Below are 229,459 nucleotides of genomic sequence, written 5' to 3' on the forward strand. Positions count from 1 at the left end.
CACAGGCTCTGGCGCTCGGGTTCCTTACCGATCACCTCAACGCTGTTGGCCAGCAGATCGTCCATCAGCTTGTTGTCAGCCACTTGCGGGCGGACCGTCTGGAACTGTGAACCGTCGGGGCGTATACCCTCAATCTGCAGGCCGTCAATAGTGACCTGATTTACCCGGCCCTGTTGAACCATCTCCACAAACTGGGAATAGTTGACTTGTTGGCCACTGGTGGTAGGAGTGAAATTCTGAAATACCATCAGTAGCACTGCGGCTATTACCAGCCATAAAACCAGATTTTTTGCCATATTGTTCAAGGATCACCACCTGTGAATTGCCGGGCTGCGCCATGGCACGCCCTTTTTCGACACCTTACACCATTTCTACGGCCGTTCACCAGAAATGGCCTTGCTGTCACCAAACTTGCCGGTCATTTCTGGCTGCGGGTGCCAGCAACCGAAATACCTGAATTCTTTAAGTGGGGGACTTGATAACGAATTGCAATACCACCACCAAAGGATTCGACTGATTGGAGCAGGTATCGTTCCATTAATGGGCCAAAAAGGCCCGCGCGATAAGTGTTAACGGCAATTTTTCTTGCCGCACTTTCTGCTACAATCCCAACATTATACGTTGACGGCAGCACAACGAGTGCTGACCTTTTGTTAATTGCCGCTATAAAGAGATTGCATCATGAGCCTTTCACCAGAACAGCGCCGGGAATACCGGGCGATCGCCCACAATTTGAAACCGGTCATTATTGTAGGTGATAAGGGCCTGACCGAAAACCTTCAGGAAGAACTGGAGCGGGCATTGAACGACCACGAGCTGATCAAGATAAAAATCGCTAGCCAGGATCGCGAAACACGCCAACAGGCGGTGACCGAACTGTGTGCCGACGCCAAGGCTGAAGTCGTTCAGACCATTGGTAAAATTGCTGTGATTTTGCGCCGCGCCAAGACACCAAACCCCAAGCTGTCCAATTTGTTGCGCCTTAAGCACTGACCAAGGCGCAGGTTGCGCATACAGCAGACACAAAAAAGCCGGTCGGAAATTCCAGACCGGCTTTTTTGTGTAAGTCACATCGCTAATCAGATGTACTCAACCTTCTCAATTTCATATTCCACTGTGCCAGACGGCACGCGAATGGCGACTACATCGCCTCCTCTGCGGCCTACCAGTGCACGGGCAATGGGTGACGACACCGAAATTTTACCGTCTTTAATATCCGCTTCGTCTTCACCAACAATCTGGTATATAACCTGTTTATCGGTGTCCGTATTCAGCAGGTGAACGGTAGTACCAAAAATCACTTTACCGGTGTTTTCGATGGTGGTGACATCAATCACCTGAGCGCCACCGAGCTTACCTTCAATTTCCTGGATCCGGCCTTCAATAAAACTTTGCTGATCACGGGCAGCGTGGTATTCCGCGTTTTCCTTCAGATCGCCGTGTTCACGTGCGGTAGCGATGGAAGCAATGACGCGCGGACGATCTTTCGATTTCAGCTTCTGCAGCTCGGCACGCAGGCGTGCTTCGCCCAACGTGGTCATTGGTACTCTTGCCGACATAATTTTATTTTCCTGAGTGCAAATCCTGAAGGCGGCGAACCGTACGCTCCGGACCAAACTTGATGGCCCGGCAGAAGGCTTCGCCACCTGCCAGGGTGGTGGTGTAACTGATCTTAGCCTGCAACGCGGACTGGCGGATCTGGGACGAATCCGACACCGCTTTACGGCCGTCAGTGGTGTTGATCACGAGTTGAACTTTGCCATTTTTAATGGCATCCACAATGTGCGGGCGACCCTCATGAACCTTGTTCACTAACCCTGCTTCAACACCCGCTTTGCGCAGGGCGGCGGCAGTGCCGGTGGTGGCAATTATCTTGAAGCCGCATTCGACCAACGAACGCGCTACACGTTCAGCGCCGTGCTTATCGACATCGCGCAACGACATGAAAGCGACACCCTGAGATGGCAGACGCTCGCCGGCAGCCAGTACGGCTTTGCCGAAGGCTTCGTCAAAGCTGTCGCCGATGCCCATCACCTCGCCAGTAGACTTCATTTCCGGCCCGAGAATCGGATCAACCGCAGGGAACTTGTTGAACGGGAACACCGACTCTTTCACCGAGTAATGCGCCGGTATAATTTCTTGGGTAAAGCCTTGCTCCGCCAGCGATGTGCCGGCCATAACCCGCGCGGCCACTTTGGCCAAGGACACGCCGATGGCCTTGGACACAAACGGCACGGTACGCGAGGCACGGGGGTTCACTTCAATGACGTAGATTTCACCGTCTTGCCAGGCTAACTGCACGTTCATCAGACCGACCACATTTAGCGCCAGCGCCATCTGTTTGACCGCGTCGCGCATGGCGTTCTGAACATCAGCGGGCAAGCTGTATGGCGGCAGTGAGCAAGCAGAATCACCGGAATGAATACCGGCCTGTTCTATGTGCTGCATGATACCGCCAATGACCACGTCTTTGCCGTCGCAAATAGCGTCTATATCTACCTCTATCGCGGCGTTCAGGAAGTGGTCCAGCAATACCGGGCTGTCGTTAGATACCAGCACCGCGTTGCGCATGTATCGCTCCAGTTCGTCTTCGCCATACACGATTTCCATGGCGCGGCCACCCAGCACGTAAGACGGGCGGACCACTAGCGGGTAACCAATCTTGCGAGCGGCGACAATGCCTTCTTGATGGCTGCGCACGGTGGCGTTCTCGGGCTGCTTCAGACCCAGTTCAGTGATCAGCTTCTGAAACCGCTCACGGTCTTCGGCGCAATCAATGGCGTCCGGGCTGGTGCCAATAATGGGCACACCAGCGGCTTCGAGGCCGCGGGCCAGCTTCAACGGGGTTTGACCACCGTATTGAACAATCACACCTTTGGGTTTCTCAACGTGAATAATTTCCAGCACGTCTTCCAGGGTGATCGGTTCAAAATACAGGCGATCAGAGGTATCGTAATCGGTCGACACGGTTTCCGGGTTGCAGTTAATCATGATGGTTTCATAACCATCTTCACGCATCGCCAGAGCCGCATGTACGCAGCAGTAATCAAACTCGATGCCCTGACCAATACGGTTGGGGCCGCCGCCAATCACCACGATCTTTTCGCGGTCAGTCGGTTTCGACTCGCATTCTTCTTCATAGCTGGAATACATGTAGGCGGTGTCGGAGGCAAATTCCGCAGCACACGTGTCTACGCGCTTATACACCGGACGAATACCCAGCCCGTGGCGCATGGCGCGGAAGGCGTCTTCTTTCACGCCCATCAGCTTCGCCAAGCGCGCGTCGGAGAAGCCCTTACGCTTCAGGCGAAACAGGGTGGCGTGGTCCAGCTCGGTCTTGCCAGACGCCTGCAGCGCCTGCTCTTCTTTAATCAGGTCTTCAATCTGCACCAGGTACCAGGGATCTACGTGGGTCTGGCGAAATATATCCGCAACACTCTGGCCCGCGCGGAAGGCATCACCGATGTACCAGATGCGCTCGGCACCTGGCACGTTCAGTTCGCGGGTCAGGGTTTGCTGGCTTTCTTCGCTGTCAAATTCCGGCAGCATTTTATCAAAGCCGTCGGAGCCTACTTCAAGACCGCGCAGAGCTTTCTGCAGCGATTCCTGGAAGGTGCGGCCAATGGCCATCACCTCACCCACCGATTTCATCTGGGTGGTCAGGCGGGCGTCGGCCTGGGGGAATTTTTCAAAGGTGAACCGTGGAATCTTGGTCACCACGTAATCAATGCTGGGCTCGAACGAAGCGGGGGTAATGCCGCCGGTAATGTCGTTCTTCAACTCGTCCAGGGTGTAACCGATCGCCAGCTTGGCCGCCACTTTGGCAATGGGGAAGCCCGTGGCTTTGGACGCCAGCGCAGAGGAGCGCGATACCCGCGGGTTCATTTCGATCACCACCATGCGGCCGGTGTCCGGATGAATGCCAAACTGTACGTTGGAGCCGCCCGTTTCCACGCCAATTTCACGCAGCACCGCCAGCGAGGCGTTACGCATGATTTGGTATTCTTTGTCGGTCAGGGTTTGCGCCGGTGCCACGGTGATGGAATCGCCGGTGTGTACGCCCATGGCGTCGAAGTTTTCAATGGCACACACGATAATGCAGTTATCGTTTTTGTCGCGCACCACTTCCATTTCGTATTCTTTCCAGCCGATCAGAGATTCGTCGATCAACAGTTCGTTGGTAGGCGACAGATCGAGCCCGCGAATGCAGATTTCTTCGAATTCGTCGCGGTTGTACGCAATCCCGCCGCCGGAGCCGCCCATAGTAAACGAAGGCCGAATAATGCACGGAAAACCAACCTTGTCGGCAATGCGGTGGGCTTCTTCAAGATTATGAGCAATGTCGGCACGGGGACACTCAAGACCTATGGATTTCATTGCCTTGTCGAAACGACTGCGGTCTTCAGCTTTGTCGATGGTGTCGGCGTTAGCACCGATCATTTCGACGCCGTATTTAGCCAACACGCCGTGCTTTTCCAGATCCAGCGCGCAATTCAGCGCCGTTTGCCCACCCATGGTTGGCAGCAGAGCATCGGGCCTTTCTTTTTCGATAATCTTGGCAACCGTTGACCAGATAATCGGCTCGATGTAGGTGGCATCGGCCATGGCCGGGTCGGTCATGATGGTTGCCGGGTTGGAGTTAACCAGTATCACCCGGTAACCCTCCTCGCGCAGAGCCTTACAGGCCTGGGCGCCGGAATAGTCGAATTCGCACGCCTGCCCGATCACAATGGGGCCAGCGCCCAGGATCAGAATGCTTTTAATATCGGTACGTTTTGGCATGTCTTGATCAACCTGTCAGCAACTTTAATTTCTTGCAGCGCGGTGCGCAGCGCCTGTTTTACGCGAGGCCAATAACAGGCCTCGCTCGCCTTTACTTTAGGCGCGCCGGGCTTCCATCGAGCGGATAAACTCGTCAAACAGTGGCGCGACGTCGTGCGGGCCAGGGCTGGCTTCCGGGTGGCCCTGAAAGCTAAACGCCGCTTTGTCTGTGCGGCGCAGACCTTGCAGGGTGCCATCAAACAGTGACTTGTGAGTCGCCTCCAGATTCGCCGGCAGGCTAGCCTCGTCTACGGCAAAACCGTGGTTCTGGCTAGTGATCATGACTGTACCGTCAGCCAGGCACTGCACCGGATGGTTAGCACCGTGGTGGCCGTGGTTCATCTTCATGGTTTTAGCACCGCTGGCCAAGGCAAGGAGCTGGTACCCCAAGCAAATGCCAAACACCGGCACGTCGGTTTCCAGAATGTCCTGAATGGCCTTTATGGCGTAATCACAGGGTTCAGGATCACCGGGGCCGTTAGACAGAAACACGCCGTCCGGATTCATCGCCAACACCTTGGCGGCAGGCGTTTGTGCCGGCACAACGGTGATGTCGCAACCACGCGATGCCAGCATGCGCAGGATATTCAGTTTAATACCGTAATCGTAAGCCACGATTTTAAAGCGCGGGCTTTTCTGCTGGCCGTAACCGCTGACCAGGTCCCACTCCGTTTGTGTCCAGTGGCTAACGTCTTTCGAGCTGACTTCTTTCGCCAGGTCCATTCCTTTCAGGCCCGGAAAGGCTTGAGCCAATTCCAGAGCGCGTTCGGCAGTGGCGCTTTCACCGGCAACAACGGCACCGCTCTGGGAGCCTTTGTCGCGCAGGATGCGGGTGAGGCGACGGGTGTCAATATCGGCAATACCCACAACATTGTTGTCGCGTAAATAGCCATCCAAGCTCTGGGTGCTGCGCCAATTACTGGCTGCCAGCGGCAGGTCGCGGATGATCAGAGCAGCGGCATGTACGCGGTCTGATTCCACGTCTTCCGGATTTACGCCGGTGTTACCAATGTGCGGATACGTCAGTGTTACCAGCTGGCGAGCGTAGGAAGGATCAGTCAGTATTTCCTGATAGCCGGTCATGGCGGTGTTAAACACCACTTCGCCGCTGGTTTCGCCGTCAGCGCCAATAGCGGTGCCGTAAAACAGGCTGCCGTCTGCGAGTGCAAGGATTGCGGGTGTGCTCAAGGCTTCTATCCTCATCGAGTGGCGTCATGTTCGTCATGAACGGGAGCGTAGGCGCAAATTCAGGTCGCAAAAAAGCGAGAGGGAGTTATAGCTCCGTCCCGCTGTTTTGTACTACGGGAACAAAAGAGGTTTCCCGTGGCGCTGTAAAAGCTACGCTTGATGCAGTTAAAGCGCCCTATTGTAGAAAATTGGGCGCTTTTTGTCCACGAAGAATCCACTCAATGGCTTTATTGCTTCAATTCCAACACATCCTGCATGTCGTACAAGCCGGCCGGTTTGTCTTTCAGCCACAGTGCGGCACGCATGGCGCCTTTGGCAAACGTCATACGGCTGCTGGCTTTGTGGGTGATTTCAATGCGATCGCCTTCGGTGGCAAACAGCACTGTGTGGTCACCCACAACGTCGCCCGCGCGAATGGTTTCAAAGCCGATTTCTTTGCGGGTGCGTTCGCCGGTAAAGCCTTCACGGCCGTAAACAGCGCATTCTTTCAAGTTGCGACCCAATGCATCGGCAACCACTTCGCCCATGCGCAGCGCCGTGCCGGAGGGCGCGTCTTTCTTGTGACGGTGGTGGGCTTCGATGATTTCAACGTCGTAATCGTCACCCAGCGCGGCCGCCGCAGTACGCAGCAAGTTCAACACTACGTTCACGCCCACACTCATGTTAGGGGCAAACACCACCGGCACGTTTTCGGCCACTTGTGCCAGCTGCTGCTTTTCAGCATCAGATAAACCGGTGGTGCCAATTACGTGGGACTTACCGTGGGCCTGACAGAAGCGGGCGTTCTCCAGGGTTAAATCCGGAAAGGTAAAGTCGATCAGCACGTCGAAATCATCTTTCACGTCCACCAGGCTGCCCGCCATGGCGACACCGGTTTTTCCGATGCCCGTCATGTCGCCAGCGTCGGCGCCGATCAGGCTATTGCCGGGCTCAACAATAGCCGCGCCCAGTTGCAGGCCATCGGTACCGTCAACGGCTTCGATCAGTACTTTTCCCATGCGCCCCGCGGCGCCGATGATGGCTACCTTCATCTATAAACCCTCAATGCTTGCATCTATGTAAGTCCTTAGTGCTCGCCTCTGCGCAACCTCAGAACTTGGTTTCGTCGAAGAAGCTCTTCACACCTCTAAACCACGATGTTTTTTTCGGGCCGTGCTGGTCGCCGTCATCGCTGTCGAGAGTATCCTGAAACTCGTGCAACAGTTCTTTCTGGCGTTTGGTCAGGCGTACCGGGGTTTCGATGGTCACCCGACACAGCAAGTCGCCAGCACCGCCACCACGCACAGGTGCCACGCCTTTGTTGCGCAAGCGGAACAGTTTTCCGGTTTGGGTCTCAGCCGGTATTTTGAGCTTTACGCGGCCGTCCAGCGTAGGCACTTCCAGCTCTCCGCCCAAAGCGGCATCAACAATGCTGATAGGTACTTCACAATACAGGTTACGACCGTCACGGGTGAAGATGGAGTGCTCGCGCACGGCCATTTGCACATACAGGTCGCCAGGAGGACCGCCCTCTATGCCCATTTCGCCTTCACCAGACAAACGGATGCGGTCACCGGTATCCACGCCGGGGGGCACTTTAACCGATAGGGTTTTCTCTTCTTTCACCCGGCCCTGGCCGTGGCACTTGCTGCACGGATTCTTGATAACCTTACCTGCACCACGGCAGGTCGGACACGCTTGTTGCACGGTGAAAAAGCCCTGCTGCATACGTACCTGACCCATACCTTTGCAGGTACCACAGGCTTCCGGGCGCGAGCCCTTCTCGGCACCACTGCCATCACAGGTTTCGCATTCACGATGGCCAGGAATGGTGATTTTAACCGTTCTGCCTTTAACGGCTTCTTCCAAGTCCAGGTCCAGGGTATAGCGTAGATCAGAGCCGCGGGTGCTGCGGCCACGGCCACCACCGCCCCCAAAAATATCGCCAAATACGTCGCCAAAAATATCCGAGAAATTCCCGTTACCGCCACCAAAGCCACCGCCACCCTGGCCGTCAACGCCGGCATGACCAAACTGGTCGTAGGCCGCACGTTTGTTGGCGTCTGCGAGTATTTCGTAGGCCTCGTTGGCTTCTTTGAATTTGTTGTCGGCGTCTTTATCGTCCGGGTTGCGGTCCGGGTGATATTTCATTGCAAGCTTGCGATACGCCCGCTTTACTTCTTTGTCGTCCGCGTCCCGGCTTACGCCGAGAGTCTCGTAATAGTCGCGCTTGGCCATGCTTCAAATCCCGTGGTTATAACGAGGAAAACGCGGGAGCGACCCGCGTTTTCCAACTACTGGCAAAAATCTAGGTCAATCGATTAACGCTTGTCGTCGTCCTTCACTTCTTCGAACTCAGCGTCAACAGCGTCATCAGCGGTGTTCGACTGGGCCTTTTCCTGCCCTTCCGCCGGCTGACCCTGCTCCGCCTGATCGGCGTACATCTTCTTGGCCAATTCGCCGGAAATTTCCGTCAGTTTCTCAGTTTTAGCCTGGATGTCGTCCTTATCAGAACCTTTCAGCGCTTCTTCAAGCTCAGTCACAGACGCTTCAATCGACTCTTTCTCGCTGTCGCTGACTTTATCGCCGGCGTCCTTTAAGGTTTTACGCACTGCGTGAACCATAGCATCGCCTTGATTGCGGGCCTGAACCAGCTCTTCGAACTTGCGGTCTTCATCAGCATTGGCTTCAGCGTCGCGCACCATTTTTTCAATTTCCTCATCGTTCAGGCCGGAAGAGGCCTTGATTACGATGGACTGCTCTTTACCCGTCGCTTTGTCTTTTGCAGACACGTTCAGAATGCCGTTGGCATCGATGTCGAACGTCACTTCAATCTGCGGCACGCCGCGCGGTGCCGGCGGAATATCAGCCAAATCGAAACGGCCCAGCGACTTGTTCTGCGAGGCTTGCTTACGCTCGCCTTGAACCACGTGAATGGTTACTGCTGTTTGACTGTCGTCCGCTGTCGAGAAAGTCTGCGACTTCTTGGTCGGAATCGTAGTGTTCTTGTCGATCAGCGATGTGGCAACACCGCCCATGGTTTCGATACCCAGGCTCAGCGGGGTAACGTCCAGCAGTAGTACGTCTTTCACATCGCCAGACAATACGGCTGCCTGAATGGCGGCGCCCATGGCAACGGCTTCGTCCGGGTTAACGTCTTTGCGGGCTTCTTTGCCGAAAAATTCTTTTACTTTTTCCTGCACCAGCGGCATGCGGGTCTGGCCGCCCACCAGAATTACTTCGTCGATCTGATCGATGCTCAAACCTGAATCTTTCACAGCCACTTTACACGGCTCAAGAGTACGCTGTACCAGGTCTTCCACCAGGGATTCCAGCTTGGCACGGGTCAGCTTGACGTTCATGTGTTTGGGGCCGCTGGCATCAGCGGTAATGTACGGCAAGTTCACGTCGGTCTGCTGGCTGCTGGAAAGCTCGATTTTAGCTTTCTCGCCGGCTTCTTTAAGGCGCTGCATGGCCAATGAATCGCCGCGCAGGTCAATGCCGCTGTCTTTCTTGAACTGGTCGGCCAGGAATTCGATGATTTTCATATCGAAATCTTCACCACCCAAGAAGGTATCGCCGTTGGTGGCCAACACTTCAAACTGGTGCTCACCGTCTACATCGGCAATTTCGATGATCGACAGGTCAAAAGTACCACCACCCAGGTCGTAAACCGCGATGGTGCGGTCACCGCCTTTTTTATCCATACCATAAGCCAGAGCAGCAGCAGTCGGCTCGTTGATAATACGCTTAACGTCCAAACCGGCAATTTTGCCCGCATCTTTGGTCGCTTGGCGCTGGCTATCGTTAAAGTATGCAGGAACGGTGATAACAGCTTCAGTCACTTTCTCGCCCAAATAATCTTCGGCGGTTTTCTTCATCTTTTTCAAAATTTCCGCGGAAATCTGCGGCGGCGCCATTTTCTGGCCTTTTACATCTACCCACGCATCGCCGTTGTCGGCCTTGGCAATTTTGTAAGGCACCATTTTGATGTCTTTTTGCACAACGTCGTCTTCAAACCGACGACCAATTAAACGCTTGATCGCGTAAAGGGTGTTGTACGGGTTGGTAACAGCTTGGCGCTTGGCAGATTGACCCACCAGAATTTCGCCGTCTTCGGTGTAGGCAACGATTGACGGCGTAGTGCGGTCGCCCTCAGAGTTTTCAATAACCTTAACCTTGCCACCGTCCATAACGGATACGCACGAGTTGGTTGTGCCTAAGTCAATACCGATAATCTTGCTCATTGAGTCACTCCAAATCTTTCTGAATGCTGGGGCCGGAGGATCACTCCGGACTGTTCTGGTTAAAAACTATATTGGCGCTTTAAGCTATTTTTCAAGCCTGCTCATCAATTTTTGGTGCATCTTGGGGCTTGGCCACCATCACCATGGCTGGGCGCACAACCCTGCCATTCAACAAATAGCCTTTCTGCATAACCGCAACCACGCTGTTTGGCTCAGCGTTGGGCGCTGGCACCATAGACATCGCCTCGTGATATTGCGGATCAAACGGTTCGCCGACAGGATTCAGGCGCTCAACGTTGAACTTCTTGAGGCCAGACAGGAACATCTCGAGGGTAAGCTCCACGCCTTGACGAATAGACGCCACCAAGTCACCAGAAGATTCGTGGCCCTCGGTACTTTCAACCGCTTTTTCCAGACTGTCTACCACCGGCAGCAGTTCCTTAACGAACTTTTCTACCGCAAATTTGTGAGCTTTTTCGACGTCGTTTTCGGCGCGACGGCGTACGTTCTGCATTTCTGCCTGCGAACGCAGCACCTGCTCCTGAAACTCCTGGACCTTTGCCTGCAGTGCTTCAAGGTCGGCGGATGGAGAACTTTCTGGCGCCGCCTCGGCTGCATCTGCGTTTTCTTCTGCGGCATTGTCTACAGCTTGTTGCAGCTCGTCTGCAAATTGCTCGTTGCGTTTTTCGTCAGTGCTCATGACTACTCCTGGTAAATAAAACACGACCGGTATGACCACGGCCCACTATCTAAATTCGAATAACCGCCATAACGGCCGGAAAGAGGTATTTGCAAGTCGATATGGGGCCCCGCGACGCAGTTTCAACCGATGCGCGACGCATTTTGCAACAAAGTTGACGCCACGGAGTTTGCAACAATCAAAAAGACTGTATATATTCACAGTTACTGTATGAAAAAACAGTATTTAGACACATGGCATAATAGATAGAGCGGAGGTTTCGGCATGCTCACACAGCTAACGGTTTCCAATTACGCCATCGCGGAACGGGTGGAACTGCACTTCCATAAAGGCATGACCGCCCTTACCGGGGAAACCGGTGCCGGCAAATCAATTGTGCTGGATGCGCTTGGCCTTACCATGGGCGGACGCGCAGACGCTGGCGCCGTGCGTTATGGCGCGAAGCGGGCTGACATTACCGCCACCTTCGATATTTCAGCTATTGCGGCTGCGCGCAGCTGGCTGGAACAGCAAGAGCTGGACGATCATAACGACTGTATCTTACGCCGCGCCATCAGCCGCGACGGCCGCTCCCGCGCCTACATCAACGGCCAACCCTGCCCGCTAAGCCACCTGAAAGAACTGGGCGGCCTGCTGATGGATATTCACAGCCAGCACCAACATCAATCTTTATTGCGCAAAGATACCCACCGCACCTTGCTGGATGAATACGCCGGAGCCGATGAACTGGCCGGGCAAACCCGTCAAGCCTGGAGCGGGTGGAATAAAACCCGCCAGAAAATGGTCCAGCGCCAGAACAATGCCGATGAAACCGAAGCCCGGCTGCAACTGTTGCGCTATCAGGTAGAAGAGCTGGACCGCCTGGGCCTGCAAGAAGGCGAACAGCAGCAGCAGGAGCAGCAGCAACAAGAGTTGAGCCAGGCTGACACTATTCTGCACCACAGCAATCAGGCGGCTTTACTGTGCTCCGAAGACGACACCAGCGCTGCCTCACTGGTGCGCCAGGCGCTGCAGCAACTTGAGCAGCTGCCAACGGAAATTCCAGCACTGGCCGACACCCTGCAGATGCTGAGCGAAGCGCAGATACAAATCAGCGAAGCCGGCGACAATCTGCGCCGCTTTGTTGACGATTACGAAGCGGACCCGCAACGCCTGGCAGAAATAGAAGATCGCTTGAGTGCGATTTATCAGATGGCGCGCAAGCATCGCATCATGCCCGAACAACTGTTCGAACTGCACCAGCGGCTGAACGGCGAGCTGGCCGATCTGGACGGCGGCGCCGGCAGCCTGGAGCAGCTTCAGGCCGAATTGGACGAGCAGCGACTGGAATACAACGCACTGGCCGACAAACTGACACAGTTGCGCCAGCACGCGGCGGTGAATCTGGACGTTCGCGTAGCGGCAGAACTGGCTCAACTGAGCATGCCCAATATGCAGTTTGTTACGCAGCTGGCAGACAACCGTGACGAGCCGGCGGCTCATGGCCACGAAGACATCGAGTTTCTGGTTAGCGCCAATCCCGGCCAACCAGCGCGACCACTGGCGAAAGTCGCCTCCGGCGGCGAGCTGTCGCGAATCAGTCTGGCCATTCAAGTGGTGGTAGCACAAACCTCTACCACACCGACATTGGTGTTCGACGAAGTAGACGTAGGCATTGGCGGCGGCACGGCGGAAGTCGTGGGCAAACTACTGCGGGCACTTGGGGAAAACGGTCAGGTGTTGTGTGTTACCCACCTGCCGCAGGTAGCAGCCCAGTGCCATCAACATCTGTTCGTTAGTAAGTTCATAGAGCTGGAAGCCACCTTCTCGAAAATCGAAACCCTGGACGACCAAGGCCGGATCAGCGAAGTCGCCCGCATGCTGGGCGGCGTGGATATGACAGAACAGACCATTGCCCACGCCAAAGAAATGTACAGCAAGGGACAGGCAACCCATCACTAGCAGCATTCCTCCTCTTTACTCTTTACTCTCTACTCCACTCTCCACTCCGAGAGTTTTCGGGGCGGGCCAGAAGCCCGTCCCTTTTTTTGCGCCTGGGTAAATGCTTGAGCGTGAGCTGGCTTATGACTTAATGGGCTTTACGTACAGCGTCAGGCTGTGATCGACAATCTCATAACCGTGCTCGGCCGCAATGATTCGCTGTCGATCTTCAATCACCTGATCAAAAAACTCGATGACCTTTCCGGTTTCAGTACATACGATATGGTCATGATGGTCTTCGCTGGCCATTTCGAATACCGCGTGGCCGCCTTCAAAATTGTGCCGCAGCACAAGGCCTGCCGATTCGAACTGGGTCAACACACGGTAAACGGTCGCCAGCCCTACGTCGTCACCCTGCTCCAGAAGCTTCTTGTAAACATCTTCTGCGCTCATGTGATGCTGCGTGGCGCTTTCAAGAATACCGAAGATTTTTACCCGCGGAAGAGTAACCTTCAGACCGACTTTTCTTAATTCGGCGTTTTCAGATGGCATATTACTATTCACTCGTTGGTGTGCCTTGCGGCTTCCGGTATGATGGGGCCGCCATTTTAGGATCAACCCGTGCTACATCTGCCATTGGCAGGCATTTTCAAGATAGAGGATTTCCCCCGGCGATGCAAAAGCTCATAGCTCTTATTCTCACTCTTTTTCTGGCTGGCTGTGCCTTTCCCGGCGTTTACAAGATCAACGTCCAACAAGGCAATATTGTCACCAACAAAGAGCTGAACGCGCTGACGGAAGGCATGCCCCGCAGCCAGGTTCACGCGGTGATGGGCACACCGCTGATGATCAATCCTGTAGACACATCCAGGGAGTATTACGTTTACACGTTCCAGCGTGCAGGCGGAGACGTCGAAGAACAGCGCATTATCGTGTATTACGATGATGACCAATTCTCCCACTACGAAGCACAATTGCTGGAAGAGACGCCCGCCTACTAGCGTTAAGTCGGCGCTATATGCGCCTACTGCTTTTTAGCTCTGTTCAATCGCGCCTGTTTGGGATCAATCATGAGCGGGCGGTACAGCTCTATACGGTCGCCCGCCTGCACCTTATGCTGGCCAGGCTGTTTTATTGCCTTACCAAAAATGCCCATGTCAGTGTTGTCGGGATCCAGCCCCGGGAATCGTTCACAAATAGACGACGCTTTGACTGCGTCTAATATGTTGGTGCCCTCAGGAACATCCACCGTTACAATTTCCTGCCGTTCAGGCAACGCGTAAGCCACTTCTACCCGAATGCTCATGAGTTTTTTCCATAAACGACATCTGCCCGCCGGCAAAACGCATCTACCATTGTATTTGCCGCTTGATTAAAAATAGGCCCAAAGGTTATCCGCGCCAAAGACCCGGAAAATTCAAACTCCAGAGTCAGAATCACTTTGCAGGCGTTGTCTTGCAGCGGCTTGAAGTGCCAGCGCCCGCTAAGATTGCTAAAAGGCCCGTCCACCAACTGCATCTCGATGGCTTCAGGCATCAAAAGCTGGTTGCGCGTAGTGAGAATATGGCTCAAACCGCCTTTGGCAATTTCCATCGAAGCAGTAACATGCTGCTCATCTTGCTGCTGCACACTGGCACTGCGACACCACGGTAGAAATTCCGGATAACGGGCTACGTCGTTAACCAGGTGAAACATGCGCTCGGCGGAATGCCACACCAACGCGGTTTTATCAATCTGATGAGCCATCGGGTAAAACGGTCCTATCTAAAAAAAGGGTAAACCTGGTACTAACTCGATGATAAGCGTACTTCTGGAAGCCTTTGCGGGGCCGGAGCCACTTCGGCCTGGGCGTTGCCAGCGCACCAGAAAGTACGACTTTCGCCATCGCACCACTGGCTTAGCGAAAACACCGTGTATTGCAGACCAATGTACACAACCACCAGCGGCAACACCCAACGCATCACCCGGTGCCAGCCATCAAACAACCAACCGGGCGTGTTGCCCAGAATTTTTTGCAATAAGCGGCGAGTAAGGCACCAGCCAGCAAACAGCGACACCATCACCCCAACAACCGGTATAAAAACACCACCAGAGATCAACTCCAGCCAGCGAAACAGCGTTGCACCTGCGGGCCGATAACTGCTCCATATATTCAGGGAATACAGCGACAGCAAGCCCAACAGCCAACAGGAAACCAGAACCAGCAAGGTCGCTTTGCCCCGCGACAGATCCGTACGCTCCCGCAGCCAGCCGATCACCGGCTCCATCAGCGCCAGTGCACTTGCCCAAATCACCATCACCAGCATCAGAAATAGCAGGGCAATAACCACCTGGCTGGCGGGCAACTGACCCAGCGCCGCAGGAAGGGCTACAAATAATAAGCCGAAGCCCCTGTTGGCTTGATTGCCATCGACATCCACTACCACCGCAAACAGCGCCAGGCCAGCCAACACGGCAACCAGCGTATCCAGCAAAACCACGGCCAGCACAGAGCGTTTCAAATGGGTGCGTGGCGAGCTATAAGCACCGAAAATGGCCCACACACCCACACCCAAACCCAGGGTAAAAAAGGCATGGAACAGCGCGGCTCTAAGGCTGTCCATAGTGACATCTTGAGGATGTAGCGCCAGCATACGCGCCGTAGCGGCACCCGCTTCACCGTAATAAATCGCAAATCCGACGAACCCCGCCAGCAAAATCAGAGTGGCCGGCACCAGCAGGCGAAACGCCCGCTCCAGGCCGCGAACCACCCCGCGCACAGATACACCGGCCACCAACAACAGAAAGAAAACGTGCCAGGCCATGAACACCGGGTATTGTTGCGGGTCAGACACCAGGCGTGACAACACGTCTGCCGCATGGGCGGCCGTATTACCGGTAAAGTCCCCACTGGCGCCGAAAAATACCCACGCCAACGCAATAGCGCCAAATACAGCGGTGTAAGACAACACTATAAAGGCCGCCAGCACACTCAAGTAAGCCAGCCATACCCAATTGCGGGAGCGCTTGGCAGTGAGCACGAAGTTGTCCATCGCCCGCACCATTCCATGACGGCTATAGCGGCCAAACGACGTTTCGGTAATCGCCAGTGGCAGAGTGATTAACAACAAGCAGGCCAAATACAGCAGAATAAAAAGCCCGCCGCCGTGGCGACTGGCCAGATAGGGAAATTGCCAAAAGTTGGCCAATCCCACAGTAGCGCCCGTCGCCGCCCAAAAAAACGTGGACTTACGGGTAAATGATCCCATCTGTGCCTGAAGATGCGGCGGCATGAACAATCCAGTCAAAAATGATTGCCTATTGTAGCCGATACCGGTTGTTGCACACGACCTGTTGCCAGCAGGCGGGTGAATTCGTGACCGGTCTGGCACTCCTGAGCTACAATAGACGCTTTGCCGGACCAGCAATCGCCGGCCGGTACATTCGTGCGACGTCGGATAACGGATTCATGAGCAAGAAAAAACCCGGTACTCCAAGCAGTACCATCGCGCTAAACAAAAAAGCCAAACACGAATACCACATCGAGGACCGCTTTGAGGCCGGTCTTTCCCTGCTGGGCTGGGAAGTAAAGTCCATGCGCGCAGGCAAGACACAGCTGACCGACTCTTACGTGCTGCTGAAAGACGGCGAAGCCTGGCTATTGGGGACCCATATTACGCCGCTGACCACTGCGTCTACCCACGTAATTGCAGACCCTACTCGAACTCGAAAACTGCTATTGCACGCCAAGGAAATCGCTAAAATTGTGGACTCAGTCGGCCAAGAAGGCCATACCTGCATACCACTGGCGCTTTACTGGAAAAAGAACAAAGTGAAGTGCGAGATCGCGCTGGTGAAAGGCAAAAAACTGTTCGACAAGCGCGCCACCGAGAAAGAACGGGATTGGAACCGCCAGAAGCAACGGGTGCTGCGCGAGGCTAATATCTGAAACAACGTCCTAAATAACGGCGGCGCATAGGATAAGGAAGGCCCATGAGCAAGATTACGCAAACTCCCATGTCAGGTGTAGACCTTTCCTGGCTGCGCATGGATACGCCGGAAAATCCGATGATGATTTCATCGGTGCTGATTTTTGACGCGCCCATCGCCATCGCCGACCTGAAGCGAGTGCTGAACGAGCGTTTTCTGAAATTTCGTCGCTTTCGCCAGCGCGTTGTGGAAAAAAGCGGCAAAGTATACTGGCAGGACGACGCGCTGTTTAATCTGGATAACCACGTGCACCGCCGCGCCCTGCCCGGCAGCGCCGACAAAGCCGAACTTCAGGCGTTGGTGAGTGACCTGAACAGCAGCACCCTGGATTTTCGCCGGCCGCTGTGGCAAATCGATTACGTCGACAATTATCAAGGTGGCTGTGCACTGATTGTGCGCATTCACCACTGTATTGCCGATGGTATATCGCTAGTGCGGGTATTGCTTTCACTCACCGACCCAACACCGCAGCCTAATTTACCAAAACCGCGGCCAGCCAGGCCTAAAAAAACCGTGTTAAAGCCCTTAAACCACTGGATGCACAAGGCCGTCAGCAGTGCCCAGGTAGCCAGCCAGCAAGCGAGCATTCTGTTCCAGTCACTGCGATCGGAACCCGGCTATGCTCTACGCCTGATTGGCACCGCCGGTGATATCGCCCTGGACTTGCTGAAGCTGGGCTTAATGCCTTTTGATCCAAAAACCGGCCTACGCCAACCCCTGTGCGGTCGCAAGCAAGTGGCCTGGGCCGAGGCTCTGAACCTGAACGACGTCAAGCGCTGCGCTAAAGCCATGGGCGGCACCATTAACGATACGCTGCTGTGCGCTGCTACCGGCGCCATTCGCCGCCATCTCCTGGAAAGCAAAGAGGCGATTCCCGACTGTGGAATCCGGGTAGCCGTGCCGTGTAACTTGCGACCACTGGACCAGCCCATTTCCGTGCTGGGCAATCATTTTGGATTGATGCTGGTTAGCCTACCCATCGAAATTGATGACCCAAAGGCACGCTTTCAGCAAATCCAAAACACCATGGACGAGCTCAAACGGTCGTACCAGGCGCAGGTAACCTACAGCCTGCTGGATCTGTTTGGCCGTGGCCCTGATATTCTGGAACGCCGGGCATTGGCAATGCTCAGTAACAAAGCCTCGGCCGTGCTGACCAACGTGCCAGGCCCGCGGGAAGCGGTTTACCTGGCCGGCAGTAAACTGCGCCAACCCATGTTCTGGGTACCCCAAAGTGGCAGCATTGGCATCGGCATGAGCATACTCAGCTACGCCGGCAACGTGCAGTTCGGCATTACCGTAGACCAAGGCATACAGGCCTGCCCCAACGCCATCATGGACTACTTTCACGACAGCTTTTACGAGCTGGCCGAAGCGGCCGGTATCGAACTTGAAACCCCCGCAAAACCACGCGCGACCAATGTCAAAACCAAGCCCCCTCGGCGCAAGCGCGAGCAACCGGCTTAAATTCTCTGGCACACAGCCCTTGAAGTTAGTAGGAGCACCCACATATACTGTCGGTAAGGGGACGACATGGCTTCGACGCTGGTGGCGAACCCTTGGGTGCATGTCGAGATGGCAGCCAATCTCGTTAATCCAAAGCTGCACTTTAATAGTCGCAAACGACGAAAACTACTCACTAGCAGCGTAAGCTGCTAGTCGTCCTGACTGAGTCGCCCGTAGCTCAGAGCTACATTTCAGGACGTCATCGCTTACGGGATGCTTCGTTATCCAGAGTTCACTGGCTAACGACTAAGATCTAAAGAACTCGCTTCTTGCGCCCTGGCCTTCGGGTAGCTTGAGGTTAAATCAGTAGAAGGACACAAGCATGTAGATCCTAAGGCACAGTGCTGGCGGACGCGGGTTCAATTCCCGCCGTCTCCACCAACCAAACCGAATTAAGCCCCTGATATTAGGGGCTTTTTTCGTTTCTGGAGTTAAATTTTTTATGGATGTGTCAACGGAGTGTCAACGTCAGAAAACGGATTAAGCCTGACAGCGTCCACAAGATGATCAGGGGAAAGGTGAGCATAGCGCATGGTCATGTTAATAGTAGAGTGGCCGAGGATCTTCTGCAGGGTCAGAAGGTGGCCACCATTCATGGCAAAGTGGCTTGCAAAGGTATGACGCAGAACATGAGAGCACTGACCCTTAGGCAACTGGATACCAGACTGATCAAGGCATCGTCGAAAGGCACTCAGAGAGCCAGAAAAATGAACGCAACTCGTCAAGTGATCCGTCAAATCCTGAAAAAGACCAGGCGAAAGAGGCACTGTGCGAGTCTTGCCAGATTTTGTGTTGACGAAAGTAACGCTAGAATTGCGTAGGTGACGAACTGTTAAGCGCTCAGCCTCACCCCACCTGGCCCCAGTTGAAAGACAAAGGCGTGTCAGTAAAAGAACGTGAGGATTGACGGTAAAATTAGCGATCGTGTGAAGCAAATGCTGAATCTGATCAGACGTGAGCCAGGACAACTCTATTTCATCGACACGAACGGAAGAAACGGACTCAATAGGGTTACTGTAGGAAATTTCGCGAAGCCGGTACAGTTCGTTGTAGACGGCATTAAGGTATCCAAGGTGATTATTGAGAGTTTTTGGAGCTATGCCGGCTGAAACCTTTAACGCTCGATACTGAAGAAAATGCCCAGGCTTGAGGGAACATGCTGCCGGATCGTTAAGGATAGAAGCAATGGCCAGCAAAGAACGTTTGCGCCTGTAGCCATCCTTCAGGTGGACGCCCTTGGCATCGTACCAAAGATTAACCAACTGACTGATCGTGCGCTTGTCCCGAGCAGAAGGGTTCCAGTCGTTACCCTGGGCATTGTGAGCTAACACCAACGATTCAAAACGGCGCGCCTCCAGCTTAGTGTCAAAGCTTTTCCGTATGCGACGAGATCCACGGCCACCGGGTTGGATATCGACTTGCCAACGACCCGTTGAAAGCTTCTTGATCATGAAGCCACCTTAGTAAGCAATCGACGGCGTATGAGTCCATCCTCTATGAGTTTGAAAAGCTCATTCTTGCCAATGCCTCGATTGCGGTAATAACTGGTCAGATCCTCCCAGAGTCCGGATGTTTTCAGACAGTCCCAAGCTTGACGAGGGTTAAAGTGGTTGCGGGCGTAAATGCTCATCAAATTTCCGAATGCGAGAGAAACATTTTTCTCATTGCCGCAACCGGGCTGCTTTTTTGCACGTTTGTAGGCCAGGCTTGGAGCATCCCAACCAAACGAAACGTCATCACGAAGCTTAGTCCATACAGGATGATTCCAGTCGCGTTTTACCTCAAACCTGTTGCGCTGTAAGGCATAACGCCAAAGGCCCGTGAGGTGAGGAACAGCACCGGCAAAATCGACAATCGGCTTAATGTCAGACCCTTGCCAAATCTCGTTTACGATTCGATGATGAAGCCGAATTTCGAGACGCCAAACAGGTTTATCACGGTCATAGCAAGTGTCAGGGAATGACTCTTCACTGACGGCACAGTCCCAAATACCCTCCATGAATGCACGCTTATCAGACACGTCAATTTCTTTAGATTTGTTATAAAGGCAAGTCTGCAAACTATTGGCTTTACCGAACGTGTAGGTCTCACCACGACCGTTCACGGTTGACCCTGTTTCCCATTCTATAGAGCTTACACCGTTGTGAACGCTGACCGTTTTTGCGCGTGTTACAAAGGATTGCGCAAAATGAGTTGGAGGCTCCCAACCTTGGAAATCGACGGCCAGGTGGATAGCAACACCGGACGGTTCCATACCGGTAAGAAACTGACGACCCCAGAACATCAATTCATGATGGATCTGGTCACTGGTACGCTCGTAAAGCCAACGGGGAGACGTTTCAATTTTAACGTGTGTACCTTGGCTGTCAGCTTCTGCATAAAAATTCTGAATCAAGATAGTCAGGCCAAATTCACGATTTTGTAAAATGTAACGGAAGCCACCGCGACGGCCAGACATAACCCGAAAAAGCGTGTTATTAACTGTGAAAGTGGCGTCATGGCCGGAATCATAGGAATGGGCAATTTCGGCGAGCAATTCAGGCTTCAGACGACCCTGAAAAAGCTGACGAACCGTGTCCACACCGCTCCAAAGAACGTTAACACTGGAAAGATTAACCTGTTGACCACCTGGACCAATAAAAAGATCACCCTTACCGACTTCACCGGTTAAAACATCAAGACGTTCAAAATCATGGGTAGGCATAACTGTGGTTCTCTGTGGCTGTATGACGATTAACGATGTTATCTATAAGACGTGTTACAGGGACGTCTGGGAGCGTTGCGCCGCATAACCCAGTGCGCCCGCTGCGCAGTCACCCTGGGTCACGCGCCGAAACGACCGCGAATTCTTAATAATTGTTCTGCAAACGTTCAGTAGCGCGAACCTGATCAAGTCGCCACTGGTAACGCTCCTGGGGTGTCATCCTTGGAAGATCAACAGGAGGATGCTCTGGCGGGCAATAGCTGGTGTGAAGCCTGACAGTGTCGGTCCTGTCATCGTTCATGATGAGAATCTGACAGCGATTGACGAGCCGGACGATATGGCCAGCAGCTCGGAGATTTTCTATGTTGTATCGTTCCTCTTTTGACGCAATCTCAGCAAAAATTATTTCTCCGTTTTTATCTTCAGCAATACCGGAAATAACAAAGCCGGCGAACTTCTCAGACAGGGTTAGCGGCTTATCGCGATTAGAGGGAACGACACCCGGTGGAGTTGTACCAGGTACATCAGAAAAATCCTCAGAGAGAGGATCTACGGCAGTAGACTGAAAAACCTCGGGTTCAGGCTGCATAACAGACGCCAGAGCTACGCCAGCAAGAAGACCGCCAATAAGAGCAGCGACTTTGGATAATCGTTTTAAGTAGATCTTTGTCAATCGCATAAAGAACCGCCATGTTTTTTTGCAAGCGTATCTGCCGTGTGTGTAGTAAGGAGGCAACATTTGATAGATGCCGTGAGCATAGTCATCCGTGAACATCTGTTTTGTGTCATATGCAGGATAGAGATCTATGCCGCGATACCACCAGGTATCGACTTTCAAGCTATTGGGCAAATCGCCGTATTTGACAATACCCATATGAATCTGAGGTTTCGGAATTTCTTTGTTGGTTACGAACTTACAAAGCTTATCCGCAAGCGGATATTTCAAACGGTCCAAACGACGACAATAAACAACAAACTCGCCAACGCTTTTACGTGCCTGTTTATCGATCATACTCACATCTTGGATGATAAAAATAATATCCCATCCGAGCTTCCGAGCATGAAGAAGCCAGTCTATTAAAGGCCGGCGGTCCCTATCTTGCCAATCGCGTGAATTGAACCAGGTGCCGCACTCATCGAGAACAATAACGCCGTTTTTTGATTCGTCGTAAGTGAGATTACCTGAGCCGATAGCGATCATATCGCGAACAGTGGGCTTATCAGGCAAACGATAGACAACGGTTTTTTTAGCGTTTGGGCCAATCAACTTGTTAAGGCGCAATTCCAGATTCGTTGCAACTGGACGGCCTTCTATAAGGGCATCGCGGATCTTGCCGACAGACGCCAACGTTTTACCGCTGCCGAGCTTTCCGGTAACGAAGTACACGGCCATTAGAACAACTTCCATTGAATAATTTTTATATTCCAGTCATAAGCCCAGCGCAAAACCTTGGCTGCAACAATAGCGCCAAAACAGTCTTCAAAATTAGAAGGCAAAAACAAGAAGGCATATTCATAATCTGGAAAAGAAAACTGGATAGCATCGACTAAAGCAGATATAGCGCCAACGAAAACACCGGTTACCAGTACAACAGCCGCAATAGCCGCTATAACAATGGCAATTCGTTTGGTCATGAACTGTGCTAGAAAACTTATAAGGCCTGACATGACGGAACCAAAAACGCCGGCTAAAAATGGAATACCTAACAGTTGAATAGCCATTATCTTTTCCCCGCTGGAACCGGATCAGTCACGATGTTAAACATAAACATCATGGTATAAGCGTAAAGAAGAAAGCCAAGAATATCGCGAATGCGTTTTGAGGATTCGCACGTAATTTGAAAACTAGCCAAACCGACGGAAAAAGAAAATGTGGTGCAAGAACCAGACGGGAGAAAACCCAAAACACCTTCACCTAAACCATCAACTCCATTAGCCGCTCCAGTACCCTCCATGGGGTTACCATCAATACCGTCAATTAAAGCGTCGACCCCTGTGCCAAAAATGGCCTCATTGCCAAATTCAACTACATCGTTAAAGTAATCGCCAACGGTTTTATTATTTGTTTCTGTTAATTGCCCAGGAATATTTTTAATGTCAGAAGATAAACCGCCAATGCCTTTGTTTATTTCGGAAAGCTCTTTATTACCAAGCTTTTGTTGCTTTTCGGATGCGCCACCATCAGTCGTTGTACCGGAATCCGGCTGATTAGAAGGATCGCCACCCTGATCAGGAGGGCGAGAATCGGTCAAATCATTAGTATCATCGCCATCCAGATTACCGCCGTTATCAGGATGATCGGGAGATGTTTCTGGTACAACATGACCAGTGGGATCAACACAAACATTCTCACCATTAAAAGAGCCGCACCCTTTTTCCTGTGGTTCAATGCAGGAAAAAGTACCGTTTTTATTTCCACATACCGCTTCAGGAGATGGACAAAAACGCTCGCCGTTTACACTATAACAATTAGCTTCTTCACCGGCAGGAGTATCGTCACCAACACAAATCAAATCACCCGTATTGTAATTACGTGTGCAACCTTCCGGTAAATCAGGATCGTCAGGATCTTCACCGCCGATATAAGTGCACTCGTTTTCTTCGGTGTGAATAGACGTAAAACAGACAGAGCGAGGCGCGAGACATTCACCAGACACAACATCAACATAATTAGGAGATTCGCAGGGAGGAGGCTCACATTCGTTAGTTGCGGGGTTAACAACATTCGGATATTCGCAATAAGAAACAAGCTCGTATTCTGCGGACACAGCTGAATGGGCGTTGCAACTATCAATATCACTCGTAACGATCGCACGACACGCATAATCAGGATCGCGGGAATACCAACCTAGATCACCACTTTCACAATCTGCATTAACATTATCAATGGCTTCCTGTTTTGAAATCCACCTACTGCAATATGCATTTTGAGGAGCAAACCTCTCTTGAATATTGTAATCAATAGTCCAGGCAAACGATTCGGAAGCCGTGAGCAAAATCAAAAGCGAGAGAAAACAAGTAACGAAACGTTTCATATATAAAACCAAAAAAGCCGCCCGAAGGCGGCCGGACGTGTACCGAAAAAACCGGTTTTAGCTGGCTTTGTTGGCGAACTTCTTGAACAGTTTGACCGCGATGAAGCCGACTACCACAGAGCTGATAATGGGCCACATAACGGTCTCCAAATCGGTAAACGTGGTACCGATCTCCGTCACAGCAGCTGAAGCAGCTGCCGGAAGCTCAGCGGCTGCAGACGTTGACAGAGCGGTAAGACCACTGACAACACATACCAAAACGCCATTCTTTTTAACCATTTTAAAAGCTTGTTTCATGATGAAACCTCATCTGCAAATTTTTTGAAGGTTAGTATTTTTAGGCTTATGGCGTATCCACTCGCCCAGGCAACGACAAAATAGCCGAAGTATTGCAACAGGTCCGATTCGTTCATCGTTGGTGACCTGCTATCCAGCCGAGTGCAAACGTTAGAATGCACCCGAGCGCGAATTGCATGTTGTTGAGGTTGTTTAAAGCCTCAACGGTTAATTGGGCGTCAGTCATTATTGATCCAAAGATAAAAACCAGTAACCATCAAACCGAAGGCTAAAGTGATAAAAATTGGATGAATGTAAATCATTAGGCTAATTTCTTAGCCGGATCTGGCTGTTGCTGGTTCCGTTGACCAGGCACAATGCCAATAATGTGCGGCTGGCTTTTGCCATTAGCTGCCTTTTTAAGCATGGCAATGAGTTTGAGAGACTGGCCGCTTTTGAAACCGTCAGAACTCAGCTGATCAAATACAGATGGGTCAGAAGCTATTTTTGTAATCTCAAGTCCCAGGGTATTCGCCGCGTTATCCCCTACTGGATGCTGGCCAGTAAATATGGAGCAGTATGTTTTACCCTCAACAGTCACTTTGTTGCAGCTAAATACTGTGGCCGTCATTTCAAATTGCATGGTATTACTCCGCGTTTTTTGCCGTTTTATAGGCGTTGGTTTTTACGAGCTTTGGGTTTGACTTGTTAATATCGAAAAGGCCGAAATAAAGACGCTTTATTAAGACTGCTTCTTGTTCACGTAAGGCAATGCTGAAGGTAGGTTCCTGTCCAAAAGCAATTTCTCGTTTCCAGAAGGCAACGCTCTGGGAAATTGCCGTTAATTGACGCTCCAGTAATCGCTGAAGCATGAGGCTTTCAGTATCCGTGATATTAAGCGCAACCCGTCCCGGGCAGGCTCTAGTCGCTATGCTCCCTGCAACTACGGTTGCAGCCCTTACGGGTGACGATCCCTGTTGCCTGCCGCGCTCCGCTTGCCTCGACTGCTCACAGCTCGGAATCAAAGGGGGGTTCTCCCCCCTCGACACCGTCTCCGCTCTTTTACCGGCAACATGAGGCACGGCCTGATCAGTGCAAGGCCAGGCGCTACGCGTGCTGCGCAGCCTTGCGCTGATCATTCCGCACCCCCTGTGGGGCCGGCGAGCGGTGACGATGACGAGGGGGGCGAAAGGGAATTTTCAGTTTCACCTGAATCAGAAAGACGAAGATCAGGGCAACCGGCAGAGAGCCAATCCGTCAGAACAGCACCGCCAAGCGTCCAAAGATCCGTTCCACGGGTAATGGCCTCGTGCTGGAGTTTGAGATAAACAGACGATGGAGCCGCCACATAAAAACGGCGATCCTTGTCTTGAACGTTGAGTTGACGTGGAGGTATGCGGGACATTACGCGGCCTCCAACTGGTCAAGATTGACAGAACCAAGAACAGGCTGACCAACTTCAATAACGCCGGAAATGTAGGCTGACAGTGAGTCAAGGCGGAAAAGAGCGGACTCATTGGAAAGAGCATCAAGACCAAATTCGTCGTAAAAATCCAAAGAAATAATGAAGTCACAAATGGGTGCAGAATTTACTTGGTCCCAGTGATAAACAGTGCAGCGAAATAAATCACCGTCAACGGAATAAAAAGACTTGGTCTGAAGGAGGCCATAAAGGCCAGCGCGATAAGCAAGGGTATGAAGATGAACTAATTTTTGCTTAATATCGTCACGAGTAATTTTCATCAGAATTCATCCTTTTCGAGAGCTTCACGTGAAAGAGCGGCGACATTAACTAAGCGTGGCTTACCAATTTTTATTGACGGGAGGTGGCCCTTTTCGATCATTCCCCGAACCTGACCCTCTGTCAGTCCGGAGAGCTGAGAAAAACGCTCCTGAGTCATAACCGGTATAGATCCCATGAAAACATGCTTTTGTTCGTCCACTTTTCTGCACTCTGTTACACTACAATGGCAGATACAGAGTAACTGTACCTTCGTAATATTTACCATTATAATATATATCGTAATATTTACCAATAAAAGATACCAATGATAAAAGACAGAATGATAGAGCTATTCAATGTACTGGAGGTGTCCTCCAGGGACATGGAACGGTCGACAGGAATAGACAGAAACAAGTGGTCTAATATTCGCGGGGGAAAACAGCGGGTAAATGAAGATCACATAGAAGCTATTTGCAAAATTTATCCACAGTTTGCGTACTGGCTAACGACGGGGAAAACGATTCCAGAAGCAGGACAGATTAGCCCAGAAATTGAAGTAGCGAGAAATGAGAACAACCTGAAAATCGGATAGGATTTACCCTGGCAAACCGAATCACCAAGGCATGGGGAAAAACCAAGGACGGGAATTCGCCAGTTTGAGTGGTGGCGATCTAAGGTTAAAGCAATGAACTTTGTCGAAGACGCTGGCAAGCAGATCTCTTGTACATCTCGTTCTGGGCTGTCTTATCATTTAAATACTCAGACGTCCAGAAATTACACATCTCTCTGTTTTTATCAACAATCATCCTCTTTTTAATTCGCTCATTAGTTTCCCGTTGACGAGCTCGATCCCTGGCTTTAATTTCACTAGCAGTCGGGGGCTTAAAAGGCTCTACGAGAGATTGACCAATTTGCTCAAAAGCTCGAGCCATAGCTTGGTACTCCGCCTCGAGGGATGACGCATAAAATTGAGAAGCAGAAGCCATGATTAATAACAAGGTTAGACCAACCACCAGACAGGAAAGGGTATTGGCGAGAAATACCGCTAAAAACATTCTCCAGAAAGACATAAACGTTCCTCCATGAATAAATGGAAGAGATTACCGAAAGTGTCAACGAAGTGTCTACCAAGCTAAGCAACAAAGTGTTTTTGTGTGGTCATGAGAAAACGTAAGTCTATGCTTTTGTGGTAATTGTGGTTTTATGTGGGCTTTAAGTAGATAAAGGAAACGGGTTCAATTCCCGCCGTCTCCACCAACCAAGAGTTTCAAGGGGTCCAGCGAGATCCACTGAAACGCCCTAAAGCCCCGGAAACGGGGCTTTTTTATGCCTGCAAGATTCATTGGAGTCCACTGGCATCCACGCAAACTTGTGGGTAACATTGTGGGTAACGGCCGGTTCTTCCGACCTCGTTACCCACAAACTGGATATCCATGGCCCACCAGCTCAATAAACTCTCTGCCAAAGAAGTAAAAAATGCCATAGGTTCCGGGAAGATACGGAAGCTGGCGGATGGCGGAGGCCTCACACTGGTCATTAAGGGCGAGTCCAAATACTGGTGGTTGCGGTATCGCTTTGCGGGTAACGAAAAGACGCTGTCGCTAGGAAGTTACCCACAAATCTCACTTGCGGCTGCGCGCCAAGCACGCGACAAAGCCAGGGAGTTACTCCAACAGAAAATCGACCCCAGCGCGCTCAAGCAGCGAGAATCTACACAGAGAGTATCCGACGGCGAGAATACCTTCCGCACACTCTGTGAGGATTGGTACCAGCAGAAGCACTGCGTTGAAGTGACAGAGGCGCATGCAGTGCGGAATTGGAGAAGGTTGGAAATCTATACCTTTCCTATGCTCGCGAGGCGCCCAATTCGCTCAATTCAGCCGACTGATATCCTGCAAGTGCTGGATGGGATTATCAAAAAGGGCAATATCGAAACTGCACACAGGGTCAAGACCCTCATCAGCCTGGTCTTTCGGTATGCGGTTGCAACATCAAGAGTCGACTCAGACGTAACCCGAGATCTCACCGGCTACCTACCCAAGACGCAAGTGAAACACCAGCCCGCCCTTGTTCGCCCTGAAGAAGTTTCGCAGCTGCTGAAAGATATCCATGCCTACCATGGCCATTTTGCAACGTCAGCAGCCCTTAGGCTCTCTCCGCTGGTGTTCACTCGCCCTGGCGATACCAGACAGATGCTTTGGGAGCAGATCGATTTCAACAAGGCTCAGTGGGAACTTCCCACCACAAAGAATGGCGCCCCCTTGATAGTGCCTCTAGCCGAGCAGGCAATTCTCATATTGAGAGAAGTAGAACCGGTCACAATGCACCGCAGTAGATATGTATTCCCAAATGCCCGAGATGCAAAACGCCCCATGAGTAACGTGGCAATCAAAGCCGCATTGGATCGAATGGGATACGGAGGGAAGATGACCGCTCACGGTTTCAGAGCTGCGGCCAGGACACTGCTGCAGGAGGAGCTCAAGTACCCCGTTCATCTGATTGAAATGCAGTTAGGCCATCGCGTTGCAGATATGCACGGACGTGCTTACAACAGAACCGAGTTCATCGAAGATCGCCGACAAATGATGCAGACTTGGGCGACGTACTTAGAGAAACTTCGCACCACTCAGTAAGTAAGAGCACTCCAGATCAGCACTCTTCTTGCTCCTGACTTGCACCCTCATCCCTGCGCAGACCTTCTAAAGCCTGCGAACACAACAGACGTAATGATTCCACATCTGACTGTTCGGCGTTGCCGGCTTCAACATCGACATCCGGTAAAACAGAGCCCCCAGACTCAAACCGAAGCGCAATGCGAACACCGTCCACATCAAGATCTTTGACTTTATCGACCAACTTCTTAACGACCTCGAGATGCCCTAGCTTGACCGACAACTCTTCCTCCATTGTCGAAACCTCCGTCAATCGGGCTTGAAGATCCCTCTCTCGGGCGCCCAAGTTCTTCTCTGCCTCCTCTTGCTTTTCCGTCAGCTCTTTCAGCTTTTTCCGTTGGTCCTTCAGGTATAAGCTCTCAACCTTTTGAAACTCGATCTCCTCCAGGATCAAGCCCTCTACGACTGACGACTGTGTCCGCTCCGTCTGCCTGGAAAGCTGCGCAAGCTTTGAGCAAGCCTTTTTGTTCAGCGAAAGGCGCTTGATGGCCTTCCCTTTACTTTCACGCAGCCTCCTCGCCCTTTCCTGCCTGACCGCATCCTGTAGTGCTTTTACTATTAACTTCCCTTCTGCGGTCGCCTTCAACCGATTGACTGTATCGACCAGTACCGTCGAGTCCGGTTTTGGCTTTTGGTGTAACTGAGAAAGCGCAAAGTAGTGCTCCGTGCGTTTCAAATACTTCAGCGAAAAGATCAACAACTCCTCCCTCTTAAGACCATCAACCCACTCATTCACATTTACAGCCATATGCAAGCTACCTTTATCGCCATTAACTACAAGATGAATAATCTAGCTGGAGTTCACGCATAGTGCATGTGACAATCGTTACGTGTTCATGTTGGACACACGTGATGTATCACGAGTACGCTATATTGTACCTACAATAAAACATGAAACGACCACATGCTAGCCCCTTTGTCTAACATAGATAGTTCGCCTTTCGGGAAATTCTTTCTCCTGGGTTTTGTTCGACTCTATGGTGATTGCTCACCTCGAATGCCGTCCACAAGGAACTTCTCTCGGTATATTGGCCTGCCAAAAGTGAAGTTTTATGAGGTTGTGCGGGAGCTTCAGGATAAGGGGATATTGGAGGTGATCCGGTCGACCCAGGGAGAGCTACCTTGGATTCAATATCGGATATCAGCTCAGAATATTGCCCCCAAGGTTGAAGAAAATCTCCGGCAACATAGCCATTCCGCACTGGTCACACAGTTGTTGCGATGGGGACAGGATCGACTTGAAAGTCGCCCGCACCAACTTACGATTCCTCAGCGAATTCTGCTGATCGCCCTGCTTGAGCAGGCGGATCACGGGGGTGCCGTCAGAAAGACTGGTTTCGGCGAACTGTCGAAGCGATCCGGATTGACTGTTCGGCAAGTGAAAAATCAGATTCGTCTACTAACCCAATACCAATACATTCGGTGCTCTACCCCAGGTGGAAATAACCCGAAGTTCATCGGTCGCTTTAACAGCACACACCTTCTGAACCTGCGGCATCCGAGTTACGGAGATGATATTAAATCTGGTAGTACGGTGTTTTGTCGCCAAGCTGTCCCTTGGCCCTGGGCAAACGATGAGAGTCTTAACATTGCGGATCGCTTAAGGCATCAGTTACCGCAGCTCTGGCCCAAGCTCGCTAAATACCTCCAACGAGCACCAACTCCCGACAGCTGGAAGTTTCTTCACTGGTCGATATATGAACTGGCCTCCAAGAGCTTGACCGAAAACTGGAACGAACTGACCAAATCAACATCTGGAGCGGTAACCAAGCAACTGGCCACCGATGTTCAAAAACTCTGCTTTCCTGAGCCATCTCCAGCGGATGATGAGCTAGAAGAGGCTATATTGGAATTTTGCCAGTTAGTTGCTTCAAACATTTTTTCGGTCGCTTTTGGAGCCAAAGAGCTTCTGTCAGCCTGCTCCATCCCAGCCACCAGCTTGGAGAATGAGGCCTACCAGATACTCCCACCGAAATTTCGCGACGCAAGGGATGCTTGCCTTGCCATCGAGGTGTTTGATATGACAAAAGGCAATTCTCCTACTCACCGCTCTTGGAAAGTGCGGTTAGATCGAAATCAAGGCAAGCCAGTTGCAGAAGAGATAGAAGGCCCACACATCTTCAGTTCCAGGGAACTGGGAAAATTAGGTCTTGCTACCCCGCCCCTCCACCATCCCGCTCTTTATCGCGTTAAGGCGAGAAAAAACGACTAACCTCGTTCATGCTTAATCATCAGCGATGAACAGCCTCTGGCATCCGTCACAGTCCGTTCAAATCTATCATTCCTTACACCCCCACCTGATGTTCTGCACACAACAGCCCAGGAGGTCAGACCATGCGCATTCTCAGACTAAAAGACGTCATCGAAAAAACCGGCCTAGCCCGCTCGACGATTTACAAATACGTTAGCGCAGGTACTTTCCCCGAACCCATACCGCTTGGCGGCCGTTCCGTGGGATGGGTTCAAGCCGAGGTCCACGGGTGGATTACAGAAAGAATTGAAAACCGCGATATCCAAGACCACCCCATGAACCGAAATTCGGTTGCTTAGCTGACCGGCAAACAGACATGGGTTTTTAACGGCATTTTTTGTCACCACACCTCCCCTCTTCATCTCAAAGCCAGTTCAGTCACCAGATCACGCACCTACAGTGAAGCCGCCTATTCATAGTGCGGTTATCCACGCATTGCTGTGCCCGGTGATTAGCGAGCAAGGACATAATCATGACCGACACACCGTATCTCCACAGACACTCTTCCGACCCAAACCTCTGGATTTATAATGGCTATTACTACAGCGGAATGCCTCTCATCTGGCAACAAGGCCCATTCATTCACAATTACCTTCAGCAGATTGATAAAACGATCAAAGAAGCACTCAAGGGCCACGAAAGCATAATCGCCGTCAGGGTCGACCTCAGACTTCCTTTCCAATTCGACTGGAAGAGTCAGCCAGATTGGCGTCCTGTTTTCGATGATTTCATTGCCACACTGCAAGCAAAAATTACAGGGTCCCAAGCTGATTTAGAACGAGACCAGAAGAAATTCCACCCGACCACGGTCCATTTCGTTTGGACTAGGGAATTCGACCACAGCGGCGACCCTCAGTATCACTGCGCGCTCTTTTTCCATAACGATGCTTTCCGCCGACTGGGGAAATTCAACGCCCACTCGGGAAGCCTCTATGGCCTGATCAGCAGCGCATGGGCCAGTGCAGTGGGACGAGACGAACATCTTGCTGACGGGCTTATAAGCACACCCAGAAAAATTATCTATCGGGTCAACAGGGGGGAACGATACGACGAGCTTTTCTACGACCTCAGTTACTTTGCAAAGCTCGCCAGCAAGCGGTTCGGGTTATCCGCTCACAACTTCGCCACAAGCAAACTACCCGGAACGAAATTCGTGGCAAAGCAAGGTTGCGAGGATGATTGAAAGGAGCATTCCGGCTCCATTGGGGAGGAGTTGCCAGAACCCATGAGGGCCGGAGACAAACGAAAAGCAACTCAGGTTTTCAGGTCCGCAGCGCCATGACCCCTTCTCTTTATCTATTAATAGACAACTTCTCTACATCATACATCACCCTGAATAGCTCACCTGACACCTTAAATTCCAAGTCGTTCATCGGCAAATAGGTTCTGAAACCGGCCTGTGCCTGCATTCACAACAAATAAATCCAAGCTAAGCAGTTGACCCTTTGAGGAGACCTCCAATGAGCCTTTTACAGCGCAAAAGCAACCCCCTCGATGACCTTCGCGTACTCAAATTGATAGCGCAGGAAGCTGCCGGCCATTTCCTATCAGACGGCAACAGGCAAACGGACGGCCACCGGATAATAAATTGTGCAAAATACGTTCGAACCTATCGAACTTCAAGCAATGACATGTTTCTCGATGCACTTTATTGCAAACACCCCCATTGCCCTCTATGCCAGCGTCAAAAAGCACGTAAGTACTGCAGCAAAACTCATCAGCTCTTGGACCAAAATCCGCATCTTCTTCACAGCAAGTGGGTATACCTAACTCTCACCATTCGCGACTGTAACGTAGATGACCTTCGCCCCACTGCAGACAGAATGACCAGGGCGTTTCAGCGACTTAGTAGTCGCAGGTTCTGGAAAGACAATGTCCTCGGTGGCGTTAGATTTTTTGAGGTGACCGAAAGCCAGATCGATAGCGAATCCGTTCACCCCCACTTCCACTGCCTGCTGCTGGTAAAGCCTTCCATGTTTGCAGGCAACAATTACGTCTCTACGGCTAAATGGGCAAAGGAGTGGCAACAAGCGCTTCAGGTGTATTACGAACCCAAAGTCCATATCGAGCGGCTCAGTGGCGAACCTGACGAACTACGGGGCAAAATCGTTGGCTACTCAGGGTATTCAATGAAACACCGAGAAAAAATCCTGGATAGGCGAAGATTCCTGATGATGACACACGAAATGCGTGAATTTAACCGAGTTCAACCATTTGGTTTGATACGCAGCCTGTTCTCAGAATTGGATGGCCAGGCGACTTTCGAAGCTATCGCGCAGCTTGAGGAAGTCCGCCAGAGCCAAGAACCTTTCAGTCTTGTATGGGATGGGCAAACTGGCATATACCGATCAGATTGAATTCAAAGACTGCGATCGGTTGATCATCTAGTCCCGAGAGTTTGGCGAAGAAGGTCGCCCCACTCCTGACAAACAGATTGATTCAGTCCTTCATCAAATAACGCCGTACACCCAATAGTTGTTTATAGACGCTCATAAACCCCAAACGGCGGTCCGGCCAAACAGAATGGGACGCTCGGCAGAACAGCTTTTGAGTGCCTTTTCCAAAAACTATTCGTCCAACCTGCGTTCGCTGATTCACACCCAGGATTCCGCCTTGGGTTAGTTCAGGATTCTAAGTTGGCCGAGATATTACCCTCAAATCCCAACTGCCCCTGACCGCATTAACTGGCCCTACTCCACTCACCACACAACCGCTCTGCCAATACCAGAGCTAATCAACAGGTGACCCAATGACAAAGCCATATGGCTACATCCAGATTGACTCCCCACAAATGGACGCGGTTTCATTTATCAGGCCCAAGGCTTACCAGATCGCTGACTACTTCATGAGCATGGATGACACAGAACACCAGGGACGTATAATCAATGAATGTGGCGACTGCATGAAGACTTATCCGTGTCGTAGACTGGTAACAAACTCTCGGGCGCTGCCTTGTAGACACCGGCACTGTCCAATCTGCCGGCATTGGAAATCCGAGCGCTGGCAGGATCAGGCAAAACAGTTTTTGAGTCGGGTCGCTTCCGCTGGAAACACAGCCTATTGGCTGGTCCTGACTCTGCCCGGGGAGCGATCGTTTGTGAATTGTTTAAAGCCCCGAGTTGATCATATGGAAAATGCATTCAGCCGGTTAACCAGCCAACGGTTCGCACAGCATATCTTAGGCTGTATCCGATTTTTTGAGGTTGACCAGGCCACTGACGACGATCGAATTGCTGTGCCACGCTTTCGTTGCCTGCTCTTAGTAACCCAATCGTTTCACAACGGCCCGGACTTTATCCCTCGAGATGACTGGGCTGAAATGTGGAGACACCACCTTCACATGCGAGATACACCGGAGGTGTATCTCAAAAGAATCGAAGGAGACTCCGAAGCGACCAGCATGTCGGTGTTGAGTGAAATCTCCCAATCGATAAATTGCCCAGATCGTTTGCCTTCGAAATGTTGGTTTCTGGAGATGGCTAACCAACTGCATGGGGTGCCCGAAATAGACGTCAGTGGAGTTTTATGGCCGTGGTTTAGGGAGCAGCTAAAGAATCAGGCAAGTGATCTATTTCGGGAGCGGCGGTATTCGGTTCCAGTTCCAACATCGCCGGCCTATTCGGGATTCGCAAAATAAAACAAAAGCCCGACATCGAAAAACTCGGACTCGTCTGAGACCACTTGCCCGGATATTTCAGCTTCGATCCGTTCGGCATAAGTTGCTCAGCCTCGTTAATGGCATAATCCTCGGACCGCCCCTTAACCACCATCTGGACCGCTGCATCATGGCGAACGGCGGCATTCCATAGCTTCAAAGACAAGCCAGAACCTACCGTTTCTCAGTAAGCGGCTTGCTTAATAGTCACCTCTCCTGAGAAGACTGCCGCGAATAGCTCGTCTTTCCCATAGAAGCGCTCTTCATAATTCAACAGTCGCGTCACCAAACGCTCATTAAGGACGTTCCCTTTGGAAAGCAGCATTAAACCCTCCTGGCCGTATAGATTCTCCGAAAGTCTCATTCCGGGAAGCAGGTGCCTGGCACCGCAAATCCAGATTGTGCTTTCCTGGGCACCTTCAACAGAATTCATTGCGTGTTCAAGAAACCGTGTTATTAACCCAGGGTCGTAGAGTGTTCCGGCGGAATCCCTAAGCAAGGCGAGGCTCTCGTTAAAATTCAGATACAGTTGTTTCTCACTGCAATGTTGGAGGCGAATGAAGTCAATAGCGATTCGCAGCATCCGCGAGCCTATCGGAATTTCGGTTCCCTTTTTATTCGCAGGAACACCAGATCCGTCCCAGTTCTCGTCAAGATTGCGTAAAAGCTGAACCATTTTGGTCGAGCCACCGGCCAGTTTGACTAGTGCAGCAGAGCGAAACGCGCGCCTTGCCGGGGAATTCGGTCGCCGCTTAGCGCTGGGTCCAACCCTCTCAATCAGTGCGCCGATATCATAGACTCTTGCGCACCCGACTACCGCTTCGCAGACTGAGGTATCGATTTGGCACCGCTTTGCGATTTGTGCGATGAGTTCCGCTACACGATCCTGATTCTCAGCTTTCTCAGGATTTCTGTGTTTGAGAATAGACTGTAAGGTAGACAAAGAATCAAGCCCCAAAGCAGCATGTCTTCCCATTCGCCTGCTGTCGCTCATTTTCAGCGTGGCACCTTTCTGACGAGAAATACATTGAAGAACCAGCCATCGCATTTGGGCGCTCGTGATCGGCTTTGTGAGGCACTTGGCATCGGTGCCAAACCATTGACGAATCACGTTATCGTTAGATTTTGATAGAAGAGGAACGCACAAAGTGTGTTCCAGAGACTTCCTCATATCACGCCACCCTACCGCTGAAAGACCATCGAAGGATTCCAGGTCTACTACGGTTACGCCCACAGGGCAGTTGGATTGAACTTCCCAGAGATGACTGGGGGAAACCTCACCAATCTCAATACCGAGTGGCTGTAGGGCCTGAGACAGGCATTTGATGAGGCTCCGATCGTTAGAAACTAAACACATCTGGTATTTCATGGCCCGACTCCGTACTAGATATAAAACTTATATCAAAGCGATGCCAGAACCATGCCAATTAAATAAACTAATAATTTCAATTTCTTAAGTATTTTATGCGTTAATTCTAGGTAGAAACCCCAATTTGAGTCGCATTTTGCAGTGCGTTTGTAAGCGCCCTTAAATCGACCCACTTGTCCTCAGTCGATCTGCGACACTTTTTTTGAGACCCGCTCCAGATCCACATTCCACGGCAGTAGTGCCTCTAGCTTTTCCAGCGTGTCTGCCTCGGCAATGCGCTCCAGTATATGTTGGATATAGACCGAGGGTTCCAAGCTATTTGCCTTAGCGGTCTCGACAAGGGAATAGCACGTTGCGCTGGCGCGTGCGCCCCGCGAAGTGTCTGCGAACAGCCAGGCGCGGCGTCCCAGAGCAAACGGGCGGATGGCATTTTCGGCCAGCACGTTGCTGATCTGCAGATCGCCTCGCTCGCAGTAACCGATCAGAGTAGGCCACTGGTTCAGCGTATAATCCATGGCCTTGCGAGTCATCGTGCCCTTGGCGACCTTGCCGGCATTGGCCTCAAGCCAGGCCTTGAATGACGCCAGTCTGGGCACGCTCAGCTCCTGACGGATGCGATGACGCTCGCCTTCACTCAGCTCTTTGATCTGACGCTCGATGGCGTAGAGTTTGTTGATATGGCTTAGAGCTACATCGGCCTTGGAGACCTTTATGGCTTTGCCTTTACCTTGAGGCTTGGACCCTTTGATAGCTTCCACGAACTTACGTCTCGCGTGGTCCCAGCAACCAATTCGAGTGATGTTGTTATCCCGGCAGACTTTGCCATAGCCAGAGTAACCATCGGCTTGCAGGATACCGTTAAAATCATCGAGCAGACGCACCGGTACTTTGCCTGCTCGTGAAGGGTCGTATTCAAATAGAACCGACGGTCGCCCTGGCGGGCCACCGCGGGTGACCCACATCCACTTATCAGATTGCGCCGTTTTGCCGTCTTCTTTCAGAACGTACATTCGGGATTCATCGGCTTGCAGGTAATCACTGCTGTTCTGCACTTCTCGCATCAGGTTGATCAGCGGTTTGAACACGTCATCCAGGCGGATCACCCAATGGGCCATATTGGTACGGCTGATCTCATGCCCCAAGCGCTTGAACATGTATTCCAAACGATACAGCGGCAAGCCATCGGCGTATTTTGAGGTGATGATGTACGCCAGTAAGGAGGGTGTGGCCGTGCACTTGCCCAATGGGTGTATTGGGCGAGCGGCTGCCACCAAACGTTCCTCACCGTTGTTTTCGAATACGGCTTTTTCCTGCCAGTATTCGAGAACCTTGAATTGGGCTGGAATGAACTGCAGTTCTTCTTTCACTTTAGTGAAGAAGGTCTTACTGGCACCGGCTTTGTCTTCGTCGCTCAGAGTCAGTTCGATGCGCTCACGCACCAGCTTATCCGAGAAGCCACGTTGGCGACGTTTACGGGTCGCAGGTGGTGCCTCTTCTTCTTTGACATCGTCTGGCAGCTGATTGCGCAGATCATCAATCTCGGCTTCCAGTTCTGCTTCGTCAAACAAATGAATCTGGTGTTTGGACTTTTCGCTGCTGGCGCCGAACTGCTGAATGCGCTTCCAACGCAGCAGCTCTTCGAGGATCTGGATGTATTGGTCGCGTTGTTTGACCGCCTGGGTGCTCTGTGCAAGCGCTTCATCGCGCTGCTCAACTTCAGCGCTCTTGGCGGCCAGTTCTTGCTGAAGCCCCTCAATCACCGACAGCAATTCAGCGGCCATTAGGCCGCTGATATCGGGTGCTTCTGAAGGGGTTTCAGGCTTTAATTTCATGAACAAATTATAGCAAAACCAGTGCCTTGAAGCACGTAAAAAGCCTAAATAACCGCCTCATAATGCAGAGTTTTATGGCCTTTTAGCAGGGCAATATCGTAGCCGTCCAGCAGCCAGTTAATCTGCTCGCCGGTCAGTGCCATCAGCTCATCCGAGGCCTTTGGCCACTTGAATTTCTCCTCAGCCAGCGCCTTGTAATAGAGGACAAATCCGTTGTCTTCCCACATCAGGCATTTGATCTTATTCCGCTGTCGGTTGGTGAAGGCGTAAAGCGCCCCGGTGAACGGATTGTGGCCCAACTCCTGCTCAACCAGTACCGCCAGACCATTGGCCTGTTTGCGAAAATCCACCGGCGCCCGATACAAATAAATCTGGGGCAACGATAAGGATGGACGTAAGTAACGATGGCGCATCACAGTTGCCTCAGCACTGCGCCCAGCAACTCAATATTGCCGGCGTGTAAACCGGTGATCGCAACACCGCCGGGCAAGGATACGGTCAGGCCATTGGCGTCGCCGGCATCAACACCCATGCGAGAAGCAGAAGAAACAACCCGCGTGAATCCGGTGGTTACCGGCGCCTGAGTTCGATAATCTTCACCAGACGTTAGCTTCTGGCGCCAATAAACGAATTGATGGTAAATCAAAGACTGCTGTTTACAGAAAGCGTTGCCGGACAAGCCCGTGGCTTCCCAGTCGTTAATCTGCTGCTGCCAGAAGTGCACTTTTTCGGTCGGGGTCATGCTGATTCCTCATGGAACGGGTGAGGAGTTCAGTGTGTGCAATTGCGGGGCTGGGGTGTAGGTGCTGATTTATGGGCGCTTACGTGCGTTTCGATTGGCTCATTTAATTTACTATGTGGCCAGGCTCACAGACCCTCACCTGCTGTTGGGGGCACTGAATACCACACACCGGATTCTGCGCCCGGAAGGTTTACCCAGAAAGGCGTGGTGAAATTCCCAAGAACGTTTGAGTTCGGATCATTCGGGTTCGGAACGGAATCCGCTGATTTCAGAATTATCGGGCTGGAGCAAGATAGGTCGCCCTCAAGCGGCGCAAGAATGGTGCTAATTGTCTGCTGGATCAAAGGAAATGCCGCAAGATTCAGTTCCGAAACCAGCCTGTCCAGTACGAGAAACACAACGCCATTCACTAGGTTGCCCTCTTCCAGATCGTTCCCCGCCGGACAACAAATTTTGCCTATATTTACGGACGGAAGTTGCAGACCAGTGAGCAACAACGCGGTATTAATAGTCACGATGGTAGAATCCAGAAGTGTCTCAATCGGCACCGCGTAAAGCGACAGAATGTCTCCCTGATCTTCGGTTGAATCAGGACAATCACACTGAGTCAGCGGTACATCAATCAAGCAGCCCGTAAAGGGACGCGTTCGGGTCTCGTCTTCAAGCTGCACACTTTCACACGGCTCACCCGAAACGACTTTCTGGGACATCCACCGGGAGTTGAGCTGGCTCGGCAATACAGGGCACATCAGCGCTGATTCACGGAAAAGAATCCCCGGCAATCCCTGTCCTCCCCGGCCCACGGCGTAATTGGGGCCGCTTTGCAAGGCATTTAAATAACTGACATTACCAGTGCCCGAGAGGAAATCGGTGCCTCTGCTACTGGTGGTTTCATCACTGATAGTTTTGATGCAGGGAATGCCGGTACAGTTGCTTCCGCTGTAATAAATCGCTTCCCGCGAGGTGAAGCGATCATCCCTTACACCAATGAGGGTTCGATACGGGGTTTCTAGAGTTCGGTCCACCAAAAAAATCCGCGGTGCATCGTGTTCATCGAAATCAATCGCCTCACCAAGCACCCTCCCTGCAGAATCAGCCACCAGAGTCTCTGAGGCTTGTTTTGCGACGTAATGCTTCACCAGTGCATCCCGAATCATGACAATACCCACCAGGGTGCCAAACCCTAGAATAGATATAATAATGATCAGTTCTAGTGTGATGACAAACCCGCCCTGCTTCTGCAGATGTACTTCTCTATAGCTTGGTAGATGTCGCACGATACTGATTCCTCATCAGAGCTAGATCAGGTAATCCAGCAGTTGAAAGATTTCCGAAAGTTTGACAGCAGCAGGAAACGCCACAATAACTCCGAACATCGGCAGCCCGACCATCATTAGCGCAAACAACAAGGAAATGCTTTTTTGGCTAATAAGTTTTCGATTCATTTCCTCTTGCTGCTCGCGGAACGCCTCGGCCTGTCTGGAGAGATTTTCAGACATCACAGCGCCCGCCGCATGCCCCACCTCGAAGGAAGCCGCCAGCCCTTGTAGCTGGCGTATACCCGTGCGCTCATGAAGCCGCCCAAGAGCTGTGTGAAAGGCTTCACCAGACTGAATCTCCATTGCAATAAGCCGCAACTCGACGGCAAGAGGATGCCTATTCTCAAATCCATGCTCGCCTGCTTGTTGAACCGCTCGAAAAAGCGAAACGCCTGAACTCAGGTAGGCATTAACGAGATCAACGAAAAAGCTGAGATTTGCCTGTATCCGAAGCCTGCGCATTTTTCGTCTTTGCAAAAGGAAAAGGTCAACTGAGAAGAATGTGAATACCAAGCTTGCCCCCCACGCCCACCCTGGCAAATCAATTGTTAGCTCTGTAAAGACCAGCGCCGAGGCGATTAACAGTAAAAACTTTGCCGGCCAATAAACCCATACGAAATCCGTCGGCACTAATCCGGCCTGGCGCATGAGCTTTCCAGGATAGAAGCGGTGGATTTTCGGTTTGTCGTCATCCACAACAAATTCAGGACGTAACGTCGATCGGCTTAAAACGTAAACACCGCACAACGAAAGCACACAAACAATTGCAAGAAAGAGATCCATCAGATGGGAGTTCACCATGACTTACTCCTCAAAATGGCACGTGTCCATAAAAGGCCGACCACCTGCAAAAGAATCGCCATATAAAGTATTACTGGCCCCGCGGGGTGAGTTGTTATCGGTGCAAGCCACTCCGGCTCTTGACTCTGGAAAAAGGGGATCAGCAAGTAAGGGAAAATCACTGCAAAAAAGACGGCGTATTTAGCACCAGAAAGTTGACCCCTTGACTGGATCAGAAAAGATCTTCTGTCACGCAGAACTCTCGCCAGCGCCCGAAGCAAAGCGTCGAAGTCAGCACCCCCGTGCCAACGCGACCGAAGAAGGTTCACAAAAAGCCGGACTCCCTCTGAACGGTATCGATCAAGCATACGGGCTGTCGCGCCTTCGATTGAGTCTCCCAATTTAAGTCGGACAACCAAGTTTAGTAATTCGGTTCTGACGGCTGGTGTAGAACCCTTTGCAGCTGCCTCAATCGCATTCACCGCTGTGACGCCACTGGCTGACAGGGATGCGGCCAAATCAAGGGAATCGACCAGGTCCTGCTCAAATTCCTGAGCTCGCCAGGCGATCAAATCCTTGAGCACATAGAGCGCCAATGGGAAAAATGTTGCGCCTGCCGCAATACTAAACCCAACCTCTTCTTCGAACATCGTGAGAAACAGCAAGCTGATGGTAACCGCGATCAGGCATAGGCCTGCTGCGAAAACAATTGGCTCAAGACGCACACCGAGAATCTGCAGATATCTTGTTAGTGGCAAGGCTTGTTTTTCATGCAGATTCTGAATCGCATCTGCTGGCTCTGGCATTTGACGCCCGAGGATAAGAGGGATAAAGCGAGCAGCCGAACCCAATAACACCACAACGGCGAGCACAATACCGATCCACTCAAACATTGGCGTCACCCGAGCATCTCCCACAGAGCATCAAGCGTATCCGGCACCTTGACTCCCTGTTCATAAGCCTTAAGTGCGAATATGGGCCTCAAAAGACAGAGAAATTGGTCCTTCTTTCCGTTTTCTGACTGGAACCGAAATAGTTCCCTTAATTGCCTGCCGTCTTCCCCAGGGACTAACTCCGCAATACCCAGTACTCTTCTTGCGCCGGATGGGTGCCGTCCAAGGTGGACAATGAGCCCAATAGCTGAATCGATCATGTCTCTGATAGCCTGCCTTGGAACCTGGATATCCGAGAACATCGCCAGTGTTTCAATGCGCTTCAGTGCCTGCACAGGATTGTTGGCATGAACTGTTGTAAGACTGCCATCGTGACCGATATTCATAGCCTGAAGCATATCGAATACCTCCTCACCCCGGACTTCACCGACGATGATACGGTCTGCCCGCATCCTAAGCGCATGACGTAAAAGCGCACGAAGATCATGCTTGCCTTTACCCTCACTGTTCTCCTGCCGGCTCTCAAGCGAAATGACATGGTTATGACGCAATGCCAGCTCCGCAGAATCCTCGATGGTAACTATCCGTTCGCCTTCGGGAATGAATTCCGACACCGCATTGAGCAAGGTGGTCTTGCCAGTGCCAGCACCTCCAGCGAAGACAATGTTAATGCCGGTTCGAACGGCAAGTTTCAGCGTTTCGGCCATTGGTTCCGAAAGCATTCCGCTGCCTATCAGGTTGACCAGGCTCGCATGGGACTGCCGGAATCGACGAATGCTAACTACGGTTCCACTAGGACTTAACGGCGGAATGACTGCATGCAAACGGCTGCCATCTGGAAGGCGCGCGTCCACCGCGGGGTTGGTGGCGTCAAGATGCTTACCATGACCGCCAACGAACCGATCAACGAACCGGCGAAGATGCGGTTCGTCATCAAAGTGAACGCTCGAGCGCTGCAGGCTTCCCCCACGGTCGACCCAGATATTCGACGGGCCGTTGACCAAAATGTCTGTGATTGTCGGATCTTCCATCAACGGCTGCAAAGGACCCATTCCGGAAACCTCGCTCATAACACCGTTGGACAAAAAGCTGCGTTCTTCAGAAGACAGCTCCAGCCCAACCTGGGCAGACACCATATTCATCAGCACCTGAATACGCTTTCCAACGTCCGTGTTGTTCTCTATATCCAGAGGGTCAGAATCCAGGGAGGTAATTAGTCGTTTGTGGATATGCTGGCGGACCTTTGCCAACATTAACCCCCTATCGTGTGTACGCTGCTCCATATCAGGCACCCCCGATAAATCTTGCAAGATTCAGGCAGGTGGGGTTATCGGTCAAACCCAGTATTCGCCCCTCCGGCAGCGCAAATATCGGATTAATGGTGAAGGATTTTGCATACTGCTCGCAGGCAGCCGCCGCGTTGTTCGAGAGCTCGTAAAGCAACCCACGATGGTATGCCACTCGCCAGTCAGGCGCGCCAAGTTGCTCAGCCGATGCAAGTGCCGCGAAGCCCTTTTCAGGCTGATGGTTCAAATAGAATACAGCGGCCAAGGTTTCCTGGAGTCCCGCATGCATTGGGTTCAGTCGCCGTTGCGCCTGGAGCAAGGTCTCAGCACGCCGTGTATTACCCTCCTCCATGGCCAACCGGGCACCGAGTATTGCCGCCTCCGGCCTTGGTCGGTCCTGGGCCAGAAGCCGGTCAACATAGTACTGCGCCTCCCGGTTTTTCTTACGGCCGTGGTTGGAAATTGCGAGTGCAAGCTGAAGCCGCTCAAAGTCTGGAAAGCGAGTGAACAACTGCGTCAGACGCCGAGTAACACCGTCACATTCGTTTAACGCTGATTGAGGGTCGCGATGACAGTAATTGCCAGACTGGATATAGGCCAGTTCCAGTTCAATCAGCCTGTTCACCTCCCCTTCGGGATCTTCAATCTCACCCACAAATGACTGCTGAGCAGCGCAGCCCTGGAGCAGAAGAATGCACAATAAAATAGCGCTGTATTTTTTCATGGGGCCTTTTTCTCTTTTCTGTGAGCCAATAAAAGAAGGTTGCTTGCCATATCTGTGGTCGACGGAAAGGCCCAGAGATGAACTCGCTCATCAGGTGTCCGCACAATGTTAGGCGTCACTACAATCACAATCTCCCGGCTCTGCTCGTCCTCCGAAATGGCTTCAACAAGCTTTCCAATTAAGGGAATATCTCTGACGCCAGGTGTGAAATCGTTCTGCCCGGACTGGGTCTGATACACCAGTCCGCCGAGCACCAGCGGCTGCCCATCTTTTAACCGGGCACTTGTATTGATACTTCGGGTGTTGAATGCCGCAGAGTTCAGAGAGGCGCCGGTGCTGTTCGCAATTTCCTGAGTCAACGTTGTATCAGGCATGGAAATAGTGGGATTCAGGTCGAGCGTAATATTATCTGCCTCGTCGACCATAGCCCGCACACTGAGATTGATGCCAAAGGCTTTGAAAGACGTGCCGCTGAAGACTCCTGGTGCATTGGTGCCAATTTCATCACCGCTCTTCAGGCCCGTGGGCGCAAATGCAGTCGGAACCGGAACTTCACCGCCGACAGTGAAAGCAGCTGACTCACCAGCAAGCACCATCAGGGTCGGACGCGATAATGTTCGGGAAATGCCTTCGCGCTCCATGAGAGAGAATAAAAGATCAAACGCCAGATCATCTCCTCCAATCTGAAGGTTATTTGTAAGGGTGCCTCCAAGAACCTGGAGGGCGTTCTCAACCGTTGATGCGGAAGGTGGCATTGCCGATATGCCGCCCAATGAAAACAGACCCTGGTCGGTGTATCCCTGAGTTATCAGGGACAGATCCGGTCGCCACTGCCTCATTCGGGTTCTGTTGATCTCATGAATTTCAACCGACACGCGAATTTGCGGAAGATCTCTTACTTCGATCACTGACAACACACGACCACCACTGAGTGAGAGAAGTTTTGAGCGTGCGACGTTTGACTGGATGCCATTCTGGTTGATGGCGGACCCACCTGACGACAAATTACCTCCAGCGCCCGCATTAGAATTCCGGCTGGGGTTCTTTCCTGCAAGAAACCCGCCGGATTCATTAGTAATAGGCACCACACTGGAACTTTCATCTGCGTCCCCGTTGCCGAGCAATCGAGACGCTAACTGAAGAATTCGCGTAAGCGTGACCTGATCCTGCACCTCTCCTTCAAGGATAAATGTATCCGCTGCGTCATCAGGGATATCCCCACGAATAACACGGCGTATCCGGACGTCTCTTCCACCCATGGGAGCAACGGCAGCGGCTACTTTTTTCTCCAGGCTCTGAGGCAAGGTTTCAACCTGTATCAGATTGATAACCGCGACACTGGTCTGTGAGAAACCACTGTTTCCGTTAAGGCGAAACGCATCAGTGACTGTTTGTTGAGCTGACGCCAGGAAGTCGAGTGGCGACTGGGGAGAGTTCATGGCCTGACCGCTGCTTTTGGGGCGCTCTGCGTTCAGATAGTTTCGAGCGGCGGCGTCTGCGGCGAGTTTGAATTGAATATTCGGAACTTTGCCCCTCAGGACAAGTGCTGGTCGGTCTGGCGCAACCTCCAGCCTAATTTGATCGTGAATATCGTAAAGGGCGTCTTTCAATACCGACATGTCTTGACTGACACCGAACAAAAGCGTCTGGCTTGTCCCATCCTCATACCAGACCATCAAAGTGGTCCGCCCGACATTTTTGGCAAGCATCAACAGCTCACGGCCGCCCAGAACGTCCACTTCAATAATCGAGTTCTGTCCAACTGCGACCCTTTTGATGTCCTTATTGAAGACCAATCGCGAGTGCGTCCACTGAACCAGTTCGCTCTGTTTTTCAGTCTGCTTTCCGTTTAAGTCTTCGATGTAGTCCAGATTGGCTTCAGCCAACCCGCCGGCGGAAATAAGCCAGCCAGTGACCATTAGCAAACGCCAAAACATCATGACCGCTCCTCCGTTCTAGCATTCGGTTCCACCACGTACCTAGACGGAGCGTATCGGGGCGGGTTACAAGATGAGTCAACTGAGTTGTTTTTCTTGCTTACAGGGATAAACGTGACCAGCTCAACGCGTCGGTTCATTGAACTTGCCCCGGAGGCCTTAACGACAGACAGCGGGCTTGTCTCGCCGACGCCAAACCGTTGAATCCGGTTAGCGGGCACCCCCCTTTCGATCAAGAATGTGTAAACGGCGGCAGCGCGTTTCTCTGACAAAGACTGGTTAAATCGGACGCCGCCATCTGAATTGGTATGGCCAATAATTAAAAGGAGGGGCATCAGAGCGGTGCGTTCGAACTCTTCTGCAAACCAGGCCAGATCCGCTGCTAGATGGCCCGGTATTTCATAGCTTCCCTGATTGAACGTCGAGTCACTGACGAATCGGCGATATGTGCCAAAATGACCTGAAGCCAGAACGCTTTCACGCAATTCCCAACGGAGATTTTGGGGTAAGGATTCAGTAATAGTGTAGAAATCGAGTGAGCAACCCTGCCTGATCGATTGATGCCGCTGCTGCCGGGTTAGACCATGTAACGCTGACGGCTCTAAATCACTGGCAACAAAATAATGGTCCGCCAAGCCTCTGGCCTGTGCCTCATCCACGCCCTCATGACCACTCTCTATGACAGGCGTGATATGGGTGGCGCAGCCAGACAAAATCGCAGCTAACACTGATGTACTTACAACGGTCTTCATGGAGCAGCCCTCGTTTTTTATAGTTACCTACTAGCGTTTAGCGAAAGCCGTGCCACAAAGGGAATAATTTTAAGTCTATAAGTATCAGTAAGTTGAAAAATCGGAAAAAAAGTTTTTGCAATTTGCAAATACCAATTCGCATTCTGCCAATAAAAAAGCGACTGCATGGCAGTCGCAAAAGGCTCTCTCAGCAAGCGGCTTACTGAGTCATGGGAACAGCGACTGAACGCTTGTTGAGCCCTGCCAAGATCTCGATATTGCGATGGGTCGGGATAGGATCGATTCTGATGCGCGAATCGGAGTCCGATTGACGCGAACCATGAAGCACAATGGACACCGAATCGCTTGGCTGAATACTGGCAAGTGAATAAACGTATTCTGGAGCGATGGCCACAACCATAGAAACGGCCGATGTTGCCTGATATTTGCCCACAGCGCCCAAGAGGCCTCCGGCCGGGGCGGAAGAGTTGCTGCTTCCTCCCATCACGCCGACCAAGCGAACGTCCCTGGCGAGGGTTCGCACACCGCTGGCACCTGTGGCAAGTACATCAAAAAAGTCGCCATTTCTGAGCTGACTATGAGGAATGGCACCCGGCTGCGGCTTCATCGTGTATAGAACTTTGCCGTCAGGTATCTGCTGTGCCAACCAGGATTTTGGAGGGGAAGCGAGTTCATTGGTGCGGAAAATTTCACCGTGTTTCTTGTCGCTTGTCAGCCGTTTTCCAACCAGATAAGAGGGGTCTTTTACACCAACAATTTGTTTATCCACTCGTACTTTCTGGATCATTGCAGGCTCGATGCTGACACCTGCGGTCCAGTCTCCCGAAATTCCCAGAACTTCATGGGTGGAGACACGCTCAACCTGACGGACCCCCAGAACACTCGCAAAAACTCCGGAAATCAGAAACATACTGATAGCGGCTGTTGTGCTTCCTGTGAGTTTTTTGTTCATTCTTCACCCCCGGCTAAAAAAATACGGTGGCCGCGGTTGTTATCAAACGCGGCCACCGGGCCTATCCAATCAGGGCGTCACGACTGTGCCAACGGCTGCGGATGATGATGAGCCCACGCTCGCAATCGTTACCCCACCTTCAAGCGGTGTCGCAGCCACGAAAGTGAACTCGGTATCATCCCCGGCGTTGGTGTCAGTAGAATCACCGAAAACGGAGCCTTCAACAGCGGCCGTCTTTTCGCCATTTACAATGCCATTAAAGGCGTAAGTCTGGTCAAGGTGACCAATTGCCTCGGCAACGTCTTCCATCTCGGCAGTCAGTGCATCACGCATCGTGACCATACCTGCGACAAGGCCGACAACAAGTACTGTAGAGAGCAAAACCAACTCGGTAGTCAGAACAAATCCACCTTGTTTGGCGCCCAGCTTGCTAACTTGAATATTTTTCATTTTTTCTACCTCGATTGTGAACAGCGCTTTTGTTTGTATGTGATCTTTGTTACACACTTTAATTAGTGCACCGGTCGTGCCATGTTTTTTTTATCTCATAAATTCATAGATTTAACTTAATTTAAAGAGAGAAATCAGGCTAATGACAGATCTCAATAGATGGGTTTTGCTATGCAGAATGCGAATGGTTTTGCGGACGAGGCACCTATTTATAAAACTAAGCGATAGAGGCCGGTTGATAAAAAAAACACAGGCCGCAATGAACGGGCTGTGCCTGAGATTTAATCTTCGTGATGCGACCTTACGCTTTAAAGAGACCGCTTTTGACACAAACATGCTTACGTCTAATGCTGTTCCATTACGTTCCTAAACAAGCCCCCTCAAAGAAAGGTGAAAAATCGTCATTGGAAACAGGCCGTCCCGTAAAATAACCCTGAACAGAGTTACACCCCAGTTGGGCAAGTTTTTCCAGTTGCTCTTCTGTTTCCACACCCTCTGCGATGACGTGCAAATTCACCTCCTGGCCAATCGTAATTATCGCCCGTGCAATTGCTGCTGCCGTTGGGTCGGAGGTAATGCATTGAACAAAACTGCGATCTATTTTCAGGCAATCACATGGCAGAGTTCTTAAATAGCTCAGTGATGAGTAGCCAGTGCCGAAATCATCAATGGCAATGCGAACTCCCATGCTTCTGAGGTCATTCAGGTTTTTCAGCGCCTTACCAGTACCATCAACCATGACGCTCTCTGTCACCTCCAGTTCCACCAACTCCGGAGGAATCCGCCGGAGTTGCATACAGGCCCTCAACTCCTCAACGATTGTTCGAGTATTCAGATGTATTCCGGAAATGTTTATAGAAACCGGGAGAGGGGCTCGCCCCTGATCACGCCAAACCACAATTTGATCAAACACCTTTTCCACGAGCAAATGGCTGAGTGAAATGATAAGGCCCGATTTCTCGGCTATTGGAATGAACGTCGCTGGCGATACCACTCCCAGCTCGGAACTGGTCCAACGAATCAACGCTTCCATACCAATTAAGGCAAGCCGAGAGAGATCGAACTTTGGCTGGTAATGCACTTCGAGACGGCCCTCTGCAATATCCTGACGAAGTAGTCGCTCTATTTCGATATCCCTGAGCGCCCTCTCTTTTAGCTCGGCACTGTATCGGTATACCTGATATCCATTGATCGGCAAGCCGTTGGACTGAATCGCATAGGCGGTAGCGCTCATAATTCCGTCAGAAGTGGCCGCAGCTTCCAAGGTGTCCGCGATACCCACCGCCCAATCAATAGAGCATGTGTAACCGTCGACATCGACACTGGTTGCAAGGCGACGGAGCAATACCGTCGCCAGCTCCTCGGCAAATTCGCAGTCACGGATGCCAGAAAGCAAAACTACAAAGTCGGACTCTGAGAGACGGGCGATGAAAGAGGTCGGCCTGTCATCTTCATTCAGTGTTAGCAGGTAGCTTTCAAGCCCCAGCGCTATGCGTTCGACGAATGTCTGGACCAATCTGACTATACCAGGTCGACCAATTCGTGGTTCAAGACCGCTCAGGTCAAAGGCTGAGTAACGCAAAACCATGGTATGGGTATTTTGCTTCAATCCATCTCTTAATCGTTGGGCCAGTTCGGACATCAATTGCTTTTCGTTGGCGATACCAGTTTCCGGATCGGTGTAGGTCAGCTCGAATAACTGGCGCTGACTGAGAAAAGATTCACTCTGATCCTGCAGTAGGCACAACAGCTCGCCCTCAGCAGCCGCAACAAAACGCCCCTGAATGGTATGGGGCGCCCCCTCGTGCTGGTGGTAAAAAACAAAATTTTCGCAGCCCTCAATTTTCCGGGCGGCACGCAATGACGTATCGACTACCTGCAAGAATTCATCCGGGAGACATTCAAGAAAATTTCGCCCGACAATAATTTTTTCGCTGAACTCCCTCGGTAACCTCTCGATCAGGTGAGTTCCCTGTATGACGCCGTCATAGTCGAGTAGCAACATCGCTTCAGCGGACGTTTTCAACATCGAAGATATTTGATGGCTTCGGTTATTGAGGTGTTTTTTGATAGCCCTGGCGCGTATCAGTGCGTTCAACCGCTGAATTATGATTCGCCAGTTCAGAGGCTTGGGTGCGAAGTCCGTTGCTCCGCTCTCAAAAGCAGCATCGATGGACTCATCGTCATTCTGCCCAGTCACAATTATGATGGGTACCGAATCATCGCCCAGGTGCTCGCGCATCTTTTCACAGGTCGCAAAGCCGTCCATACCTGGCATTCTGGCGTCCAGGAGAATAGCGTCGAACTTGTGTGATTCTAACCAGCTAAGGGCGGTATGACCGTCGGATGCCTCTGTTACAAAAAATCCGGCTTTTGTCAGGGCCAGACGAGAAACCATTCGCACAGCAAGATCATCGTCGACAATCAGTAAATTATGGCGTTCAGAGGGGTACTCGGCGGTTTTCTGTTCGCCGAGTATATTTCGGGTGGGCATGGCAGTCTCCGTTAGCGATGTTTATAACGAAGGATTTGCAGTTAACATGCCAAGTAATTTTTAAATTTATTCAATACGTTATGGAACTTGCTTGCAAAATAAAAACCATTTTTGCAAATTGCAAATCAGATTGATTCTCGCGCCGCCTGCTCTTTCTCCCATTGCTGTTTTTTTCGGTAAATCGTGGACGCACTTATTTCCAGAAATGCGGCAGCTCTGGGCACGTTGCCATCGCATTTCGCAATGGCCGCTTCAATAACACGCTTCTCCTCCAGCCAAAGCGGAAGTATCGCACCGGTCGTAGAGGATAACTTGGGCTGCGAGCGAGCCGGAGTCTCGCTCGCAGAAAAAGAGGATGACTCCAGCGTCGCACTTGAGGGCACACTCGAACTTCCGGCAGAGACCGTGCCGCGCCCAAGCCCCTGGGAGCGTACCAGATTCGGCAGCATTGACATCTCGACGACTGTATCGTCATTCAGCACCACCACGTTTCGAATCACATTGCTCAACTCTCTTACGTTGCCGGGCCAGTCATATTGCGTCAGAAACGATTCGACGTCTTTACTGAAGCCAGTGAAACCCTTTCCTTCGTCGCTCGCATACAACGTCAATAGCGAGCGGGCAAGTAACAGAATATCGCCACCGCGCTCTCGGAGGGCCGGCATATGAATGGGTATAACATGCAATCGATAGTACAGATCCTCCCGGAAACGCCCTTCCCGTACTTCCCTGAGGGGGTCACGGTTGGTCGCGCAAATAAACCGGATATCAACCTTGAGTTCCTTGCTGCTTCCGACAGGGGTAAAGGTTCCGGATTGAATCAGGCGTAAAAGCTTGCTCTGCAAATCCAGAGGCATTTCACCAATTTCGTCGAGAAAAAGCGTGCCGCCGCTTGCCCTTAAAGCCGCGCCGTCACGAGCTGCCGATGCGCCAGTAAAGGCACCTTTTACATGACCAAATATTTCACTTTCGATTAACTCGCGGGGTATGGCCGCGCAGTTCAGTGCAACGAATTGCTCACCCGCTCGCGGGCTCTCCGAGTGAAGTGCCTCGGAGCAAAGCTCCTTCCCTGTTCCACTCTCCCCGGTAATAAACACCGAGGCGTTACTTCTGGCAGCGCTCTCGACAATCCGATACACATTTTGCATGGGTAAAGACGCACCGATCATGCGATGGAACTGTTCCCGCCGATAAACCTTTTCGTATTGTTGTACTGTCTCTTCGAGTTTGTGCTTTTTGAGTATATTCCCCAGAGTGACGGCTAACCGGGCTTTATCAAACGGCTTGGAAATGAAGTCACTGGCGCCCCGCTGCATTGCATCCACAACCATATCAACCGAGCCGTGGGCGGTGATCACAACAACAGGAAGCGACGGGCTCTCTTCATGAACTTTATCAAGTATGCTGAGACCACTCATGTCTGGTAACCGAACATCTGTGATCACAATGTCAAATGCATACCGACTAAGGTGTTCCAGGGCTTCAGCGCCGGTATGGGCGATGCGAACCTCGTAATCGCTCTGAAGATAGCTCTGGTAAACCATTGCATTGGAAGGGCTGTCTTCAATAAGAAGCACACTCGGACGGTTTTCCCTTGGCATAGCCACTTCCTTTCTCAAACGGTTCGATTTGCTATCTGCGAAGACATATCTAATTTCTCACGGTAGCCAGCATATTCCAGCACCGTTTCATCTGCTACGTTTCTAACATCCGTAACAAGAGCAGGATATGAGCAAGCTGATGACTCACTCGCCAAATCTTCGAGTTCGCTCGCCGCAGCCTGGAGGCGCAACCCGCCAAAAGTTCCAGAACAGCTCTTGAGGGCATGGGCCTGCTCACGGATTTCGGCCTCGTCATTGGACTCGACCGCTCGATTGATGCCTTCAATCCGTTTTTTTATCTCATTAATGAACACCGAAATCATCATCGGTAAGCTTTCCAGCGATGTGTCTTTAACTAGCTGGTTTAACACATTCATGGACATTACTTCCCGCTCTTCGTCACTGTTTCTGGTTGGCTTTTGCATACCTGCTTCCTTCTGCTCATTCTCATTCAGGCAACGCATAATGGCGTCGTTGAGAACATCAATACTAAAGGGTTTGCTCACGAAGCCATTCATACCTGCTTCGGAGCAGCGTTTCATTTCTGACGTCTCCGCATTGGCGGTCAATGCAAGAATTGGGGTGCGCGAATTAATTCCACCTGAGTGGCGGATTTTCTCAGTGGCTTCCAAGCCATTCATTCGGGGCATCCTTATATCCATAAGGATCAATGCATAGTCAGTTTCACGAGCACGCTCCACTGCTTCCAAACCATCATGGGCGAGGTCAACCCGGTATCCACGGCTTTTGAGAAGCTCCGCCCCGATCGTCAGATTCGCCTCCACATCGTCAACTAACAGTATTAACTGCCCGCAAATATCGTTTCTCCTTTCCGATACCTCGTCCCCAATCGGTCCAGTCGCGTTTTCCTCAGCTCCTTGGGCACACCTCTCCGCCGAAGTCACGTCTTTGTCCGAGAAGGGAATCTCAAAGGTAAAAGTTGACCCAACACCAACCTCACTGTCAGCCCAAATAGTGCCACCCATCCCATTAACGAGTTTTTTCGCGATGGCAAGCCCAAGACCGGTCCCACCGAAACCCGAATCCCTGGCTGCATCCACCTGCTCGAACTCCAGAAAAATGCTTTCCAAGAGGTCGGAGGGAATACCCGGACCCGTGTCACACACCTCGATGCGAAGTCGTTCTTGTTGGTCGCCTCCAGCGAGACACACCGTTGAGGCAAATAAATTCACCTCACCCTGCTCTGTGAATTTCCGGGCATTATCCAGAAGAATGATCAAAACCTGTTTGAGGTGAATTCTGTCAGCAATGATTACTGAAGGTATCGATCGGCTGAACTCCACGTTTATATCGACGCCTCTTTTCTTACTATTTGTGAGAACCGAGTCTGCGACACTTTTAATGAGTTCTGCCGGCGAAAAACCAACCCGTTTGAACTCAATGCGACCGGACTCAATTTTGGAAAGATCAAGAATTTCATTAATGACGCCAAGCAACGAATCCCCGGACTGACGGGCAAGTTCCAGGTAGCGCCGTTCGGACTCCCCCAGCTTGCCTTGTTCATGGATCAGTTCCAGTGCGCCGAGTACTGCGTTCATCGGCGAGCGAATTTCGTGGCTCATATAGGAAAGGAAACGTGATTTAGCGGTCGATGCCTCTTCGGCTTGTATTTTCGCGGCCATCAATTCTTGTTCCCGTTCTTTTCGCTCAGTGATATCGCGGATGGCTGCCATCACAAACGGCTCACCGTCAATCCAGATCGCAGTCAGTGCCAGCTCAACGGGAAAAAAACGCCCGGATTTTTGTTGGGCAGTCGTTTCAACACGCTTGCCAATCAAAGGCCCCTCACCCGTTGCAAGGAAATGTGCCATTCCCCTTGCGTGGGCTGGTCTCATCTGCTCTGGGACGAAGTGATCCTCCATGGACTGCCCCAGGATCTCCGATTTTCGCCAACCGAAAAGAGACTCAGCAGATTTACTGAAATCTGTAATTTTACCCTTACTATTTATGGTTATGAGCGCATCAAGACTTGAATCAACGAGATTGGATTTAAGCTGTTCACTGACCAACACTGCATGCGCCAATTCATGCTCCTGGGTCTTGTCCCGGACGATCAGAACAAATTGCTCACCGTTTTCCATATGAATTAAGGACATATTCATTTCAAAAAAAACGGTTCTCTCCGAACCTGTGACGAAGCTGGCCTTGACGCCTTTCTGAACCCCTTCCCTGTCAATAAGCTGCCTATTAGTTTCAGAGCCCAAAAAATCAGCTATCGGCCGACCCAATAGGAATGATTCATCGATTTCAAAAAGGCTCTTCAGGTTCTGATTTGCAAAAACGACGCGCTTTTCATTATCGAGGATTGCGATACCATCGGGGGCGGCGTCGAACATGGACCGCATCTCTTCGCCTTGTGCAACCAACTTGTTATTGGATTCCAAAAGTTCTCTGTTGGCTTGCTTCAGCGCGCGTTCGCGCGCCAAAAGTGTCGCTGACATGAGATTAAAAGCACGAATAGTGTCTGTAACCTCATCATTTCCTTTCTCGGCAATGGGTTCACTTACGAATCCCGATCGAAGCGTTTGACTGGCATTTCGCAATAATAGCAGCCGCTTGGTGAGATAATACGCCAAAATCCATGAGCAGAGACCCACGAGTAAAAGTTCAAAAAATGCGATGGCCAACAGGTGGCCTTGCGCTTGTTGAGTCAGGGCGTGGAGTTCTTCAACAGAAAAGCCGATTCTGAGTAGGCCGAGGGTTTTATCCGCTACCCGTATTTCATGATGAATGTCGAAAACGCCATCAACCGCCTTTGCCACACTGGTATCAGGGTTGTCGGAGATGCCTGAAGTGAGACTTGAATCAGTCGCCGCAAGGGTCTTCCCGTATCGCTCAAGACTTGCGTATTTAACACCATCAAGCCGGCCTAATTGCTGCACTTGTTCCTCGAGGGTCGCCAGGTCAAGGGAAATAAGGGCATCCTGAATGACAGTGTCAGCCAGAAAAACAGTATCTTTCGCCCGTTTTTCAATAGCCGCCTCGCCCTGGTTTTCGATATAACGAGAGGCCTGGCATATAAGGATGGAGAGGAAAAGCAGCTCAATAACCGCAATGCCGAGAATCGTTTTCCACTTAAAAGACATCCTGAAGCCTCCGGCCGCTATCAACTTCTCTGAAACGCCATATTACGAGCATTCATTGATCAAGGCCCAGTGCCCTTACCTCATTCCAGTCCGCATCGTAAGCTACTTGGAACCCTTTGATGCCCAGCTCTTCAAGGATCTTCTGGCCCTTTTCAGAGTCGCCAACTTCGATCAATGCGTTTTGGAGACTTAAGCGGGTTTTATCCGGAACTGTCGGATGGGCCGCTACGGCATGCCCTATATATCCCGGAGAAATCCAGAGAATTTCGAGCTTTGAACGGATCTCAGGATCTATTTCGTTAAACGTTCTGAGAATCCCACCTCCCCCGGCAAAAATTCCGTTCGCCACAGCGCGATAAACGGAATCATGGGACCTGACAAACGTGGCTGTGTATCCGGGAGCGATATTATTAAGAAAAGCTCGCGTTATCAGTGTCGCAGCAAACGCGTTCGGCGCCGGAAAGGCGAGATCCAACCCCGTTAGCCCTGCCAGAGATTCTACTTCTAACGTGGCAGGAACAACGATGATACCCCGAAGAAAATGATCCCGCTGACGGACTACCGCAGTGTACCCTGGGTCTTCGTTATAAACCGTAAAGTGATAGGGATTCATATAGGCGACGTCGTATTCCCCTGCGGCAAGGCGTTTTTCGAACTCTGGAATGTCCGGTGCCGTTGAAAACTCTATCTTAAGGCCAGTCTTCTCAGAGAGATAATTAGCCAACGGTATCCATTGTCGGGCGAGTCTTTCACTGGCTTGCTGCGGAACGACGCCGAGCGAGAGTACATCCTCGCCCCCATGTTGAGATAAGCCCTTTGGTACAAAAATTAATAGACCGCCAATCACCATTGCGGCAAAAACCAATGTTTTTCTGAACATACCTGCAGCCTTCCTTAAACGTGTGGATATCATCATGCATATTTCACTCCATGTTCTCGGATTTTGTCTCAATCTAAATAGTTAGTTGTTTTTTGCGAACTGAAATAGCGCCGCCCAGGCAATATGCGATGCATTTTGCAACACATACTGCAAAACGCCCTGTTCCGGAGTGGTGACCGGAGCGATAATTCTCCGGAACAAAAATGACATTTTCAAATCGGCACTGAACTTGCAAGCACTCTGGCAACCGAGAGCGGATTCGCTTAAAAACAGCAGCCCGGCTCCCTTGATGATCAAAGACCAAACGGGCCAACGGCATTTGAATCCGTGGAAGAGGAAGTAACTGAATGATCGAAGCGGAAATTCCCCATAATGAAGCGAAGAGACTAGAAGCCCTTCAACGGCTTTCCCTACTCGACTCGTTGCCGGAAGAGCGATTTGACAGAATAGTGGCTATAGCCCGGGAGCTGTTCGATACGCCAGTCGCTCTGATATCGCTGATTGACGCCGAGAGACAGTGGTTCAAATCAAGGGACGGCATAAGCCAGCAGGAAACACCTCGTGCTGAATCATTCTGCGCGCACGCGGTAGCAGCTGACACTCCGCTGATAATAGAGAATGCTCTGGAAGACCAGCGTTTTTGCAACAATCCTCTGGTTACCGGCGAATTCGGGTTGCGGTTCTACGCCGGACATCCAATCCATTCCCCGGAGGGCTACCCTTTGGGTGCACTTTGCGTCATCGACCATAAGCCACGTCTGTTTAGTGAAAAAAACCAGGAGCTGCTTCGAACACTGGCGGAGGCAGTGGATGAAGCAATTGCATCCAGGAGAGCGAGGAATTATTTCCCGAAGGTAATCGAAAGGCAGCGCTTCGGTGCTTTTATGCAGGGTATCGGAAGTCGACTTTCCCGGCAGTCCGTGTCGCTGGGTATCGCTGCGAGCCTTTTCGCTGGTTTGATTATGCTAATGTCCAGCCAATATGTGCAATCTTTGGAGAGCGATTATCTTCAAGATCGAGCCTCAATCTCCAGCGCACTTTATAATCTGCGTGGCCGCATGGAAACCGAGTTGAACGCTCGACTTCATCTTACCCACGGTCTTTCTGGCTTCGTCCGGGCCGGCCCGAAAAACATTGATCGACAAGCGTTTCTATCCTTCGCGCAGGACCTCGGAAGCAGCATTCCTGGTATTCGCAGCGTTCAACTCGCCCCTGATGCCATCGTCACGTACATTTGGCCAGAGGAGACGAATAGCCCGGCACTTGGCCACCAACTCCTCGCAGACCCGAAACGCAAAGAGGCAGCCGAGCTTGCGATCAAAAGCCGCAAGCTCTGGGTGGCCGGCCCACATGAGCTGATTCAGGGGGGCACCGCGTTGATTGGTCGGTTGCCGATATTTTTGCCACATACTGAATCCGAACCGGGCGGCGGCTCAGACATATTCTGGGGGTTCGCGACAGTGCTCGTTGATCTGGACAACCTACTTAGAATCTCTGAGTTAGATTACCTGTCAGATAAAGCGCCTGTTGCGATTCGCGGATACAATGGGCTTGGCAGTGATGGCCGAGTCTTTGTAGGCCCAAGTGATCTATTCGAAGGCGAACACCTAACTGCATCTGTCGCGCTACCGGAGGGTAGCTGGGAGGTGGGTGTTGCTATACCTCCAGCGCCTTCATTTCATGATCTACCCGGCTACATCTGGGGATTGATTGTCTCGGCGGCGCTACTTATCTCGACCCTGCTTTACCTGCTGTTACGCTTACCATTTCGGTACCAGCAGGCCGTCGATAACGCAAAAAACGACCTCTCTCAAAGTAATGCCCGTTTTAAAGATGCCATCGAATCGCTTCCTGATGGGCTCTCTGTATTTGACTCCAACGACCGCCTCATCCGCTGTAACAGAAAATACAGGGAATTTTTTGCCAGCGAAAACATACCTGTGCCTTTGGGACTCTCATTTGAAGAGCTTCTTCGAGACGGGATTGCCAGCGGTCATTACCTCTTTCCTGACATTAAAGCGTCGACCCGTGAGGCTTTTTTCGCCAAGCGAATGTCCCACCACTTGAATCCAACCCCCGAAGGAATCGAGATCCACATCGCAGATGGGCGTTGTCTGCGGGCGCAAGAGTCCCGCATTCCCTCAGGTGGGACAGTTGTCGCCTATTCTGATGTTTCTGAATTGAAAAACAAGGAGCACGAACTCGCAAACGCCAAGAAAAAGGCTGAAACCGCGAACGAAGCCAAAACGGCATTTTTGGCGACCGTCAGTCACGAATTGCGCACGCCACTTAATGCCATTCTCGGTTTATTGAACTTGGTTCAAATGAGCGGGCGGCTTGAAAAGACTGACCAGAACTTCATTGATGTTACTTACGAATCTGCAGAACACCTTCTTAACCTTTTGAACGAACTATTGGATCTCTCAAAAATGGAGTCCAACAAGCTAGAGCTCGAATCCAACACCTTTAATCTCGCCTGTATTACCCGAAAGGCAATAACCCTTTGCGCCAACAGAGCAGACCAAAAAGAAATTTCGCTTATCGAAGATGTTGATGACACTGCTGACGTAATGGTTATCGGAGATGCGGGGCGCCTCCAACAGATCCTTCTGAACCTGATTTCGAATAGTTTGAAGTTCTCTGATCAAGGCTTAGTTACCGTCTCCGTCGAAAAAACAAAAAATTTAAACGATGAAATGTGGTTCTGCTTTCGGGTTGTAGACACCGGGATAGGATTTACTGACGCACAGGCTAAATCCTTGTTTCAACCTTTTAGTCAGCTTGACTCAACCGCATCACGAAAACATGAAGGGACGGGCCTGGGGCTTGCAATCTGCAAGCGCCTCGTTGAACTCATGGGCGGCAAAATATGGGCTCAGGGCGAGCTGGGAAAAGGCGCGACTTTCGAGTTTGAGATACCTTTTTTAGCCAGCGCGAACAACGATAAAGATGAAGCTATCTCGATGTTTGAAGAGGCAACTCCGTTAAATTTTACGGATAGGCCAGTTCGGGTTCTGATTGCCGAGGACTCTCCTGCTAATCAAATGGTATTCAGAGCCATGCTTGAGGATACAGGCTACGTCGTCGATATAGTCGGAAATGGACTTGAAGCGGTGACTGCGGCCAACGCGTTCGACTATGACGTGATACTGATGGATATCTTTATGCCGGAAATGGATGGGTTAAAGGCTACGCAAGCAATACGGCAGTCAGGACGGATGAACTCCAAACCAATCATCGCACTCACCGCAAACGCCATGCCCGGTGATCGAGAAAAGTTCATTGGCGCCGGGATGGACGATTATCTTGCCAAACCAGTGAACAAAAACACCCTGCTGAAAATGTTGAATCGCTGGTCCCATGCAAAAGCATAATTTGTGTAAGCAACTGACTAATCATCAGTTTGAGAAGGATAAAAAACAACCACCATGGCATTCTGACGAGTGGCCCGCGCGGACCACTCGTCAACATCTAGCTTGAAGCCGACTTTACAGAATTGCGGTCTTTCCGCAGTTTTGACACAACAGAGGCATTATCCAGCGAGCCTTCCACTGAAGTAGCGGGGTAAAACTCTTCAATCAACTGACTTGCCTCATCTTCGTCATACTCGAACAGCGCATTACCAAATCCCTTAGCAGCCGCCGCATCCAGAGCAGCCTGGTCAACGCCCGCCTCCTTCACCTGCCTGGCCTTTTCCCTTGCCTCAACCACCGCTTCCTGCAGCGACAACCCTTCCCTGATTACCAGATCCACATAGTAGATCGGCGTCCGATGGCTCTGCGTCGTGCTTTTGCCCCGGAGCTTCAATTCCAACGGCATGTAAGCCAGCAGACCACCAGAGACTGCCTGGTAGTAGCTCAGCCTGGCCGCAAGGGTCCGGATACTGTTGTAGCCGGTTGTGCGAAAGATGAAGGTGCCAAGATCATCGTCATCACCGACCTTCACGTTCAGACGACCATAGGGCTTGCACAGACCACCCTTACCGAACTCACACAGCGTCGGCCCCGGGCATGGCAAAGACTGCACTCCGGATTGCGTCAAGCGCTTGCATGTGTCGCCGTTACCTACACACAAGGGCCGTCCGCTTTTACGGTCGAACATGGTGTATTCCGCCCGCAGGTTGAGATCCGCTTCGTTGAAGAGCATGCGTACCGGAATGGTTCGCAGTTTGCCGTTTGGGGCATCCTTTCTGAGCTCTTCGTCGAGGGGGTGTAGAATCCACCCACCCTTCTCCTGGATTTGGGAGGTGATGGTGAACTGGTTGTCTTTCTGTGGCAGCCGGATGCCGTTTTTCTCAACAACCCGACCAATGCTGATACGCCCTAATACCGGGGGCGTGATGGCTAAACCTTTAATCATGATGCATCTCCTGGAAAAAGGACCACGGGGCGATTGCCACGCCCGCGTGGCCAAATGGGGTATTTATGCTCGAATAAGGAATCGCCGGCTTCCCGGCTTGGTGAGTGGGTACTGATCTAGTAGGTCTGGCTGATCCGTCAGTAGCTGCTTCACATTGAGCCCGACGGAATCCTTGCTCCGTTTCCAGCTCACGCTGCCACTGGGGAAGGTTGCCTTTGAGGCTTCGCCCATCTGGCTTTCGATTCGCTGTTTCAGGTGGGATTCTGTGGATTTGAGGCTTTCCATTTCCGTGCGGATGGCCAGTAGCTCGTCGAACGCATCGGACAGCTCCTTGCTTTGGCTGAAGTCCAGGGTCTCCCCTCTGTCCACTGGGTACAGATGGCGCAAGGCACGTTCAGCAGAATCGGTTCCATCGACTGGTGGTGGGGTATCTGTCTCCACGAAATCCCAGAATTGGCGTTCCAGCACGTATAGCGCCTCGATGAGCTCCTCATTCCGTTCAATGCGGTAGATCTTCAACTCCTGACCACAAAGCAGAACGCACACGTCCGCCGCCTGTTTGCCGGTGACGGCCAGTTGGTGCTGAACCTGGCTGTCACCGCCACAGTAATACTGACCCACCAACGCCAACTTAAAATTGACCCACCTGAGGCAAAATAGCCGCTTAATCACACGATCAGAGCGGCGGCCGATGTTGACTCAGGAGACACTTGTGGAAATTCATGTATTGCATCGTCAGGGCGAGAGTATTCGCGCCATCGCTCAGAAACTGGGCGTGTCCCGCAACACCGTGCGCCGCTATCTGCGGGATCTGAGCGCGGTGCCCACCTATCCCGACCGAACGCAGAGAGCGACTAAGCTGGATTCCTATAAAGACTATTTGCTGGCGCGGATCGAAGCCGCGAAGCCACACTGGATACCGGCAACCGTGCTGTTAAGAGAGATCCAGGACCGCGGCTATGCCGGCGGGATCAGCCGGCTCAAGTCCTACATTGCCGACTTCAAAACCGTCGAATCTGATCCGGTGGTTCGCTTTGAGACGCCGCCTGGCAAGCAGATGCAGGTCGACTTTACGACCATTTCCCGTCACCGGCGCAAGATCAAAGCCTTTGTGGCCACGCTGGGGTTCAGTCGTGCCACTTACGTCCGGTTCTCCGAGCACGAGCGCCAGGAAGACTGGTTGCAAGGCATCGAAGAGGCCTGCCATTACTTTGGCGGAGTCCCCCAGGAGATCCTGTTCGACAACGCCAAGACCATCATGATCGAGCGTGATGCTTACGGCGAAGGCCGCCATCGCTGGAATGCTCAACTGTTGGCAACGGCTCAGGATTACGGTTTTATCGCCCGCGCCTGCCGGCCCTACCGAGCTCGCACCAAGGGCAAGGTTGAGCGCTTCAATGGTTATTTGAAGGGCAGCTTCATCACGCCTCTGGCGGCCACCCTGAACCAGGCTGGACTGAGGTTGGACGTGGCCACGGCCAACGCTCACATAGGGCCTTGGCTTGAGTTGATAGCGCATCAGCGCATTCACGGCACCACCGGTGTTAAACCTCAGATACGGCTGGATCAAGAACGCTTTGAGCTCGCGCCGCTGCCATCACGGCCACAACCGGTGGTACAACAAGCGCCGGCCTCAATCCGACCTGTTCCGACAGAGAGCTTTCAGCATCCCCTCAGCGTGTACGACCGGCTGTTGGAGGCTCGCCTATGAACCTGCAACATCAACGTATCGAGCACGCCTGCGCAAGCCTAAAACTTGATACCTTGGCCAGTGAATGGGCGGCTATCGCCGACCATTCTGCTTCAAACGAAGGCACCCTGGCTGACTTCCTGGAACAGCTATTAAACCTGGAACTGAACGCCCGGTCACAACGATCCCGAGAGACGTTGCTGAAGTTCGCGGGTTTCCCGGGGCGAAAGTTATTTGAAGATTATGATTTCAAGTTCGCCAGCGGAGCCCCGCGTAAACAGCTGAATGAACTGACGAGCATGGCCTTTGTAGAGCGAGCAGAGAACGTGGTGCTTCTGGGCCCCAGTGGCGTTGGCAAAAGCCACCTGGCCATCAGCCTGGGCCACAAAGCCGTCAGCCAAGGCATTAAAACGCGCTTCATTGCCGCGGCCGACATGATGCTGCAACTGGTCATTGCCCGAAAACAGGAACGTCTGGATCAGTACTTAAAACGCAGTATCTTAGCGCCACGGCTATTGATCATCGACGAAATCGGCTATCTGCCATTTGGTCGCGAAGAGGCCAATCTGTTCTTCAATGTCATCGCCAAACGCTACGAGCACGGCAGTGTCATCGTCACCAGTAACCTCCCATTCTCACAGTGGGCCAGTGCCTTCTATGGCGACACGACATTAACCGCTGCGCTATTGGATCGGCTGTTACACCACGCGCACATCGTCCAAATCCGGGGAGAAAGTTATCGATTGAAGGATAAGAAAATGGCGGGTACCGCACCGATCTCAACCAGCAGCCAAGACCTATTAACCAATACTTAAACGCCCAGGGTGGGTCAGTTTTAGATTGGCGATATTGCCAATAAGTGGGTCAGTTTTAAACTGGCGTTGACACCTGGCATTGGATGTAGTCCGGAACGCCCTCTTTCCATAGGCGTGATCCGAACTCCCCTGCCGTTTTGCACTCCAGGATCTGCACGTCGTCATCGGCTACCACGGAGTAGTCGAGGTTCGCCAACATCCAATGCTTGTCCGGATCTGGGTGTTGCAACACTGCATTTACTCGGCGCACCTTCCGGCCCGTCTGTTGGCTGTACTGCTCAGCTACGATGGGTTCCAGGATATGGCCCCAGTAGACCGGTGAGCTGGGGTCGTCGGAATCCGGTTTCGGTAGACCAGCGTCCCGCTCAGTTTTGACCATCCAAAGTTCGAGCTGAGATTGATAGGGACTTATGCCAACCGCTGCAGCGGCATCACTACTGCCAATGCCTTGCTTACGTACCTTCAGCCATTCATCCCGACTGAGGCCCTTAGTGGAGACCAGCCGCAAAGCCGGTCGCTGTTTCTCGATTGCCTTTGCATTCATGCCCATGGTGTTTCCTCCAGACATAAAAAAACCCACCAGAGCAACAGGCTCCGGTGGGTTTTATGAGGGTTTTAATTTACGGGAAGTGGTTAAGCCACGAGAGACATGGCCTGTTCCAACGCTCGGTTCTTGATGGCCGCGCCGGTTCCGAACCAGGCGGAATCCAGCCGGTGGTCAACGGTTTTGGCCCGGCGTTGGTGATCGATGAATTCAGTCACAGCATTCACCAAACCGTAGGCAGTACCTTCGGATGAAGCCAGCGTGGCGCCCATGCCATCGCCTTCATACAGCCCCAGGGCTTTGGCCATGGAGCGCTCATTAGTTTTACCAACGCCCTCCTTCACGTCCTCCGTAAATACTTTCAAGAAGTAGTTGCGGGCCTCAGTGGCTTTCACCTTACGCTCACTCAGAATCTTGAGGCGGTACATAAAGTCGTCCCAGGCGGAAACGGATATGCCCAGCTGCTTCTTCACCAGGTTCGCATCGAAGGCTGTGTTGTGCTTCACCTTGACTGCGTTGGCCGCGGAACCCTTCAGGGCAACGGCGAGGGTGTTGTTGCACAACACGCGGATGCTGGTGAACTGCGCAGTCGTCGCCAAGGTCCCGTCACAAGAAGTTGCCAGTAGCACATAGGCATTAGTCTGGTCGTTACCTTTGAGCAATCCCGACTGACCGGTACGGGCGAGTGCCCACATTTTACGGCCACCTTTCAGTAAACCAGCGGTTTCCAGCTCAAAACCGGACACCTCGGTCAGGTCCCGGTAGAACTCTAGGATTTCCTCAGGCTGCACCACTTTGAAGCGGTTACCGACAACCGATAACGGAGCCTTGGTATCCGAGCGGTAAAGCACCTTGGAGTCCGGATAGGACAGAATCTCCCCGAGGGTGCCACCGGCATTGGTGACGTAGCGAACGGGGCTTTCCTCGATCTGCCAGTCCAGTCCGGCCTGCCTCGCCCAGACCTCCAGGGGCTGGTTTGAAGTCAGTTCATTCCCCAGGCCATGCCAAGGGGCTTGGCCAACATAGGCCATTTGCTCGATGAGATGAGCCATGATTGTTCTCCTTTGGAGTTTGCGAGGGGAATTAAAGGGCGTCTTCGCGGGAGTCGGAATTAGTGCTGAAGGAATAGCCGCACTCAAGGCATCGATGGTTTTCGAGCACGCGTTCATCCAGGACATCGCCCAGAACCACGCCAGCAGAGGCGCCGGTTGCGCCACCTAGCAAAGCACCTATGACGGCGCCACCGATACCACCGACGGGGCCTGTCAGTGCTCCCACTGCAGCACCCGTTCTCGCTCCTGCAATCGCAGCTACGTAACCGCCATAGGTGCCCGCCGAAGCACCGATGACGCCGGCGGCTTTCTTACCATAGTTGTTCTTGCCAATCCGACGGGACAGGCAGTTGGGGCATTGCTCGGACATGGAAATTACCTCTGTGAATTGGGAGGGAGGCACTGTTAGTGCCTTAGCTCACAAAGGTGATATAGGTTTGAAATCTCGTGAAATCAGGTACCGGTATTGCTAAAGAACCAATCGCGCTCCTCTGCCCTTCTTCTCAGGATTTTGGCCTTTTTTTCAGTTGCGCTTGTGCCATAAGGGCTGAAGTCTATAACCGCATGTTCAGGGAAGTTTTCTAAGGGATCGTCCTTTGTTTCAAGCTCAAGCTGCGCGCACTCTTGACAAGTCACCGCCATCACTCCGACTGATGATTGTTTTAGAGTCGTGGTGTAATGCTCATAAGCGTCTAAGGCTGCGATTAGATGGCCGTCGTATACCGACAACTTTTTATCGTCCTTTGGAGTAGGTCTAAAAGCCTGCGAAGAAACTCTGCCATTTTGGATAAAGCTTGGGTGGACTTGTCTCAGCAGCGGCGTGTCTACCTTCACAATGACTCTCCGTTAAATTGTTCAAGCAGACCGGTAACGTTTTCCCAACCATTATCTTCTGAAAGGTTCACTTGTAATTCAGTTTCTTCCTCGGTTGGCATATACAAAGCATGAAGGTGGCCTGACTTAGCGGCCAGGTTAATATCCAGGGTTATTTCATAACGGCAGATGCTCCATTCTAGCTGCACACCACCTTCAGCGGTCGGGTATAGATAGGGAGAGGGTAGCGGGTCACTCAGATAGGAATCTAGCCGACTTTCTAGCCAGTTCAACTGGTCAGAATCAAGAGCTTTACCTAATTTGCCATCCAGCCAGCCACTCTTAAGCAAACGCAGCTCATCGATTCGCGCGCCCACATCACGTTCGTCTAACAACGTGACATGCTCAACTTCTTCCATACTCTTCAATTGACCGTTTCGATTATAGAGGCCAATTCCTTGAATGCTTACTCGAAGCCCATCTCGATACCCATTGAAAGCTTTAACAATGGTGTCGAAATGCTGCATTGGGATGGGACCTGAAACTCTCTGTCCGCCGATGGTCTCTATTTCAAAGGTAAGCTTGGCTTGATCAGCTTCAGGAATCACTCCCCTAAGACTTACCTCCTCAGTAAGTTCTTGCAGCTGAGTTGAAGCCAATCTCAATGCTCTTCGCGTGGTCTGATTCAACCTCGCACCTCGTCCAACTGCCTCTGGAGCAAAATCGATAAATTCATCCTGACGCAGACCTCGTCCGAGCTTATCAAAGTAACCTAGAAGAAATTCTGGAAGATGTTTTTTTATTTCAGTATGTTGCGCTGCCGCTTCTATTGCGTCGACGATGCTGTCTCGGGCACGCTCAAAATAATTCTGATTTGCTGGTGCAATTAGTTGACGCTGATCGACGAAAAGCGACATATCTGGCATAGCGCTGCCCTCGTCAACAGCAGTCAGCTTGACGGAGATACCTTTTGTAAATCCTCTCGGTGAGCGTTCGCGTTTCGGATGATCGTTAAGATAGTGCCACTTCGCAACCTCGACAATCATTTCCTCCAATACCGCGAACTCCTTCAGCATATCCAGAGGAATCGCATGATCGTCGAAACGACTCCCGGCCATCCTTGGTTTAAGAAAGGGTACTCGCTCCATGTTGAGCAATGCTCCTTCGTTCACTAAAGTTATGTAACCACTGATTCTCTTGCTCACTAACCAGAAATCATCATAGGCTAGCCCAGATCATAGTGCATTTGGCTTGATTTTTCCTGTAATTGGACCGACTAGCAATCTTTTAAACCAATTTCAGCTCACAGGGCACAAAAAAACCGGCTGGTAGGATAAGCATTCTTGATACTCCCAACGCCCCCGATGCTAATCTTGAATTTTGAACCAACTTGCTCCTTAATCCGGCAACCGTGATGCGGAACGGGTGAAAGTAAAGTCCAAATAGCTATGTACGATGATGCCCTAATCAAAAGTTCCTTAACGAAGAAACTTGTCACCAGGTCGAACTAGGTCGCGGGAATCAAGTAAGACGTTCGCAGACTGTGGGTAATAGTGCGGGTAACCAGAAAATCTGGAAACTAATTTAACTTTTAAATCAGCTTCTTGCCCAAGTTATTTGGTGGACGCCGTCTCCACCAACTCCTGAGGCACCGGGATTACACCGGAACTCATAGAACTTTAAAGCCCCGCTAGTCGGGGCTTTTTTCTGTCTGTAATTTGAGCCTAATTAAAACAACATCAGCACCAACACCGGCTACCGTAGACCTAGCCTCATCCAAACTGTTGATTTTTGGTATGGTATTGCCTCAGAAAAAACTAGCGATTTATTACCCCATTTTCAGCTCATCCCTCACAAAACAATTTTCTCTGAGCTATCCCTGGGCAGTCACCCGTTGAGAATAACCACCGCATGGAGTAGTCCCCGAGTGAACGCCTAGAACAACGTCAGATCGTTGACTTGATCTTGTCCATAGGAGAACTCCGGCGAGGCGATTTTAGGCAGTCCCAGTATGGCGGCAGCACTCTCCCTTTTACTCTATTACTGTGTTTGGAGCCCCCCCTTTCCCCATTGGTGTCGGGCCAGGGGGGGGGCGATCATCTAACTGGGCACCAATCGCTTAACCAGTGCCGAGAGGTCTTTCTTGTAGGGATAGCTCACTCATCAACACCCGGATTCGGCGCGTGTTCAGGATGACCACAGCGCCGACCTTGATCAGCTTCAACCGCAAGGTGCCAGCGCTCATGCGCTCGAAGGGTGTGTTTTTCAGATGCACCCGCAGAAGACATACAGCGGGAAGTAGCAATGGTGATCGTAGTACCGGTTGAAGAACTTGCCCGGCTAGTCGCCGTGCACCGGGATATCGGTGCCGTCGAAATCCAGCACGATTTCTTTTGGTGGGGCATCGTGCTGGTCAATAAAGTGGTGCCAGAGCAGTTCTTGAACCTTAACAATGGTTTGTCGGTCCATCGCCTGTTCCATTCGACAAAGCGTGGATTTGCCGGCCAGGACGGAGGCCTCACCCGTGGCGGTTTGTAGCGCCTGATCAAAACGTAGCGACTCATGGTCATTCAGGTCTTCGTAGCCACCGGCTACGCCGTAAACCCGTTGCCGGACCATGGTATCGAGTCGGTGACGGATCATGCTGGAATCCCGCTGGTCGATCAGAGTCTCGGCTAGTCGTTGGGTTAACCGGTGTTGTCTGTCGACTTCGCGCAGTAACAATTGACCGGCATCAGAGGTGATGTGCCCTCCGGAGAAACCGGCTTCAATCTGGCGGCGGGAGGGTGGCGAGAAGGTCAGTTTTTAAGGTACCATTTTGGATACGGCTGCTGGTACTTGTGTTTGGTTAATTGGTTAGGTCATTGAAAATATAGCACTTTTAGCCGCTTTTTTTATCCCCTCATGAGAAATTCGGGCCAGGAATAACCGCGAGAGATCACGGGCCTGAGAGCGGCCCGCGATTATTTCCAGACCAATGACTTCCCATCTCTCAATCCCCGATTTTTGTTTTTATCCAGTGCCCAACTTGACAGAATCACCGTTCACACCTTTACTAGGGCCTGAAATATCTATGTAGAGGTCAAGCTCTAACAACCTGTTTTTACGTTGAAAAAACAACAACAATCAATGATTATCAGTGTCTGAACCACTGATCAGCCGGGGGGCTTACCGTGACCGACCATACCCAGAAACCAGACGCTATTCTGGAAACCCGTGGCCTTACCAAAAATTTCAAGGGTTTCACCGCCATCAAGGACGTCAATCTCAGTGTCAAAACCGGCACGATCCATGCCTTGATAGGCCCCAATGGGGCAGGCAAAACTACGTTTTTCAATCTGCTAACCAAGTTCCTGACGCCGACATCCGGCAAGATTATCTATGGCGGCCGGGACATCACCCACGCCAAGCCGGCAGGCATCGCCCAGCTCGGCTTGGTTCGCTCGTTTCAGATTTCTGCCGTGTTTCCCCACCTGTCAGCCAGGGAAAACGTTCGCATTGCTCTGCAACGGAAACTGCAGGTGTCCTACCAGTTCTGGCGTCCGATGCACATTCTCGATCAACTCAACGAGAAGGCCCAGGCAACGCTGGAGGAGGTCGGTCTTGGCACGTTTGGGGACGTAAAAGCGGTTAAACTGCCTTATGGGCAAAAAAGGGCATTGGAAATAGCCACGACCATTGCGCTGGAACCGAGGCTGATGTTGCTGGATGAGCCCACTCAAGGCATGAGTGCGGAAGATGTAAGCACGGTGACCGATCTGATCAAACGCGTAGTCGCGGGCAGGACGATTGTCATGGTTGAGCACAACCTCAATGTGGTATCGACGCTCGCCGACCAGATTACCGTGCTGAACCGGGGCGAAATCCTTGCGGAAGGCAATTATGCCGAGGTTTCCAAAAACCCCGAGGTGATGGAAGCTTATATGGGTACGACTGATGCAGCCTGAGCAAAAGCCGGAATTACTGCGAATTGAGAACCTGCACGCCTGGTACGGCGAGTCCCACATACTCCATGGCCTGAATCTGACACTGCGCGAGGGTGAGGTCATTACCCTGCTTGGCCGAAACGGTTCCGGGAGAACGACAACCCTGAAAGCCATACTCGGGCTGGTCAGTAAACGCACTGGCTCCATCAAAATCCACGGCACCGAAATCATCAACATGCCGACACACCGGATTGCCCACGTGGGCAAGCTGGGGTATTGCCCGGAAGAACGGGGTATTTTTGCCTCTCTGAACGTGGATGAAAACCTCGAATTGCCTCCGGTAGTCGCCAAAGGTGGGCTGTCAGCGGCCGAAATATACACCATGTTTCCCAACCTGGAAGAACGCCGTAAAAGCCAGGGATCCAAGCTCTCCGGCGGCGAACAGCAGATGCTGGCGATTGCCCGAATCCTGCGCACGGGTGCCACCCTTCTGTTACTGGACGAAATTACCGAGGGGCTTGCCCCGGTCATCCTGAAAAGCCTGGGTAATGTCATTCGCAAGCTCAGAGAAAGGGGCTTCACGATCATTCTGGTAGAACAGAATTTTCACTTTGCCGCACCGTTGGCCGATCGGCACTACGTGATTGAGCACGGCCAGGTGGTAGAACAGATTGATGCGGCCGACCTTGAGGCCAAAAAAGAGCAGTTGAACAGACACCTGAGTGTCTGAGCCTTTGGGCCAGGACCGCCTTTGTGGATCCGACCCGGAACCTAATAACAAAAGGAATCCCACTATGTTGAAGCACTTGAAACAAGGATTGGTCGTCGCGGTGGCTGCGGCGTCCCTCAGCTTACCTCTAACCGCAGCCGGAGCTTTGTCTGACGACAAGGTCAAGATCGGGGTACTCAGTGACATGTCGGGGGTCTACAAGTCCCTGGAAGGCCCCGGTGCTGTTATCGCGGCTGAAATGGCCATCGAAGACTTTGGCGGTTCGGTCATGGGCAAATCCATTGAGTTGATCTCCGCAGATCACCAGAACAAACCGGATATTGGCGCCAGCACCGCACGTGAATGGATCGACACCAAAGAAGTGGACATGATCACGGCGCTGGATAACTCCTCGGTCGCGCTTTCAGTGCAGGGTCTCGCCAAGGACAAGAAAATCATCACCATGAATACCGGGGCGGGTTCCACCGCGCTGACCGAAGAACAGTGCTCGCCCTATGGCATTCACTACGTCTACGATACCCATGCCCTGCCGGTGGGTACCGCCACCGCGATGGTTAAAAACGGCGGCAAGAAATGGTTCTTTATCACCGCGGACTATGCCTTCGGGCACTCACTGCGAGATAACACCGGCGCGGTAGTGGAAAGCATGGGTGGCGAGGTGGTCGGCAATGTCAACGCACCGCTCTCCACCAATGACTTCTCGTCCTACCTGCTGCAGGCCCAATCGTCCGGTGCAGACGTAATCGGGTTGGCCAATGCCGGCCAGGATACGGTCAATGCCATCAAGCAGGCTAACCAGTTCCGTATTGTCCAAAGTGGTCAGAAACTGGCTGGCATGCTGGTGTTTCTAACCGATGTGCACAGCATGGGTCTCGACATTGCTCAGGGTCTGCAATTTACCACAGCCTTTGTCTGGAACCAGAATGAAGAAACCAAAGCCTGGTCCAATCGATTCAATGAGCGCCATGGTGCCATGCCAACAATGGTACAGGCAGGTGTCTATTCGGCTGTGTCCAACTACCTGAAAGCGGTGAAGGAAGCCGGAACGGACGATACCGAGACGGTTCGCGCCAAACTGGGTGAAATGACCCTGAACGACGTGTTCGTGAAAGGTGGCAAAATTGCCCCCAACGGCTCCATGTTGCACGACATGTACCTGGTGGAAGTGAAAAAGCCCTCGGAGTCGAAAAGCGAGTGGGACCTGCTGAACGTGATCTCAAAAATTCCCGCGGATCAGGCCTACATCTCGATGGCAGACACCAAATGTTCGTTGGTTAATTAACACACGGTTTGACAACCACTTAAAGGGAGATAGCCAACGTGTCGATACAGGTCATTCTGGCCCAGGCGCTGCTTGGGCTTAATGTCGGTGTGTTTTACGCCATGTTGAGCCTCGGGCTTGCGGTGATATTCGGACTGTTGAACATTATCAACTTCGCCCACGGCGCCATGTATATGCTCGGTGCTTTTATCGCATTGATTGGCTACTCCTTTCTGGAGCAGTGGTTCGGTGTCAGCGTCCAGATTGGCTTCTGGGCATCACTGGTTCTGGTGCCGTTGCTAGTCGGTCTGCTGGGGGTGCTCATTGAGCGCTTCCTGCTCCGGCGCCTGTACGAACTGGATCACATATATGGGCTGCTGCTGACCTTCGGAATCACTCTGATTCTTCAGGGTCTGTTCTCCAACTACTTCAACGTCTCCGGCACCCCCTATCCGGGTCAGCCGGAGAGCCTTAGTGGTGTGATGAACCTTGGTTTTATGTATTTCCCGACATATCGCCTGTTCGCCATCGTGTTCTCGCTCGTGGTGTGTTTTACCACCTGGTTCTTTATTGAGCACACTAAATTAGGCTCGCGTCTGAGAGCCGGTGTCGAAAACCCAGACCTGACTCAGGCGTTTGGTCTTAACGTTCCGCTGATGATAACCCTGACCTTTGCTTTTGGTGCTGGTCTGGCGGGGCTCGCGGGAGTGCTGGCTGCTCCGATGTACTCGGTCAGCCCCTTGATGGGGGCCGACCTGATCATCGTGGTATTCGCTGTTGTGGTAATCGGCGGCATGGGCTCCATCATGGGCGCTATTCTCTCTGGCCTTGCACTTGGCCTCATCGAAGGCCTGACCAAGGTGTTCTATCCACCCGCTGCCAGCACCGTCATTTTCTTCCTGATGGTGCTAGTGCTGTTATTCCGTCCGGCGGGACTGTTCGGTAAGGAGAAGTGAGCCGCTCATGACCAATCGTATCCTGTTTATTCTGATGCTTGTTGCAGGCCTGACCGCTCCGTTCTTCGCCTACCCGGTGTTTGTCATGGATCTGCTGTGCTTCGCGCTGTTTGCGTGCGCCTTCAACCTGTTACTGGGTTATGCCGGGCTGTTGTCGTTTGGCCACGCTGCGTTTTTCGGCGGAGCGGCCTATATCACGGGGTATGTCACCAAGGAGTGGGGCTTTTCGCCGCTACTCGGTATATTGGCAGGAACCGGATTTACCCTGGTTCTTGGCAGCATTTTTGGCTTCCTGGCGATTCGCCGACAAGGCATCTATTTCGCCATGGTCACTCTGGCGCTGGCACAGATCATCTATTTTCTGGCGCTGCAGATGCCATTTACTGGCGGCGAGAACGGCTTGCAGGGCATCCCTCGGGGCGAGCTATTCGGGTTCATTGATCTGAACAACTCCCTCGCCATGTACTATTTTGTGTTCGCCATTTTCCTGATCGGATTCGGCATCATTTACCGCACCATTTATTCGCCGTTTGGCGTCGTACTCGAAGCAATCCGGGAGAACGAATCCCGCGCTTTGTCGCTGGGGTATGACGTAGACCGCTTCAAGCTGCTGGCCTTTACTATCTCCGCTACGGTTGCTGGGCTGGCCGGAGCTACCAAAGCCATTGTTTTCCAGTTTGCTGCACTCACCAACGCCCACTGGCAAACCTCCGGAGAGGTCATTCTGATGACCCTCGTGGGTGGGCTGGGCACCGTATTTGGCCCGGTCGTTGGCGCCATCACCGTCGGTGCCCTCAGTCATGAACTCTCATCCTTTGGCTCATGGGTGCAGGTGATTCTGGGTACTATCTTTGTGGTTTGTGTAATGGTGTTCCGCCGTGGCATCGTCGGTGAAATCCAGCGACTGGCCACCCGTAAAAAGGATTAGACATCATGCGTATTATTTCTGCACAGGAGGTGGCCGGCGCGCTAGCATGGCCGGCACTGATCGAACGTCTTGCCAATACGTTTCGCCATGGCGTGGAAGCTCCACCACGACACCATCACGCCATGCATCGGTTGGACGGCGAGGCCACCATGCTGCTGATGCCCGCCTGGGAACAGGCGGGGTATATTGGTATGAAAATGGTCAACGTGTTCCCGCAAAATGCCAACGCTGGCCTGCCGGCCATCTCCGGTTTATATATTCTGTGTGAAGGCCAGCACGGCACTCCTCTGGCCTGCATCGATGGCAGTGCGCTAACCAGCCGGCGCACCGCCGCAGCTTCGGCCCTGGCAGCCCGTGAGCTGGCACGGCAAGACGCTTCATCGCTGTTGGTGGTTGGCACCGGCAAGCTGGCACCCATGCTGATCGAAGCACACGCCACGGTGCGCCCTATTCGCAAGGTGCGGATCTGGGGCCGTAATCCGGACAAGGCTGCAGCGCTGGCTGAACGTTTTCGCGACCGCTTTGACTGTGAGTCGGTGAATGACCTGGAAACCGCCGTCCCCCAAGCAGACATCATCAGCTGTGCAACCCTGTCGACCGAATCACTGGTCCGGGGGGAATGGCTGCAGCCCGGCAGCCATCTGGATCTGGTGGGCGCGTTCCGGCCAACCATGCGGGAAACCGACAGCCAGTGCCTGGTCCGTAGCGAAGTATTTGTGGATACCTACGCCGGCGCCATGGGCGAAGCCGGAGATATTCTACAGGCCATCAACGAGGGTGCGTTCAGTGAAACCAGCCTGCGCGCCGAGCTGGCGGAACTGATCAGAGGCGACAAGCCCGGGCGCACGAATGACGAGGCCATAACGCTCTTCAAATCCGTGGGCGCCTCGCTGGAAGACCTTGCCGCCGCCATCGAGGTATGGGAAACCCTGGAAAATAACTAGCAGAGTCAGCCCGCCTCGCCCTCCTCACGTCGGAACCCGCCTCCGATCGCCTCACTGACCACGCAAAAGCCCCGCTAGTCGGGGCTTTTTTCTGTTTGAATTTTGTGCGTCAAGAAAGTAAACCCGCCCACATTCTGGCGTACTCGTGACGCTACCGAGGAAAGTGAAATTCGAGGCTGTTTATCGAACTATTGAATGGTATTGCCTTTGATCAACATGCCACTTCCTTTGATGGAGCCGTCTTGGCGCAGCACCATCGATGGGCCGTCTATACTGACTTCGTAACAAGCTGGCTCGTCGCCGTAGGCAAAACACATCTCGCCTTCTTGTGCAGTCCATTCTCCTTCATAGCCTTGGCCATAGATGGTGCCATCCGGCGCATAGTATTCGTTGAAGCCTGAATTAGGAGAGCTCATGCTGCCCTGGTAGGAGTGATCACTCACTGCGGCAGAGATGGACTTCGCACTGATTTTACTTTCAGCACTCGCTAAACCCGGCGCTAGCAATACAGCTGTGGCAAAAACGACGGATAATGTGCTACGAATACGGCTGTTTATTTTAATTCCGTACATAATTCTGGCCTCTCTGATTCAATGGGTAAGCCCTTGTGTAAAAGGCTTAGTATGATTTTATTGAGTCGTTCATTTCACGCTCATCACAAAAGGATACGCATTATGGCTGTACAAGATCCATTCCATCTCGCCATACAAGTTCGAGACATAGACGAAGCTCGCCGGTTCTATGGTGATTTTTTAGGCTGCCCTGAAGGCCGCTCATCCGACAGCTGGGTCGACTTCGATCTTTACGGCCATCAGTTTGTCTGCCATCTCAACCCTGCATTAAAGGAGAACTCCACAAGCAGTCATACAAACCCTGTAGACGGCCACGGAGTGCCCGTTCCGCACTTCGGGGTCGTTCTGGAAATGGACGCATGGAACAATCTGTCTGTAAAACTGCGTGAGCACGGGGTGGCTTTCGAGATTGAGCCTTACATACGTTTTAAAGGTGAGCCGGGGGAGCAAGCAACCATGTTTTTTTACGACCCTTCGGGAAACGCTCTAGAATTTAAAGCTTTCAAGGACCGCGAAGCCCAGCTCTTCCAAAAAAGCTGAGTTTCCACCAACTCCTAAGACACCGGAACTCAAAGAACTTTAAAGCCCCGCTCGCCGGGGCTTTTTTCTGTCTATATTTTTTGGACGTGTCAGAGATTATTGCCAGCGCGAACCTACGCTACTGACTCACTGCCCAACAAAACGGCCCCCTCGCTCTGCAACACCTCGGGCGAGACGATCGCCGGCGCTGGCTGAGAAGCTGCACGTAAAATCTCGCCGATACTGATTGCCGGACTGACAACCTGCAAACTTTCCACACCCGGTAGGTATTGTCTGCTCCAATTCAGGCCTGCAATTTTGCGGTCAATCATCGATTCCACTTCCGCTTCGGAGTAGCCGATGCTGGCCAGAACGCTGCGGGTGGAGTAACCGAATTGCTCTGCCGGTGTAAAGGCGCGGGTAGATGCATCTGTCGGGCGAATCGAACAGTGGTCAATCTGGGTAATACGGTGGCCGCTCGGATGGTTGGAGTAGGTTGAAAACGAGAAGCTGCCCAAAGTCGTTCCTGGCGTACCATCGGCTTCGCGGTTGTACTGTTCGCGCAGGTCTTCAATGGCATTCGGTTGGGCTGCCGCTATGCCCGCTTCCTGCAGAATGTCTGCCCAGTAATTGGCCGGCGCTGTTTGGAAAGCTGCGCGTAAGAACTCGCCGATACTGGCCGCTGAACTGATGCCTTGTAAACCTTCGATGCCTTCGAGCTTGTCCAGCTCCGAGCGGTTTGAGTCCATGAAAATCCAGCCATCACTGGTTTTATAAAAGTGCGACAACTCGTGGTGGCCCATTGCCTCCCGTCCCGATGGCTCATTGAAGGGCGCGCGGCCCTTGTAGTCAAAGGCAAACGGAATTTGGGCAATGTTGGTCACCGCCGACAGGGAGGTGCGTGCGCGAGTGGCCTGGCCAGTTTTCAACTTGTGATAGAGGGAAACCGCCATAGCCAAGCCCGCAGCAAAGCCACAGTTTACGTCGAGAGTACCTAGGTGAGCGTGCTCTTCTGGGGTAGCCGGGCCACCGAAGCGGCTCATGATGCCACTGTTTGCCTGAATAATGTCGTCGTACCCGATGTAGTCGGTCTTAGGCCCGGGCAAAGGACCACCAAGGCAATCGAGGCGACAGAACAGAACACCGGGGTTCAAGGTCTGCAGTGTGTCGTTGTCCAATCCCAAAGGCTTCATTTGGCGATCGGGCGCGTTAATCACAACCATGTCCACCGAGCGTACAAGGCGGTTAAATCCCTCACGACCCTCAGCTGTGGTTATATCCATCAACGCACTTTGTTTATTGACGTTGGTCTGGAAAGTGAACAATACGCCAATCAAAGGGTCGTACATCGGCTTGACCGTATCCAGCTTGATCACTTCTGCCCCAAAGCGGCTTAAAAAAGCGGTTGAATGCGGCCCTGCAATCACGTTGGTAAGGTCCAGAATACGAAGACCTTCTAGCCAGCCGTTGCCGCTGGCCGGTTGAATGGCCTTGCCAGTAGGCCGGGTTACAGTTTCCTGCGCTGCAACTGAAGACAGCTCAACCAGTGCTTCATCAAACGAAACCGTTTTGCGAGGACGCGGCGCGAGCATGTCTGCGGCGAACTCTTCAAGCCAGGCAATTGGCCCGGGCTGTTTCATCAGGCCATACTCAGAATCGTTAACCTCAACAATAAGGCCAGCAGCATTGGTGTGTTCATCGTTCACCCACTCCTGGGTTGTGCGATGCGGTGCTCCGGGGATCTGACCCTCACCAAACAGCACACCCCATTCTGTAGATGTTTTAGTCAGAAAGGCTTTTTTCATCTTTTCGGAGATGATGTCGGCCCACTTTTTGGGTAGTGGATAAACGCCAATAGAAGTCTCGCCATCCCAATCGGCAACGGGCGCATGCAGATCTTCAACTTCGGGTAGCCCAGCGGCCTTCAGCTCGTCGTAGACACCCAGAAGCTTCAATGCACGTTTTGCATGATTGCGGTGCGACGGACAAACGCAGTAGAACATGCGACCGTCAGCACACTCATAGGTGCGATAAAACGGATCGAGATATTCCTGCAGGTCTTCGTAACTCAGGTCAAACTCGATGTTATTGGCCTTGCGGTATTCGATTTCATCCTCCCGCATGGTCTTGTAGCGGCTGGGCAGGCCGTCGATAACGTAGGAGTTGTAAGACAGGCCTTCCATCAAGGCAGCGGCAATCGGTACTTCAACGTGGTCACCCCGGCCTGTTTTTTCCCGCTCCAATAACGCGAGTACGGCGGCACTTGAAGCGAGTGAGATGGCATAAGCTGACCCCAGCGGAAGAGGAGAAAAGCTAGGGTTAACGCCCATCAACACTCGATTAAAACCCATGTCGGTGAACGCGCCGCAGGTAGCAGCGACAACGGCTTCAGTCGCTTTCCATTCACGACGCAGATCATCGTTGCTGGCAAAACCTGGTATTGACAGGGTGATTAGCTCGGGACGATTAGCACGTAGTATCGCGAAGTCTAAACCCAGCTTTTTCATGACGCCCGGCCGGAAGCTTTCAATAACGATATCGGCTTTTTCAATCAGTTTTTTGGCCCGTGCCAACCCGGACTGACTTTTTAAATCCAGCTTCAGACAGCTCTTGTTACGGTTCAGCACAGCATTAGCCGGGTGGTCCCATTGGGGGCCATTGGGTGGATCGACGTGCACAACAGTGGCACCGAAGTCGGCCAGCACCATGGCAACAGCAGGGCCAGCAATTTGCTGGCCAAAATCAACAACGCGCACGCCTGTTAACGGCAGGGGGTTCTTTTTTGTCATTGCTCTTAATCCTTCTCGCTGTGCATCAACGTTTGTTGAGCTGTTATGAAAACCGACGATGATTCGGTGGTAATCATGTTAGGAGCACAAGTGACGCGGGAACCAACGATAAAAAAGAGCTCTGAGACCCCAATTTATTTATAGGTAGTGGTTAAAGATGACGTGGCGGCGGCGCAAGCCATAAAAAAAATAACGCCTTAGGGGCGGTTTTTATTGATTCCAATCTACAACCAAAACTGACGAAAATAACGGCACTTCGATTGCGGATGCCGAGACATATCAGGAATTCAGTGAGACAGAGCAAACAAAAATAATTAGAAAACTCCAAAAGAGGTGGCAATGTATGAACAACAGACAAGACTATATCTGCTCGACCGGCTGGCTGGCGGGAACCAATCCAGTCATGTCGGTGGGCGCGGGCATTCTGGTACTTGCGTTTGTTTTGTTTACCGTTAGTGATCCCGAATATGCGAATGCGTTATACGGTGCAGCCAAGAATTTTATCGCTAAAGAACTGGCGTGGTATTACGTGGGTTTGGTCAGCGTTATTTTGTTTCTGGTGGTTGGTTTGGTGTTTACTCGTTTCGGCAGCATACGATTGGGAGAAGACACCGACCGGCCGGAGTTCAGTAATTTTTCCTGGTTTTCCATGCTGTTCGGGGCAGGTATTGGTATTGGCATCCTGTTCTGGAGTATTGCCGAGCCTATTTCGTATTTCCAAGGCAATCCCTTTATCGCAGAAAACCAGCAGCTGACGGTGGAAGCAGCGCAAGTCGCCATGCGTGTGTCTATCTTCCATTGGGGACTGCACGGTTGGGCTTTGTTTGCCATGCTCGGCCTGATCTTGGCTTATTTTAGCTACCGCAAAGGCTTACCTCTTTCTATTCGTTCCAGCCTCTACCCTATTTTTGGTGAGCGCATCTATGGCCCGATTGGCCACATCGCTGATTTGTTGGCCGTGTTTGGTACCGTCTTCGGCATTGCCACCTCTCTGGGGATGGGCGCACAGCAAATGAATACCGGGTTGAATTACCTGCTAGGTATTGAGGTTTCAACGTCGACTTATATCCTTTTGATTGCCGTGGTTTCGGTCATTGCGATGATATCGGTCGTTACCGGTGTAAACCGCGGTATACGTATATTGAGTGAGCTTAATATGCGCTTGACGATGGTCATTCTGGGGCTGTTTGTAGTGTTCGGCCCGACGGCCTACCTATTGGGAGCACTAGTAACCAATTTTGGCGACTACGTAGTCCACGCCGTTGAATTGGGCTTTTGGGTGGATCCAGATCCAGAAAGCCAATGGCAGGGTTGGTGGACCATTTTCTACTGGGGTTGGTGGCTTTCCTGGTCACCGTTCTGTGGTATTTTCATTGCCCGCATATCCAAAGGCCGTACCGTTCGCGAGTTTATACTTGGCGTATTGATCGCCCCGACTCTGTTAGCGGTTGTCTGGATTACTATCTTTGGCAATACCGCCATGTTTATCGAATTGTTCGGCACTGGCGGAGTGGTTGCTGCGGCCAATGCGGATACCACCATGGCGCTGTTCAAAACAATCGAACTGATGAATACCAACAGTTTGGTTGTTATCGTGATGGCCAGTATTTGCACCTTTATGCTGGTGACCTACTTCGTGACCTCTGCAGACTCAGCAACCCTGGTCGTGTGTACCTTAATTTCGATGGGTGATAGTGAGCCTTTGACCCGTTATCGTGTGTTCTGGAGCGTAGCGATTGGTGCAGTGGCTTCAACCTTGCTGTTGGCTGGCGGCCTGGCTGCTTTGCAAACCGCCACCATCGTTGCCGCGTTGCCCTTCTCATTCATACTGATCATGGCCATCTACGGTCTGTTTAAATCACTGCTTGAGGAGCCGATACTAGGGCAGCTGCCTAAAACCGCTGCCGTGGTAAGCGACCCTGAATTGCTGACCGGGCGACCTAAAGCAACTGTGGCTACGGCTTCTCTCTGACCCCCAAACCAATATTAAGGGCCTCAGATCCACGCTGGGGTGAGGCCCGCGACGTTAGAAACAAGTGGAGCAAATATGGTTACTCAAGTCATTCTCCCGCGCATTCTGCAAATCGGCGAAGGAGCTTCACAGCAATTACCGCAAGTGCTGGCAAGCCTGGGTTGCAGTCGCCCGTTAATTATCACCGATAAGATGATGGTTAAACTCGGTTACACCCAAATTATTCAGGACTGCCTGGCGGCCAGTGAACTGTCGGCCGACGTGTTCGATGACACCGTTCCGGAACCGACGGTTAGCTCAATACAGGCGGGCGTTGCCAAAGTACGCGACGGTGATTACGACAGTATTATTGCCCTTGGCGGCGGCAGCCCCATCGACAGCGCAAAGGCCATCAGTATTCTGGGCAAATTTGGCGGCGTAATGCGGGATTACAAGTTTCCGCGCATTGTTAACGAGTTGGGTTTACCCATCATTGCCATACCCACCACGGCCGGCACTGGCTCGGAGGTGACCAAAGTGACGATCATCACGGACGAGTCCAACGATGAAAAAATGCTGTGTGTGGGCGTTGGCTTTATGCCTTTAGCGGCTTTGGTTGATTTTAACCTGACCTTAAGCCTGCCCAAGCGCACCACCGCCGATACCGGCATTGATGCCCTGACCCACGCGATGGAAGCCTACGTTAGCCAGAAGGCGAGCCTGTATACCGACGCCCAGGCCATTGCAGCAATGCGCTTAATCGGTCCGAATTTGCGCCGCGCGTTTCATGATGGCACCGACAAACAGGCTCGCGAGCGAGTCATGCTGGGATCCACTCTGGCCGGCATTGCCTTTTCCAACGCCTCGGTGGCTTTGGTACACGGCATGAGTCGACCGATTGGCGCCGCGTTCCACGTGCCCCACGGATTGTCCAACGCCATGTTACTGCCTGCGGTTACCGAGTTTTCCATTCCCGCCGCTGCAGAACGTTATGCTGACTGTGCCCGTGCTATGGGCGTTGCTTCTGAGCAAGACAGCACTGACGTTGCCAACCGCAAACTAATGGCCGAGCTTTATGCCTTGAATGACGAACTCGAAGTGCCTACTCCGGAACTGTTTGGTATCGATCGCGACGAATTTTTCCGGCTGCTGCCCACTATGGCTGAGCAGGCTTTGCAGTCTGGATCCCCGGGCAACAACCCTCGTGTACCCAGCGCCGATGAGATTATCGAGCTTTACAAAAAGCTCTGGTGAAGCCGGCAGCCCAACAATTTTTTTGATAACAACAACCCTTACACGCGCAGCGTGAACGCACTTTGAGGACATATTATGAGCACCGTAGGACATTTGATTAACGGCCAGATTATTAACGACGAAAACCGGGCTCAGCCTATTTTTAATCCTTCCACTGGTGACTCCACACGGCAGGTTGCACTGGCTTCAAAAGCCACGGTAGAAAAAGCGATCGCCGCTGCACAAGCAGCTTATCCTGCATGGCGCGCGACCCCTCCCCTTAAGCGTGCCCGTATCATGTTCCGCTTCAAGGAATTGCTTGAGCAGAACGCTGACCACATTGCCCAGTTGATCGGCGAAGAGCATGGCAAAATCCAACACGATGCTCTTGGCGAGCTGCAACGCGGGATCGAAAACGTGGAGTACGCCTGCGGTGCGCCCGAACTTTTGAAAGGCGAGCACAGCGCCAACGTTGGCCCCGGCATTGACGCCTGGAGTGAATTTCAACCGTTGGGGGTAGTTGCGGGCATCACACCGTTTAACTTTCCGGCCATGGTTCCGCTGTGGATGTACCCCATGGCAATTGTTTGCGGTAACTGTTTTATCCTGAAGCCTTCAGAACGCGACCCTAGCTCCACGCTGTTCATTGCTCAACTGCTGCAAGAAGCAGGCTTGCCTGACGGCGTTATGAACGTGGTCAATGGCGATAAAGAAGCAGTAGATACACTGTTACGAGACCCTCGCGTTCAAGCGGTTAGCTTCGTGGGCTCAACCCAGATTGCCGAATACATCTACACCACCGCCAGCGCTTACGGCAAGCGTTGTCAGGCTTTGGGCGGTGCCAAAAACCACGCCATCGTGATGCCCGATGCTGATATGGACAACACGGTGAATCAACTGCTAGGCGCTGCATTTGGCTCTTCGGGTGAACGCTGCATGGCGCTGTCAGTTGCGGTTGCCGTGGGTGACGCTGCCGCTGATGCCTTGGTTGCCAAAATGGCCGAAGCCATGAAAGCGCTGAAAGTGGGTGCGTACAACGTACCCAGCAATGACTTTGGCCCCGTGATCACCGCTCAGCACCGCGACAAGATCGTGGGTTATATCGACAGCGCAGAGAAGCAGGGCGCACGCATTGTTGTAGATGGCCGTAACCAGGTCGTTAACGGCCACGAAAACGGCTTTTTCGTTGGTGGCACATTAATTGACCGGGTCACTTCTGAGATGACAAGCTATCAGGAAGAAATTTTTGGACCGGTGCTTCAGGTGATGCGCGTTAAAACCATGCAGGAGGCCATGGATCTTATAAATGCTCACGAGTACGGTAACGGCACCTGCATCTTTACACGTGATGGCGAAGCCGCACGCTACTTCACCGACCATATCATGGTTGGCATGGTCGGCATTAACGTGCCCTTACCGGTACCCGTGGCGTATCACAGCTTTGGTGGCTGGAAGCGATCCTTGTTTGGCGATTTGCACGCCTACGGCCCGGATGGTGTGCGTTTCTACACCCGTCGCAAGGCTATTACGCAGCGCTGGCCTTCCGCCGGAGTACGCGAGGGTGCCGAGTTCTCAATGCCAACGATGAAGTAAGCGCAAAGAACAGCCGCCTGTTCTTTGTAAGCTGATTCTGGGCGGTGTGCTCACAAAATGAGTCACCGCTTTTTTTATGCCTGGCGCGACGCTGGCAGCCAATTGAGCGACAAATTGAGCGACAAATTGAGCGACAAGACACAATACGGCGCTCAACAACAAAAACAGAGTTGCGGACCATGAAAAAGAGACTTCCACCGTTAAATTGGTTGCGGACTTTCGAAGCAGCAGCACGCCATCTGAACCTGACCCAGGCTTCGGTCGAATTGAATTTGACCCAGGCCGCAACCAGTCAGCATATTAAGGGGCTTGAATCCCAGCTCTGCACGGCCTTGTTCCGACGATTACCGCGGGGCTTGGAATTGACAGACGCAGGCAAGGCGTATTTGCCAGTGGTGCATGAGTGCATCAGGCGGCTTACCACAGCAACCGAAGAAATCTTCGGTCAGAGCAAAAATCGATTGTTAACTGTCAGAGTGAATCTGGTGTTTTTTACCACTTGGATTGCCCCTCGGCTTGCCAGCTTCTACGAGCAATATCCGGATGTGGGTGTGCGTTTCACCAGCAATATCTGGCTGGACAAAGAGATACACACCCATGATTCCGATATGGGAATTCGCTACGGTAAGGGGTATTGGCCGGGCTTCGATGCCGATCGGCTGAGTTGGGACGAGCTATTTCCTGTCTGCAGTCCGCGTCTGGCGAGCACCCTTGGGTCGATCGACCAAGCAGACCTAGGTGCCTGCGACCGGCTGAGTAAACAGACGCTGCTGCACGTTATCGGTTATGAAGAAGGCTTGGGCCATTGGCTCGATCAGGCTGGTTTGTCTGACATCCGGTTTTCCCACGAAATTCAGTTTGATACCTTGATTTCTGCGCTAGAGGTGGCAAAACACGGGGGCGGCTTCGCCCTCGGCAGGACGAGTTTGGTCGAAGATATGCTCGAAAAGGGCCTGCTTGTGGCACCGTTTGCACAAAAAGTGCCAACGGCCGAAGCCTTTTATCTCCTGCGCCCGTCTAATAAATACGTTCACCCACACGCTGAAATTTTTCGTAGCTGGTTAATAAAAGAAGCCAAACAAAAACATTAGTTCTTAAAAAAACCTACTCGACCAAATCCTGATTCCGCAAGCCGTTCAATGGTTCTGCTGCTGATTTTGCAGACAGCTTAATGCCAAATGACCTCAGCTCCCAACGACAACGGCTGGGCGAACTGGCCGTTAAGCCCCATCCGTTCGATGGGTTTTTGGAACCGTCGCAATTTTGCTCAATTTTTTTATAATTACGCAAATACGCTCACTATCGCCGCAAACATTCCCAGGTCCGCTTGCTGGCCAACTCCCGCCTGTCGCGTCTTAGCCGGTTTCCTCGAGAGGCTGAATAGCCACCGGCGCGCAATCGGCTTTCTATATTGCCGATGCGGTCTGCATAATTCTCACAGGTTTTTTGCTGGGCAATCTGGGCCGCATTGGATTGCGCGGCCTTTTGAGCCTTGCCATCAGACATTGGGCTGGCCGAGTTCTGCGGCTTTTCAGGCTGAAGGCCTTGCAAACGGTCGTCACGGCGCCGGTTATTGTCAGCGATAGGAATCACGGTGGGCCTGCGAAAGTCGATCGCCTGGCTGCCGGGAGTTTTGGGCTTGTCGGTGAAGTGGGTAACGCCGTTGGCGTCGGTCCAGCGGTAGTAATCGGCTTTTGCCGCGCCAGATAAGCCAAGTAACACCACCATAGCAGTAATGGATATTGGGACGGGTCGCATCGTTCATTCCTTTGACATTTGCGGTTCGGCACAGCAAATGGGCCATACTTCAAAATCAGAAGATAACATGCCAAATAAGTACTCGCATAAATTGTGTCAGTGACGCTGTCTTTTTACCATCATCGGTTATGCTGTGTTGCTCTACCCGTAATACTGGGTGTTCATTTCGTTTTTTGACAGGTGCGCTTATGAGTAGCCAACCCAAGCAGCTGCAAAAACTGCTGCTGTTTCAACTGACAGATCAGCGGCAGTTTGGCCTGGGCACTCTGAAAATTCGCGAAATTATGCCGTTCAGGCGTCTTAGTCGCCTGCCCCATAGCCACCACGCCATTGTTGGCACGGCCACCTTCCGTAACGCGGCGGTGCCGGTAATTGATATGGCCGCGGCTATCGGTTACCCGGCGCTAAGCGCGGAAGAGCGCGCCGAAGCCTCCATTATTGTGACCGACGTGCAGCGTCAGGAAATCGGTTTTATGGTGCGCAGCGTGCAACGCATCGTTGAAGCCGATTGGAAAAAAGTGTTACCGCCGCCCCAGGCCCTGGGTAAAAACGCGTTTATTACCGGTTTGCTGACCCTTGATGGCGCTCTGGTGCAACTGCTGGATCTGGAATTGCTGCTGGCTCGGGTTTACCCGGAGTCTTTGAACAGTCAGGACGTGCTGCTGAATGATATGGAGATAGAAACCCTGCGCAACATGTCGATTCTGCTGGTGGATGATTCACGGGTGGCGCGCAAACAGCTGTGCGATGTGCTGGATCGCAAGAATATTGGCTATCAGGTGACCGAAAACGGCACGGCCGCGTTCGAGTACCTGCTGGATAGCAGCGCCCACGGAAAACCGGTGAATATTCTGGTGAGTGACATCGAAATGCCGGGCCTGGACGGCTATGAACTGACGTTCAAGGTGCGCGACGACAGCCAACTGCACCAGCCATACATTATTCTGCATACCTCACTGAACAGCGAAATGAGCCTGAGTTATGCCGAACAGGTCGGTGCTGACACCGCGCTAACCAAGTTCGACGCTGAGGAACTGATGCACGCTATGTTAATCGCGGCGAAAGGGCGTCAGCAGCAGGCCTGATGGCCCGGCTATTATTGCCGGCAGCGTAAGACAAAAAACCGGAGCCAGCTCACCAGGCTCCGGTTTTTTATAAGCTTGCCCCGTCAGGATTCCGCGTCACGGTTTGAGCTTGAGGGTGGTGAGCGTACGCTCACGCACTTTTAACAGCAGCTCTTCGTTTTCTACCAGAGACTGGCCGTAGGATGGTACCAAAACTTTCATCCGCGCCTGCCACTCCGGGGTTTTCATTTTCTCGGGGAAGCAGCGTTGCAATACGTCGAGCATGGCGTTTGCTGCCGTTGAGGCGCCAGGCGAGGCTCCCAGCATCGCGGCCAGCGTGCCGTCTTTGGCAGCGACTATTTCGGTACCAAACTCCAGTTTGCCACCGCCGTCTTTGGCTTTTTTGATGATCTGCACCCGTTGGCCTGCGTCCTGCAGGTGCCAGTCGCCCTCGCGCGCATCCGGGAAGAAATTCCGCAGTGCGTCTACCCGGTCGCTGTGGGACTGAAACACTTCGCCAATCAGATAGCGGGTCAGGTCCATGTTGGACTTGCTCACCGACAGCATGGGGCGCAAGTTCGACGAGCGCACCGAGCTGATCAGGTCAAACACCGAACCCTGCTTCAGGAAGCGGGTGGTAAAGCCGGCAAAGGGTCCAAACAACAGGGCCGGCTCGCCGTTAATTATGCGGGTATCCAGGTGTGGCACCGACATGGGCGGCGCACCCATCGGCGCTTTACCGTAAACCTTGGAATGATGCTGCTGCACCACTTCCGGCCGGTCACACACCAACCACTGGCCGCTCACCGGAAAACCGCCGTAACCTTCGGCTTCATCAATCCCTGATTTCTGCAACAGGGGCAAAGCGCCGCCACCCGCACCCAGGAACACAAAGCCGGCTTCCAGCTTGGTTTGCTCACCGGTTTCCTGATTTTTTACCCTTATTTTCCAGCGCCCGTTATCGCGTTGGTCAATATAGTGCACCGGGCTGTTCAGCATTAGCTCGAAACCGGGCTGGCTTTCCAGGTGCGTTACGATACTGCGGGTCAAGGAGCCGAAATCTACATCGGCACCGTGCTTTATCCGGGTAGCAGCAACGCGCTGCATGGGGTCGCGGTGTTTAACGATCAGCGGCATCCACTCGGCCAGGTCTTCGGGCGACTCGCTGTATTCCATTTCACGAAACAGGTGGTGCGCACTCAGGCGTTCAAAGCGGCGTTTAAGAAAGGCGACGTCTTTTTCGCCCCAGACAAAGCTCTGGTGCGGGGTACGGTTTATGAATTTTTTCGGATCGGGCAATATGCCCTGCTCAACTAGGTAGGACCAGAACTGCAGCGTTACTTCGAATTGGGCGTTTATCTGCAAAGCCCGGTCGATGGTCACATCGCCCTCGTCGGTTTCGGGGGTGTAATTCAGCTCGCAGTAGCCGGCGTGACCGGTACCTGCGTTATTCCAGCCATCGGTGCTTTCGTGGGCAATATGGTCCAGACGCTCCACCAGAACGATGTCTATGGTTGGGTCTAGCTGCTTCAGTATCATGCCGAGGGTAGCGCTCATCACGCCCCCACCGACCAGCACTACGTCTGCCTGTCTTACGGCCATTGGTTTTTCACCCTAGCGAGTATTGAGCTTGTGTGCTCTTTCACGATCAGCAAAAGAGCCTGTCGGAAATCAGCCAGATGGAGATAATAATGCTGGCCACTGTTTCCTGAATACGATGTGACAATTATCCCGGCTTTCGGAGCACTATTAAATTGTAATAGGCAACGGTTGCGCGTCATGTGAAGACTCGCGTGGCCCCGGGATTCTGTCTCCGTTGTAATTGATTTTCCCGCCTTTGCCAGACAATATCTCCGCAACTTTAGTCTCACACCCCCCGATTTGGTAAAGAGGTAGCACGTATGTTACTGGCGGTAGGCGCAATCATTGCCGGCTTGATTCTTCTGGTGTGGAGCGCCGACAAGTTTGTCGACGGGGCCGCAGCCGCCGCTAAGCATTGGGGCATGCCCACTTTGCTGATCGGCATGGTGATTATCGGCTTTGGCACATCCGCCCCCGAGCTGGCTGTTTCTGCTATAGCGGCGATGGAAGGCAACTCCGGCCTGGCCCTGGGCAACGGTTACGGCTCCAACATTACCAACATAGCGCTGATTGTTGGCTTAACAGCCATCATTGCGCCCATTACCGTACATTCGCAAATTATCCGCAAGGAACTGCCCCTGCTTGTCGGCCTTACCCTGATCGCCGGTTATCAGCTAATTGACGGCGAACTGTCGCGCACCGACGGTTGGGTTTTGCTGACGGTTTTCGCAGCGGTGATGGGCTGGTTCATATTCCAGGGTCTGCGCAATAAAGATGACTCTATTGAAGCTGGCATAGAGGAAAGCGCGCTGGCCCACCCTATGCCGCTGAGAAACGCAGTTTTCTGGCTGATTGCGGGTTTGGTGCTGCTGGTCGCCAGTTCCCGCATGCTGGTGTGGGGCGCGGTTTACGTCGCCCAAAGCCTAGGCATCAGCGATCTTGTTATTGGCCTGACCGTTGTCGCCGTTGGCACGTCTCTGCCGGAGCTGGCTTCAGCCTTGGCCGCAGTGCGTAAAAATGAGCACGATCTGATTTTGGGCAACATTCTGGGTTCGGGTATTTTCAACACCTTAGCCGTGGTTGGCCTTGCCGCGACCATCAACCCATTGCAGGTGGACCCCGAGGTCCTCTATCGCGACTGGTCACTGATGCTGGCGCTGACCGTTGGGCTACTGCTGATGGGCTTTGGCTTTGCCGGCCGCAGCCGCATCATCAGTCGGTTAGACGGTGGTATTCTCTTGCTGGTCTACGTGGCGTACACCGGCTTCCTGTTAACCACCATGATACCCGCCACCGGTTAATCGCCGGCGTTTTCCTTGAACACAAGGGCCACCGAGTTCAGGCAGTAACGCTGACCGGTGGGCGCCGGGCCGTCGGGAAAAACGTGACCCAGATGGCTGTCACAGCGCGGGCAGCGCACTTCTGTACGACGCATACCCAGTGTGTCATCTTCGATATAATGAATGTGTTGCGGATCGAATGGCTGAAAAAAGCTGGGCCAACCGGTACCCGAATCAAACTTGGAGTTAGAGCTAAACAGCGGCAAGTCACACAACCGGCATTCGTAAACACCCTGCTTTTTGTTGTCCAGCAGCGTGCCGCAAAACGGAGGCTCGGTACCATGGTCTAACAATATTCGGCGCTCGTCGGCGCTCAAGCCAACGGCTTGCTCTTCAATCTGTTCCGCTGTTAGCGGCGTCAAATCGTATCCTGCTGCAGATTCGGCCAAAATAGTGCTCCTTACGCTTTATTCGAGTGGTCATCGGTAGATCTAGACGTTACGCCCGGCTTTAACCGATCGCTATATTGATCAACCAGTTTCTGCACTTTAGGTGCAGCAACCGCCATGATATAGGGCTGACCCGGGTTGCGAGCGGCGAAATTCTGGTGATCTGCTTCTGCAACGTAGAAGGTTTCCAGAGGCTCCAGTTCAGTCACCACAGCGGAATGGAACACGCCTGCCTGGTTCAACTGTTCAATGTAAGCTTGCGCGACCTGACGCTGCTGCGCCGACTGATAAAAAATCGCCGAGCGATACTGAGTGCCAATATCGTTACCCTGGCGGTTACGCTGGGTGGGGTCGTGAGCTACCGAAAAGAATATTTTCAGCAAGCTGCCCAACGACACCTGGGCCGGGTCGTATTCAATCTTAATCACTTCGGCGTGGCCAGTCGTACCGGTGCACACAGCCTGATAATTAGCGCTGTCAGCAGATCCGCCAGCGTAGCCGGATTCAACCGAGTGCACACCGTTCATGGCAATAATTACCGCCTCCACGCACCAAAAACAGCCACCCGCAAGCACGATCTGCCCGCTGTCCTGGTCTGCAGGAAGATCCTGCTCTGGATCCGGAAACCGGCTGCGCGGCACGGTCATGCCGGGGACGCTACAGGATGTTGTCATTACTACCTCCGCAAATACGCTTGTTTGTGTAACTATTGTTCGTTCAATCTGATCACGCGGACCACTATTATCTCGTCTGGAGTGCCCCGTCTGGAGTGTCCCGCCTCGAGTACCCCGTCTGGTTCTTCGGACTCTCAGAATCTCAGTAGGTTCACGAATTAGCCATAATGGACACTCGCTATCCTGCCAGCCCGCCGCGGGTCAGTTTTAACGGGTCCATAAGTTGCTCAAGCCGCTCGCGGCTGAGACCACTGCGTTCTTCAGCCACATCAATGACCGGGCGGCCACTGGCGTAGGCTTCTTTAGCAATTTCAGACGCCAGGTTGTAACCAATTTCGGGGTTTAACGCCGTCACCAGCACAGGATTACGGCCAACACCTGTGTTTAGATGCTCTGCATTGACGGTAAAGCCTTTTAGCGCTTTGTCACCCAGCAGACTGCTGGCATTGCTTAACAGGCCAATCATCTCCAGCAGATTGGCACCTACCAACGGTAACATCACGTTGAGCTGGAAATTACCAGATTGCCCGGCGTAAGCGATAGAGGCATCAAGTCCCATAATCTGGGCGCCTACCATAGCCACAGACTCGGGGATCACCGGGTTCACTTTGCCTGGCATAATGCTGCTGCCTGGCTGAAGTACCGGAAGGCTGATTTCTGACAGCCCGTGAATGGGGCCGCTGTTCATCCAGCGCAAATCGTTGGCGATTTTTGTCAGCACAATGCCAAGCCCACGCAGCTGCGCCGACAGCGCCACCGGCGCATCCACCGCGCTCTGTGCCACAAACTTATGGGTTAGTGGCGTGAAGCCAAAACCGGTATTGGCTTTCAGACAACGGGTAAACTCAGGCGCAAATTCGCTGACGGCGTTAATACCGGTGCCTACAGCCGTGCCGCCCTGGGGCAACGCCAGGAGTTCATCTGCTGCACATTCGATGCGTGCCTGCGTCGCTTTCAACTGCTCGCGCCAAGTACGCAGTTCCTGGCCCAAGGTTACCGGCATCGCGTCCATCAGGTGGGTTCTGCCGGTTTTTACCTGCCCGCCATACAAGGCTTCGCGTTCGTACAGAACGCCTTGTAAATGGGTCAGCGCCGGCACCAGGTTCTGATGAATCGCTATCACTGCGCTGATATGGATGGCCGACGGGATGACATCGTTAGAGCTCTGGCTCATATTCACGTGGTCGTTGGGATGAACCACCACACCACTGAGCTGGGCCAGTGCCGCGATCACCTCGTTAACGTTCATGTTGGTGCTGGTGCCAGAGCCGGTCTGGTAGCGATCTACCGGAAACTGATCATAATAATCACCGGCCAACAGCTGGTCACAGGCCAGCACAATGGCGTCGCGAATCGGGCCATTGAGCAAAGCCAGGCTGGCATTGGCTTCTGCCGCGGCTTTTTTTATCTGCACCACGGCGGCAATAAACGCCGGCGGCATGGGTTGCCCGCTAACCGGGAAGTTCTCGATGGCGCGTTGGGTTTGTGCACCCCAAAGTGCGCTTGCCGGCACCCGGACTTCACCAAGGCTGTCGCTTTCTACCCGTTCGTTGCTCATGGCATCTCCTTGAAGCATTTATGGTCTCTGCCGCACACTTGAGGATGTGAGATCCTGGGGCGCCGATCCTAATACTGTAGACACTCAGCAGGTTTTTTGACAATGCGCGACGTTATGGGAGCTCAATTATCCAAATGGCTGACAAGCGCTTGATTCAAAGCCACCATACAATCGCTCTGAAAGCGCTGCACATCCAGGTTGGCAGAATGGTCGGCAACCACTGTCAGTCGCAGCTGACCGGCGTAGCGGCAAGCGGTCACGCTGACTCCCGCATCGGCAATTTGCGGGCTCCAGGCCACCAGTTCGTCAATCCGACAACCCGCCAAATAGCGAACCACTCCGGCACCGTCGAAGCTGGCGAGTGCTGCACTTGGGCGAGCGGAAAAAGGCCATAGTGGCGTCTGTTTTATCATTTCAGGCAAAAAACCGCTGCAGGCGGTCAGGCCCCAGGTTAACAACGGCTGCAGGCTGTCGCGAAGGCGGCGAGCCTCCTGTTTTATGCGATACACCCGTTCCACAAAACTGTCGCCGTCTATTGGCAGCAACAACCGTTCACTGCCACTGCCATTACCCGGCTCAGACAGCGCTGGCCTTAAACTGGCGGGCAGTTGGGAACGAACATCCACTGGTAGCAACAGGTTAATCTGGGCCTGTTCCAGCGCCTGCGGGCTCAGCCCGAGCTGCGCCTGCAAAGCCGCCGTTATACAGGCCGCCAACACGTCGCGGCTGCTAACGCGCAGCGTCTGGGCCGCCGCTTGTAAACGCGCATCGGGAATCGCCGCAGACCAACAGCACTGGCGCTGGCCGGTTAATGGCCTGCTCAGGTTGCTGGGACTGTCGTCTGGCTGGGCCAAGTAACTGCCTAACTGGCCCGCTAGCTCAAGCGCCGTGGCAGCGCTTGACCTAAAAGTGACCGGCAGCTGCCCAGCAGCAGCCGTCTGTACCGCGTCGTTTTCGGGCGAAGGGCCCTCGGCACCAAAAACACGCTCACTCAGCCAATTTTTAGCGCACTGCAGCCAGCGTTCAAGGTCTGCCGGGTGCGCTGCGCCGTAAAGTACCGGGTGTTGCTGCGGCGACGCGGTGAACAATTGTTCCAGCAGTTGCGCCAACGAGGCGCTATCGGCGTAACAATGGTGTATCCGCATGAGCAACAACCCACCACCAACGGCGTTGGGCGCCAACCAGAATTTCCATAATGGCCGGTAAATGGGCAGCGGCTGGCTAACTACGGTGTTTATCCAAGGCTGCTGCTGGGGTGCCGTAAAACGATCCAGCACAATATCCAGATGCTGACGCACATCAAAATCGGCACTTTCCTGCCAGCGCCAATAGCCAGCATAAGGTTCCGGGCGAAAGCGAAAACGCTCCCAGGCACCCCAGTAAACATGCAGGAATTCTCGCAGACGAGCAGCTGTCAGCCCCTGAACACGAAGCAATACGGTGGTAACCAGCGGGTTTTCCGGCCGTTCGGCAGCCAGCCAGCCTGCGTCGGCAGGCAACATCAAATGCAAAGCTTGCTGGCTCAAAATCCGCTGCCTTTTGTATAGGATGAGCTAAGTTGCGGTAATCTCGCCGAATCCTGGGGATGAGAATAAGGCGATATTGTGCCAGACATCCAGCGGCGCCTCCAGAGCCTGCTTATACCCGGCGCAGGGTAAAAGTGTTGCGCACGGCTTTACCAGCAGGCTTATAATAAGCACAGAGCCAAGCCACCGTGCTGTCAATGTGGGCGCTCGCTATAACGATCAGGAGAGATTATGCAGGCAAGCCATATTCGAAAACTGATCAAACCTATCGAAAACGCTTACGCCGAGATGTTTTCGGGCCAAGTATTTTCTATCGGCGAAGGTGCGATTTCTGTGCGCAATCACAGTGGCCCGGCCGAGAACACAGTGGTGTGTATACACGGTTTTATGGAAAACCACTGCTATTTTACCCAAGCCTATAACGCCCCCACCACCGAACTGATCCTGATTACCTGCAGCAAATACCACGTGCCCGTTAGCGGCGTTGTGCCGCAAACGCCCGACTGGGCGGTGGACATCAAGCATCTGGCCGGCACCATCGAATACGATGCATGCATACTCAACCAGGCCATGCGCAACCTTATCGGCAGCAGCAATGTGCGCATTCACGGCCACTCCCGCGGTGCTGCAGTGGCACTGGAAGCTATCCGCCAATGGCCGGAGCTTTACCGCGATATAGAACTCGTACTGGAGGCCCCGATACTGCCCCAGGGCCGCGTTCACCCGCTGATGCTGGCGTTACTGGAGCCGCTCAGCCCCAGTATGTGGCCATGGATTGTCCGCCTGTTGAACAGCACTCCCAATTCGGCTTACAACCAGACATTTTTTGGCAAAATGAACCGGCGCAAGAAAAAACTGCTCAGCAAACTGTTCCACGCCACCAAAGATCACCTGACCATTGTGCGCAATATCGACAATCTTCTGGCCTGGATGGAGCGCACCGACACCAGCGTTTACCAACACGTCACACGCGGGATTGTGCTGATTCCAGCCACTGACCGGGTGCTCGACCGCAACGCCATGCTGGCCAGTGCCCGCAAGGGTGGCGAAAACTTGAAGATTGTGGAAACCACGGCGCCCAGTCACTTTATCATTCTGGACGACAAAAAATGGATACCCGAGTTAGCGCAGATTGCGACTGCTGACGCCTGACACCGTCAATAGCTATTGATGTCACTTCAGCACAGTTCAGGCTACTCGGTTACAATGCCGCCCCCGATTCAACCGCTTAGCCGGAGCCTTTTGCATGTATCGCCAGCGCCTGGTTGAAACCGCCGTTCACAGCGATAACGCCCGTCAGTTGCAGCATTGGCTACTGGCCTATCATGACTTTCGTCAGGGCCACCGCCATCATCCGCTGCAACAGCAAAGCGCTCAGGTGGCGAGCTGGCAGGCTGCTCGGCTAAAACAGACTCACCAAGATTTATACCAGAACCCGGGTTATCACCAGGGGCTGGAGTTTTTGCTGACGGATTTGTACGCGCCCGTCGGAATGAGCCACCGCGACGACAATATCGATCGGGTTTTTCCAAAAATGGTGAAGTGGCTGCCAGACCACCAGTTACGAACCCTGGCCAGACTCGTAGAGCTCAACCTGCTGACCCAGCAATTGGACCATAATCTGGCAAGCGCGCTGCATAGCCATCAAATAAATGCCGAGGCGTTGGCAGTAAAAGACTACTGCCTAGCCTACCGTTACGCCAATGACCAACCCCAGCGACTGCGCCAGATTGAACTGATCGCCGATGTGGGCCATCGCCTCGACCGCTACGTGCGCAACCGAACACTGGGCTGGCTACTGTCGATGGGCCGCGGACCGGCGGAGATGGCCAACCTGCAGGATTTGCACAGTTTTCTGCACCGCGGCTACAGCGCGTTCCGGTGTATGGATGACGTCGGCAAGCTGATTGACCGGCTAGTGCGGCGTGAACAGCACATTATGGACAACATCTTGGCCGGTCAATCGCAGCCCTTTGAACTGCCCGCCTCGCTTTAATGCGAGCCGCTTTACTTCTTCAAACGCGAATAATCTGATCTAACTGGGATTCGATTTCCTGTGCAATCCGGCCCTTCATAGGCCGCAACAGCAGTCCCAGCTCCAAGTAGACGTGCAAGTCGCCGTGATTAATCGTGAGCTGGCCTTGCACTCCGCTGCGCTTGAACTTCATAACATCGCCGTCCCACGCGTAATTCACATCAAAACGGCTGGACAGGTCGGCGGCCAGGGTCTCAGCTGCTTCGCGGGCGTGCTGTTTGTCCATGGTGTGAGTGCGGTGAATATCAATAACGGACATAAATCAGTTTTCTCTCGCGAAATGAAGGGTTTTATAGTGTAAGGCGGTATTAAACTTGTAGCCAACCCCGCAGGCGTTAGAATACGGGATTCAGATTCTGACAGGACAGTTCCATGAGCGATCAGCAAACGCCAGCCAGCACCGCGACACCGGATAAGCCACAAGATGACGTTACCCATTTTGGTTTTCGCGATGTACCAAAAAGCCAGAAGGCCGGCCAGGTAGCCGAGGTTTTTCACAGCGTGGCCAGCAAATACGACCTCATGAACGATTTGATGTCGATGGGTGTTCATCGTCTTTGGAAACGCTTCACCATTGAGCTCTCCGGCGTGCGCCCGGGGCACCAGGTACTGGACATCGCAGGCGGTACCGGCGACCTGACCATGAAATTTTCAGATTTGGTCGGGCCCAGTGGCAAAGTGGTGCTGGCTGACATCAACGCCTCCATGTTGAAAGTCGGTCGCAGCCGTCTGGCAGACCGCGGCTACGTTGGCAACATTGAATACGTGCAGGCCGATGCTGAACATTTGCCATTTCCGGACAACAGCTTCAACGCCGTATCCATCGCCTTTGGCCTGCGCAACGTGACCGACAAAGACCAGGCCCTGAGGGACATGGCTCGGGTACTAAAGCCCGGCGGCAAACTGATGGTGCTGGAATTTTCCAAACCCACCAACCCGCTCCTGAGCAAAGCCTATGACACATACTCATTCACCGCTTTGCCGTTTATGGGCAAGTTGATTGCCGGCGACAGCGAGAGCTACAAATACCTGGCGGAATCCATCCGTATGCATCCAGATCAAGACACTCTCAAAGCGATGATGGAAACCGCCGGCTTCGCCAACTGCAAATACCACAATATGACCGGTGGTATTGTGGCCCTGCACGTGGGAATCAAACCCTGATGTTCCCTGGCCCTACCCTGCTCAGCGCAGCCAGCGCCATTGTTGAAACGGCGCTGAACCAAGCCCTGGAGTTTGACCCGGCCGGCCGCAAGGCGTTGTTGGCAGCGCTGACAGCCCCGGTGCAGTTTAACCTGACTGTGCCCGTCGCATTAACACTTACCCTGACCCAAGGCGCCAAAGGGGTGTTGGTGGGCAGCCAGCCGGCCACTCAGCCGGGGCTGGTGATTGGTGGGCCGGCTATGGCATTTTACGCCATGGCCAGCGGCGACACAGGCGCCATTCAAGACGGCCGTTTGAGCATCAGCGGCGACACCGCTTTGGCGCATCAGTTTCAGCGTGCTATTGAACAATTAAGTCCAGATTGGGAAGCGGCCATGGCCCGCCACCTGGGCGATGTGCCCGCGCATTTTCTGGCCAAACGCTTGCGCAACAGCGTGAAGTGGAGCCGTGATGCACGACACAGCATGGCCAGCAATCTGGAAGAGTACCTGCACGAAGAAACCGGCGCCTTACCCGGCCGCCGCGAGCTTGAGGCCAGCTTTCAGGATATAGATGCCCTGAGCCTTCGGGTTGAGCGCCTGGCCGCCCGTGTGGGGTTCCTGCCTCAGAGCCAGCCGGCTTCTCATTCCTCTCACCCGGCTGAACCGCCTGAACCACCTAAGCCGTCTGAAAAGCAGGAGAATTCGTGAGCCGTCTGCAACGCCTGTTTCGGATAGTTTGGGTATTCTGCCGCTACCGACTGGATATTTTTCTGCCCCTGACCGAGCTGCCGCCAGTGCTGAAAGTCATTTTCATACTGGCCCCCTGGCATCTCTTCCCGCAACCCAAGCTCGACCGCGGTGACCGTTTGCGCATCGCCCTGGAAGAGCTGGGGCCGGTGTTTGTCAAATTCGGCCAGATACTGTCTACCCGGCGCGACTTGCTGCCAGACGACATGGCCGACTCGCTGAAAACCTTGCAAGACAAAGTCCCACCGTTTCCAAGTGATAGCGCCCGTGAAATTATAGAGCGCGCGCTGGGCGCCCCGGTCACCGAGCTGTTTGCCGAATTCAGCGCAGATCCCATGGCGTCTGCGTCGGTGGCTCAGGTGCATGCAGCCACGCTGAAAAACGGCCAGCAAGTGGTGGTGAAAGTGCTGCGTCCGGGCATTGAAAAAACCATCCGTCAAGACCTCAGCCTGATGTACCTGATGGCCGGCCTGCTTGAAAAATACTGGGTAGAAGGCAAACGTCTGCATCCGTTGGAAGTGGTGGCTGACTACGACGCCACCATTCACGACGAACTTGACCTGCAGCGTGAAGCCGCCAACGCCAGTCAGCTGCGGCGTAATTTCGACAACTCACCGTTGATCTACATTCCCTTTATCGACTGGGACTTCACCCGCAAGCAGGTACTGGTCATGGAGCGTATTCACGGCGTGCCCATTGCGGATGTTGCTACGCTGAACGCCGCCGGCGTGAATATGAAAGTGCTGGCCGAAAAAGGCGTGGAAATCTTTTTCACCCAAGTGTTCCGCGACAGTTTTTTTCACGCGGACATGCACCCCGGCAACATTTTTGTGGATATCTCCAACCCTGCCGACCCCCAGTACATCGCCATTGATTTTGGCATTGTCGGCACCCTGTCCCCAGACGATCAAAGCTATCTGGCCCGCAACCTGTTGGCGTTTTTTCGCCGCGATTACCGCCAGGTGGCGCAGTTGCACATTCAAAGCGGATGGGTGCCACCGGAAACCCGGGTGAACGAATTTGAATCGGCTATTCGCACCGTGTGCGAACCGATTTTCGAACGCCCACTGAAAGAAATTTCCTTTGGCCACTTTCTGCTGCGCCTGTTTCAGACCGCCCGCCGCTTCAATATGGAAGTGCAGCCTCAGCTGGTGCTGCTGCAAAAAACTCTGCTGAATGTGGAGGGTCTTGGCCGCCAGCTTTATCCGGATCTGGACCTGTGGAGCACCGCGCAACCGTACCTGGAACAATGGATGCGCAAGCGGATTGGGCCATCTGGCTTTTTGAAAACCCTGCAAACTCATTTTCCGGCCTGGCTGGAACAGTCTCCGGAAATGCCGCAGCTGATTCACGATGCGTTATTGCAGCTACGAGGCGCGGGCCCCACCGAACAGCAAAATCGCGATACTCTGGCGCTATTGAAAGAACAGCAGTTGCGCAGCGAACGGCGTTGGCGCCGGGGCTTTATAGCGGCGTTACTAGCCGCAGCTGCGGTTACGGCCAGCCATCCACCCAGCCAACAATGGCTCAGCGGCTTGCCGGTGTGGAGCTGGATACTGTTTATTGCCGCTGGCGCGCTGGTATTGCGCGGCAGCCGTTAACCCGCTTTCAGGACTGAACCCATGAAGCAAACACCTGCCACTGAATGCCAGCCCGCCTGGCTTGACGCTATCCGCTGGACGACAGACGGTCTGGTACCCGCCATCGCTCAGGATGCCGACAACGGCGACATACTGATGATGGCCTGGATGAACGCCGAATCGCTGCAGCTTACCGTTACCGAAGGCCAGGCCGTGTATTGGTCACGGTCCCGCGGTAAACTCTGGCGCAAGGGCGAAAGTTCGGGCCATCAGCAGGTGATAAGGGACATCCGCCTGGACTGCGACGCCGACGTAATTTTGCTGAAGGTCGAACAAAAAGGCGGCATTGCCTGTCACACGGGTAGGCGCAGTTGCTTTTACCAATCACTGCAACACGGCCAATGGCAAAGCGTAGAGCCGGTACTGAAAGACCCAAGCACCATTTACAACACAGCACAAAGTGCCCAGGAGCCGAAAGATGAGTGACGTATTGCAACAACTGGCGCAGGTGCTGGAAGCCCGCAAGAACGCCGATCCTGAAAGCTCTTATGTGGCCAGCTTACACGCCAAAGGGCTGAACAAAATATTGGAAAAAGTTGGTGAGGAATGCACTGAAACCCTGCTAGCCGCCAAAGACGCCGAGCACAGCGGAAACACCGACGAGCTGATTGCCGAAACCGCAGACTTGTGGTTCCACACTCTGGTAATGTTGTCGCGTCTGAATGTTGGGCCTGATGATGTCATTAACGAACTGGCACGGCGATTCGACCTGTCGGGCCTGGAAGAAAAAGCGTCGCGCCAGGAATAGGGGTATCTACCTCACAAGAGGTTTTTTACAGTGCCACCAGTGGCGTATAATAGTGGCCACTGCCAACATTTGAACGAGGATTCACCATGGGCATCAGTATTTGGCAACTTCTTATCGTACTCGGCATTGTTATTTTGCTGTTCGGAACTAAAAAACTGCGCAATATCGGTACCGATCTTGGCGGCGCCATTCGTGGTTTTAAAAAGTCCATGACCGATGACGATGGTAAAACCGACACCTCCAATCCGGATAATCTGGAGGAGAAAGACAGCGCACAGTTTCAGCAGTCCGCTGCGGACGACAAAACCCGGGACAAAACCCAAAGCTGAGAGTTCTCTTAAGAATTCTCTGGAGAGTTCGGTTGAAAGTGCGATGGAGAGTGCGATGGAGAGTTCGCTAAATGTTTGATATCGGCTTTCTTGAGCTACTGATCTGCGGCGTTATTGCTCTGCTGGTGCTGGGGCCTGAGCGCTTGCCCTCGGCTGCGCGCGCTGCCGGGCGCTGGATAGGGTCTGCGCGTCGTATGATGGGCCAATTTACCTCAGAGCTTGACCGTGAGCTAAAGGCCGAAGAACTTCGCCAAGAACTGCGCAAGGCTGGCGATGTGGGCCTGGAAGATGTTCAAAAAACCGTCCGTGATGCCCTGAATGAAGCTAAGAAATACGAAAACATGGTCAAACCGGCGCAGAACCAGCTGGATCAGGCCAACCGCAACGTAACGTCCGCGCTGTCTGAACTGTGGGACGAAGATGGAACACCTACCATCGCAAAACCCGCCGACAGCTCGCCGGAAAAGGCGTTAGATGGAACTCCCGATACAGCGTCAAATGCGGCGCCAGAAAGCCCGGTTGATCTTAACAAACCTTCCCCCAGCTCTGGGGATGCTTCGGATACGCGTTCATGACAGAACAGACCGGGGCAGGTAACCACGTGCCCGACCAGCCTGAAATGCCGCTGATTGAACATCTACTGGAATTGCGTAACCGCCTGCTGAAAATGGTACTGGCGGTGGTGGTGTGTTTCGCCTTTATTTACCCGTTTGCCAACGAACTTTACCTTTGGTTGTCTGAACCTATCCGCAGCCTGCTGCCGATAGGCCAGAGCATGATTGCCACCGATGTTACCTCTCCGTTTTTTGCCCCTCTGAAGTTGGCTCTGGTGCTGGCAGTGTTTGCCGCCATCCCGGTCATTCTGTACCAGCTTTGGAGCTTTATTGCCCCGGGCCTTTACGCCCATGAGAAAAAAATAGCCTTTCCACTGCTTTTTTCGTCAGTATTGCTGTTCTATCTGGGCGCTGCGTTTGCCTACTACGTGGTGTTTCCACTGGTTTTCGGCTTCTTTACCTCGGTTGGCCCTGAGAGCATTGTGGAACTGCCAGACATCACCAGCTACCTGAATTTTGTGTTGAAAATGTTCTTCGCCTTTGGCGTGGCGTTCGAGATTCCAATTGCCACCATTCTGCTGATTATTACCGGCATCACCACGCCGGATGACTTAGCTGCGAAACGTCCTTATGTGGTGGTAGGTTGCTTTGTGATAGGTATGCTACTGACCCCACCGGACATTATCTCGCAAACTTTGCTGGCGCTGCCCATGTGGATTCTGTTTGAGGTCGGCATCCTGTTCGGCCGGCTGATGAAACGCAAAGTTGTGGGTACCAGCGAGGAAAAAGAGCTCGGCAGCGAATGAATCTGGCCCTGCTGTTCACCGCAGATTTCATCTCTGCAGATACTGTGCGCTTGAGCGACCGCCGCCTGGAGCATTTACGCCGCATTCGTAAAATCGCCGTGGGCGATAGCGTGCCGGTGGGCCAAGTGAACGGCAATATCGGCGTGGGCCGGGTTACCAGCCTGACCGAGCACTACGCCGAACTTCACATCAGCCTTGACCAAGCCCCGCCAACACCTCTGCCGCTTACACTGATGTTGGCCATGCCGCGGCCAAAAATGTTCCGTCGCACTCTACAAACCTGCGCTACTCTGGGCGTAAAAGAACTGTGGCTGATGAACAGCTACAAAGTGGAAAAGAGCTTTTGGCAAACCCCATGGCTGCAAGAGCCGGCATTGCATGACAACTTGGTGTTGGGGCTGGAGCAAGCTCGCGACACATTGATGCCAAAAGTGCACATTCGCAAACTGTTCAAGCCCTTTGTGGAAGACGAGTTACCGGCGCTTCTGGCCGGCAAACAAGCACTGGTGGCACATCCCGGCAGTGCACAGCCTTGCCCTCTGCACCTGCCAGGCCCGGCGGCCCTTTGCATTGGCCCCGAAGGCGGCTTCACCGATTACGAAGTGGATAAACTGCAGCAGGCAGGGTGCCAGGCTGTACATCTGGGCCAACGCATACTGCGGGTAGAAACCGCCGTACCGGTGCTGGTCAGCCGGTTGTTTGACGGGTGCGTGTAAGCGTGCCTAACCCTCAGCTTTGCTGAGTTTCCGGTTTTTAAATTTTTTCAGCAATGGCGTTAGTACCGCCACCAGCAGCAATCCTGCGACCAAACCGAATAGGCCGTTGGCCAGTATCGGCAATACTGCGCTGGCCATCTCTCCCAGGCCTTCAGCAAAGCTCTCAATGCCGTGGCCGATGGCGGAAAAACCATGGGTAAGTATGCCACCGCCCACCAGAAACATGGCAATGGTGCCGAGTACCGACAGGGTTTTCATCATATAGGGCGCAAACCACAAAATACCGTGGCCCAGTTTTTGCGCCAGGGCGCTGTCTTTTTTCGTCAGGTACAGGCCGCCATCGTCCAGTTTTACAATACCCGCCACCAGACCGTAAACACCCACGGTAATCATAAACGCCACCACTGACAGCACAGCGAACTGCATGCCGATGGGCTGTTGAGTCACTGTGCCAAGGGTAATAGCGATGATTTCTGCTGACAGAATAAAGTCGGTGCGGATGGCGCCCTTTATTTTGTCTTTTTCCACTTGTTTCAGGTCGGCTTGCGGATTTTTCAGAGCTTCTTTCAGGTCTTTTTTATGCTGGTCGTGTTCGGCTTTGTGCAAAAACCGGTGCACCAGTTTTTCCGCGCCCTCGTAACACAGAAACGCACCGCCGAGCATCAGCAAGGGGGTTACCAACCAAGGCACAAAAAAGCTGATGGCCACCGCCGCAGGCACCAGAATCGCCTTGTTCAGCAGCGACCCTTTCGCCACCGCCCACACCACCGGCAATTCCCGCGAGGGTTTTACGCCGGCAACCTGTTGCGCGTTCAGCGCCAAATCATCCCCCAGCACGCCGGCGGTCTTTTTGGTGGCAGCCTTGGTCATCAACGATATGTCGTCAAGAATGGTAGCAATGTCATCAATCAGTGCAAATAGGCTGCTTCCGGCCATGGATTATTCTCTGTTTAAAAGGTTTAGTCCTTTAGCCCCATGGCTTCAGCGGCCAGCCGGTTTTTCAGGGGCGCCAACTGGTTAAGCCAATTCATACCCTGATTGCGCAGCCACCGTAACGGCAGTTCGTCGCGGCCAAACAGCTGCTTCAAACCTTCCATGGCTGCCATCATGGCCAAATTTTCCGATTTTCGGCGGCGCTGGTAGCGCCCAAGCACCAAAGCATCGCCGGGGTTCAAGTCCAGCTTGCGGGCACGTTTTAATTCCTCCAGCAATACCGCCACGTCGCCATAACCCAGATTGGCACCCTGGCCCGCCAGCGGATGAATACTGTGCGCGGCGTCGCCCACCAGCGCAAAGCCTGGCGCTGTGTAATCCATGGCGTGGCGCTGGCGCAGAGGAAACGCAAAGCGACGGGAAATCGCTTCAATCGAATCCGCCGGCAGTTCTATGGCACGCGCCAGTTCAGCGTTGAAAGCGACGTCATCCAGCGCCATCAGGCGCCGGGCTTCCAGCGTGTCTTGAGACCACACAATCGAACAAAAATGTTCGTCGCCGTTGTCAGCCTGCAACGGCAGCAATGCCAGCGGGCCAGTGCAGGAGAAACTTTGCCGCGCGGTATAATGGTGCAGCTGCTTGCTACGCACCGTGGCCACAATGGCCTGTTGATCATAATCCCATTCGCGGGTAGGTAAACCTACTAACTGACGCAACTGTGATTGCGCGCCATCTGCCGCTACCACCAATCGCGCCCGCAGCTGTTGGCCATCTTCCAGGCGAATACCGGGAGCATCTCCACCCTCTCCACCCTCTCCATTCGGCCCGTTCGCCAGCCAGCCAGCAACTTTGGCGCCACTTATAATGGTCGCCGGGCTGGCCTCCAGAGCATTAAACAGGGCCCGCACAATATGGCGGTTTTCGACAATCGTGCCCAGCGCTTCGGCGCGCATCTCTGCGGCATCGAATTCGATGCGCCCAGTGCCTTCGGCGTCCCACACGGTCATCATCTGGTACTGGCAGTGGCGGCCCGCGGCCACTTCTGCCCAAGCACCAAGCCCTTCCAGCAACCGCTGGCTGGCCATGGAGATGGCGCTCACACGCGGCTCGAAATCATCAACACCGGTCGCCGGCTCCGCAGCGGTCTGCAAACTCGCCAGGGGGCTGGCCTCAACCAGAACAATTTGCCAACCCTGTTGCGCCAACCCCAAAGCCAGGGCCGACCCCACCATACCGCCACCAACAATCATAATGTCCGCCACGGCGGGCGTTTGTGAGCTGTGCGCTTCAGTCATGGCTCAGCGCCTTGCTGTTATGAGAACCGGGGCGCTGAATGCGGGCTTTGCGACCGCCAAGACCCATGGCGCTGCCTGCAAACCAGCGTTTTGCCGCAGGCAGTAAGTCTAAACCCATTAAACCGGCATCTCTGGCCGCCGCGAGCGGTGGCATTGGCGAGCCAAAAATCTGAATCAGGGAGTCGGAAAAACCAGCGGTTTGCACGCGGTCGCTCTGGTGTAATTGCTGGTAACGCTGCAATACCGCAAGTTCGCCGGGGTTGCTGCCTTGCTCACTGGCCAGGCGGAATTGCTCGACCAACGTCATCAATCCGCGCAAGGCCAGATTAAAACCTTGGCCCGCCACCGGGTGCAAACTGTGAGCAGCATTGCCCACCAATGCAACGCCCGGGCGCACCGGGTTGTCTACCAGCGTTAGCGCCAGCGGGTAGTGATGGCATTCGCCAATGCGGTTAAAGCGCCCCAGACGCCATCCAAAGCGTTGCTGTAAGCGCGTGCATTTGTCGGCGTCGGCCATGGCCAACACCTCTTCCAGCTCTGAATCCGACAAGGTCCACACCAGCGCTGACTGATGGCTCGCGCGCGTCGGCGAGCCATGGGGCAGCAACGCCATGGGGCCGCTGTCGGTGAAGCGCTCGTAGGCAGCAAACTGATGACTGTCGGCGGTGGTTACGTTAGCAATCAACGCATTCTGGCCGTAGGGCTGGTGCCGAATCTGAAATCCCAAGCGCTCACGCAAATCGGAACGGCCACCGTCGGCGACCACCAGGCAGCGCGCGCTCAGCTCCCTGGCTTCGCCTGCGGTGGTTACCGTCACGCGCACACCGTCACCGCGGCAGGTCATGTCAGTCACCTCCGCCGGCGCTAACCATTGCACCGGCGTTTTTAACAGCTCACGCACCAAACACAGGCCCATCCAGCGGTTATCCACTACGTATCCCAAGGCATCCTGGCGGTATTCTGCTGCGTGCAAGCGGACAGCACCAAAATGACCGCGATCCGATACGTGAATGTGACGTATCGGGGCTGCGTGCTGGGCAAATGCAGGCCACAAACCAAGCTGTTCATAAATCAGCCTGGAACCCCAGGCCAAGGCGGTGGACCGTGCATCATAGCTGGGCTGGTAGCTGCTTGGCTCAGCGTTGCTGGTGAGGGGGAAAGTCTCTGCCACGGTGACACGCAGTTGCGGCACCATGCGTGCCAACGCCAAAGCCAGGGTCGCTCCGGCTAGACCTCCGCCGGCAATCAGGACATCGGTATCCGTATCGTTTACCGCCACGCTCAGCCCGCCATCAATGCTTCAATTTCGTCAATTGTTTTTGGCACGCCGTTGGTCAGCACGCGGCAGCCGTCTTTGGTGACCACCACATCGTCTTCAATGCGAATACCAATTCCGCGCCAGCGCTCATCCACGTCGGTGTTATTCGGTGACACGTACAGCCCGGGTTCCACCGTCATGACCATGCCCGGCTCTAACTGACGCCAGGCATCACCCACCTTGTAATCACCCACATCGTGCACGTCCAACCCTAACCAATGGCCGGTGCGATGCATGAAAAACGGCTTGAAGGTTTCATTGGCAATGGCGTCATCAACAGGCCCCGCAATCAGGCCCAGATCAATCAGGCCCTGGGTAAGCACATTCAAAGCCGCTTCGTGGGGCTGATTCCAGTGATTGCCGGGGCGCACGGCATCAATCGCAGCGTACTGGGCATTCAACACCACCTCATAAAGCGCTTTTTGCGGCTTGCTGAACCGACCGCTCACCGGAAACGTGCGAGTAATATCAGAGGCATAGCATTCCAGTTCGCAGCCGGCATCGATCAATACCAGATCACCGTTGTTCAGGGGCTCGCTGTTTTCGATGTAATGCAGAATACAGCCGTTCACGCCGCCACCCACAATAGATGGATACGCCGTCTCGCGGGTGCCGTGCTGGCGAAACGTATGAATCAGTTCGGCTTCGAGGTGGTATTCATTCAGCCCCTCGCGGGCGAGTTTCATGGCGTTGCAGTGGGCCTGGGCTGAGATTTCGCCGGCCTTGGCCATCACTTTGATTTCATTCGCGCTTTTATAAAGGCGCAAATCGTGCAAAAGATGCTCCACGGCCGCAAATTCACCGGGAGGACGGGCACCGGTGCGCACTTTGCTGCGAATCACTTTTACCCAGTCCATCACACGTGTGTCAAAACCACGGTCTTTTCCCAGCGGGTAATAAATGCGGCTGCGGCCCTCAATCAAGCCCGGCAGGATGTCGTCGATGTCACCAATCGGGAAAGCGTCGTCCACGCCGTAACGCTCAACGGCACCTTCCTGGCCCACTAAAAAGCCGTCCCACTGTTCTTTCAACGGGTCGCGCTCTTTGCAGAACAACACCGATTCACCATGAGCGCGCCCGGGAATCAACACCAGCACCGACTCAGGCTCACCAAAGCCGGTTAAATAATGAAAGTCGCTGTCTTGGCGAAACGGGTGCAAAACGTCGCGATTGCGCACGCGTTCTGGCGCCGAAGGCAGAATGGCAATGCTATCCGGCGCCATGTGGTCCATCAGCTTGCGGCGGCGTTCAGCAAATTCCTTTACAGGTAACATCGACGTCATACAGTCTCCAACCAGCTTTAATGAATCTTAATGAGTCCTAATGAAGAGTAGGGGGCGTCTTGGCCGGTTGCTCCGGCTCGTTAAACTCGGTAAACACGGCCAGCGCACCCAACCTGACATATTCGGTAATTTCTACCAGCTGCTGATCGTTTTCTTCGCTCGCGTCTTCTTCGTCAGACAGCTGGCTGATCGCGACCATATCTTCCATCAACTCGCGGATTTCTTCCGGCGCCTCGCCAAGTGACTCACCCGCCGCCAGTGCCATACCCGCCAGGAAGCCGCGCACCCACGAAATTAACGATTCCAACCTTTGGTCAAGCGCATAATCATCATCTGGCAGCAGGGGCTGAAAGCTCATATCCATACTGCTCAGCTGCGCCAGGGCCTGTTGGTAAATTCCCGCGGCGAACACCCTAAGCTCCGGCGACTCTTCCAGTGCTGTCGAAGCCAGGCCGATATGTTCGCACACCACAGCGGCACACTCATCTTCTTGCATACGCCCACCGGCGGCGAAACGACCACAGAGCACGCCGTGTAACTCAGACGGGTGGCTAAACGCTTTGTGTGCCAAAAACACATTGGCCCAGCGCTCGAATTCCGCAGAAATCTCGATATTTGGAGCAGCGGAAGCATCGGATAAAGACATGAAAAAACCCTGATAGATGAATAATAAAGATTGCCGTTATCCTAGCATTGCAGCGCCTGCATGGCACTTTCTGTTCTTTCGTTACACTTGCTATTGCTTTTTCATCGCGCCCGGTTAAATATGTTATAACATAACTTTATAGGAGCCACTCATGACACCCCGCACCCCACTGAAATCCATTAACTCTCTTAATGTCGCCATTAGCCTATGTTTGTGCGCACTGGCCACCACCAGCACCGCCAATGAACAGCAACCCCACCAACACGGCCATGCCCAGCTGCAGATGGCGGTGGAAAACAACAGCATTGACCTGATCCTCACCAGCCCTGCCCACAACCTGCTGGGATTCGAGTATCAACCCCGTACTCAACAACAAAAAAAGACTCTGGAAAACGCCCGCCAGTGGCTAACAACCCAGGCAATGGTCACGCCCGACGCTGGCAACTGCACCGTGAAATCCGCCAGCATGGATTTCAGCGCAAAAGCAGCTGAACAAGATCACCACGACCACGAAGAATCACACAACGAGGCAAACAACGAACACGCCAACATTGAAGTCAGCCAGGTACTCGATTGCGCGGGCGCAGATTTCAGCGGCGGATTCGCAACCCCACTGATGGGCCAATTTCCGGAAATACAGGATTTAAACGTGGAATGGGTCACCAATAGCGGCCAAGGCAGCACAAAGCTAAGCGCACCCAACGATCAGCTCAGGCTCTAGAGATACAAAACGGCAATTTCAAGCAGCTTGATCTGAGATTAAAATACGAGCCAGCTCTCAGGGCTCATAAGGATAAACCGACTCCACCGCCATGGAATAAGACGAAGTCCCGATCACATTCTCGGTACGGTCAATCAAAATCGTACCCTCAACCCAGACCGGGTCGTAGAGCGCAGTCAGCTTGAAGCCTTTTTTGTACTTCATATGGATAAGCTGATTGGGCGGCGGCGGTGGCACATGAATACAGGCACCAAAATAAGGCACCAGGAAAAACTCCAGAATGCGCATATCCTCTGTCGTCTTCAGCGGCACAACGAAACCCGGAATACGGCCCCGGGTGTTGGCCATGGCCGTTACCACGCGCCCGGTCATAATTTCGTCTGGAAGCAAGGGCGGGCCTTCGCCATCGTGCACAATTTCCGGCATGCTCTCTAGCAATGCCAGATCTTCCGCCGGCATCAAATCCAACCAATCAATCTCCGGTAGCTCCGCGTGCGCCAAAGGTAAAAACACCATCAGCAGCAACCCCAAGGGCAACGCAAAACAGTGCCGAACACGACTCACTCTATGCAACTTATTCACCATGTATTCGTTTAACCCCGCCAAACCGTGGAGTGAAAAGCGTTATCATACACCCGCCAGAACCAATCACCATGACCAAAACGACAGCCGACATGATCACCCCAGACTCTGACAGCGCAGGCAATCCGCTTTCCCTGCCCTCTCTACCTTCTCTACAAACCCACGAGCTAAGCTTTCGCTGGCAGTCGCGCCAGCCTGCCCTGACTTTTCCGGACATTACTCTGAACGCCGGCGATCACCTGTTTTTGCGTGGGGCTAGCGGCAGCGGCAAAAGCACGTTGCTAGGCCTTCTGTCAGGGCTAAACACCGCAGACAGCGGCGAAATCCGCCTGCTGGGGAAATCTATAGGAAGCCTCGCACCCTCGGCACGAGACCGTTTTCGCGCCGACCATATCGGCGTGATTTTTCAGCAATTCAATCTGGTGCCCTATTTGACCGCGCTGGCTAATGTCACCCTGCCCTGCCAGCTATCCCGCGCTCGACGTGATCGCATCGGCTCAGGCGCCAGTCATTCAGACACCCAGGCAGCTATTCACACGCGGGCAATAACACTACTGACAGAGTTATCCATTCCTCAGGAATTGCATAGCCGAAAACCCGCGCAGCTGAGCATTGGTCAGCAACAGCGGGTTGCGGCCGCCCGCGCGTTGATGGGCGCACCGGAGCTGATTCTGGCTGACGAGCCCACCTCGGCGCTGGACAGCAACAATCGGGACCGCTTTATGCAGTTGCTGCTAGAGATGGCACAGCAGAATAAAACCTCGGTGGTATTTGTCAGCCACGACTCCGCCCTGGCACACCATTTTCACCACCAGATTGAACTGGAGCAGCCCTCATGGCTATCCTCATGACCACCCGCATGACAGCCCACCTTGCTCTGACACTCACAAAATCCAGCCTTTGGCACCGCCGGCGGATACTGTTGCTGGTTACCCTCACGCTCACGCTCAGCGTGAGCCTGCTGCTGGGCATCCAGTATGTGCGCAGCGAAATTCGCCAGTCGTTCACCAACACCATCAGCAATACAGATCTGATCATCGGCGCCCGCAGCGGTCAGTTGAACCTTTTGTTATACAGCGTGTTTCACATTGGCGATGCGACGAACAACCTGAGCTGGCAAAGTTATCAAGACCTGAAAGATGACGAACGCTTAAGCTGGCTGATCCCCATTTCCCTGGGTGACAGCTACAACGGCCACCGCGTAGTGGCAACCACCGGCGCCATGTTCGAGCACTTTCGCTATGGCCGCAGCCAGCCGCTGGCACTGCAACGCGGCCAGTGGTTTAACGATCTGTTTGAGGTGGTATTGGGCGCCGATGTAGCCCGGGCTTTCAATCATAACGTTGGCGACCAACTCATTATGGGTCACGGCGGTGGTAGCGTCAGCTTCGCCCGCCACAACAGCACACCGTTTACCGTAAGCGGCGTGCTTGATGCCACAGGCACGCCGGTAGACCAAGCGGTTTATATCAGCCTGGACAGCATGGAAGCCATGCATGTGGGATGGGAGTCTGGCGTTGGCATTCCCGGGCGCACCTTAACCCTGGAGCAGGCCAAACAACGCAATTTTACCCCGTCCAACATTACCGCCGCGTTTGCCGGCGTAGAACGCAAAGTACTGACCTTTCGTATCCAGCGCGACATCAACACCTATGGCAAAGAGCCGCTAACCGCCATACTGCCCGGTGTCGCCCTAAGCGAGCTCTGGCGCCTGTTGGGCCAGTTTGAAAAAGCGCTGCTGGGCATCACCGGCTTTGTGGTTGTGGTATGTCTGATTAGCCTGGCCACGGTGTTGCTAACGTTGCAGGCCCAGCGATCAGCCGAAATCGCCACACTTCGCGCAACCGGCGCCTCTGCGGGTTTGATTGCCAGCCTGTATCTGCTGGAATCATTGGCAATCGCGCTGCTGGCCTGCGTTTTAGCGTTGGCGCTGGGCGCTGCCGGTATAGCCACTGTCAGCCCTTGGTTGCAAGCCAACTACGGCGTCTTGCTCACACTGCGCCCACTGAATCAGGTCGAGTGGGTTCTGCTGGCAGCGGTGCCGGTTGCAGCGCTGGTGATTGGCTTAGTGCCGGCGCTGAGCGCTTGGCGCCGCGGTCGACGGCCTGGTTGGCAAGTACTGGATGACGCCTGAAACCTTTACTCAAAAGGGGATAACAGAGCTGTAAATTGACCGGTATCCCGCGCACACTTATAGTTGTTGATTATTATCACTCATCGAGATCAGGCGCCCCATGGAACAGCCCGAAGTAAAGGTGTTGGCGGACAAGCTGGATCAGCTTCTTGAGCGCTACGGCAAGCTTGAACTGGAAAACCAGGCACTGAAAAACCGCCAGGAAAACTGGATTCGCGAGCGTGCCCAGCTGGCTCACAAGAATGACCTCGCAAAAACCAAACTTGAAGCCATGATAGGCCGCCTGCGGGCACTGGAGCAGCATTAATGTCCACCAAATCGACTGTTGAGGTGAGAATTCTCGACAAGGAATACCTGGTTACCTGCTCCGAGGAGGAACAGGAAGCCTTGTTGCGATCGGCACGACATCTGGACCGTAAAATGCGGGAGATCCGTAACAGCGGTAAGGTGTTTGGAACCGAGCGAATTGCGGTGATGGCGGCGCTGAATATCACCAACGAAATGCTGGAGCGCGACACCATGTCAGAAGGCAGCAGCACCTTGCTAAAGGCCATGGACGACAAGCTAAACGTCGCCCTAAAGTAACAAGAAAATCATATAAAACAGTAACAAGCGACGATTTTTAACGGAATAACCAAGAGCACTTGCAATAAGCCCCCATCTTGACCCTATAATGGAATCACCTTCCTGGGCTGTACGCTCGTCGGGTACGTCCTCGAGCCGATGCGCTTTACCCAGGTGGCCACTTTAGGGCATTGTGTGCATGTCCCCTGCGGGGGAAAGCCTAATATGTCACAGCGGCCACCGACCTTGAACTTCGGGTTCAAGGGCCTACATCCGATAACGGCAGCCCGGGAAGCTTTATTTTGAGCGACAGCATCGCCCACCCCTCTTTTTTATCGTCTTCTGCACACTTGGATACTTCCCGCAATCAGTTGCGTAGACACTTGCGCCAACAACGCAACGCCCTATCTCCGTTGCAGCAAAGACACGCATCGCAGCAACTGGCCAAGCACCTGTTAGCCAACCCTGACCTTTATCGCGCCCGCCACATTGCCATTTACTTGCCAAACGACGGTGAAATCAGCCCGCTGCCCTATATGCAGGCTGCGCGCCGCCGCGGCATACGCGTTTACTTACCGGTATTGCATCCGCTAATCCCCGGGAAGCTGGTATTCAGCCCTTACACGTCGCACACCCGCCTGCGCCCCAATCGTTTTGGCATCGCGGAACCTGCGTTTAGCGCCGGCCTGAAACGGCCAGCCTGGGCGATGGACGCAATATTGTTTCCGCTGGTAGGGTTTGACGAGCGCGGAGGAAGGCTGGGCATGGGCGGGGGGTTTTACGACCGGACATTTGCCTTCAGCCGCACTCGGCCAAGACTCGCACCCAAGCTGATTGGCCTGGCTCATGATTTTCAGCGGGTGGATAGCTTACCGATTGAGCCTTGGGATGTGCCTTTGCACTCGGTGGTTACCGAGCGTGGCTGTTATCGGGTAGTGGTCTGATACCAAGGCTCCGCCGCTCGGGGGCTCTGTTCAGACGCTTGCAGCGAGGTGAATCCGGTAATAATAAGGCCAGCAGCGAATATCAGTGCGATGGTGCGGATCATATCTGGCTTGCGGCCCATTTCTTAACTCCGGAACTGCGATGGTAACTCATACAGGAAACGGAGGGCTGATGCCGCCGTTAGTAGAATGACGGAAGATTATCATTCCCCCGCCATTTTACAATTTTTGACAGATTAACTTTCAGTCACTCAAAGGTCCAAGCAGGCACTCAGCGCCCGCGACGCCATCAGCTAGAGTGGCTGTTGCCGTTTCCTGCTCCAAGAAACAGCTGGTAGGCTTCGTTATTGGTCATGTTTTCATAGCGGAAACCGACCTTCTCAAGCATTTTCTCAAAGTCCCTCACTTCGTCATCGTCCACTTCAGCGCCTAACAGCACGCGGCTGTACGCCGCACCGTGATTGCGGTAATGAAACATCGAAATATTCCAACGCGTGCCAAGCGACATCAAAAACTTCAGCAGGGCACCGGGACGCTCGGGGAACTCGAACTGAAACACTTTTTCATTGCTGATACCCGGAGCGTGCCCCCCCACCATGTGGCGAATGTGCTGCTTGGCCAAGTCGCTGTCTGTCAGGTCCAGTACCAAATAACCGGTTTCGCGCAGTTCCCGCACCAGTTCGTCTCGGCCCAGGCCACCGGCCTGAATCTGAATGCCAACAAATATCGTGGCTTGCTTGCTATCCGCGTAACGGTAATTGAACTCGGTGATGCTGCGCTTGTGCAGAGCGTTGATAAAGGTTTTGAACGCGCCGGGCTTCTCCGGAATGGTCACCGCCAGGATGGCTTCGCGCTTCTCGCCGATTTCGGTGCGCTCCGAAATATAACGCAGACGGTCAAAGTTCATATTGGCGCCGCTGAGGGTCGCGATCAGATTTTCGTCTTCGATTTTTTCCCGTTCTATGTATTTTTTTATACCGGCCACGCCGAGTGCCCCGGCGGGCTCGGCAATGGAACGGGTGTCTTCAAAAATGTCTTTGATCGCGGCACAGATTTCATCGGTGGATACAGTGATCACTTCGTCTACGTGATCTTTGCAGATTTCCCACGGGTAGGCACCAATCTGTTTGACCGCCACACCGTCGGCAAATATCCCAACTTCATCCAGTATTACCCGCTCGCCGGCTTTCATGGCTGCCTGCAAGCAGTTTGAGTCTTCCGGCTCTACACCTATCACTTTTATTTCCGGGCGCAGATATTTTATGTAGGCGGCCATACCGGCAATCAGCCCACCACCGCCTACACAGATAAACACCGCGTGGATGGGCTTGCTGAATTGCAACAACAACTCCATGGCGACCGTGCCCTGACCGGCGATCACGTCTGGGTCATCGTAGGGAGGAATGTAAGTGTAACCATGCTTTTCAATCAGCTCGTGGGCGTGGGCCGCGGCTTCGTCGAAAGCGTCGCCTCTGAGCACTACCTTGGCACCGTGCCCACGCACAGACTTCACTTTGATCTCTGGCGTCGTCTGAGGCATTACGATGACGGCCTTGATGCCCAGTTTTTTTGCCGACAAGGCCACACCCTGGGCGTGATTACCGGCAGACGCACAGATTATCCCCTTGGCCTTCTGCTCCTCCGACAACTGCACCAGCTTGTTGTAGGCCCCGCGAATCTTGAACGAGAATACCGGTTGCAAATCTTCACGCTTCAAAAAAATGTTGTTGCCGAAGCGCCGCGACAGGCTAACGGCCTCGGTCAGCGGCGTTTTATTAGCAACATCGTAAACGCGGGCATTCAGTATTTTCTTGATATAGCGTTGGGACATGTCGATTCCGCAATGTAATTTAAGAATGAATTAGGCGTGATTCGAAAGAGATTTGGCGTAGGGCACCACCGAAAGAGCCCGTAGTGTAGAAAGTTTTACCCGCAACCGTCTATAAGCAGCCCGTCCAGACGCTGTATACTGCAAGCATCCCATTCATTTTCCGCAACGGGCTCAACCATGAACCAGGACGAACTGAAGCAAGCGGTCGCCAAAGCCGCTATCGACTACATCAGCCCCCGCCTGAACAGCAGCAGCATCATTGGTGTGGGCACCGGCAGCACTGCCAACTGCTTTATTGATTTGCTGGCGGCCATTCGCAACGATTTTGACGGCGCCGTAGCCAGCTCCGAAGCCACCGCTGAACGCCTGAAAAGCCACGGCATTCCCGTTTATGAGCTGAACAGCACCGCAGATCTGGAGTTTTACGTAGACGGCGCAGACGAAGTCAACGAACAACTGGAACTGATCAAAGGCGGCGGCGGCGCGCTCACGCGGGAAAAAATTGTGGCGGAAGTGGCGCAGACGTTTATCTGCATTGCCGACGAGTCCAAAAAAGTGGACATTCTGGGTGAATTCCCACTGCCACTGGAAGTGTTGCCTATGGCCCGCAGCCACGTCGGCCGGGAAATCGTGAAACTTGGCGGCGATCCGGTGTACCGCGATGATTTCACCACCGACAACGGCAACATCATTATTGACGTCTATAATCTGGACCTGTCGCGCCCGATTCAGGTGGAAGAACGCCTGAACCAGATTGTAGGTGTGGTCACCAACGGCCTGTTTGCCCGCCGCCCCGCCGATCTTCTGCTGCTGGGTACAAAAACCGGCGTACAGACTCTCAAGCGCGGCTGACCCACTCGACTGGCATGGCAGCCAAGGCCGGCTGCCATGCCAGACCAACGTTTAGTTTCACAGAGCGGCGCAGTTTCGTACAATAGCGCTCACTTTTTAACCCTACCCAGGAAGGACCACCCGATGCACTTCGATAACATCCCTGCCGGCAAAAATGCACCCGACGATATCTATGTCGCCATTGAAATCCCGGCCAATAGCTCACCGGTGAAGTACGAACTGGACAAAGACATGGGCGCCTTGCTGGTAGACCGTTTTATGGCTACACCCATGTTCTACCCGGCCAACTACGGTTTTATTCCCCACACTCTGGCCGACGACGGTGATGCCCTGGACGTATTGGTCATTACCCCCTACCCGGTTCAGGCGGGCTGTGTGATTCGCTGTCGCCCGGTAGGCGTACTCAACATGGAAGACGAAGCCGGCGGCGACGCCAAGCTGGTCGCAGTGCCCCACGACAAACTGACCACGGCTTACGCCCACGTACAAGACGTGACGGACTTGCCAGAACTGCTGCGCAACCAGATTCATCACTTCTTTGAAAACTACAAAGCGCTGGAAGCCGGAAAATGGGTGAAAATCCAAGGCTGGGACAACGCAGCAGCTGCGAAAAAAGCCATTGTTGACGCCATCAAAGCTTACGGCGGCTAAAAGCGTATCGCTTTATACCGTTCACAAAAAACCGGGCATCAAGCCCGGTTTTTTGTTGCCTGCACATCAGCGGGAGACAATTACTAGCCCCGCGACAGTAACGCCCGCATGTCACTGATCGCCGCGTTGGCCCGCGACAAATAGGCCGCCATAGTCAGCGAATGGTTGGCCATTATGCCAAAGCCACTGCCGTTGAGAATCACCGGGCTCCACATGTCGCCCTGCGCTCCCTCAAGCTCAATGATGATCTGCTTAACGCTGGCCGTAGCGTTCTTGTCCTGCAATACCTTGCGGAAATCCACTTCAATGGCGCGGAATATGTGCAGTAGCGCCCAGGAACTGCCGCGAGCCTCGTAAAACACATCGTCTATTTTGGTCCAGTCGGTTTTTACATCAGCGCCGTCGGTCCGTTCATCCAGCGGATCCTGGCCTTCCGAATCCGCTACCGTCTCAGAGATGGAGGCTTTACCCACACTCTCACCCAGGGTGCGGGACAAACTGCCCAAACGGGTTTCCAGGTCGGCCAACCAACTGTTCAAGCTATCGGCACGTGTATAGAACTGCGCATCGGCCTGATCAGGGCTCGACAGCCGATCCAAATAGCGCTTCAAAGCGGTGATCCCGCGACGGTATTCAGATTCGGTTGAGGGAATCGCCCAGCTATCGCTATCAAAGTGCAACTGGGGCTCGGCAATAATCAGGTCCGCGTCTTCCGAAGACTGGCTCTGGGCGCGACTGATGTCTTGACGCATGGCTCGGGCCAGATCACGTACCTGCACCAGCACGCCGAATTCCCAGTTAGGCATGTTATCCAGCCAAACACCGGGAGGGAAAATGTCGTTGGTAATGTAACCGCCGGGTTTATCCAGCAGGGTTTCCGCAATGCGGATCATGGTCGCGGTAGTGGCAAAGCCGGTTACCGGTTCACGCTGCATGGCGTTGGCGGTTGCGCGGGTGTGTTCACGCACCGAAAAACTGTCGGGCTCGCTGCTCCAGTACATACCCACGATCATGGCAATCAGCAGGTAAACCACCACAATGATAAGCAGCAACTTACCCACCATTCCACCACCGGAGGAGTCCCGGGCATCGCCTTTTTTGTCCTTGAAATACTGCCTGATTTTGCCTGGCATAAGCGTATTATTCCCCTATCAATTGGTGGTTTTCTGCGGTGAATGGACGCCCTAGATGGTAGCCCATTGCACCATCAATGCCCAAATCACACAGTACTTTGAATTCCTCAACGGTTTCCACGCCGCTGGCAAACACTTTCACACCGCTACTGTGGGCAATATCAACAACCGACTTCAAAAAGAAGCGGTTATCGCCATGTTCGTTAATGCCGTGGGTGAAGCTGTTGTCAATGCGCAGAGCTGCCAGTCGCAGATTTTTCAAATAGCTAAACGGCACTCCGCCGACGCCAAAACGATCAACTACCACCGGAACCTGCAAGTCGTTCAGCGACTGCACGAGCCGGGTAGCTTCCTCGCGGTGGCGATGAATGGCCAATTCCGAAATGCCCACCCACAGGTTACGGACCACCGCTCCTGCTGCTTTTAATTCTACCAGCAGGTCCTGCTGAAACTGTGGGTCTGTAACTGAGGCGTTGCCCAAAGAAACAGCCAGCGGCATCTGCGGACGCTGCCGCAGATGCTCCAGAACGCTGTGCACCAGTTGGCGGTCAATAGCCGCAATCAGCCCGAGGTGCTCCGCCATAGGCACGAACAGCGCGGCCTTTAGCGCGCCATCGGCGGTATTAATGCGCGAAAATACCTGATGGTAAAGCGGCTCACCATGAACCGGCCCTGCACAATTTATCACGGGCTGAAGCCACAGTGCGAAACGCTTCTGCGCCAGAGCTTCCTGCAACGTTAAGCGCCAGGCCTCAGCGCCTAGCTGCGTGCCGTCACCGGGAACCAGCAGGCGACAGCCAGACTCGCTCTGCGACTGAGCCTGGCGCAGGGCGTTGTCGGCGGCAATCAGCAACTCCAGCACGCCGCCGCCTTGAACGGTCGGCGCCAACCCCCCGTGCACTGCTACAGCCAAGGGCCTGGCAATGGCACTGTAGGCGTCATCAATATCCGCCAGCAGTGACTGACACCAAGGTAAGGCATCGTCAGAGCTGACACCGGGCAGATACAGCACGAACGAGGCGCCCATGCGCCGGCCCGCGAAGGCATCGGCGTGCTGGCGAGTAAAGTGTTCGATGATTTTGGCCAGGCGGGCCAAAAGCCGGTCACCCTCCTGGCGCCCCAGCGACACATTGAACTTGGCAAACTGCGACAACTGAAAAATCAGCAGCACGCCCGGCGCCGATCGCTCTTCAGACAGCACCTCTACTTTCAGGCGCTGGTCAAAAGCGGTGCGGCTGGCGAGGCCGGTCACCGGATCTTCATTGTTAAGCTTGCGCAGCTGCTGGATCAGCCGTGCCTGCCCATAAAACAGCTTTTCCAGCTGATCGGTCATGGTGTTCATGGCCACGGTGACCTGGCGTAGCTCACGGGCGCCTGCCACCCGAATGCGTTGGCGGAATTCACGCCGACCAATAGCGTCAGCCTGGCGCTCCAGTGCATGCAACGGCCGCAGAGTCTGCCGCAGTAACAACCACAGACATAGCAGACCAATACTGCTGATAACGGCGGCACTCAAAACCAGCGCCGCTGCGATGCGCCAAAGGTCCTGATACGCCCGACCGGGATGACTGACCACATTAACCAGACCCAAGCGCTGCCAGCCCCGCACCACTTGGGCCGTGGCGACCGGTGTCGGCAAGTCTGCGAAATGAACAAACCAGGCAGGTGCGTCAACCTTACTAAGGCTGATACGGCGCCCAGCCACCACAGCGCCCGAATGATCAAGATACTCAACAGATAAGTAACGCCCGCTGTCGAATACGGCATCAATTAGCGAGTTCGATGCAACGGGGTCGCGGCCGTCAATGGCGTTTGATAGGGACAGACCAACGGCGGTAGCGCCATCTTGGGCGTGGCCAGCCAGCTGGCTGCTGACGTACTCGCGGAAATAACCGTAGCTAGCGCCCACGCTGGCCAACAGCAACGCTACCAACAACACCCCAGTGAACAGCAGCAGCAAAGTGCGCAGCGAAAAACTGCCTCGCTGGCGATCCATGCGGGCTGACTGCAGACTCATCCGGGCGCGTGCCTTGGTCATAAATGAACTGCTCCGGGCGTTTGGCGTTGCGTGCGACGCTCACAAATGGCGAACCTGCCTTATAATAGTCGCGATAACGTTGATTATTGTAGTAAGCGTACGCCAAATCCGCCAATAGGTTGCTCTATATGGAACCAACGTCTTATGGACGCTGTTACAGAGCTGTCTGACAATAATCGGCGGTATCAGAACGGCTGGGCCTGCATTAGGTCACATTAAGGCTCCTGATCACCATCCAAATTTATCAAAAAGTATTGATATGAGCAGCATAAGTGCGCACCATGGGCGCATTGTGTCGCTAAGTTTGGCAATTCTGTAAAACAAAGGTATTCGTTTTTATGGCAAGTATTCTCGTGCTTCACGGGCCAAATTTGAACATGCTAGGCACCCGCGAACCTGAGGTATATGGCCACGAAACTCTCGCAGACATTAATCAGCGGCTACAGAGCAGCGCTGCAGCCGCGGGCCATCATCTGCTCCACCTGCAATCAAACGCCGAATATGAATTGATTGAACGCATTCACGCCGCCAGGGTAGAAGGTGTGGACTATATTCTATTTAATCCGGCGGCTTTTACCCACACCAGCGTCGCATTGCGTGACGCGCTGTTGGCGGTTGCCATACCGTTCATTGAGGTGCATCTGTCCAATGTGCACCAGCGGGAAGCCTTTCGGCACCACTCCTATTTCTCAGATATCGCCAAAGGCGTTATCTGCGGCCTCGGCAGCCAGGGCTATGACCTGGCGCTTCAGGCCGCACTCAAACAAACGCATTAACTAGACCTTACAAAAGAGGCTGAACAAATCATGGATATTCGCAAAATCAAGAAATTGATCGAACTGCTTGACGAATCCGACGTCGAAGAACTGGAAATTCACGAGGGCGATGATTCCGTGCGTATCTCGCGCCGCCGTGAGCAGCCAGCCGGCACGCATTACGTTAGTCACATGGCACCACAGCATGCCGCGCCTATGTACGCACCAGCACCGGAAGCACCGGGCCCGGTTGGCCATGAAAGCAAGCCTGCAGCGCCCAAGGGCCATACCATTAATTCACCTATGGTGGGCACTTACTACAGTGCGCCATCGCCTACCGCGCCGGAATTCATCGCCGTGGGCCAATCCATCAAAGCCGGTGATGTTATCTGTATCGTGGAAGCGATGAAGATGATGAACCAGATTGAAGCTGACAAAAGTGGCACCATCACCGAAATACTGGTCGAAAACGGCCAGCCGGTGGAGTTTGACCAGCCTCTGATCGTCATTTCCTGAACCCGGTGATTGTGAGCCATGGCTATGTTAGAAAAAGTATTGATCGCAAACCGCGGTGAAATCGCCCTGCGGATTTTGCGCGCCTGTAAAGAATTAGGTATCAAAACCGTAGCCGTGCACTCCAAGGTCGACCGCGACCTGATGCACGTGCGCTTAGCCGATGAAACCGTCTGTATCGGCCCCAACAGCCCGACCGACAGCTATTTGAACATCCCTGCCATCATCAGCGCAGCGGAAGTAACCGACTCAGTGGGCATCCACCCCGGTTACGGCTTTTTGGCGGAAAACGCCGACTTTGCCGAGCAGGTCGAAAAAAGCGGGTTCCGCTTTATCGGCCCCAGAGCCGAGACCATTCGGCTGATGGGCAACAAAGTGTCGGCCATCAACGCCATGATCAGTGCAGGCGTACCAACGGTTCCAGGTTCTAACGGCGCGCTAACCGACGACGACGACCTGACTCTTAGAGTCGCTAAAAAAATCGGCTACCCGGTGATTATTAAAGCCGCATCGGGCGGCGGTGGTCGCGGCATGCAGGTGGTGCATTCGGAAGCGGCATTGCTCAAGGCCGTACAGATTACCCAGACCGAAGCGCGCAGCGTGTTTGGCGACCCGACCGTGTATCTTGAAAAGTTCCTTGAACGCCCGCGTCACGTTGAAATACAGATATTGGCCGACATGCATGGCAACTGTATTCACTTGGGCGACCGCGACTGCTCGTTCCAGCGCCGTCACCAGAAAGTGCTGGAAGAAGCGCCGGCGCCGGGCATTGACCCCGAAGCCCGGGAAAGAACCCTGAAAGCCTGTGTTGATGCCTGTAAGGAAATTGGCTATGTGGGTGCCGGCACCTTCGAATTTCTGTATCAGGACGGTGGTTTCTACTTCATCGAGATGAACACCCGGGTGCAGGTTGAACACCCGGTATCGGAAATGGTGACCGGCGTGGATATCGTGCGCGAACAGCTGCGTATCGCCAGCGGCCTGCCGTTGCAGTACACGCAGGACGACATCAAGATTACCGGGCACGCCATCGAGTGCCGGATCAACGCAGAAGACCCCCAAACTTTTGTGCCTAGCCCCGGTAAAGTGAAGCATTTTCATGCGCCCGGCGGTAACGGTGTACGGGTGGATTCGCACCTTTACAGTGGTTACACCGTGCCGCCCTACTACGATTCGCTGATCGCCAAACTGATCACTTGGGGTGACGACCGCGAAATAGCGCGCCGGCGCATGAAAAACGCCCTCGACGAGATGGTGGTTGAAGGCATTAAAACCAATCAGCCGCTGCACCGCAGATTGGTGCGCGATGGCGGCTTTAAACAGGTAGACTTCACCATACATTACCTTGAAAAACTGATTCGGGACTGAGTCCTGCGTCGACAATGCGGGAAGCACCATGCCCTGGATACAATTAAAGATTTCGGCTGACCCAGACAGCGCCGATCAGCTCGAAGATGTGCTGATGGAAATGGGTGCCGATGCGGTGTCGATGGAAGACGCCGCTGACCAGCCTCTGTACGAGCCGGACCATGGCACCACACCTTTGTGGAGCCAAACCACCGTAACCGGACTGTTTCAGTCCAGTTACGATATTACCGAGTTGTGTTCCAACATCCGCGACGCCTGGCACCAGCAAACCCAGCAGAGCCTGGCGGACATAGACGTAACGCTGGTTGAAGATAAAGACTGGGCGCGGGCCTGGATGGACGATTTCCACCCCCTGCGCTTTGGCGAACGTTTGTGGATAGTACCCAGCTGGCACGACGCGCCTGACCCGGGCGCAGCCAATTTGCTGCTGGACCCAGGCCTGGCGTTTGGTACCGGCACCCACGACACGACGGCTCTGTGCCTACAGTGGCTAGACGGCGCGGATGTAAAGGGCAAACAAGTGATCGATTATGGCTGTGGCTCCGGCATTTTAGGCCTGGCTGCACTGTTGCTAGGTGCTGACCATGTAATGGGAGTCGACACCGACCCACAGGCGCTGGAAGCCAGCCGTGAAAACGCCCGCCGCAACGACGTAGACGAAAGCAGGCTGTCTTTGTATCTGCCGAAAGACGAACCCGACGCCTTGGCCGACATTACGCTCGCCAATATTCTGGCTCAGCCACTGATCGGACTGGCGCCACACCTGGCAGCGAAAACCCGCCCGGGCGGCGACATTGTGCTGTCTGGCATTCTCAATCATCAGGCCCGCGATGTGATGGTGGCTTACGAACCCTGGTTTATTATGGATGAACCAGAACAGCAGGGTGAATGGATACGGCTCACAGGGCGACGCCACGATTGATCAAGCGGTAAGGCCAAAGATTTAGACGACCGTGCATTCAGTTTCTTTGTATTCAGGGATTTAGAATGGCTTCCAGCAACCTTCAAACTCAGTGCTCCCACTGCCAGACGCGTTTCCGGGTAACCGGGGAGCAACTGGAGGCTGCCAAGGGGCGAGTGCGCTGCGGCAGCTGTATGAAGATTTTCAATGCCTTAGAGAATCGCATCAAAGAGCGAAAACCTGTCATCACAACACCCCCGGAGCCGGTTATCAACCCGGACCCGGACGCCGATCTGGTGTTTGCGGACAACCCGGAAGAAGATGCAGCCCACGGCGCTTACATTAAAGCCGACATGACGTTTGCCGAAGACGAGCTCAGCGACAGCTTTCGCTCCATGGACCACAGTGTTTATAGCGATGACCGCGACAGCAGCAGCGATATAAACCCGGATTCGGATGAAAGCTGGGCCCACGCCATTCTGGATGAAGCCAGTCGCCACAACAGCCCAAGGCGCTCAGCCCCACCCGCCGAATCAACACCACCCAAGAATGAACCACTTGCTGAAGCTCAAAATCTTGAAACACAAGGCCTCGCGCAACCCAGCGACAGCCGGCCGTTGCCGTCCGAGCATCAGATTTACGCCGAGAGCGGCGCCCGACCGCAGCATACGCTTTACAGCAATCTTCGCCAGGAACCCATTCCGGTTCAGTCCAATCACAGCGGAAAAATTCGGGCGTTGGCCTGGTCACTGATTGTTCTGGCCATTCTCGGGGTGATCGCCTCACAGTTGGCTTGGGTTCAATTTGACAAATTTTCCAAAATTCCCCAGCTGCGTCCTTTTTACGAAAAAGGCTGCGAACTTGCCGGTTGCACGCTGCCACCGCTGATAGACATGAGCGCCATAGACAGCCGCAAACTGGTGGTAAAAACCAACCCTGCCAACCGCAGCGAACTGGTGGTAGACGCAGTGATTATCAACCGTGCCGCCTTCGCACAGCCGTTTCCGGCCATTGTTCTCACCTTCGCAGACTTGAACGGGCAAGAGGTTACACAGCGTGTATTCAGCCCTGCAGACTACCTGGCGGACCAGGGCGCACAGTTGCGGGAAATGCCGCCGCAGACGCCAATACGCATCGCCATCGCTATTCAAGACCCGGGACAAACGGCGGTCAGCTACAACATCGACTTCCGCTCACAGGCCGAGTAAGCCAGCGCAAGCTCGCTGGCCGAACTCGACTTGCAGGCTTTCGACAAGCACACAAAAGTCAATCAAAAAGCACGAAAAATAATCAATTTTTTCACGGCCTTGCCTCTTCAATCGCGGCCGCACCAGCGGTATCATTAGCGCCCTCCGGAATTCGGCCGTTCAATTATTGAACAATTCACCGATATTCAGGCCTTGCGTTAACTTCCGTAACACGGATTCAGATCATGCTGCCAACGGCAAAAATCGGGCCGTATACCTTGCCCAATCCGCTGATTGTTGCGCCCATGGCCGGTGTGACAGACCGGCCTTTTCGGCTGTTGTGCCGGCGTATGGGCGCAGGGCTGGCCGTTTCGGAAATGGTGATTGCTGATAGCAAAATGTGGCACACCCGGAAATCTCGCAGCCGCCTGAATCATCAAGGTGAGCCTGAGCCCCGCTCGGTGCAGATTGCCGGCGGCGATCCAGAGATGCTGGCGCAGGCGGCGCGTATGAACGCTGCGTCTGGCGCCCAGATCATCGACATCAATATGGGTTGTCCGGCCAAAAAAGTCTGTAATAAAGCGGCCGGCTCTGCACTGATGAAAGACGAAGCTCTGGTGCTGCAGATTCTGAAGGCGGTAGTAGCCGCCGTAGACATACCGGTGACCCTAAAAATGCGCACCGGTTGGGATGAGGATCACCGCAACGCGCCGATTATTGCGCGCATGGCAGAAGAAGCCGGTATTCAGGCGCTGGCCATACATGGCCGCACTCGCACCGACAAATACACGGGCAATGCCGAGTACGACACCATTGCCCGGGTGAAGTCCGACGTTGGTATTCCGGTATTCGCCAATGGCGACATCACCAGCCCGGAAAAAGCGCGCGACGTGCTTCAATACACCGGGGCTGATGGCCTGCTGATTGGCCGCGCGGCTCAGGGCCAGCCTTGGATTTTTCGGGAAATCCTGCATTTTCTGGAAACAGGCGAACACATGAAACCGCCGCCACTGGATGAAGTGGAAACGATATTGAGCGAGCACCTGCTGGCACTGCACGATTTTTATGGAGAAACCATGGGTGTGCGCATTGCCCGCAAACATGTGGGCTGGTATTTGCAAAGCCACGACCAAGACAAACGCTTCCGGCAACGCTTCAATGCCATAAACGACGCGTTGGAGCAGCACAACAGCATTCAACAGTATTTCGCAAGCTTACGAAATGAAGAGGTATTCGCAGCATGAAAGCTGAAACTTTGGCAAACGACACCCTGAACGCATCCGCCAATGATGACATTCACCAACTGCAAACGGTTGGCACCAGCGGCAACCCAGTCACCCTGCGTGACAGCGTAGAAATTGCACTGACCAACTACTTCACCCAGCTTGATGGCGCTCCGGTAACCGAGGTTTATCAATTGGTGCTATCAGAAGTAGAAGCTCCGTTACTGGAACAGGTGATGAAGTACACCCGCAACAACCAGACCAAAGCGTCCACCATGCTGGGCCTGAACCGCGGCACCCTGCGCAAGAAGCTCAAGCAATACGATCTGCTTTAAACCCGACATCCGATCCGGAAGAAAGTGACCCATGGCAAATCAGGCAAATACTCCCGTTCGTCGCGCGCTGATCAGTGTCAGTGACAAAACCGGCATTGTTGAATTTGGTCGCGCGCTCAGCGAGCGCGGCATAGAGTTGCTGTCCACCGGCGGCACCTTTCGTCTGCTTAAGAAAAACAACGTCGCGGTCACCGAGGTGTCTGACTACACCGGTTTTCCGGAGATAATGGATGGCCGGGTAAAAACCCTGCACCCGAAAATTCACGGTGGCGTTTTGGGCCGCCGTGGCACCGACGACGCCGTCATGGCCGAACACGGCATAGACCCCATCGACATGGTGGTGGTGAATCTCTATCCGTTTGAAGACACCATAGCCAATCCGGATTGCGACTTGGCGACCGCCATTGAAAACATCGACATTGGCGGCCCCACCATGGTTCGCGCGGCAGCCAAGAATCACAACGATGTGGCCATAGTAGTGAATACCCGCGATTACAGCCGGGTATTGAAAGAACTGGAAAGTAACGATGGCGAACTGACCTTTGCTACCCGTTTCGATCTGGCCGTAAAAGCCTTTGAGCACACCGCGGGCTACGACGGCGCTATTGCCAACTATCTGGGCGGGCGCACCGCCGATAACGACAACCCGGATTTCCCGCGCACCTTCAACGCCCAGTTTGTGAAAGTGCAGGACATGCGCTACGGCGAAAACCCGCACCAGCGCGCCGCGTTCTACGCCGAGCGCAACCCGAAAGAAGCCTGTGTGGCCACCGCCACCCAGCTGCAAGGTAAGGCGTTGTCGTACAACAACGTGGCCGACACCGACGCCGCGCTCGAGTGTGTAAAACCTTTCGCCGACCCGGCTTGCGTGATCGTCAAGCACGCCAATCCCTGCGGTGTAGCCATTGGTGCCGACATTCTGCAAGCTTACGAGCTGGCCTATGCAACAGACCCCACCTCGGCGTTTGGCGGCATCATTGCCTTCAACCGCGAGCTGGACGCAGCGACCGCCAAAGCCATTATTGAGCGCCAGTTTGTGGAAGTGATCATCGCCCCCAGCATCAGCGCCGAAGCAGTAGAACTGATAGCCGCCAAGAAAAACGTGCGTTTGCTGGCCTGCGGCGAATTTGACGGTGAGCGCGCCCCGGCTTTGGATTACAAACGCGTGACCGGCGGCTTGCTGGTGCAAGAACGTGACCTGGGCATGGTCGCCATGGCTGATGTAAAAGTGGTCACCCAACGCCAGCCCAGCGAAGAAGAACTGAACGATTTGCTGTTTGCCTGGGAAGTGGCCAAATACGTCAAATCCAACGCCATTGTTTACGCTAGAGCGGGCCGCACCATCGGCGTGGGCGCAGGCCAGATGAGCCGCGTGTACAGCGCCAGGATTGCCGGCATTAAAGCCGCCGATGAAGGCCTGGAAGTAAAAGGCTCGGTCATGTCTTCTGACGCCTTCTTCCCGTTCCGCGACGGTATTGATGCCGCCGCCGCCGCCGGTATTACCGCGGTGATCCAACCCGGTGGTTCCATGCGTGATCAGGAAGTGATCGACGCCGCTAACGAGCACGGCATTGCTATGGTGTTCACTGGCATGCGCCATTTCCGCCATTAACCCGTAGGGACCGCATCATGAATATTCTGATTATTGGTAATGGCGGGCGCGAACACGCCCTGGCGTGGAAAGCCGCGCAGTCGGAACTGGCCGACACCGTTTTCGTAGCGCCCGGTAACGCCGGCACCGCCACTGAAGCCGGTGTGGAAAACGTCGCCATTGATGTGATGGATTTGGACGGTTTGGCTGACTTTGCCGCCAGCAACAACGTCGGCCTGACCATCGTCGGGCCCGAGGCGCCGTTGGTTGCCGGTGTTGTGGATCTGTTTGAAGAGCGTGGCCTGAGGGTGTTTGGCCCCAGCGCCGGCGCCGCGCAACTAGAAGGCTCAAAAGCTTTTACCAAAGACTTTCTGGCGCGCCATAAAATCCCCACGGGTTCCTACGGCAACTTTACCGACGTGGATGAAGCATTGGCCTACGTGCGCCAGCAAGGCGCGCCTATTGTGGTCAAAGCTGACGGCCTGGCTGCAGGTAAAGGCGTGATTGTGGCCATGACCCTGGCCGAAGCGGAAGACGCCATCCGCGATATGCTAGCGGGCAACGCTTTTGGCGACGCCGGCAGCCGCGTGGTTGTTGAAGAGTTTCTGGACGGCGAAGAAGCCAGCTTCATCGTCATGGTCGACGGCGATAACGTGCTGGCCATGGCGACCTCGCAAGACCACAAACGCGTGGGCGATGGCGATATCGGCCCCAACACAGGTGGCATGGGTGCTTATTCCCCGGCGCCGGTGGTAACCCCCGAGGTGCACCAGCGCATTATGGATGAGGTTATCTACCCGACCGTGCGCGGCATGAAAGCCGAAGGCCACCCCTACAAAGGTTTCCTGTACGCCGGCCTGATGATCGACTCTGTTGGTGCTCCCAGGGTGATCGAATTCAACTGCCGCTTTGGCGATCCGGAAACCCAGCCCATCATGCTGCGCATGCAGTCGGATCTAGTGGCTCTGTGTCAGGCCGCGATTGACGGCAAACTGGACCAGTGCAGCTCCGATTGGGACCCCCGGGCCGCCGTGGGTATTGTTCTAGCGGCAGGTGGTTATCCCGGCAGCTACAGCAAAGGGGATGCCATCTCTGGCCTGTCGGAAACCGAAACCGAGGGCGAAAAAGCTTTCCACGCCGGCACAAAGCTGAATGGCAACCAGGTGGTCACCAGCGGTGGCCGGGTGCTCTGCGCAACCGCACTGGGCAATACTGTGACCGAAGCCCAACAACGGGCTTACAGACTTGCTGGAAAGATAAGCTGGGACGGTGCGTTTTATCGCAAAGACATCGCGTATCGAGCCATAGCCCGCGAGCAGGCGTAATACGACACCCTGAGCAAAAGCCCGGTCGTTGACCGGGCTTTTTTATGGGGTAATGTAAACTCACGCGCCTGCCCCGTTACACAAACAGCCTGGAACTGCTCAAATGCTGCAAAAGTCACCTAATATTACCTTTTTCTTGCTCTTATCCGTTGTGCTTTTAAGCGCATGCTCCCGCAATGACATATATCAGAAGGCTATCGACTATGAGCGTTCCACCGCCGGACTTGAGGCTGCCAGCATTACTCTGGGCGAACTGAACATTGCGTACCTGCGAAACGCAGAAATGAACAACGGCGAGACCATCGTGATGGTTCATGGTTTTGGTGCCAACAAAGACAACTGGACCCGCATGGCCCGGGAGCTCACAGATAAATTTAACGTTTATGCCATAGACCTTCCGGGCCACGGCGAAAGCAGCAAACCGCTGGATCTCGGTTATCGGCTGGACCAGCAAGTGGCACACCTTGCCCGTATTCTTCAGGCTCTGGACATTGCCAAGATGCACATGATGGGCAACTCCATGGGCGGCGCCATTACGGCCTTATATGCCGCCACTTATCCGGAACAGATCAAAACTGCCGTACTGTTCGACCCGGCCGGTATCCTTGACTACGAGAGCGAACTGTTTGATTTGGTCGCCGCTGGTGACAACCCACTTATCCCCTCAAAACCTGGCGATTTTGAGCGTCTGATGGATTTCGCTCTTGAGAAAAAGCCGTTTATTCCCTGGCCCATTCTTGGGGTTATGGAAGACCAGGCTCTTGCCAATCAGACAGTGAATGAAGTGATTTTTGCCGCCATCCGGGGCGCTGGCTTCGAGACGGGTTTCCGCAGTATGGTCAGCCGCATCAAAGCCCCGGTCCTGGTCGTCTGGGGCAAGGAAGACCGTGTGATTAACTACCGTAACGGCGAAGTCTTTGTGGACATCATCCCGGGTGCACAACTGGAGGTATTGGACGGTGTTGGTCACGCGCCCATGATTGAAGCGCCGGAAGAGTCAGCCCGTCTGTTCCTGGAGTTTGCCAAATCCCATGCTTCAAAAGCCGAGTAACACAAACAGGCAAGAGGCTCTGTTGTTATCGGCTTCAACGATTGGGAAAAACAAGGTAGCCTTACGCCGACTATAATCCGTTTTCCCTGAAAGAACCTCTCATGCCTGAAGCTGTATGGATTTCCTTTGCGTTTGGTCTTGGCCTGCTGGTCAAGGTGGTTCATTTACCACCCCTGGTGGGTTATCTGGCGGCCGGTTTCACACTCAGCGCACTAACGGCGTTCCCGGGTTCCAATATCTCTGCCGAGCCCACCGAAGTATTAGGCCACATTGCTCACCTGGGCGTGTTGCTGATGCTGTTTACGGTGGGCTTGAAGCTGAAGTTCAAGACCATCATCAGCCGTGAAGTCATTGGCGGTAGCCTGCTGCACTTTGGCATAACCTGCTTTGTGTTCACCCCCGGGCTGTATCTGTTTCTGGATATTACCTGGTACATTGCCTTCATGCTAGCGGTGGCGCTGTCGTTTTCATCCACCATTCTTGCCGCCAAAGTGCTGGAAAGTAAGCGCGAGTTGCGCGCGTTCCATGGCCGCGTCGCCATCGGCATTCTGGTAATGCAAGACCTGATTGCACTAGTGGTGATGAGCCTCGCCGCGGGTAAAACGCCGTCAGAATGGGCCTTGATTGTGTTCGGCCTGCCGCTAATGCGGCCATTGCTGTTTCGCCTGTTGGATGCCAGCGGCCACGATGAACTACTGGTGCTGTTGGGCATGCTTTTAGCACTGGTATTGGGCGGCTTGGGCTTTGAAGCCTTGGGCTTGAGCTCCGAGCTTGGTGCTTTGCTGTTTGGTGCGGTGCTGGCCAATCACCCACGCAGTCAGGAGCTGGCCAAATCTCTGTGGAGTGTGAAAGAGATATTCCTGGTGGGGTTTTTCCTGCAAATCGGCATTGGCGGGCTGCCAGACGCCCATTCATTGATGTTTGCATTGGCTGCCAGCCTGATTCTACCGTTGAAAGGAATACTGTTTTTCTTCCTGATGATTCTGTTCCGCCTGCGCGCGCGCAGCAGTTTTCTAACGTCGCTGGCGCTGACAAACTACAGCGAATTCGGCCTGATTGTGGCCAGCATTGCTTTGCCCCAGTGGATGGTGCCGTTGGCCATCAGCGTGGCGCTGTCATTTGTAATTTCAGCGCCCCTGAACCGCATCGCTCACGGCCTTTACGAGCGCTTTGCCAGCCGCCTGGAGTGCTACGAAACCAATAAACATCACCCTGACGAACAGCCCCTGGCGCTGTCTGACGCCAAGGTTCTCATCATGGGTATGGGGCGCACCGGTACCGCCGCTTACGACTGGCTGATCGAAACCGAACCGACCCTGGTCGGACTGGATTCTGACCCCAACAAAATTACCCAGCACGGCGTGGCGGGGCGCAATGTGGTGTTTGCCGATGCCGAAGACACCACCTTCTGGAGCAATCTGCATATGCCCCAGGTGCATTCAGTGATCCTCGCCATGGCCGACATTGAAGGCAAACTGATTGCCGCCCGCATGCTGCGGCGCATGGGTTTCACCGGCTACATTGTGGCCCACACCATGTTCCAGGACGAAGCTCACCAAATACGTGAAGCCGGCGCCAACGAAGCTTACCTGACCATGAGCGAAACCGGCGTAGCCCTGGCAAGCCACATCATGGAGCGGGAAGCATCCGCGCCGGACGGTTTTGAACCGCCCTCGACAGCCTAAGTGTCAACGAATTTTACATATCGATTTTTTCACGCAATAGATGATTCTGCTAACTGTTTGATAACCCGCTTCGCAGGTTCTCTGGCACACCTTATGCTTTAAATGTTGTTTGCAGCCATCTACGGATAGGATTTTTGTGCGCAACATCCAATGTTCGTGATGTGTGGCTTATGTTGTGACGAAATGGAGGTTTTTCATGCCGCCATGCCGAACACTTATATGGCTATCAACCCACGTACCAGACATACCAGAATTTGGGTCTGAGTATCAGGTGTACGCCATCAACGCCAGTGACGATATGCCATTGGCGCCGCCGTCCTGTGCAGGCACACGTGCTGGCGTAGCAGATCTGCGCCGGTTCAATGTCAGCGATGTCGGTAACTTTTGTCGCTGGATTGAGTTTCTGGGGCTGCGCTATTGGGTTGCCATTGTCGACATCTATCCATCTCCGGGTTCCGATACCCAGCGGTTCATTGCCCGCTACTGCTCTGACTACCACTCGGCACCGTTGGATATGGGCCGTTTCACAGCGATGTTGGGGCATTTGTGGGGCATGGCGGAGCTGCAAATCCAAACCACAGACGGTTACGACAGTAACCGGCGCGGGCCGGATTTCAACGATGTTGTGCTGACCGGTTCGTCGCCCGCTATCTGTGACACCCGCTCCTTACTGCGGCGTTTCGCTGCGGTTGACGAGCCGGTGTTGATCACCGGCGAAAGCGGCAGCGGTAAAGAAGCCGCCGCTCACTTTATCCAGAAAAACAGCAACCGTACTTATGGCCCACATGTGATTGTTAACTGCGCCGCGCTGCCTGAATCCTTGACCCAAAGCGAGCTGTTCGGCTACGAACAAGGCGCCTTCACCCACGCTTTGAAAGCCCATCCGGGGCGTTTGGAACTGGCGCACCGGGGCACAGTGTTACTAGCCGGTATTGATGAGCTCAGTATGAAACAGCAATCGGCGTTGCTGCCCTTTTTGCAGGAAGGCCGGCTTGAGCGCATTGGAGGCAAGGCATCGTTCATCGTGGACGTACGGATTCTGGCAACCAGTTCTTCAGACCTTGGCGAGCTGGTTCGCCAGGGCGAGTTCCGGAGCGATGTGTTCTATCGTCTGGGCAGCTTGATTATTAATATGCCGGCACTTCGCCAACGCCCCGACGACGTTATTACCCTCGCCCTGTTACTTTTAGACCAAAACAACACCCCGAAAAAACTCAGCACCGCCGCCATCTCGGCGCTTGCACACCATACCTGGCCCGGTAATCTGCGCGAACTGCAAAATCGTTTGCGCCGAGCCGGGCTGCTCAGCGACAGCGCCACCATCAGCCCCCGCAGCCTGGGCTTACAGGCGGCGCTGCCAACTCCCGGCAACCCTTCACAACTGACACTCTCTGCGTTTCGCAACGAAGCCGAACGTCACGCACTGTCATGCAGCCTGAACCTGGCACAACATAACGTCAGCGCTGCAGCCCGCATGCTGGCGATTTCCCGCGTTTCGTTCTATCGCCTATTGGAAAAGCATAAACATACAACTTTACACCTAGATGAAGACTCTGAAGGAGATTGTGTATGACACACCTTTTGCATTCACCACTGTGGACATCCCCCAGGCTATGTCTATTAACCGCTACTCTGGCCATAACACCGGCGTACGCCCAGGAAAATACCGGTAACATCAATCCGCCCCCGGTGGACCAGGCCACCAGCATTGCGTCTATCACCGCGGACCGCGGCATTGTCACCCGGCCCAAGCGCTTCACTATTGAACCATCGCTGTCTTACTCCCACAGCAGCTCTACCCTGGTGGCAATCGAGGGCTACACGGTTATACCCGCATTGTTGATCGGGCTAATCAACATATCCGAAGTGCAGCGGGATACTTTTGTGGGCGCCGTGTCGTTGAAGTACGGCTTTACCAGCCGCCTGGAGGCCGCGGTTCGGGTGCCCTATCTGAGCATCAGTGAAGACTTGCGCGAGCGCGATGTATTTAAGGGCACGCCCGTGGACAATCTGCGTGAGTCATCCGGTAACGGCTTGGGCGACGTGGAGCTATCCACACGCTATCAGCTGAATGACGGGCTGGAGGGCTGGCCTTATGTGATCGGCGTATTCCGGGTACGTGCGCCCACGGGCGAAGGGCCCTATGATGTTAAAAAGACCACACTGTTCACCGAAGATGGCGTGCCCATTGGAGTGACTCTGAACGAGCGTCCGACCGGTTCCGGATTCTGGTCATTTGAACCCGGCTTTTCCTTTATATACCCGAGCGATCCCGCCGTGCTTTTTGGCAACCTGAGCTACGTATGGACAATGGAAGAAGATGAGGGCCAGATCAACGGTGGTACTATCGACCCGGGCGACATTGTACGTTTCGGATTTGGCATGGGCTTCGCGTTTAACGAGCGTACCTCGTTCAGCCTGGGGTACGATCATTCAGTAATCAGTAAAACCAGTTTTGAGCAGGATAACAGCCTTTTTGATGCCAACTTCGATCGGATTCATGTGGGGTCACTATCGTTCGGCCTGGCCCACCGGTTGTCGAATAGCACAACATTAAGCCTTTCCGTGAACGTAGGTGTCACGGATAATGCGCCTAACAGCGAAATTACCCTGAAACTGCCTCTAAGCTTGTAAGGCGCCGCAGTCTTAACGCCTCGGTAGCGACAGCATGGAATCCTGAAAGTTGGGGGGCAGACGCCAAGTTTGCCCCAGGTTGTTCAGTTCAATATTCAGTTGCTGCATATTCTGGATAACCGCGCCGTCCACATTATTCTGGATCAGCGTCATCCAACTTCCGTTATCGAGTACACCGCTGGTTACCCGTGCGCCGTCGCCAGCGCTGCTGACGTCGCGCAGTACGGGCAGATTTTTGAGGGCTTGGGCGTAACTGCCCACGTCGCTGATATTGGGTATGCGCCAGCTATTAATGACTTGCAGGTCGCCATTCACCGACACTCTTTGCTCCAGGCCAATGGCAATTTCAAAACGGTTGAGAAAAAACCCGCCGCGCTTCTGCGCCAGCTCAGCATCACTCAGCACCGGGCTCCAATCTGCGGCTTGGGCCTGTGCAACCGACAAAACGGGAACCATTACCAAGGCCAGTCGAATTGCGGCCGGTCTCAATATTCGTAGGTTCAAGGTCATAGGTTCACCACTCCGACATCGATGGCCAATAAGGCAACGTGTGCCCCAGTGGCGGTGCGTCTTGAACCTGGCTCAAAGGCGCCGTTGCGACCGAAGGCCAGGATCCATCGGCAATAAACGAAATGCGTCCCTGTTGCAGATGGCTGCGTATCACAAACGCCGTGCCATCCCAGTATTGTTCAAACTCTGACCGCGGATACACTTTCATACCACGCGCCGGATCACCCACCAGCACTTCGCTGGGCGAAATACCTTTGATGATCACAAAATGCCGATAACCATCCAGCGTGACCAAGGCAATCACCGGTAACCGAACCTCCTTGCGCAATCCATCCAATGGCAGGCGAAAACCGTCCGCCCGATAGCCCTCAAGCGCCAAATAACGCTTCATATCCAACATAGAAAAACCTTCACGCTGCACTTTCTCTGGGTCGGCTACGGCGAACATGCCGCTGAAGACATCTTCCTCTGACACCTCGAACTGATAATGAAACGTCAGTAACGATGCGATTGCTGCAGAACCACAACTGAAGTCGTACTGCTGGCGGAATACCGAGCTGAAACGGCGGGCCTGAAAACTCTCAACGGCCACCTCAAAGCTTCCGGAAAACCCCGGAATAATGACACTGCCGCCACTGGTCGCAGGGCTGATAACCAGTAGTAGGGTCGCCAAGATCGCGGTAATACCTGTACCACCGGCCATCGCCTGTCTCCTGTTATCGGTTAATAAGAACGTTGACCTGAGTTGTGCCCTGAATAACCACCTGGTTGCCCGAGTTCTGAATAACCGTGGCCACGCCGCTCATATTTTGGAAGGCGCCACCGCTGATCAGGTTGTTACCCGTCATCACTTGTCCAGCCAGCACGTTATCGCTGACATTGCCATTCTGGTTACTGGTGTTCATTTGCCATTGCAGTGGTATGCCTTGGCGACCGCTGGCCTCGTTCAGTTGTTGCGCAGACAGCGCAGACTGCTGCAGCCAGGTTTCATCGCTGTTGGCGGTATCAGCCAAGGCGGTCGCTGTGCTTGTTAACAGAGCTAACCCCAGCACGCGAGTGATACAACCCGCTATAAAGCAGCGTTTAACTTGGTAAAGGCTGTTTTCCATCCCATGCCTCCCGGGCCTGGGCGGGCTACCAGAAACTGGCAGCCCGCACCTGCGCCTAGTTGCCGCCTGCGGTCAGGTTAGACATCACACTGACGTTAGCCTGGGTAACACTGCCCACACCGACGTTCTGGGCAAACGCGCCCACACCGGTGAAGTTCGCAGAACCGTCGCCAATGCTATTGCTGGTCCGCACATCGGTGGAAGATCTGCGAGCAGTGGCGTCGCCGTAGTTCACTGACACGTCACTGACGCTGCCATTGAGTTCGGCGCTGTTGAGGAACATGTCGACCGACATGCTCAGCATGTTGCTGCTGCTGTCAGACGAATCGTTGTAGGAGCCGGCAATGCTGTTGTCCGACTGATCGTTATACGAATCGTTGGTGCTGCTGTCCGACTGATCTTTGTTCGAGTCGTTGGTGCTGTTATCGGCCTGGTTGTTGCCGGAGTCGTTGCTGCTACTATCCGCCTGGTTGGTGCTGGAATCGTTGCTGCTGTTATCCGCTTGGCTGTTGCCAGAGTCGTTGGTGCTGTTATCGGCCTGGTTGTTGCCGGAGTCGTTGCTGCTGTTATCGGCCTGGTTGTTGCCGGAATCGTTGTTGCTACTATCCGCCTGGTTGGTGCTGGAATCGTTGCTGCTGTTATCCGCTTGGCTGTTGCCAGAGTCGTTGCTGCTGTTATCCGCTTGGCTGTTGCCAGAGTCGTTGCTGCTGTTATCGGCCTGGTTGTTGCCGGAATCGTTACTGCTGTTATCGGCCTGGTTGTTGCCGGAGTCGTTACTGCTGTTATCGGCCTGGTTGTTGCCGGAGTCGTTGCTGCTACTATCCGAATTATCAGAGTTGTTCGTGGAGCTGTCATTGCCAGAGTTGGCGTTGCCGGAGGTGTCGTTGTTGGACGTGGAGCCACCGGCGGCGTTGGTGTTCGGATCACCATCGCCACCTTGCTGGTCAGCCCACGCGGCACCTGACAAGCCAAGGCTCAAAGCAACAGCAATTGCCAGCATATTTTTTTTCGTATTCATGATGTCATCCCTTCGTTGTTGTTAGCTGCTAGAGAGCCCATTCCAGCCTGCAATCACTGTGCAAGTGTCCGTATAGACTCACAGAGAACAACCTAGCGATAATTGTGCCAAAAAATTCCAGCCCTCAAGCAAGCCACTGAAAAACGTGATTTTTAATTTTTATTCGTCGCTTTTCACCGCCCCGAAAAAATAGCAGGTTGTAACATTACTGGTACAACTCGCCAGGTTTAAATACCGCATTTTAAGTATTCGATTTCTAAATCAAGGCTCTACAAAAATATAATGTGTAAAGCTCAGGCACTATGTAGCTACTTTGACGACATAAGAGCTCTTAACGCCAAACAATGGATCCCTGAATTGGCCATATGGGACACTGGATGCCCAATACTCAAGATCACGCCCACACCAGCATAATCATTGGCACAGCTACCACCGTAACGATGATCGATAACGGTAATCCCAAGCGCCAGTAGTCACCAAACTGATAACCGCCGGGCTCCATCACCAGCGCATTGGACTGATGGCCAATAGGCGTCATGAAGGCGGATGAGGCGCCTACGGCAACCGCCATCAACACCGCGTCGGTGGGCACGTTTAGCGACGTCGCCAGGTTCAATGCGACCGGTGCCACCACAATCGCGGCCGCGGCATTATTGATCACATTCGACAGCAGCAGAGTGACTACCAACAACATGGCCAGCACCGCGGCCAGCGAAAAGTCGCCGCCCAGTGCCAGCATCTGATTCGCTAGTAACTGGGCGCCGCCGCTGGTTTCCAGCGCCTGGCCGACCGGAATCATCGCTGCCAGTAAGACAATGATCGACCAATCGATAGACTTATAGGCCTCTTCCGCGGACAACAATCCCACCAACACCATCGCCACCGCGCCTGCCACCAGCGCTACCGGTGCGCTCAGCAGCCCGCTGACCACCGCCGCAATACTGGCACCAAATACGGCGGCCGCCAGCGCTACCTTGCGTGACGACCCAAGCCGCAGCCCGCGCTCTGCCAACGGCAGGCAACCCAGAGTAATCAGAGTTTCTGTGAGGCCATCCTGGGTACCCTGCACCAGCAGAATGTCGCCGGCCTGGAAGCGGATATCCCCCAACCGGCTCTGAATACGCTGGCCACGGCGAGCCACCGCCACCACGTTCAGCAAATAGCGTTCGCGCAAACCCAAACGGTTAGCAGACAGTCCAAGTAAGGTTGAGCCTGGCGAAACCACCACTTCCATCAATTGCAAGTCGCCTTCATCCAGACTAATCGGCGCCTTGGCATCCTCTTCGTCGGCGCTGGGCTCATCGCTGGAATCTTCAGGTAGCCCGTCCGCGTTCGTTGTCTCGTTGTCTAGCTCGCGCTGCGGCGCCAAAAGCGCACCGGTGGCTAACTCAAGACCGGTATTGTCTAGAAAAGCCTGCAAACTTTCGGTATTGGCCTCAATTAACAACAAATCGCCTTCGCGCATTACAGTAAAGGTCGAGGGAGTGATCTTGCGTGCGCCGTCACGGATCAAGGCCAACACCGCAAGATCATCGCTCTCACCGGATTCGGTCAACAGTGAGTGCAAGGTGACGCCAGCGCTGGCGGAGCCTTCCGGCACTCGCAGTTCGGTAACATAATCCCCCACGCTGAACAGCTTTTTACCGCCGTCGCCGTCATCGCGCCGCGGTGTCAGACGCCAGCCCACCAGGGTGATAAACGCAATACCGGCCACGGTGACCGCCAGACCCACCGGGGCAAAATCGAACAGGCCAAAGGCGCCTTCGGGACGATAGGAAGAAATAATAATGTTCGGTGGTGTGCCAATCAGGGTGACGGTACCCCCCAGCAAGGAGCCAAACGCCAGCGGCATCAGCAGCATGGAGGGCGAGCGCCCGGCGTCACGGGACATCCAGATGGCGACCGGCATCAACAGAGCCAAGGCGCCAACGTTGTTGATAAAACCGGAGCAAAGCGCAACCACCGAGGTGAGCGTAAGCACCTGCAGGGTGGGCCGATGGCCGATACGCCCCAACAATCGGGCAATCGCATCCACCACGCCGCCGTTTACCAGCCCTTGGCTGATCACCAATACAGCCGCCACGGTAATTACCGCCGGGTGTCCGAAACCACTGAACAGTTCATCAGCGGGCACCAGACCGGTGAACGCCATCGCCAGCAACGCCAGCATCGACACCACATCAAACCGCAGTCGATTCCAGACAAACAGCGCCAGCGTAATACCCAATACCGCAAACACAATGCCTTGATCCAGATTCAATCGCCCTGCTCCTGCCTGAACACGTTGTTTCTATTAGCATAGACCAAGGCCTCAACCCTGAGCCGGCGCCACAAAAAAACCCGCACCTGGCGAACCAGCGTGCGGGTTTTTAAATCCCGGAAGGGGGAGTTGCGGCATCCGTGCCGCGTCAGATTAGCCTATTAGCCAAACTGGTTCATGGTGTTGTCTTTACCACCGGCTTTCAGCGCGGCGTCGCCGGCGAAGAATTCCTTGTGGTCGTCACCAATGTTGGAACCGGCCATGTCCTGGTGCTTAACAGTGGCGATACCCTGGCGAATTTCTTTACGCTGAACACCTTTGACATAAGCCAGCATGCCTTCGGCACCGAAATAGCCTTTGGCCAGATTATCGGTCGACAGGGCCGCCGTGTGGTAAGTCGGCAGCGTGATCAGGTGGTGAAACACACCGGCTTCACGGGCAGCATCGCGCTGGAAGTCCGCCGTCCACTGATCGGCCAGCTTGCCCAGGTCGGTGCTGTCGTATTCTTCACCCATCAGCGCAGCACGCTCGTAGGCCGATACGTCTTTGCCTTCTTTTTTCCAGGAATCGAACACCTGTTGACGGAAGCTCAGAGTCCAGTTGAACGACGGGCTGTTGTTGTACACCAGCTTGGCGTTAGGAACTACTTCCTTGATGCGGTTAACCATCGCTGCGATCTGGCCAACGTGGGGCTTCTCGGTTTCGATCCACAGCATGTCAGCGCCGTTCTGCAGGCTGGTGATGCAATCCAGAATAACCCGGTCTTCACCGCTACCGGCCTTGAACTGGAACAATCCAGATGCCAGACGCTTGGGCTTGACCAGCTGACCGTTCTGCTTGATCACCACGTCGCCGTTGTTGATGTCTTCGGCTTTAGCAATAACGTCACCGTCGATGAAGCTGTTGTACTGGTCGCCCAGGTCACCCGGCTCGTCGGTTACGGCAATTTTCTGAGTCAGGCCAGCACCCAAGGAGTCAGTACGGGCAACAATCACGCCGTCGTCTACACCCAGTTCCAGGAAGGCCAAACGCACAGCGTTGATCTTGGCCAGAAAGTCGGCGTGGGGAACGGTTACTTTGCCGTCCTGGTGGCCGCACTGCTTCTCGTCAGACACCTGGTTTTCAATCTGGATACAGCAGGCACCGGCTTCAATCATCTGCTTGGCCAGCAGGTAAGTGGCTTCTGCGTTACCAAAACCGGCGTCGATGTCGGCAATGATCGGCACAATGTGGGTCTGATGGTTATCAATCTGGCTTATCAGCTGCTCGGCCTTGGCGTCGTCGCCGGCGTTCTGAGCTTCTTCCAGATCACGGAACAGATGGTTCAGTTCCCAGGAATCAGCTTGGCGCAGAAACGTGTACAACTCGCCAATCAGGCCGGACACGGCGGTTTTCTCGTGCATGGACTGATCTGGCAGAGGGCCGAACTCTGAACGCAGGGCGGCAACCATCCAACCGGACAGGTACAGGTAGCGGCGTGAGGTGTCGCCGAAGTGTTTCTTAATGGAAATCATCTTCTGCTGGCCGATAAACCCGTGCCAGCACCCCAGAGACTGGGTGTACTGAGAGGTATCGTTATCGTAGTTCGCCATGTCTTCACGCATAATCTTGGCGGTGTACTTGGCGATATCCAAGCCAGTCTGAAATTTGTTCTGGGCGCGCATGCGGGCCGCGTGCTCAGGCTTGATGGCGTTCCAGGTAGGATTCTGTTTCAACAGGGTGGTTAGGGTATCAACGTCTTTTGAGTAGGGCATGGTTCATTCCTTTGTACGTCAGTTTTTTCAAGGGCGTCGAATTTAAATCCAATTCTCCCTGGACATTGACGACTACTCTAATGCCTCTCACCGCATAACTGAAATTTATATAATCTATATTCAGCATTTTTTTTGTGAATGGCTAAAAACATTAAAACCGGATACCCAACGTTTACAAATCCACAGCTGACAGCCCGAGTATTTCCGACCAGATTGGTCTATTCGTTTGCTTATAAGGTGTAGACGGCCCCGGTAATGACGGGAGGCACTAATCAGATACTTGGCCTGTTAAACATAAAATCACTAACCGGTCCCCAGGCTTAACATCGAGATAATCCCGCCGAGGCGGGTTTAGCATCAGATGCCGACCCTTGGCGTCTGGCTGGTCCCGATAGATACCAAGCGCTATTTCACCCTCTTTGGCCAACGTTCGTTCCAGCAACTGAAAATTAACGCTGGCCGGAAGCGCGTAATCGCCTGGGTCCCGAAACTGAATTTCCGCACCATCCATTGTGAAGAGCTCATCCAACACCACTCGCAACTCTCGCCTAAGGGCAACCTGAGCTAGAACATGGCTGAGTATCATCGGGCTGATGAGCATTTCGCTGCCGTGGTTGTACAGCAAATGGCTGTTGTCTGGATCGCTCAGTTCCATGATCAACTGCGGACGCCGTGATTGACCTGCCAGTACATCTTCCAGTTGTAAATAACCCACCATGGTGCGGGCGTCGGCTTCTTCACCGGATGCCAGGCGATCGCTGCTCAGCAGCATCACTGTGTCGTAGGCCGCTGGCTGCAATTGGCGCAGCTCGGCCTCAACCATGTAATCGGCTTCGATGTGCTGAACTTCCATGTCTACCTTTTTTCCCAGATGGCGCCGGGTCAGCTGGTCGCGTTCAGCAGCGCCGACAACCGAAATCACATCCACCTGAAACGGCCGATAGTGGTAACTCGACAACTCCGCCAGCAGGCTGGGCACCCGTCGATTCCAGCCCAACACCAGTATTCTCTGGAGTTTCTGCACCGGCGCGGCGGTCACTATCCGTGGGCTACCACGCTGAACCACGGGTAACGACGGCAGCTTGGGGTTAGGATCGGTTTCGGCGTAAAAACGCGCCATCATGATCACTCGGTCTTCTTTGTCAATTACGCTGTCTGTTGGCGCCATCAACCAGACTTTCCACTGTTCACCCTCGCGCTTCAGCAGGCCCAGCACAATCGCCAACGGCCGCTGCGCAGAAACCTCAGCCAGGGTCATGCCAACCATGGTTTCGCCACCGCGCACATACAGCTCGTTGCCGTCGCCAGCGGTGAGCAGTTCGTTATAAATTTCCGACAGGCCCGGATGCAAGATATTCTGCGCCATCAAACGGCTGATGGTGGCATCGCCGGCCACCACTTCTACCGCGCCGGGATAGGCTCGTTCGATCACCGGCAATTTTCGCAGGTCTTGAATCTCGGCCACGACATAAGGCAGTGGCGCGTTGTATTGGCGTGCCTGAGCGGCAATCGACAGCAGCGCTTTGACGGTTTCCACATCCGGCGTTAGCAGGCTGCCGGCGCCTGTGTGGCCGCTGGGCACAATGACTGCGGCGGCGTCCAGACACGCAACCCTATGCAGGGCGTCGGGCTGAATGGGTGAGCCGCTGCGCAAAATGATCTGGCGCGCGCGACGGCCGATACCGGGCTCCATACGTAATTCGTGCACCTGCTCCGCACTGGCATGCTCTGAGAGCACGACCAGATTGAGCCGGCCGGCATCGTGTTGCTCCAGAAACCGGCGCATACGGCCTGATGCACTCAGCAATTCCGTCAGCAGTGGCAACGTGTGCCGGGTCCAGCCCAGTACCACAATGTGACTTTTCAGCGTGACCGGCGTCAGGCCTCGCTCTAACTCTTCCATTTTGGCAATCAGCCAGCGGGTGAGAATGGCAACCAGGGTGCCCATAAACACCACATAACCGCTGACGGTAAGCAGGGTAGAGACAAAACGCTGCCAAGCGCCTATGTCGTCACCCAGATAGCCAGGATCTGTCAGGCGCAAAAACGCCCACCAAACGGCCGCGCCCACACTGTCAAATTTTTGCCCGACCGCCAATACTGCAAGTCCGCCAGCAATCGAAATCAGCGCAATAAAGGCGGCAACCACCAATAGCTGGAAACCCGCACCTTTCACCAACTGGCGCTCAACAACGAACTTAACGCGATCCACAATTCGGAATGGCAGCATGCAAAACCTTTTTTACTGTTAGCTGGGGCTCTGTTTATCAAAGCACGGTTTATCAGAGCTCTATTTGTTAGAGCCCGATTTTGTAGTAGGTGATGTTAACAGCGATCAGTGCTCGCTGGCTTGCACCAGGGCATCAGCCAGTGTGGGTGTAAAGCGGCTAACACCGTTTACAGGCGCCACCCCTGCACGAGCCAGAGCTCGCAGCGGCTGGTACTGCAAATCGGCAATAATGATACGGGTGCCATCGCGCTCGCAGGCGGCCAGGAGCTTATTCAATGCAGACAGTCCACCCGCGTCCAGCAAGGTCACGCCGTCCATATACAGTATAAAACCACGGGCGTTTTTGGACAGTTCCGCCAGCTCGCCAAAGATGCGCTCGGCGGCGGCAAAGAACAGCGGCCCGTTGATCTTGAACACCTGCCAGCCGGGGGGCAAGTTAGCCTGCGTCACCCGCTGGTTGGTGGATATGTCGGTCACCCGTGTCATCTGCGCCATTTCGCGCATGAACAGCACCGCTGCCAGCAGTACGCCGGTGGTAATGGCAATCACCATATCCAGCGCCACCGTCAGGCTGAAGCAAGTCAGGAACACCACAAGATCACCGCGGGGCGCTGTTTTAAGCAAGTGCACGGCTTTTGGCGCTTCGCTCATATTCCACGCCACTATCAACAGCAACGCCGCCATCGCCGGCATTGGCATGTAAGACAGCACCCCTGCCAGCGCTACCAGCGCCAGCACCACCACCAGCGAGTGCACAATCGCAGACACCGGCGATTCAGCGCCAGCGCGATAGTTGGCGGCCGAGCGGGCAAGTGCCGCGGTGGCTGTAATACCACCAAAGAAGGGTGCGATTATGTTGCCCAGACCCTGTCCGAGCAGTTCACTGTTGGCGCTGTGGCGCTTACCGGTCATGCCGTCCAGGACCACCGCACACAGTAAGGATTCAATCGCGCCCAGCATGGCAATGGCAAACGCTGCCGGAATCAGAGCCTGAATCAGGTTCCAGGACACCACCAATGGGCTGCCATCGGCACCGGCCTGCTGCCAGGGCAAGGTAAACTCGGGCAAAAATGGAGGAATGCCACTGCCACTGGTTCCATCGGGTAGTAAATAACTGAAACGCGAGCCGATGGTATCAATGGAGGCACCCTGGCTGTTTAGCCACAGCGCCAACAAACTACCAACAATTACGGCAGGTAAGTGCGGTGGTACCGGTGTTTTCAGCCGCGGCCACAGCAGCATGATAGCCAATGTGACCCCGGCCACCAGAGTACTCATGGCATCCAGCGAGGGTGCAGCTTGAACCAGAGCAGCCAGCTTTCCCCAGTAATGCTCGGGCATGGCCGTAATCGGCAAACCGAACAGGTCTTTCACCTGCAGAGTGGCGATAACCACCGCAATGCCTCCGGTAAATCCCAGGGTCACCGGCTCCGGTATGTACTCAATAAAGCGCCCCAGGCGCATGACCGCCATAACCAGCAGCAACATCCCGGACATCACCGTGGCTAGAAGCAAACCGCCTAACCCGTATTCTTGGGCAATGGGATAAAGAATCACTACAAAAGCGGCGGTAGGGCCGGAAATGCTGTAGCGGCTGCCGCCCGTGAGCGCAATCACCACACCGGCAATAATGGCCGTGTACAAACCGTATTGGGGAGCCACACCGCTGGCAATAGCCAGTGCCATGGCCAGCGGAATAGCAATAATTCCTACGGTAATACCGGCCATCACATCTTTTGCAAAACGCCGGGAACTGTAAGGCTCCTGCACGCAGGCTTCGCGGATCGCGTGGCCTGGGCGCAGGGAAAACAAATGGCTGCGGGACATAAACAACTTGCCTGTACGAAGGGCTTCGCCAAGCATTATACTCGCTATACAGCCAGAGCGTGTTCGGAAAACTTATTAGTAGTGTGCTTACCGCAACGGAACTTCGCGCTTATGTCCATAATCCTTTACAACATTCGTTACCTGACTGGCGCCTTAGTGTTGGCAATAACAGCCGGCTGCGCGACCTCCCCGGCCTCGCACAACACCTTGAAAGCACCTCAAAACCAGTATCAGGCGCATATAGTTGACCCGCAGTCTGACATCTTGAACACGTTAACCGTAGAGCAGCTGGCAAAGCGTTTAGCCAACGCCGATGTGGTGGTCGTTGGCGAATATCACGGCCATCACGCCAGTCATCTGTTTCAAGCCCAGCTGCAGCTGGCGCTGTTTCAGCAGCAACCTCAACAGATACTGAGCATGGAGCAATTTGAAACTAATCAGCAGGATGCGCTGAACCAGTATCTGGCGGGCAGCAGCGGCGAAAGCGAAATGATTGAAGACACTGGCGCCTGGGACAATTATCGCGCGTCTTACCGGCCGCTGGTCGAATTCGCCCTTAGCCATCAATTACCCGTGATTGCGGCCAATGCACCGGGCGATATCGTGCGTTGTGTGGGCCGCGAAGGGCCGCACATTATTGACGATTTATCTCAGGCACAGCGCCAAACCATTGCTCAACAACCGTTTTTGGACACCCCGGCCTACCGGCAACGCTTTGATGATGCCATTGGCGCGAGTCATAACGGCGGCGGCGATGCTATGAAGCAGCGCCTGGACAACAGCTACAAAGCACAATTATTGCGCGACAACACCATGGCCGAACGCATTTTGCAGGCTCGCCGGAATTACCCTGGCCATCAGATACTGCACGTAAACGGCAATTTCCACAGCGAACAGCGTCAGGGCACGGTAGCGCTGCTGCACAAGCGCGCGCCAGAGTTGGAAATTACGGTGGTAAGCCCGGTTTTCTGGCCCGAAAATGAAGCCATGCCGGAGCTGTCTGAACACCGTACCAAAGGTGATTTTCTGTATTTTCTGCAGCCCTTGCCAGACACCTACAAAAACGACGAGCGCAGCAACCGTGCCATGCGCGAACGCTTCAGCCAGGCAGAGCAACCGCCCTGCCCTTAAGAGACTACTGGGTCGCCACGACCTCGTTGGTAACCGCGTAGTCGCCGGCCAGCCAGTGCAGTATTTCGTCGGCCGCAGGGTGGTCAAAGCCGTCATAGGTATGCGCCAAAGCCTGCTTCCGTTCGGCGGACAGGCGCTCCAGACCGGCGTCTTGCAACACCAACAAGTCTGCTTGCAGGCAATCCGCTAACTCGGCCCCAAGAACTTCCTGCGCGGCGCGATAAAACGCCTTACCGTATTCGTAATTCGGCCCGAATTGATAACTCTGCGCCAGGGTAATGGCCGGAATGCAGGTCAACGTTGGCTGTAGCGCCGGATTAATGGCGTGGCCGGCGATGTACGCAGCGTTAGACGCCGGGCGGCCCGTAAATCCACGCAGGTGCAAGTGGCGAGACATACGATCGCCATCATTAACCGGGTAGTTGTCCCACAACAGCGGCTTTCGCCCCAGAAGATCACCCACTCTTTGCAAGTGGCCGGGTGAAATCTCCCGCGAACACACTTCCTCGCCGGTCCAGAATATCTGTATGGAGGGATCCAGCGCCTGCCCCAGAGTCTGTAGATAGTCCACCGGGCGAGGGCCAAACACCCTATCCAACACCGGGTCATCCGAGTAGTAGGTCGGGCACACGCTGATACGCCGAACCGTGGAGTGTTCGGCAACCCAGTGCACAATGTCTGCCTGCGCCTGCGCCGTGTGCGGCCCGCTACGGTGCATGTCGTCAAACAGGATCGCCAGTTCATCCAGCCCCAGCTGATCAAAAAACGCCAGCTTGCGCGCCAGCGCCTGCCGGCCGGCTTCGTCAAAGTTGTCAAACAGTTCAAACGGGCTCAGGCCCACACCGAAACGCACCCCGGCGGTTTTACAGAAGTGGGCGAACGCGCCCATTTCTGCGGCAAACTGCGGCGGGTGCGGTTCCTGCCAGCGCCGTCTTAAAAACGCATCGGCCTTGGGCGCATAAAGATAAAAACCGTAACCGTGGGGCGCCAGCCTCTGCACCAGTTGCCGGCGCTGCTTCCAACTCCACAGTGGACCATAAAAGCCCTCAATAATCCCCAGCTCTACTGCCATGACCAATCTCCCTGCGGCTGCCTGCGTTGAACCCGACGGTTGTTCTGAATGATGAACACATCGTATAGCGCGGACAAGGTAACCGTATAGCTGAGCCGTATTGCCGCAACGCAAAGCAGGCTACTGTGAGCCAAATCCGTGACGAGACAGCCCATGCCCAGCTCCTCTTTCGGTTCCAGATTAGGCAGCCTGGACGCCCTGCGCGGCCTTGCAGCCTTGGGCGTGGTGCTGTTCCATTACCTGCCCTATTACCACGAAATGTATGCCCACGGCTTTGCGCTTTGGCCCTGGCTTAATCACGGTTTGTCATTTGGCCGATACGGTGTGCACCTGTTCTTCATACTCAGCGGATTTGTGATTTTCATGACCCTGGAGCGCAATGCCCATGATGGCTGGTTCGGTGGAAGCAGATTCCTGACGGCATGCTGATCTACCGCATTCATCGCTATGGCCGCCCCCCAGCCGCGGATGCCATTCTGCTCGCACCGGCTGGCTCAGTGTCTGCCTTGCTCTTGGCATCGTTCTGCTTTTCGCCTGCCTGATCCATTACAGCGTTGAAAAACCCGCCTTGCGACGGTTCAGGGCGTGGCGCACCCGCGCAAACAATGCTCGGGCCGTTACAGCACCTACGACCTATATCTAATGCTTTATATTTTTCGTTCCACCGATTAAAAATAACTGATAATGTGAGCTAGTTTTATCGCGTTTGTAACAGAACGCAGACTCAGCGAAAAACAATTATAAAAGGAAGCAAAAAAAATGATGATTCGTTCCATTTTTTCCGCGGCAATACTCGCGGTGGCAGCGACTTTCGCCTCTACACACGCACTGGCTCAGGAAACATTTACCCTGAAGCTGGCAGAAACTTGGGGCCCGAACTTTCCGATTTTTGGGGACACCACCAAAAACTTCGCCAAATCTGTCGAGGAAATGTCTAACGGTCGCCTGAAAATCCGCATCGATTCTGCTAACAAGCACAAGGCACCTCTGGGCGTGTTTGATATGGTCAAGGCCGGCCAATACGACATGGGCCACTCCGCTTCCTACTATTGGAAGGGTAAGGTTCCAGAGACCCTGTTCTTCACCAGCATGCCTTTCGGTATGAACGCCATTGAACAGTACGCCTGGTTTTATCACGGCGGCGGCATGGAGCTGATGCAGGAAGTGTATGCGCCACACAACATGCTATCGTTCCCCGGCGGCAACACTGGCGTTCAGATGGGCGGCTGGTTCCGCAAAGAAATCAAGTCGCTGGAAGACCTTCAGGGCCTGAAAATGCGCATTCCGGGCTTCGCCGGCGAAGTCTTTGCTGAAGTGGGCGTGAACCCGACTAACATTGCGCCAGGCGAGCTATACACGTCCTTGGAACGCAACACTATTGACGCGGTTGAGTGGGTGGGTCCGGCTCTGGATCTCCGCCTTGGCTTCCAGCAGATCGCGGACTATTACTACACCGGTTGGCACGAGCCTGCCACCGAGCTTCAGTTTCTGGTGAACAAGCAGGTATGGGAAAAGTTGCCTGCCGATTTGCAGGAAATCATGCGTGTTGCTATGCGCACAGCCTCCTACGACATGCTGGTACTCTCACAGCACGAAAATGCGAAAGCTTGGGCCAGCATCAAGAAAGACTTCCCGAACGTGCAGATCAAGCAGTTCCCCCAAGACATTTTCCAGGCTATGTACAATGCCAACAAAAAGCTTTTAAAAGAAGCTTCTGAAAGCAACGAACAAGCGGCCAGGATTATAAAATCCCAGGAAGACTATCTCGCACAAAGCCGCGCTTATACCGAAATTTCTGAGCAGGCATACCTGAACACAATGAGCACAGTAGAGTAAGATACAGGCGGTAATTGAGCCGGGTTCGTTCTGTGAGCGATCCCGGTTTTGTTGTTTTTAGCTATAGCAGAATCGCCAGCGCCCTGGCGGAGGATTGTGAATGCAGTGGATTATAAAGCTGGACGAGGGCCTTGCGCGCCTCTCTAATTTTTGCGGCTGGGTCGCCTGTGTCGCCATGATACTGATGGTGGGTAACGTTTTTTACGACGTTGCTGCCCGCTACGCGTTTAATCAGGTATCCATCGGTATGCAAGAAATGGAGTGGCACCTTTACTCCGTGGTTTTCCTGTTCGGCATTCCCTATGCGTTGCGCACAGACGGCCACGTTCGGGTAGACGTGCTTTATACGAAATGGAGCAACAAAACCAAGGCATGGGTAAACCTGACAGGCGCTCTGCTATTTGTGGTGCCATTCGCCTATTTGATCGGCATTTATGGCTACGATTTTACTCTAAGCTCCTACAGCATGGGCGAAGGCAGCGGCGATCCTGGCGGCCTGCCTCACCGTTGGTTGATCAAATCCGCAATACCGGTTTCTGCGTTCTTTATCGGCATCGCCGGCCTTAATATGGCAACTTACGCCCTGCGGGTTATGTACGGCGACAAAGAGTACGAAGGTGAGCACAGCGGAGGGGGACTCGCATGATCGGCATGATAATGTTCGTCGTGGCCCTGGTGATGCTAATGGTGGGCTTCCCGGTCGCCTTCACGTTTGGCGGCGTGGCTTTGTTTTTTGGTGTGTTGTCGGAAGGTATGGATCTGTTCGCTTTCATGCCTTATCGCATCATGAGCGTTATGCAGAATACGGTTCTAATGGCCGTTCCGCTGTTTATCTTTATGGGTGTTATCCTTCAGCGCACGCGTTTGGCTGAACAGTTGCTAACCTCCATGGGCCGGCTATTTGGTGGTCTGCCCGGCGGCCTGGCTATTTCTACCATTCTGGTTGGCGCACTGCTTGCGGCCTCCACAGGTGTCGTAGGCGCAAGTGTGGTTGCCATGGGCCTGATATCGCTGCCCGTGATGCTTGCCCACCAGTACGACAAGCGACTGGCAACCGGCACCATTTGTGCGGCAGGTACGCTGGGCCAGATTGTTCCTCCGTCCATCATCCTGATTATTCTGGGCGACGTGCTTGGGCTTCCTGTTGGCGATCTGTTCCGGGCGGCCGTTGGGCCCGGTGTGGTTCTTATCGGGCTCTATATCGTTTATATACTGATCGTGACCCGCTTCAAACCCGAAACGGCTCCGGCCATGCCTGAAGACAAGACCATTTCCCGTAAAAAGGAAGTCATGAATGCACTGCTGGCCATCATTCCGCCGCTGGCGCTGATTGTCATTGTGCTTGGTTCAATCTTTACCGGGATTGCGACGCCGACAGAATCCTCGGCCCTTGGTGGCGTGGGTGCCATTTTGCTGGCCCTTATCTATGGCCAGTTCTCATTTCAGATGGTTTGGAATGCCTCAAAAGATACGGTGAAAGTAACGGCCATGGTGTTCGCCATCCTGATCGGTGCGACGGCCTTTTCGATGGTGTTCAGCTACAGCGGTGGCGATTACCTGCTGGAAGAATGGATGTTGCAACTGCCGGGCGAGAAATGGGGCTTTATTATCCTCGCCATGCTGGTGATTATGGTGCTGGGCTTCTTCATCGATTTTGTCGAAATTTCCTTCATCATCGTGCCTATTCTGGCGCCCGTGGCCGAAGCCCTGGGCATCAACATGCTTTGGTTTGCCATTCTTATCGCTATGAACCTGCAAACCAGCTTTTTGACGCCGCCCTTCGGGTTCGCTTTGTTTTACCTTAAGGGGGTTGCACCGCCGGAGGTGCGAACGATTGATATCTACAAGGGGGTGCTGCCTTTCATCCTCTTGCAGGTGTTTGTGCTGGCGCTGATTGTGATCTTTCCAGGGTGGTTTGGCATGAGTTCCTCTTACTAACAAATGAAAGTAGCAGATAAAAAAATGGCGGCCATGTGGCCGCCATTTTTGGCATTAACCGGGACTTACTGGCCCAGGTAGCTGCGGTACATCCACAGGGTTTTTTCCTGCTCGGCAATGTAATCACTCATCAGCGACGCGGTGCCTTCATCGTCGGCGTCGTTGGCCAAACTCAGCAGTTCACGCTGCTTGCCGATCAATTTTACAAAGCTTTCTGCTATGTTCTGCACAGCGTCTTTGCCGTTAGACACGTCTTTACGCTCGGGGATATCAGACCGCTCCATATAGGTGCTATAAGCGTGGGCGGGGCGATGGCCCAGAGTCAAAACACGCTCGGCAATTTCGTCAACCTTCATCAACAACGCGTTGTACTGTTCTTCAAATTTAACGTGCAGCTCAAAGAAGTTATCGCCCTTGATGTTCCAGTGATATCCCCGCACGTTCATGTAAAAAATTTGATAGTTAGACAGCAAATCGTTTAGCGAATCAGCCAGCTTCTGCGTTTTCGCAGTATCCAAACCAAGAAAGTTTTTACTCATGTTCGTCTCCTTGACGTTCAATAACATTAACACCAGTGTGGCGCCGCGCGCGATAAAGCGGAAGTTTAACGAGTTGATCGCCGCGATAGGGTCAGACTTGGGCCCGCCTCAGGTTAATTTCAAGACCGTGTGGCACCCAAGCTCCATAACAAACGTTAATCTAGACCTGCCAAATGTCATACGCCCGGACCGCAGTCCATGCAGTTGCTGTCAGCAGCAGGGCCCATACTGAGTTTACGGCTCAGGTCCTGTAAGGCACTGCGCAGACCTTCTTCAATCACCGGGTGATAGAACGGCATTTCGAGCATTTCAGTCACCGTCATTCGGCGCTGAGCAGACCAGGCCAGCAGATGGGCAATGTGCTCGGCGGCAGGGCCAAACATTTCGGCGCCCATAAACAAACCGCTACCGTGTTCGCCGTACACCCTAAGCAGCCCGCGATTTTTACCAATCACCCGGCTGCGGCCCTGATTTTCGAAGCTGACTTCACCCACCGCGTAATGGCCGCGACAACGCTCATCCACCTGCTGGATCGTCAACCCCACCGAAGCGATCTGTGGGTCGGTAAACACCACCGCCAACGGCACTTTGCGCGAACCTGCCCGAACATCCGGGTAACGGCCGGCGTTGTCGCCAGCAATACGGCCTTCATCAGCGGCTTCGTGCAGCAAAGGTGCTTCGTTGTTAACATCGCCAGCAATGAATATATGGCTGTCACCACAGCGCAGAGTGTAACCGTTGAAGACCGGTATGCCCTGGTCATCCAGTTGCAGATCGGCGTTTTGTATGTCTAACCCGTCAATATTCGAGCGCCGACCGGTTGCTGCCAGCAGGTAGTCGAATTCCTCGGTCACGACCTTACTGTCGGCGTTTTTAAAGCTTATCGAAACACCTTCGGCACTGCGCGCAACCGCCGTAACATCGGCGTCGGGGTCCAGCGGGAACTCGCGATTAAAGGTTTTTAGCGCGTAGTCCCGCAACTGCGGATCTTGCAACGACCCCAGGCTTCCACCCACCCCAAACATGCGAATGCGCACGCCCAGCCGAGCCAGCGCCTGGCCCAGTTCCAGACCAATCACTCCGGGACCAAACACAGCCACCGAGGCCGGCAAATCATGCCAGTCGAACAGATCGTCATTTACCACCAGGCGATCTCCGGCTTCTTTCAAAAACCCGGGGATATTGGGGCGCGAGCCGGTCGCGATGACGATGCGCTCTGCCGTCACCTCGGTATGGTCGCCCACCATTAACCGGTGCGGCGATGCAAAACGCACATTGCCGTGCAACCGATCTTGCTCAGGATAGCTTTCTGCAGACTTCACCACCGATGCAACGAACCGATCCCGCTCCAATCGCACCCGCGCCATCACCGCCTTACCATCAACCGCAACTGCGGGGCAGGTAATTCCGAAAAGACCGGCGCTGCGGGCTGCGTGGGCCGCATCAGCGGCGGCGATCAACAGTTTGCTGGGCATACATCCTACCCGGGCGCAGGTTGTTCCGTATCGGTCACCTTCAATCAACAGCACACTATCGCTATGCTTACGTGCCCGTTGGTAGGCAACCATACCGGCAGTGCCGGCACCAATAATGGCCACCTTAACCTTTCGCTGTTTCATAACTGCCTCCTTATAAACGTCTCGTGAACACTCACTATAGCAGTCGATTGTGCTTGGCATATCAATGCTTTGTGTTTCACAATATTGGCCCTTTACAGACCCACAGAAGGAGCACGTGGCATGAACACGTTCTGGCCAGAATTTCTGATCGTCGTTCTAGTGCATTTTCTGGCGGTCGCCAGTCCCGGGCCCGACTTTGCGGTTATGCTACGCCAGGCACTGTGCCAAACCCGCGCAAACTCGCTATTAACAGCTGCAGGCATAGGCGCGGGAATTTTAGTGCATGTGGCTTATTCCCTATTGGGCATAGGGCTGCTTATTCAGCAATCGGTGCTGTTGTTCAGCCTTTTGAAAGTGATTGGTGCTCTGTATCTGACATGGATCGCGGTGCAGTGCCTGCGTGCCAAGGCCGGAGGAGTTTACGTGGAGGCTGCAAAAGCACCGCACCAAAGCCGCCTGGCGGCGCTGCGCCTGGGTTTCCTGACAAACGCTCTGAATCCCAAAGCCACGCTCTTTTTTGTCTCGTTGTTTTCGGTGATTATCAGCCCCGGCACACCGGTTTTTGTACAAGCCGGCTATGGTCTGTACATGGCTCTGGCCACTTTTTTATGGTTCAGCCTGGTGACTGTGTTCTTTAGCCAGCCGAGGGTACGCAAAGGTTTTAACCGTTTCGGTCATTGGCTGGACCGGCTAATGGGCGGTGTGCTGCTGCTTTTAGCCGGTCAGTTATTGCTGTCTACAGTGAGCGGATCAGAGCCTTTGTCTGCTCCCATCCCAGGCACGGATCGGTAATCGAGCAGCCGTATTGAAGGTCAGCGCCGTCGTTCTGGCGGCCCGGCTGTAAAAAGCTTTCCAGCATTAGCCCACAAATCTGGCGATTACCGGCGCGCCGTTGGGCGACAACATCGCGGGCTATCTCCTGCTGGCGCTCGTGTTGCTTGCAGGCGTTATCGTGGCTGCAGTCCACCATCACCGCCGGATTCAGGCCTGCCTGCTGCAGCGCATGGGTCGCGCGGGCGATGCTGTGGCTGTCGTAATTGGTGATACCGCGACCACCACGCAACACCAGATGGGTGTCAGCGTTGCCCTCTGTAGAAATCATGACCGGCGTGCCTCTGGCAGACAGCCCCGGATGATGGTGGCCGTGGGCCGCGGACTGCATGGCATTGGTGGCCACCGCGATGCCGCCGTCAGTGCCATTTTTAAAACCCACCGGCATTGGCAAGCCGCTGGCCATTTCGCGATGCAGCTGCGACTCCGTGGTGCGCGCACCAATAGCCGTCCAACTCACCAGGTCTCCCAGATAATCCATAGCAAACGGGCTCAGCGCTTCAGTGGCTAGCGGCAGGCCGGTGGCCGCCAGATTCAGCAACAATTGCCGCGAGCGTACCAAGCCCTGATTCAAATCGCCCTGCCCGCTACGTTCAGGATCGTATAACAAACCTTTCCAGCCAACTGTGGTGCGGGGTTTTTCCAAGTAGGCGCGCATCACAATCAACATACGGTCACTAACATCCGCCGCAAGCTGTTTCAGCCTTTGCGCGTACTCCAGAGCGGCCACTTCGTCGTGAATAGAACATGGCCCGATCACGACCAGCAGGCGGTCGTCGGCCCCGTTAAGGATATTACGAATCGCGTGGCGCTGGTGTTCAACCTGTGCCTCAAGCTTCGCCACTAGCGGAAAATACCCGCGCAACTGATCAGGCGTGGGCAAAGCCACCTCGCGGCGACGGGCTGGGGCAATTTTTACCGCAGGTTCTACGGCACTCCCTATTGCACTCCCTATTGCACTCTCCATAACGCTCTCTACAGCACTCTCTTCGGCATTCTCAACAACACTTACTGGCATATTCATGGCGATTTGTCCGTTTCCCTGTTCCAAAATCAAAAAACCCCGACTGGGCTACCAGTCGGGGTTTTTGAGTCCGGTGGCAGCCTGGGTGATCTGCCGGGCTGCCTTCCTCGTTGTTCGATGATGAAGATCTAAGGGCGGCCCGGGGTCTGGCTAAAATAAAAGCCATAGTCGCGCCACCAAAATGAAACAGCCAATGCCGCCGCTGACGGTTCAATACCGAAAGCTTGCTGAACATTTAATTGGCAAATTGCTGGCTGAGTCTTCATGCTTTTTACTATAACCGGCCTGTTTTCAACTTGGCAACCGCTTATGCAAAGTTTTTATCTGGCGGTGTCAATGGCAGGCACCTGCCCAAACCGCGGAGTACTCCATGAATTGTCCCCGTATTTCCCGACTCACAGCGCCAAACGTAATGGTGCTGTTTATTACGTTTCTCCTGTTTTCGGTTTCAGCCAATGCCTTTGCGACAAGCCAAAGCCGGGCTTACAACCTGAACCAACGCCCGGCTGCGGATGTGGCCGCGCAAATTCGCGATCTTTACGAAGAAGTGAATGTCACCGTGGTCGGGCAGAAAATTGTAGCTCGCGGCGAGGCTCGCCTACTGGACGAAATCGGTCAGATTATTCAGCAACTGGATGTTGCTACGGCGCAGCTGCGCATCAGCGTGCAGTCTCGGGAGGACATCGGCGGTAAACGCAGCGGTGGCGGTGTCAACCTGACTCAAGATAACGCGTCAAGTAATCGCAACATCATTAACAGCAATACAGTCACGATAAGTGCGCAGAGCAAAACGATCAGATCATCCGGCAATCGCGAGCGCTCATTGATCGTGCAAGACGGGCAATCGGCTCAGGTCAGTGCCGGCCAAATTCGCAGTTTGCCATTCGCGGCCCGTGGCGGCCGAAATCCAGCCGTATTATTGCAACTGGTGGAAACCCGCAGCGGCTTTGTGGTGACTCCGCGGGTGATTTCACCGCAGAATATAGAGCTCAGTATTATGTCGTTTGAACAAGATGCCGCCGCCCTGCCGGGTTATGACACGGAAGCGCTAATGACTATTCGCCAGGTTCAACCCGGGCAATGGGTGTCTCTGGGTGGCGTTGACCGCAGCGAAAGCCGTGAAAAATCCGGCATCGTGTACCAAGTTAATAGCAGTGAAAATCGAAGCAGCCAGATTCGCGTGCGGGTTGACATTCTACCCTGAGGCTCAGATTTTGGCCCCACGCAGCAGGACACTCTTTGCCTCGTTAACTTTCGCTGCCAGGTAATCGTTGCCGCCGCGATCCGGATGAATTTTTTGCATCAGCCGGCGATGGGCCATCACGATGTCATCGCGGTGGCATCCCGGTTCCACGCCAAGAATCTCGCAGGCTTCACGTTCGCTGACTTGCCCGGCCACGTTAGCGCCCGTCCGCTGGCGCTCCTGACCGTCAGTGCTGTCCTGATTACGGCTGGCTTGGCCATTGCCAGCCTGACCATTACTAGCTTGACCATCAAAAGTACGCTGAATAAAGGGCAGGTATCGCAACAACGCAGGCAGCTTTCTCAACAACGGCAACAAGGCGGCAACAGCGGCTGTCAAAACGTGAATGCGCCCAGTCAACACCATCAGTAGCAAAAGGCCGCCACCGCCGATAAGAATGGTTTTCCAGGTGGCCGCTTTTTTCTTTTCTGGCGACAAGGTCCCCCATTGCCGCAACACAACAAACAGCCCCGCGGCCAAGGCAATTCCCAAAATCCATTGCATGCGCTGATCCCCATGGTAACTTCGACCGTAATTCTGTCACCAACTGCCAGTACAAAGCCAGATACGCCATAATTTCAACAGAGCTTCGTCACAGTTTCAGCGTGGTTTCGGGGGATGCCTGGCAAACATCATCGGCTGCGAAGACTATCTATAAAAGCAGATGAACGTTTCAGTGACTTTTATAGGATGCTATGCTTCTTTGCTTAACCTAATTTCCCCGCCGCTGCCATGCCTGTGCGAATACGGGGCGTAATCTGAATTATCAAGGTCTGTCATCATGCGCACTGCTTTTCGCTTCATTATTGTTATCGTTCTTCTCGGCGTCGTTCTTGGCGGTATTTTTGGATACAAATTCTGGCAATTTGGCCAGATGCAGGAACAAATGTCACAACCGCAGCCGCCGGCGGAAATCTCGGTGGTGCAATCGCAGACTGAGCAGTGGACACCTGCCGTGAAAGCCGTCGGCAGCATTGTGGCGGTGAATGGCATTGATGTAGCCAACGAAGTGCCCGGAGTTATCCAACAGATCAACTTTGAATCTGGTGACCTTGTCAACAAGGGCGACGTGCTGATTCGCCTGGACGCCGCCATTGATGAAGCGGCTCTTCGCACCCGCAGCGCCGAGGCCCAACTTACCCGTCAGGAATTCAAACGCATAGCTGACCTGCTGCCGAAACGCGCTGTATCACAGTCGCAGTATGATCAAGCCAAGGCCAACTACGATGCCGCCAACGCGCGGGTTAACGAGGCCGAAGCCCAGCTCAGTCAAAAAGTGATTCGTGCGCCTTTTGACGGCACCGTGGGTATCCGCCTGGTGGATCAGGGCCAATACATTGCCACTGGTACACCGATTGTTGAAATCAACATGCTTGATCCTATTTACGTTGATTACACCCTGTCGGAAAAGAATTTGCCTGACGTAGCTGTAGATTATTCTGTCATGACTACGGTCGCTGCGGTGCCAAACACCGAATTCACCGGCACGGTCAGCGCCATCAATACGTCGGTGAACGCTGACACCCGCACCGTGCGTATTCGCGCTACCCTTGCCAACCGCAACCAACTATTGCGCCCGGGCATGTTTGCCACAGTGAGTACGCGTCAACCTGATGACATAACCGTAGTGACCGTGCCACGCACCGCGATTTCCTACAATACTTATGGCGATTTCGCCTTTGTCGTAGAAGACAATGACCAAGGCCAAAAAGTGGTCACACGTCGCAGTGTTCGCTCCGGCGATGCGCGTGACGATAGGGTTGCGGTTCTCGAAGGCCTCAAAGCGGGCGAAACGGTTGTCTCCAAAGGCCTGTTACGACTGCGCTCGGGCCAAGCCGTGAAGATTCAGGATGACAGCAGCAAAGCTGCAAGCAACATCAGTCAAGGTTCACAGGAGGCGTCTGAATAATGCGTTTCACCGACATATTCATTCAGCGCCCGGTGCTGGCAACCGTCGTAAGCCTGCTAATTTTGCTGCTGGGTGTTCGCGCGGCCATGGATCTGGAAATACGCCAGTACCCGCAACTGGAAAGCACCACGGTTACCATTTCCACCGCTTATCCGGGCGCCAGCTCAGATCTGATTAAAGGCTTTATTACCACGCCACTGCAACAGGCCATCGCTGAATCCAGCGGTATCGACTATCTGACTTCAACCAGCGCCCAGGGCTCTTCAACCATTGAAGCCCACATGGAGCTGAACTACGACGCCAACGCGGCCCTTGCTGAAATTCAGTCGAAAGTGGCAAGCCAACGGAACGTGCTGCCAACCGAGGCCCAAGACCCGGTCATCAGTTCCAGCACCGGCGATTCCACTGCATTGATGTATATCGCGTTTTACAGCGAAGGCGAGTTAAGCGTACCGCAAATTACCGACTATCTAACCCGGGTTGTGCAGCCCCAGTTACAAGCGATTAGCGGCGTAGGTAAGGCTCAGTTGCTCGGGCGTACATTTGCTGTGCGGGTATGGCTTGACCCGGAACGCCTCGCTGCTGTGGACATGACGCCGGTAGAAGTTGTTGACCAGTTGCGCGCGAATAACTACCAGGCCGCAGTCGGTACCACCAAAGGTACGTTTACTGAGATCGCGCTGACCAGTAACACCGACATTGCCGACCCTGAAGATTTCAAACAGCTCGTGGTAAAACAGAAAAACGGCACCCAGATCCGCTTGCAGGACATTGCACGGGTTGAACTGGGCGCACAATCTTACGACCAGCTAGTCATGTACAAAGGCATCCCGGCCACCTTCACCGCCATTGAGCTAGCTCCGGGCGCCAACCCGCTAACCGTGGCCAAGCTGGTAAAAGATGAACTGCCAGGTATTCGCAGCCAAATGCCCTCAGGCCTTGAGATTCGGGTGGCCTATGATGGCTCACAGTTTATTGAGGACTCCATCAGCGAAGTGATTAAAACCCTGGCCGAGGCACTGGTGATTGTCTTGATCGTCGTGTTTTTATGCCTGGGCTCTGTGCGCGCATCTATAGTTCCCTCTATTGCGGTTCCACTATCGTTGGTGGGCGGTGCGTTTGTGATGCTGCTGTTCGGCTTCTCGTTGAACCTGCTGACGCTTCTTTCAATGGTACTGGCGATCGGCCTGGTGGTGGATGACGCCATCATCATGGTGGAAAACATTCATCGGCACATTGAGAACGGCGAATCACGATACGATGCCGCCATCCATGGCGCCCGTGAAATGGCCGTGCCCATTATTGCCATGACAACAACCCTGGTTGCGGTGTATGCGCCCATCGGGTTTATGGGGGGCCTTGTGGGTTCACTGTTCACCGAGTTCGCCTTTACTCTGGCGGGCACCGTGGTAATTTCCGGGATTGTAGCCTTGACCCTGTCGCCCATGCTGTCAGGCAAAGTTCTTAAACCCCACGGCGATCCCGGCAAGTTCGAACGCATCGTAGAGCGCACCTTTCAGGGCATCGCCAATGGCTATTCCATAGCCCTTGTGTCGCTGATGAAAACCAAGTCGGTGGTGGTGTTTTTTGCCTTGGCAATATTGTGCTCAATCTACTTCATGGTCACCATGAGCCAAAATGAACTGGCGCCGACCGAAGATCAGGGCATTCTGTTCTACCAGGGTCTGGGCCCGCAAACGTCCACCCTTGATTATCTGCTTGAAAATGGCAAAGAAGTTCAGGAGCGGTTATCGACAGTCGACGGCTACTACGAAGACTTCATGGTTCTTGGCTTCACTGCGCCAAACGCGGTGTTTGGCGGACTAAAAATGAAGCCCTCGACAGAGCGCGACATAACCCAGTTTGAGATGCAGCCTAAAATGACCGCCGAACTGAGCAAAGTGACCGGTTTGCAAACGGCAGTATTCGCCCGTCCGTCCCTACCCGGTTCTGGCGGCGGCCTGCCATTTCAGTTTGTAGTGACCACCGGTGGCAGTTACGAGCAATTGAGCAGCGTTGCCGACGAACTGGTAGGCGCGGCTATGCAAAGTGGCAACTTCATGTTCCTGCGCAAGTCCATCAGCTTTGACAAGCCGGTTACCCGCATCGATGTGGATCGTGATCGGGCGTCAGACCTGGGCCTGTCAATGAAAGACATAGGCCAGCAGTTGAGCAGTATGCTCGGCGGCGGTTACGTTAACCGCTTCAGTATGGAAGGCCGCTCTTATCAGGTTATTCCCCAGGTGGATCAAAACTTCCGCACAGACGAACAAGCTCTGAAAGATTACTACATTCGTGCCGACAGCGGCGCACTGGTGCCCCTGTCCAGCGTGGTGTCTTTCAGCCGCGATGTAGAACCGTCGAACCGTACCCAGTTCAACCAACAAAATTCGCTGACTCTTGAAGGCGTGGTTTCGCCCGGTGTGGCCTCTGGCACCGCTATGGATTTCATGGAAAAGACGTCGGCGGACATTCTCCCCCAGAGCTTTGGTTTTGACTACAAGGGCGAAACCCGTCAGCAAGCGAAACAAGGAAGCGCTTTGATGGTGACCTTCTTCCTGTCGCTATTGGTGATTTACCTGGTGCTGGCGGCGCAGTTTGAAAGCTGGCGCGATCCGCTGATCATTCTGATATCCGTGCCCATGTCGGTAGCCGGAGCCATGGCGTTTATTGTGTTGGGCTTTGCTACCATGAACATCTACACTCAGGTAGGTCTGATTACCCTGATAGGCGTGGTGTCCAAGAACGGAATATTAATTGTGGAATTCGCCAACCAGCTGCAGAAAAGCAAAGGGTTGAACAAACTGGATGCAGTGGTGGAAGCCGCGTCTATTCGTTTGCGGCCTATTATCATGACGTCACTGGCGCTGATTTTCGCGATGGTACCGCTGCTGCTGGCATCCGGACCGGGCGCTCAAAGTCGCTTCGCGATCGGCCTCACTATTACGGCCGGGCTGGGCATTGGTACTCTGCTCACTGTGTTTGTACTGCCGGCGTTTTACGTGCTGCTGGCGCGGGACCACAACGCCGCCAGCAAAGACAAGCATGAGGATGACAATGGAGAAAATCACGATCACCCCAACCACTCTCCAGCCAGCTAATTCGCATTGACGCTGCTCAATCTGTTTTGGCTGTTTGTTCTTGGCTTCGCCACCTGGTACTGGTGGCGGGCCACGGCTATCAAAGATGGAGTGCTGATTGCGGCCAAGCGCTACTGCAAAACCATGGATGTAATGCTGCTGGATGAGGCTGTGTATCTGCGCGGCGTATGGGTAAAACGCGACAGCGGCGGACAGTTGCGGGTATGGCGACGTTTCATGTTTGACTTCACCAGCACCGGCGAAGAACGTTATAGCGGCCGCATTATTATGCTGGGGCGGCAAATTATTCACACTGAGCTGGACACCCACCGGCTCTGAACACCGCTTTACGGCCAGGAGGCACCATGTCTGATTCTTTTTCCCTGCACGAGATCACTGACTTTGCCCAAGCCCTGGCCCTTGACGCCGGAGAGCTGATTCGTCACGAGCGCGATCACAACACCCTGCGTACCGATTACAAACAGCAAACTGAGCTTGTGACTCACGCCGATATAATGGCGGACGAGTTCATTACCGATGCCATCCGCAGGCGTTTTCCGGAACATCGCATTCTGTCGGAAGAAACCATGCCCGACCTGGCTCAGGCCGAGCACATCGATACGCCGCTGTGGGTGATTGACCCAATCGATGGCACCGTAAACTACGCCTACGGCCACCCACAAGTAGCCGTTTCCATCGCCTACGCCGAGCGCGGCCAAGTGCAGGCAGGCGTTGTGCACGCACCCTTCGCCGGCCAGAACGGCAAAGGGGAAACCTTCCGCGCGACCCGCGGTGAAGGGGCAACCCTAAACGGCCAGGCGATCAGCCACAGCAATGCCAGCGAGCTGCGCCAGGCATTGTTTGCCACCGGTTTCCCTTACACAAAAGACGCGCTGGAGCCGCTACTAAAGCGGTTGGATGCAATGATTCACCAATGCCGTGATTTACGCCGAATTGGCTCTGCGGCTCTGGATATATGCTGGGTAGCCTGCGGCCGGTTGGATGTGTACTACGAAAATGTCAGCCCCTGGGATTTTGCCGCCGCAAGGCTGATAGCAATAGAAGCTGGTGCCCACGCCGGACACTTCGGCGAGGTGCCCGAAAATCAACCCGCGGACTTATGGGGCAAAGATATACTGATCAGCGCACCCAAGCTTTGGCAGCCTGTGCGAGAGATTTTGCGCAAAGCGTCTGGCTATTAGCGGTCAGCCGCCACCGATGGCGCGTACCACTTCTACCTGATCGCCCTCAGCCAAGGCCGTGTCTGCGTGCTGGCTGCGGGGCACTATATCTTCGTTCAGTTCAATGGCCAGGCGCTTACCCACCAGCCCCAGATGTTCGATTAAGGCACCAATGGTGGTGCCGGCTGGGAACGCCATTGGCTCGCCGTTCACTGTCAACTTCATAGATCGTACCTTATTCAACCCGCTTTGAATCCGTTTTAAATGTCAGTGCCGCCACCACAAGCAGCAGCCAGCCGAGCATGAAACACACCCCGCCAATCGGCGTAATAAGGCCAATACCCTTGGCTTGAACCAGCACCAGCGCATACAGGCTGCCGCTGAACAAGACCACACCGGCAAGCATAAAAGCCGCCGCCACCGTCAGCAGCTTGCGCGATAAGCCAAAGCCGGCCAGTACGGCTACCAAAACCAGTCCCAGGGCGTGGTACATCTGGTAAGTCGCCGCCATTTCAAATACTTCCAAGCCGCGAGCATCAACCACATTGCGCAGGCCGTGGGCGCCAAAGGCACCCGCCATCACTGCAGTCAGTGCCAGCAGGGCACCGGTTACCAAAGCCCATATCATCAACGCTGGACGAGCTATAACCTGCCCGTCGGCGTAGCCAGCCAGCCCCGATTCAGCATGCTTAGCAGTCACAGCAGGTGATCTCCTCGCTATCCAGGTTCATCATGGTCAATGCTCCACCCCAGACACAGCCGGTATCCAGGCCGATAAAGCGTTTGTGTCCGGTGTGACCCTCCAGCGCGGCCCAATGGCCAAATACCACCCGGGTGTTGTCGTCGCGGGCATAATCAAACCAGGGCGCAAAGCCCTCGGGTGCGGTGTCCACCGATTCTTTGGCCGTCAATTCCAAAGCGCCATCGGCGGAGATAAAGCGCATGCGGGTGAAGTAATTGGTGATCACCCGCCAGCGGTCCATGCCGCTCAGGCCAGGTTGCCAGCCTGCCGGCTGATTGCCATACATGCCGGCAAAATATTCGGCGGCTTGCGGGCCACGGATCACCTGTTCCACTTCGCGCGCGCGAATGCAGGCCTGCTCCACCGTCCAGATATGAGGCAATCCAGCGTGGGCCATAAACAGATCGCGCTTGGGATCATACATGCACAGTTTCTGCTGGCGCAGCCAGTTCAGCAGCTGATCGCGATCAGGCGCTGCAAGAATGCTGTCGAGAGTGTCTTTACGCTTTGTCTTGTGATCCGCCATAGCAACGGCTAGCAGGTGCAAGTCGTGATTGCCTAAAACCACCTCGGCGCTGGTGCCCAGGTTGGCAATATAGCGCAGTGTTTTCAGGGACTGCGGACCACGGTTGATTAAATCTCCCGCTACCCACAGGCGGTCCCGCGACGGCGAGAATCCAACCTTGTCTAAAACCTGCTGCAAAGCGTCGTAACACCCTTGAATGTCGCCAACGGCATACTCACTCATAGACGATCACTCACGGGCGCCTCGATGTCAGCACCGGGTGCACGTGTCACCAGATAGTCAGCAATGGCGACATAATCCGCCAAGCCTAGATTTTCCGGGCGCAGGCCATCATTGATCCCTAACTGCTGGAGCTCGGCGGCGGTAACAAAACCGCCCAGGGCCTTACGCAGGGTTTTACGGCGGGCGTTGAACGCGCTGCGCACCACCGCCTGCAGCGTGCCCAGGTCTTTAGCCGGGTGCGGTAAGGTAGCATAGGGCACCAGCCGGACAATGAACGAATCCACTTTTGGCGCAGGGCGGAAGGCATCCGGCCCAACCTCAAACAGCGGCTGCACTTTGCAGAAATACTGGGTCATGATGCCAAGACGGCCATAATTGTTGTCGCCCGGAATCGCCGCCATACGCTGCACCACTTCCTTTTGCAGCATGAAGTGCATGTCCTTAACCACGCCGCTCTGGGCCAGCAAGTGAAAAATCAGCGGCGTTGAAATGTTATAGGGCAGGTTGCCAATAATCCGCAGCGGCTGCTCGCCCGCCAGTTCTTTAAAGTCGAACTTCAGCGCGTCGGCTTGGTGAATTCGAAACTCTGGATAGTTAAAGAACTTGGTGCGCAATATGGGTATCAAATCGCGATCCAGCTCCACCACCTGCAGGCGCGGGTTCACCGCCAGAATTTCTTCGGTGATGGCGCCCAAGCCGGGGCCAATTTCTACAATAGACTGGTCGGGCTTGGGGGCAATAGAGCGGACAATACGCTCGATAACGCCGGGGTCGTGCAGGAAGTTCTGGCCAAAGCGCTTGCGGGCCTGATGGCCGGGTTGTCTACTCACGGTATTTCTCTCTTCATCTGATTGGCGCGCAAACCACGGGCCATTTGTTCACCCACGCGAATGGCTGTTAGCAGGCTGCCGCCGTCGGCTTTGCCGGTACCGGCCAAATCCAGCGCAGTGCCATGGTCCACCGAGGTGCGCACAATGGGCAGGCCGAGGGTAATATTTACCGCGCGGCCAAAACCCTGAAATTTCAGCACTGGCAGGCCTTGATCGTGAAACATCGCCAGCGCGACGTCTGCGTTATCAAGCCAGTGCGGCGTAAATAGGGTGTCTGCTGGCAGCGGGCCAGTCAGAGCTATGCCCTCAGCGCGCAACTGATCCAGTGTGGGTTCAATCACTTCGATTTCTTCGCGCCCCAAATACCCGCCTTCGCCGGCGTGGGGGTTCAGACCGGCCACCAGAATGCGCGGCCGGGCAATATTGAAAAACGTTTTCAGATCGGCGTTCAGAATCCGCACCACTTGGCTCAAGCGCTCGGGCGTTATCGCTGCAGACACGTCTTTAAGGGGTAAGTGGGTGGTCACCAGTGCCACCCGCAATTCTTCAGTGGCCAACATCATCACAACCCGTTCAACACCACACAATTCCTGCAGAAACTCGGTGTGGCCACTAAAAGCGATGCCGGCGTCGTTAATCACGCCTTTATGCACCGGCGCGGTCACCATGCCGTCAAAACTGCCGTTCAGGCAGCCTTCGGCAGCGCAGGTCAGGGTATCCAGCACGTACTGGCTGTTGCCGGTGTCTAGCTGGCCAGCTTGGTTACTATTACAGCCGTTAACGTGCATGACCGACAGCTCGCCGGCGGCCTTAGTGGCTACCACGCCGGGCTGCCAGGCTAGCAGCCGAACGCTTAACCCGAGCAAGTGGGCACGGGCTTCCAGCAATAGCTGGCTGGCTACCACAACAATGCCTACCTGCCGCTCTTGGCCTGCCAGCTGCAAGCACAATTCAGGCCCAATGCCGGCAGGTTCACCAGCGGTCACGGCGAGGGTAATTCCCTCACTCATGATGCACTGGCATCTATGTTTGCGGAGGCCTCAGTGTCACTATTTTCGGCATAGCCCGGCTTGAACTCGACAAAAGCCTCATCACGAATTTCCCGCAGCCAGTTCTGCAGTTCATTTTCGAACTTGCGTTGATATAGGGTCTGGCGAGTTTCAGATTCGCGGAATTCGTCGCTCATGTCTTTCTGCCGACGCTCTTGCACTTGCAACAGATGCCAACCGAACTGCGAACGCACCGGGCCTTCAATCTGCCCCACGGTGGCATTTTGCATAGCCTGTTCAAATTCTGGCACCATCTGCCCGGGGTTTACCCAACCCAGATTACCACCGTCAGAACCCGACACTGTGTCGTCTGACTCGGCCTTAGCCAGTTCGGCAAAATCGGCGCCGTTTTGCAATTTTTCAAAAAGATCGCGGACCTTATCCTCGGCTTCGGCCTCGGTGATCGCGTCAGACGGCTGCACCAGAATATGCCTTACCCGGTTTTGCTGAACCAATTTCTGCCGTTCGCCACCGCGCTGCTCCATCACCATCACCAAGTGAAAACCGCTGCTATTCTGCAATACTTCGGACGGCTGGCCCACCACCAGGTCTGGCACCACTGGAGCGACCAGAGACGGCAACTGGCTTTCAACGCGCCAGCCCATGTCGCCGCCCTCAAGGGCGTTGCTGGCATCCGATTCTGCTACCGCAACCGCGCGAAAATCCCGACCTTCCACAATCTGCTGGCGCAGTGTCTCGGCTTTGCTACGAGCAGCTTCTACCGACGTATCGCTGCCGGGATCCTCGGTTTCAATAAAGATGTAAGACAGGCGATACTCGGCGGTATTGCCACCGCCGGCTTGTTGCGCCTGCTGATAGTTTTCCACTTCGCGGTCTGTTACCCGAATGCGGCTGCCCACCTGACGCTGCTGAACCCGGCTGGTAAGAAGTTCATTGCGGATCTGCTCGCGGGCGTCACGGTAACTGACGCCTTCGCTAACCAACTGCTGCTCGAACTGCTCAAGGCTCATGCCATTGCGACCGGCGATACTGATCATGGTTTCGTTGAGTTCGTTATCGCTGATGCGCATGCCCATTTTGCCCGCCATCTGCAGCTGTACCGATTCGGTAATCAGCTGATCCAGCACCCGCTCCTGCAGTAAACTGCGCGGCGGCAAGGTCGTTTCCTGAGCTTGCAGCCGGGTAACAATGGTGTTGATGCGAGCGTCCAGCTCGGTGGCCAGAATCACGTCGTCATCGACAATCGCAACTACTTGGTCCAGCAGCTGGCGCTCGGCCTGAGCCGCCAGCGGCAACAATGCCAACACCAGCATCAGGGATGTTACACAGTGGCGAAAGGTCGCCTTCATAGTCACCTCATTGTTAAACAGTGGCATAGCGTTTAAAAGCTCCAAAATTGTGTTACGGCGCGCCAAAGCGACGGCGTTCGCGCTCATCAAAACCATAAATGGCGTCGGCAACGCTGGTAGAGGCGCCGCCGGTGCCCCCCAGGCCTTTAAGCTGAATCTGGAACAGTATACGGCTGTCCAGTTCTTGGTCGTCGGTATAGTAATTCTGGTGTACCACCTGCAGGCTCCAGCAACAATTATTGTATTCCACTCCCGCCAGCGACCCCACGGTACGGTCCAGATCAGTGTCGTGCACCCAGCGCCCGATCAGGCTCAGGCGGTTGCTGACCGGGAACACCACGCCCACATCGGCTTGTTCCAGCTGGGTCGCCGCGGTATTGCCTTTGCTGTAAGTATGGCCCACGCTGGCCAGATAGCGGTAATCGGGAGAATGGAAGGTTAACTGACTGCGGCCTTCCTCGGTTTGGTTAGCGTCTGGATCCCACAGCAGGGAACTGCGAATTTCCAGAGTATCCAGCGGGTTCAGCACTACTTCCGCCGCCATCGGCGACCGGCTACGGTCTTCCGCACCCACGCCAAACAAACTGACGTCACGACTTTCAAAATACTGGATCTGACCCACACTGAAACGGGCACGTTCGGCACCGGTTAGCAGATCGTTAAAACGGCTGGTCAATGCCACCGTTAACTGATTGGTATCGCCTACCCGGTCGCCACCGGTAAAGCGGTTACGTTGAAAAAGCTGGTCAAAGCGGAAGGACTTCAAGTCCGTGTCAAAATCAGGAATGCGATTCTGGTCAGCGTCAGCGTCAGCCCAGGCGTAATACAACCGCGGCTCCAGAGTCTGGTTAAACGGTACGGTGAACAGGCTGCTTCGACGATCAAAATACAAGCCGTTGTCCCACTCCGCCACAGGCACCGTGCGGTCAAGGTTACCGCTGCCCAGGGTGTAATCTTCTAGCTGGTAGCGAGTATAGTCCACGCTAACAGAGGGCCGGCTATAGCCCCAGAATGCCCGCATGGGCAGAGCCACCTCGGGTACCAGGCGTAGGCGTTGGCCGTTCGCACGATCCAGACCGGTCAGGTTGTCATTGTCCCGCTGAAAATACGTATATTGGCTATCAACGCCCAGTTCAAGGGTACCAGTATCGGCTACGGCGGAATACAAAACTTCCGGTAACTGGGCGTAAGGCCGGTTCACGTCAGCGATGCGTTTCGCCACCGTCTGGTAATCGTTCAGATACGCATCGAAGTACTGACTGGCATCCTGATAGCGAACACCGCCGCGGCGCTGAAGGTGAGTAGCCTGGCTGATATCAAGGCTGCGGTTCAGGTCACTCAAGTAATCGTCATCGCTGACCGCTGCAAAATCGCCGTATCCCGTCCAGCCTCGGCCCAAGGCCGCTTCGGTGGTGGCACCCAGCGCCCAGCGCTGGCCATTTTCGCCCGGATTTTCGTCGCGGAAAAAAGTATCGTTATCAATATAACCCAGCTGAAGTACTGTTTCGCCGTAGTTACTCAAATAGCGGCCTTCCACTTCGGTAAACAGACCGCGGCCGCCAATGAACTGGGGGGTAATGGTGGCATCGTAGTTGGGCGCCAGATTCAGGTAATAAGGCAGCGCCACAAAACCACCGCCGCCGGCGTTGGAGGTACCAAATCCCGGGTACAAAAAACCACTCTTGCGACGGTCATCAATGGGAAAACTAACCCAGGGCCAATAAAACACCGGCACGTCTAATACTTCCAGTCGCAAATGTTTAGCGGTGCCAAAACCTTTCGCCTGATCCAAACGGATCTCTTGCGCTACAAGGGCCCAGTCGTTCTGCTGCGGGCCGCAGGTGGTTAACAGCCCTTGGCTGATAAGCACTTCGTTATCGCCGACTCGGGACAGGCTCTCTGCCTGGCCACGCATCTCCGGCCCGTGCAGCAAAAAAGTTGCGGTGTTGATGTCTAAGCGACCGCTTTCGACGTTGTAATTGGCGGAATCACCGGTCAGCAAAAAACCTTGGCCGCGGCTCGTCAAAGGACCGGTGATGGCCACCCGGCCCTCTGCCTGGCGGTATCGGGCCTCGGCGCCAGACACCTGAAAACTTCCCTGACGCAGCCGCACGTCGCCCTGCAAGTACAATTCATTGTCGATTTCATAGCGCGCCGTCAAGCCGCTGGCTTGCAGTGGCTGCCCGGCACCGCTTCGCTGCGACATCATCGCATCGTTGCCTTCAACAGCGCTCCCGCCCGATAAATAACCACCCGCGCAAAAAGACGGCAGGCGCGCCTGGGCGTCGACAGGCAGTTGCTCGCGCAGTCGCCAGTCGATTTCAGCCGCCGATGGCGCGGGTTGTGCTGCCGCAGCCAAACTGCCGCAACCCAAGAGTCCGCCGCTCAGCAGACAGACCAACGAGCGCGGCAAGCGGCCAAGCGAATGCTTCCGTGGGTGATTACGCAATAACACGGTGGCCGTTATCCTGTGGTCAGTGGATGAGAGATTCAACAGTTTACACGGCGCCCCCCGGCTTGTTAACGGAAACCCCCGCCGGGCGAGCTTAACTTTCTTTCAGTTGCCGTTGCAGCAGGCTTTACTCCAACCGCGGATCTTCGTAGTTTAGTGCTCCAGAAGCCCGCACCCAAGCTGCGGGTACCGGTTTTGCATCCTTTAAGGAAACCCGCGCGCCATGGATCACCGCCTGCAACTGCTGACCCGCTGGGTCAATCAATTCCCCGGCTTTGCAAACACCGCCGTGGCGCCTGTAGCCGGCGATGCCAGTTTCCGGCGTTATTTTCGGGTATGGCGCAGCGCTGACTGGCAAGAGGCGCGGGGGGTGGAAAGAGCATCAGGAGCGCAAGCCGGTCAGGCGTTTATCGTGATGGACGCACCACCCGAGCACGAAGACTGTCAGCCTTTTGTTATCTTAGCTCAACATTGGCGCAGTCACGGCGTTAAGGTGCCCGCCATTGTGCAGCAAGATCTGGACCGGGGCCTTCTTCTTATGGAAGATTTTGGTGATCGCCTGCTGCTGGGGCAACTCAACACGGTTAACGCCGACCAACTTTACGGCAACGCACTGGCGGAATTGGCGCGCATTCAGCAACTACCCGATAACCCTGACTATCCGCTGGCGGCTTATAGCAACGATTTACTGGATAGGGAAATGGCACTGTTCCGCGACTGGCTGCTACAGCGACAGCTAGGGTTAGAGCTGAACAACAGCGATCTTGCCATGCTAAACAACACATTTACCCTGTTACGGGAAAGTGCCAGTGCTCAGCCAAAGGTGCCAGTGCACCGTGACTACCACTCCCGCAATCTGCTGGTAACGGACGGCGACGAGCGCCCCGGCGTCATCGATTTTCAGGATGCGGTCATGGGGCCTGTCACCTATGATCTGGTGTCGCTGCTGAAGGACTGCTACGTGCAGTGGCCTCACGAGCGTGTTCAGAACTGGCTGGAAAGCTATCGCCAGAGCAGCCTGAACGCCAGCCTGCACAGCGCTGATGCGGTCACCTTCCGCCAATGGTTCGAACTGATGGGCATGCAACGCCACCTGAAAGCCGCGGGCATTTTTGCCCGCTTGGCACTGCGCGATGGCAAGCAGGATTACCTCAATGACATTCCCCGCACCCTTGGATACTTGTGCAGTGCGAGCGCCCGCCAACCGGCTTTACGCCCGTTCCATGACTGGCTGTTGAGCACTGTGGTACCGGCAGTGGAAGCCACCTTGGGCCCGGTGCACGGCGCACACCAACCATGAAGGCTATGATTCTGGCCGCGGGCAAAGGCGAGCGCATGCGTCCGCTGACCCTGCACACACCAAAACCGCTGCTGCAAGCCGGCGGGCAACCGCTGATTCATTACCACCTGCAGCGCCTTGCACACAGCGGCTTTAACGACATTATTATCAACCTGGCCTGGCTTGGCGAGCAGATTGCGAAGGCGCTGGGCAAGGGCGACGCCTTTGGCGTGAAACTGAGTTATTCCCGCGAAGGCGAACCGCTGGAAACCGCCGGCGGCATTGTACGCGCGCTGACCATGCTGACCGACGCCGGCGATGACTGGTTCGTGGTGATTAACGGCGACATCTGGTGCGATTTTGATTTACGCGAGTTGAAACCGCCCTGCGATGCCGACGCGTTGCTGGTACTCACCGACAACCCCCCACACAACCCGCAAGGGGACTTTGCGCTAAAGCCCGATGGCCGTATCAGCTGTGATGAAACCCTGCCCAGGCTGACGTTTACCGGCGTCAGCCTGCTTAACCGCCGGCTGTTTGCAGGATTAACAGACCAGTCCGGCAAGCTCGGGCCATTGTTACAGCAAGCCGCCGGGGCAAATCGGGTAAAAGGCGTCTATCATGACGGTCAATGGCTGGATGTAGGCACACCGGAACGCCTTAGCTGGCTTGACCGGCAGCTGCGCACGCCCAATTCCCGAGATTCCCGATGGTAAAAAGACGCCCGGCATCACGGCGGCTCGATAACGCCCTGCGCTATCTCCTTCCGCGACTGACACACTGCCAGAATCAGGCTGAAGAACTGCTTGAACAACAGCGGCTGCCGTTTTTCAGTCAGCGCTATCTGTTCTTTTTCCTCGGCCATATTGCCAAGGCAGAAGGCACAGTTGGTAAGGCTGATATTCACTACGCCGAAGCGCTGATGGTCGCACTAAGCCTGAATCGGCGCCAGCGTAAACGCGCCGTTCGCTGGTTCACCCAAGGCAAAACCACCGGTCAACTTGGGCCGCTGAAGGCTTGGTGGCTAAAAATGGTGACGCCCCTATTGGCAAGGCGAGCCGTCATGTTGGCCATTTGCCTGTGCCACAGCGCACAACTGCATGGCCGACCATCACAGGCGCGACGTTACCGCTGTGAAGACGCCGTAGTGCAAAGTGGCTTGCCGGTAGGCGTAAGCGATGACATATTCGACCATTACGCCGCCCAGGTGTGGCCGCAAGCGGCGACCCTACCGCCGGCACCAAAAAGCTACCAGGACGCCTGCGAGATTCTGGGCATTACCCGCCACGATTCTTTACAGGAGGCCAAGCGTATTTGGCGCCGCAAAGTGTCTTCAATACATCCGGACAAACTCGCCCAGCAACAACTGACCCGCGCCGAACTGGCGGTCGCAAAAGAACGCCTGCTACGCTATCAGCAAGCCTGGGAGTTCATTAAACAACGCCATAAGCCATTGTAATGGTGATGACGTAGCTCGTTCGGCCGCTGCGTTTGGTGTCGGGCAGCCGGCTAATCCATAGCCGGCTCGCTGTCCGCCTTTATCCAAGCCGCCAGGCGGCTGGCCAAAGCGTCACCTTGCCGCGCTTGCACAGGCTCTTGCACCGTTACTCGTTGGCGCTGGTACTGCGCAACCTCAACCTGATTCATAACGGTCGTGCGCTGCATCGCGCTCTGCGACCGGTCACCCCGCGCAGCCTGCACATCTAATACACGTAAACGGGGGGTTTCGATAAAACGTTCGGCCAACACTTTAAAGTCACGCGGATAAAACCTGGGCAACAGCCAAACTAGACCCGCACTGTCGGCCAGTTTGGGCAACGCAGTGACAAAATTGGCGCCCCGGCCAACGCCCACAATCACCACTTTCGGGTAACCTTCGCGTTTCAGATAGCCAATGGCCGCCTGTAACTGCGCAGCCACTTCCTGGCGATACTGCACCTCCGCCTCAGACCATTCGGTACCCGCCATTACGTCAATCAGCATAGGGTCTGGATCTGGGTTTGAGGACGCCCCGGCAACCTGGGCCGCCACCGGCTGTGGCGCCTGGCCTTCATCCGCGGCTGGCTCAGCGGGCGATGCTTCAGGTAGCGGGAGTTCGCGCTCCATCACCCGTTTCAATCCACCCGTCGGCGCACGCAGGCCTAGCGTCAGAGCCGCCAACCCCCGCTCAGCCAAGCTTCCGGCAAAGGCGGTCACAAATCCTTCGCCGGCATTCTGGCCTTCGTCTGCCAACACCACAACGCCAATAGTTGCTGCTTTTGCCAGCGGCGTGAAAATCAGCGCCAGCACAGAATTCGGCGTGTCGTCGGCGCTATCGACCTCTAACCACACCGCAGACTGCGGCCACTGCTGCAACAGTGCCATGGCGCCCTGACCGGTTACCACGCTGGCCCGTTGTGGCCGGGCGTCAGCTGGCTGCGCCGCTTTATCATCAGGGTTTGTATTTGGTTCCGCTGCCTCATCGGCAACGGCGGCATCACCACTGGTCTGAACCGCATCGGCAGGCTCGTCTTGCGCTTGAACCAACGGCGTGGCCAACATGACCAATAACCCAATAAATAACAACAAACGATTATCCACCACTTACATTGCCACCCATTGCGCTCTCACGCTGCGAAAAACCCTTGTGAGCTGATAGACTAGCAGTCGCAGTCGCGCGCAGCACCAACCATACCGAAATGCCGGAACCGTTCCGGCCGACAGCCAGAGGCGAACCATGAATCCGTACCTGATCGCACCCTCCATCCTTTCTGCCGATTTTGCCCGCCTGGGCGAGGAAGTCGATAACGTATTGGCCGCCGGTGCCGATGTGGTGCATTTTGATGTTATGGACAACCATTATGTACCCAACCTGACCATCGGCCCTATGGTCTGCGAGGCACTGCGTAAACACGGCGTTACCGCGCCCATTGACGTACACCTGATGGTGTCTCCGGTGGATGACCTGATTCGCAAGTTCATGGATGCCGGCGCCAGCTATATTACCTTCCACCCGGAAGCGTCCCAACACGTTGACCGTTCTTTACAACTGATCCGCGATGGCGGCTGCAAAGCCGGGCTGGTGTTTAATCCTGCAACGTCGCTCCAGTACATGGACTATGTGATGGACAAGCTCGACATGGTTCTGCTGATGTCGGTAAACCCCGGTTTTGGCGGCCAGAAGTTCATCCCCGGCACCCTGGATAAACTGCGCGAAGCGCGCAAGCGTATAGACGCCAGCGATTACAATATCCGCCTTGAAATAGATGGTGGAGTAAAAACCGACAATATCCGCGAAATTGCCGAAGCGGGTGCCGATACCTTTGTTGCCGGTTCAGCCATTTTCAATACCGATGATTACAAGGCCACCATTGACGCCATGCGCGCCGAACTTGAACACGCCAGTAAAACTCTGGGCTTTTGAACGGAACCTGCCATGATTCTGAAAGGCCTTTTTAACACACGCTGGCCAGCCGCCGCCCTGTTTGATCTGGATGGCACCCTGGTTGATAGCGCGCTGGACTTGTCCGCTGCCGTTGACCAAACCCTGGAACGGCTGGGCCGCCCCCCTGCCGGCATTGATCAGGTGCGCCAGTGGGTAGGCCACGGAGCCGCGATATTGATTCGGCGCGCTTTGGCGGGTAAAGCCGATTGGCAACCACCCAACGCTGCAGACGAAGCCGTATTTGAAGACGCTATGGCGCTGTTCTTCCAGCACTATGAAAACGCCAACGGCCAGCACGCAAAGGTGTATCCAGGCGTTATAGAGTGCCTGAACCGGCTGCAGCAAATGGGCTGCCCGATGGCAATCGTCACCAACAAGCCTGAGCAGTTTGTGGCGCCCTTGTTGAAACAGTTAAAACTTGACGGTTATTTCAAGCTCATCGTCGGGGGCGACACTCTGGCCAACAAAAAGCCCGACCCGGAACCCCTGCTGCACGCCATGGAAAAACTAAACGGCCGGCCAGCCACTACGGTAATGGTCGGTGACTCAGCGGCCGATGTGCAGGCCGCCAAAGCCGCGGGCATTCCGTGCGTGGCCGTTACTTACGGCTACAACTTTGGCAACCCCGTGCAGGCATTGGGAGCCAATGCCGTGGTTGATTCCCTGAGCGAGCTTTTGTAACCTCTTAGGTTATCGATTATCTGTAAACCACATTGGGAGATTCCTGCCGTGCAGGGACTGAGTCTGATTGCAGCGCGAGGTATTCCGAGCACCCGCGCAACACGTTGGTGGCGATGGCGCAACGGCTGAACACTCAGCCCGGCGGATAGAGGGTGGCCGCCCGCTTGAAACCACCACCCGGCCGGCACGGCACAACGCCCTGCGCCAGCCCGAACGCAGATCAGTATTCAGGAAGCCCGATCATGACCCCCGAACATTTCCGCGAGCTGGCACAAGCCGGCTACAACCGCATCCCCGTGTACCGTGAAGTACTGGCGGATATGGATACCCCGTTAAGCACCTACCTAAAACTGGCTAGTGGGCCCTATTCCTACCTGTTCGAATCCGTTCAGGGTGGAGAAAAATGGGGCCGTTATTCCATTATTGGCCTGCCCAGCCAGGAAGTGCTGAAAGTTTTCGATCACCGTATCGAAATCCGTCGCCATGGCGAGCTGGTAGAAAGCAGCGAGGTTGAAGACCCGCTGGCTTTTATCGCCAGCTATCAGGAACGTTTCCACGCTCCTGATCTTGCTGAACTGCCGCGTTTCAACGGTGGCTTGGTGGGCTACTTCGGCTACGACACCGTTCGCTACATTGAGAAGCGCCTGGCTAGCAGCTGCCCGCCAGACCGCATTGGAACCCCCGACATCCTGCTAATGGTGTCCAACGAACTGGTGGTGTTCGATAACCTGCGCGGCAAACTGCATCTGATTGTGCACGTAAGCCCGGCAGACGACGGCGCCTTTGAACAGGCCCAGATGCGCCTGGATAAACTGGAACAGCAGCTGCGCCAAAGCACCGCGCAAGCGCCGAAAACCCCGGATCACCTGCGCGGCAAAACCGTGGATGAAAGCGAATTTGTGTCCGGCTTCAGTCAGGAAAAATTCGAAGCAGCGGTGGGCATAATCAAGGACTACGTTCTGGATGGCGACGTAATGCAAACCGTCATCTCCCAGCGCATGTCGATTCCATTTGAAGCACCGCCACTGAACCTGTATCGCTCACTCAGGGTATTGAACCCCTCTCCGTACATGTACTTTCTGGATCTGGACGATTTCCACATTGTGGGTTCATCACCGGAAATTCTAGCGCGAATGGAAGACCGCGAAGTGACCGTGCGGCCCATCGCTGGCACCCGCAAACGCGGCGCCACCGAAGCTGAAGACCGCGCCCTGGAAGCCGAACTGCTGGCTGACCCAAAAGAAATTGCCGAACACCTGATGCTGATTGACCTGGGCCGCAACGACGCGGGCCGGGTATCGGAAACCGGCACCGTACGACTGACCGAGAAAATGGCTGTTGAGCGCTACTCCCACGTGATGCACATCGTCTCGAACGTCACCGGCCAAGTAAAAGACGGCATCAGCTGCCTGGATGTATTAAAAGCAACCCTGCCCGCCGGCACCTTAAGCGGCGCACCAAAAACCCGCGCCATGGAAATCATCGACGAGTTGGAACCGGTCAAACGCGGCGTGTATGGCGGCGCCGTGGGCTATTTGTCGTTCAACGGCAACATGGACACCGCCATCGCCATCCGCACCGCGGTGATCAAAGACAACACCCTGCACATACAGGCCGGCGCCGGCATAGTCGCGGATTCAGTACCACGCCTGGAATGGAAAGAAACCATGAACAAAGGCCGCGCCATTTTCCGCGCCGTCGCCATGACCTACAACGACTTTGACCACTAAGGCGAGGGACAGATTATGCTTTTGATGATCGACAACTATGATTCTTTCACCTACAACGTGGTGCAGTACCTGGCCGAGCTGGGTGCCGACGTGCAGGTACATCGCAACGACGAAATCACCGTGGAGCAGATTGAAGCCCTGAACCCGGAACGGCTGGTGATTTCCCCCGGCCCCTGTACCCCAAGCGACGCCGGCATTTCTATGGACGTTATCCGCCATTTCGCCGGCAAAATTCCGATACTGGGCATTTGTCTGGGACACCAGGCTATCGGCCAGGTGTTCGGCGGCCAGGTGATTCGGGCTGGCCGAGTGATGCACGGCAAAGTGTCCCCGGTTTACCATCACAGCAAAGGCGTATTCCGCGGCCTGAACAACCCGCTGCAGGCTACCCGCTACCACAGTTTGGTGATTGAACAGGCCACCTTGCCGGAATGCCTGGAAGTGACCGCCTGGACCCGCAACAGCGACGGCAGCGTGGAAGAAATTATGGGTGTGCGCCACAAAACCCTGGCCATCGAAGGCGTGCAGTTTCACCCTGAGTCCATCATGAGCGAACAGGGCCACGAACTGCTGCGCAACTTTCTGCGAATCGAACATAAAGGCTGAAGTAATGGACATGAAAGACGCACTGAACCGGGTCGCTGAAAATCTCGACATGTCCCGTGACGAAATGAAACAGGTGATGCGCATCGTCATGAACGGCGAAGCCACCAACGCCCAGATTGGTGCTCTGCTGATGGGCCTGCGCATGAAGAGCGAAACCGTGGATGAAATTACCGGCGCGGTAGAAGTCATGCGCGAACTGGTGGCTGGTGTAAACGTCAACGCCGAACCGTTGGTCGACATCGTTGGCACCGGCGGCGACGGCGCCAACCTGTTCAACGTCTCTTCCGCGGCCGCCTTTGTTGTGGCTGCGGCCGGCGGCTTCGTCGCCAAACACGGCAACCGCGCGGTGTCCTCAAAAAGTGGCAGCGCCGATCTGATCGAACAGGCCGGTATTAATTTGAGCCTGACGCCAGAACAGGTCGCCCGCTGCGTGGAGCAGGTCGGGGTTGGCTTTATGTTCGCTCCGGCCCACCACGGCGCCATGAAACACGCCGTCGGCCCGCGCAAGGAACTGGGCTGCCGTACCCTGTTTAACATCCTCGGCCCGATGACCAACCCCGCCGGTGTAAAACGCCAGTTGGTGGGTGTTTTCAGCAAAACTCTGTGCCGCCCTATGGCCGAGGTACTGCAAAAACTTGGCTCTGAACACATCATGGTGGTGGCCTCGAAAGACGGCCTGGACGAAATTAGCCTGGCCAGCACCACACACGTGGCCGAGCTGAAAAACGGCGAAATTATCGAATATGAAATAACTCCGGAAGACCTGGGCATAAAAAGCCAAACCCTGTCTGGTTTGACCGTCAACACCGCCGAAGAATCTCTGGCCCTGATCAAAGCCGCCTTTGGCCGCGATCGCAACGAAAGCGCTGAAAAAGCCCGCGACATGATCGCCCTGAACGCCGGCGCCGCTATTTATATCGCCGGGCTAGCACCCACAGCCAAAGAAGGCGTACAACTGGCCCTGGACGCCATAGGCTCCGGTCGGGCCAACGGTAAACTGACCGAACTGGCGACGTTTTCCCAATGCTTTTGAGCAAAATGAATAGTAGATCAGCACAAACACGGAACCCAAAAAAATGAACGCACAGAACGACAAAACGCCCACCATCCTGCGCAAAATCGTCGACAGGAAATGGCAGGAAATCGAACAGCGTCAGCGCACCGCCAGCCTGGCTGACCTAAAAGCACGAGCCGGCGACCAACCCGGCACCCGCGGCTTTGCAAAGGCTTTGCGCCAGCGCATAGAAGCCTCAAAACCTGCGGTTATCGCCGAAATTAAAAAAGCGTCGCCCAGCAAAGGCATACTGCGTGACCCATTTGAGCCGGCGCAGATCGCCGAAAGCTACGAAAAAGGCGGCGCCACCTGCCTGTCCGTACTCACCGACCACGACTTCTTCCAAGGCCACGAAGATTACATGGTGGCCGCTCGTAACGCCTGCAGCCTGCCCGTTATCCGCAAAGATTTTATGGTATCGCCCTACCAGGTATATGAATCCCGCAGCATCGGCGCCGATTGCATACTGCTGATTGCCGCCTGCCTAACCAAAGGCCAGATGCAGGAACTTGAAGGCATCGCCCACGAAATAGGCCTCGACGTATTGGTAGAAGTTCACAACAGCGAAGAAATGGAAGACGCCCTTACCCTCAGCACCCCGCTGGTGGGCATTAACAATCGCGACCTGCACAGCTTTGAGGTATCGCTGGAAACCACCTTTGACCTGCATCGGCGCATTGGCCCCGAGCGACTCACCATCACCGAAAGCGGGATTATGACCCGCGCCGACGTAGAAACCATGACCGGCCGCGGCATTTATGGCTTTCTAATCGGCGAGTCCTTCATGCGCGCACCTGACCCGGGAGCCAAGCTGCAGGAACTGTTTGCATAGACCTTTTCGCAATGGTCGCTAACGCGGTATATTCAACGGACGCAGTTCAGCCAAAAATGGATATTTGAGGCTGTAACCGGCAGGTATTTAGTTAACTATCGTAAATATATACATGCCCGTGAACACTGTTCGCAAGGATGACCTGTCGTGATCTTCCGCCGCACGCCCATACCCCCGCAGTGGCAGTCCGCTTATGACGGATTCCTGCGCCAGGTTGAAAAACAGCTCATACCGTTTCTGTTTGATCCGCTGGTGATGATTTTTGTGGGCATGGTGGTCAGCGGGTCTCTCAGCCAACTGCGGCGCTCCGAATTTCTAACCCGGCAGCAGCTCAAAAGCCTGGCGTCGACCGATCAGCTAACCGGACTGCTCAACCGCCACGCCATTCACATGTCACTTGAGCAACTGGTCGCTCGTTATGCCCGCCACGGGCATTCGTTCAGCCTGATATTGGGTGACCTGGACAAGTTCAAGCGGGTTAACGACAGCTACGGCCATAATGTGGGCGACGGCGTGCTGATCGAAACCGCAAGCCGCCTGCAAGATCATGTCCGTGCCGGTGACATCGTGTGCCGCTGGGGAGGGGAAGAGCTGCTTGTGGTTTTGCCAGACACCGAACTGGACAGTGCCCTGGCGGTCGCAGAAAAGCTGCGCTGCGCTCTAGGGGGAGTGCCTATGGCAGTAGGCGGGCACAGCATCGAGCAGACCATTAGTTTCGGAGTCGCTTGCTATAGCAACGGCGAGCAGATCGACACCACCATCATGCGCGCCGACAGCGCCCTCTACCTGGCCAAGCAGGGCGGTCGCAACCGCGTGGTGAGTGTCGAACCCGGAGCTGACGTCCCGAGCTCAATACCAGCCGTTTCGTAGCGAATTTAAACTTTCGCCGAAGGCCTTGCCTTAATGCGGTCAAACCAGGCCTGCAGGTTCGAGTGCTCTGGCGCGATACGGATATTCACCACCCGCGCAAAAGCAACGGTAGCAAACGCGTTGATATCCGCAGCCGTAAAACGATCGCAGCAGATGTAGTCTTTGCCTGCCAAATGGTCATCCAGAAAAGCCATGAACGACACCACCGCCTTGCCACAGTCCTCGCCCCATTCCTTAATCGGATTCATGCGATCACTGAAATACCCGCTGGTGTGCTGGAAGCACATACCCGTGGGCATAAAAAAATAAAAATCTATCCAACGCAACCACTGTTCAATCCGTGTTTTTTCCAACGCCGTGTCACCCAATAATGTAGGCGAATCAGGGTAGCTTTCCTCGAAATAACGACAAATCGCCATGGTTTCGGCCACCGCAGTGCCATCGTCCAATTCCATCACCGGCACTTTTTTGAACGGGTTGCGGGCGGCAAATTCAGGCGTCAGGTTTTCGCCTTTTTGCAGATCAATTTGTACAAATTCAGCCACATCCAACAGGCCCTTTTCTGCCATAAACATGCGCACACGCCGTGGGTTGGGTGCGGTTTTTGTTTCGAAGATTTTTATCATTGCGAATACCTCTATACTGTGAATATCACCACTATGGCCTGGATGACGACTGAAAAGCCCGAATAGTGTCGCCCGAAGGGGTGCTCAGCAGCAACTCCCCGTGATCACCAAAGCGGACCTGATTTACATTCTACCCCCTACCCGATTTTCCTCCATGAACACGATGCTGATATACGAGCTGTCGATAATGCCTTTACCCGCTAAATCTTCCACAATTCATTCGCCGCCTTGCAGCAAGCTTTCCGTTGTAACGCTCTCTTGAGTGGCATCCGGCGTGATGGCGCAAGCGCTGAGAAAAAGCGCCGAACTGACCGCGCTAGCAACGACTAAAATTCTATTAAAATTCATTCCATTACCCTGTCTTTTACTGAGCTTGATGGCATCATGTTAACGCGCCAGTCGTACTCGTACCGGTTTCTTGCCAAACCGTCATACGCAGCCTGTCTAATCCACTAGAATACAGAGACTCACTGCATGTTCACTTACAGCCGTCCGATTTTAGGCCCCCTTGCCGCTGCGCTGCTGATCTTTGCTGGCAACCTGGCCGGCGCCGAACCGTTACGCATTGCGGTCGCCGCTAACTTTACTGACACCACCCGCTACCTTATTGCCTTGTTTGAAGAAACCACCGGTCACTCAGTTGCCGCCAGTTATGGTTCCACCGGTAAGCTCTACGCCCAGATAGAAAACGGCGCGCCCTTTGACGTGTTTCAGGCCGCAGACAGTGAGCGCCCGCAGATGCTGGAAAACACCGGCGGCGCGGTTGCCGGTAGCCGCTTTACCTACGCCCGCGGCAGATTAGCGTTGTGGAGCCCGGAACCTGATGTGTTCAGCGACCCCCAAAACTGGCTGGCCAGCGCTGACTTCAAACGCCTGGCCATCGCCAATCCGAAAACCGCGCCTTATGGCCTTGCCGCGCAGCAGGTGTTGGAAAACATGAGCCTGTGGGACGCCCTGCAACCGCGCCTGGTGCGCGGTGACTCCATCGCACAGGCCTTTCAATTTGTGGCCACCAGCAACGCCCAGGCAGGCTTCGTGGCGCTGTCTCAGGTGAACGCCTGGCAAAACAGTAATGGCACTCTGTGGGTGGTGCCGCAGCAGATGTACGCGCCCATCAACCAACAAACGGTGCTACTGAACCACGGCAAAGACAAGCCTGTTGCGCGCCAATGGCTGGAATTTTTACGCAGCCCGCAAGCGCTAAAAATTATAAAAGACTACGGTTACGACATTCCCGACTGACGCGAACATAGGCCCGTAACGATGATGGCAACTTACTGGGAGCCCGTGTGGCTGACCCTGAAACTGGCGACCATGACTACCTTGATACTGACGGTGGTGGGTACGCCAATTGCCTGGTGGCTGGCCCGTAGCCAACACTGGCTACGCCAGCCGATCGCTGCGGTAGTGGCCTTACCTTTGGTGCTGCCGCCTACGGTTCTGGGGTTCTATTTATTGCTGCTGATGGGGCCTAAAGGCGTTGTAGGGCAACTTACCGAACAGCTGGGCCTTGGGCTACTGCCATTCACTTTTGAGGGTTTGGTGGTAGCGTCGGTGATTTACTCACTGCCGTTTACCGTGCAACCCCTGCAAAACGCCTTTATCGGCATCAACAACCAGCTTCTGGAAGTAGCCGCTACGTTACGAGCCTCGCCCATGGACCGATTCTTTACCGTGGTGATGCCACTGGCCCGCCCGGGATTTTTGACCGCCGCCGTGCTCACCTTTGCCCACACTATTGGCGAATTTGGCGTGATACTGATGATTGGCGGCAATATCCCGGGGGAAACCAAAGTGTTGTCAGTGGCCATCTACGACCACGTTGAAGCCATTGAATACACCCAGGCCCACTGGCTCGCCGGCGGTATGGTGGTGTTCTCGTTTGTGGTGTTAGTGGCGCTGTATTCACTGAATGGCCGCGTGCACTCGGGAATGATGAAATGAGCACAAGTAAAAATATTCTGGTGCGCTTTCACTGCCGCATTGGTGACTTTACCCTGAATGTGAATCTGAATTTACCGGGTAGCGGATTAACCGCGCTGTTCGGACACTCCGGCTGCGGCAAAACTACCTTGTTACGCTGCATCGCCGGGCTGCAGCCTGCCAACGGTGAACTGGTGGTGAACGGTGACACCTGGCACAACGCCCATGAAAGTCGCGCCGTGCATCAGCGCCCGCTGGCTTACGTGTTTCAGGAGACCTCATTGTTTCCGCATTTGTCGGTAGAGCGCAACCTGAACTACGGTTACCGCCGGGTGCCCGTTAGCCAGCGCCGGATTCAGTTTGACCAAGCGGTAGAATGGCTGGGGCTGGCGCACCTGCTGAGGCGTATGCCGCAAAAGTTATCGGGCGGCGAACGCCAACGCGTGGCTATCGCCCGCGCCCTGCTGACCAGCCCCCAGTTGCTGCTGATGGACGAGCCATTGTCGGCACTGGACCAAGCCAGCAAGCGGGAAATCCTGCCCTACCTGGAACGCCTGCGTGACACCCTCGCTATTCCAATTTTGTACGTGTCCCACTCAGTGACTGAGGTCGCCAGGCTGGCAGATCACGTTGTTATGCTGAACCAGGGGCAGGTAACGGCCAGTGGGTCTCTACAACAGACCCTGGCGCGCACCGATCAGCCCTTTGGTTTGGAAGAAGGCGCTGCCATTATTCTGCCGGCCCGCATTACCACTCAAGATACCCAGTGGCATCTTAGCCTTGCGGTATTTGACGGCGGCCAACTGTGGCTTCCCAGCGAGCCGCGCATTTCGGTAGGCAGCGATGTGCGGGTTCAGGTACTGGCAAGGGATGTCAGCCTGGCGCTCAGCGCCAACCATGACCAGAGCATCCAGAATTTGATTCAAGGCCGAATCGATGAAATTGCAGAAGAAATAAGTCCTGGCACGTCGCTGGTGCGGGTGCTCGCCGGCAATACGCCATTTTTGGCGCGTTTGACCACTCGCTCCGTACATGCTCTGGAACTGACCTCGGGCAAGCCCATATGGTTGCAGATAAAAGCAGCGGCTCTGGCTGACTGATCCGCCCGTTTGGCCAACGTTAGAGCCACAGCCGGGAAACGACTCAGCGAGTACCGTAAACTACCATGGTCTTACCTTTTACCCGCACCAAGCCCTGCTCTTCCAGAGTTTTCAATACCCGCCCAACCATTTCACGGGAGCAGCCCACAATGCGGCCAATCTCTTGCCGGGTAATCTTGATCTGCATACCGTCCGGATGGGTCATGGCGTCTGGCTGCTTACACAGGTCCAGCAGGGTTCGAGCGACTCGGCCGGTAACATCCAGAAACGCCAGATCGCCCACTTTGCGAGTGGTCTCACGCAGGCGCGATGCCACCTGCTCGCCAATGAAATACAAAACCTTTGGGTCCTGCTGGGCAATCTCACGAAATTTTGTGTAACTGATTTCCGCCACTTCGCACTCGGTTTTGGCTTTTACCCAGGCACTGCGACAATCCAGGTTGTCAAATAGCCCCATCTCGCCAAAGAAGTCGCCGACGTTCAGGTAGGCCATGATCATTTCACGCCCGTTTTCATCCTCAATAATGACCGTTACCGAGCCCTTCACGATGAAAAACAGCGAGTCGCTCTTGTCACCCGCGTAAATGATGGTGCTTTTCGCCGGGAAACGACGGCGATGGCATTGCGACAGGAAATAATCCAGGTGTTTGGTACGATCATCAATAGGCTTTAAAATTGTGGCCATGGCTTGCGCAGCACCTCTGTAAAAATGAACACTGGAATATCTTGACCTGATCATAGCGCTTTTCTTACAGATTTTTCATCCTTAACGCACGTTAGCACCTTCCGGGCAGCAACAATCGGTAGCCCGGTCAAGTTCAGGCTGCAGCTTAGCCCTGTGTTAATTATCGCCGATGCTGTCGCTTCACCCGCTCTGTGCTAGCATCTTGCGCATTCGTTTCCATTGCCGCCCATGGCGGAATTAACACTCAATAACACCTGCGGAGAGCCTGTGATGAAAGCAACCATCGACTGGACCGGCGACGTCAGCTTCAAAGCGACCAGCGCCAGCGGCCACAGCGTTCAGCTGGACGGACCAGCAGACCTAGGGGGCCAGAATCGCGGCCCGCGACCAATGGAAATGGTACTGATGGGGCTGGGCGGATGTTCGTCGTTTGATGTCATGAGCATTCTGAAAAAAAGCCGTCAGGACGTCACTGCCTGCCACACCGAGCTGAGCGCAGAACGAGCCGACGCGGTGCCGGCAGTGTTCACAAAAATTCACCTGCACTTCGTGGTGACCGGCAACAATCTTAAAGACAACCAGGTAGCACGGGCGGTGGCTTTGTCCGCCGAAAAGTACTGCTCAGCGTCCATCATGCTGGCCAGTGGCGGGGTAGACATCACCCACAGCCATGAGGTGCATCAGGCCAACTAGCTTATTCACTTTGAACAGATTCAGGCGAAGGCTTTCTGTGCGATCAGCCGTTGCACCATAGGCCGCACAATCAACTCCATGGCCAGGCTCATTTTTGTACCGGGAATTGCCAGGGTATCGTGGCGCGACAACACGCTGTTGGGAATCACCTGTAGCAGATAGGGGAAATCCACCTCGCGGGCGTCGCGGAAGTGAATCACCAGCATGCTTTCGTCTTCGGTGGGTACATCACGCACAACAAACGGGTTGGATGTATCCACCAGGGGCACCCGCTGGAAGTTGATGTGGGTGTGGGAAAACTGCGGCACTATGTCATGAACGTAGTCGTTCATGCGGTTAAGAATGGTTTCAACCACCGCTTCCTGACTGTAACCACGTTTGTGAGTGTCGCGGTGAATTTTCTGGATCCATTCCAGATTTACAATCGGCACTACGCCAATCAATAGGTCAACGTATTGGGCGATGTTAAAGGCATCGCTGACCACGCCACCGTGTAAGCCTTCGTAAAACAGCAAGCTGGTTTCGGGCGGCAGGTCCTGCCAGGGTGTGAAGCTGCCGGGTTTATTGCCCTCTGCCACCAGCGCAAAGTCTTCATCGTGCACGTACTGGCGGTAGCGCCCGTTACCGGTCAGGCTGTAATCGTAAAACAGCGACTCCAAGCGGTCGATGTGATTGGCACCCAGGGCAAAGTGATTGCGGGCACCGAACTGTCCTTTGGCCGCCAGCCGCGCCATCTGCTCACGAGTATAGCGATGGAAACTGTCGCCACCCACCATGGCGGCGCTCAATTCCTCGCTGTCGAACATGCGGCGAAAAATTCGGCCGGTGGTACTGGTGCCGGCACCGGATGAACCGGTAACGGCAATAATAGGATGGCGTTTCGACATAAACTTCTGGCTTCCGCGGTTATACCAGGCTGTCCAGCATGCCGGGCTTTTCAATGGCTGTACCTTGAGCGTAATCCACACCTAGCTGGACTAGCAATGCCAGCAGCTCGCGGGACTCTACCTGGGTTACAATCACCTCGCGCTCCAGATAATGCGCCATTTCCACCATCGAACGTAACATGGTCTGATCGCTCTGGCTGTTGGCAAGATTCGCCGTCAGCGCGCTGTCGATTTTCAGCATGTCTACCGGCAGCGACCGCAATGCTTGGAAAGAGTCTGGACCATTGCCCATATTACCCAGGCAAAAACTGCACCCAAGCTCTTTCATTTCACGTACGAATCCCGCCAGCGCCACCATATCGCGTACCGCCGAGGCTTCGGTAATCTCAAAGCACAAACGCTCGATGGGTGCTTCACGCTCGCTCAGCTTCTCGTAAATAAACTCCAGCAGCGCTGGGTCATTCAGCGAATGTCCAGACAGATTGATAACAATGCCACCAAATTGCTGCAAATCATCTACTTTGTGCTCCAGCCAGTCGAGCATGGTGCCCACCACCCAGCGGTCCAGTGCCTGAATCTGGTCGTAGCGCTCAGCCAAACGGATAAAATCTTTACCGCCAACCAGATTGCCGTCGTCATCATAAACGCCGGTTAAAATATCGTATTGGGTCAGCCTGCGGGTTTCGGGATGCAAAGGGATAATTTTTTGGCACCGCAGCAACAGATGCTCCTGCTGTTGGCCCTGCAGGCCGGCCACTTTCGCCACAATTTTTTGTTGCTGGGCCTTATCTGCAGGCGCCGGGCGATATTCCCCAACGACCTCTCGCTTACTGCCGCTTTCGTGCAATGTTTGCTCGGCGGCTTCCAGCCAGAGCAAGGGGTTCAACAGTGTTTCCAACTGCGGCACCAAAGCTGCACCCAACTCCAGACCGAACGGTTTCTCTCGCAGCATCGGTTGCAGTGCTGAAACCTGCTGGCTTAGCTGGCGGGTCAGGGCCATGGCATCCTCTGCCGGCAGCAACAGCGCAAATTGTGCGCCTGACAGGCGCGCGATCGGAGTGTCTTCAGCACAGCACGCAGACAACATGGCCGCAATCTGCTGCAGCAAAGAGTCACCTGCTTGCTCGCCAGCACCGTCGTTGAACTTACTGAAGTTTCGCAGACTCAGCCGCAACAGGGTTCGCGGCGTTTGCCAGCAGGTCAATTGCTGATCCAACTGGCGCTCAAACTCGCGCTGCTCCAATAAGCCGGTAAGCTCATCGTGGCTGGCGGCGCTGGCCAGCTGGTCATACACTTTGCGCACCATACGGTCCAGGCCTTCGTCCACCAACGGCCGCTGATAGTGTGGGTCTGGCACAATATGGCCCTGGCGCATTTTATCCGCCAGCGTATCCAGTTCCAGCTCTACCACCCGCATGCCCTGATGGTTCACAAACACCAGACGCTGAAAATCACGGGCAATCCACACCAGGCGAATGTAAAACGGTTCGTTCGAGGGATGTTGATCACGCAGCCAGTCACCGGTATGCAGCTCTTGAACACGCTTGCGCCAGCGTTGCCCCTGTTCAGGCAGGGTGCGCAGACGCGACGGCGCTGCGGGCGCTTCCGGTATGGCCAACACCTCCGGCGCCGATTTTGGATCGCGCACCAGAAACTGACGCAGTTCGTCACGAATCTGAGCAGACGGCAAGTGACTGCTTGAAATAGAGGATAAGCCATCCTGAATGGTACGCAGCAACTCCGGCAGATTAATCTCGCTGCCCGGATCTTTGGTAAACAGCACCAAGGAATCCACTGCGCCCAGATAATCTTGCCATAACGTGCTGTCTGGCCCATGGCGGATCCAGGTTAGCGACAGCAAATCACGCCAACCACCGGCCAGCAGGCTATCAAGCGCTTTTGGCACGGTTTTACCCGCCAGCCGGGCCTGCAGAGTGTCTTCTACCGCCTGTTTCGACTCGGCGACTTTTTGTGCGCCTTCAGCAGCCGCCTTAACCCGCTCAACGTTGCGCTGATACACCCTTTTCTGACGCTCAATCAGCTCTTCCAACTCTTCCGCCGCGCGCTCAAATACACCCAAGTCGTGCTCGAAGCCGGTCACAATAGACTGAATTAACTCTTCCACCCGGCGTTGAATAACCGGGTTGACTCTGCTGCCGCGGCTACCAAGCTGGGCCAAACGGTTAAGCACTCCAAGAACCGGGCTTTGCTGGTCTTCAAAAAAGTCCGGGTCACGCATCACCACTTTCAGCACCGGAACTTCCAGTTGGCGCAGGTGGCGATGAGTGGATTCGTCCAGTTTCGGGCTCTCGCGCAGGCTTTCAAAAAAACGGTCCACCACATCCACCGCACCCTGCTGTTCGGTATCAAGCTTGCCCTGACCGTCTGCGCGCACCTTGCTGACCACGCGCTCCCGCAAACTGGCTGCACTATCGTTGGCTGGCAACGCCACGGTCTGTAGCTGCTGCAGCTGCTGCTGCAACTGGGCATTGCTTAAGGGCGACGCGTTCGCCGGGAACTCATCGGCGCGCACCTGGCTTTTCGCAGCGCGACTGCTCGCCAAGGTATCTAGCAGGTTGCGCACCGTGCTAAACGCATGGCGAGCAAGCCGGGCGTGCTCCTGAAATTGAACGGATTTCTCGCCAGAACCGGGCTCTGGCGCCGGGCGGGATCGGGCCGCCGGCTGTGGCTTTGTCTGGGATTCTACCACCGGCTCCGTGTTAGGCCCTGTTCTGGGCGCCGCCTGCTGCGCGGGTCGCTCGGCGGGCTTGCTCGCTTCAAATGCTGATTCGCAACGCTGAACATCAGCCAGGTATTTAGTCAAGTCCAGATCGGGCAAAACATCTTGGCGAATTAATATGTTATTTAGCTCAGCATAAAGCGGTTCCAATTGCTGCAGAACGGTGTGTTCGAACACACCGAAGGCAACCTTTTCAACTTCGCGAGACATTCGCAGGGGGGCCAGCCCATCCCGAAATGATTCACATACCAATGACGGACCAAGCGGATTGGTATGGCCAGTCGCATTTGCAACGTTCAGGCTGTCCAGGCGCAACTTCAACTGCAACAACGAACCTCGGTACAGCGTGTCCGCCCTGGTTATCATCACCCGCAGGCTGAGCCAGTCTTCAAATTCGCTTTTGTCGACCACCGCCAGTGAGCCAGCTGGCCCCGCTTTGGGTGCCGGCTTTAGCGGAGATTCCAGACTTTTTGCCATTTGCTGCCACACCAGGCGTTGGCGGCTATTCAACTGACCAGAGGCGTCCATCAGTTCGTTGGCCAGCTGGTTGTTACCCGCCTCGCGGGCGTGAGCCTGAAGTGCAGCAACGGTTTGATTCAGGCATTCCTGCATTAAAGAATCAATAAACCGCACCACGGCTTTAGCGCACTGGTGCAGCACAAATTGCACCCGCTCGCTGGGTGCACGCAAATGCGCATAGCCTGCTACGCGTGCGCCACTGCACTGCTGCAACATGGCACTGACGGCCACCGCGTTGGCCTGCACAAAACACACGCCCATAGCATTTTCAACGCGATGACGCATCTGTACCTGCAACTGATGGCGCTGGCCAGGCACCCCGGAACTGTCCGAGCCGCGAAAACGCACCAGCAGGCTCTGCCCTCCAGCGTCGCCGAAAGCGGCGTCAAGCTTCTGGGAAACCGCTTGGGAATAGCGGATAAACAAGCCCTCTGCACAAAAATCGGCGATTTGGCACGGCCAATTTTCACCGCGCCCCAAATCCAGTTGGGCCGCAAGTTTTATGGGTTTTCTGGGGCTACTGCGTCGTTCTGTAGATTCCATCAACTCGTTACTCAAAGAACTTTACAAAAAACTTTGGAGTTTCGCTGGGTGTTGTAAACCGCCAGTCTCGGACCCGGCAGTGACTGCACCGGCATCGCTTTGAAATCCCGCTCGCGAAACCAGTGCTCGGTTTGCGTGGTCAGCACAAACAGGCGCTGCAAACCCTGATCACGAGCCTGCTGTTCAATCATCAACAGTAGTTCATCGCCGCGTCCTGCACGGCGATAATTGGGGTCCACTGCAAAACACGACAGCTCGCCGGCGTCATCTTGGCCGTAGGGGTACAGCGCGGCACAGCCAACAATGGTGCCGTCGCGTTCGGCCACAACAAAACGGCCAATTTCGGTTTCCAGCATTTCCGGCGAGCGCCGCACCAGAATGCCCTGCTCTTCCAGCGGATAAATCAAATTGGTAATACCTCCTACGTCTTCTACCCTGGCAGCTCGGATCTGCTCGTAAGTGTCACCACTGACCAGCGTACCGGAACCATCACGGGTAAACAGTTCCTTGAGCAGCGCACCGTCGTCCAGATAGCTGATGATGTGGGCGCGGCGCACACCCTTGACACAAGCATCGCAAGCCGCTTTTAACAGCTCGGCATCGTGACCTGTCACCTGGCCCGCACTCAACTGGTCGGCTGCCTGAGCCGCAGATAATTCACGCACCAGCGTGCCGTCCTCCGTCAACAGGCCGGGGTCGTCGATAAAAATCATCAGCTTTTCAGCGCGCAAAGCGGCGGCTACCTGGCTTCCAACGTCTTCGTAGGACAGGTTGAATACGTCACCGGTGGGTGAGAAACCCATGGGCGGTAACAACACGATCTGACCCTGGTCGAGCAGCTTTTCGATACCGGAAACATCAACGCGCCGAACTTTGCCGGTATAACCAAAATCAATACCGTCTAATACGCCAACCGGTTTAGCGGTCACATAGTTGCCACTGCACACCCGTATGCGGGCATTGTGCATGGGCGAACTGACCAGGCCCATAGACAACTGGCTCTCTATGTATGCCCTCAATCCGCCTATGGCTTCCATCACCAGCGGCAATTGCTGTTCGGTGGTTACCCGTAAGCCGCGGGCAAAGGTGGACTCAAGGCCAGCGTCTTCCAGCCGTTGTTGTATCTGGGAGCGGGCACCGAACGCTACGACTAATCGCACGCCCAAGCTGCTCAGCAAGGCAATATCGTGAACGATATTGATGAAATTTTCCTGACTGATGGCATCGCCCGGCAGGGTCAGTACCACGGTACGGCCGCGGTGGGCATTAATGTAAGGCGACGAATGGCGAAAGCCGTGCAACCAACCGTTGGCGTTCAATTCAAATCTCCGGGCAAAAGGAATATTACAAACAAAACTGCCTCACAAGCTGACGCAGTATGTTAACGGTCGGTGCAACCTGTGATTGCGCCAGAAACTCGTCGGGCTGGTGAGCCTGGTCGATAGAGCCTGGGCCCATCACCAGAGTTTCCAAACCCAAACGCTGCAGCCACGGCGCCTCTGTCGCGAAGGCGACCGACCCTGCGGTGTGGCCAGTGAGTTTTTCGCAGGCTGCAACCAGAGCGGCATCCGCTGCTGTTTCAAACGGCGGCACGCCGTCAAATAATGGTTCAAACTTGAGTTTCAGGCCGCGTTCACTGGCCACTGGCGCTACCTTCTCCAGAATGGCCTGGCGCAGAGCATCCATATCCATACCGGGTAGCGGGCGTAAGTCAAAGTGCAACTCACATCGACCGCAGATGCGATTGGGGTTGTCGCCACCGTGTATGCAGCCAAGGTTCAAGGTTGGCACCTGAACGTCAAAATTCGGATTGCGATACTGCTGCTGCCACTGGGAGCGCAGGACCAGCAGCTCGCCCATCGCCTGGTGCATGCCTTCCAGCGCATTGCGGCCCAGCTCAGGATTAGAGGAATGCCCTGCCTGCCCCTCGAACACCAAGCGTTCCATCATGATGCCTTTGTGCATACGAATCGGGCGCAAGCTGGTGGGCTCTCCAATCACCGCATAACGCGCCTTCGGCTTACCCGCCTCCGCCAGAGCGCGAGCGCCGTTCATCGAGCTTTCTTCGTCGGCGGTCGCAACAATGATCAGCGGTTGCTGCAATGGTTGACCTACAAACTCGCTGGCGGCATCAATGGCGAGGGCAAAAAACCCTTTCATATCGCAGGTGCCAAGGCCATACCAGCGGTTATCCCGTTCGGTCAGTGTGAACGGATCGCTGTGCCAACGTTTTTCGTCGTAAGGAACCGTGTCGGTGTGCCCTGCCAACACCAGGCCGCCGGAACCGCTGCCCAGGGTGGCAATCAGATTGAACTTGCCGGGCATGTTTGGCACCGGCAGAATTTCCACAGCAAAACCCATGGGCCCCAGCCACTGCGCCAGCAAATCAATCACACCACGATTAGTGGAATCCCACTTCGCCGAGGAGCTGGAAATTGAGGGTGCTGCAATCAACGCAGTCAACATCTCCCGAATAGATGGCGGCATAACTCCACCGCTCGCAGCACTGCTTGGAACTGCCGTCAACTGAGCCATTGCGGGTTCTCCGTCAATCATTATTGTTTGAATTCAGCGGCCGGTTACGCCGCCATACTTCGAGGCCAGCAACCGCAACACGCTGCATGGGGTAAGCCACTTCGCCGCCGGCCACCAGACGAGCTACCTCAATTTCATCGTTGGTTACTCGCACCAGTCGGCCCGCTACACGATTGTTGTTGCGCAGCGTAACCCTGACTTTTTGCCCAAGCCATTGCTCCGCTGCCGCGACAGGCTGCACCAACCAGCCCTCGGCGGATGCCGTTTGCGGCTGTTGCGCCGTAAACACCGGTTGTTGTGGCGTTGCCGAAAGGCTGCTATCGCTTAACAGAAACACATCGGGCACGCTCGCATCGTTATAATATACGGTCGCACCAACGCGGCTGGATGCGTTGGTTTCTTCCGTGTAAATGGGCAACCCCAGAGCGGGTTCGGCCAACCTCAGCGTGGCTTGCAATTCGCCGCCCTCGAGCAACCATTGGCGGTACAGTGCTAGCAACTGCGAACTGGCTAGCCAGCCCCGCGCCAGCAGCCCCAAACGTAACTGGGCCACCGAACGACCAGCCCATTGTTCGGTTGAAAGGCCAGCCTCGCGAGCGCACCAAGCAGCCACGCGTCGCATGACACCGCCGTCGCGCAGAGTGATGTCTAGCGAACTACGAGCCAGCGCCTCTTGGGGCGCCCGCCAGTCTACCCAGGCGGTAGGCCAGTTCAATTCAACACTGCCGAGCTCGTCGGTGATCAGTTCGGCGTAAAAGCCCTGTTCGTTTTGACGCAACAGCGCCTCGCCGGTCATTTCGCCAATGCCCATGCGTATCAAGTCACCACTACTTAAGCGTTGGCGTGGGTCTCGCGCGCAAGACAGAGCGAAGAGCGCCGCTTTGCCGTCACTGTTCGCGCCTTGAGCCGTTACCCAATTGCGGAACATGGTTGCATCGAGCGCCAGGCCCAGGCCTTCCAGCTTCAGCGTGTACGACGCCTCCGCAGACGGGGTATTCAACAGATTGATTAATGATACCGGTGAACGAGCGGTTAACTCTGCAAAGGGCACAGTAAGCGGCTGGGTCAGGCGGAAGTCTTGCCACTGGCTGCCTTTTAGCAATAACCGACCGCGCACGCCTGAATGGATTGCGCCGCGCTCCAGCACACCGTAATGGTTCAAGGCCAGCCGCGCCTCATTCATACGCTGATCCGCAAGCCACCAGACGCTGCCCTTGTAACCGGCCCAGGCCAGAACGGTTAAAATCAGCAGCCATAACAACAGGCGTTTCATGCCTTTACTCCTTGCACATAGGATCCGTTTTTAGAGATCAGTTCCTGGAGATCAAGGTACCCACACCTTCGTCGGTGAAGATTTCGAGCAAGCACGCATTGGCCACACGGCCGTCAATAATGTGCGACGTGCGCACGCCGTTTTCAACCGCACTTAAAGCGCAACGTATTTTCGGCAACATGCCACCGTGGATGGTTCCGTCTTCAATCAGGTCGTTGACCTGGCTGGCGGTCAAACCGGTCAGCACCTTGCCCTCTTTGCTTTTTAAACCGGAAACGTTGGTCAGAAGAATGAGTTTTTCGGCTTTCATGGCTTCAGCTACTTTACCGGCCACCAAGTCAGCGTTGATGTTGTAAGACTTGCCATCCGGGCCAACGCCGATAGGGGCAATAACCGGTATCACGTTGCCGCGGGTGAGCATGTCGATAACGCTCACGTTTACACTGACGACCTCACCCACACGGCCGATATCAATAATTTCGGGACGCTCCAGCTCCGGGCTGCGATCAACCACTTCCAGTTTGCGGGCGCGGATCAAATTGGCGTCTTTTCCGGTCAAGCCAATGGCCGTGCCGCCCTCGGCGTTGATCAGCGACACAATTTCCTTATTAACCTGGCCGCCAAGCACCATTTCAACCACGTCCATCGTCTGGGCGTCGGTCACCCGCATACCGTTCACAAAGCGTGACTCGATATTTAATCGCGCCAGCAATTCACCAATCTGCGGCCCGCCGCCGTGCACTACAATGGGATTGATACCCACCAACTTCATCAGCACCACATCACGGGCAAAACTGCTTTTAAGGTCCTCGTTTTCCATGGCGTTGCCGCCGTATTTGATGACCACGGTCTTACCGGTAAAGCGCTGGATATAGGGCAGCCCCTTGCTGAGTACTGACGCTACCTGAACGGCTGTTTCACGATTCAACGACATGCTTCTGCCTTACTGTTATAAAATTCGGATTTCACCACGAGGGTTCAGAATGTGACATTCAGCTCTGGTGCCACTTGCCGAAGCTGCTCACGAAACACGGTTTTGATGCGTTCCAGCGCCTCTTTGGATTCTGCTTCAAAACGCAGCACCAGCGCCGGTGTGGTATTGGAGGCCCGGCACAGGCCCCAGCCGTCGCCATACTCCACCCGCACCCCGTCAATCGTGCTGATACTGCCGTCGCCAAATTCACCCTGAGCACTCAAACGCTCAACAATGCCGAATTTAGACGCTTCGGTGACTTCGATATTCAGCTCCGGCGTGCTGATGTCCTCGGGGAAATCCTCGAACACTTCATCGCTGTGGCGGTCTTCAATACCGAGAATCTCCAATAAACGCGCAGCAGCGTAAAGGCCATCATCAAAACCATACCAGCGTTCGGCAAAAAATATGTGACCGCTCATCTCCCCGGCCAGCAAAGCACCGGTTTCCCGCATTTTGGCTTTCATCAGCGAATGGCCGGTTTTCCACATAACTGGCCGGCCGCCAGCTTGGGATATCACCCCTGCAAGGCGACGGCTGCATTTTACGTCGTACAACACGTCGGCACCGGGGTTGCGTGACACCACATCGCGGGCAAACAGCATCAACAGGCGGTCGGGCCAGATAATGCGGCCGCGGTTAGTTACCACGCCAATGCGGTCACCATCGCCATCAAAGGCAATACCCAAATCAGCCCCTTCCTGTTCAACCTTAGCGATCAGGTCCCGCAAATTCTCGGGTTTTCCCGGATCCGGGTGGTGGTTGGGGAAGTCGCCATCAACATCGCAATACAGCGGAATAACGTCACAGCCCAGCTCGTCAATCAGCATAGGGCCCAGCTCACCGGCGATGCCGTTACCGGCGTCTACCACCACTTTCAGCGGCGCGGCAACGGCAATGTCGCCAACAATGGTGTCCAGATAGGCACGCCTTACGTCTTCCGACGACTGACTGCCGGCACCCTGAGCCAGGTTCCCGTTAAGAATGCGCTGGTGCAGGGCTTTAATGGCATCGCCAGACAGGGTTTCACCGCCAAGCATGATCTTCAGGCCGTTGTAGTTGGGCGGGTTATGACTCCCGGTAACCATGACACCGGAGCCTGTATCAAGCTGGTGAGTGGCGAAATACAACACCGGAGTGGGTACCGCGCCAACGTGTATAACATTGCACCCACTGGCCATCAGCCCCTGAGCAACCGCGTCTGCCAGCCCAGGGCTGGAATGGCGACCGTCGTAACCCACGCACAGCGCGCTGACGCCCCGTGCCAAAGCCTCTGAACCAATCGCCCGACCGATCAGTTTAACGCCGGCTTCGGTCAGGGTTTCGTCAACAATGCCGCGAATGTCGTAAGCACGGAAAATATCCGCTGACAGCGTCGGCGCCTGGTCCAGCTCTTCTAAATCAGGCAAGGCGCCGGCACCGAACAACGGTTCGGCAGACACAGCGCCAAAACCCAAAACGTCTTCGTCGCCATCAAGCATATCCACATTGGGTAGGTCTTTATCTTGGAACAGTGGTTCAGCCTCTGCAGTGGGCCGTTTCTTATCCGCAGCTGCCGGGCGAGCGCTCTCACCGGCCTTGCTGATACGCTTTTCTACGACCTGGGACAATCGATAAAGCACCTCGGCGAGCGACGCGACTGCGTCCCAGCGCAAAGCCGGTAACTTGCTGCGCTCACCGGAGTAAGCTTTATGAGCCCATTCGATAACCAGGGTAGTGTCTTGGCGTAACGAGCGCTGCGCACGGTTAAGCAACACCCAAACCGCGATGGCTGCAACCAGCAGCGGAACCGCCAGCAGCAACGCTGCCAACAGAATGTTTATCGGCATTTTCGCCTGCCCTGCGGGCGTGTACGCAATGCTCCAATCCGGATTTTTCAGGGTCACAACGCGAGGCTCTCCGACGCCGCTGCCTTGACTTAACAAGATGCTGGTCATTCCTGATACGGTCTGGCGCAGCGCCAGGGCGCCGTTATTCTGGCCTTCTGCCAACAGGAGCTGCAGGCTGGTCGCGTCAAACACCATTAACAAGGTGCCGGCTACGGGATTGTCGCCCGACATTTTTACCGGCGCGGCCAGATGGATGAACCAGTGGTTGTCGCGGGGAAAAGCATCCGGAAAAAGCGGGCGCCCGGTTTCCGCCTTGCGCGCCAACTCCAGACCGGCAAAGCCCAACATTGGGTCGTTGGTGGCGGAGCGCGGGATGGCACGACGTGGAAAGACATAAACGGCGGCGACACCGGGCAAGCTGTTTTGTAACTGCGTCGCAGCCTGCAACAGATCGCCGCCACTGCTGACGGTATCGACAAGGCCGGGCTGCGTTGCCAGGCCCTGCACGCTTTGCTGTAACAGCGACAGGTAGCTGTTAATCCGGATTGCGGCGTTGTCAGCCGCCGCCTGGGCCGTTACCTCGAACTGTTGCTCACTGGCCGGCTGCAAAATCAGGAAAAAAACCAGGGCCAAAGCCAGAGCAGTGGCAACAACAACAATCGATGCCTGGCTCAAAGCGACACTGCCCAGTGTTCGCATGCGGTTCGCTGAACCCGCGCCCTCATCGGATTTGGCAGACGGTTTTTTTGCCCGCATCGAGGGCTTGGCATCCTTAGAATGGTCCGGGGCCTGGCTGTCCGGGGTCTTTTTTTTGCCCAGCTTCATGGATCTTTCCTGCGTTTGTCATTGTTCCGGCTCACGCTCACTTGCGGGCCTGGTGATTGCGACGGTCTTGTTGAACTAATTCTCAAAGTATAGCTGCAACGCAGCTACTTGGGGCGCTGTTGCCGATCACCAACGCTAGTTGCGGCCGGTTGAGCCAAATCCACCCGTACCCCGATGGCTGCTGTCGAATTCATCAACCACTTCGAATTCAGCTTGTACTACCGGGACCAGCACCAGTTGCGCCAGGCGTTCTCCGGGCTCAACAGTAAACCGGGTTTGGCCGCGGTTCCAGCAAGACACCATCAACTCGCCCTGGTAATCGGAATCGATCAATCCGACCAGATTGCCCAATACAATGCCATGTTTGTGGCCCAGGCCGCTGCGCGGGAGTATCAGCGCAGCCAGAGCTGGATCCGCAATGTGAATCGCCAAGCCAGTACCAATCAGCTGGGTGTCGCCCGGATCCAGCACCAGAGGCTGCGACAAACAGGCACGCAAATCCAGGCCCGCAGAGCCATCGGTGGCATAGGCGGGAAACGCTATGCTTTGGCCAATACGCTCATCCAATACACGGATCTGAAGTTTTTTGCGGGTCATGAAGGTTTCCGGTCACAATTATTTTTGGGTTTCTGGTGAGAGCCATTTTGGTTTTGGCTGTCGCCAACGCGCGCATTCAGGCGCGGCGCAATCAGCGCCACCAGCTCGTGCGCAATCTGCTGCTTGGCACAGGGCCCAAGGTGGATCTGGTCGGTGGCGGTGAATACGCTGACAGCGTTGTTGTCGCTGTTAAAGCCCAGGCCAGGCACCGACACATCATTGGCCACGATCATATCCAGGCCCTTTTTGCGCATCTTACTGAGGGCGTAACGGGCAACGTCATTGGTTTCCGCCGCAAAACCCACGGTAAATGGAGCGTCTGCCCGCGCTGCTACCGTTGCCAGAGTGTCCGGATTACGCACCAGCGCCAGCGTCATCTCGGCGGCGGATTTCTTGAGTTTGTCGCTGACATAATCCTGCGGCCGATAATCAGCCACCGCAGCGGTGGCAATAAACAGGTCACAGCCCTCATCAACCGCCGCCATAGTCGTTTCAAGCATTTGTTCTGCGGTCATCACCGAGCGTAGGTTTATACCCGCGGGCGGCGGCAGGTTCACCGGCCCGCTAACCAGCACAACCTCAGCGCCGGCAGCGTGCGCGGCTATGGCCAGAGCGTAGCCCATCTTGCCAGAGCTGTGATTGCTGATATAGCGCACTGGGTCAATAGGTTCACGGGTGGGTCCGGCCGTGATCACCAAGCGCTTACCAGCCAACGCACCGCTGGCGCTATTATCGATTTGCGCTTGCTCCTGAGCCAGCGTCTGCATGATCTGCTCTGGTTCCAGCATGCGCCCTGGGCCGTTATCACCGCAGGCCTGCTGGCCTTCTGCCGGCCCCCACAAGCGAATCTGGGGGTCCGCTTGTAACAACTGCACCACCCTCTGGGTGCGATGATTAGCCCACATGGCCTGATTCATCGACGGCACCAGGGCAATGGGCACCTCGGCAGCACTGCACACCGTAGCCAGCAGATCATCGGCCATGCCCGCCGCCAGACGCGCCATAAAGTCGGCCGAGGCCGGGGCCACGATGATCCGTTGCGCCCATTTCGCCAGCTCAATGTGGCCCATGCCAGCCTCGGCTTCCGGGTCTAGCAACGAGGTACGCACCGGTTGCCCACTCAACGCCTGAAACGTCAGCGGAGTCACAAAAGCTTCAGCGCCACGGGTCATCACCACCTGCACCGAATGCCCCGCTTTTTTTAACAGCCGCACCAGTTCCGCCGTTTTATAAGCCGCGATGCCGCCGGTAACGCCAACAAGAATTCGTTTACCAGCCATAGGGGCTGCGTCCTCATACGTTGTAAAAGCAGTAACATATCACGCCACAGCGCCACAGACAGCCTGCCGCAGAGTACAGCTGCCTTACCAGCGCACTTTTTTTCCCGTAATCTAGAACCCGTTCCCATAGGCGGCTCGAATCAGCCGCTCTTTCATTTGCAAGGATGCAATCATGAGAAACCCCCAGGCGACACCCAGTTCCGTCAAACCATCGACAGAGACCACTAAGGTCCCACCTACCAAGGCAACCTCAGCGGTAGCAGACAGCGCCGCCGCCGCACCGTTCGCGGCATTATGGCCTACCGATGAACGTCCTCGTGAGCGTTTGTTGGCCCACGGCTCAGAGTGCTTGTCAGACGCCGAACTGCTGGCCATATTCCTGCGTACCGGCACCCGCGGTATGCCCGTGATGGAAATGGCCAGGTATCTTTTAGAAACCTTTGGCGGATTACGCAGTCTGATGACCGCATCCAGCCGTCAGTTCTGCAGCGTAAAAGGCCTGGGCACCGCGAAATACGCGCAAATGCAGGCAGCCATGGAAATGGCACGGAGGGTAACGGACGAACCTCTGCGCCAAGGAGATCCATTAAAATCCCCCGAAGATACCCGGCGTTTCCTGGCCAGCCGCCTGGGCACCTATCCCCACGAAGTTTTTGCTGCCCTGTTTTTGGATAACCGGCACCGCATAATCCACTATCGCGAGCTGTTCCGCGGCACCATTGACGGCGCAGCGGTGTACCCGCGAGAAGTGGTACGCCAGGCGTTGGAAGACAACGCAGCAGCGGTTATATTTGCCCACAATCACCCCAGCGGTGTCGCCGAACCCAGCCAGGCCGACATCGCACTGACCAAACGCCTGAAAGACGCTCTGGCGCTGGTGGATATCAGGGTTCTTGACCATATGGTTGTGGGCCACGGTGAGGTAATATCACTGGCCGAACGGGGTTTAATGTAGACTTGGGTCAACCAAGCTCGGAAATTGAACAATTTCCCAACAATTTTTTTGCGTTGGGCTACCAGTTCTGGTATAAAGGCGTCCCTATTCTGGCGGCGTCTGGCGAGCTACGTTCGGTTTTTAGACGCGAACAGGAAGCTCTAATTGCCCCCTAGGCAACCAGAGACGCAATCAACGAATTCGATTATTAAGACCATAGCTCAAGGTCGGAGGCAAGTATGTCCAGAGTTTGTCAAGTTACCGGTAAGCGTCCGGTTGCTGGTAACAACGTATCCCACGCGATGAATCACACTCGTCGTCGTTTTCTGCCGAATCTGCAGAGCCACCGTTTTTGGGTTGAAACCGAAAAGCGCTTCGTGAAGCTGCGCGTATCCACCAAGGGTATGCGCATCATCGACAAAAAAGGTATTGACATCGTACTGGCCGATCTTCGTGCCCGTGGCGAGAAATTTTAAGGAGCCATATCATGCGCGAAAAAATCAAGCTGGTTTCATCAGCAGGTACCGGTCACTTTTACACCACCATGAAGAACAAGCGCAACACGCCGGAGAAAATCCAGCTGAGCAAGTTCGACCCGGTTGTACGTAAGCACGTGACCTACAAGGAAGCCAAGATCAAGTAATTGATCCGGCAACCATAAAAAACCCGACCATCGAGTCGGGTTTTTTATGGTTAAAAAGTAGCTCAAGACAATTTTGGCGACGTCACATCTGTTTTTGGCAATATAACATCCGATTTTGGCAGGGTAACGTCCAAAGCGATGGGCAAATGATCTGACATCGGGTAACTGACAACGCCAGAACTGTGAACCTGCAGGCTCGGGCTCACCAGAATATGGTCCAGCGCTTTTTCAGGGCGCCAGCTAGGAAAACTGTGAGCGTTTGCTGGCAACGGAATCAAGTCGGTCTGCTTCAGCGGCGTATTGGTCAGCAGCTGCTCCGCATGGGCGTTCATGTCACCCATCAGCACCACGTGACGATAGTCGTTGATCAATTCGCTAACAAAGCCCAGCTGGCGCTGCTGGGCCGATTTACTCAGCGACAGGTGCATCACAACCAGCAACAGCGGGTCTTCCGGATTTCCGTATTTGGCGACTATCACACCACGGCCGGGAATCAACCCCGGCAAACGGTGCTCTTTTACCTCGAGCGGCCGAAACCGGCTCAGCAAGCCATTGCTGTGCTGGGCAAACTGCCCAAAATTTCGGTTTAGCTGCTGATACCAATAGGGTATACCGGCGGCCTCGGCCAGGTACTGAACCTGGTTGATATGGCCACTGCGCAAACTGCCGCCGTCACATTCCTGTAGCGCAATGACATCGTAATTACAAAGCAGCGTGGCAATCCGGTCCAGATTTTCAAAACGGCTTCGATGAGGCAACACGTGTTGCCAACTGCGGGTCAGGTAGTGCCGGTATGACGATGTACTGATGCCCACCTGAATATTGAACGTCAGCAGCCGGATGTGACCACCTTCCGCAAAATCCGGAACGTGGTCCACACCCGATGAGCTGCCGCGAGCATCGCCCGAGGAACGCCGCATATCATTCCACTGATTGCGCAAACGCTTATACATAGCCACCTGTATCTTAGGAATTCACGCGTTGCCCGCTCAACGGCTTCTCACTCTTATTCGCTGTCGCCGTGCTCCTGGGCAACTAGATATTCAACCACCTCAATCGCCGCTTCCGGGCTACCGGCCGTAGAAGCGGTAACAATGTACTTGCCATTCACCAGCATAGTCGGTGTTCCGGTCACTCGCGCGCCGCGTATTTTGGCCTGCGCCTGCTGCACCCGGGCATTCACGCCAAAGCTTTTATAGTTCTTCAGAAATTCATCCGCATCCACACCGTGCTCGGCGACAAAGTCCGCCAGGGCTTCAGGCGTGTTCAGCTGTCGGCGCTCGACCACCAAAGCCTCGAACAGCGCATCGTTAACCTTGTCCAGCTCACCCATGGCCTCCAGCGCATAAAACGCGTAAGCGTGGGGCTCCCAAGACTTACCCAACGCGGCCGGCAAGCGAACATAATCAACGTAGTCTGGCGCGTTTTTTTCGTACTCTTCGGATAGCGGCTTGAATGAATAACAGTGCGGGCAGCCGTACCAGAACACCTCAGCGACCTCTATTTTATCGGCCTGATCGGTTCGCACCGGGTTATCCAGAACTTTGTAGTGGGTGCCCTGCTGCCAATCCGCCGCCATAGCGGGTAATGCAATGGCCATAGCTCCCGCCAGTAAGGCGGCCTTTATCACGGTCTTAATCATTCACTGTCTCCGAATTGTTAACTGCGTAAGGTAGATTATGACCACAGACGGCGAGAAAGTTCCATTCACACCAGCGTCAACCGGGTTACCGTCCGGTAAATAACAAAAAACCCTGCTCAGGCAGGGTTTTTTACTAAAGCAACTGCCTGACTCAGTTAAGCCCAGAAACGTAACTGGCAACAGCTTCAATTTCAGCATCGGTCAACTTGGACGCCACGCCCATCATGATCGCTGCGTTATTGCCGTTGGCACGAGTACCGTTTTGGTAGGCGTGCAACTGCTTGGCCACGTATTCCGCGTTCTGGCCACCCAATGCCGGGTAACCACCAGGCGCGTTGCCATGCCCTTGCGGGTTGTGACAACCGGCACAGGATGGAACACCCGATGCCATATTACCGCCGCGATACAAGGCCTGACCTTGAGCAACCAAATCCGGATTAGCCTGGTTTACGCTCCTGTCCTGGCTGCCAAAGTAGGCCGCAAGATCCTGCAGATCCTGATCGGACTTACCCGTTAGCTGACCTGTCATTTCGACAATGACACGCTGACCTTGCTGGATGGCAACCAATTGGTTGTGCAGATATTTTTCACCCAAACCCGCAATTTTCGGGTACAAGCCCATTATTGGCTTCGCGCCACCCTGGCCATGACAGGCCTGGCATGCTGCTGCGTTCTGTTCACCTGTTTGAGGATCTCCTGCCCCGTGCGCCATCGCTGTAAGGCTGACACCGAGAACAACTCCTGCGATCAGTTTCTTCATGCTCGCTCCGCTTCTCTCATCTTAAAATATTCTTGGTTGTGCAGCCGTAAGGACTGGACCGTTCAGGCACAATACCGGGGCTGAAACTGCGGACACGTCAAGCGCACCGCCCGGAATTGGTGTAGCATTATACATTAATTCCTGCTAACTGAAATCCAAAGGAAAGCCAATAGCCGTGGACTCTGATCTGACTCAAAAAAGCCTGTCTTTCAATAGTGCCCGATTTCTGGTCAGCGCGTCGAAGCTGAACGAATGCCCGGCAGATATTGGCGCAGAAGTCGCTTTTGCCGGCCGCTCCAACGCCGGCAAATCCAGTGCACTGAACACCATCACCGTAAACGGCAAACTGGCTCGAACCAGCAAAACCCCCGGGCGCACCCGGCTTATCAACTTTTTTTCGCTAAACCGGGAAAATGCCCGGCTGGTAGACTTGCCCGGTTACGGTTATGCCAGAGTGTCTCGTGACATGAAAGACGACTGGCAAACCCACTTGGGCCATTATTTAAACGATCGTCGCTGCTTGCGCGGTTTGGTGTTGGTCATGGATATTCGTCACCCCTTGACCGAATTCGACCAAACAATGGTGCAATGGTGCCAGCACAACGATATGCCGCTGATGATTCTGGCGACAAAATCCGACAAACTGAAATTTGGCCAGGCTAAAACGGCCATGCTGGGCATTCGCCAGAAGCTGAACGAGTTTAGCTGCGTGCAGCATTTAGTCATGTTCTCCTCCAGCAACAAAACCGGCCTGGATGAATGCCGCCAAGCGCTGACTCAGTGGCTGGAAGCAGAGCCGGAAGCCACTGCAGAATAGCCATAAGCCAATGGTGAATAGTAACCCGCGCCTTTGACGCAAGCCAGACATGAAAAAAGCCGGCCTAAAATAATTCAGGCCGGCCAACGTCAGGGTTTGCGACGTGCTAAAACCTGAAAGCACCTTCCTTGAGCTTCCAAACAAACACGGGGAACGTCCGGATTCCCCATGTTAGTTGCTTTGATGCGCCGCCTGACAAAAAGTTCCCGGACGATAAGTCTCCCGCAATGCCAACACCGGCTCGCGATATTCCGGGGTCACGTGAGGCAGCTCCAGAGTCAACACCTGATAAATACCCTGCTTCAACTCTGCCAGCGATAACACCGCTGGCTCTTCGGTGGCGTGAGCGGTTTTTAGATAGGCCATCCAGTTGGTAATTACCAGCCAGACATTCAGTGCCATGGCGGAACGCAGCGGCTCGGGACGCGGCGTAATAATGCCACCGCGGGCGAGCTGGTTAAAGATGCCGTTGATAGCGCTCAGGCAACGGCCGGTAAAGTCACCATAACCTGCGCGCAGGCGTGGGTCTGCGTCTAGTAGTGACTCCAGGTCACGATGGAAAAACCGGTATTGCCACAAACCGTCGAACACTGCCTCCAGGTACCAAGCCAGGTCTGCCAGTGCCAAAGGCTGGCTGCCGGGTGCGGCCAGGTAATAATCAACCTGCTGCTGATAGGCTAGAAACAGCTCGTAAACAATGTCGGCTTTGTTGCGGAAGTGGTAGTAAAGATTGCCAGGCGAAATCGCCAGTTCTGCGGCAATGTGGTTGGTGCTTATCGCACGCTCACCACTTTGATTGAACAGCTGCAGACTGGCCTGCAGGATTCGGTCTCGGGTTTTCATAAAGTCGCCAAAAATCGAAAAATCAACGCTCACGCAAACGCCAGCGGGTGCAGCAGGCGCCTCTTTTTACGCCGCTTGACTCACTAGAGTATATACTCTAATAATGAATTTTAATGCATCCAAAATACGTTTTTCACTGATACACAGGGAGTCTTTCTAATGGGCGCAACCCTCGCAACCGCCGCTGCAAAGAACACCAACAGTACAGCGACAGACACGGAAAACCCGACAGAGAACAACGCCGAGCAGATTGGCCATACCCACGCCGTTTTCCAAAAACAGCAGCAGGCGTTTCGCGCCCAGCCCGCGCCGACAGCCAACGAGCGCCGCGACAACCTGAATAAATTGAAACAGGCGCTGCTGAGCTGGCAAGACCTACTCATAGCAGCCATTGATAAAGACTTTGGCTGCCGCTCGAAAGATGAAACCCTGATTGCCGAAATCATGCCGTCTGTGCAGGGCATTAACTACACCCTGAAACGTCTCGACAGCTGGATGAAACCGTCAAAACGGCACGTATCCATGCTGTTCCGCCCTGCCAGCAACCAGGTGCATTACCAGCCTAAAGGCGTGGTGGGGGTGATTGTGCCCTGGAACTACCCGCTTTACCTGGCCATCGGGCCTTTGGTCGCGTCTCTGGCTGCGGGCAACCGCACCATGGTGAAAATGTCGGAGTTTACCCCGCACACCTCCGCGATGATGAAAGAGCTGGTGGAAGCCACCTTCGACGAAGATCAGGTAGCCGTTATTCTGGGGGACGCCAAGGTCGCCGCGGACTTTTCCGAGCGGCCGTTCAACCATTTGCTGTTCACCGGCTCAACCTCGGTGGGCAAGTTGGTGATGCAGGCCGCGGCTAAAAACCTGACACCGGTCACCCTGGAATTGGGTGGCAAATCACCGGCGATTGTCGCAACCGACGTACCGCTAGAGGACGCAGCCCAGCGGATTGCATTTGGCAAGGCATTTAACGCTGGCCAAACCTGCGTAGCACCAGATTATGTGCTTTGCCCGGCTGACCGAGTGGCTGCTTTTGTTGAGGAATACCGCAAACAGTTCAGCGCCATGTACCCGTCACTGCGGGACAACACCGACTACACGGCGATTATCAACCAACGTCAGTACCAGCGCCTGCAGGGTTATCTGGATGACGCCCGCAGCAAAGGCGCAGAACTCGTCGAGATCAACCCTGCTAACGAAACTCTGGATGCCGCGAGCCACAAATTACCGCTGACATTATTATTGAACACAACGGCGGATATGCGGGTAATGCAGGAAGAAATATTCGGCCCCATTCTGCCTGTTGTGGCTTACGAAACGCTAGACGACGCCCTGCTCTTTATTAACGATCGCCCGCGCCCGCTGGCCTTGTATTACTTCGGTTACAACCAGGAAGAACAGCAAAAAGTCGTGGCCAACACCCACTCCGGCGGCATGTGCATAAACGACGCGTTGATGCATGTAGCGCAAGACGACCTGCCGTTCGGTGGCATAGGCGATTCCGGAATGGGGCATTATCACGGCAAAGAAGGGTTTCTTACCTTCAGCCATCAGCGTGGAATTTTTACCAAGCAGAAGCTTAACAGCGGCAAAGTGGTGTACCCGCCCCACGGCGGTGTTGCCCACAAACTGATCTATAAACTGTTTATTCGATGATTCAGTTGCGCCCGGTTCGTCGCGAAACATTGCTGGCGCTGCTATTCTGGGCAAAATAACGAAGTAGAGACGGAGCTGTACATGCCAAAAGTTATTTACCCGGGTACGTTTGACCCCATCACCCATGGTCATACTGATTTAATTGAACGGGCTAGCCGGTTATTCGACGAAGTGGTGGTAGCGGTTGCCTATAACTCTAAAAAAAAGCCCTTACTAGAACTGGAGGAACGCTGCGACCTGGTGCGCCAGGCCACGGCTCATGTTCCCAATGTGACGGTCATGGGCTTCAGCAATTTGTTAGCAGAATTTGTGCGATCGCAGAACGCCACGGTGATTTTGCGCGGCCTGCGTGCAGTGTCAGATTTTGAATACGAGTTTCAGCTGGCAGATATGAACCGCCGCTTGGCACCGGAACTGGAGAGCGTATTCCTCACACCCACCAATCATCTGTCTTATATATCATCTACCCTGATCCGCGAGATTGCGTCGTTGGGCGGAGATATATCCGAATTTGTTGATCCGGCGGTGCAAGCCGCGTTGAAGAAAAAATTCAGCTAAAGCAGAACGTCTGAATCGGACTATTCCCTGAGCCAGACCAACACCGGCCAGCACGCCAAACCAGGCGGCTGGCCAGACACCTCGCTTACAACAGCGGCGGCAGCGGAATGGGTCGGCCGTTGACGTTCAACACCAAATCTTTCAACGTTGCCTTCAATAACAGGCGGTCACCTTCCGTAACCAACAGACCATCTTTAATCAACGGCGCTGTTTGCATACGCAACGCTTCGTTGTCTTCAGCCAGAGCCAGCGGTATGGATAATTCCATTTCACCCTCAAGCGCCGGCATGATCAATTGCGACGCAGAATCGCCCGCAGCTCCAGGATGAGTTACCAGCACCTTGCCCTGCAAGGGCCCGTCAGGGCTGACCAGATGAATGTCCGGGAACCCCACACTAAAGCCTGCCGCGGCTAGAAGCTGCAACGACTCGCCTACGTCTGACATCGCCTGCATTTGTTGTTGGAACGCGGTTGGGTCGCCGTTTTCAGCGGCAAATGCCGCCAGCTGCATATCCGTCACACTGCGGCTAACAGCGTTCCAGGCCTCTACGTTCAGGCCCTTCAACGCGAATTCAATGCGGTGTGGCCCCAGGGTATCCCCTGCCAACTGCAGCTCATCCAGTTTGATAGTGATGAAAGAGTCGAGAGCGCTGTTGTCGTTTATCGCTTCGCTGTTCGAATAGAGCGACAGACCGCGCAGCATAATGGCGTCAGCGTTTGCAGGCATCAACTCCAGACCCTGCAAAGCGAGGGTGCCCTCGCCGATCCAGATGTCACCGCTCAGACGCTGCATTTCCTGCTCCAATGTCAGATCACTGAGGCGCAGGTCTACCTCTTCCGAGGCAATCACCAGCGACGGCCAGTCTGCACTGATATCCACAGCATCTGCGCCAAGGCTGCCATTTACGCGCACCACACCACCACTGCCAAACACAGTTTCTACGTTATCGTCATCAGTAATGCTGAACTTGGGCACGGTCAACTCGGCTACCGCCGAACCCCAAAGCCGGGTTTCTGCGGTCAAGCGCGGGGCATCATCACCGAACCAGCTTTCGCCTGCCGGGGTCCAGCCGTTCACCGGTTTAAAATCGGTCAGGCTGCCGGTCAGGCCATGGCTCACGCTGGCAAGGTAGGGAACACTCAGTTCCTCACCGCTTGCCGGGTCCCGTAGCAACAATTTACCTTCAAATTCGGAGCTCCAGAATCCGCGGTCGTAGCGCCCGACTTGCATTTCCAACCAGGTCTGGGAACCGTTCACTTCCTGTGAAGCCCGCTGCCACTGTTGCTCGGTCAGGTAGCCTGTGCCATAGGGCAAAGCAATACCCGCCACCACTAGCAGTCCGGCAGACACCATTATCCATTGTCGTTTCAAAGCGTTCTCCAGTCATACCACATTAATAAATCAGGATTTGGCGGTCAGCCGCTCCAGCAACACCAGCTGCGACGCCAACCTTGGTTCGTCCTCAGCTGGCTGGTTCTGCTCATAACTGCCATCAGCCTGCAACACCCAAGACTGGCAGTTATCAGCAAGATAGGTATTCAAATCGTCTTGCAAACGCTCCACCAGCGCCGGCTCCTCCACAGGGAAGGCGACTTCAACCCGCCTTAGCAGGTTACGTTCCATGCCGTCGGCGCTGGAGCAATACACCTGGGCTTGGCCATCGTTACCAAAATAGTAAACCCGGGTATGCTCCAGAAAGCGCCCGATAATAGAACGCACGTGAATGGTGCTCGACAACCCGGGCACCTGGGGCCGAAGGCAGCAGATACCACGAATAATCAGGTCGATTTTCGCACCGGCCTGGGAGGCACGATACAGCGCTTTAATCAGCTGAGGCTCGGTCAGGCCGTTGAACTTGAAAATAATCCGGCCCTTCTCACCCAGGCGGGTTTCCCGCTCAATCAGTTGCAGTATTCGCGAATGCAGAGTGAATGGTGAGTGGAACAGTTTCTTGATTTTTAACGCCTTGCCCATACCGGTCAGCTGCTGGAACAGTTTGTTCACATCGTCGCCGATGGCTTCGTCGCAGGTCATAAAGCTGTAGTCGGTATACAGGCGAGCGTTGGCGGCATGATAGTTACCCGTGCCCAAGTGCACATAGCGCCGCAAGCGGCCTTCTTCGCGGCGCACAATCAGAATCATTTTGGCGTGGGTTTTGTAGCCCACTACCCCGTACACCACAATTACCCCGGCTTCCTGCAGGCGGCTGGCCAGCTCCAGGTTTTCCTCCTCACTGAATCGCGCCGTCAGCTCGATAACAACGGTGACTTCCTTACCGCGGCGAGCGGCATCGGCCAAGGCTTCGGCCACTTCGGAGTTGGCACCGGAGCGGTACAAGGTCTGACGAATGGCCAGCACCTGCGGATCTTTGGCGGCCTGACGCAGCAAATCCACCACCGGACTGAAGTTCTCATAGGGATGGAGCAACAGAATCGGACGCTTGCGGATACTGTCAAACATCGAGTCACGGCTGCGAATCTGGCGCGGGATCACCGGTGAAAAACCGGAATAGCTCAGGTCCGGTCGGTTCACCAGCCCCCCCACCGCCAGCAGCCGGGTCAGATTTACCGGGCCGCGCACTTCATAGAGGTCGCGCTCGGTCAGGCCAAACTCGGTCAGCAGAAACTGAACCAGCTCCTGCGGGCAATTATCCGCCACTTCCAGACGCACGCCATCACCAAAGCGGCGGCTCAGCAACTCACCGCGCAGGGCCGATGCCAGGTCTTCCAGATCGTCTTCCAGCTCCAGATCCGCATTACGGGTCAGGCGAAACTGGTAACAGCCTTTGATTTCCATACCGGGGAACAGCTCGTCGGTATGGGCGTGAATCATCGACGACAAAAACACCAGATTGTCGCCGCCGTCGCACACGTCGTCCGGCAGCCGCACCAGCCGCGGCAAAGACTTCGGCGCCGGCACTATGGCCATGCCGGTTTCGCGGCCAAAGGCGTCTTTGCCGTCCAGCTCCACAATAAAGTTGAGGCTTTTATTCACCAGCCGCGGGAACGGGTGCGATGGGTCCAGGCCAATCGGGCTGACCACCGGTAAAATCTCTTCGTCAAAATAGGTACGCACCCATTGGGCCTGAGCCGGGGTCCATTCGTGCCTGCGCACAAAGTGGATATTCTGCTTTTCCAATTCCGGAATCAGCACGTTGTTCAAGATATCGTACTGTTCGTCAATGTACTCGTGAGCCACACGGCTGATCTCCGCCAGTAGCTGTTCCGGCTGCAGTCCGTCGGCGTAGATTTGTTCCCGGCCGTACTTCAACTGCTGGCGAATGCCAGCCACGCGAATTTCGAAGAATTCGTCCATGTTGCTGCTGAATATGCAGCAGAAAATGAGCCGGTTGATCAGTGGGTGAGTATCGTCCAGGGCCTGCTTCAACACCCGGTGGTTGAACTGCAGTTGACCCAGTTCCCGGTTGAAGAAATTTTCGCAGGCGTCCAGGCTCAGACTTTCCTCGGGCGAAGGCACAGTGTCTGCTGCGGGCAACGTGGCCTCATTGTCGGCAATCTTCAGATTGCCCTTTTTACTGGTCATTCGTTTACCGTCCTTGTTTTGTTACTGCGCTCTCAGCGCGGGGTCTGGGCGACCCCGCACCGCGGATCATTTCTGTTTCATCAGCCGTGCGGCGCGAATAGCAAAGTAGGTCAGGATACCGTCGGCGCCGGCACGGCGCATGGCCATCAGGCTTTCCATCATGACCGCATCGCCGTCCAGCCAGCCATTCTGCGCTGCGGCCATGTGCATGGCGTATTCACCACTGACCTGGTAGGCGAACGTGGGCACCTGTAACTCGGTTTTTACCCGGCGCACGATGTCCAGGTACGGCATACCCGGTTTTACCATCACCATATCGGCGCCTTCGGCGATGTCCATGGCCACTTCGTGCAGGGCTTCATCGCTGTTGGCCGGGTCCATCTGGTAGGTGGCCTTGTTGCCTTTGCCGAGGTTGCCTGCAGAGCCTACCGCATCGCGAAATGGGCCGTAATAGGCAGACGCGTACTTGGCGGAATAGGCCATGATGCGGGTATTCACGTAGCCCGCGTCTTCCAGGGCTTCGCGGATCGCAATAATGCGACCGTCCATCATGTCGGACGGTGCAATAACATCGGCCCCGGCTTCGGCCTGAGACAGCGCTTGCTTCACTAACGCTTCCACCGTGATGTCGTTCAGCACATAACCGTTGTCATCAATAATGCCGTCCTGGCCGTGTGTGGTAAACGGGTCCAGAGCGGCGTCGGTAATTACACCCAGTTCCGGATGGGCCTGTTTCAGCGCACGTACAGCCCGCTGCGCCAAACCTTGGGGGTCCCAGGCGCCAGAGCCTTGCAGATCTTTATGCTCGGCAGGCACCACCGGGAACAGGGCAATAGCCGGTATGCCCAACTCCACCACTTCGGCGGCTTGGGCTAATAGAAGATCAATACTCAAACGTTCCACCCCGGGCATAGAGGCCACGGCCTCGCGCTGGTTTTCGCCATCCAACACAAACATCGGGAAAATCAGATTGTCAGGCAACAGCTGGTTTTCACGCACCAACCGGCGAGAAAAATCACTGGCGCGATTGCGACGTAAACGGGTGGCGGGAAACATGCGGGGAGTCAGATTCGACACAGAACCTCCAGATTGGGAAAAAGAGTGGCAAAAAGAGTGGTACGAAAAATAAAAGCCGGCTGCGTACGTCGGCACAGGTTTTTATGATACACCTCGGCCGCCAAGCTTGCAGTTGCGGTAACTGTGTATACAAAAAGGCCCGGGCAATATCGCCCAGGCCTGGCATCACTTTTAGACTGCTTAAGGCTCAGAGTGCACGGCCGTTGAAGCCTGCGTCCACTTTGCTGCCGCCGCCACTACGAAACCCGTTCGCCACTTGACTGATGGTGCCGCCCTGGCTCAGGAAGGCCTCAATGTCAGCCTGCAACTGAGCGCGAACCCGGGCGCGACCCGCAATGGAATGGGTATTTTCAGCGTCGGCCGACCCGCCGCCGGATGTTTCCAGAGTGCTTTCGTCGAATTCACTCATATTGTTCTCCATCAACGAAAACCAAAATTACGAACGCTAAAGGCCGCAGGCCACCAGCATTCCATTTCGACAAAATTCCACATATTGGATTGTCTTGGCGTCTTTATAATCCGTAAACGATGACAAGGCTATTTATTGGCAAACACTTTTTTGTAATTTTTTGTAACAAACCACAAGGCATTGATTTTAGTAGTTATTAAATTATCTGCCCAGATCGAAAAAAGAACCAGATTCTATGCGGGCAGCAGAGCTGCATGGCACTTACTTTGCTAGCCGTACTGCTAATCCAGGCCAGCATCAACCTAAGGCAGGCTCGGACCAGAACGGAATTAGCGAACGTTCAACAAGCCCGCTACCCGCTGCTGAAGTGCTGGCACCACCTCAGCTTCAAACCAGGGGTTACGGCGTAACCACAGATTATTGCGAGGACTGGGGTGTGGCATGGGCAGCTGCGCCGGCCAGTACGCCCGCCAGTTCTGCACGTTAGCCGTGACGGTGCCGGCAGGGCTCGCCAAGTGCCAGTTGTGGGCGTATTGGCCAATCACCAGTGTTATGGCCACATTGGGCAAGCGTTGCAGCAGGGCTCTGCGCCAGGCCGGCGCGCATTCGGGTCGCGGTGGCAAATCGCCGTTTTTACCGGTACCCGGGTAGCAAAAGCCCATAGGCAGAATAGCCAGCTGGCGTTCATCATAAAATGATTCGCGACCAATACCCATCCACTGACGCAGCCGATCGCCGCTGGGGTCGTTAAAAGGCAGGCCGGTTTCATGCACCCGGCGTCCGGGCGCCTGGCCTACCACCAGAATCCTTGCCGACTCTGCCATCTGGATCACCGGGCGAGGGCCGTAGCGCAAATTTTCAGCACACAGTGTGCACGCCCGTACCCGGCCCAATAACTGTTCGAACGGCAAACTTGCAAGTGAATCTGTCATCGGCGTACCTTGGCAAATTGGGGACACATCTTAACCGGGGACAGATTTCAAATCTGTCCCCTACCTTCAAATCTGTCCCCTATTCTGAAGGAATCGTGAATGTCTGACGCATTACGCAAACTGCTCAAGGAGTCGCCGCAGGCTCCGGCGATCACCCCACACATCGGCGTGCTCACCCTGCACTTTCAACTTTATGCCTGTGATGATCTGAAAGCCAAGCGCAAAGTGTTTGCACCATTAAAAACGATCTGGGGTAAAGAGCCGGACTTGGCGGTGGCCGAAACAGACCATCAGGACACTCTGGATCGCGCCACTTGGGCTATCGTGGCACTGGGCTCATCGTCACAGCAGATCAGCCAGCGCCTGGACCAGGTCGAAAAAGCGATCAGCGAACGCATTGATGCCGCCATTCTGGATGTCGATCGACAACTGCTGTAAAGCACATTTGATAAGGCGCCGCCCAATGTGGCGTAACCACTTTTCACGCCGTATACTACGGCTCCTCGAGACTGCGCGTGGCGCCCTATGACCGGAATTAAAAAATCCGCCCAGGCCTCTGTAGAGGCAATGTATCGTGTTTTCACGATTCCTGAGGCACCCGATTCTACCCTGAGCCGGATTGACCAGGACATATCCCGTAATCTTGCTGGTTTTCTTCAGGATCACATTGTTGCGGTAGAGCGCGACCTGGCCGACGTTGAGAAGAATTTCTCGGAATACAGCGTGCCAGAAAAGCCCATATTTGTGTCTGAGCAAGCCCAGTTTCTGCTCGACAAACTGGTGGCAAACTCGGTACACACCGCATCACCGGCTTTTATTGGCCACATGACGTCGGCGCTGCCCTATTTCATGCTGCCGTTGTCGAAGATCATGATTGCCCTGAACCAGAATCTGGTGAAAACCGAAACCTCCAAGGCGTTTACACCTCTGGAGCGCCAAGTGCTGGGCATGATTCATCGGCTGGTGTTCGAAGAAGACGGTTCGTTCTACCGCAAATGGATGCACAACCCCCGCTACGCGCTGGGCGCCATGTGTTCCGGCGGCACCGTTGCCAACCTGACTGCGCTGTGGGTTGCCCGCAACCGCGCTTTTCCGGCGGAAGGTAACTTCCGCGGCTTACAACAGGAAGGCCTGTTCCGCGCTTTGAAATATTACGGATACGAGGGCGCCGCTATTGTTGTGTCGCGCCGCGGCCATTACTCCCTGAACAAAGCCGCCGACGTATTGGGCCTGGGCCGCGATGCTCTGGTGACTGTGGCAACCGACAGCAACAACCGTATCCAGATTGATGCGCTACGGGAAAAATGCCTGCAGTTGCAGAAACAGAAAATCAAGGTGATTGCTCTCTGTGGCATTGCCGGCACGACCGAAACCGGCAACGTAGATCCGCTGGAAGCCATGGCCGATATCGCTCGCGAATTCGGCGCGCACTTCCACGTAGATGCCGCTTGGGGTGGTCCAACCCTGTTTTCCCGACGTTATCGTTCGCTGCTAAAAGGCATTGAAAAGGCCGACTCGGTCACCTTTGACGCTCATAAACAGCTGTACGTACCCATGGGCGTGGGTTTGGTGGTGTTCCGCGATCCCAGCCTGGCCAGTGCGGTTGAACACCACGCCCAGTACATTATCCGCAAAGGCTCGCGGGATTTGGGCAGCACCACGCTTGAGGGCTCACGCCCGGGCATGGCGATGCTGATTCACTCTGGCCTGAAAATTCTGGCCCGAGAAGGTTATGAACTGCTGATTGACGCAGGCATTGGCAAGGCCCGAACATTCGCGGCCATGATTGATGAGGCTGAAGATTTCGAGCTGATCACCCGGCCCGAACTGAACATTCTGACCTATCGCTACTGCCCGTCACAGGTCCGGCAGGCTCTGGAAAGTGCCGATGAAATGCTGGCGGAAAAGATCAACACCAGCCTGAACCGCATCACCAAGTTTATCCAAAAAACCCAACGTGAAAGGGGTAAGGCGTTTGTCTCCCGCACTCGTTTAGAGCCGGACAACTACTTCAACTTCCCCTGCATAGTGTTCCGCGTGGTGCTGGCCAACCCGCTGACCACCACTGACATACTGTCGGACATTCTGGCCGAGCAACGGCTGCTGGCCGGCGAAGACGGTATTGCCGACGAAATGGCAATTCTGAACAACCTGGCCGCCGGCGCCATGGCGCAAACCTAAGCGCTTCTAATCAGCTCTAAACAAACAGAACAAACAATAACGGCGCCATAAGGCGCCGTTATTGTTGCAACTGTGTAGGACGCTTCAGGAGATCTTAATAAAGCGCGTCTTCATCGTCTAACACTTCATGAATGATGTCTAAAAACATGCGGTCCGCATCGCTCCACTTTTCCGGAATACGAATACTGGTGCTGGAGCTGATTTCCCGCGCGATAGCCTCATCAGAATTGGGCTCGCCTTTGTGCTTGCGGGCAATGTCCATCGATCTGACCGCAATGGTGGGTTCGCTCATTACTTTCTTGATAAACACCCTCAGCTCGTTAATTATCCTGGCTTGGTTGCTTTCAACGGATGTACTCATAAGCTCACTCCCAACAAATAAGATTGCGGAAACTAGTACTCCCGCGTCGTGTTACTCAGTATGGGCAAACGCGCCTTGAACGGCCAGTGTCCCGTTTCGCTGATTCGTTAGCCAAACAGGACGTTAAATCATTAGCCCGCGCAGGGTGAAAAACAACACGGCAGCAATCGACGCCGACGCCGGCACGGTAATAATCCAGGCCGCTGCGATGCGGGTCAGATGGGAACGCTTAACCATCTCTTCCCGGTAGACTTTCTTCAGCCGTTTGCGGTCGTTTTTTGTCAGTGGTACCTGTTTTTTATTTTTCTTCGCACGCTTGAGCAAATTTTCCATTTCCTCAACCGAGGCGTTACGGAAGTCATCCAGAAATGGCTTCAGACGTTCGCGCTCTACGAGGTCACGCTCTTCCATGATCTTGTGCAGTTGGGTGGCGTAATTCGACTTCAGATACTCACGCAGGAAACCAACGCCAAACACACCGCCAATGGCGATGTGGGTGGAGCTAACAGGCAGTCCAAGTTGCGACGCCAAAATAACGGTCAAAGCAGCCGATAGCGCAATGCAAAAGGCGCGGGTTTTATCCAGCTCGGTGATTTCACTGCCCACGGTTTTGATCAGCCGCGGGCCAAACAGCATCAGGCCCAACGCAATACCCAAGGCGCCCACCGCCATCACCCACAAAGGAATACTGGAGGACGTCATCACGCCGCCGTTGGCCAAGGCATCGTTTATGGCCGCCAAGGGTCCAATAGCGTTGGCAACGTCGTTAGCGCCGTGGGCGAAGCTGAGCAGCGCCGCGGCAAAAATTAGCGGCCAAGTGAACAGTGTGTTTACGCCCGCGGCGTTGTTTTCCATAGTCGCGGCTTTGCGGTTAACCAACGCGCGTATCGCGAAGAAAGCCGCCGCGGCAGCCACCAGACCCACCAGCGAAGCACCCATAAAGTCCAGCGACACCAGTTTTTTCAGGCCTTTAAGCATCAGATACGTGCCAAACGCCCAAGCCATGCCGGCCACCAGCCAGGGCACAAAAATGCGCGCTGCTGCGATAACATTGCGCCGGTACAAAACGGTGCGGTTTATCAGGTACAAAAACAGAGCGGCCAAAGCACCACCCAAAACCGGTGAAATTACCCAACTGGCCGCGATTTTGCCCATGACTCCCCAGTCCGCAATGCCCCAGCCTCCGGCAGCAATACCCGCCCCCAGTACCCCGCCCACAATAGAATGGGTGGTAGACACCGGAGCGCCCATCCAGGTGGCCAGATTCAGCCACAGCGCGCCGGCCAGCAGGGCTGCCGTCATCAACCAGACAAAGGAGCGGTCGTCACTCAGGTTAGACGGATCGATAATCCCGCCCTTGATGGTAGACACCACGTCGCCGCCGGCAATCAACGCGCCAGCGGCTTCAAAGACAGCCGCCAGAGCAACCGCGGCGCCCAGCGACAAAGCGCCAGAGCCCACCGCCGGGCCCACATTGTTGGCAACATCGTTGGCACCGATGTTGATGGCCATATAACCACCAATCACTGCGGCGGCCATCAGCAGCATGCCGTTTGGCAGGCCACTCGCAAACGAGCCTACCGACAACCAAACGCCCAGTAAAAACAGCAGGCTGATTCCAACCCGAAAGCGTTCCGTGGAGGGGCTGGTAAGAAGTGTGTCCAGAAATCCGCTTGAACGGCTCATATCATGGAATATCTCATGTGGCATGGCGTCATCTGATTGCAGAGAAACTGCAGGCGGCACTATAAAATTTTTGCAATGAAATTGACATAAATCCGGCATAAATCACCGTATTGCAAAAAACGATCGGTCAGGGCTATTATCTCAGCCTGAAAATGGTTGCAGCTGCTTCTCATTACCAGCAACTCATCACCAAAAACCCAAACATTACTCAATTGTTCGGAATTTTTTTATGAAAGCCATCCGCATTCTTGTTGGTAGCGTTTACGGTGGCGCTCTGATGAGTGCCCGCGCCGTCGAAAAAACACTGACGCCGCTCGGTTACCGTGTAACGGTTCTGGAAGAGCCACAGCTGTCTGACATCACCGACAACAATGACGCCCTGCTGGTGTGCACCTCTACCACTGGCCAGGGTGAACTGCCCTCAAACATTCTGCAATTTTATGTGGATTTGCGGGACCAGCTGCCACAGCAGCCCGGCCGCCCGTTTGGCAGCATCGTGCTCGGCGACAGTTCTTACGGCGACACTTTTTGCGGCGCCGGCGAACTGATCGAGGAAGCCCTCTACGAAACCGCCGCGCGTAAAGTAGGTGACACCCTGCGCATCGACGCCATGGAAACCATGGAGCCCGAGATCGAGGCCGCTGAGTGGGCGCAGGAATGGGTCAAACAATTGGAAACACTTGTCTGAGACACAAACCAAAATGCCAGCCAGAGCTGTTTACCCCGGCTTTGACGGGGTCATTTTGTGCCGCTACTGGCCTTTTCGCAGGCGAATCAAGCCTTCCTGTGCACAGGAAGCGACTATGTCGCCGGAAGCATTGTAGAAACTACCACGATTCAACCCCCGTCCGGCCGCTGCACTCGGGCTATCTTTGTCATACAACAACCACTCGTCCATGCGGAAGTCACTGTGAAACCACATAGCGTGGTCCAGGCTGGCTACCCGCAAGCCGCCGTCCCAAAACTTGACCCCGTGGGGCACCAGCGACGTACCCAGAAACGAAAAATCCGAGGCATAAGCCAATAAGCAACGGTGCAGCACTGGGTCGTCCGGCAAGGTACCTCTTACCCGCACCCAGTCCTGGGCTCGGGGTGGGCGGGGCTCGGGATGTAGAAGGTTACCTGGTGCGACCGGACGAAACTCCACCGGGCGATCGCGCGTCAGCAGAGGGCGCAGGGCTTCAGAAACATGGGGCGCCAGCAGTTCGCCCAGCTCCTGCTCGGTTTTCAGGGTTTCCGGCCCAGGCACCTTCGGCATGTCAAACTGATGTTCAAGACCAACCTCATCGCTTTGGAACGACGCACAACAGGTCAAAATTTCCTTGCCCTCTTGTCGCGCGGTGACCCGCCGAACAGAGAAGCTGCCACCGTCACGTACCCGCTCCACTTCATAATCAATGGGCATGCGCTGGTTACCCGGGCGCAAAAAGTAAGCATGCAGAGAATGGCACAGTCGATCTTCCACGGTACGGCTGGCGGCCATCAGCGCCTGGCCCAGAACCTGGCCGCCGAATACGTTGGGAAATCCCAAGTCTTCACTGTCACCCTGGAAGTGATCTACGCCGGTAGCGCTCACGTTCAGCAACTCCACCAGTTTTCGGGTTATATCCAGCATGCCGGCTCCTGTTGAGTGATAATAAGCAAACGACCTAAATTTTCACCCAGGGCGCGCGGCTTGGCAATGAAAACCGACCATTCGCTCTCAGGAAACCGCGCTATGCAACGCCGGCAACTGCCGCGATAACGCCTGTTTCTCCATGGCAAAGCGACCGGTCAGCGCAAAGCCCAACAAAGCCCCGTCTGCACTATTGAACAGCGCTTTCACGTGATTACCATCCTGCTCAACCTGCCACTTTCCCTTCGCGCCCGCCGGTGGCGGGTTTACCGCCGCCGGGCAGCAAGGTGTTTTTATCATCACCGGCATGGACGGGTAGAGCACCTCGCTGAGCTCGCCGCTTAGGGTTTTTGCCAACGCCCGGGCGCTGGCCATCAGCGGCATAACATACAGCAGCAGTTGGCCGTCCACCTCGGCACAGTCGCCCAGGGCATACACATCCGGCGCCGAGGTTTCCAGCGCGCGATTCACCACAATACCGCGGTTCACCGCCAGCCCGGCCTGTTGTGCCAGTTCGGTCCGCGGCCTTAGCCCCACCGCCGAAATCACCACATCGGCCTGCAGCTGCCGGCCGTTGGCAAGCGCCAGGGTTACTCCGCCATCGGTTCCGGCCGGCACTTGCTCAATGCGATCAACCTGGGTACCCAAGTGGAAAATCACACCCAGCACCTCCAGTTCATTCTGCAGGGCACGAGCGGCCTGTTCGGGCATTAACGTCGGCATCACCGTTGCCGAGGGTGCAATCACCTCGACCTGATACCCGCCCAGACGCAAATCATTGGCAAATTCACAGCCAATCAGCCCGGCGCCCATAATGGCCACTCGCTCAGCACCCATCAGTGCGGCACGGAAGGCACGATAGTCGTCCAAGTCATTAATGGAGTACACCGCATTGCTGCCACTGCCCGCTAAGTGAAGTGGTATTACTTCCGCACCCCAAGCCAGCACTAACTTGCTGTAGCTTTGCCATTGACTCTCTGAATGAGAGTCTAAAAGAGAGCCCAGCTGAATCTGATGGGCCTGTGGGTTCAGAGCGGTCACCCGGGTATGGGGCAGCAAGCGCAGATTGAACTGATCAGCCATCGACTGATGGTCGGCTTGGGCCAAGCCATCGGCATCTTTGCCCTTGCCAAAGCCGGTAGACAACATGGGCTTTGAGTAGCTGGTGCCGTCATCGGCGGTTACCAACAGTATGGGTGCGTCCGCGTTGTGCTTGCGCAGCTCCCGCACCAACGAGTAACCGGCCAGGCCACTGCCAACAATGATAATGGGGTTGCGTTCGGAAGCTGTTGTCATGCTGTACCCGCCTCAGTCGATTTCGATCATTTCAAAATCTTCCTTACCCACACCGCAGTCCGGGCACAACCAGTCTTTTGGGACGTCATTCCACGCCGTTCCTGGCTTGATACCGTCTTCCGGCCAACCTTCGGCTTCGTCATAAATTAGCCCGCACACCACACACTGCCACTTCTTCATTACCTGCTCCTGTTACTATTACTGTTACTGTTACTGTTACTAGCGATTATCGTTCATTTACGCTTCAAATTGGCGCCCGGGCCAATCGTACCGCGGAAAATGCGCGGTCATTAACGCCTGCTGCAGCCCTACGGCGTGGTCAGTATGCCTGTTTTGCACGTGTAGCCATAAATACAGACCCTTTCATGCCCGGTTAGCTCTCCCTTCACACCCATCGCTCCGGTATAATCGCCCGTTTTACGACAGGACCGCCCGTTATGATCGATACCGTCGCCGAAATGAAGCAGGTAATGGCCGAAGCCGATTGTCTGGTTCCAAATCAGCAGGTACAGGCCGCTATTACTGCTCTGGCCAGCGCTATCACCGAACGCCTTGAAGGCAGCAACCCGCTGGTTTTCTGCGTGATGAACGGGGGCCTGATTACCACTGGCCAGTTGCTCACCCAGTTGAACTTTCCCGTTCAGGCCGAATACCTGCATGCCACCCGTTACCGCCAGGAAACCACCGGGGGCATTTTGGAATGGAAGCTGCGGCCGGAAGCCGATATGAACGGCCGTATCATTTTGATTGTTGACGACATTCTGGACGAAGGTACTACCCTGTGCGCCATCGCCGATTATTGCCGCGCACACGGCGCCGCTGAAGTGCTGACCGCTGTACTGGTAGACAAACAACACGATCGCAAATGTCGACCCGGCCTGAAAGCCGATTTCACCGGTATGGATATCGAAGACCGCTTTCTGTTCGGCTTTGGCATGGACTACAAAGGCTACTGGCGCAATGCGCCTGGTATTTATGCTGTCAAAGGTCTGTAAAAACAACCCAACAGCGGCCTGCGCTCTGACGATCCCGCCGGCCTGCTGGTATCGCCGGCCAGTGGCCGCGGGCTTGCGCAATCCTCAGGTTCATGGCCCGGCGCGTTACTGGTTAAACGTTCAGGGGTCGTTCACCCGAGCGTTGCAGAAACGCTGCCAACTAAGCTTTCATGTAGAAGTCGCCAGCGAAGGTTTTGCCCTGCCCCGCGTCGAAGAAGCCCGCAAGCTGAACATTCCCTGGCGCCAGCAAGCGTGGATTCGCGAAGTGCGCTTGTGCGGCGATGGCCAGCCCTGGGTGTTGGCACGTACCGTTATCCCACTGGCGTGCCTGCAAGGGCCAGGCCGCCAGCTTCGAAACCTGGGCAACCGGCCGCTGGGTGCCTACCTGTTCAGCCACCGCCAGTGGCATAGAGGCCCACTCGAAACCGGATTATGCCAGGGCACCCATAGCGGGCAACCGCAGCTGGCCCGGCGCTCGCTGTTTCACACCCGCAGGCAGGGCCGCCAGCATTCGCTGATGGTGTGCGAATACCTGTTACCACAGCTTTACAGCGGCGCAGAACGAACTTAATTCCGTCCGAGTTGGCAACGGCTTTTTGACCCGCGCCCGACACTGACTATAATCCCCAGCATATTCACCGTTATTACCGACCAGCGAACTCTGTCATGTTAGCCAACGCCTTGCCCGATCACGTTCGTTTGCGCCTGCGGGATTACGCCTTACTGCTGCGCCTGAACCGCCCTGTGGGCACGTTGTTGTTGCTATGGCCCACCTACTGGGCGCTGTGGCTGGCCGCCGACGGCATGCCCAGCACGAGCAACCTGATTGTATTCACGCTCGGCGTGTATTTTATGCGTGCAGCGGGCTGTGCCATCAATGACTTTGCTGACCGCGAATGGGACAGGCACGTCGAACGCACCAAAGACCGGCCGTTAACCACCGGCCGCATTCAGCCCTGGGAAGCCGTCGCGCTGTTTGTTGGACTGGGCCTGGTATCGTTTTTGATGGTGTTGCTGTTTACCAACACGCTGACCCTCTATCTAGCTTTTGGTGGCGCTCTGTTGGCGTTCGTTTATCCCTTTATGAAGCGCTATACCCACCTGCCCCAGGTATTTCTGGGGGCGGCCTTCGGCTGGAGCATTCCGATGGCCTGGGCAGCCCAAACCGGTGAGCTCAGCCAAGTCACCTGGTTACTGTTCATTGCCAATATTATCTGGTCGGTGGTGTATGACACCTTTTACGCCATGGTAGATCGCGAGGACGACCTGAAAGTGGGCATAAAATCCACCGCAGTGCTGTTCGGTGACGCCGACCGCCTGATCCTGGGCATTCTGCAAACCACCATCATCGCCATACTGCTGCTGGTCGGCCAACAGGCCGAGCTGGGCACTTTTTACTATATAGGTTTGCTGACCATGGCTTGCTTGTTCATTTACCACCAATTTCTGGCCCGTGAGCGCGACCGAACCGGATGCTTCAAAGCCTTTTTACACAATAACTGGGCAGGTTTTGCGCTGTTTGCCGGGCTGGCCGTCGATCGCATGCTCGCCTGAGCAAAACTCTCGACCCGCTGTCACACATCTGTAACAGTAAGCGAGTGTAATACGGCGAATTCAACGCAACGCTAAAGCAGGTTACCGCCATGCCCGAAAAAACCATTCTGATTGTAGACGACGAGTCTGCCATTCGCGAAATGGTCACTGTGGCCCTGGAAATGGCGGGGTATGACTGCCTGCAAGCCGCCGACGCAAAGGCTGCCCACACCCTGATTGTCGACAAGCGCCCGGATCTGATTTTACTGGACTGGATGCTGCCGGACACCAGCGGTATCGAGCTGGCCCGGCGGCTGAAAAAAGACGATACTACCGCGGCAATTCCCATTATTATGTTGACCGCAAAAGTCGAAGAAGATAACAAAATACTGGGTCTTGAATCCGGCGCCGACGACTACATCACCAAGCCATTCAGCCCTAGGGAATTGCTGGCCCGGCTGAAAGCCGTGCTGCGACGCAGCACCCCCGCCGGCGTTGACAGTGCGCTGGAAGTCGGCGGCCTGACTCTGGACCCGCTCAGCCACCGGGTTAGTAGTCAGTTCGGACAACTGGAACTGGGGCCAACAGAATATCGCATGCTGCAGTTTTTCATGAGCCATCAGGACCGGGTATACAGCCGCAGCCAGCTGCTGGACCAAGTTTGGGGCGCCAACGTGTATCTGGACGAACGCACCGTAGACGTCCACATCCGCAGGCTGCGCAAAGCGCTTGGCACCCATCACGACCATCTGATACAAACCGTTCGCGGTGCCGGCTACCGATTTTCCGCAGACCCCGGCTAAGCGCCGAACCCGTTACGGAACCATTGCCATGCAACAGAACTGGTCGCAATACCTGCGCTTGATGATTGCCCTGCTGGGATTGACCTTGCTGCTGGGTTGGCTGGCAGGCTTTCCACTTTACGGCTTACTCGCCGGTCTGCTGCTTTACCTGGGTTGGACCCTGGCGCAAACAAAACGCCTGCTACGCTGGCTGGCGCAACCGGATACCGCTAGTGAAGCGCCAGACAGCGTGGGCTTGTGGGGTACTATTTTTGACGGCCTGAACAAACTTCAGAAACAGCACATCAAACACCGCTCTGCGCTGCAAGAGCGCCTTCAAAGGGTGCAGCAATCCGCCAATGCCATGCGCGACGGCGTAGTGATGACCGATTCTCGCGGCGCTATAGATTGGTGGAATGGCAGCGCAGGTTACCTGCTCAATTTGCGCAACGGCACCGACCAGGGACAGCTGATTCAGAACCTGATTCGCCTACCCGCATTCATCCATTACTTTGAACAGAAGCAGTACCAGCAGCCATTAGAGCTGAACGCTCCGGCTCGCGCGCACCTGCGCCTGCAGATCCAAATCAGCCTGTTTGGCGATAACGACCGCCTGCTGCTGATCAAAGACGTTACCCGCCTGCATCAGCTGGAACAGGTGCGGCGGGATTTCGTTAGCAACTTATCCCACGAAATGCGCACACCGCTGACCGTTATCAGCGGTTACCTGGAAACCCTGGCGGACCATAGCGATGAAGTACCGGCCAACTGGCAGCGTGCGCTGGCCACCATGGCAGATCAATCGGCGCGCATGGAAGCCTTAATCGCCGACCTGATTCTATTATCGAAAATCGAAACCGGCGATCGCAATCTGCACGAAGGCACCGTCGATGCAGGCACTCTGCTGCGACAGGTTTGCGATGACGCAAACGCCCTCAGTGGCGACAAGCAACACCGGATTGAGCTGACAATCGACGGCCCGACGCAGATACGCGGCGACTTGTCACAGTTGCGCAGTGCAGTCTCTAATCTGGTTTTTAACGCGGTAAAGTACACCCCCGCACAGGGCCAGATTCGCGTTCGCTGGAGCGCCGGCGAACAAGGCCCACTGCTGACGGTGGAAGACAACGGCATTGGTATAGACCCAACCCACATTCCGCGGCTAACGGAACGCTTTTATCGCGCTGACCCCAGTCGCCACAAAGACACCGGCGGCACAGGGCTGGGGCTGGCTATTGTAAAACACGTGTTACTGAACCACGACGGACAACTGCTCATCAACAGCAGCCCGGGTAAAGGCAGTACCTTTAGTTGCCAATTCCCCGCGCAGCGGATCGTTGCTAGCGAGGCGCTGCTGCTCGAAAGCGGGCAATAAAGCGCGACAGGTCTTCCATTTTCTTCGGGTCTTCATCTACAAAGCGGATAGTGGCGCTGACAAAGTCGGTGTCTTGGCGTTTGTCGACCGCTTGAAGCTGGTGCACGTATCCGTTCAACCGAGCCACGTCGGTTTCCGAGATTTCAATATCCACGACTGCTTGATCCAAAATGCCGGGAAACTGCTGGTCGCGGCGGGCAATCACCCGCACCTCGTTAAGATTGATGTCTTTTACCACCGACTGCAGGGTGTGGTCGGCAAAACGCACGGTGGCCAGATTCATCACCTGGCGCGCCTTTGCGTCTGGTTGGCACTGGGGAGAATCCGCAGCGGCCACTACAGCGGCTGGCGTTGCAGAAGCGGTCGGGGGCTTGGTTTTACGGGTCAACAGAGAGGCCGACTGTGCCAAGGCACCGGCCTGAACCGCAGGTGCCTTGCCAGCGCCTGCCATGGCCTGCGCCAGTGTTTGCCCCATCACCTTGCGTATTTTTTTACCCAGACCGTCAGGGCTGAACGGCTTGCCCAGATATTCCGAGACGCCCTGCTGTATGGCTTCAACCACGTGGCTTTTATCGCCGCGGCTGGTAATCATAATAAACGGCACTTTGGCGTACTGGGGCTGCTGTCGCATCCACTGCAGCAGTTCCAGCCCTGACATTTCCGGCATTTCCCAGTCGCAAAGAATCAAATCAAAGGTGGTGCGCAACATCAGCGACTGCGCTTTTTTGCCGTCGGCGGCATCAATGGTCTCAATAACAGGAAACTGCTGCCTGACTGCACGCTTGATCAGGTCTCGTACAAAGCTGGCGTCATCTACCACCAGTGCTGTCAGCATCGCCATTGGCTCAACCTTCTATTACGCTATTGTTGGTAAGTTTCACGTTACTATAAAACAAACCCTCACCATAGAAACCCGTCGCGTAAAAAATGGTCCCACCGGGTGAATGTAGGTTACTGATTTGTCACCCGCCAGCAGTGGCAAGTGTGTTTTTAGGGCCGCAAAAAACGCTACTATGGGCGTCAATAATACGTCCCAAGCCCATTTTTCGGAGGTTCTACGTGCCCGTCTCCATTTCCCGTATTTTTCGCCCGGCCGCCACGGCCCTGTGTGCCAGCATGCTGGCCACTCTGCCGCTAAGCGCTAGCGCCAGCATTGCCGACAAGGCCACGGACCAGCCTGCTATGCTCACCAGTTTTGAGACGTGCAAAGCAGATTTGCAACAGCAGGCCATAGCCGCCGGCGTTAGCGCTGAAACCGCTCGCAGCGTATTGGCTGGCGCGGAGTATCTGGAACGGGTGATTGAGCTGGACCGGCGCCAACCGGAATTCACCACGCCCTTTGCTGACTATTTGAACCGCCGGGTAAACGACACTCGCATCGACAAGGGCCGTCAGCTATTAATAGAGCACGCCGATCTACTGCAACGAGTGACCAATGAAACCGGCGTGCCCGCCGCCTATTTGCTGTCCTTCTGGGGCCTGGAAACCAACTACGGCAGCTATTTTGGCAAAATGTCGGTGCCCAGCTCATTGGCGACACTGGCCTGTGACGAGCGCCGCAAAACCTTTTTTACCCGCCAGCTGATTGCTGCCCTGCAGATTGTTGACGAAGGCGCCATTAGCCCTGAGCAAATGGAAGGTTCCTGGGCCGGTGCCATGGGCCACGTGCAGTTCATGCCCACGGTCTTTCTGAAGCACGCCGTCGACGCAGACGGCGATGGCCGCCGTGATTTGTGGAACAGCCTGCCAGACGCTCTGATGTCAGCCGGGCATTTTTTGCAGTCTATGGGATGGGATGGCGACTACCGCTGGGGCCGTGAGGTACAGCTGCCCGATAACTTTAACTTTTCCCTGGCCGATGGCCGCCGTAAATCGCTGGAGCAATGGACCCAGCTTGGCGTTACCGACACATCAGGCGGACCGCTGGCCCAGGAAGCAATCGATGCCACATTGATTGTACCCGCTGGCCATGAGGGTCCGGCGTTTCTGGCTTATCACAACTTCAACGTGATTATGGGCTGGAACCGTTCAGAATTTTACGCCATCGCCGTGGGCCACCTGGCCGACCGAATTGCCGGTGCAGGCGGGCTACAGAACCCTCCCCCGGTCGATGCGCCTGCGCTGTCCCGCGACAACATCATGCAGTTACAACAGCAGCTGGAACAGCGTGGATATTCCGCCGGCACGCCAGATGGCATTATGGGCCCGGCCACCCGCGCCGCTATTCGCCAGTACCAGATTGCCAACGGGCTGGTCGCCGACGGTTATCCGGGGCCTCAGGTTTTACAAGTTCTGCAGGTTACACCGGCGCTTTGATGCGGCGAACAAGCACCCCGGCCCGCGTTCAATCGCGCTGCACTGCCTTGCTTTGGGGCACATAACCGGTGCTATCCCGGCTCTGTGCCTTGCCACGCCAGCACCTGGCCAGGAGCGTTGAATAACATGCGCCTTGATCAATTTATTGCCACCAGCTCGGAGCTTTCACGCAAGGAAGCAAAGCGCGCCATAGCCGCTGGTGACGTTCAGGTAAACGGCAACGTCTGGAAGAGTTCGGCCACCGCCGTTCCAGCTAATGCTGAGGTTATGCTGCAAAGAGAACCTGTTGCGTTGCCGGGTGAGCGTTACTTGATGCTCAACAAGCCCGCAGGATTTATCAGCGCCACCCGCGACAGCGACCAACCCACAGCGCTGGACCTTCTGCCGGCTGAGCTGGCCCGCAATCTTCATATTGCCGGCCGCCTGGACGCCGACACTACCGGTTTGCTGCTGCTGACAACCGATGGCAAGTGGTCACACCGAGTCACCTCACCAAGAGTGGAGTGCACGAAAACTTATCAGGTGGCTTTGAGCGAGCCGATTTCACACGCGGCCATTGCGGCCCTGGAAACCGGCGTGATGCTTCGTAACGACACTAAGCCGACAAAGCCCGCTCAGGTTGAGGTACTGCAGTCACAGCTCATAGAGCTGACTATTTCTGAAGGCCGCTACCACCAGGTCAAACGCATGCTGGCCGCCGTTGGTAATCACGTCACGACGTTGCACCGCAGCCGCATTGGTGGGGTAACGCTGGATTCGGCGCTGGCCCCTGGTGAGTATCGCCTTTTGACCAGCACCGAAATCGCCGGTTTTAACTAGGAATCTTCAAATCTTTGGCCTGCCGAAACCGACACCCGTTCTTACTCCCGTGTAATCTGTACAGACCACCACGCTGACCTGCATCAATAGGCCCCGAATCCGCCGCGCATATACTTCCGCCATACTTTGACATCAATAGAAGGCTTGTATGTCTGCGCACGACCTAAACAACGATGCTCACATCAACACCCTGACTGACAATGCGCAAGACGCATACAACTACTGGCGCGCCGGTTATGGCGTTATAAGCCACGGTGACCTGCTGTGTGCAAGCGTGCTGCGCTTGGCCCGGCAGCTGGTCAGTCGCAAGCTGCAGCCGAATCTGGAAACCGTATTCCATCATCTGGCTGCTCTAGACCGGCTTGCCAGTGCAGGCATGTGGCAAGTGGTGCACATGACCTACACCAACCGGGTATGCCCGCAGGGCAAAGCACTTGCGGCGGATGACTTCAAACCCAAACCCGAAGGCCATACCGGCGGTGCGTTGAACATGGTGCCGGCCTACGCCGCCTTTCTGGCAACCAACAGCCTGACCGGAAAAACCCGCAGCTGGCTGATGGGCCAGGGCCACTGCGTGGCCGCTATTGACGCCCTTAACGTGCTAACCGGTAATCTGCATCCGGAACAACAGCAAGCCTATGGCGGCGCCGATGGCCTGACACAGCTGGCCCGGGATTTTTACAGTTACCGCCAGAATTCCGATGGCAGCAACGCCTCGCCCTTGGGAAGCCACGTTAATCCTTACACCGCCGGCGGCATTATCGAGGGCGGCTATTTGGGCTTTGCCGAGCTGCAATACGCACACATGCCCCTACCCGGCGAATCTCTGGTGGCGTTTTTGTCTGACGGTGCTGCTGAAGAACAACGCGGTAGCGACTGGATACCGCGCTGGTGGCGCGCTGAAGACTGCGGTTTGATAATGCCTATCATGATTGCCAACGGCCGGCGCATTGAACAGCGTACCGAACTGGGCACCCGCGAAGGCCTGGAGCGCTTCGAAAAACATCTGTCCGCGCGCGGCTTTGCGCCCTTCCGTTTTGATGGTCGCGACCCTGCAGCGTTTGTGTGCGCCATGCTGGATATGGAATGGGCGCTGGAAGAACAGGTCGACGCCGTATTGAGTGATCAGCAGAACTATCCCACACGGATTCCTTACGGCATTGCCGAAACCATCAAAGGCTTCGGTTTCTACGGCGCGGGCGAAAATGCTGCGCATAATTTGCCGCTGCCGGGCAACCCACGGGTTGACGCACGCATACGCGAACTGTTTCATCAACACACCGCGCCGCTGCACGTTGAGCCAGACGAACTGACCGCCGCACTGCGCACGCTAAACCGCCATCAGGATCAAAAAAGACCGCTAGAGCGGGACCACCCTCTGGCTTTGCGCAACCCTCCAGACCCGGTTATTCCAACGTTGGCGCCGGTGCAGCACGCCGCATCGCCGATGACCGCCATCAACGATTTCTTCTGCGCGCTGGTTCGGGCTAATCCGACACTAAGGCCCCGCGTGGGCAACCCGGACGAGCTTGCCAGCAACCGTCTGGAAGGCGTATTGCACCTGTTAAAACACCGGGTAAACGAACCGGAAAACGACAATGAGTCGGTTCTGGGCGGGGTTATTACCGTATTAAATGAAGAAGCGGTGGTGTCTGCTTGCCTGGCCAACAAGGCCGGGCTCAACCTGGTGGCCAGTTACGAAGCTTTCTGCGTGAAAATGCTCGGGGCCATCCGTCAGGAACTGATATTCGCCCGTCATCAAACTGCAGTCGGGCGCCCTGCGCGCTGGCTTGGAATGCCCGTGGTAGCAACATCACACACTTGGGAAAACGGCAAGAACGAGCAATCTCATCAAGACACAACGTTCTGTGAAAGCTTACTAGGGGAAATGAGCGATGTGTCCCGCGTGGTGTTCCCCGCTGACTACAACAGCACCCTGGCGCTGATGCCCGGCATTTATCGCAACCGCGGTCGCATTACCTGCATGGTTGTGCCAAAGCGCCAGCGGCCATGTGTGTTCAACACCGCCGAAGCGGCGCTTCTGGCGCATCAGGGAGCCATTGTTATTGATGAAGACACCGGCGGGCGCGAACCGGTTATGCTGATTGCGAATGGCGCCTATCAGCTTTCAGAAACCATCCGTGCCTGTGAACGATTGCGCGACAGCGGTGCCGCTTTCCGCTTGGTGTATATTCAGGAGCCAGGACGTTTGCGTCAGCCCCGCGACGCCCAGGAAGCCGCTGTGTGCATGAATGAACTGGAACGTGAACAGTTGTTCCCGAGCCGGCTGAGCCGCCGGGTCGCACTAACGCACATGCGCGCGGAGGTGTTTCGTGGCCATCTGCACACGCTGTTTCCAGCACCGGCAACATCACGCGTGTTGGGTTACTGCAACCATGGCGGCACGCTGAACGAAGCCGGCATGCTGTTTGCCAATGGTTGTTCTTGGGCCCACGCTCTGGCGGCTTGCGCCAGCGTAATGGCATTGCCACCCGGCGAGTGGTTATCCAGCGCGGAACTGGCGGCGGTAGAAGGCCGTGGTGACCCTGCGGTTATCACCCGCTAAGCGGCCATTATTAAAATCTTATTAAGTGCGGATAACACTCACAAAAAAAGGCAGCCTTAGCTGCCTTTTTTTATAGCGGGTTACTTCTGCATCCAAGCGGGATTACAGAGGTACAACGTTTTCCGCTTGAGGACCTTTCTGGCCCTGGGTAACGGTAAACTCGACTTGCTGGCCTTCTGCCAGAGTCTTGAACCCGCCGCCCTGAATAGCGCTGTAGTGAACGAATACGTCGGGGCCGCCTTCACGAGTGATGAAACCAAATCCTTTTGCTTCGTTGAAGAACTTCACAGTACCGGTAGTAGTAGACATGCTTAAATATCCTGCAATCAATCAATTATTCACCCCGCTCAACCAAGATGGTTTGAGCCGGTGTTTACGGAAAACCAGAATCTGCAGAATCAAAAAAAGGACGGTAACTGCTTATCACTGGGTCTAATACTAACCGCTGGAATACGTCTTATTAATGAAATGCTTCACTGAATATTTCCTTCAAGAATTACTCTACTCGGGAATTCAGGGCTTGCCAAGTGGATTTTGAAAATTTTGCATAGGTAATGGTGCAGATCAAGTTTTGATCAATGCGACCGTGTAAAAGCCAACAGCCGTCATCAGCAACGCTCCGCAAACGTGGGCCAAAATACCCACCAGCGCCATGCCCCACTTGCCCTGTTGCATGGCCGTGAGCATTTCCAGCGAGAAAGTGGAGAAGGTCGTCAGCGCGCCACACAGGCCGGTTATTGCAAACAAGCGCCATTCCGGTGACAGGCTGGAGCTGTGGCTGAACCAGGCCAGCAACAAACCCGCCAGCCAGCCACCGGCCATATTCGCCACCAA

General features: G+C 54.6%; 217 protein-coding genes, 2 other RNA genes and 3 pseudogenes (2 of these 222 cut by a window edge). 104 read left to right on the plus strand and 118 right to left on the minus strand.

The features are described 5' to 3' along the window. Positions 1–296 carry the beginning of an ATP-dependent zinc metalloprotease FtsH gene (gene ftsH, locus MIH19_RS19225; RefSeq protein WP_249009059.1) on the minus strand. The gene continues 1,660 nt to the left of window position 1, outside the view, so only the first 296 of its 1,956 coding nucleotides appear in the window; its start codon is at positions 294–296; its stop codon lies off the left edge, out of view. Between the two features lie 385 nt (positions 297–681). On the opposite strand from ftsH, the gene yhbY reads away from it, so the two are divergent. Further along, complete coding sequence (yhbY, locus tag MIH19_RS19230) at positions 682–993, plus strand: ribosome assembly RNA-binding protein YhbY (RefSeq protein WP_249006385.1); 312 nt, start codon at positions 682–684, stop codon at positions 991–993. Between the two features lie 86 nt (positions 994–1,079). Here yhbY and greA read toward each other — a convergent pair whose 3' ends face one another. The 7 genes from greA to grpE all read right to left on the minus strand — a co-directional run bounded on the left by greA (position 1,080) and on the right by grpE (position 10,935). Further along, the gene (gene greA / locus MIH19_RS19235; RefSeq protein WP_249006386.1) at positions 1,080–1,559 is read right to left on the minus strand and encodes a transcription elongation factor GreA; all 480 of its coding nucleotides are present in this window, start codon (positions 1,557–1,559) and stop codon (positions 1,080–1,082) included. A 4-nt stretch (positions 1,560–1,563) separates the two neighbouring features. Further along, positions 1,564–4,782 carry a carbamoyl-phosphate synthase large subunit gene (gene carB / locus MIH19_RS19240; RefSeq protein WP_249006387.1) on the minus strand — a complete coding sequence of 1,073 codons (3,219 nt, stop codon included), beginning with the start codon at positions 4,780–4,782 and terminating at the stop codon, positions 1,564–1,566. A gap of 96 nt (positions 4,783–4,878) precedes the next feature. After that, positions 4,879–6,009, minus strand: a complete 1,131-nt coding sequence (gene carA, locus MIH19_RS19245; protein ID WP_249006388.1) for a glutamine-hydrolyzing carbamoyl-phosphate synthase small subunit — start codon at positions 6,007–6,009, stop codon at positions 4,879–4,881. 227 nt (positions 6,010–6,236) lie between these two features. Then, entirely contained in the window at positions 6,237–7,040 is an 804-nt protein-coding gene (gene dapB, locus MIH19_RS19250; RefSeq protein ID WP_249006389.1) for a 4-hydroxy-tetrahydrodipicolinate reductase, read from the minus strand. Between the two features lie 58 nt (positions 7,041–7,098). Then, positions 7,099–8,226: a molecular chaperone DnaJ gene (gene dnaJ / locus MIH19_RS19255; protein WP_249006390.1), complete on the minus strand. Its 1,128-nt coding sequence runs from the start codon at positions 8,224–8,226 to the stop codon at positions 7,099–7,101. A gap of 83 nt (positions 8,227–8,309) precedes the next feature. Beyond that, entirely contained in the window at positions 8,310–10,235 is a 1,926-nt protein-coding gene (dnaK, locus tag MIH19_RS19260; RefSeq protein WP_249006391.1) for a molecular chaperone DnaK, read from the minus strand. A 91-nt stretch (positions 10,236–10,326) separates the two neighbouring features. Then, positions 10,327–10,935 (minus strand): nucleotide exchange factor GrpE, encoded by a 609-nt coding sequence (grpE, locus tag MIH19_RS19265; RefSeq protein ID WP_249006392.1) that lies wholly within the window; start codon positions 10,933–10,935, stop codon positions 10,327–10,329. A gap of 264 nt (positions 10,936–11,199) precedes the next feature. Here grpE and recN point away from each other — a divergent pair, with 264 nt between their 5' ends. After that, positions 11,200–12,876 carry a DNA repair protein RecN gene (gene recN, locus MIH19_RS19270; RefSeq protein ID WP_249006393.1) on the plus strand — a complete coding sequence of 559 codons (1,677 nt, stop codon included), beginning with the start codon at positions 11,200–11,202 and terminating at the stop codon, positions 12,874–12,876. 120 nt (positions 12,877–12,996) lie between these two features. Here recN and fur read toward each other — a convergent pair whose 3' ends face one another. Further along, the gene (fur, locus tag MIH19_RS19275; RefSeq protein ID WP_249006394.1) at positions 12,997–13,407 is read right to left on the minus strand and encodes a ferric iron uptake transcriptional regulator; all 411 of its coding nucleotides are present in this window, start codon (positions 13,405–13,407) and stop codon (positions 12,997–12,999) included. Positions 13,408–13,529: 122 nt separating this feature from the next. Here fur and MIH19_RS19280 point away from each other — a divergent pair, with 122 nt between their 5' ends. After that, positions 13,530–13,856 carry an outer membrane protein assembly factor BamE gene (locus MIH19_RS19280; RefSeq protein ID WP_249006395.1) on the plus strand — a complete coding sequence of 109 codons (327 nt, stop codon included), beginning with the start codon at positions 13,530–13,532 and terminating at the stop codon, positions 13,854–13,856. Positions 13,857–13,879: 23 nt separating this feature from the next. On the opposite strand, the gene MIH19_RS19285 is transcribed toward MIH19_RS19280, so the two are convergent. From MIH19_RS19285 to MIH19_RS19295, 3 genes are read right to left on the minus strand one after another with little or no spacing between them, the layout of a single operon-like run. Then, entirely contained in the window at positions 13,880–14,161 is a 282-nt protein-coding gene (locus MIH19_RS19285; protein ID WP_249006396.1) for an RnfH family protein, read from the minus strand. After that, positions 14,158–14,601: a type II toxin-antitoxin system RatA family toxin gene (locus MIH19_RS19290; RefSeq protein WP_249006397.1), complete on the minus strand. Its 444-nt coding sequence runs from the start codon at positions 14,599–14,601 to the stop codon at positions 14,158–14,160. The genes MIH19_RS19285 and MIH19_RS19290 overlap by 4 nt, the downstream gene beginning before the upstream one ends. 41 nt (positions 14,602–14,642) lie before the next feature. Beyond that, positions 14,643–16,127, minus strand: coding sequence for a sodium-dependent transporter (locus MIH19_RS19295; RefSeq protein ID WP_249006398.1), 1,485 nt, complete (start codon positions 16,125–16,127; stop codon positions 14,643–14,645). A 176-nt stretch (positions 16,128–16,303) separates the two neighbouring features. On the opposite strand from MIH19_RS19295, the gene smpB reads away from it, so the two are divergent. The 3 genes from smpB to ssrA all read left to right on the plus strand — a co-directional run bounded on the left by smpB (position 16,304) and on the right by ssrA (position 18,711). After that, positions 16,304–16,783 carry an SsrA-binding protein SmpB gene (gene smpB, locus MIH19_RS19300; RefSeq protein ID WP_249006399.1) on the plus strand — a complete coding sequence of 160 codons (480 nt, stop codon included), beginning with the start codon at positions 16,304–16,306 and terminating at the stop codon, positions 16,781–16,783. 44 nt (positions 16,784–16,827) lie between these two features. Next, a complete protein-coding gene (locus tag MIH19_RS19305) occupies positions 16,828–18,291 on the plus strand; it encodes a wax ester/triacylglycerol synthase family O-acyltransferase (protein ID WP_249006400.1) in 1,464 nt (487 codons plus the stop codon). Positions 18,292–18,348: 57 nt separating this feature from the next. Continuing rightward, positions 18,349–18,711, plus strand: a transfer-messenger RNA (tmRNA) gene (gene ssrA, locus MIH19_RS19310). A gap of 59 nt (positions 18,712–18,770) precedes the next feature. On the opposite strand, the gene MIH19_RS19315 is transcribed toward ssrA, so the two are convergent. From MIH19_RS19315 to MIH19_RS19350, 8 genes are all read right to left on the minus strand, one after another. Beyond that, complete coding sequence (locus MIH19_RS19315) at positions 18,771–19,781, minus strand: tyrosine-type recombinase/integrase (RefSeq protein ID WP_249006401.1); 1,011 nt, start codon at positions 19,779–19,781, stop codon at positions 18,771–18,773. After that, positions 19,778–21,034: a hypothetical protein gene (locus tag MIH19_RS19320; RefSeq protein ID WP_249006402.1), complete on the minus strand. Its 1,257-nt coding sequence runs from the start codon at positions 21,032–21,034 to the stop codon at positions 19,778–19,780. The genes MIH19_RS19315 and MIH19_RS19320 overlap by 4 nt, the downstream gene beginning before the upstream one ends. Positions 21,035–21,179: 145 nt before the next feature. Next, on the minus strand, positions 21,180–22,427 hold the full coding sequence (locus tag MIH19_RS19325; protein WP_249006403.1) for a zonular occludens toxin domain-containing protein: 1,248 nt from the start codon (positions 22,425–22,427) through the stop codon (positions 21,180–21,182). Next, entirely contained in the window at positions 22,427–22,756 is a 330-nt protein-coding gene (locus MIH19_RS19330; RefSeq protein ID WP_249006404.1) for a DUF5455 family protein, read from the minus strand. The genes MIH19_RS19325 and MIH19_RS19330 overlap by 1 nt, the downstream gene beginning before the upstream one ends. Next, complete coding sequence (locus tag MIH19_RS19335; RefSeq protein ID WP_249006405.1) at positions 22,756–24,069, minus strand: hypothetical protein; 1,314 nt, start codon at positions 24,067–24,069, stop codon at positions 22,756–22,758. The genes MIH19_RS19330 and MIH19_RS19335 overlap by 1 nt, the downstream gene beginning before the upstream one ends. A gap of 57 nt (positions 24,070–24,126) precedes the next feature. Then, positions 24,127–24,366, minus strand: coding sequence for a major coat protein (locus MIH19_RS19340; RefSeq protein ID WP_249006406.1), 240 nt, complete (start codon positions 24,364–24,366; stop codon positions 24,127–24,129). 301 nt (positions 24,367–24,667) lie between these two features. Beyond that, a complete protein-coding gene (locus MIH19_RS19345) occupies positions 24,668–24,988 on the minus strand; it encodes a hypothetical protein (RefSeq protein ID WP_249006407.1) in 321 nt (106 codons plus the stop codon). 4 nt (positions 24,989–24,992) lie between these two features. After that, positions 24,993–25,217, minus strand: a complete 225-nt coding sequence (locus MIH19_RS19350; protein ID WP_249006408.1) for a hypothetical protein — start codon at positions 25,215–25,217, stop codon at positions 24,993–24,995. A gap of 241 nt (positions 25,218–25,458) precedes the next feature. Between MIH19_RS19350 and MIH19_RS19355 the strand changes: the two genes are divergently transcribed. Further along, positions 25,459–25,647, plus strand: a complete 189-nt coding sequence (locus MIH19_RS19355) for a hypothetical protein (protein ID WP_249006409.1) — start codon at positions 25,459–25,461, stop codon at positions 25,645–25,647. 102 nt (positions 25,648–25,749) lie between these two features. On the opposite strand, the gene MIH19_RS19360 is transcribed toward MIH19_RS19355, so the two are convergent. Beyond that, positions 25,750–26,088: a hypothetical protein gene (locus MIH19_RS19360; RefSeq protein WP_249006410.1), complete on the minus strand. Its 339-nt coding sequence runs from the start codon at positions 26,086–26,088 to the stop codon at positions 25,750–25,752. 362 nt (positions 26,089–26,450) lie between these two features. Here MIH19_RS19360 and MIH19_RS19365 point away from each other — a divergent pair, with 362 nt between their 5' ends. Continuing rightward, positions 26,451–26,660 (plus strand): helix-turn-helix transcriptional regulator, encoded by a 210-nt coding sequence (locus tag MIH19_RS19365; protein ID WP_249006411.1) that lies wholly within the window; start codon positions 26,451–26,453, stop codon positions 26,658–26,660. 85 nt (positions 26,661–26,745) lie between these two features. On the opposite strand, the gene MIH19_RS19370 is transcribed toward MIH19_RS19365, so the two are convergent. Next, entirely contained in the window at positions 26,746–27,138 is a 393-nt protein-coding gene (locus tag MIH19_RS19370) for a hypothetical protein (RefSeq protein WP_249006412.1), read from the minus strand. A gap of 363 nt (positions 27,139–27,501) precedes the next feature. Here MIH19_RS19370 and MIH19_RS19375 point away from each other — a divergent pair, with 363 nt between their 5' ends. Then, positions 27,502–28,701 (plus strand): integrase arm-type DNA-binding domain-containing protein, encoded by a 1,200-nt coding sequence (locus tag MIH19_RS19375; RefSeq protein ID WP_249006413.1) that lies wholly within the window; start codon positions 27,502–27,504, stop codon positions 28,699–28,701. Between the two features lie 16 nt (positions 28,702–28,717). Here MIH19_RS19375 and MIH19_RS19380 read toward each other — a convergent pair whose 3' ends face one another. After that, on the minus strand, positions 28,718–29,488 hold the full coding sequence (locus MIH19_RS19380) for a hypothetical protein (protein ID WP_249006414.1): 771 nt from the start codon (positions 29,486–29,488) through the stop codon (positions 28,718–28,720). Positions 29,489–29,782: 294 nt separating this feature from the next. Here MIH19_RS19380 and MIH19_RS19385 point away from each other — a divergent pair, with 294 nt between their 5' ends. The 4 genes from MIH19_RS19385 to MIH19_RS19400 all read left to right on the plus strand — a co-directional run bounded on the left by MIH19_RS19385 (position 29,783) and on the right by MIH19_RS19400 (position 33,348). After that, complete coding sequence (locus tag MIH19_RS19385) at positions 29,783–30,952, plus strand: hypothetical protein (RefSeq protein ID WP_249006415.1); 1,170 nt, start codon at positions 29,783–29,785, stop codon at positions 30,950–30,952. Positions 30,953–31,074: 122 nt separating this feature from the next. Next, entirely contained in the window at positions 31,075–31,290 is a 216-nt protein-coding gene (locus MIH19_RS19390; protein WP_249006416.1) for an AlpA family transcriptional regulator, read from the plus strand. A 173-nt stretch (positions 31,291–31,463) separates the two neighbouring features. Continuing rightward, positions 31,464–32,174, plus strand: coding sequence for an inovirus-type Gp2 protein (locus MIH19_RS19395; protein ID WP_249006417.1), 711 nt, complete (start codon positions 31,464–31,466; stop codon positions 32,172–32,174). A gap of 277 nt (positions 32,175–32,451) precedes the next feature. Further along, positions 32,452–33,348, plus strand: coding sequence for a protein rep (locus tag MIH19_RS19400; RefSeq protein WP_249006418.1), 897 nt, complete (start codon positions 32,452–32,454; stop codon positions 33,346–33,348). 1,179 nt (positions 33,349–34,527) lie between these two features. Here the strand turns inward: MIH19_RS19400 and MIH19_RS19405 are convergent. The 18 genes from MIH19_RS19405 to MIH19_RS19490 all read right to left on the minus strand — a co-directional run bounded on the left by MIH19_RS19405 (position 34,528) and on the right by MIH19_RS19490 (position 55,764). Next, the gene (locus tag MIH19_RS19405) at positions 34,528–34,812 is read right to left on the minus strand and encodes a hypothetical protein (protein WP_249006419.1); all 285 of its coding nucleotides are present in this window, start codon (positions 34,810–34,812) and stop codon (positions 34,528–34,530) included. Positions 34,813–34,830: 18 nt separating this feature from the next. After that, the gene (locus tag MIH19_RS19410; RefSeq protein ID WP_249006420.1) at positions 34,831–36,015 is read right to left on the minus strand and encodes an HD domain-containing phosphohydrolase; all 1,185 of its coding nucleotides are present in this window, start codon (positions 36,013–36,015) and stop codon (positions 34,831–34,833) included. 179 nt (positions 36,016–36,194) lie between these two features. Continuing rightward, complete coding sequence (locus tag MIH19_RS19415; protein ID WP_249006421.1) at positions 36,195–37,853, minus strand: IS66 family transposase; 1,659 nt, start codon at positions 37,851–37,853, stop codon at positions 36,195–36,197. A 38-nt stretch (positions 37,854–37,891) separates the two neighbouring features. After that, entirely contained in the window at positions 37,892–38,260 is a 369-nt protein-coding gene (gene tnpB, locus MIH19_RS19420) for an IS66 family insertion sequence element accessory protein TnpB (RefSeq protein ID WP_249006422.1), read from the minus strand. Beyond that, positions 38,260–38,589, minus strand: coding sequence for an IS66 family insertion sequence element accessory protein TnpB (locus MIH19_RS19425; RefSeq protein ID WP_249006423.1), 330 nt, complete (start codon positions 38,587–38,589; stop codon positions 38,260–38,262). Before MIH19_RS19425 ends, tnpB begins: the two co-directional genes overlap by 1 nt. A 125-nt stretch (positions 38,590–38,714) precedes the next feature. After that, on the minus strand, positions 38,715–39,866 hold the full coding sequence (locus MIH19_RS19430; protein ID WP_249006424.1) for a hypothetical protein: 1,152 nt from the start codon (positions 39,864–39,866) through the stop codon (positions 38,715–38,717). 21 nt (positions 39,867–39,887) lie between these two features. Then, positions 39,888–40,709, minus strand: a complete 822-nt coding sequence (locus MIH19_RS19435) for a type II secretion system F family protein (protein ID WP_249006425.1) — start codon at positions 40,707–40,709, stop codon at positions 39,888–39,890. After that, positions 40,703–41,581 (minus strand): type II secretion system F family protein, encoded by an 879-nt coding sequence (locus tag MIH19_RS19440; RefSeq protein ID WP_249006426.1) that lies wholly within the window; start codon positions 41,579–41,581, stop codon positions 40,703–40,705. The genes MIH19_RS19435 and MIH19_RS19440 overlap by 7 nt, the downstream gene beginning before the upstream one ends. Before the next feature lie 5 nt (positions 41,582–41,586). Further along, positions 41,587–42,864 (minus strand): CpaF family protein, encoded by a 1,278-nt coding sequence (locus tag MIH19_RS19445; protein ID WP_249006427.1) that lies wholly within the window; start codon positions 42,862–42,864, stop codon positions 41,587–41,589. A gap of 1 nt (position 42,865) precedes the next feature. After that, positions 42,866–43,591, minus strand: coding sequence for a hypothetical protein (locus MIH19_RS19450; RefSeq protein ID WP_249006428.1), 726 nt, complete (start codon positions 43,589–43,591; stop codon positions 42,866–42,868). Beyond that, on the minus strand, positions 43,588–45,531 hold the full coding sequence (locus MIH19_RS19455; protein WP_249006429.1) for a pilus assembly protein N-terminal domain-containing protein: 1,944 nt from the start codon (positions 45,529–45,531) through the stop codon (positions 43,588–43,590). Before MIH19_RS19455 ends, MIH19_RS19450 begins: the two co-directional genes overlap by 4 nt. Further along, on the minus strand, positions 45,528–46,280 hold the full coding sequence (locus tag MIH19_RS19460) for an OmpA family protein (RefSeq protein WP_249006430.1): 753 nt from the start codon (positions 46,278–46,280) through the stop codon (positions 45,528–45,530). Before MIH19_RS19460 ends, MIH19_RS19455 begins: the two co-directional genes overlap by 4 nt. A gap of 199 nt (positions 46,281–46,479) precedes the next feature. After that, the gene (locus MIH19_RS19465; protein ID WP_249006431.1) at positions 46,480–47,232 is read right to left on the minus strand and encodes a hypothetical protein; all 753 of its coding nucleotides are present in this window, start codon (positions 47,230–47,232) and stop codon (positions 46,480–46,482) included. 69 nt (positions 47,233–47,301) lie between these two features. Next, positions 47,302–47,682, minus strand: coding sequence for a hypothetical protein (locus MIH19_RS19470; RefSeq protein WP_249006432.1), 381 nt, complete (start codon positions 47,680–47,682; stop codon positions 47,302–47,304). Between the two features lie 358 nt (positions 47,683–48,040). Continuing rightward, on the minus strand, positions 48,041–50,176 hold the full coding sequence (locus MIH19_RS19475) for an EAL domain-containing protein (RefSeq protein WP_249006433.1): 2,136 nt from the start codon (positions 50,174–50,176) through the stop codon (positions 48,041–48,043). A gap of 125 nt (positions 50,177–50,301) precedes the next feature. Further along, positions 50,302–51,777: a sigma-54 dependent transcriptional regulator gene (locus MIH19_RS19480; RefSeq protein WP_249006434.1), complete on the minus strand. Its 1,476-nt coding sequence runs from the start codon at positions 51,775–51,777 to the stop codon at positions 50,302–50,304. A gap of 14 nt (positions 51,778–51,791) precedes the next feature. Then, the gene (locus tag MIH19_RS19485) at positions 51,792–54,884 is read right to left on the minus strand and encodes a PAS domain S-box protein (protein ID WP_249006435.1); all 3,093 of its coding nucleotides are present in this window, start codon (positions 54,882–54,884) and stop codon (positions 51,792–51,794) included. A 52-nt stretch (positions 54,885–54,936) separates the two neighbouring features. Continuing rightward, complete coding sequence (locus tag MIH19_RS19490; protein WP_249012807.1) at positions 54,937–55,764, minus strand: phosphate/phosphite/phosphonate ABC transporter substrate-binding protein; 828 nt, start codon at positions 55,762–55,764, stop codon at positions 54,937–54,939. Between the two features lie 347 nt (positions 55,765–56,111). Between MIH19_RS19490 and MIH19_RS19495 the strand changes: the two genes are divergently transcribed. Beyond that, positions 56,112–59,138: an ATP-binding protein gene (locus MIH19_RS19495; RefSeq protein ID WP_249006437.1), complete on the plus strand. Its 3,027-nt coding sequence runs from the start codon at positions 56,112–56,114 to the stop codon at positions 59,136–59,138. Between the two features lie 97 nt (positions 59,139–59,235). Here the strand turns inward: MIH19_RS19495 and MIH19_RS19500 are convergent, their stop codons facing one another. Both MIH19_RS19500 and MIH19_RS19505 read right to left on the minus strand, forming a co-directional pair. Then, positions 59,236–60,123 carry a hydrolase or metal-binding protein gene (locus MIH19_RS19500; protein ID WP_249006438.1) on the minus strand — a complete coding sequence of 296 codons (888 nt, stop codon included), beginning with the start codon at positions 60,121–60,123 and terminating at the stop codon, positions 59,236–59,238. Positions 60,124–60,186: 63 nt separating this feature from the next. Continuing rightward, positions 60,187–60,714, minus strand: a pseudogene (locus MIH19_RS19505) (endonuclease); the annotation flags it as partial. A gap of 100 nt (positions 60,715–60,814) precedes the next feature. On the opposite strand from MIH19_RS19505, the gene istA reads away from it, so the two are divergent. Then, the gene (gene istA / locus MIH19_RS19510; RefSeq protein ID WP_249005880.1) at positions 60,815–61,834 is read left to right on the plus strand and encodes an IS21 family transposase; all 1,020 of its coding nucleotides are present in this window, start codon (positions 60,815–60,817) and stop codon (positions 61,832–61,834) included. Then, entirely contained in the window at positions 61,831–62,628 is a 798-nt protein-coding gene (gene istB, locus MIH19_RS19515; RefSeq protein WP_249005879.1) for an IS21-like element helper ATPase IstB, read from the plus strand. Before istA ends, istB begins: the two co-directional genes overlap by 4 nt. Positions 62,629–62,698: 70 nt before the next feature. Here the strand turns inward: istB and MIH19_RS19520 are convergent. The 6 genes and pseudogenes from MIH19_RS19520 to MIH19_RS19545 all read right to left on the minus strand — a co-directional run. Continuing rightward, a pseudogene (locus MIH19_RS19520) lies at positions 62,699–63,178 on the minus strand (YqaJ viral recombinase family protein); the annotation flags it as partial. An 83-nt stretch (positions 63,179–63,261) separates the two neighbouring features. Continuing rightward, on the minus strand, positions 63,262–64,224 hold the full coding sequence (locus MIH19_RS19525) for a DUF932 domain-containing protein (protein WP_249006440.1): 963 nt from the start codon (positions 64,222–64,224) through the stop codon (positions 63,262–63,264). 31 nt (positions 64,225–64,255) lie between these two features. Continuing rightward, entirely contained in the window at positions 64,256–64,594 is a 339-nt protein-coding gene (locus MIH19_RS19530) for a hypothetical protein (protein ID WP_249006441.1), read from the minus strand. A gap of 83 nt (positions 64,595–64,677) precedes the next feature. Then, a complete protein-coding gene (locus MIH19_RS19535; protein WP_249006442.1) occupies positions 64,678–65,058 on the minus strand; it encodes a hypothetical protein in 381 nt (126 codons plus the stop codon). Continuing rightward, positions 65,055–66,185: a hypothetical protein gene (locus MIH19_RS19540; RefSeq protein ID WP_249006443.1), complete on the minus strand. Its 1,131-nt coding sequence runs from the start codon at positions 66,183–66,185 to the stop codon at positions 65,055–65,057. Before MIH19_RS19540 ends, MIH19_RS19535 begins: the two co-directional genes overlap by 4 nt. A gap of 952 nt (positions 66,186–67,137) precedes the next feature. Beyond that, positions 67,138–67,839 (minus strand): annotated as a pseudogene (locus MIH19_RS19545) (transposase). Positions 67,840–68,210: 371 nt separating this feature from the next. Between MIH19_RS19545 and MIH19_RS19550 the strand changes: the two are divergent. From MIH19_RS19550 to MIH19_RS19575, 6 genes are all read left to right on the plus strand, one after another. After that, entirely contained in the window at positions 68,211–68,984 is a 774-nt protein-coding gene (locus MIH19_RS19550; protein WP_249006444.1) for an ABC transporter ATP-binding protein, read from the plus strand. Continuing rightward, the gene (locus MIH19_RS19555; protein ID WP_249006445.1) at positions 68,974–69,693 is read left to right on the plus strand and encodes an ABC transporter ATP-binding protein; all 720 of its coding nucleotides are present in this window, start codon (positions 68,974–68,976) and stop codon (positions 69,691–69,693) included. The genes MIH19_RS19550 and MIH19_RS19555 overlap by 11 nt, the downstream gene beginning before the upstream one ends. A 64-nt stretch (positions 69,694–69,757) precedes the next feature. Further along, positions 69,758–70,975, plus strand: a complete 1,218-nt coding sequence (locus MIH19_RS19560) for an ABC transporter substrate-binding protein (protein WP_249006446.1) — start codon at positions 69,758–69,760, stop codon at positions 70,973–70,975. Positions 70,976–71,013: 38 nt separating this feature from the next. Next, entirely contained in the window at positions 71,014–71,910 is an 897-nt protein-coding gene (locus MIH19_RS19565) for a branched-chain amino acid ABC transporter permease (protein ID WP_249006447.1), read from the plus strand. Between the two features lie 7 nt (positions 71,911–71,917). Then, complete coding sequence (locus MIH19_RS19570) at positions 71,918–72,838, plus strand: branched-chain amino acid ABC transporter permease (RefSeq protein ID WP_249006448.1); 921 nt, start codon at positions 71,918–71,920, stop codon at positions 72,836–72,838. Positions 72,839–72,843: 5 nt separating this feature from the next. After that, positions 72,844–73,782: an ornithine cyclodeaminase family protein gene (locus MIH19_RS19575; protein ID WP_249006449.1), complete on the plus strand. Its 939-nt coding sequence runs from the start codon at positions 72,844–72,846 to the stop codon at positions 73,780–73,782. Positions 73,783–73,970: 188 nt separating this feature from the next. Here MIH19_RS19575 and MIH19_RS19580 read toward each other — a convergent pair whose 3' ends face one another. Further along, positions 73,971–74,354, minus strand: coding sequence for a hypothetical protein (locus MIH19_RS19580; protein ID WP_249006450.1), 384 nt, complete (start codon positions 74,352–74,354; stop codon positions 73,971–73,973). A gap of 102 nt (positions 74,355–74,456) precedes the next feature. Here MIH19_RS19580 and MIH19_RS19585 point away from each other — a divergent pair, with 102 nt between their 5' ends. Continuing rightward, positions 74,457–74,894, plus strand: a complete 438-nt coding sequence (locus MIH19_RS19585) for a VOC family protein (RefSeq protein WP_249006451.1) — start codon at positions 74,457–74,459, stop codon at positions 74,892–74,894. A 113-nt stretch (positions 74,895–75,007) separates the two neighbouring features. Here MIH19_RS19585 and MIH19_RS19590 read toward each other — a convergent pair whose 3' ends face one another. Continuing rightward, on the minus strand, positions 75,008–77,662 hold the full coding sequence (locus tag MIH19_RS19590; RefSeq protein WP_249006452.1) for a CoA transferase: 2,655 nt from the start codon (positions 77,660–77,662) through the stop codon (positions 75,008–75,010). Between the two features lie 343 nt (positions 77,663–78,005). On the opposite strand from MIH19_RS19590, the gene MIH19_RS19595 reads away from it, so the two are divergent. The 4 genes from MIH19_RS19595 to MIH19_RS19610 all read left to right on the plus strand — a co-directional run bounded on the left by MIH19_RS19595 (position 78,006) and on the right by MIH19_RS19610 (position 83,530). Next, on the plus strand, positions 78,006–79,634 hold the full coding sequence (locus MIH19_RS19595) for a BCCT family transporter (protein WP_249006453.1): 1,629 nt from the start codon (positions 78,006–78,008) through the stop codon (positions 79,632–79,634). Positions 79,635–79,709: 75 nt separating this feature from the next. Then, complete coding sequence (locus tag MIH19_RS19600; RefSeq protein WP_249006454.1) at positions 79,710–80,867, plus strand: iron-containing alcohol dehydrogenase; 1,158 nt, start codon at positions 79,710–79,712, stop codon at positions 80,865–80,867. Positions 80,868–80,942: 75 nt separating this feature from the next. After that, positions 80,943–82,439, plus strand: coding sequence for a CoA-acylating methylmalonate-semialdehyde dehydrogenase (locus MIH19_RS19605; protein WP_249006455.1), 1,497 nt, complete (start codon positions 80,943–80,945; stop codon positions 82,437–82,439). 179 nt (positions 82,440–82,618) lie between these two features. Then, entirely contained in the window at positions 82,619–83,530 is a 912-nt protein-coding gene (locus tag MIH19_RS19610) for a LysR substrate-binding domain-containing protein (RefSeq protein ID WP_249006456.1), read from the plus strand. 208 nt (positions 83,531–83,738) lie between these two features. On the opposite strand, the gene MIH19_RS19615 is transcribed toward MIH19_RS19610, so the two are convergent. Next, positions 83,739–84,197: a DUF4124 domain-containing protein gene (locus MIH19_RS19615; protein WP_249006457.1), complete on the minus strand. Its 459-nt coding sequence runs from the start codon at positions 84,195–84,197 to the stop codon at positions 83,739–83,741. A gap of 188 nt (positions 84,198–84,385) precedes the next feature. Here MIH19_RS19615 and MIH19_RS19620 point away from each other — a divergent pair, with 188 nt between their 5' ends. Next, on the plus strand, positions 84,386–85,282 hold the full coding sequence (locus MIH19_RS19620; RefSeq protein ID WP_249006458.1) for a chemotaxis protein: 897 nt from the start codon (positions 84,386–84,388) through the stop codon (positions 85,280–85,282). Positions 85,283–85,378: 96 nt separating this feature from the next. Here MIH19_RS19620 and mqo read toward each other — a convergent pair whose 3' ends face one another. Then, entirely contained in the window at positions 85,379–86,863 is a 1,485-nt protein-coding gene (gene mqo / locus MIH19_RS19625; protein ID WP_249006459.1) for a malate dehydrogenase (quinone), read from the minus strand. Between the two features lie 299 nt (positions 86,864–87,162). Between mqo and MIH19_RS19630 the strand changes: the two genes are divergently transcribed. Then, positions 87,163–88,143 (plus strand): calcium/sodium antiporter, encoded by a 981-nt coding sequence (locus MIH19_RS19630; RefSeq protein ID WP_249006460.1) that lies wholly within the window; start codon positions 87,163–87,165, stop codon positions 88,141–88,143. On the opposite strand, the gene msrB is transcribed toward MIH19_RS19630, so the two are convergent. The 4 genes from msrB to MIH19_RS19650 all read right to left on the minus strand — a co-directional run bounded on the left by msrB (position 88,140) and on the right by MIH19_RS19650 (position 92,329). After that, the gene (gene msrB / locus MIH19_RS19635; RefSeq protein ID WP_249006461.1) at positions 88,140–88,571 is read right to left on the minus strand and encodes a peptide-methionine (R)-S-oxide reductase MsrB; all 432 of its coding nucleotides are present in this window, start codon (positions 88,569–88,571) and stop codon (positions 88,140–88,142) included. The two genes, MIH19_RS19630 and msrB, sit on opposite strands and share 4 nt — an antisense overlap. An 11-nt stretch (positions 88,572–88,582) precedes the next feature. Further along, entirely contained in the window at positions 88,583–89,245 is a 663-nt protein-coding gene (msrA, locus tag MIH19_RS19640; protein ID WP_249006462.1) for a peptide-methionine (S)-S-oxide reductase MsrA, read from the minus strand. A 178-nt stretch (positions 89,246–89,423) separates the two neighbouring features. Further along, complete coding sequence (locus tag MIH19_RS19645) at positions 89,424–90,803, minus strand: class II fumarate hydratase (RefSeq protein ID WP_249006463.1); 1,380 nt, start codon at positions 90,801–90,803, stop codon at positions 89,424–89,426. Positions 90,804–90,925: 122 nt separating this feature from the next. Next, positions 90,926–92,329 carry a WS/DGAT domain-containing protein gene (locus MIH19_RS19650; protein WP_249006464.1) on the minus strand — a complete coding sequence of 468 codons (1,404 nt, stop codon included), beginning with the start codon at positions 92,327–92,329 and terminating at the stop codon, positions 90,926–90,928. Between the two features lie 231 nt (positions 92,330–92,560). Here MIH19_RS19650 and MIH19_RS19655 point away from each other — a divergent pair, with 231 nt between their 5' ends. Together MIH19_RS19655 and MIH19_RS19660 are read left to right on the plus strand one after the other, a co-directional pair. Beyond that, on the plus strand, positions 92,561–93,481 hold the full coding sequence (locus MIH19_RS19655) for an alpha/beta hydrolase (protein ID WP_249006465.1): 921 nt from the start codon (positions 92,561–92,563) through the stop codon (positions 93,479–93,481). A 94-nt stretch (positions 93,482–93,575) separates the two neighbouring features. Further along, a complete protein-coding gene (locus tag MIH19_RS19660) occupies positions 93,576–94,325 on the plus strand; it encodes a hypothetical protein (RefSeq protein WP_249006466.1) in 750 nt (249 codons plus the stop codon). Positions 94,326–94,344: 19 nt separating this feature from the next. Here the strand turns inward: MIH19_RS19660 and MIH19_RS19665 are convergent, their stop codons facing one another. Next, a complete protein-coding gene (locus MIH19_RS19665) occupies positions 94,345–94,623 on the minus strand; it encodes a polyhydroxyalkanoic acid system family protein (RefSeq protein WP_249006467.1) in 279 nt (92 codons plus the stop codon). Positions 94,624–94,736: 113 nt separating this feature from the next. On the opposite strand from MIH19_RS19665, the gene ubiE reads away from it, so the two are divergent. From ubiE to MIH19_RS19710, 9 genes are all read left to right on the plus strand, one after another. Next, positions 94,737–95,528, plus strand: coding sequence for a bifunctional demethylmenaquinone methyltransferase/2-methoxy-6-polyprenyl-1,4-benzoquinol methylase UbiE (gene ubiE, locus MIH19_RS19670; RefSeq protein WP_249006468.1), 792 nt, complete (start codon positions 94,737–94,739; stop codon positions 95,526–95,528). After that, entirely contained in the window at positions 95,528–96,217 is a 690-nt protein-coding gene (locus MIH19_RS19675) for an SCP2 sterol-binding domain-containing protein (protein WP_249006469.1), read from the plus strand. The genes ubiE and MIH19_RS19675 overlap by 1 nt, the downstream gene beginning before the upstream one ends. After that, positions 96,214–97,857, plus strand: a complete 1,644-nt coding sequence (gene ubiB, locus MIH19_RS19680) for a ubiquinone biosynthesis regulatory protein kinase UbiB (RefSeq protein ID WP_249006470.1) — start codon at positions 96,214–96,216, stop codon at positions 97,855–97,857. The genes MIH19_RS19675 and ubiB overlap by 4 nt, the downstream gene beginning before the upstream one ends. Before the next feature lie 21 nt (positions 97,858–97,878). After that, a complete protein-coding gene (gene hisI / locus MIH19_RS19685) occupies positions 97,879–98,322 on the plus strand; it encodes a phosphoribosyl-AMP cyclohydrolase (protein WP_249006471.1) in 444 nt (147 codons plus the stop codon). Then, positions 98,315–98,644: a phosphoribosyl-ATP diphosphatase gene (locus MIH19_RS19690; protein WP_249006472.1), complete on the plus strand. Its 330-nt coding sequence runs from the start codon at positions 98,315–98,317 to the stop codon at positions 98,642–98,644. Before hisI ends, MIH19_RS19690 begins: the two co-directional genes overlap by 8 nt. An 86-nt stretch (positions 98,645–98,730) precedes the next feature. After that, complete coding sequence (tatA, locus tag MIH19_RS19695) at positions 98,731–98,973, plus strand: twin-arginine translocase TatA/TatE family subunit (protein WP_048387892.1); 243 nt, start codon at positions 98,731–98,733, stop codon at positions 98,971–98,973. A 71-nt stretch (positions 98,974–99,044) separates the two neighbouring features. Continuing rightward, a complete protein-coding gene (gene tatB / locus MIH19_RS19700; RefSeq protein ID WP_249006473.1) occupies positions 99,045–99,548 on the plus strand; it encodes a Sec-independent protein translocase protein TatB in 504 nt (167 codons plus the stop codon). After that, positions 99,545–100,333: a twin-arginine translocase subunit TatC gene (gene tatC, locus MIH19_RS19705; protein ID WP_249006474.1), complete on the plus strand. Its 789-nt coding sequence runs from the start codon at positions 99,545–99,547 to the stop codon at positions 100,331–100,333. The genes tatB and tatC overlap by 4 nt, the downstream gene beginning before the upstream one ends. Then, positions 100,330–101,049 carry a 16S rRNA (uracil(1498)-N(3))-methyltransferase gene (locus MIH19_RS19710; RefSeq protein WP_249006475.1) on the plus strand — a complete coding sequence of 240 codons (720 nt, stop codon included), beginning with the start codon at positions 100,330–100,332 and terminating at the stop codon, positions 101,047–101,049. Before tatC ends, MIH19_RS19710 begins: the two co-directional genes overlap by 4 nt. Before the next feature lie 6 nt (positions 101,050–101,055). Here the strand turns inward: MIH19_RS19710 and MIH19_RS19715 are convergent, their stop codons facing one another. From MIH19_RS19715 to MIH19_RS19735, 5 genes are read right to left on the minus strand one after another with little or no spacing between them, the layout of a single operon-like run. Then, positions 101,056–101,985: a DUF808 domain-containing protein gene (locus tag MIH19_RS19715; RefSeq protein WP_249006476.1), complete on the minus strand. Its 930-nt coding sequence runs from the start codon at positions 101,983–101,985 to the stop codon at positions 101,056–101,058. Positions 101,986–102,008: 23 nt separating this feature from the next. Then, positions 102,009–103,277, minus strand: coding sequence for a UbiH/UbiF/VisC/COQ6 family ubiquinone biosynthesis hydroxylase (locus tag MIH19_RS19720; RefSeq protein WP_249006477.1), 1,269 nt, complete (start codon positions 103,275–103,277; stop codon positions 102,009–102,011). Then, complete coding sequence (ubiH, locus tag MIH19_RS19725) at positions 103,270–104,556, minus strand: 2-octaprenyl-6-methoxyphenyl hydroxylase (RefSeq protein WP_249006478.1); 1,287 nt, start codon at positions 104,554–104,556, stop codon at positions 103,270–103,272. The genes MIH19_RS19720 and ubiH overlap by 8 nt, the downstream gene beginning before the upstream one ends. A gap of 2 nt (positions 104,557–104,558) precedes the next feature. Then, positions 104,559–105,878 (minus strand): Xaa-Pro aminopeptidase, encoded by a 1,320-nt coding sequence (pepP, locus tag MIH19_RS19730; RefSeq protein WP_249006479.1) that lies wholly within the window; start codon positions 105,876–105,878, stop codon positions 104,559–104,561. Between the two features lie 37 nt (positions 105,879–105,915). Further along, the gene (locus MIH19_RS19735; protein ID WP_249006480.1) at positions 105,916–106,524 is read right to left on the minus strand and encodes a UPF0149 family protein; all 609 of its coding nucleotides are present in this window, start codon (positions 106,522–106,524) and stop codon (positions 105,916–105,918) included. Positions 106,525–106,675: 151 nt separating this feature from the next. Here MIH19_RS19735 and MIH19_RS19740 point away from each other — a divergent pair, with 151 nt between their 5' ends. Continuing rightward, complete coding sequence (locus MIH19_RS19740; RefSeq protein WP_249006481.1) at positions 106,676–107,245, plus strand: DUF2796 domain-containing protein; 570 nt, start codon at positions 106,676–106,678, stop codon at positions 107,243–107,245. A gap of 57 nt (positions 107,246–107,302) precedes the next feature. Here MIH19_RS19740 and MIH19_RS19745 read toward each other — a convergent pair whose 3' ends face one another. Continuing rightward, positions 107,303–107,830 carry a DUF3299 domain-containing protein gene (locus tag MIH19_RS19745; protein ID WP_249006482.1) on the minus strand — a complete coding sequence of 176 codons (528 nt, stop codon included), beginning with the start codon at positions 107,828–107,830 and terminating at the stop codon, positions 107,303–107,305. 68 nt (positions 107,831–107,898) lie between these two features. Between MIH19_RS19745 and MIH19_RS19750 the strand changes: the two genes are divergently transcribed. The 6 genes from MIH19_RS19750 to MIH19_RS19775 all read left to right on the plus strand — a co-directional run bounded on the left by MIH19_RS19750 (position 107,899) and on the right by MIH19_RS19775 (position 111,469). Continuing rightward, positions 107,899–108,678, plus strand: coding sequence for an ATP-binding cassette domain-containing protein (locus MIH19_RS19750; protein ID WP_249006483.1), 780 nt, complete (start codon positions 107,899–107,901; stop codon positions 108,676–108,678). Continuing rightward, a complete protein-coding gene (locus tag MIH19_RS19755; RefSeq protein ID WP_249006484.1) occupies positions 108,663–109,961 on the plus strand; it encodes an ABC transporter permease in 1,299 nt (432 codons plus the stop codon). The genes MIH19_RS19750 and MIH19_RS19755 overlap by 16 nt, the downstream gene beginning before the upstream one ends. Positions 109,962–110,061: 100 nt before the next feature. Then, positions 110,062–110,268, plus strand: a complete 207-nt coding sequence (locus tag MIH19_RS19760; RefSeq protein ID WP_249006485.1) for a TIGR02449 family protein — start codon at positions 110,062–110,064, stop codon at positions 110,266–110,268. Then, positions 110,268–110,546, plus strand: coding sequence for a cell division protein ZapA (locus tag MIH19_RS19765; RefSeq protein WP_249006486.1), 279 nt, complete (start codon positions 110,268–110,270; stop codon positions 110,544–110,546). The genes MIH19_RS19760 and MIH19_RS19765 overlap by 1 nt, the downstream gene beginning before the upstream one ends. Positions 110,547–110,642: 96 nt before the next feature. Beyond that, a non-coding RNA gene (gene ssrS / locus MIH19_RS19770) (6S RNA) lies at positions 110,643–110,823 on the plus strand. 4 nt (positions 110,824–110,827) lie between these two features. Continuing rightward, complete coding sequence (locus MIH19_RS19775; protein ID WP_249006487.1) at positions 110,828–111,469, plus strand: 5-formyltetrahydrofolate cyclo-ligase; 642 nt, start codon at positions 110,828–110,830, stop codon at positions 111,467–111,469. Here MIH19_RS19775 and MIH19_RS19780 read toward each other — a convergent pair. Together MIH19_RS19780 and ilvA are read right to left on the minus strand one after the other, a co-directional pair. Beyond that, a complete protein-coding gene (locus MIH19_RS19780; protein WP_249006488.1) occupies positions 111,451–111,591 on the minus strand; it encodes a hypothetical protein in 141 nt (46 codons plus the stop codon). The two genes, MIH19_RS19775 and MIH19_RS19780, sit on opposite strands and share 19 nt — an antisense overlap. A 167-nt stretch (positions 111,592–111,758) precedes the next feature. Continuing rightward, positions 111,759–113,300 (minus strand): threonine ammonia-lyase, biosynthetic, encoded by a 1,542-nt coding sequence (gene ilvA, locus MIH19_RS19785; protein ID WP_249006489.1) that lies wholly within the window; start codon positions 113,298–113,300, stop codon positions 111,759–111,761. Positions 113,301–113,477: 177 nt separating this feature from the next. On the opposite strand from ilvA, the gene rpiA reads away from it, so the two are divergent. Beyond that, positions 113,478–114,152: a ribose-5-phosphate isomerase RpiA gene (gene rpiA, locus MIH19_RS19790; protein WP_249006490.1), complete on the plus strand. Its 675-nt coding sequence runs from the start codon at positions 113,478–113,480 to the stop codon at positions 114,150–114,152. A 123-nt stretch (positions 114,153–114,275) separates the two neighbouring features. Next, positions 114,276–114,803: an inorganic diphosphatase gene (gene ppa / locus MIH19_RS19795; protein ID WP_249006491.1), complete on the plus strand. Its 528-nt coding sequence runs from the start codon at positions 114,276–114,278 to the stop codon at positions 114,801–114,803. Between the two features lie 83 nt (positions 114,804–114,886). On the opposite strand, the gene MIH19_RS19800 is transcribed toward ppa, so the two are convergent. Continuing rightward, positions 114,887–115,936, minus strand: a complete 1,050-nt coding sequence (locus tag MIH19_RS19800) for a DUF2333 family protein (protein ID WP_249006492.1) — start codon at positions 115,934–115,936, stop codon at positions 114,887–114,889. A 7-nt stretch (positions 115,937–115,943) separates the two neighbouring features. Next, positions 115,944–117,974, minus strand: coding sequence for an EAL domain-containing protein (locus MIH19_RS19805; protein WP_249006493.1), 2,031 nt, complete (start codon positions 117,972–117,974; stop codon positions 115,944–115,946). Between the two features lie 338 nt (positions 117,975–118,312). Between MIH19_RS19805 and aroQ the strand changes: the two genes are divergently transcribed. The 13 genes from aroQ to MIH19_RS19870 all read left to right on the plus strand — a co-directional run bounded on the left by aroQ (position 118,313) and on the right by MIH19_RS19870 (position 132,542). Then, on the plus strand, positions 118,313–118,750 hold the full coding sequence (gene aroQ, locus MIH19_RS19810; protein ID WP_249006494.1) for a type II 3-dehydroquinate dehydratase: 438 nt from the start codon (positions 118,313–118,315) through the stop codon (positions 118,748–118,750). A gap of 30 nt (positions 118,751–118,780) precedes the next feature. Next, the gene (gene accB, locus MIH19_RS19815; RefSeq protein ID WP_249006495.1) at positions 118,781–119,245 is read left to right on the plus strand and encodes an acetyl-CoA carboxylase biotin carboxyl carrier protein; all 465 of its coding nucleotides are present in this window, start codon (positions 118,781–118,783) and stop codon (positions 119,243–119,245) included. Positions 119,246–119,263: 18 nt separating this feature from the next. Then, the gene (gene accC / locus MIH19_RS19820) at positions 119,264–120,610 is read left to right on the plus strand and encodes an acetyl-CoA carboxylase biotin carboxylase subunit (protein WP_249006496.1); all 1,347 of its coding nucleotides are present in this window, start codon (positions 119,264–119,266) and stop codon (positions 120,608–120,610) included. Between the two features lie 28 nt (positions 120,611–120,638). Next, complete coding sequence (gene prmA / locus MIH19_RS19825; RefSeq protein WP_249006497.1) at positions 120,639–121,532, plus strand: 50S ribosomal protein L11 methyltransferase; 894 nt, start codon at positions 120,639–120,641, stop codon at positions 121,530–121,532. 65 nt (positions 121,533–121,597) lie between these two features. Further along, positions 121,598–122,719 (plus strand): DUF3426 domain-containing protein, encoded by a 1,122-nt coding sequence (locus MIH19_RS19830; protein ID WP_249006498.1) that lies wholly within the window; start codon positions 121,598–121,600, stop codon positions 122,717–122,719. 224 nt (positions 122,720–122,943) lie between these two features. After that, complete coding sequence (gene dusB / locus MIH19_RS19835; RefSeq protein ID WP_249006499.1) at positions 122,944–123,942, plus strand: tRNA dihydrouridine synthase DusB; 999 nt, start codon at positions 122,944–122,946, stop codon at positions 123,940–123,942. After that, positions 123,939–124,256, plus strand: a complete 318-nt coding sequence (fis, locus tag MIH19_RS19840; protein WP_249006500.1) for a DNA-binding transcriptional regulator Fis — start codon at positions 123,939–123,941, stop codon at positions 124,254–124,256. The genes dusB and fis overlap by 4 nt, the downstream gene beginning before the upstream one ends. Positions 124,257–124,287: 31 nt before the next feature. Continuing rightward, on the plus strand, positions 124,288–125,868 hold the full coding sequence (purH, locus tag MIH19_RS19845) for a bifunctional phosphoribosylaminoimidazolecarboxamide formyltransferase/IMP cyclohydrolase (protein ID WP_249006501.1): 1,581 nt from the start codon (positions 124,288–124,290) through the stop codon (positions 125,866–125,868). A 17-nt stretch (positions 125,869–125,885) separates the two neighbouring features. Continuing rightward, on the plus strand, positions 125,886–127,172 hold the full coding sequence (gene purD, locus MIH19_RS19850; protein WP_249006502.1) for a phosphoribosylamine--glycine ligase: 1,287 nt from the start codon (positions 125,886–125,888) through the stop codon (positions 127,170–127,172). A 103-nt stretch (positions 127,173–127,275) separates the two neighbouring features. Continuing rightward, positions 127,276–128,223, plus strand: coding sequence for an alpha/beta fold hydrolase (locus MIH19_RS19855; protein WP_249006503.1), 948 nt, complete (start codon positions 127,276–127,278; stop codon positions 128,221–128,223). Between the two features lie 101 nt (positions 128,224–128,324). Continuing rightward, positions 128,325–129,908 (plus strand): cation:proton antiporter family protein, encoded by a 1,584-nt coding sequence (locus MIH19_RS19860; RefSeq protein WP_249006504.1) that lies wholly within the window; start codon positions 128,325–128,327, stop codon positions 129,906–129,908. 196 nt (positions 129,909–130,104) lie between these two features. Beyond that, complete coding sequence (locus MIH19_RS19865; RefSeq protein ID WP_249006505.1) at positions 130,105–131,481, plus strand: sigma-54 dependent transcriptional regulator; 1,377 nt, start codon at positions 130,105–130,107, stop codon at positions 131,479–131,481. Continuing rightward, positions 131,478–132,542, plus strand: coding sequence for a transporter (locus MIH19_RS19870; RefSeq protein WP_249006506.1), 1,065 nt, complete (start codon positions 131,478–131,480; stop codon positions 132,540–132,542). The genes MIH19_RS19865 and MIH19_RS19870 overlap by 4 nt, the downstream gene beginning before the upstream one ends. Before the next feature lie 12 nt (positions 132,543–132,554). Here the strand turns inward: MIH19_RS19870 and MIH19_RS19875 are convergent, their stop codons facing one another. The 8 genes from MIH19_RS19875 to dauA all read right to left on the minus strand — a co-directional run bounded on the left by MIH19_RS19875 (position 132,555) and on the right by dauA (position 143,250). Continuing rightward, a complete protein-coding gene (locus MIH19_RS19875; protein ID WP_249006507.1) occupies positions 132,555–133,052 on the minus strand; it encodes a hypothetical protein in 498 nt (165 codons plus the stop codon). Positions 133,053–133,056: 4 nt separating this feature from the next. Then, a complete protein-coding gene (locus MIH19_RS19880; protein WP_249006508.1) occupies positions 133,057–133,755 on the minus strand; it encodes a C39 family peptidase in 699 nt (232 codons plus the stop codon). A 13-nt stretch (positions 133,756–133,768) separates the two neighbouring features. Beyond that, positions 133,769–134,161 (minus strand): hypothetical protein, encoded by a 393-nt coding sequence (locus tag MIH19_RS19885; protein ID WP_249006509.1) that lies wholly within the window; start codon positions 134,159–134,161, stop codon positions 133,769–133,771. A gap of 55 nt (positions 134,162–134,216) precedes the next feature. After that, entirely contained in the window at positions 134,217–135,179 is a 963-nt protein-coding gene (locus tag MIH19_RS19890; RefSeq protein WP_249018608.1) for a dentin sialophosphoprotein, read from the minus strand. 394 nt (positions 135,180–135,573) lie between these two features. Then, positions 135,574–137,439, minus strand: a complete 1,866-nt coding sequence (locus MIH19_RS19895; protein WP_249006511.1) for an SLC13 family permease — start codon at positions 137,437–137,439, stop codon at positions 135,574–135,576. A 161-nt stretch (positions 137,440–137,600) separates the two neighbouring features. Then, entirely contained in the window at positions 137,601–139,193 is a 1,593-nt protein-coding gene (locus MIH19_RS19900; RefSeq protein WP_249006512.1) for an isocitrate lyase, read from the minus strand. Between the two features lie 268 nt (positions 139,194–139,461). Further along, positions 139,462–141,423: an ion channel DMI1 gene (locus tag MIH19_RS19905; RefSeq protein WP_249006513.1), complete on the minus strand. Its 1,962-nt coding sequence runs from the start codon at positions 141,421–141,423 to the stop codon at positions 139,462–139,464. A gap of 105 nt (positions 141,424–141,528) precedes the next feature. Next, positions 141,529–143,250, minus strand: coding sequence for a C4-dicarboxylic acid transporter DauA (gene dauA, locus MIH19_RS19910; protein WP_249006514.1), 1,722 nt, complete (start codon positions 143,248–143,250; stop codon positions 141,529–141,531). 111 nt (positions 143,251–143,361) lie between these two features. Between dauA and MIH19_RS19915 the strand changes: the two genes are divergently transcribed. Further along, positions 143,362–144,381, plus strand: coding sequence for a ChaN family lipoprotein (locus tag MIH19_RS19915; RefSeq protein ID WP_249006515.1), 1,020 nt, complete (start codon positions 143,362–143,364; stop codon positions 144,379–144,381). A gap of 4 nt (positions 144,382–144,385) precedes the next feature. Here MIH19_RS19915 and MIH19_RS19920 read toward each other — a convergent pair whose 3' ends face one another. Next, positions 144,386–145,453 (minus strand): beta-N-acetylglucosaminidase domain-containing protein, encoded by a 1,068-nt coding sequence (locus MIH19_RS19920; protein ID WP_249006516.1) that lies wholly within the window; start codon positions 145,451–145,453, stop codon positions 144,386–144,388. 153 nt (positions 145,454–145,606) lie between these two features. Here MIH19_RS19920 and MIH19_RS19925 point away from each other — a divergent pair, with 153 nt between their 5' ends. The 4 genes from MIH19_RS19925 (at position 145,607) to MIH19_RS19940 (ending at position 149,227) form a co-directional block, all read left to right on the plus strand. Next, complete coding sequence (locus tag MIH19_RS19925) at positions 145,607–145,882, plus strand: acyltransferase family protein (protein WP_249006517.1); 276 nt, start codon at positions 145,607–145,609, stop codon at positions 145,880–145,882. Positions 145,883–146,212: 330 nt separating this feature from the next. Beyond that, complete coding sequence (locus tag MIH19_RS19930) at positions 146,213–147,289, plus strand: TRAP transporter substrate-binding protein (protein ID WP_249006518.1); 1,077 nt, start codon at positions 146,213–146,215, stop codon at positions 147,287–147,289. 100 nt (positions 147,290–147,389) lie between these two features. Further along, the gene (locus MIH19_RS19935) at positions 147,390–147,935 is read left to right on the plus strand and encodes a TRAP transporter small permease subunit (protein ID WP_249006519.1); all 546 of its coding nucleotides are present in this window, start codon (positions 147,390–147,392) and stop codon (positions 147,933–147,935) included. Next, positions 147,932–149,227, plus strand: coding sequence for a TRAP transporter large permease subunit (locus MIH19_RS19940; protein WP_249006520.1), 1,296 nt, complete (start codon positions 147,932–147,934; stop codon positions 149,225–149,227). Before MIH19_RS19935 ends, MIH19_RS19940 begins: the two co-directional genes overlap by 4 nt. 65 nt (positions 149,228–149,292) lie before the next feature. Here MIH19_RS19940 and MIH19_RS19945 read toward each other — a convergent pair whose 3' ends face one another. Both MIH19_RS19945 and MIH19_RS19950 read right to left on the minus strand, forming a co-directional pair. After that, entirely contained in the window at positions 149,293–149,766 is a 474-nt protein-coding gene (locus MIH19_RS19945; RefSeq protein ID WP_249006521.1) for a Dps family protein, read from the minus strand. Between the two features lie 176 nt (positions 149,767–149,942). Continuing rightward, on the minus strand, positions 149,943–151,385 hold the full coding sequence (locus MIH19_RS19950; protein WP_249006522.1) for a dihydrolipoyl dehydrogenase: 1,443 nt from the start codon (positions 151,383–151,385) through the stop codon (positions 149,943–149,945). Between the two features lie 120 nt (positions 151,386–151,505). Between MIH19_RS19950 and MIH19_RS19955 the strand changes: the two genes are divergently transcribed. Further along, a complete protein-coding gene (locus MIH19_RS19955) occupies positions 151,506–152,177 on the plus strand; it encodes a LysE family transporter (protein ID WP_249006523.1) in 672 nt (223 codons plus the stop codon). Here the strand turns inward: MIH19_RS19955 and MIH19_RS19960 are convergent. Continuing rightward, positions 152,122–153,240 (minus strand): 3-deoxy-7-phosphoheptulonate synthase, encoded by a 1,119-nt coding sequence (locus tag MIH19_RS19960; protein WP_249006524.1) that lies wholly within the window; start codon positions 153,238–153,240, stop codon positions 152,122–152,124. The genes MIH19_RS19955 and MIH19_RS19960 overlap by 56 nt on opposite strands. Positions 153,241–153,610: 370 nt before the next feature. Between MIH19_RS19960 and MIH19_RS19965 the strand changes: the two genes are divergently transcribed. Then, a complete protein-coding gene (locus MIH19_RS19965; protein ID WP_249006525.1) occupies positions 153,611–154,444 on the plus strand; it encodes a secretin in 834 nt (277 codons plus the stop codon). 3 nt (positions 154,445–154,447) lie between these two features. Here MIH19_RS19965 and MIH19_RS19970 read toward each other — a convergent pair whose 3' ends face one another. Beyond that, complete coding sequence (locus tag MIH19_RS19970) at positions 154,448–154,987, minus strand: molecular chaperone DnaJ (RefSeq protein ID WP_249006526.1); 540 nt, start codon at positions 154,985–154,987, stop codon at positions 154,448–154,450. Between the two features lie 277 nt (positions 154,988–155,264). Between MIH19_RS19970 and MIH19_RS19975 the strand changes: the two genes are divergently transcribed. The 4 genes from MIH19_RS19975 to MIH19_RS19990 are packed head-to-tail and all read left to right on the plus strand — an operon-like array spanning position 155,265 to position 160,674. Then, entirely contained in the window at positions 155,265–156,392 is a 1,128-nt protein-coding gene (locus MIH19_RS19975) for an efflux RND transporter periplasmic adaptor subunit (protein ID WP_249006527.1), read from the plus strand. After that, entirely contained in the window at positions 156,392–159,493 is a 3,102-nt protein-coding gene (locus MIH19_RS19980; protein ID WP_249006528.1) for an efflux RND transporter permease subunit, read from the plus strand. The genes MIH19_RS19975 and MIH19_RS19980 overlap by 1 nt, the downstream gene beginning before the upstream one ends. A gap of 6 nt (positions 159,494–159,499) precedes the next feature. Continuing rightward, positions 159,500–159,811, plus strand: coding sequence for a DUF3301 domain-containing protein (locus MIH19_RS19985; protein ID WP_249006529.1), 312 nt, complete (start codon positions 159,500–159,502; stop codon positions 159,809–159,811). 26 nt (positions 159,812–159,837) lie between these two features. Next, on the plus strand, positions 159,838–160,674 hold the full coding sequence (locus MIH19_RS19990; protein WP_249006530.1) for an inositol monophosphatase family protein: 837 nt from the start codon (positions 159,838–159,840) through the stop codon (positions 160,672–160,674). 3 nt (positions 160,675–160,677) lie between these two features. Here the strand turns inward: MIH19_RS19990 and thiS are convergent, their stop codons facing one another. Genes thiS through MIH19_RS20025 form a run of 7 tightly spaced genes read right to left on the minus strand, consistent with a single transcriptional unit; the run spans position 160,678 to position 167,787 of the window. Next, the gene (gene thiS, locus MIH19_RS19995; protein ID WP_249006531.1) at positions 160,678–160,878 is read right to left on the minus strand and encodes a sulfur carrier protein ThiS; all 201 of its coding nucleotides are present in this window, start codon (positions 160,876–160,878) and stop codon (positions 160,678–160,680) included. A gap of 10 nt (positions 160,879–160,888) precedes the next feature. Continuing rightward, on the minus strand, positions 160,889–161,353 hold the full coding sequence (locus MIH19_RS20000; protein ID WP_249006532.1) for a DUF423 domain-containing protein: 465 nt from the start codon (positions 161,351–161,353) through the stop codon (positions 160,889–160,891). Next, the gene (locus MIH19_RS20005; RefSeq protein WP_249006533.1) at positions 161,343–162,143 is read right to left on the minus strand and encodes a symmetrical bis(5'-nucleosyl)-tetraphosphatase; all 801 of its coding nucleotides are present in this window, start codon (positions 162,141–162,143) and stop codon (positions 161,343–161,345) included. The genes MIH19_RS20000 and MIH19_RS20005 overlap by 11 nt, the downstream gene beginning before the upstream one ends. Beyond that, on the minus strand, positions 162,140–162,973 hold the full coding sequence (rsmA, locus tag MIH19_RS20010) for a 16S rRNA (adenine(1518)-N(6)/adenine(1519)-N(6))-dimethyltransferase RsmA (RefSeq protein WP_249006534.1): 834 nt from the start codon (positions 162,971–162,973) through the stop codon (positions 162,140–162,142). The genes MIH19_RS20005 and rsmA overlap by 4 nt, the downstream gene beginning before the upstream one ends. Then, entirely contained in the window at positions 162,970–163,983 is a 1,014-nt protein-coding gene (gene pdxA / locus MIH19_RS20015; protein ID WP_249006535.1) for a 4-hydroxythreonine-4-phosphate dehydrogenase PdxA, read from the minus strand. The genes rsmA and pdxA overlap by 4 nt, the downstream gene beginning before the upstream one ends. Further along, the gene (locus tag MIH19_RS20020) at positions 163,980–165,332 is read right to left on the minus strand and encodes a peptidylprolyl isomerase (protein ID WP_249006536.1); all 1,353 of its coding nucleotides are present in this window, start codon (positions 165,330–165,332) and stop codon (positions 163,980–163,982) included. Before MIH19_RS20020 ends, pdxA begins: the two co-directional genes overlap by 4 nt. Positions 165,333–165,384: 52 nt before the next feature. After that, positions 165,385–167,787, minus strand: a complete 2,403-nt coding sequence (locus tag MIH19_RS20025; protein WP_249006537.1) for an LPS-assembly protein LptD — start codon at positions 167,785–167,787, stop codon at positions 165,385–165,387. A gap of 220 nt (positions 167,788–168,007) precedes the next feature. Here MIH19_RS20025 and MIH19_RS20030 point away from each other — a divergent pair, with 220 nt between their 5' ends. The 3 genes from MIH19_RS20030 to MIH19_RS20040 are packed head-to-tail and all read left to right on the plus strand — an operon-like array spanning position 168,008 to position 170,522. Continuing rightward, positions 168,008–169,084 carry a phosphotransferase gene (locus MIH19_RS20030; protein WP_249006538.1) on the plus strand — a complete coding sequence of 359 codons (1,077 nt, stop codon included), beginning with the start codon at positions 168,008–168,010 and terminating at the stop codon, positions 169,082–169,084. Further along, positions 169,081–169,779 carry an N-acetylmuramate alpha-1-phosphate uridylyltransferase MurU gene (murU, locus tag MIH19_RS20035; protein WP_249006539.1) on the plus strand — a complete coding sequence of 233 codons (699 nt, stop codon included), beginning with the start codon at positions 169,081–169,083 and terminating at the stop codon, positions 169,777–169,779. The genes MIH19_RS20030 and murU overlap by 4 nt, the downstream gene beginning before the upstream one ends. After that, positions 169,773–170,522, plus strand: a complete 750-nt coding sequence (locus tag MIH19_RS20040; RefSeq protein WP_249006540.1) for a molecular chaperone DjlA — start codon at positions 169,773–169,775, stop codon at positions 170,520–170,522. The genes murU and MIH19_RS20040 overlap by 7 nt, the downstream gene beginning before the upstream one ends. Before the next feature lie 50 nt (positions 170,523–170,572). Here MIH19_RS20040 and MIH19_RS20045 read toward each other — a convergent pair whose 3' ends face one another. Further along, positions 170,573–171,631: a DUF3530 family protein gene (locus MIH19_RS20045; RefSeq protein ID WP_249006541.1), complete on the minus strand. Its 1,059-nt coding sequence runs from the start codon at positions 171,629–171,631 to the stop codon at positions 170,573–170,575. A gap of 148 nt (positions 171,632–171,779) precedes the next feature. Between MIH19_RS20045 and rpe the strand changes: the two genes are divergently transcribed. From rpe to MIH19_RS20080, 7 genes are all read left to right on the plus strand, one after another. Continuing rightward, on the plus strand, positions 171,780–172,466 hold the full coding sequence (gene rpe / locus MIH19_RS20050) for a ribulose-phosphate 3-epimerase (RefSeq protein WP_249006542.1): 687 nt from the start codon (positions 171,780–171,782) through the stop codon (positions 172,464–172,466). Between the two features lie 12 nt (positions 172,467–172,478). Continuing rightward, positions 172,479–173,168: a phosphoglycolate phosphatase gene (locus MIH19_RS20055; protein ID WP_249006543.1), complete on the plus strand. Its 690-nt coding sequence runs from the start codon at positions 172,479–172,481 to the stop codon at positions 173,166–173,168. A gap of 242 nt (positions 173,169–173,410) precedes the next feature. After that, positions 173,411–174,898, plus strand: a complete 1,488-nt coding sequence (trpE, locus tag MIH19_RS20060) for an anthranilate synthase component I (RefSeq protein WP_249006544.1) — start codon at positions 173,411–173,413, stop codon at positions 174,896–174,898. A 15-nt stretch (positions 174,899–174,913) separates the two neighbouring features. Next, positions 174,914–175,504, plus strand: coding sequence for an aminodeoxychorismate/anthranilate synthase component II (locus MIH19_RS20065; RefSeq protein WP_249006545.1), 591 nt, complete (start codon positions 174,914–174,916; stop codon positions 175,502–175,504). A gap of 4 nt (positions 175,505–175,508) precedes the next feature. Further along, positions 175,509–176,537, plus strand: coding sequence for an anthranilate phosphoribosyltransferase (gene trpD, locus MIH19_RS20070; protein WP_249006546.1), 1,029 nt, complete (start codon positions 175,509–175,511; stop codon positions 176,535–176,537). Positions 176,538–176,580: 43 nt separating this feature from the next. Next, positions 176,581–177,390 (plus strand): indole-3-glycerol phosphate synthase TrpC, encoded by an 810-nt coding sequence (gene trpC, locus MIH19_RS20075; protein WP_249006547.1) that lies wholly within the window; start codon positions 176,581–176,583, stop codon positions 177,388–177,390. A 147-nt stretch (positions 177,391–177,537) separates the two neighbouring features. Beyond that, positions 177,538–178,260, plus strand: coding sequence for a GGDEF domain-containing protein (locus tag MIH19_RS20080; RefSeq protein WP_249006548.1), 723 nt, complete (start codon positions 177,538–177,540; stop codon positions 178,258–178,260). A 5-nt stretch (positions 178,261–178,265) separates the two neighbouring features. Here the strand turns inward: MIH19_RS20080 and MIH19_RS20085 are convergent, their stop codons facing one another. Both MIH19_RS20085 and MIH19_RS22500 read right to left on the minus strand, forming a co-directional pair. After that, positions 178,266–178,886, minus strand: coding sequence for a glutathione S-transferase family protein (locus MIH19_RS20085; protein WP_249006549.1), 621 nt, complete (start codon positions 178,884–178,886; stop codon positions 178,266–178,268). 216 nt (positions 178,887–179,102) lie between these two features. Then, entirely contained in the window at positions 179,103–179,234 is a 132-nt protein-coding gene (locus MIH19_RS22500; protein ID WP_283164071.1) for a hypothetical protein, read from the minus strand. A gap of 126 nt (positions 179,235–179,360) precedes the next feature. On the opposite strand from MIH19_RS22500, the gene modA reads away from it, so the two are divergent. Genes modA through modC form a run of 3 tightly spaced genes read left to right on the plus strand, consistent with a single transcriptional unit; the run spans position 179,361 to position 181,909 of the window. After that, on the plus strand, positions 179,361–180,128 hold the full coding sequence (modA, locus tag MIH19_RS20090; protein WP_249006550.1) for a molybdate ABC transporter substrate-binding protein: 768 nt from the start codon (positions 179,361–179,363) through the stop codon (positions 180,126–180,128). Positions 180,129–180,149: 21 nt separating this feature from the next. Next, on the plus strand, positions 180,150–180,830 hold the full coding sequence (modB, locus tag MIH19_RS20095) for a molybdate ABC transporter permease subunit (RefSeq protein ID WP_249006551.1): 681 nt from the start codon (positions 180,150–180,152) through the stop codon (positions 180,828–180,830). Continuing rightward, complete coding sequence (gene modC / locus MIH19_RS20100; protein WP_249006552.1) at positions 180,827–181,909, plus strand: molybdenum ABC transporter ATP-binding protein; 1,083 nt, start codon at positions 180,827–180,829, stop codon at positions 181,907–181,909. The genes modB and modC overlap by 4 nt, the downstream gene beginning before the upstream one ends. 43 nt (positions 181,910–181,952) lie before the next feature. Here the strand turns inward: modC and crp are convergent, their stop codons facing one another. Beyond that, positions 181,953–182,594 (minus strand): cAMP-activated global transcriptional regulator CRP, encoded by a 642-nt coding sequence (gene crp, locus MIH19_RS20105; protein WP_249006553.1) that lies wholly within the window; start codon positions 182,592–182,594, stop codon positions 181,953–181,955. Between the two features lie 270 nt (positions 182,595–182,864). Between crp and MIH19_RS20110 the strand changes: the two genes are divergently transcribed. Next, a complete protein-coding gene (locus MIH19_RS20110) occupies positions 182,865–183,287 on the plus strand; it encodes an OsmC family protein (RefSeq protein ID WP_249006554.1) in 423 nt (140 codons plus the stop codon). A 20-nt stretch (positions 183,288–183,307) separates the two neighbouring features. Here MIH19_RS20110 and MIH19_RS20115 read toward each other — a convergent pair whose 3' ends face one another. From MIH19_RS20115 to coaBC, 9 genes are all read right to left on the minus strand, one after another. After that, positions 183,308–184,174: a phosphoribulokinase gene (locus tag MIH19_RS20115; RefSeq protein ID WP_249006555.1), complete on the minus strand. Its 867-nt coding sequence runs from the start codon at positions 184,172–184,174 to the stop codon at positions 183,308–183,310. Positions 184,175–184,193: 19 nt separating this feature from the next. After that, the gene (locus MIH19_RS20120; RefSeq protein ID WP_249006556.1) at positions 184,194–187,976 is read right to left on the minus strand and encodes a DUF1631 family protein; all 3,783 of its coding nucleotides are present in this window, start codon (positions 187,974–187,976) and stop codon (positions 184,194–184,196) included. An 11-nt stretch (positions 187,977–187,987) separates the two neighbouring features. Further along, positions 187,988–189,295, minus strand: a complete 1,308-nt coding sequence (gene argA, locus MIH19_RS20125) for an amino-acid N-acetyltransferase (protein ID WP_249006557.1) — start codon at positions 189,293–189,295, stop codon at positions 187,988–187,990. Positions 189,296–189,320: 25 nt separating this feature from the next. Continuing rightward, a complete protein-coding gene (gene argE, locus MIH19_RS20130) occupies positions 189,321–190,463 on the minus strand; it encodes an acetylornithine deacetylase (protein WP_249006558.1) in 1,143 nt (380 codons plus the stop codon). Positions 190,464–190,524: 61 nt separating this feature from the next. After that, complete coding sequence (locus tag MIH19_RS20135; RefSeq protein ID WP_249006559.1) at positions 190,525–191,784, minus strand: acetylornithine deacetylase; 1,260 nt, start codon at positions 191,782–191,784, stop codon at positions 190,525–190,527. A gap of 37 nt (positions 191,785–191,821) precedes the next feature. After that, positions 191,822–192,718 carry an acetylglutamate kinase gene (gene argB, locus MIH19_RS20140; protein WP_249006560.1) on the minus strand — a complete coding sequence of 299 codons (897 nt, stop codon included), beginning with the start codon at positions 192,716–192,718 and terminating at the stop codon, positions 191,822–191,824. A gap of 44 nt (positions 192,719–192,762) precedes the next feature. Next, positions 192,763–195,411, minus strand: a complete 2,649-nt coding sequence (locus tag MIH19_RS22505) for a phosphomannomutase/phosphoglucomutase (RefSeq protein ID WP_283164072.1) — start codon at positions 195,409–195,411, stop codon at positions 192,763–192,765. Between the two features lie 135 nt (positions 195,412–195,546). Then, positions 195,547–196,008 carry a dUTP diphosphatase gene (dut, locus tag MIH19_RS20150; protein WP_249006561.1) on the minus strand — a complete coding sequence of 154 codons (462 nt, stop codon included), beginning with the start codon at positions 196,006–196,008 and terminating at the stop codon, positions 195,547–195,549. Further along, complete coding sequence (gene coaBC / locus MIH19_RS20155) at positions 196,005–197,288, minus strand: bifunctional phosphopantothenoylcysteine decarboxylase/phosphopantothenate--cysteine ligase CoaBC (protein ID WP_249006562.1); 1,284 nt, start codon at positions 197,286–197,288, stop codon at positions 196,005–196,007. The genes dut and coaBC overlap by 4 nt, the downstream gene beginning before the upstream one ends. Before the next feature lie 172 nt (positions 197,289–197,460). On the opposite strand from coaBC, the gene radC reads away from it, so the two are divergent. The 3 genes from radC to rpmG all read left to right on the plus strand — a co-directional run bounded on the left by radC (position 197,461) and on the right by rpmG (position 198,865). Further along, the gene (radC, locus tag MIH19_RS20160) at positions 197,461–198,243 is read left to right on the plus strand and encodes a DNA repair protein RadC (protein ID WP_249006563.1); all 783 of its coding nucleotides are present in this window, start codon (positions 197,461–197,463) and stop codon (positions 198,241–198,243) included. A gap of 218 nt (positions 198,244–198,461) precedes the next feature. Beyond that, the gene (rpmB, locus tag MIH19_RS20165) at positions 198,462–198,698 is read left to right on the plus strand and encodes a 50S ribosomal protein L28 (RefSeq protein ID WP_007348365.1); all 237 of its coding nucleotides are present in this window, start codon (positions 198,462–198,464) and stop codon (positions 198,696–198,698) included. An 11-nt stretch (positions 198,699–198,709) separates the two neighbouring features. Beyond that, positions 198,710–198,865: a 50S ribosomal protein L33 gene (rpmG, locus tag MIH19_RS20170; protein ID WP_007348364.1), complete on the plus strand. Its 156-nt coding sequence runs from the start codon at positions 198,710–198,712 to the stop codon at positions 198,863–198,865. 62 nt (positions 198,866–198,927) lie between these two features. Here the strand turns inward: rpmG and MIH19_RS20175 are convergent, their stop codons facing one another. The 3 genes from MIH19_RS20175 to MIH19_RS20185 form a co-directional block, all read right to left on the minus strand. Beyond that, positions 198,928–199,818, minus strand: a complete 891-nt coding sequence (locus MIH19_RS20175) for an endonuclease/exonuclease/phosphatase family protein (RefSeq protein WP_249006564.1) — start codon at positions 199,816–199,818, stop codon at positions 198,928–198,930. A gap of 53 nt (positions 199,819–199,871) precedes the next feature. Next, positions 199,872–200,507: a thiol:disulfide interchange protein DsbA/DsbL gene (locus MIH19_RS20180; protein ID WP_249006565.1), complete on the minus strand. Its 636-nt coding sequence runs from the start codon at positions 200,505–200,507 to the stop codon at positions 199,872–199,874. A 151-nt stretch (positions 200,508–200,658) separates the two neighbouring features. After that, on the minus strand, positions 200,659–201,267 hold the full coding sequence (locus tag MIH19_RS20185; RefSeq protein WP_249006566.1) for a c-type cytochrome: 609 nt from the start codon (positions 201,265–201,267) through the stop codon (positions 200,659–200,661). 175 nt (positions 201,268–201,442) lie between these two features. Here MIH19_RS20185 and yihA point away from each other — a divergent pair, with 175 nt between their 5' ends. Continuing rightward, positions 201,443–202,084: a ribosome biogenesis GTP-binding protein YihA/YsxC gene (gene yihA, locus MIH19_RS20190; RefSeq protein WP_249006567.1), complete on the plus strand. Its 642-nt coding sequence runs from the start codon at positions 201,443–201,445 to the stop codon at positions 202,082–202,084. A gap of 171 nt (positions 202,085–202,255) precedes the next feature. On the opposite strand, the gene MIH19_RS20195 is transcribed toward yihA, so the two are convergent. Continuing rightward, positions 202,256–202,960, minus strand: coding sequence for a TetR/AcrR family transcriptional regulator (locus tag MIH19_RS20195; protein ID WP_249006568.1), 705 nt, complete (start codon positions 202,958–202,960; stop codon positions 202,256–202,258). 126 nt (positions 202,961–203,086) lie between these two features. On the opposite strand from MIH19_RS20195, the gene MIH19_RS20200 reads away from it, so the two are divergent. After that, entirely contained in the window at positions 203,087–204,580 is a 1,494-nt protein-coding gene (locus MIH19_RS20200) for a coniferyl aldehyde dehydrogenase (protein WP_249006569.1), read from the plus strand. Between the two features lie 81 nt (positions 204,581–204,661). Next, entirely contained in the window at positions 204,662–205,138 is a 477-nt protein-coding gene (gene coaD, locus MIH19_RS20205) for a pantetheine-phosphate adenylyltransferase (protein ID WP_249006570.1), read from the plus strand. An 85-nt stretch (positions 205,139–205,223) separates the two neighbouring features. Here coaD and MIH19_RS20210 read toward each other — a convergent pair whose 3' ends face one another. From MIH19_RS20210 to MIH19_RS20230, 5 genes are all read right to left on the minus strand, one after another. Beyond that, complete coding sequence (locus MIH19_RS20210; protein WP_249006571.1) at positions 205,224–206,510, minus strand: DUF945 family protein; 1,287 nt, start codon at positions 206,508–206,510, stop codon at positions 205,224–205,226. Positions 206,511–206,540: 30 nt separating this feature from the next. After that, positions 206,541–208,682 carry a polyphosphate kinase 1 gene (gene ppk1, locus MIH19_RS20215; RefSeq protein ID WP_249006572.1) on the minus strand — a complete coding sequence of 714 codons (2,142 nt, stop codon included), beginning with the start codon at positions 208,680–208,682 and terminating at the stop codon, positions 206,541–206,543. Between the two features lie 66 nt (positions 208,683–208,748). Further along, positions 208,749–209,738 (minus strand): porphobilinogen synthase, encoded by a 990-nt coding sequence (gene hemB, locus MIH19_RS20220; protein ID WP_249009061.1) that lies wholly within the window; start codon positions 209,736–209,738, stop codon positions 208,749–208,751. Positions 209,739–209,946: 208 nt separating this feature from the next. After that, entirely contained in the window at positions 209,947–210,168 is a 222-nt protein-coding gene (locus tag MIH19_RS20225) for a hypothetical protein (RefSeq protein WP_249006573.1), read from the minus strand. A gap of 329 nt (positions 210,169–210,497) precedes the next feature. Beyond that, on the minus strand, positions 210,498–211,100 hold the full coding sequence (locus MIH19_RS20230; RefSeq protein WP_249006574.1) for a uracil-DNA glycosylase family protein: 603 nt from the start codon (positions 211,098–211,100) through the stop codon (positions 210,498–210,500). Between the two features lie 99 nt (positions 211,101–211,199). Between MIH19_RS20230 and MIH19_RS20235 the strand changes: the two genes are divergently transcribed. Further along, positions 211,200–211,538, plus strand: a complete 339-nt coding sequence (locus MIH19_RS20235; protein WP_249006575.1) for a DUF503 domain-containing protein — start codon at positions 211,200–211,202, stop codon at positions 211,536–211,538. An 87-nt stretch (positions 211,539–211,625) separates the two neighbouring features. After that, positions 211,626–213,281 carry a pyridoxal-dependent aspartate 1-decarboxylase PanP gene (gene panP / locus MIH19_RS20240; protein WP_249006576.1) on the plus strand — a complete coding sequence of 552 codons (1,656 nt, stop codon included), beginning with the start codon at positions 211,626–211,628 and terminating at the stop codon, positions 213,279–213,281. A 94-nt stretch (positions 213,282–213,375) separates the two neighbouring features. On the opposite strand, the gene MIH19_RS20245 is transcribed toward panP, so the two are convergent. Continuing rightward, entirely contained in the window at positions 213,376–213,642 is a 267-nt protein-coding gene (locus tag MIH19_RS20245; protein ID WP_007348349.1) for a hypothetical protein, read from the minus strand. A gap of 123 nt (positions 213,643–213,765) precedes the next feature. Beyond that, positions 213,766–215,328, minus strand: a complete 1,563-nt coding sequence (locus MIH19_RS20250) for an inorganic phosphate transporter (RefSeq protein WP_249006577.1) — start codon at positions 215,326–215,328, stop codon at positions 213,766–213,768. Positions 215,329–215,557: 229 nt separating this feature from the next. On the opposite strand from MIH19_RS20250, the gene MIH19_RS20255 reads away from it, so the two are divergent. Beyond that, on the plus strand, positions 215,558–216,016 hold the full coding sequence (locus tag MIH19_RS20255) for a flavodoxin (RefSeq protein ID WP_249006578.1): 459 nt from the start codon (positions 215,558–215,560) through the stop codon (positions 216,014–216,016). A 63-nt stretch (positions 216,017–216,079) separates the two neighbouring features. On the opposite strand, the gene MIH19_RS20260 is transcribed toward MIH19_RS20255, so the two are convergent. From MIH19_RS20260 to MIH19_RS20270, 3 genes are all read right to left on the minus strand, one after another. Continuing rightward, on the minus strand, positions 216,080–216,943 hold the full coding sequence (locus tag MIH19_RS20260) for an acyl-CoA thioesterase II (protein WP_249006579.1): 864 nt from the start codon (positions 216,941–216,943) through the stop codon (positions 216,080–216,082). 87 nt (positions 216,944–217,030) lie between these two features. Next, entirely contained in the window at positions 217,031–218,239 is a 1,209-nt protein-coding gene (locus MIH19_RS20265) for an FAD-dependent oxidoreductase (RefSeq protein ID WP_249006580.1), read from the minus strand. Between the two features lie 12 nt (positions 218,240–218,251). Further along, a complete protein-coding gene (locus MIH19_RS20270) occupies positions 218,252–218,419 on the minus strand; it encodes a rubredoxin (RefSeq protein ID WP_249006581.1) in 168 nt (55 codons plus the stop codon). 257 nt (positions 218,420–218,676) lie between these two features. Between MIH19_RS20270 and MIH19_RS20275 the strand changes: the two genes are divergently transcribed. From MIH19_RS20275 to phoR, 5 genes are all read left to right on the plus strand, one after another. Beyond that, complete coding sequence (locus MIH19_RS20275) at positions 218,677–219,234, plus strand: hypoxanthine-guanine phosphoribosyltransferase (protein ID WP_249006582.1); 558 nt, start codon at positions 218,677–218,679, stop codon at positions 219,232–219,234. Further along, the gene (locus MIH19_RS20280; protein ID WP_249006583.1) at positions 219,200–219,805 is read left to right on the plus strand and encodes a chorismate lyase; all 606 of its coding nucleotides are present in this window, start codon (positions 219,200–219,202) and stop codon (positions 219,803–219,805) included. Before MIH19_RS20275 ends, MIH19_RS20280 begins: the two co-directional genes overlap by 35 nt. Before the next feature lie 95 nt (positions 219,806–219,900). After that, complete coding sequence (ubiA, locus tag MIH19_RS20285) at positions 219,901–220,788, plus strand: 4-hydroxybenzoate octaprenyltransferase (protein ID WP_249006584.1); 888 nt, start codon at positions 219,901–219,903, stop codon at positions 220,786–220,788. 89 nt (positions 220,789–220,877) lie between these two features. Further along, entirely contained in the window at positions 220,878–221,570 is a 693-nt protein-coding gene (gene phoB / locus MIH19_RS20290; protein WP_018403960.1) for a phosphate regulon transcriptional regulator PhoB, read from the plus strand. 28 nt (positions 221,571–221,598) lie between these two features. Then, positions 221,599–222,924, plus strand: coding sequence for a phosphate regulon sensor histidine kinase PhoR (gene phoR, locus MIH19_RS20295; RefSeq protein ID WP_249006585.1), 1,326 nt, complete (start codon positions 221,599–221,601; stop codon positions 222,922–222,924). Here the strand turns inward: phoR and MIH19_RS20300 are convergent. After that, on the minus strand, positions 222,890–223,765 hold the full coding sequence (locus MIH19_RS20300) for a response regulator (RefSeq protein ID WP_249006586.1): 876 nt from the start codon (positions 223,763–223,765) through the stop codon (positions 222,890–222,892). The genes phoR and MIH19_RS20300 overlap by 35 nt on opposite strands. A gap of 218 nt (positions 223,766–223,983) precedes the next feature. On the opposite strand from MIH19_RS20300, the gene MIH19_RS20305 reads away from it, so the two are divergent. From MIH19_RS20305 to MIH19_RS20315, 3 genes are all read left to right on the plus strand, one after another. Beyond that, complete coding sequence (locus MIH19_RS20305) at positions 223,984–225,240, plus strand: lytic murein transglycosylase (RefSeq protein ID WP_249006587.1); 1,257 nt, start codon at positions 223,984–223,986, stop codon at positions 225,238–225,240. Positions 225,241–225,366: 126 nt separating this feature from the next. Next, positions 225,367–226,059 carry a pseudouridine synthase gene (locus tag MIH19_RS20310; RefSeq protein WP_249006588.1) on the plus strand — a complete coding sequence of 231 codons (693 nt, stop codon included), beginning with the start codon at positions 225,367–225,369 and terminating at the stop codon, positions 226,057–226,059. Between the two features lie 148 nt (positions 226,060–226,207). After that, entirely contained in the window at positions 226,208–228,625 is a 2,418-nt protein-coding gene (locus MIH19_RS20315; protein WP_249006589.1) for a xylulose 5-phosphate 3-epimerase, read from the plus strand. A 102-nt stretch (positions 228,626–228,727) separates the two neighbouring features. Here MIH19_RS20315 and MIH19_RS20320 read toward each other — a convergent pair whose 3' ends face one another. Further along, positions 228,728–228,934, minus strand: coding sequence for a cold-shock protein (locus tag MIH19_RS20320; protein WP_007348333.1), 207 nt, complete (start codon positions 228,932–228,934; stop codon positions 228,728–228,730). 255 nt (positions 228,935–229,189) lie between these two features. Beyond that, on the minus strand, positions 229,190–229,459 hold the 3' portion of the coding sequence (gene crcB / locus MIH19_RS20325) for a fluoride efflux transporter CrcB (RefSeq protein WP_249009062.1). The gene runs 111 nt beyond the window's last position; only the last 270 of its 381 coding nucleotides appear in the window; its start codon lies beyond the right edge, outside the window; its stop codon occupies positions 229,190–229,192.

The organism is Marinobacter sp. M1C, assembly GCF_023314135.1.
Taxonomy (GTDB): domain Bacteria; phylum Pseudomonadota; class Gammaproteobacteria; order Pseudomonadales; family Oleiphilaceae; genus Marinobacter.

What these genes read in the sequence shown, in the direction of transcription:
- yhbY (WP_249006385.1), top strand. Translation starts at nt 682, where the DNA reads ATGAGCCTTTCACCAGAACAGCGCCGGGAATACCGGGCGATCGCCCAC.
- greA (WP_249006386.1), bottom strand. Translation starts at nt 1,559, where the DNA reads ATGTCGGCAAGAGTACCAATGACCACGTTGGGCGAAGCACGCCTGCGT.
- carB (WP_249006387.1), bottom strand. Translation starts at nt 4,782, where the DNA reads ATGCCAAAACGTACCGATATTAAAAGCATTCTGATCCTGGGCGCTGGC.
- dapB (WP_249006389.1), bottom strand. Translation starts at nt 7,040, where the DNA reads ATGAAGGTAGCCATCATCGGCGCCGCGGGGCGCATGGGAAAAGTACTG.
- dnaJ (WP_249006390.1), bottom strand. Translation starts at nt 8,226, where the DNA reads ATGGCCAAGCGCGACTATTACGAGACTCTCGGCGTAAGCCGGGACGCG.
- dnaK (WP_249006391.1), bottom strand. Translation starts at nt 10,235, where the DNA reads ATGAGCAAGATTATCGGTATTGACTTAGGCACAACCAACTCGTGCGTA.
- grpE (WP_249006392.1), bottom strand. Translation starts at nt 10,935, where the DNA reads ATGAGCACTGACGAAAAACGCAACGAGCAATTTGCAGACGAGCTGCAA.
- recN (WP_249006393.1), top strand. Translation starts at nt 11,200, where the DNA reads ATGCTCACACAGCTAACGGTTTCCAATTACGCCATCGCGGAACGGGTG.
- fur (WP_249006394.1), bottom strand. Translation starts at nt 13,407, where the DNA reads ATGCCATCTGAAAACGCCGAATTAAGAAAAGTCGGTCTGAAGGTTACT.
- MIH19_RS19280 (WP_249006395.1), top strand. Translation starts at nt 13,530, where the DNA reads ATGCAAAAGCTCATAGCTCTTATTCTCACTCTTTTTCTGGCTGGCTGT.
- MIH19_RS19285 (WP_249006396.1), bottom strand. Translation starts at nt 14,161, where the DNA reads ATGAGCATTCGGGTAGAAGTGGCTTACGCGTTGCCTGAACGGCAGGAA.
- MIH19_RS19290 (WP_249006397.1), bottom strand. Translation starts at nt 14,601, where the DNA reads ATGGCTCATCAGATTGATAAAACCGCGTTGGTGTGGCATTCCGCCGAG.
- MIH19_RS19295 (WP_249006398.1), bottom strand. Translation starts at nt 16,127, where the DNA reads ATGCCGCCGCATCTTCAGGCACAGATGGGATCATTTACCCGTAAGTCC.
- smpB (WP_249006399.1), top strand. Translation starts at nt 16,304, where the DNA reads ATGAGCAAGAAAAAACCCGGTACTCCAAGCAGTACCATCGCGCTAAAC.
- MIH19_RS19305 (WP_249006400.1), top strand. Translation starts at nt 16,828, where the DNA reads ATGAGCAAGATTACGCAAACTCCCATGTCAGGTGTAGACCTTTCCTGG.
- MIH19_RS19315 (WP_249006401.1), bottom strand. Translation starts at nt 19,781, where the DNA reads ATGATCAAGAAGCTTTCAACGGGTCGTTGGCAAGTCGATATCCAACCC.
- MIH19_RS19320 (WP_249006402.1), bottom strand. Translation starts at nt 21,034, where the DNA reads ATGCCTACCCATGATTTTGAACGTCTTGATGTTTTAACCGGTGAAGTC.
- MIH19_RS19325 (WP_249006403.1), bottom strand. Translation starts at nt 22,427, where the DNA reads ATGGCCGTGTACTTCGTTACCGGAAAGCTCGGCAGCGGTAAAACGTTG.
- MIH19_RS19330 (WP_249006404.1), bottom strand. Translation starts at nt 22,756, where the DNA reads ATGGCTATTCAACTGTTAGGTATTCCATTTTTAGCCGGCGTTTTTGGT.
- MIH19_RS19335 (WP_249006405.1), bottom strand. Translation starts at nt 24,069, where the DNA reads ATGAAACGTTTCGTTACTTGTTTTCTCTCGCTTTTGATTTTGCTCACG.
- MIH19_RS19340 (WP_249006406.1), bottom strand. Translation starts at nt 24,366, where the DNA reads ATGAAACAAGCTTTTAAAATGGTTAAAAAGAATGGCGTTTTGGTATGT.
- MIH19_RS19345 (WP_249006407.1), bottom strand. Translation starts at nt 24,988, where the DNA reads ATGCAATTTGAAATGACGGCCACAGTATTTAGCTGCAACAAAGTGACT.
- MIH19_RS19350 (WP_249006408.1), bottom strand. Translation starts at nt 25,217, where the DNA reads ATGCTTCAGCGATTACTGGAGCGTCAATTAACGGCAATTTCCCAGAGC.
- MIH19_RS19360 (WP_249006410.1), bottom strand. Translation starts at nt 26,088, where the DNA reads ATGAAAATTACTCGTGACGATATTAAGCAAAAATTAGTTCATCTTCAT.
- MIH19_RS19365 (WP_249006411.1), top strand. Translation starts at nt 26,451, where the DNA reads ATGGAACGGTCGACAGGAATAGACAGAAACAAGTGGTCTAATATTCGC.
- MIH19_RS19370 (WP_249006412.1), bottom strand. Translation starts at nt 27,138, where the DNA reads ATGTCTTTCTGGAGAATGTTTTTAGCGGTATTTCTCGCCAATACCCTT.
- MIH19_RS19375 (WP_249006413.1), top strand. Translation starts at nt 27,502, where the DNA reads ATGGCCCACCAGCTCAATAAACTCTCTGCCAAAGAAGTAAAAAATGCC.
- MIH19_RS19380 (WP_249006414.1), bottom strand. Translation starts at nt 29,488, where the DNA reads ATGGCTGTAAATGTGAATGAGTGGGTTGATGGTCTTAAGAGGGAGGAG.
- MIH19_RS19390 (WP_249006416.1), top strand. Translation starts at nt 31,075, where the DNA reads ATGCGCATTCTCAGACTAAAAGACGTCATCGAAAAAACCGGCCTAGCC.
- MIH19_RS19395 (WP_249006417.1), top strand. Translation starts at nt 31,464, where the DNA reads ATGACCGACACACCGTATCTCCACAGACACTCTTCCGACCCAAACCTC.
- MIH19_RS19400 (WP_249006418.1), top strand. Translation starts at nt 32,452, where the DNA reads ATGAGCCTTTTACAGCGCAAAAGCAACCCCCTCGATGACCTTCGCGTA.
- MIH19_RS19410 (WP_249006420.1), bottom strand. Translation starts at nt 36,015, where the DNA reads ATGAAATACCAGATGTGTTTAGTTTCTAACGATCGGAGCCTCATCAAA.
- tnpB (WP_249006422.1), bottom strand. Translation starts at nt 38,260, where the DNA reads ATGCGCCATCGTTACTTACGTCCATCCTTATCGTTGCCCCAGATTTAT.
- MIH19_RS19425 (WP_249006423.1), bottom strand. Translation starts at nt 38,589, where the DNA reads ATGACCCCGACCGAAAAAGTGCACTTCTGGCAGCAGCAGATTAACGAC.
- MIH19_RS19435 (WP_249006425.1), bottom strand. Translation starts at nt 40,709, where the DNA reads ATGGTGAACTCCCATCTGATGGATCTCTTTCTTGCAATTGTTTGTGTG.
- MIH19_RS19440 (WP_249006426.1), bottom strand. Translation starts at nt 41,581, where the DNA reads ATGTTTGAGTGGATCGGTATTGTGCTCGCCGTTGTGGTGTTATTGGGT.
- MIH19_RS19445 (WP_249006427.1), bottom strand. Translation starts at nt 42,864, where the DNA reads ATGGAGCAGCGTACACACGATAGGGGGTTAATGTTGGCAAAGGTCCGC.
- MIH19_RS19450 (WP_249006428.1), bottom strand. Translation starts at nt 43,591, where the DNA reads ATGAAAAAATACAGCGCTATTTTATTGTGCATTCTTCTGCTCCAGGGC.
- MIH19_RS19455 (WP_249006429.1), bottom strand. Translation starts at nt 45,531, where the DNA reads ATGATGTTTTGGCGTTTGCTAATGGTCACTGGCTGGCTTATTTCCGCC.
- MIH19_RS19460 (WP_249006430.1), bottom strand. Translation starts at nt 46,280, where the DNA reads ATGAAGACCGTTGTAAGTACATCAGTGTTAGCTGCGATTTTGTCTGGC.
- MIH19_RS19465 (WP_249006431.1), bottom strand. Translation starts at nt 47,232, where the DNA reads ATGAACAAAAAACTCACAGGAAGCACAACAGCCGCTATCAGTATGTTT.
- MIH19_RS19470 (WP_249006432.1), bottom strand. Translation starts at nt 47,682, where the DNA reads ATGAAAAATATTCAAGTTAGCAAGCTGGGCGCCAAACAAGGTGGATTT.
- MIH19_RS19475 (WP_249006433.1), bottom strand. Translation starts at nt 50,176, where the DNA reads ATGCCCACCCGAAATATACTCGGCGAACAGAAAACCGCCGAGTACCCC.
- MIH19_RS19480 (WP_249006434.1), bottom strand. Translation starts at nt 51,777, where the DNA reads ATGCCAAGGGAAAACCGTCCGAGTGTGCTTCTTATTGAAGACAGCCCT.
- MIH19_RS19485 (WP_249006435.1), bottom strand. Translation starts at nt 54,884, where the DNA reads ATGTCTTTTAAGTGGAAAACGATTCTCGGCATTGCGGTTATTGAGCTG.
- MIH19_RS19490 (WP_249012807.1), bottom strand. Translation starts at nt 55,764, where the DNA reads ATGTTCAGAAAAACATTGGTTTTTGCCGCAATGGTGATTGGCGGTCTA.
- MIH19_RS19495 (WP_249006437.1), top strand. Translation starts at nt 56,112, where the DNA reads ATGATCGAAGCGGAAATTCCCCATAATGAAGCGAAGAGACTAGAAGCC.
- MIH19_RS19500 (WP_249006438.1), bottom strand. Translation starts at nt 60,123, where the DNA reads ATGATTAAAGGTTTAGCCATCACGCCCCCGGTATTAGGGCGTATCAGC.
- istA (WP_249005880.1), top strand. Translation starts at nt 60,815, where the DNA reads ATGTTGACTCAGGAGACACTTGTGGAAATTCATGTATTGCATCGTCAG.
- istB (WP_249005879.1), top strand. Translation starts at nt 61,831, where the DNA reads ATGAACCTGCAACATCAACGTATCGAGCACGCCTGCGCAAGCCTAAAA.
- MIH19_RS19525 (WP_249006440.1), bottom strand. Translation starts at nt 64,224, where the DNA reads ATGGCTCATCTCATCGAGCAAATGGCCTATGTTGGCCAAGCCCCTTGG.
- MIH19_RS19530 (WP_249006441.1), bottom strand. Translation starts at nt 64,594, where the DNA reads ATGTCCGAGCAATGCCCCAACTGCCTGTCCCGTCGGATTGGCAAGAAC.
- MIH19_RS19540 (WP_249006443.1), bottom strand. Translation starts at nt 66,185, where the DNA reads ATGGAGCGAGTACCCTTTCTTAAACCAAGGATGGCCGGGAGTCGTTTC.
- MIH19_RS19555 (WP_249006445.1), top strand. Translation starts at nt 68,974, where the DNA reads ATGCAGCCTGAGCAAAAGCCGGAATTACTGCGAATTGAGAACCTGCAC.
- MIH19_RS19560 (WP_249006446.1), top strand. Translation starts at nt 69,758, where the DNA reads ATGTTGAAGCACTTGAAACAAGGATTGGTCGTCGCGGTGGCTGCGGCG.
- MIH19_RS19570 (WP_249006448.1), top strand. Translation starts at nt 71,918, where the DNA reads ATGACCAATCGTATCCTGTTTATTCTGATGCTTGTTGCAGGCCTGACC.
- MIH19_RS19575 (WP_249006449.1), top strand. Translation starts at nt 72,844, where the DNA reads ATGCGTATTATTTCTGCACAGGAGGTGGCCGGCGCGCTAGCATGGCCG.
- MIH19_RS19580 (WP_249006450.1), bottom strand. Translation starts at nt 74,354, where the DNA reads ATGTACGGAATTAAAATAAACAGCCGTATTCGTAGCACATTATCCGTC.
- MIH19_RS19585 (WP_249006451.1), top strand. Translation starts at nt 74,457, where the DNA reads ATGGCTGTACAAGATCCATTCCATCTCGCCATACAAGTTCGAGACATA.
- MIH19_RS19590 (WP_249006452.1), bottom strand. Translation starts at nt 77,662, where the DNA reads ATGACAAAAAAGAACCCCCTGCCGTTAACAGGCGTGCGCGTTGTTGAT.
- MIH19_RS19595 (WP_249006453.1), top strand. Translation starts at nt 78,006, where the DNA reads ATGAACAACAGACAAGACTATATCTGCTCGACCGGCTGGCTGGCGGGA.
- MIH19_RS19600 (WP_249006454.1), top strand. Translation starts at nt 79,710, where the DNA reads ATGGTTACTCAAGTCATTCTCCCGCGCATTCTGCAAATCGGCGAAGGA.
- MIH19_RS19605 (WP_249006455.1), top strand. Translation starts at nt 80,943, where the DNA reads ATGAGCACCGTAGGACATTTGATTAACGGCCAGATTATTAACGACGAA.
- MIH19_RS19610 (WP_249006456.1), top strand. Translation starts at nt 82,619, where the DNA reads ATGAAAAAGAGACTTCCACCGTTAAATTGGTTGCGGACTTTCGAAGCA.
- MIH19_RS19615 (WP_249006457.1), bottom strand. Translation starts at nt 84,197, where the DNA reads ATGCGACCCGTCCCAATATCCATTACTGCTATGGTGGTGTTACTTGGC.
- MIH19_RS19620 (WP_249006458.1), top strand. Translation starts at nt 84,386, where the DNA reads ATGAGTAGCCAACCCAAGCAGCTGCAAAAACTGCTGCTGTTTCAACTG.
- mqo (WP_249006459.1), bottom strand. Translation starts at nt 86,863, where the DNA reads ATGGCCGTAAGACAGGCAGACGTAGTGCTGGTCGGTGGGGGCGTGATG.
- MIH19_RS19630 (WP_249006460.1), top strand. Translation starts at nt 87,163, where the DNA reads ATGTTACTGGCGGTAGGCGCAATCATTGCCGGCTTGATTCTTCTGGTG.
- msrA (WP_249006462.1), bottom strand. Translation starts at nt 89,245, where the DNA reads ATGACAACATCCTGTAGCGTCCCCGGCATGACCGTGCCGCGCAGCCGG.
- MIH19_RS19645 (WP_249006463.1), bottom strand. Translation starts at nt 90,803, where the DNA reads ATGAGCAACGAACGGGTAGAAAGCGACAGCCTTGGTGAAGTCCGGGTG.
- MIH19_RS19655 (WP_249006465.1), top strand. Translation starts at nt 92,561, where the DNA reads ATGCAGGCAAGCCATATTCGAAAACTGATCAAACCTATCGAAAACGCT.
- MIH19_RS19660 (WP_249006466.1), top strand. Translation starts at nt 93,576, where the DNA reads ATGTATCGCCAGCGCCTGGTTGAAACCGCCGTTCACAGCGATAACGCC.
- MIH19_RS19665 (WP_249006467.1), bottom strand. Translation starts at nt 94,623, where the DNA reads ATGTCCGTTATTGATATTCACCGCACTCACACCATGGACAAACAGCAC.
- ubiE (WP_249006468.1), top strand. Translation starts at nt 94,737, where the DNA reads ATGAGCGATCAGCAAACGCCAGCCAGCACCGCGACACCGGATAAGCCA.
- MIH19_RS19675 (WP_249006469.1), top strand. Translation starts at nt 95,528, where the DNA reads ATGTTCCCTGGCCCTACCCTGCTCAGCGCAGCCAGCGCCATTGTTGAA.
- hisI (WP_249006471.1), top strand. Translation starts at nt 97,879, where the DNA reads ATGAAGCAAACACCTGCCACTGAATGCCAGCCCGCCTGGCTTGACGCT.
- MIH19_RS19690 (WP_249006472.1), top strand. Translation starts at nt 98,315, where the DNA reads ATGAGTGACGTATTGCAACAACTGGCGCAGGTGCTGGAAGCCCGCAAG.
- tatA (WP_048387892.1), top strand. Translation starts at nt 98,731, where the DNA reads ATGGGCATCAGTATTTGGCAACTTCTTATCGTACTCGGCATTGTTATT.
- tatB (WP_249006473.1), top strand. Translation starts at nt 99,045, where the DNA reads ATGTTTGATATCGGCTTTCTTGAGCTACTGATCTGCGGCGTTATTGCT.
- tatC (WP_249006474.1), top strand. Translation starts at nt 99,545, where the DNA reads ATGACAGAACAGACCGGGGCAGGTAACCACGTGCCCGACCAGCCTGAA.
- MIH19_RS19710 (WP_249006475.1), top strand. Translation starts at nt 100,330, where the DNA reads ATGAATCTGGCCCTGCTGTTCACCGCAGATTTCATCTCTGCAGATACT.
- MIH19_RS19715 (WP_249006476.1), bottom strand. Translation starts at nt 101,985, where the DNA reads ATGGCCGGAAGCAGCCTATTTGCACTGATTGATGACATTGCTACCATT.
- MIH19_RS19720 (WP_249006477.1), bottom strand. Translation starts at nt 103,277, where the DNA reads ATGACTGAAGCGCACAGCTCACAAACGCCCGCCGTGGCGGACATTATG.
- pepP (WP_249006479.1), bottom strand. Translation starts at nt 105,878, where the DNA reads ATGACGTCGATGTTACCTGTAAAGGAATTTGCTGAACGCCGCCGCAAG.
- MIH19_RS19735 (WP_249006480.1), bottom strand. Translation starts at nt 106,524, where the DNA reads ATGTCTTTATCCGATGCTTCCGCTGCTCCAAATATCGAGATTTCTGCG.
- MIH19_RS19740 (WP_249006481.1), top strand. Translation starts at nt 106,676, where the DNA reads ATGACACCCCGCACCCCACTGAAATCCATTAACTCTCTTAATGTCGCC.
- MIH19_RS19745 (WP_249006482.1), bottom strand. Translation starts at nt 107,830, where the DNA reads ATGGTGAATAAGTTGCATAGAGTGAGTCGTGTTCGGCACTGTTTTGCG.
- MIH19_RS19750 (WP_249006483.1), top strand. Translation starts at nt 107,899, where the DNA reads ATGACCAAAACGACAGCCGACATGATCACCCCAGACTCTGACAGCGCA.
- MIH19_RS19755 (WP_249006484.1), top strand. Translation starts at nt 108,663, where the DNA reads ATGGCTATCCTCATGACCACCCGCATGACAGCCCACCTTGCTCTGACA.
- MIH19_RS19760 (WP_249006485.1), top strand. Translation starts at nt 110,062, where the DNA reads ATGGAACAGCCCGAAGTAAAGGTGTTGGCGGACAAGCTGGATCAGCTT.
- MIH19_RS19765 (WP_249006486.1), top strand. Translation starts at nt 110,268, where the DNA reads ATGTCCACCAAATCGACTGTTGAGGTGAGAATTCTCGACAAGGAATAC.
- MIH19_RS19780 (WP_249006488.1), bottom strand. Translation starts at nt 111,591, where the DNA reads ATGGGCCGCAAGCCAGATATGATCCGCACCATCGCACTGATATTCGCT.
- ilvA (WP_249006489.1), bottom strand. Translation starts at nt 113,300, where the DNA reads ATGTCCCAACGCTATATCAAGAAAATACTGAATGCCCGCGTTTACGAT.
- rpiA (WP_249006490.1), top strand. Translation starts at nt 113,478, where the DNA reads ATGAACCAGGACGAACTGAAGCAAGCGGTCGCCAAAGCCGCTATCGAC.
- ppa (WP_249006491.1), top strand. Translation starts at nt 114,276, where the DNA reads ATGCACTTCGATAACATCCCTGCCGGCAAAAATGCACCCGACGATATC.
- MIH19_RS19800 (WP_249006492.1), bottom strand. Translation starts at nt 115,936, where the DNA reads ATGCCAGGCAAAATCAGGCAGTATTTCAAGGACAAAAAAGGCGATGCC.
- MIH19_RS19805 (WP_249006493.1), bottom strand. Translation starts at nt 117,974, where the DNA reads ATGACCAAGGCACGCGCCCGGATGAGTCTGCAGTCAGCCCGCATGGAT.
- aroQ (WP_249006494.1), top strand. Translation starts at nt 118,313, where the DNA reads ATGGCAAGTATTCTCGTGCTTCACGGGCCAAATTTGAACATGCTAGGC.
- accB (WP_249006495.1), top strand. Translation starts at nt 118,781, where the DNA reads ATGGATATTCGCAAAATCAAGAAATTGATCGAACTGCTTGACGAATCC.
- accC (WP_249006496.1), top strand. Translation starts at nt 119,264, where the DNA reads ATGGCTATGTTAGAAAAAGTATTGATCGCAAACCGCGGTGAAATCGCC.
- prmA (WP_249006497.1), top strand. Translation starts at nt 120,639, where the DNA reads ATGCCCTGGATACAATTAAAGATTTCGGCTGACCCAGACAGCGCCGAT.
- MIH19_RS19830 (WP_249006498.1), top strand. Translation starts at nt 121,598, where the DNA reads ATGGCTTCCAGCAACCTTCAAACTCAGTGCTCCCACTGCCAGACGCGT.
- dusB (WP_249006499.1), top strand. Translation starts at nt 122,944, where the DNA reads ATGCTGCCAACGGCAAAAATCGGGCCGTATACCTTGCCCAATCCGCTG.
- fis (WP_249006500.1), top strand. Translation starts at nt 123,939, where the DNA reads ATGAAAGCTGAAACTTTGGCAAACGACACCCTGAACGCATCCGCCAAT.
- purH (WP_249006501.1), top strand. Translation starts at nt 124,288, where the DNA reads ATGGCAAATCAGGCAAATACTCCCGTTCGTCGCGCGCTGATCAGTGTC.
- purD (WP_249006502.1), top strand. Translation starts at nt 125,886, where the DNA reads ATGAATATTCTGATTATTGGTAATGGCGGGCGCGAACACGCCCTGGCG.
- MIH19_RS19855 (WP_249006503.1), top strand. Translation starts at nt 127,276, where the DNA reads ATGCTGCAAAAGTCACCTAATATTACCTTTTTCTTGCTCTTATCCGTT.
- MIH19_RS19860 (WP_249006504.1), top strand. Translation starts at nt 128,325, where the DNA reads ATGCCTGAAGCTGTATGGATTTCCTTTGCGTTTGGTCTTGGCCTGCTG.
- MIH19_RS19865 (WP_249006505.1), top strand. Translation starts at nt 130,105, where the DNA reads ATGCCGCCATGCCGAACACTTATATGGCTATCAACCCACGTACCAGAC.
- MIH19_RS19870 (WP_249006506.1), top strand. Translation starts at nt 131,478, where the DNA reads ATGACACACCTTTTGCATTCACCACTGTGGACATCCCCCAGGCTATGT.
- MIH19_RS19875 (WP_249006507.1), bottom strand. Translation starts at nt 133,052, where the DNA reads ATGACCTTGAACCTACGAATATTGAGACCGGCCGCAATTCGACTGGCC.
- MIH19_RS19880 (WP_249006508.1), bottom strand. Translation starts at nt 133,755, where the DNA reads ATGGCCGGTGGTACAGGTATTACCGCGATCTTGGCGACCCTACTACTG.
- MIH19_RS19885 (WP_249006509.1), bottom strand. Translation starts at nt 134,161, where the DNA reads ATGGAAAACAGCCTTTACCAAGTTAAACGCTGCTTTATAGCGGGTTGT.
- MIH19_RS19890 (WP_249018608.1), bottom strand. Translation starts at nt 135,179, where the DNA reads ATGAATACGAAAAAAAATATGCTGGCAATTGCTGTTGCTTTGAGCCTT.
- MIH19_RS19900 (WP_249006512.1), bottom strand. Translation starts at nt 139,193, where the DNA reads ATGCCCTACTCAAAAGACGTTGATACCCTAACCACCCTGTTGAAACAG.
- MIH19_RS19905 (WP_249006513.1), bottom strand. Translation starts at nt 141,423, where the DNA reads ATGCTGCCATTCCGAATTGTGGATCGCGTTAAGTTCGTTGTTGAGCGC.
- dauA (WP_249006514.1), bottom strand. Translation starts at nt 143,250, where the DNA reads ATGTCCCGCAGCCATTTGTTTTCCCTGCGCCCAGGCCACGCGATCCGC.
- MIH19_RS19915 (WP_249006515.1), top strand. Translation starts at nt 143,362, where the DNA reads ATGTCCATAATCCTTTACAACATTCGTTACCTGACTGGCGCCTTAGTG.
- MIH19_RS19920 (WP_249006516.1), bottom strand. Translation starts at nt 145,453, where the DNA reads ATGGCAGTAGAGCTGGGGATTATTGAGGGCTTTTATGGTCCACTGTGG.
- MIH19_RS19925 (WP_249006517.1), top strand. Translation starts at nt 145,607, where the DNA reads ATGCCCAGCTCCTCTTTCGGTTCCAGATTAGGCAGCCTGGACGCCCTG.
- MIH19_RS19930 (WP_249006518.1), top strand. Translation starts at nt 146,213, where the DNA reads ATGATGATTCGTTCCATTTTTTCCGCGGCAATACTCGCGGTGGCAGCG.
- MIH19_RS19935 (WP_249006519.1), top strand. Translation starts at nt 147,390, where the DNA reads ATGCAGTGGATTATAAAGCTGGACGAGGGCCTTGCGCGCCTCTCTAAT.
- MIH19_RS19940 (WP_249006520.1), top strand. Translation starts at nt 147,932, where the DNA reads ATGATCGGCATGATAATGTTCGTCGTGGCCCTGGTGATGCTAATGGTG.
- MIH19_RS19945 (WP_249006521.1), bottom strand. Translation starts at nt 149,766, where the DNA reads ATGAGTAAAAACTTTCTTGGTTTGGATACTGCGAAAACGCAGAAGCTG.
- MIH19_RS19950 (WP_249006522.1), bottom strand. Translation starts at nt 151,385, where the DNA reads ATGAAACAGCGAAAGGTTAAGGTGGCCATTATTGGTGCCGGCACTGCC.
- MIH19_RS19955 (WP_249006523.1), top strand. Translation starts at nt 151,506, where the DNA reads ATGAACACGTTCTGGCCAGAATTTCTGATCGTCGTTCTAGTGCATTTT.
- MIH19_RS19960 (WP_249006524.1), bottom strand. Translation starts at nt 153,240, where the DNA reads ATGAATATGCCAGTAAGTGTTGTTGAGAATGCCGAAGAGAGTGCTGTA.
- MIH19_RS19965 (WP_249006525.1), top strand. Translation starts at nt 153,611, where the DNA reads ATGAATTGTCCCCGTATTTCCCGACTCACAGCGCCAAACGTAATGGTG.
- MIH19_RS19970 (WP_249006526.1), bottom strand. Translation starts at nt 154,987, where the DNA reads ATGCAATGGATTTTGGGAATTGCCTTGGCCGCGGGGCTGTTTGTTGTG.
- MIH19_RS19975 (WP_249006527.1), top strand. Translation starts at nt 155,265, where the DNA reads ATGCGCACTGCTTTTCGCTTCATTATTGTTATCGTTCTTCTCGGCGTC.
- MIH19_RS19980 (WP_249006528.1), top strand. Translation starts at nt 156,392, where the DNA reads ATGCGTTTCACCGACATATTCATTCAGCGCCCGGTGCTGGCAACCGTC.
- MIH19_RS19990 (WP_249006530.1), top strand. Translation starts at nt 159,838, where the DNA reads ATGTCTGATTCTTTTTCCCTGCACGAGATCACTGACTTTGCCCAAGCC.
- thiS (WP_249006531.1), bottom strand. Translation starts at nt 160,878, where the DNA reads ATGAAGTTGACAGTGAACGGCGAGCCAATGGCGTTCCCAGCCGGCACC.
- MIH19_RS20005 (WP_249006533.1), bottom strand. Translation starts at nt 162,143, where the DNA reads ATGAGTGAGTATGCCGTTGGCGACATTCAAGGGTGTTACGACGCTTTG.
- pdxA (WP_249006535.1), bottom strand. Translation starts at nt 163,983, where the DNA reads ATGAGTGAGGGAATTACCCTCGCCGTGACCGCTGGTGAACCTGCCGGC.
- MIH19_RS20020 (WP_249006536.1), bottom strand. Translation starts at nt 165,332, where the DNA reads ATGAAGGCGACCTTTCGCCACTGTGTAACATCCCTGATGCTGGTGTTG.
- MIH19_RS20030 (WP_249006538.1), top strand. Translation starts at nt 168,008, where the DNA reads ATGGATCACCGCCTGCAACTGCTGACCCGCTGGGTCAATCAATTCCCC.
- murU (WP_249006539.1), top strand. Translation starts at nt 169,081, where the DNA reads ATGAAGGCTATGATTCTGGCCGCGGGCAAAGGCGAGCGCATGCGTCCG.
- MIH19_RS20040 (WP_249006540.1), top strand. Translation starts at nt 169,773, where the DNA reads ATGGTAAAAAGACGCCCGGCATCACGGCGGCTCGATAACGCCCTGCGC.
- rpe (WP_249006542.1), top strand. Translation starts at nt 171,780, where the DNA reads ATGAATCCGTACCTGATCGCACCCTCCATCCTTTCTGCCGATTTTGCC.
- MIH19_RS20055 (WP_249006543.1), top strand. Translation starts at nt 172,479, where the DNA reads ATGATTCTGAAAGGCCTTTTTAACACACGCTGGCCAGCCGCCGCCCTG.
- trpE (WP_249006544.1), top strand. Translation starts at nt 173,411, where the DNA reads ATGACCCCCGAACATTTCCGCGAGCTGGCACAAGCCGGCTACAACCGC.
- MIH19_RS20065 (WP_249006545.1), top strand. Translation starts at nt 174,914, where the DNA reads ATGCTTTTGATGATCGACAACTATGATTCTTTCACCTACAACGTGGTG.
- trpD (WP_249006546.1), top strand. Translation starts at nt 175,509, where the DNA reads ATGGACATGAAAGACGCACTGAACCGGGTCGCTGAAAATCTCGACATG.
- trpC (WP_249006547.1), top strand. Translation starts at nt 176,581, where the DNA reads ATGAACGCACAGAACGACAAAACGCCCACCATCCTGCGCAAAATCGTC.
- MIH19_RS20085 (WP_249006549.1), bottom strand. Translation starts at nt 178,886, where the DNA reads ATGATAAAAATCTTCGAAACAAAAACCGCACCCAACCCACGGCGTGTG.
- MIH19_RS22500 (WP_283164071.1), bottom strand. Translation starts at nt 179,234, where the DNA reads ATGAATTTTAATAGAATTTTAGTCGTTGCTAGCGCGGTCAGTTCGGCG.
- modA (WP_249006550.1), top strand. Translation starts at nt 179,361, where the DNA reads ATGTTCACTTACAGCCGTCCGATTTTAGGCCCCCTTGCCGCTGCGCTG.
- modB (WP_249006551.1), top strand. Translation starts at nt 180,150, where the DNA reads ATGATGGCAACTTACTGGGAGCCCGTGTGGCTGACCCTGAAACTGGCG.
- modC (WP_249006552.1), top strand. Translation starts at nt 180,827, where the DNA reads ATGAGCACAAGTAAAAATATTCTGGTGCGCTTTCACTGCCGCATTGGT.
- crp (WP_249006553.1), bottom strand. Translation starts at nt 182,594, where the DNA reads ATGGCCACAATTTTAAAGCCTATTGATGATCGTACCAAACACCTGGAT.
- MIH19_RS20110 (WP_249006554.1), top strand. Translation starts at nt 182,865, where the DNA reads ATGAAAGCAACCATCGACTGGACCGGCGACGTCAGCTTCAAAGCGACC.
- MIH19_RS20115 (WP_249006555.1), bottom strand. Translation starts at nt 184,174, where the DNA reads ATGTCGAAACGCCATCCTATTATTGCCGTTACCGGTTCATCCGGTGCC.
- MIH19_RS20120 (WP_249006556.1), bottom strand. Translation starts at nt 187,976, where the DNA reads ATGGAATCTACAGAACGACGCAGTAGCCCCAGAAAACCCATAAAACTT.
- argE (WP_249006558.1), bottom strand. Translation starts at nt 190,463, where the DNA reads ATGCCGCCATCTATTCGGGAGATGTTGACTGCGTTGATTGCAGCACCC.
- MIH19_RS20135 (WP_249006559.1), bottom strand. Translation starts at nt 191,784, where the DNA reads ATGAAACGCCTGTTGTTATGGCTGCTGATTTTAACCGTTCTGGCCTGG.
- argB (WP_249006560.1), bottom strand. Translation starts at nt 192,718, where the DNA reads ATGTCGTTGAATCGTGAAACAGCCGTTCAGGTAGCGTCAGTACTCAGC.
- MIH19_RS22505 (WP_283164072.1), bottom strand. Translation starts at nt 195,411, where the DNA reads ATGAAGCTGGGCAAAAAAAAGACCCCGGACAGCCAGGCCCCGGACCAT.
- dut (WP_249006561.1), bottom strand. Translation starts at nt 196,008, where the DNA reads ATGACCCGCAAAAAACTTCAGATCCGTGTATTGGATGAGCGTATTGGC.
- coaBC (WP_249006562.1), bottom strand. Translation starts at nt 197,288, where the DNA reads ATGGCTGGTAAACGAATTCTTGTTGGCGTTACCGGCGGCATCGCGGCT.
- radC (WP_249006563.1), top strand. Translation starts at nt 197,461, where the DNA reads ATGAGAAACCCCCAGGCGACACCCAGTTCCGTCAAACCATCGACAGAG.
- rpmB (WP_007348365.1), top strand. Translation starts at nt 198,462, where the DNA reads ATGTCCAGAGTTTGTCAAGTTACCGGTAAGCGTCCGGTTGCTGGTAAC.
- rpmG (WP_007348364.1), top strand. Translation starts at nt 198,710, where the DNA reads ATGCGCGAAAAAATCAAGCTGGTTTCATCAGCAGGTACCGGTCACTTT.
- MIH19_RS20175 (WP_249006564.1), bottom strand. Translation starts at nt 199,818, where the DNA reads ATGTATAAGCGTTTGCGCAATCAGTGGAATGATATGCGGCGTTCCTCG.
- MIH19_RS20180 (WP_249006565.1), bottom strand. Translation starts at nt 200,507, where the DNA reads ATGATTAAGACCGTGATAAAGGCCGCCTTACTGGCGGGAGCTATGGCC.
- MIH19_RS20185 (WP_249006566.1), bottom strand. Translation starts at nt 201,267, where the DNA reads ATGAAGAAACTGATCGCAGGAGTTGTTCTCGGTGTCAGCCTTACAGCG.
- MIH19_RS20200 (WP_249006569.1), top strand. Translation starts at nt 203,087, where the DNA reads ATGGGCGCAACCCTCGCAACCGCCGCTGCAAAGAACACCAACAGTACA.
- coaD (WP_249006570.1), top strand. Translation starts at nt 204,662, where the DNA reads ATGCCAAAAGTTATTTACCCGGGTACGTTTGACCCCATCACCCATGGT.
- ppk1 (WP_249006572.1), bottom strand. Translation starts at nt 208,682, where the DNA reads ATGACCAGTAAAAAGGGCAATCTGAAGATTGCCGACAATGAGGCCACG.
- hemB (WP_249009061.1), bottom strand. Translation starts at nt 209,738, where the DNA reads ATGTTTCCCGCCACCCGTTTACGTCGCAATCGCGCCAGTGATTTTTCT.
- MIH19_RS20225 (WP_249006573.1), bottom strand. Translation starts at nt 210,168, where the DNA reads ATGAGTGAATTCGACGAAAGCACTCTGGAAACATCCGGCGGCGGGTCG.
- MIH19_RS20230 (WP_249006574.1), bottom strand. Translation starts at nt 211,100, where the DNA reads ATGACAGATTCACTTGCAAGTTTGCCGTTCGAACAGTTATTGGGCCGG.
- MIH19_RS20235 (WP_249006575.1), top strand. Translation starts at nt 211,200, where the DNA reads ATGTCTGACGCATTACGCAAACTGCTCAAGGAGTCGCCGCAGGCTCCG.
- panP (WP_249006576.1), top strand. Translation starts at nt 211,626, where the DNA reads ATGACCGGAATTAAAAAATCCGCCCAGGCCTCTGTAGAGGCAATGTAT.
- MIH19_RS20245 (WP_007348349.1), bottom strand. Translation starts at nt 213,642, where the DNA reads ATGAGTACATCCGTTGAAAGCAACCAAGCCAGGATAATTAACGAGCTG.
- MIH19_RS20250 (WP_249006577.1), bottom strand. Translation starts at nt 215,328, where the DNA reads ATGAGCCGTTCAAGCGGATTTCTGGACACACTTCTTACCAGCCCCTCC.
- MIH19_RS20255 (WP_249006578.1), top strand. Translation starts at nt 215,558, where the DNA reads ATGAAAGCCATCCGCATTCTTGTTGGTAGCGTTTACGGTGGCGCTCTG.
- MIH19_RS20260 (WP_249006579.1), bottom strand. Translation starts at nt 216,943, where the DNA reads ATGCTGGATATAACCCGAAAACTGGTGGAGTTGCTGAACGTGAGCGCT.
- MIH19_RS20265 (WP_249006580.1), bottom strand. Translation starts at nt 218,239, where the DNA reads ATGACAACAGCTTCCGAACGCAACCCCATTATCATTGTTGGCAGTGGC.
- MIH19_RS20270 (WP_249006581.1), bottom strand. Translation starts at nt 218,419, where the DNA reads ATGAAGAAGTGGCAGTGTGTGGTGTGCGGGCTAATTTATGACGAAGCC.
- MIH19_RS20275 (WP_249006582.1), top strand. Translation starts at nt 218,677, where the DNA reads ATGATCGATACCGTCGCCGAAATGAAGCAGGTAATGGCCGAAGCCGAT.
- MIH19_RS20280 (WP_249006583.1), top strand. Translation starts at nt 219,200, where the DNA reads ATGCGCCTGGTATTTATGCTGTCAAAGGTCTGTAAAAACAACCCAACA.
- ubiA (WP_249006584.1), top strand. Translation starts at nt 219,901, where the DNA reads ATGTTAGCCAACGCCTTGCCCGATCACGTTCGTTTGCGCCTGCGGGAT.
- phoB (WP_018403960.1), top strand. Translation starts at nt 220,878, where the DNA reads ATGCCCGAAAAAACCATTCTGATTGTAGACGACGAGTCTGCCATTCGC.
- phoR (WP_249006585.1), top strand. Translation starts at nt 221,599, where the DNA reads ATGCAACAGAACTGGTCGCAATACCTGCGCTTGATGATTGCCCTGCTG.
- MIH19_RS20300 (WP_249006586.1), bottom strand. Translation starts at nt 223,765, where the DNA reads ATGGCGATGCTGACAGCACTGGTGGTAGATGACGCCAGCTTTGTACGA.
- MIH19_RS20310 (WP_249006588.1), top strand. Translation starts at nt 225,367, where the DNA reads ATGCGCCTTGATCAATTTATTGCCACCAGCTCGGAGCTTTCACGCAAG.
- MIH19_RS20315 (WP_249006589.1), top strand. Translation starts at nt 226,208, where the DNA reads ATGTCTGCGCACGACCTAAACAACGATGCTCACATCAACACCCTGACT.
- MIH19_RS20320 (WP_007348333.1), bottom strand. Translation starts at nt 228,934, where the DNA reads ATGTCTACTACTACCGGTACTGTGAAGTTCTTCAACGAAGCAAAAGGA.